Source organism: Streptomyces griseoloalbus, from assembly GCA_014650015.1.
Lineage (GTDB): Bacteria > Actinomycetota > Actinomycetes > Streptomycetales > Streptomycetaceae > Streptomyces > Streptomyces griseoloalbus.
Map to the genome: position 1 here is coordinate 1 of BMUD01000011.1, position 230,686 is coordinate 230,686.

201 protein-coding genes, 5 tRNA genes, 3 pseudogenes and 2 riboswitches (1 of these 211 cut by a window edge) are annotated in these 230,686 nt (G+C 71.6%); of the genes and pseudogenes, 145 read left to right on the forward strand and 64 right to left on the reverse strand.

The genetic code is table 11. The annotated features are described in order from the left end of the window. Both IE178_RS17985 and IE178_RS17990 read right to left on the reverse strand, forming a co-directional pair. Positions 1 to 629, reverse strand: a 629-nt coding sequence (locus tag IE178_RS17985) for a maltotransferase domain-containing protein (RefSeq protein WP_193513030.1), incomplete at its 3' end; no start/stop codon positions are given. Between the two features lie 274 nt (positions 630 to 903). Beyond that, positions 904 to 2,106 (reverse strand): S8 family peptidase, encoded by a 1,203-nt coding sequence (locus IE178_RS17990; RefSeq protein ID WP_193513031.1) that lies wholly within the window; start codon positions 2,104 to 2,106, stop codon positions 904 to 906. A 327-nt stretch (positions 2,107 to 2,433) separates the two neighbouring features. On the opposite strand from IE178_RS17990, the gene IE178_RS17995 reads away from it, so the two are divergent. After that, the gene (locus tag IE178_RS17995; RefSeq protein ID WP_193513032.1) at positions 2,434 to 5,052 is read left to right on the forward strand and encodes a glycosyltransferase family 1 protein; all 2,619 of its coding nucleotides are present in this window, start codon (positions 2,434 to 2,436) and stop codon (positions 5,050 to 5,052) included. A gap of 371 nt (positions 5,053 to 5,423) precedes the next feature. On the opposite strand, the gene IE178_RS18000 is transcribed toward IE178_RS17995, so the two are convergent. From IE178_RS18000 to IE178_RS18025, 6 genes are all read right to left on the reverse strand, one after another. Further along, complete coding sequence (locus IE178_RS18000; protein ID WP_184764009.1) at positions 5,424 to 5,945, reverse strand: DUF1990 domain-containing protein; 522 nt, start codon at positions 5,943 to 5,945, stop codon at positions 5,424 to 5,426. A 72-nt stretch (positions 5,946 to 6,017) separates the two neighbouring features. Further along, entirely contained in the window at positions 6,018 to 8,066 is a 2,049-nt protein-coding gene (locus IE178_RS18005) for a M4 family metallopeptidase (protein ID WP_193513033.1), read from the reverse strand. A 278-nt stretch (positions 8,067 to 8,344) separates the two neighbouring features. Next, on the reverse strand, positions 8,345 to 10,105 hold the full coding sequence (locus tag IE178_RS18010) for an ABC transporter ATP-binding protein (RefSeq protein ID WP_193513034.1): 1,761 nt from the start codon (positions 10,103 to 10,105) through the stop codon (positions 8,345 to 8,347). Then, complete coding sequence (locus IE178_RS18015) at positions 10,102 to 11,823, reverse strand: ABC transporter transmembrane domain-containing protein (RefSeq protein WP_193513035.1); 1,722 nt, start codon at positions 11,821 to 11,823, stop codon at positions 10,102 to 10,104. The genes IE178_RS18010 and IE178_RS18015 overlap by 4 nt, the downstream gene beginning before the upstream one ends. A 25-nt stretch (positions 11,824 to 11,848) precedes the next feature. Beyond that, positions 11,849 to 13,699, reverse strand: coding sequence for an ABC transporter ATP-binding protein (locus IE178_RS18020; RefSeq protein ID WP_193513036.1), 1,851 nt, complete (start codon positions 13,697 to 13,699; stop codon positions 11,849 to 11,851). Beyond that, on the reverse strand, positions 13,696 to 15,573 hold the full coding sequence (locus IE178_RS18025) for an ABC transporter ATP-binding protein (RefSeq protein WP_193513037.1): 1,878 nt from the start codon (positions 15,571 to 15,573) through the stop codon (positions 13,696 to 13,698). Before IE178_RS18025 ends, IE178_RS18020 begins: the two co-directional genes overlap by 4 nt. 196 nt (positions 15,574 to 15,769) lie before the next feature. On the opposite strand from IE178_RS18025, the pseudogene IE178_RS36030 reads away from it, so the two are divergent. After that, a pseudogene (locus IE178_RS36030) lies at positions 15,770 to 15,961 on the forward strand (ATP-binding cassette domain-containing protein); the annotation flags it as partial. Further along, complete coding sequence (locus tag IE178_RS36035; protein WP_318280127.1) at positions 15,912 to 16,094, forward strand: hypothetical protein; 183 nt, start codon at positions 15,912 to 15,914, stop codon at positions 16,092 to 16,094. The pseudogene IE178_RS36030 and the gene IE178_RS36035, both read left to right, overlap by 50 nt. Positions 16,095 to 16,105: 11 nt before the next feature. Here the strand turns inward: IE178_RS36035 and glgX are convergent, their stop codons facing one another. Next, the gene (glgX, locus tag IE178_RS18035) at positions 16,106 to 18,367 is read right to left on the reverse strand and encodes a glycogen debranching protein GlgX (RefSeq protein ID WP_193513039.1); all 2,262 of its coding nucleotides are present in this window, start codon (positions 18,365 to 18,367) and stop codon (positions 16,106 to 16,108) included. Positions 18,368 to 18,568: 201 nt separating this feature from the next. Between glgX and IE178_RS18040 the strand changes: the two genes are divergently transcribed. From IE178_RS18040 to IE178_RS18070, 7 genes are all read left to right on the forward strand, one after another. After that, positions 18,569 to 19,789, forward strand: coding sequence for a L,D-transpeptidase (locus tag IE178_RS18040; RefSeq protein ID WP_193513040.1), 1,221 nt, complete (start codon positions 18,569 to 18,571; stop codon positions 19,787 to 19,789). Between the two features lie 166 nt (positions 19,790 to 19,955). Continuing rightward, entirely contained in the window at positions 19,956 to 21,206 is a 1,251-nt protein-coding gene (locus IE178_RS18045) for a L,D-transpeptidase (RefSeq protein ID WP_193513041.1), read from the forward strand. An 81-nt stretch (positions 21,207 to 21,287) separates the two neighbouring features. After that, complete coding sequence (locus IE178_RS18050; protein WP_184764018.1) at positions 21,288 to 22,055, forward strand: enoyl-CoA hydratase/isomerase family protein; 768 nt, start codon at positions 21,288 to 21,290, stop codon at positions 22,053 to 22,055. 176 nt (positions 22,056 to 22,231) lie between these two features. After that, positions 22,232 to 22,840, forward strand: a complete 609-nt coding sequence (locus IE178_RS18055) for an ATP-binding protein (RefSeq protein ID WP_193513042.1) — start codon at positions 22,232 to 22,234, stop codon at positions 22,838 to 22,840. Positions 22,841 to 22,968: 128 nt separating this feature from the next. Then, positions 22,969 to 23,883, forward strand: coding sequence for a helix-turn-helix domain-containing protein (locus IE178_RS18060; protein WP_193513043.1), 915 nt, complete (start codon positions 22,969 to 22,971; stop codon positions 23,881 to 23,883). Between the two features lie 48 nt (positions 23,884 to 23,931). Further along, positions 23,932 to 24,144 (forward strand): EF-hand domain-containing protein, encoded by a 213-nt coding sequence (locus tag IE178_RS18065; protein WP_184764021.1) that lies wholly within the window; start codon positions 23,932 to 23,934, stop codon positions 24,142 to 24,144. Positions 24,145 to 24,186: 42 nt separating this feature from the next. Then, the gene (locus IE178_RS18070) at positions 24,187 to 24,909 is read left to right on the forward strand and encodes an NADPH-dependent F420 reductase (protein ID WP_193513044.1); all 723 of its coding nucleotides are present in this window, start codon (positions 24,187 to 24,189) and stop codon (positions 24,907 to 24,909) included. Positions 24,910 to 24,966: 57 nt separating this feature from the next. Here the strand turns inward: IE178_RS18070 and IE178_RS18075 are convergent, their stop codons facing one another. The 5 genes from IE178_RS18075 to gcvT form a co-directional block, all read right to left on the reverse strand. Beyond that, entirely contained in the window at positions 24,967 to 25,524 is a 558-nt protein-coding gene (locus tag IE178_RS18075) for a glycoside hydrolase family 25 protein (protein WP_193513045.1), read from the reverse strand. 79 nt (positions 25,525 to 25,603) lie between these two features. After that, positions 25,604 to 26,971: an L-serine ammonia-lyase gene (locus IE178_RS18080; protein ID WP_193513046.1), complete on the reverse strand. Its 1,368-nt coding sequence runs from the start codon at positions 26,969 to 26,971 to the stop codon at positions 25,604 to 25,606. A 164-nt stretch (positions 26,972 to 27,135) separates the two neighbouring features. After that, the gene (gene glyA / locus IE178_RS18085) at positions 27,136 to 28,395 is read right to left on the reverse strand and encodes a serine hydroxymethyltransferase (RefSeq protein ID WP_184764025.1); all 1,260 of its coding nucleotides are present in this window, start codon (positions 28,393 to 28,395) and stop codon (positions 27,136 to 27,138) included. A gap of 14 nt (positions 28,396 to 28,409) precedes the next feature. Then, positions 28,410 to 28,787 (reverse strand): glycine cleavage system protein GcvH, encoded by a 378-nt coding sequence (gene gcvH / locus IE178_RS18090; RefSeq protein WP_184764026.1) that lies wholly within the window; start codon positions 28,785 to 28,787, stop codon positions 28,410 to 28,412. Between the two features lie 169 nt (positions 28,788 to 28,956). Continuing rightward, entirely contained in the window at positions 28,957 to 30,075 is a 1,119-nt protein-coding gene (gene gcvT / locus IE178_RS18095) for a glycine cleavage system aminomethyltransferase GcvT (protein ID WP_193513047.1), read from the reverse strand. Between the two features lie 37 nt (positions 30,076 to 30,112). Next, positions 30,113 to 30,238, reverse strand: a riboswitch (glycine riboswitch). Next, positions 30,239 to 30,339: riboswitch (glycine riboswitch) on the reverse strand. A 223-nt stretch (positions 30,340 to 30,562) separates the two neighbouring features. On the opposite strand from gcvT, the gene IE178_RS18100 reads away from it, so the two are divergent. The 10 genes from IE178_RS18100 to IE178_RS18145 all read left to right on the forward strand — a co-directional run bounded on the left by IE178_RS18100 (position 30,563) and on the right by IE178_RS18145 (position 41,555). Then, on the forward strand, positions 30,563 to 31,231 hold the full coding sequence (locus IE178_RS18100) for an AAA family ATPase (protein WP_193513048.1): 669 nt from the start codon (positions 30,563 to 30,565) through the stop codon (positions 31,229 to 31,231). Between the two features lie 76 nt (positions 31,232 to 31,307). Further along, positions 31,308 to 32,099 carry an enhanced serine sensitivity protein SseB gene (locus IE178_RS18105; RefSeq protein WP_184764029.1) on the forward strand — a complete coding sequence of 264 codons (792 nt, stop codon included), beginning with the start codon at positions 31,308 to 31,310 and terminating at the stop codon, positions 32,097 to 32,099. A 144-nt stretch (positions 32,100 to 32,243) separates the two neighbouring features. Next, positions 32,244 to 33,002 (forward strand): enhanced serine sensitivity protein SseB C-terminal domain-containing protein, encoded by a 759-nt coding sequence (locus tag IE178_RS18110; RefSeq protein WP_184764230.1) that lies wholly within the window; start codon positions 32,244 to 32,246, stop codon positions 33,000 to 33,002. Positions 33,003 to 33,315: 313 nt separating this feature from the next. After that, positions 33,316 to 34,323, forward strand: a complete 1,008-nt coding sequence (locus IE178_RS18115; RefSeq protein ID WP_184764030.1) for an ABC transporter permease — start codon at positions 33,316 to 33,318, stop codon at positions 34,321 to 34,323. A 70-nt stretch (positions 34,324 to 34,393) separates the two neighbouring features. Then, positions 34,394 to 36,193 carry an ABC transporter substrate-binding protein gene (locus IE178_RS18120; protein WP_184764031.1) on the forward strand — a complete coding sequence of 600 codons (1,800 nt, stop codon included), beginning with the start codon at positions 34,394 to 34,396 and terminating at the stop codon, positions 36,191 to 36,193. 139 nt (positions 36,194 to 36,332) lie between these two features. After that, positions 36,333 to 37,331, forward strand: coding sequence for an ABC transporter permease (locus tag IE178_RS18125; RefSeq protein WP_193513049.1), 999 nt, complete (start codon positions 36,333 to 36,335; stop codon positions 37,329 to 37,331). Continuing rightward, positions 37,328 to 38,425 (forward strand): ABC transporter ATP-binding protein, encoded by a 1,098-nt coding sequence (locus IE178_RS18130; RefSeq protein WP_184764033.1) that lies wholly within the window; start codon positions 37,328 to 37,330, stop codon positions 38,423 to 38,425. Before IE178_RS18125 ends, IE178_RS18130 begins: the two co-directional genes overlap by 4 nt. 29 nt (positions 38,426 to 38,454) lie before the next feature. Next, a complete protein-coding gene (locus tag IE178_RS18135) occupies positions 38,455 to 39,885 on the forward strand; it encodes an ABC transporter ATP-binding protein (RefSeq protein ID WP_193513141.1) in 1,431 nt (476 codons plus the stop codon). A gap of 63 nt (positions 39,886 to 39,948) precedes the next feature. Beyond that, a complete protein-coding gene (locus IE178_RS18140) occupies positions 39,949 to 40,605 on the forward strand; it encodes a trimeric intracellular cation channel family protein (protein ID WP_184764034.1) in 657 nt (218 codons plus the stop codon). An 89-nt stretch (positions 40,606 to 40,694) separates the two neighbouring features. Continuing rightward, on the forward strand, positions 40,695 to 41,555 hold the full coding sequence (locus tag IE178_RS18145; protein WP_193513050.1) for a thioesterase family protein: 861 nt from the start codon (positions 40,695 to 40,697) through the stop codon (positions 41,553 to 41,555). A 66-nt stretch (positions 41,556 to 41,621) separates the two neighbouring features. Here the strand turns inward: IE178_RS18145 and IE178_RS18150 are convergent, their stop codons facing one another. Continuing rightward, the gene (locus IE178_RS18150; protein WP_184764036.1) at positions 41,622 to 42,281 is read right to left on the reverse strand and encodes a TetR family transcriptional regulator; all 660 of its coding nucleotides are present in this window, start codon (positions 42,279 to 42,281) and stop codon (positions 41,622 to 41,624) included. Between the two features lie 113 nt (positions 42,282 to 42,394). Between IE178_RS18150 and IE178_RS18155 the strand changes: the two genes are divergently transcribed. The 7 genes from IE178_RS18155 (at position 42,395) to IE178_RS18185 (ending at position 47,617) form a co-directional block, all read left to right on the forward strand. Beyond that, positions 42,395 to 42,562, forward strand: a complete 168-nt coding sequence (locus tag IE178_RS18155) for a hypothetical protein (RefSeq protein WP_184764037.1) — start codon at positions 42,395 to 42,397, stop codon at positions 42,560 to 42,562. Between the two features lie 55 nt (positions 42,563 to 42,617). Continuing rightward, the gene (locus tag IE178_RS18160; protein WP_184764038.1) at positions 42,618 to 42,884 is read left to right on the forward strand and encodes a DUF4190 domain-containing protein; all 267 of its coding nucleotides are present in this window, start codon (positions 42,618 to 42,620) and stop codon (positions 42,882 to 42,884) included. A 69-nt stretch (positions 42,885 to 42,953) separates the two neighbouring features. Continuing rightward, the gene (locus IE178_RS18165; RefSeq protein WP_193513051.1) at positions 42,954 to 44,123 is read left to right on the forward strand and encodes a cysteine desulfurase family protein; all 1,170 of its coding nucleotides are present in this window, start codon (positions 42,954 to 42,956) and stop codon (positions 44,121 to 44,123) included. A gap of 53 nt (positions 44,124 to 44,176) precedes the next feature. Then, the gene (locus IE178_RS18170) at positions 44,177 to 44,752 is read left to right on the forward strand and encodes a hypothetical protein (protein ID WP_193513052.1); all 576 of its coding nucleotides are present in this window, start codon (positions 44,177 to 44,179) and stop codon (positions 44,750 to 44,752) included. A gap of 166 nt (positions 44,753 to 44,918) precedes the next feature. Then, positions 44,919 to 46,094 carry a hypothetical protein gene (locus IE178_RS18175; protein ID WP_193513053.1) on the forward strand — a complete coding sequence of 392 codons (1,176 nt, stop codon included), beginning with the start codon at positions 44,919 to 44,921 and terminating at the stop codon, positions 46,092 to 46,094. A 48-nt stretch (positions 46,095 to 46,142) separates the two neighbouring features. Continuing rightward, positions 46,143 to 46,718: a hypothetical protein gene (locus IE178_RS18180; RefSeq protein ID WP_318280111.1), complete on the forward strand. Its 576-nt coding sequence runs from the start codon at positions 46,143 to 46,145 to the stop codon at positions 46,716 to 46,718. Positions 46,719 to 46,777: 59 nt separating this feature from the next. Beyond that, positions 46,778 to 47,617 (forward strand): hypothetical protein, encoded by an 840-nt coding sequence (locus IE178_RS18185; RefSeq protein ID WP_193513054.1) that lies wholly within the window; start codon positions 46,778 to 46,780, stop codon positions 47,615 to 47,617. A 73-nt stretch (positions 47,618 to 47,690) separates the two neighbouring features. Here IE178_RS18185 and IE178_RS18190 read toward each other — a convergent pair whose 3' ends face one another. Continuing rightward, positions 47,691 to 48,359 carry a peptidoglycan recognition protein family protein gene (locus tag IE178_RS18190; RefSeq protein WP_184764043.1) on the reverse strand — a complete coding sequence of 223 codons (669 nt, stop codon included), beginning with the start codon at positions 48,357 to 48,359 and terminating at the stop codon, positions 47,691 to 47,693. 60 nt (positions 48,360 to 48,419) lie between these two features. Between IE178_RS18190 and mnmA the strand changes: the two genes are divergently transcribed. Then, positions 48,420 to 49,550, forward strand: a complete 1,131-nt coding sequence (gene mnmA, locus IE178_RS18195; RefSeq protein WP_193513055.1) for a tRNA 2-thiouridine(34) synthase MnmA — start codon at positions 48,420 to 48,422, stop codon at positions 49,548 to 49,550. 25 nt (positions 49,551 to 49,575) lie between these two features. Here mnmA and IE178_RS18200 read toward each other — a convergent pair whose 3' ends face one another. Then, positions 49,576 to 50,355 carry an alpha/beta fold hydrolase gene (locus IE178_RS18200; protein ID WP_193513056.1) on the reverse strand — a complete coding sequence of 260 codons (780 nt, stop codon included), beginning with the start codon at positions 50,353 to 50,355 and terminating at the stop codon, positions 49,576 to 49,578. Positions 50,356 to 50,435: 80 nt separating this feature from the next. After that, entirely contained in the window at positions 50,436 to 50,759 is a 324-nt protein-coding gene (locus tag IE178_RS18205) for a DUF427 domain-containing protein (RefSeq protein WP_193513057.1), read from the reverse strand. Between the two features lie 73 nt (positions 50,760 to 50,832). Here IE178_RS18205 and IE178_RS18210 point away from each other — a divergent pair, with 73 nt between their 5' ends. The 10 genes from IE178_RS18210 (at position 50,833) to gatB (ending at position 63,332) form a co-directional block, all read left to right on the forward strand. Further along, the gene (locus tag IE178_RS18210; RefSeq protein WP_184764047.1) at positions 50,833 to 51,636 is read left to right on the forward strand and encodes a class I SAM-dependent methyltransferase; all 804 of its coding nucleotides are present in this window, start codon (positions 50,833 to 50,835) and stop codon (positions 51,634 to 51,636) included. After that, complete coding sequence (locus tag IE178_RS18215) at positions 51,633 to 52,172, forward strand: LOG family protein (RefSeq protein WP_193513058.1); 540 nt, start codon at positions 51,633 to 51,635, stop codon at positions 52,170 to 52,172. Before IE178_RS18210 ends, IE178_RS18215 begins: the two co-directional genes overlap by 4 nt. A gap of 18 nt (positions 52,173 to 52,190) precedes the next feature. Next, complete coding sequence (locus tag IE178_RS18220) at positions 52,191 to 52,889, forward strand: SDR family oxidoreductase (RefSeq protein WP_184764049.1); 699 nt, start codon at positions 52,191 to 52,193, stop codon at positions 52,887 to 52,889. Between the two features lie 135 nt (positions 52,890 to 53,024). After that, positions 53,025 to 54,026: a methionine synthase gene (locus tag IE178_RS18225; protein WP_193513059.1), complete on the forward strand. Its 1,002-nt coding sequence runs from the start codon at positions 53,025 to 53,027 to the stop codon at positions 54,024 to 54,026. 14 nt (positions 54,027 to 54,040) lie between these two features. Continuing rightward, positions 54,041 to 56,236 carry an NAD-dependent DNA ligase LigA gene (gene ligA / locus IE178_RS18230; protein WP_193513060.1) on the forward strand — a complete coding sequence of 732 codons (2,196 nt, stop codon included), beginning with the start codon at positions 54,041 to 54,043 and terminating at the stop codon, positions 56,234 to 56,236. A gap of 259 nt (positions 56,237 to 56,495) precedes the next feature. Next, positions 56,496 to 58,877 (forward strand): putative bifunctional diguanylate cyclase/phosphodiesterase, encoded by a 2,382-nt coding sequence (locus IE178_RS18235; protein WP_193513061.1) that lies wholly within the window; start codon positions 56,496 to 56,498, stop codon positions 58,875 to 58,877. Between the two features lie 892 nt (positions 58,878 to 59,769). Beyond that, complete coding sequence (gene gatC / locus IE178_RS18240) at positions 59,770 to 60,066, forward strand: Asp-tRNA(Asn)/Glu-tRNA(Gln) amidotransferase subunit GatC (RefSeq protein ID WP_004925108.1); 297 nt, start codon at positions 59,770 to 59,772, stop codon at positions 60,064 to 60,066. 6 nt (positions 60,067 to 60,072) lie between these two features. Further along, positions 60,073 to 61,566 (forward strand): Asp-tRNA(Asn)/Glu-tRNA(Gln) amidotransferase subunit GatA, encoded by a 1,494-nt coding sequence (gatA, locus tag IE178_RS18245; RefSeq protein ID WP_184764053.1) that lies wholly within the window; start codon positions 60,073 to 60,075, stop codon positions 61,564 to 61,566. Next, positions 61,563 to 61,802: a hypothetical protein gene (locus IE178_RS18250; protein WP_004983148.1), complete on the forward strand. Its 240-nt coding sequence runs from the start codon at positions 61,563 to 61,565 to the stop codon at positions 61,800 to 61,802. The genes gatA and IE178_RS18250 overlap by 4 nt, the downstream gene beginning before the upstream one ends. A gap of 15 nt (positions 61,803 to 61,817) precedes the next feature. After that, positions 61,818 to 63,332, forward strand: a complete 1,515-nt coding sequence (gene gatB / locus IE178_RS18255) for an Asp-tRNA(Asn)/Glu-tRNA(Gln) amidotransferase subunit GatB (RefSeq protein ID WP_193513062.1) — start codon at positions 61,818 to 61,820, stop codon at positions 63,330 to 63,332. An 87-nt stretch (positions 63,333 to 63,419) separates the two neighbouring features. Here the strand turns inward: gatB and IE178_RS18260 are convergent, their stop codons facing one another. Continuing rightward, the gene (locus tag IE178_RS18260) at positions 63,420 to 64,232 is read right to left on the reverse strand and encodes an SAM-dependent methyltransferase (protein ID WP_184764055.1); all 813 of its coding nucleotides are present in this window, start codon (positions 64,230 to 64,232) and stop codon (positions 63,420 to 63,422) included. 501 nt (positions 64,233 to 64,733) lie between these two features. Between IE178_RS18260 and IE178_RS18265 the strand changes: the two genes are divergently transcribed. From IE178_RS18265 to IE178_RS18275, 3 genes are read left to right on the forward strand one after another with little or no spacing between them, the layout of a single operon-like run. Continuing rightward, a complete protein-coding gene (locus IE178_RS18265; RefSeq protein WP_193513063.1) occupies positions 64,734 to 66,980 on the forward strand; it encodes an MMPL family transporter in 2,247 nt (748 codons plus the stop codon). Continuing rightward, positions 66,958 to 67,515: a GNAT family N-acetyltransferase gene (locus IE178_RS18270; protein WP_184764057.1), complete on the forward strand. Its 558-nt coding sequence runs from the start codon at positions 66,958 to 66,960 to the stop codon at positions 67,513 to 67,515. The genes IE178_RS18265 and IE178_RS18270 overlap by 23 nt, the downstream gene beginning before the upstream one ends. A 35-nt stretch (positions 67,516 to 67,550) precedes the next feature. Next, positions 67,551 to 68,111 carry a hypothetical protein gene (locus IE178_RS18275; protein WP_193513064.1) on the forward strand — a complete coding sequence of 187 codons (561 nt, stop codon included), beginning with the start codon at positions 67,551 to 67,553 and terminating at the stop codon, positions 68,109 to 68,111. Between the two features lie 69 nt (positions 68,112 to 68,180). Here the strand turns inward: IE178_RS18275 and IE178_RS18280 are convergent, their stop codons facing one another. Genes IE178_RS18280 through IE178_RS18295 form a run of 4 tightly spaced genes read right to left on the reverse strand, consistent with a single transcriptional unit; the run spans position 68,181 to position 72,477 of the window. Further along, positions 68,181 to 69,092, reverse strand: a complete 912-nt coding sequence (locus IE178_RS18280) for a 5-dehydro-4-deoxyglucarate dehydratase (RefSeq protein WP_193513065.1) — start codon at positions 69,090 to 69,092, stop codon at positions 68,181 to 68,183. A 10-nt stretch (positions 69,093 to 69,102) separates the two neighbouring features. After that, the gene (locus tag IE178_RS18285) at positions 69,103 to 70,137 is read right to left on the reverse strand and encodes a 2-hydroxyacid dehydrogenase (RefSeq protein ID WP_184764060.1); all 1,035 of its coding nucleotides are present in this window, start codon (positions 70,135 to 70,137) and stop codon (positions 69,103 to 69,105) included. A 7-nt stretch (positions 70,138 to 70,144) separates the two neighbouring features. Further along, entirely contained in the window at positions 70,145 to 71,419 is a 1,275-nt protein-coding gene (locus tag IE178_RS18290; RefSeq protein ID WP_318280112.1) for a glucarate dehydratase family protein, read from the reverse strand. A gap of 59 nt (positions 71,420 to 71,478) precedes the next feature. Further along, positions 71,479 to 72,477, reverse strand: coding sequence for a 2-hydroxyacid dehydrogenase (locus tag IE178_RS18295; RefSeq protein WP_193513067.1), 999 nt, complete (start codon positions 72,475 to 72,477; stop codon positions 71,479 to 71,481). Positions 72,478 to 72,750: 273 nt separating this feature from the next. Here IE178_RS18295 and IE178_RS18300 point away from each other — a divergent pair, with 273 nt between their 5' ends. The 9 genes from IE178_RS18300 (at position 72,751) to IE178_RS18340 (ending at position 82,858) form a co-directional block, all read left to right on the forward strand. Then, complete coding sequence (locus tag IE178_RS18300; protein ID WP_229876233.1) at positions 72,751 to 74,340, forward strand: ABC transporter substrate-binding protein; 1,590 nt, start codon at positions 72,751 to 72,753, stop codon at positions 74,338 to 74,340. Position 74,341: 1 nt separating this feature from the next. Continuing rightward, a complete protein-coding gene (locus IE178_RS18305) occupies positions 74,342 to 75,271 on the forward strand; it encodes an ABC transporter permease (protein WP_184764063.1) in 930 nt (309 codons plus the stop codon). Between the two features lie 14 nt (positions 75,272 to 75,285). Then, positions 75,286 to 76,263, forward strand: a complete 978-nt coding sequence (locus IE178_RS18310; RefSeq protein WP_184764064.1) for an ABC transporter permease — start codon at positions 75,286 to 75,288, stop codon at positions 76,261 to 76,263. Next, complete coding sequence (locus IE178_RS18315; protein ID WP_193513068.1) at positions 76,260 to 77,270, forward strand: ABC transporter ATP-binding protein; 1,011 nt, start codon at positions 76,260 to 76,262, stop codon at positions 77,268 to 77,270. The genes IE178_RS18310 and IE178_RS18315 overlap by 4 nt, the downstream gene beginning before the upstream one ends. Then, the gene (locus IE178_RS18320; protein ID WP_229876235.1) at positions 77,263 to 78,315 is read left to right on the forward strand and encodes an ABC transporter ATP-binding protein; all 1,053 of its coding nucleotides are present in this window, start codon (positions 77,263 to 77,265) and stop codon (positions 78,313 to 78,315) included. Before IE178_RS18315 ends, IE178_RS18320 begins: the two co-directional genes overlap by 8 nt. Then, entirely contained in the window at positions 78,312 to 79,031 is a 720-nt protein-coding gene (locus IE178_RS18325; protein WP_184764066.1) for a sulfite exporter TauE/SafE family protein, read from the forward strand. Before IE178_RS18320 ends, IE178_RS18325 begins: the two co-directional genes overlap by 4 nt. A gap of 219 nt (positions 79,032 to 79,250) precedes the next feature. Beyond that, the gene (locus IE178_RS18330; RefSeq protein WP_193513069.1) at positions 79,251 to 79,424 is read left to right on the forward strand and encodes a hypothetical protein; all 174 of its coding nucleotides are present in this window, start codon (positions 79,251 to 79,253) and stop codon (positions 79,422 to 79,424) included. Between the two features lie 115 nt (positions 79,425 to 79,539). Beyond that, entirely contained in the window at positions 79,540 to 82,722 is a 3,183-nt protein-coding gene (locus IE178_RS18335) for a helix-turn-helix transcriptional regulator (RefSeq protein ID WP_193513070.1), read from the forward strand. Continuing rightward, positions 82,670 to 82,858: a DUF6191 domain-containing protein gene (locus IE178_RS18340; RefSeq protein WP_184764068.1), complete on the forward strand. Its 189-nt coding sequence runs from the start codon at positions 82,670 to 82,672 to the stop codon at positions 82,856 to 82,858. Before IE178_RS18335 ends, IE178_RS18340 begins: the two co-directional genes overlap by 53 nt. Positions 82,859 to 83,120: 262 nt before the next feature. On the opposite strand, the gene IE178_RS18345 is transcribed toward IE178_RS18340, so the two are convergent. Both IE178_RS18345 and IE178_RS18350 read right to left on the reverse strand, forming a co-directional pair. After that, positions 83,121 to 84,284: a PQQ-dependent sugar dehydrogenase gene (locus tag IE178_RS18345; RefSeq protein WP_318280113.1), complete on the reverse strand. Its 1,164-nt coding sequence runs from the start codon at positions 84,282 to 84,284 to the stop codon at positions 83,121 to 83,123. 169 nt (positions 84,285 to 84,453) lie between these two features. Continuing rightward, complete coding sequence (locus tag IE178_RS18350) at positions 84,454 to 85,452, reverse strand: aldo/keto reductase (protein ID WP_184764069.1); 999 nt, start codon at positions 85,450 to 85,452, stop codon at positions 84,454 to 84,456. A gap of 75 nt (positions 85,453 to 85,527) precedes the next feature. Between IE178_RS18350 and IE178_RS18355 the strand changes: the two genes are divergently transcribed. The 6 genes from IE178_RS18355 (at position 85,528) to serA (ending at position 95,512) form a co-directional block, all read left to right on the forward strand. Then, on the forward strand, positions 85,528 to 86,478 hold the full coding sequence (locus IE178_RS18355) for a 2-hydroxyacid dehydrogenase (protein WP_193513071.1): 951 nt from the start codon (positions 85,528 to 85,530) through the stop codon (positions 86,476 to 86,478). A gap of 412 nt (positions 86,479 to 86,890) precedes the next feature. After that, a complete protein-coding gene (locus tag IE178_RS18360; RefSeq protein ID WP_193513072.1) occupies positions 86,891 to 89,872 on the forward strand; it encodes a putative bifunctional diguanylate cyclase/phosphodiesterase in 2,982 nt (993 codons plus the stop codon). Between the two features lie 230 nt (positions 89,873 to 90,102). After that, complete coding sequence (locus IE178_RS18365; protein ID WP_184764072.1) at positions 90,103 to 91,950, forward strand: acetolactate synthase large subunit; 1,848 nt, start codon at positions 90,103 to 90,105, stop codon at positions 91,948 to 91,950. A gap of 21 nt (positions 91,951 to 91,971) precedes the next feature. Then, a complete protein-coding gene (gene ilvN / locus IE178_RS18370) occupies positions 91,972 to 92,496 on the forward strand; it encodes an acetolactate synthase small subunit (protein ID WP_030216544.1) in 525 nt (174 codons plus the stop codon). 161 nt (positions 92,497 to 92,657) lie between these two features. Next, positions 92,658 to 93,656: a ketol-acid reductoisomerase gene (ilvC, locus tag IE178_RS18375; RefSeq protein WP_184764073.1), complete on the forward strand. Its 999-nt coding sequence runs from the start codon at positions 92,658 to 92,660 to the stop codon at positions 93,654 to 93,656. 266 nt (positions 93,657 to 93,922) lie between these two features. Next, the gene (gene serA, locus IE178_RS18380) at positions 93,923 to 95,512 is read left to right on the forward strand and encodes a phosphoglycerate dehydrogenase (RefSeq protein WP_184764074.1); all 1,590 of its coding nucleotides are present in this window, start codon (positions 93,923 to 93,925) and stop codon (positions 95,510 to 95,512) included. 61 nt (positions 95,513 to 95,573) lie between these two features. Here the strand turns inward: serA and IE178_RS18385 are convergent, their stop codons facing one another. Next, the gene (locus tag IE178_RS18385; RefSeq protein ID WP_193513073.1) at positions 95,574 to 97,121 is read right to left on the reverse strand and encodes an MFS transporter; all 1,548 of its coding nucleotides are present in this window, start codon (positions 97,119 to 97,121) and stop codon (positions 95,574 to 95,576) included. 84 nt (positions 97,122 to 97,205) lie between these two features. Here IE178_RS18385 and IE178_RS18390 point away from each other — a divergent pair, with 84 nt between their 5' ends. Continuing rightward, a complete protein-coding gene (locus IE178_RS18390; protein WP_184764076.1) occupies positions 97,206 to 97,787 on the forward strand; it encodes a TetR/AcrR family transcriptional regulator in 582 nt (193 codons plus the stop codon). Positions 97,788 to 97,802: 15 nt separating this feature from the next. On the opposite strand, the gene IE178_RS18395 is transcribed toward IE178_RS18390, so the two are convergent. Continuing rightward, a complete protein-coding gene (locus tag IE178_RS18395; protein WP_193513074.1) occupies positions 97,803 to 99,038 on the reverse strand; it encodes a PucR family transcriptional regulator in 1,236 nt (411 codons plus the stop codon). Between the two features lie 138 nt (positions 99,039 to 99,176). Here IE178_RS18395 and IE178_RS18400 point away from each other — a divergent pair, with 138 nt between their 5' ends. From IE178_RS18400 to pruA, 3 genes are read left to right on the forward strand one after another with little or no spacing between them, the layout of a single operon-like run. After that, positions 99,177 to 100,103: a proline dehydrogenase family protein gene (locus IE178_RS18400; RefSeq protein ID WP_193513075.1), complete on the forward strand. Its 927-nt coding sequence runs from the start codon at positions 99,177 to 99,179 to the stop codon at positions 100,101 to 100,103. Further along, positions 100,096 to 100,242 (forward strand): hypothetical protein, encoded by a 147-nt coding sequence (locus IE178_RS18405; RefSeq protein WP_193513076.1) that lies wholly within the window; start codon positions 100,096 to 100,098, stop codon positions 100,240 to 100,242. Before IE178_RS18400 ends, IE178_RS18405 begins: the two co-directional genes overlap by 8 nt. Before the next feature lie 35 nt (positions 100,243 to 100,277). After that, positions 100,278 to 101,909: an L-glutamate gamma-semialdehyde dehydrogenase gene (gene pruA / locus IE178_RS18410; protein ID WP_184764080.1), complete on the forward strand. Its 1,632-nt coding sequence runs from the start codon at positions 100,278 to 100,280 to the stop codon at positions 101,907 to 101,909. A gap of 74 nt (positions 101,910 to 101,983) precedes the next feature. Here the strand turns inward: pruA and IE178_RS18415 are convergent. Continuing rightward, positions 101,984 to 102,620, reverse strand: a pseudogene (locus tag IE178_RS18415) (alpha/beta fold hydrolase). Between the two features lie 296 nt (positions 102,621 to 102,916). On the opposite strand from IE178_RS18415, the gene IE178_RS36040 reads away from it, so the two are divergent. The 6 genes from IE178_RS36040 (at position 102,917) to IE178_RS18440 (ending at position 110,588) form a co-directional block, all read left to right on the forward strand. Beyond that, positions 102,917 to 103,048, forward strand: coding sequence for a hypothetical protein (locus IE178_RS36040; protein WP_106982032.1), 132 nt, complete (start codon positions 102,917 to 102,919; stop codon positions 103,046 to 103,048). A 67-nt stretch (positions 103,049 to 103,115) separates the two neighbouring features. Further along, the gene (locus tag IE178_RS18420; protein ID WP_193513077.1) at positions 103,116 to 104,159 is read left to right on the forward strand and encodes a 3-isopropylmalate dehydrogenase; all 1,044 of its coding nucleotides are present in this window, start codon (positions 103,116 to 103,118) and stop codon (positions 104,157 to 104,159) included. A gap of 251 nt (positions 104,160 to 104,410) precedes the next feature. Next, positions 104,411 to 105,499: a branched-chain amino acid aminotransferase gene (locus IE178_RS18425; RefSeq protein WP_193513078.1), complete on the forward strand. Its 1,089-nt coding sequence runs from the start codon at positions 104,411 to 104,413 to the stop codon at positions 105,497 to 105,499. 459 nt (positions 105,500 to 105,958) lie between these two features. Further along, on the forward strand, positions 105,959 to 107,236 hold the full coding sequence (locus IE178_RS18430; RefSeq protein ID WP_193513079.1) for a TolB family protein: 1,278 nt from the start codon (positions 105,959 to 105,961) through the stop codon (positions 107,234 to 107,236). A 302-nt stretch (positions 107,237 to 107,538) separates the two neighbouring features. Next, complete coding sequence (gene cimA, locus IE178_RS18435; protein WP_193513080.1) at positions 107,539 to 109,143, forward strand: citramalate synthase; 1,605 nt, start codon at positions 107,539 to 107,541, stop codon at positions 109,141 to 109,143. Between the two features lie 83 nt (positions 109,144 to 109,226). Further along, positions 109,227 to 110,588, forward strand: coding sequence for a hypothetical protein (locus IE178_RS18440; protein ID WP_193513081.1), 1,362 nt, complete (start codon positions 109,227 to 109,229; stop codon positions 110,586 to 110,588). 128 nt (positions 110,589 to 110,716) lie between these two features. Here IE178_RS18440 and IE178_RS18445 read toward each other — a convergent pair whose 3' ends face one another. Beyond that, a complete protein-coding gene (locus tag IE178_RS18445) occupies positions 110,717 to 111,328 on the reverse strand; it encodes a YceI family protein (RefSeq protein WP_184764088.1) in 612 nt (203 codons plus the stop codon). Positions 111,329 to 111,465: 137 nt separating this feature from the next. Between IE178_RS18445 and IE178_RS18450 the strand changes: the two genes are divergently transcribed. Further along, complete coding sequence (locus IE178_RS18450; RefSeq protein ID WP_193513082.1) at positions 111,466 to 112,797, forward strand: glycosyltransferase; 1,332 nt, start codon at positions 111,466 to 111,468, stop codon at positions 112,795 to 112,797. A 15-nt stretch (positions 112,798 to 112,812) separates the two neighbouring features. On the opposite strand, the gene IE178_RS18455 is transcribed toward IE178_RS18450, so the two are convergent. Beyond that, a complete protein-coding gene (locus IE178_RS18455) occupies positions 112,813 to 113,691 on the reverse strand; it encodes a DMT family transporter (protein WP_193513083.1) in 879 nt (292 codons plus the stop codon). 211 nt (positions 113,692 to 113,902) lie between these two features. After that, the gene (gene hpnR, locus IE178_RS18460) at positions 113,903 to 115,396 is read right to left on the reverse strand and encodes a hopanoid C-3 methylase HpnR (protein WP_193513084.1); all 1,494 of its coding nucleotides are present in this window, start codon (positions 115,394 to 115,396) and stop codon (positions 113,903 to 113,905) included. Between the two features lie 331 nt (positions 115,397 to 115,727). Between hpnR and IE178_RS18465 the strand changes: the two genes are divergently transcribed. The 3 genes from IE178_RS18465 (at position 115,728) to IE178_RS18475 (ending at position 118,958) form a co-directional block, all read left to right on the forward strand. After that, entirely contained in the window at positions 115,728 to 116,582 is an 855-nt protein-coding gene (locus IE178_RS18465; RefSeq protein ID WP_184764091.1) for an SDR family NAD(P)-dependent oxidoreductase, read from the forward strand. A gap of 562 nt (positions 116,583 to 117,144) precedes the next feature. Next, a complete protein-coding gene (locus IE178_RS18470; RefSeq protein WP_193513085.1) occupies positions 117,145 to 118,728 on the forward strand; it encodes an acyl-CoA carboxylase subunit beta in 1,584 nt (527 codons plus the stop codon). Positions 118,729 to 118,763: 35 nt separating this feature from the next. Continuing rightward, positions 118,764 to 118,958, forward strand: coding sequence for an acyl-CoA carboxylase subunit epsilon (locus IE178_RS18475; protein WP_184764098.1), 195 nt, complete (start codon positions 118,764 to 118,766; stop codon positions 118,956 to 118,958). Positions 118,959 to 119,238: 280 nt separating this feature from the next. Here the strand turns inward: IE178_RS18475 and IE178_RS18480 are convergent, their stop codons facing one another. From IE178_RS18480 to IE178_RS18515, 8 genes are all read right to left on the reverse strand, one after another. Further along, positions 119,239 to 119,820: a GTP-binding protein gene (locus tag IE178_RS18480; RefSeq protein WP_009314218.1), complete on the reverse strand. Its 582-nt coding sequence runs from the start codon at positions 119,818 to 119,820 to the stop codon at positions 119,239 to 119,241. Continuing rightward, positions 119,801 to 120,373 (reverse strand): DUF742 domain-containing protein, encoded by a 573-nt coding sequence (locus IE178_RS18485; protein ID WP_193513086.1) that lies wholly within the window; start codon positions 120,371 to 120,373, stop codon positions 119,801 to 119,803. Before IE178_RS18485 ends, IE178_RS18480 begins: the two co-directional genes overlap by 20 nt. 93 nt (positions 120,374 to 120,466) lie before the next feature. Continuing rightward, a complete protein-coding gene (locus IE178_RS18490; protein WP_004983065.1) occupies positions 120,467 to 120,880 on the reverse strand; it encodes a roadblock/LC7 domain-containing protein in 414 nt (137 codons plus the stop codon). Between the two features lie 10 nt (positions 120,881 to 120,890). Further along, positions 120,891 to 124,172 carry a sensor histidine kinase gene (locus tag IE178_RS18495; RefSeq protein WP_193513087.1) on the reverse strand — a complete coding sequence of 1,094 codons (3,282 nt, stop codon included), beginning with the start codon at positions 124,170 to 124,172 and terminating at the stop codon, positions 120,891 to 120,893. 378 nt (positions 124,173 to 124,550) lie between these two features. Then, entirely contained in the window at positions 124,551 to 125,141 is a 591-nt protein-coding gene (locus IE178_RS18500) for a GTP-binding protein (RefSeq protein ID WP_184764101.1), read from the reverse strand. Beyond that, positions 125,122 to 125,517: a DUF742 domain-containing protein gene (locus IE178_RS18505; protein WP_004924977.1), complete on the reverse strand. Its 396-nt coding sequence runs from the start codon at positions 125,515 to 125,517 to the stop codon at positions 125,122 to 125,124. Before IE178_RS18505 ends, IE178_RS18500 begins: the two co-directional genes overlap by 20 nt. Before the next feature lie 112 nt (positions 125,518 to 125,629). Further along, a complete protein-coding gene (locus tag IE178_RS18510; RefSeq protein WP_004983056.1) occupies positions 125,630 to 126,043 on the reverse strand; it encodes a roadblock/LC7 domain-containing protein in 414 nt (137 codons plus the stop codon). A 9-nt stretch (positions 126,044 to 126,052) separates the two neighbouring features. Beyond that, positions 126,053 to 129,898: a nitrate- and nitrite sensing domain-containing protein gene (locus IE178_RS18515; RefSeq protein WP_193513088.1), complete on the reverse strand. Its 3,846-nt coding sequence runs from the start codon at positions 129,896 to 129,898 to the stop codon at positions 126,053 to 126,055. Positions 129,899 to 130,502: 604 nt separating this feature from the next. On the opposite strand from IE178_RS18515, the gene IE178_RS18520 reads away from it, so the two are divergent. The 9 genes from IE178_RS18520 (at position 130,503) to IE178_RS18560 (ending at position 134,697) form a co-directional block, all read left to right on the forward strand. Next, positions 130,503 to 130,691, forward strand: coding sequence for a hypothetical protein (locus IE178_RS18520; RefSeq protein ID WP_184764250.1), 189 nt, complete (start codon positions 130,503 to 130,505; stop codon positions 130,689 to 130,691). A gap of 316 nt (positions 130,692 to 131,007) precedes the next feature. Further along, positions 131,008 to 131,793, forward strand: coding sequence for a fumarylacetoacetate hydrolase family protein (locus IE178_RS18525; protein WP_193513089.1), 786 nt, complete (start codon positions 131,008 to 131,010; stop codon positions 131,791 to 131,793). Then, entirely contained in the window at positions 131,786 to 133,270 is a 1,485-nt protein-coding gene (gene gltX / locus IE178_RS18530) for a glutamate--tRNA ligase (RefSeq protein WP_193513090.1), read from the forward strand. The genes IE178_RS18525 and gltX overlap by 8 nt, the downstream gene beginning before the upstream one ends. A 91-nt stretch (positions 133,271 to 133,361) precedes the next feature. Continuing rightward, entirely contained in the window at positions 133,362 to 134,093 is a 732-nt protein-coding gene (locus tag IE178_RS18535) for an HAD family hydrolase (RefSeq protein ID WP_193513091.1), read from the forward strand. A 91-nt stretch (positions 134,094 to 134,184) separates the two neighbouring features. Next, positions 134,185 to 134,256, forward strand: a tRNA-Gln gene (locus tag IE178_RS18540). A gap of 40 nt (positions 134,257 to 134,296) precedes the next feature. Beyond that, positions 134,297 to 134,369, forward strand: a tRNA-Glu gene (locus IE178_RS18545). A 62-nt stretch (positions 134,370 to 134,431) separates the two neighbouring features. Next, a tRNA-Glu gene (locus tag IE178_RS18550) sits at positions 134,432 to 134,504 on the forward strand. Positions 134,505 to 134,525: 21 nt separating this feature from the next. Further along, positions 134,526 to 134,597: transfer RNA gene (locus tag IE178_RS18555), tRNA-Gln, on the forward strand. Positions 134,598 to 134,624: 27 nt separating this feature from the next. Further along, positions 134,625 to 134,697 (forward strand) — tRNA-Glu (locus IE178_RS18560). A 126-nt stretch (positions 134,698 to 134,823) separates the two neighbouring features. On the opposite strand, the gene ndgR is transcribed toward IE178_RS18560, so the two are convergent. After that, positions 134,824 to 135,537, reverse strand: a complete 714-nt coding sequence (gene ndgR, locus IE178_RS18565) for an IclR family transcriptional regulator NdgR (protein WP_184764106.1) — start codon at positions 135,535 to 135,537, stop codon at positions 134,824 to 134,826. 196 nt (positions 135,538 to 135,733) lie between these two features. On the opposite strand from ndgR, the gene leuC reads away from it, so the two are divergent. The 4 genes from leuC to IE178_RS18585 all read left to right on the forward strand — a co-directional run bounded on the left by leuC (position 135,734) and on the right by IE178_RS18585 (position 139,041). Next, complete coding sequence (leuC, locus tag IE178_RS18570) at positions 135,734 to 137,164, forward strand: 3-isopropylmalate dehydratase large subunit (protein WP_184764107.1); 1,431 nt, start codon at positions 135,734 to 135,736, stop codon at positions 137,162 to 137,164. A gap of 6 nt (positions 137,165 to 137,170) precedes the next feature. Further along, positions 137,171 to 137,764: a 3-isopropylmalate dehydratase small subunit gene (gene leuD / locus IE178_RS18575; protein ID WP_193513092.1), complete on the forward strand. Its 594-nt coding sequence runs from the start codon at positions 137,171 to 137,173 to the stop codon at positions 137,762 to 137,764. A 277-nt stretch (positions 137,765 to 138,041) separates the two neighbouring features. Continuing rightward, complete coding sequence (locus IE178_RS18580) at positions 138,042 to 138,272, forward strand: SCO5555 family protein (RefSeq protein ID WP_184764109.1); 231 nt, start codon at positions 138,042 to 138,044, stop codon at positions 138,270 to 138,272. A 136-nt stretch (positions 138,273 to 138,408) separates the two neighbouring features. Further along, positions 138,409 to 139,041 (forward strand): HU family DNA-binding protein, encoded by a 633-nt coding sequence (locus tag IE178_RS18585; RefSeq protein ID WP_184764110.1) that lies wholly within the window; start codon positions 138,409 to 138,411, stop codon positions 139,039 to 139,041. Between the two features lie 88 nt (positions 139,042 to 139,129). On the opposite strand, the gene IE178_RS18590 is transcribed toward IE178_RS18585, so the two are convergent. Together IE178_RS18590 and cofC are read right to left on the reverse strand one after the other, a co-directional pair. Continuing rightward, positions 139,130 to 139,333, reverse strand: a complete 204-nt coding sequence (locus tag IE178_RS18590) for a hypothetical protein (RefSeq protein ID WP_184764111.1) — start codon at positions 139,331 to 139,333, stop codon at positions 139,130 to 139,132. A gap of 9 nt (positions 139,334 to 139,342) precedes the next feature. Continuing rightward, positions 139,343 to 139,981: a 2-phospho-L-lactate guanylyltransferase gene (gene cofC / locus IE178_RS18595; protein WP_184764112.1), complete on the reverse strand. Its 639-nt coding sequence runs from the start codon at positions 139,979 to 139,981 to the stop codon at positions 139,343 to 139,345. Between the two features lie 174 nt (positions 139,982 to 140,155). Between cofC and IE178_RS18600 the strand changes: the two genes are divergently transcribed. The 3 genes from IE178_RS18600 to IE178_RS18610 all read left to right on the forward strand — a co-directional run bounded on the left by IE178_RS18600 (position 140,156) and on the right by IE178_RS18610 (position 143,215). Beyond that, a complete protein-coding gene (locus tag IE178_RS18600; RefSeq protein ID WP_184764113.1) occupies positions 140,156 to 140,968 on the forward strand; it encodes a lysophospholipid acyltransferase family protein in 813 nt (270 codons plus the stop codon). Continuing rightward, the gene (locus IE178_RS18605) at positions 140,965 to 141,975 is read left to right on the forward strand and encodes an NAD(P)H-dependent glycerol-3-phosphate dehydrogenase (RefSeq protein WP_193513093.1); all 1,011 of its coding nucleotides are present in this window, start codon (positions 140,965 to 140,967) and stop codon (positions 141,973 to 141,975) included. Before IE178_RS18600 ends, IE178_RS18605 begins: the two co-directional genes overlap by 4 nt. Positions 141,976 to 142,057: 82 nt before the next feature. Continuing rightward, on the forward strand, positions 142,058 to 143,215 hold the full coding sequence (locus tag IE178_RS18610; RefSeq protein WP_184764115.1) for a D-alanine--D-alanine ligase family protein: 1,158 nt from the start codon (positions 142,058 to 142,060) through the stop codon (positions 143,213 to 143,215). A 25-nt stretch (positions 143,216 to 143,240) separates the two neighbouring features. On the opposite strand, the gene IE178_RS18615 is transcribed toward IE178_RS18610, so the two are convergent. After that, positions 143,241 to 143,741, reverse strand: a complete 501-nt coding sequence (locus IE178_RS18615) for a DUF3515 domain-containing protein (RefSeq protein ID WP_184764116.1) — start codon at positions 143,739 to 143,741, stop codon at positions 143,241 to 143,243. A 20-nt stretch (positions 143,742 to 143,761) separates the two neighbouring features. Continuing rightward, a complete protein-coding gene (locus tag IE178_RS18620; protein ID WP_037933238.1) occupies positions 143,762 to 143,995 on the reverse strand; it encodes an Lrp/AsnC family transcriptional regulator in 234 nt (77 codons plus the stop codon). Between the two features lie 206 nt (positions 143,996 to 144,201). Here IE178_RS18620 and IE178_RS18625 point away from each other — a divergent pair, with 206 nt between their 5' ends. Both IE178_RS18625 and thiD read left to right on the forward strand, forming a co-directional pair. Then, a complete protein-coding gene (locus tag IE178_RS18625) occupies positions 144,202 to 145,167 on the forward strand; it encodes a thiamine-phosphate kinase (protein ID WP_184764117.1) in 966 nt (321 codons plus the stop codon). Further along, positions 145,164 to 145,982 carry a bifunctional hydroxymethylpyrimidine kinase/phosphomethylpyrimidine kinase gene (gene thiD / locus IE178_RS18630; RefSeq protein WP_193513094.1) on the forward strand — a complete coding sequence of 273 codons (819 nt, stop codon included), beginning with the start codon at positions 145,164 to 145,166 and terminating at the stop codon, positions 145,980 to 145,982. Before IE178_RS18625 ends, thiD begins: the two co-directional genes overlap by 4 nt. Before the next feature lie 245 nt (positions 145,983 to 146,227). Here thiD and rpmB read toward each other — a convergent pair whose 3' ends face one another. Next, a complete protein-coding gene (gene rpmB / locus IE178_RS18635; protein ID WP_003993230.1) occupies positions 146,228 to 146,413 on the reverse strand; it encodes a 50S ribosomal protein L28 in 186 nt (61 codons plus the stop codon). 269 nt (positions 146,414 to 146,682) lie between these two features. On the opposite strand from rpmB, the gene IE178_RS18640 reads away from it, so the two are divergent. Then, entirely contained in the window at positions 146,683 to 148,455 is a 1,773-nt protein-coding gene (locus IE178_RS18640) for a DAK2 domain-containing protein (protein ID WP_193513095.1), read from the forward strand. Positions 148,456 to 148,672: 217 nt separating this feature from the next. On the opposite strand, the gene IE178_RS18645 is transcribed toward IE178_RS18640, so the two are convergent. After that, positions 148,673 to 151,621, reverse strand: a complete 2,949-nt coding sequence (locus IE178_RS18645; RefSeq protein ID WP_193513096.1) for a tetratricopeptide repeat protein — start codon at positions 151,619 to 151,621, stop codon at positions 148,673 to 148,675. Beyond that, positions 151,618 to 153,489 (reverse strand): HSP90 family protein, encoded by a 1,872-nt coding sequence (locus IE178_RS18650; protein ID WP_193513144.1) that lies wholly within the window; start codon positions 153,487 to 153,489, stop codon positions 151,618 to 151,620. Before IE178_RS18650 ends, IE178_RS18645 begins: the two co-directional genes overlap by 4 nt. A 185-nt stretch (positions 153,490 to 153,674) precedes the next feature. On the opposite strand from IE178_RS18650, the gene recG reads away from it, so the two are divergent. The 8 genes from recG (at position 153,675) to mutM (ending at position 160,952) form a co-directional block, all read left to right on the forward strand. Next, positions 153,675 to 155,882: an ATP-dependent DNA helicase RecG gene (gene recG, locus IE178_RS18655; protein WP_184764121.1), complete on the forward strand. Its 2,208-nt coding sequence runs from the start codon at positions 153,675 to 153,677 to the stop codon at positions 155,880 to 155,882. A gap of 72 nt (positions 155,883 to 155,954) precedes the next feature. Further along, positions 155,955 to 156,542, forward strand: a complete 588-nt coding sequence (gene rsmD, locus IE178_RS18660; protein WP_193513097.1) for a 16S rRNA (guanine(966)-N(2))-methyltransferase RsmD — start codon at positions 155,955 to 155,957, stop codon at positions 156,540 to 156,542. 26 nt (positions 156,543 to 156,568) lie between these two features. Next, positions 156,569 to 157,048 (forward strand): pantetheine-phosphate adenylyltransferase, encoded by a 480-nt coding sequence (gene coaD / locus IE178_RS18665; RefSeq protein ID WP_184764123.1) that lies wholly within the window; start codon positions 156,569 to 156,571, stop codon positions 157,046 to 157,048. Between the two features lie 97 nt (positions 157,049 to 157,145). After that, positions 157,146 to 158,225, forward strand: a complete 1,080-nt coding sequence (locus IE178_RS18670) for a F0F1 ATP synthase subunit B (protein ID WP_193513098.1) — start codon at positions 157,146 to 157,148, stop codon at positions 158,223 to 158,225. 128 nt (positions 158,226 to 158,353) lie between these two features. After that, on the forward strand, positions 158,354 to 158,998 hold the full coding sequence (locus IE178_RS18675; protein ID WP_184764125.1) for a YceD family protein: 645 nt from the start codon (positions 158,354 to 158,356) through the stop codon (positions 158,996 to 158,998). 2 nt (positions 158,999 to 159,000) lie between these two features. After that, positions 159,001 to 159,174: a 50S ribosomal protein L32 gene (gene rpmF, locus IE178_RS18680; RefSeq protein ID WP_007493396.1), complete on the forward strand. Its 174-nt coding sequence runs from the start codon at positions 159,001 to 159,003 to the stop codon at positions 159,172 to 159,174. 19 nt (positions 159,175 to 159,193) lie between these two features. Beyond that, complete coding sequence (rnc, locus tag IE178_RS18685; protein WP_184764126.1) at positions 159,194 to 160,012, forward strand: ribonuclease III; 819 nt, start codon at positions 159,194 to 159,196, stop codon at positions 160,010 to 160,012. Positions 160,013 to 160,091: 79 nt separating this feature from the next. Next, positions 160,092 to 160,952 carry a bifunctional DNA-formamidopyrimidine glycosylase/DNA-(apurinic or apyrimidinic site) lyase gene (mutM, locus tag IE178_RS18690; protein WP_184764127.1) on the forward strand — a complete coding sequence of 287 codons (861 nt, stop codon included), beginning with the start codon at positions 160,092 to 160,094 and terminating at the stop codon, positions 160,950 to 160,952. On the opposite strand, the gene IE178_RS18695 is transcribed toward mutM, so the two are convergent. Then, positions 160,925 to 161,326 (reverse strand): winged helix-turn-helix transcriptional regulator, encoded by a 402-nt coding sequence (locus IE178_RS18695; protein WP_184764128.1) that lies wholly within the window; start codon positions 161,324 to 161,326, stop codon positions 160,925 to 160,927. The two genes, mutM and IE178_RS18695, sit on opposite strands and share 28 nt — an antisense overlap. A gap of 131 nt (positions 161,327 to 161,457) precedes the next feature. Here IE178_RS18695 and IE178_RS18700 point away from each other — a divergent pair, with 131 nt between their 5' ends. Beyond that, on the forward strand, positions 161,458 to 161,727 hold the full coding sequence (locus tag IE178_RS18700; protein ID WP_193513099.1) for a hypothetical protein: 270 nt from the start codon (positions 161,458 to 161,460) through the stop codon (positions 161,725 to 161,727). A 106-nt stretch (positions 161,728 to 161,833) separates the two neighbouring features. On the opposite strand, the gene IE178_RS18705 is transcribed toward IE178_RS18700, so the two are convergent. After that, positions 161,834 to 163,036 carry a CAP domain-containing protein gene (locus IE178_RS18705; RefSeq protein ID WP_193513100.1) on the reverse strand — a complete coding sequence of 401 codons (1,203 nt, stop codon included), beginning with the start codon at positions 163,034 to 163,036 and terminating at the stop codon, positions 161,834 to 161,836. Between the two features lie 174 nt (positions 163,037 to 163,210). Here IE178_RS18705 and IE178_RS18710 point away from each other — a divergent pair, with 174 nt between their 5' ends. From IE178_RS18710 to ftsY, 5 genes are all read left to right on the forward strand, one after another. Continuing rightward, positions 163,211 to 163,492 (forward strand): acylphosphatase, encoded by a 282-nt coding sequence (locus IE178_RS18710; protein ID WP_184764131.1) that lies wholly within the window; start codon positions 163,211 to 163,213, stop codon positions 163,490 to 163,492. A gap of 379 nt (positions 163,493 to 163,871) precedes the next feature. Then, positions 163,872 to 164,075 (forward strand): hypothetical protein, encoded by a 204-nt coding sequence (locus IE178_RS18715; RefSeq protein ID WP_184764132.1) that lies wholly within the window; start codon positions 163,872 to 163,874, stop codon positions 164,073 to 164,075. A 255-nt stretch (positions 164,076 to 164,330) separates the two neighbouring features. Next, positions 164,331 to 167,939 (forward strand): chromosome segregation protein SMC, encoded by a 3,609-nt coding sequence (gene smc, locus IE178_RS18720; RefSeq protein ID WP_193513101.1) that lies wholly within the window; start codon positions 164,331 to 164,333, stop codon positions 167,937 to 167,939. 193 nt (positions 167,940 to 168,132) lie between these two features. Continuing rightward, positions 168,133 to 169,551: a sugar porter family MFS transporter gene (locus IE178_RS18725; RefSeq protein WP_193513102.1), complete on the forward strand. Its 1,419-nt coding sequence runs from the start codon at positions 168,133 to 168,135 to the stop codon at positions 169,549 to 169,551. Between the two features lie 423 nt (positions 169,552 to 169,974). Further along, positions 169,975 to 171,177 (forward strand): signal recognition particle-docking protein FtsY, encoded by a 1,203-nt coding sequence (ftsY, locus tag IE178_RS18730; RefSeq protein WP_184764239.1) that lies wholly within the window; start codon positions 169,975 to 169,977, stop codon positions 171,175 to 171,177. A 120-nt stretch (positions 171,178 to 171,297) separates the two neighbouring features. Here the strand turns inward: ftsY and IE178_RS18735 are convergent, their stop codons facing one another. Continuing rightward, positions 171,298 to 171,960, reverse strand: a complete 663-nt coding sequence (locus IE178_RS18735) for a bifunctional DNA primase/polymerase (RefSeq protein ID WP_193513103.1) — start codon at positions 171,958 to 171,960, stop codon at positions 171,298 to 171,300. A 446-nt stretch (positions 171,961 to 172,406) separates the two neighbouring features. Between IE178_RS18735 and nsdA the strand changes: the two genes are divergently transcribed. The 5 genes from nsdA to ffh all read left to right on the forward strand — a co-directional run bounded on the left by nsdA (position 172,407) and on the right by ffh (position 180,028). Continuing rightward, positions 172,407 to 173,903 carry a transcriptional repressor NsdA gene (gene nsdA, locus IE178_RS18740; RefSeq protein ID WP_184764136.1) on the forward strand — a complete coding sequence of 499 codons (1,497 nt, stop codon included), beginning with the start codon at positions 172,407 to 172,409 and terminating at the stop codon, positions 173,901 to 173,903. Positions 173,904 to 174,249: 346 nt separating this feature from the next. After that, on the forward strand, positions 174,250 to 175,590 hold the full coding sequence (locus tag IE178_RS18745; RefSeq protein WP_193513104.1) for an ammonium transporter: 1,341 nt from the start codon (positions 174,250 to 174,252) through the stop codon (positions 175,588 to 175,590). Beyond that, positions 175,587 to 175,925, forward strand: coding sequence for a P-II family nitrogen regulator (locus tag IE178_RS18750; protein ID WP_003993253.1), 339 nt, complete (start codon positions 175,587 to 175,589; stop codon positions 175,923 to 175,925). Before IE178_RS18745 ends, IE178_RS18750 begins: the two co-directional genes overlap by 4 nt. A 43-nt stretch (positions 175,926 to 175,968) precedes the next feature. After that, entirely contained in the window at positions 175,969 to 178,395 is a 2,427-nt protein-coding gene (locus IE178_RS18755; RefSeq protein WP_438874392.1) for a [protein-PII] uridylyltransferase, read from the forward strand. Between the two features lie 82 nt (positions 178,396 to 178,477). Further along, a complete protein-coding gene (gene ffh / locus IE178_RS18760) occupies positions 178,478 to 180,028 on the forward strand; it encodes a signal recognition particle protein (protein WP_184764139.1) in 1,551 nt (516 codons plus the stop codon). A gap of 63 nt (positions 180,029 to 180,091) precedes the next feature. Here ffh and IE178_RS18765 read toward each other — a convergent pair whose 3' ends face one another. Continuing rightward, a complete protein-coding gene (locus tag IE178_RS18765; RefSeq protein ID WP_193513106.1) occupies positions 180,092 to 180,973 on the reverse strand; it encodes a methyltransferase domain-containing protein in 882 nt (293 codons plus the stop codon). Positions 180,974 to 181,579: 606 nt separating this feature from the next. Here IE178_RS18765 and IE178_RS18770 point away from each other — a divergent pair. The 17 genes from IE178_RS18770 (at position 181,580) to IE178_RS18850 (ending at position 194,705) form a co-directional block, all read left to right on the forward strand. Beyond that, positions 181,580 to 182,179, forward strand: coding sequence for a hypothetical protein (locus IE178_RS18770; protein ID WP_030824797.1), 600 nt, complete (start codon positions 181,580 to 181,582; stop codon positions 182,177 to 182,179). A 339-nt stretch (positions 182,180 to 182,518) separates the two neighbouring features. Next, a complete protein-coding gene (gene rpsP / locus IE178_RS18775) occupies positions 182,519 to 182,938 on the forward strand; it encodes a 30S ribosomal protein S16 (protein WP_145867017.1) in 420 nt (139 codons plus the stop codon). Positions 182,939 to 182,940: 2 nt separating this feature from the next. Continuing rightward, positions 182,941 to 183,180 carry an RNA-binding protein gene (locus IE178_RS18780; RefSeq protein WP_003973401.1) on the forward strand — a complete coding sequence of 80 codons (240 nt, stop codon included), beginning with the start codon at positions 182,941 to 182,943 and terminating at the stop codon, positions 183,178 to 183,180. An 83-nt stretch (positions 183,181 to 183,263) separates the two neighbouring features. Next, entirely contained in the window at positions 183,264 to 183,818 is a 555-nt protein-coding gene (gene rimM / locus IE178_RS18785) for a ribosome maturation factor RimM (RefSeq protein ID WP_184764141.1), read from the forward strand. Continuing rightward, entirely contained in the window at positions 183,818 to 184,651 is an 834-nt protein-coding gene (gene trmD, locus IE178_RS18790; RefSeq protein ID WP_193513107.1) for a tRNA (guanosine(37)-N1)-methyltransferase TrmD, read from the forward strand. Before rimM ends, trmD begins: the two co-directional genes overlap by 1 nt. Positions 184,652 to 184,783: 132 nt before the next feature. After that, positions 184,784 to 185,134 (forward strand): 50S ribosomal protein L19, encoded by a 351-nt coding sequence (gene rplS / locus IE178_RS18795; protein ID WP_004924850.1) that lies wholly within the window; start codon positions 184,784 to 184,786, stop codon positions 185,132 to 185,134. A gap of 45 nt (positions 185,135 to 185,179) precedes the next feature. Then, complete coding sequence (gene lepB, locus IE178_RS18800; RefSeq protein WP_318280116.1) at positions 185,180 to 186,016, forward strand: signal peptidase I; 837 nt, start codon at positions 185,180 to 185,182, stop codon at positions 186,014 to 186,016. Continuing rightward, a complete protein-coding gene (gene lepB / locus IE178_RS18805; protein WP_184764143.1) occupies positions 186,009 to 187,100 on the forward strand; it encodes a signal peptidase I in 1,092 nt (363 codons plus the stop codon). Before lepB (IE178_RS18800) ends, lepB (IE178_RS18805) begins: the two co-directional genes overlap by 8 nt. Then, on the forward strand, positions 186,988 to 187,962 hold the full coding sequence (gene lepB, locus IE178_RS18810) for a signal peptidase I (RefSeq protein ID WP_193513108.1): 975 nt from the start codon (positions 186,988 to 186,990) through the stop codon (positions 187,960 to 187,962). Before lepB (IE178_RS18805) ends, lepB (IE178_RS18810) begins: the two co-directional genes overlap by 113 nt. A 33-nt stretch (positions 187,963 to 187,995) precedes the next feature. After that, entirely contained in the window at positions 187,996 to 188,769 is a 774-nt protein-coding gene (gene lepB / locus IE178_RS18815) for a signal peptidase I (protein WP_193513109.1), read from the forward strand. Between the two features lie 19 nt (positions 188,770 to 188,788). Then, complete coding sequence (locus IE178_RS18820) at positions 188,789 to 189,316, forward strand: NUDIX hydrolase (protein ID WP_184764240.1); 528 nt, start codon at positions 188,789 to 188,791, stop codon at positions 189,314 to 189,316. 53 nt (positions 189,317 to 189,369) lie between these two features. Next, positions 189,370 to 189,678 carry a DUF2469 domain-containing protein gene (locus tag IE178_RS18825; protein ID WP_003965949.1) on the forward strand — a complete coding sequence of 103 codons (309 nt, stop codon included), beginning with the start codon at positions 189,370 to 189,372 and terminating at the stop codon, positions 189,676 to 189,678. A gap of 79 nt (positions 189,679 to 189,757) precedes the next feature. Further along, the gene (locus tag IE178_RS18830; RefSeq protein ID WP_193513110.1) at positions 189,758 to 190,159 is read left to right on the forward strand and encodes a YraN family protein; all 402 of its coding nucleotides are present in this window, start codon (positions 189,758 to 189,760) and stop codon (positions 190,157 to 190,159) included. 1 nt (position 190,160) lies between these two features. Then, complete coding sequence (locus IE178_RS18835; RefSeq protein ID WP_184764147.1) at positions 190,161 to 191,786, forward strand: YifB family Mg chelatase-like AAA ATPase; 1,626 nt, start codon at positions 190,161 to 190,163, stop codon at positions 191,784 to 191,786. After that, entirely contained in the window at positions 191,783 to 192,943 is a 1,161-nt protein-coding gene (gene dprA / locus IE178_RS18840; RefSeq protein WP_193513111.1) for a DNA-processing protein DprA, read from the forward strand. The genes IE178_RS18835 and dprA overlap by 4 nt, the downstream gene beginning before the upstream one ends. Before the next feature lie 271 nt (positions 192,944 to 193,214). Further along, positions 193,215 to 194,057: an RNA polymerase sigma factor WhiG gene (gene whiG / locus IE178_RS18845; protein ID WP_184764149.1), complete on the forward strand. Its 843-nt coding sequence runs from the start codon at positions 193,215 to 193,217 to the stop codon at positions 194,055 to 194,057. 90 nt (positions 194,058 to 194,147) lie between these two features. After that, positions 194,148 to 194,705, forward strand: coding sequence for a TetR/AcrR family transcriptional regulator (locus IE178_RS18850; RefSeq protein ID WP_184764241.1), 558 nt, complete (start codon positions 194,148 to 194,150; stop codon positions 194,703 to 194,705). A gap of 176 nt (positions 194,706 to 194,881) precedes the next feature. Here the strand turns inward: IE178_RS18850 and IE178_RS18855 are convergent, their stop codons facing one another. Continuing rightward, positions 194,882 to 195,454 (reverse strand): murein hydrolase activator EnvC family protein, encoded by a 573-nt coding sequence (locus IE178_RS18855; RefSeq protein WP_438874391.1) that lies wholly within the window; start codon positions 195,452 to 195,454, stop codon positions 194,882 to 194,884. Positions 195,455 to 195,753: 299 nt separating this feature from the next. On the opposite strand from IE178_RS18855, the gene rpsB reads away from it, so the two are divergent. The 9 genes from rpsB to IE178_RS18900 all read left to right on the forward strand — a co-directional run bounded on the left by rpsB (position 195,754) and on the right by IE178_RS18900 (position 205,639). Continuing rightward, positions 195,754 to 196,674 carry a 30S ribosomal protein S2 gene (rpsB, locus tag IE178_RS18860; RefSeq protein WP_184764151.1) on the forward strand — a complete coding sequence of 307 codons (921 nt, stop codon included), beginning with the start codon at positions 195,754 to 195,756 and terminating at the stop codon, positions 196,672 to 196,674. Positions 196,675 to 196,856: 182 nt separating this feature from the next. Next, the gene (gene tsf / locus IE178_RS18865; protein ID WP_184764152.1) at positions 196,857 to 197,693 is read left to right on the forward strand and encodes a translation elongation factor Ts; all 837 of its coding nucleotides are present in this window, start codon (positions 196,857 to 196,859) and stop codon (positions 197,691 to 197,693) included. A 190-nt stretch (positions 197,694 to 197,883) separates the two neighbouring features. After that, complete coding sequence (pyrH, locus tag IE178_RS18870) at positions 197,884 to 198,642, forward strand: UMP kinase (RefSeq protein ID WP_184764153.1); 759 nt, start codon at positions 197,884 to 197,886, stop codon at positions 198,640 to 198,642. Positions 198,643 to 198,762: 120 nt separating this feature from the next. Then, a complete protein-coding gene (gene frr / locus IE178_RS18875) occupies positions 198,763 to 199,320 on the forward strand; it encodes a ribosome recycling factor (RefSeq protein WP_145867003.1) in 558 nt (185 codons plus the stop codon). Beyond that, positions 199,320 to 200,444, forward strand: coding sequence for a phosphatidate cytidylyltransferase (locus IE178_RS18880; RefSeq protein ID WP_184764154.1), 1,125 nt, complete (start codon positions 199,320 to 199,322; stop codon positions 200,442 to 200,444). The genes frr and IE178_RS18880 overlap by 1 nt, the downstream gene beginning before the upstream one ends. Positions 200,445 to 200,544: 100 nt before the next feature. Further along, positions 200,545 to 201,651: a dual-specificity RNA methyltransferase RlmN gene (rlmN, locus tag IE178_RS18885; RefSeq protein ID WP_193513113.1), complete on the forward strand. Its 1,107-nt coding sequence runs from the start codon at positions 200,545 to 200,547 to the stop codon at positions 201,649 to 201,651. A 236-nt stretch (positions 201,652 to 201,887) separates the two neighbouring features. Continuing rightward, positions 201,888 to 202,970 (forward strand): thiamine ABC transporter substrate-binding protein, encoded by a 1,083-nt coding sequence (locus IE178_RS18890; RefSeq protein WP_193513114.1) that lies wholly within the window; start codon positions 201,888 to 201,890, stop codon positions 202,968 to 202,970. A gap of 47 nt (positions 202,971 to 203,017) precedes the next feature. Beyond that, on the forward strand, positions 203,018 to 204,619 hold the full coding sequence (locus tag IE178_RS18895) for an ABC transporter permease (RefSeq protein WP_318280126.1): 1,602 nt from the start codon (positions 203,018 to 203,020) through the stop codon (positions 204,617 to 204,619). Next, the gene (locus tag IE178_RS18900) at positions 204,620 to 205,639 is read left to right on the forward strand and encodes an ABC transporter ATP-binding protein (protein WP_193513116.1); all 1,020 of its coding nucleotides are present in this window, start codon (positions 204,620 to 204,622) and stop codon (positions 205,637 to 205,639) included. It begins immediately after the preceding gene. Between the two features lie 115 nt (positions 205,640 to 205,754). Here the strand turns inward: IE178_RS18900 and IE178_RS18905 are convergent, their stop codons facing one another. The 7 genes from IE178_RS18905 to IE178_RS18935 form a co-directional block, all read right to left on the reverse strand. Further along, entirely contained in the window at positions 205,755 to 206,468 is a 714-nt protein-coding gene (locus IE178_RS18905) for an LAETG motif-containing sortase-dependent surface protein (RefSeq protein WP_184764159.1), read from the reverse strand. Positions 206,469 to 206,615: 147 nt separating this feature from the next. Beyond that, entirely contained in the window at positions 206,616 to 207,737 is a 1,122-nt protein-coding gene (locus IE178_RS18910) for an LOG family protein (protein WP_193513117.1), read from the reverse strand. 40 nt (positions 207,738 to 207,777) lie between these two features. Beyond that, the gene (locus IE178_RS18915; protein WP_184764161.1) at positions 207,778 to 208,185 is read right to left on the reverse strand and encodes a VOC family protein; all 408 of its coding nucleotides are present in this window, start codon (positions 208,183 to 208,185) and stop codon (positions 207,778 to 207,780) included. A 172-nt stretch (positions 208,186 to 208,357) separates the two neighbouring features. After that, complete coding sequence (locus IE178_RS18920) at positions 208,358 to 209,722, reverse strand: hypothetical protein (RefSeq protein WP_193513118.1); 1,365 nt, start codon at positions 209,720 to 209,722, stop codon at positions 208,358 to 208,360. Next, positions 209,704 to 210,453, reverse strand: coding sequence for an ABC transporter ATP-binding protein (locus tag IE178_RS18925; protein ID WP_184764163.1), 750 nt, complete (start codon positions 210,451 to 210,453; stop codon positions 209,704 to 209,706). Before IE178_RS18925 ends, IE178_RS18920 begins: the two co-directional genes overlap by 19 nt. A gap of 225 nt (positions 210,454 to 210,678) precedes the next feature. Further along, positions 210,679 to 212,049 carry an aspartate aminotransferase family protein gene (locus tag IE178_RS18930; protein WP_193513119.1) on the reverse strand — a complete coding sequence of 457 codons (1,371 nt, stop codon included), beginning with the start codon at positions 212,047 to 212,049 and terminating at the stop codon, positions 210,679 to 210,681. 2 nt (positions 212,050 to 212,051) lie between these two features. Next, positions 212,052 to 212,570: an Lrp/AsnC family transcriptional regulator gene (locus tag IE178_RS18935; protein WP_184764165.1), complete on the reverse strand. Its 519-nt coding sequence runs from the start codon at positions 212,568 to 212,570 to the stop codon at positions 212,052 to 212,054. A 211-nt stretch (positions 212,571 to 212,781) separates the two neighbouring features. Between IE178_RS18935 and IE178_RS18940 the strand changes: the two genes are divergently transcribed. Then, positions 212,782 to 214,221, forward strand: coding sequence for a gamma-aminobutyraldehyde dehydrogenase (locus tag IE178_RS18940; protein WP_193513120.1), 1,440 nt, complete (start codon positions 212,782 to 212,784; stop codon positions 214,219 to 214,221). A 119-nt stretch (positions 214,222 to 214,340) separates the two neighbouring features. Then, positions 214,341 to 214,871, forward strand: a complete 531-nt coding sequence (locus tag IE178_RS18945; protein ID WP_193513121.1) for a hypothetical protein — start codon at positions 214,341 to 214,343, stop codon at positions 214,869 to 214,871. Positions 214,872 to 215,009: 138 nt separating this feature from the next. On the opposite strand, the gene IE178_RS18950 is transcribed toward IE178_RS18945, so the two are convergent. Together IE178_RS18950 and IE178_RS18955 are read right to left on the reverse strand one after the other, a co-directional pair. Continuing rightward, the gene (locus tag IE178_RS18950) at positions 215,010 to 215,723 is read right to left on the reverse strand and encodes a glycerophosphodiester phosphodiesterase (protein WP_193513122.1); all 714 of its coding nucleotides are present in this window, start codon (positions 215,721 to 215,723) and stop codon (positions 215,010 to 215,012) included. A 19-nt stretch (positions 215,724 to 215,742) separates the two neighbouring features. Then, positions 215,743 to 216,864: an adenosine deaminase gene (locus tag IE178_RS18955; RefSeq protein WP_184764242.1), complete on the reverse strand. Its 1,122-nt coding sequence runs from the start codon at positions 216,862 to 216,864 to the stop codon at positions 215,743 to 215,745. Positions 216,865 to 216,962: 98 nt separating this feature from the next. On the opposite strand from IE178_RS18955, the gene IE178_RS36045 reads away from it, so the two are divergent. Further along, a complete protein-coding gene (locus tag IE178_RS36045; protein ID WP_318280121.1) occupies positions 216,963 to 217,841 on the forward strand; it encodes a DUF4190 domain-containing protein in 879 nt (292 codons plus the stop codon). A 516-nt stretch (positions 217,842 to 218,357) separates the two neighbouring features. Here the strand turns inward: IE178_RS36045 and ybiA are convergent. After that, positions 218,358 to 218,975: a riboflavin biosynthesis intermediates N-glycosidase gene (gene ybiA, locus IE178_RS18965; protein WP_318280122.1), complete on the reverse strand. Its 618-nt coding sequence runs from the start codon at positions 218,973 to 218,975 to the stop codon at positions 218,358 to 218,360. A gap of 234 nt (positions 218,976 to 219,209) precedes the next feature. On the opposite strand from ybiA, the gene IE178_RS18970 reads away from it, so the two are divergent. The 7 genes and pseudogenes from IE178_RS18970 to IE178_RS36050 form a co-directional block, all read left to right on the forward strand. Further along, the gene (locus IE178_RS18970) at positions 219,210 to 220,745 is read left to right on the forward strand and encodes a gamma-aminobutyraldehyde dehydrogenase (protein ID WP_193513123.1); all 1,536 of its coding nucleotides are present in this window, start codon (positions 219,210 to 219,212) and stop codon (positions 220,743 to 220,745) included. 50 nt (positions 220,746 to 220,795) lie between these two features. Beyond that, a complete protein-coding gene (locus IE178_RS18975) occupies positions 220,796 to 222,043 on the forward strand; it encodes a polyamine ABC transporter substrate-binding protein (protein ID WP_193513124.1) in 1,248 nt (415 codons plus the stop codon). A gap of 4 nt (positions 222,044 to 222,047) precedes the next feature. Further along, positions 222,048 to 223,241 (forward strand): ABC transporter ATP-binding protein, encoded by a 1,194-nt coding sequence (locus IE178_RS18980; protein ID WP_184764171.1) that lies wholly within the window; start codon positions 222,048 to 222,050, stop codon positions 223,239 to 223,241. Continuing rightward, positions 223,238 to 224,161, forward strand: a complete 924-nt coding sequence (locus tag IE178_RS18985) for an ABC transporter permease (protein ID WP_193513125.1) — start codon at positions 223,238 to 223,240, stop codon at positions 224,159 to 224,161. Before IE178_RS18980 ends, IE178_RS18985 begins: the two co-directional genes overlap by 4 nt. Further along, positions 224,162 to 224,986: an ABC transporter permease gene (locus tag IE178_RS18990; RefSeq protein ID WP_193513126.1), complete on the forward strand. Its 825-nt coding sequence runs from the start codon at positions 224,162 to 224,164 to the stop codon at positions 224,984 to 224,986. 12 nt (positions 224,987 to 224,998) lie between these two features. Continuing rightward, positions 224,999 to 226,417 (forward strand): NAD(P)/FAD-dependent oxidoreductase, encoded by a 1,419-nt coding sequence (locus IE178_RS18995; protein ID WP_193513127.1) that lies wholly within the window; start codon positions 224,999 to 225,001, stop codon positions 226,415 to 226,417. Positions 226,418 to 226,442: 25 nt separating this feature from the next. Further along, a pseudogene (locus IE178_RS36050) lies at positions 226,443 to 226,725 on the forward strand (hypothetical protein); the annotation flags it as partial. Here IE178_RS36050 and IE178_RS19000 read toward each other — a convergent pair. Both IE178_RS19000 and gabT read right to left on the reverse strand, forming a co-directional pair. After that, complete coding sequence (locus IE178_RS19000) at positions 226,664 to 227,302, reverse strand: phosphatase PAP2 family protein (RefSeq protein WP_193513146.1); 639 nt, start codon at positions 227,300 to 227,302, stop codon at positions 226,664 to 226,666. The pseudogene IE178_RS36050 and the gene IE178_RS19000 sit on opposite strands and share 62 nt — an antisense overlap. Positions 227,303 to 227,730: 428 nt before the next feature. Next, positions 227,731 to 229,065, reverse strand: a complete 1,335-nt coding sequence (gabT, locus tag IE178_RS19005; protein ID WP_184764175.1) for a 4-aminobutyrate--2-oxoglutarate transaminase — start codon at positions 229,063 to 229,065, stop codon at positions 227,731 to 227,733. A 262-nt stretch (positions 229,066 to 229,327) separates the two neighbouring features. Between gabT and IE178_RS19010 the strand changes: the two genes are divergently transcribed. After that, positions 229,328 to 230,686: the 5' portion of an ATP/GTP-binding protein gene (locus IE178_RS19010; protein WP_193513128.1), read on the forward strand. Its footprint extends 1,068 nt past the window's final position; only the first 1,359 of its 2,427 coding nucleotides appear in the window; the start codon lies at positions 229,328 to 229,330; its stop codon lies beyond the right edge, outside the window.

Consider the following 230,686-nt stretch of genomic DNA (forward strand, 5'->3'; position numbering starts at 1 on the left):
AGCAGGGGCAGGGGCTCGCTGCTGGTGACCAGCTCCCGCAGCGGATGCCGGGCCAGCACCGCGTCCACCTCCGGCGTCAACGCCGCCGCCAGCCGGGACGCCGCGGGACGGCTCTCGTCGCGCAGCGCGTCCACGGCGGCGAGCAGGACGCGTCTGGCCCCGGAGTCCGGCACCGCGGCCGCCGCCCGCTCGTACAGCCGGGCGCCCTCCTCCAGGACCAGCCCCGTGTCCATGCCGGCCGGGATCTTGATCTGCGCGTGGTGCCGCCAGGTGGTGACCGGGTCGCCCCACGCCTCCACGGTGTACGTCCACCGGCCGGGCTCACCGGCGGTGACGGTGGCGCCCCACCGGTCCGTGCCCGGCGCCAGCTCCCGCATCGGCGTGAACGGCCCCGGACGCCCCTCGGGATCCTTCAGGACCACATGGGCGGCCACCGCGTCGTGCCCCTCACGGAACACGGTGGCCGAGATCTCGAACGTCTCGCCGGTCACGGCCTTGGCCGGGCGGCGCCCCTGCCGGACCATCGGCCGGACGTCCAGGACGGGTATGCGCCCCACGGCGGTCGGGGGGCTGCCGGGCCCCCGGCTGCCGGGCGTCGGGAGTGAGGACGAGTGGTGCTTGGCGGGCATGACCGCTCCTGTCCGCGTCAACGTGGGTGGGCGGATGACTGTGGGGAGGTGGGTCCTGCGTAGTGTTCCTGTGGGGTGTACCCGCAGGAGCCTTCCCACACTGTTCGGGTGGGCAATCCGGCACTTTGTTAACTACTCGCGCGTATGTCGACACACAAGACCGGCCCCGTCCGCGGGGACGGAGCCGGTCCGTGGAGGGCCCGCTGTGGGCCCGCTCCCACGCCCGCCGGTGCCGCCCCGGGCGCCCGGCACCGGGCACCCGAAGGGGCGGCCCCTACGAGCGCGGCACCTGCAGCAGCCGGTTCGGCGAACCGAGCCCGCGCCCGGTCACCTTTCCGCTCACCGCCCCCTTGACCAGCGCGTTCGCCACCTGCGCCGGAGTCGCCCGCCGGTGCCCGGCCAGATACAGCGCCGCCGCGCCCGCCGCGTGCGGGGACGCCATCGACGTACCCGAGTAGGCGACCCGCGCGGTATCGCTCGCGGCGGACGCCGAGGTGATCGACACCCCCGGGGCGAACAGATCGACGGCCGAACCGTGGTTGGAAAAGGCCGGTTTCTTGTCCTGCCGGTCGGTCGCGCCCACCGTGACGGCCTGCCGCACGCCCGCCGGCGAGTACAGCGCGGCCGGCATCCCTTCGTTGCCCGCGGCGACCGTGTAGGTGACCCCGGATGCGATGGAGGTGCGGACGGCGGCGTTCAGTTGGGCGTTGTGGAAGCCGCCCAGGCTGAGATTGGCGACCGCGGGCTTCCGCGCGTTCCGCGTCACCCAGTCGATGCCCGCGATGACCTGGGCGGTGGTGCCGGCGCCGGCGTCGTCCAGGACGCGCACGGAGACGATCCGCGCCTTCTTGGCGACCCCGTACGACGTGCCCGCGATGATGCCGGCGACATGCGTGCCGTGTCCGTTGCCGTCCTGCGCGGTCCGGTCGTTCTGGACGAAGTCCCAGCCGTGGCGCGCCCGCCCCGCGAAGTCCTGGTGCGTGGTCCGGACGCCGGTGTCGATCACATGGACCGTCACCCCCGCGCCCGCCGACTCCGGCCAGGTGTAGTGCTCGTTCAGCGGGAGACCGTGCTGGTCGATCCGGTCCAGCCCCCAGGACGGCGGGTTCTCCTGTGTGTGGTCCAGCGCGACACGTGTGTCCTGGGTGACCGAGGCGACCCGGGGGTCTGCGGCCAGGCGCCCGGCCTGTCTCGCGTCGGCACGTACGGCGTAGCCGTTCAGCACCGTGCCGTAGGTGTGGCTGATTCTCGCCCCGTACGTCGCGGCGAGGTCCTTGCCCGCCGGCGAACGGGCCGCCGTCCCCTCCTTCAGTGTCACCAGGTAACTGCCGGCCACGGAGCCGGGTGCTCCGGCGCCGAGTATCCGCCCCTGAGGTGCGGCGTGCGCGGGCAGGGTGGCGGCCGAGACCGCCGCGGTACACAGCACCGCCGTGATGACCCCCGCCCGGCGCAGACGCCGTGTTCGCGTCCGTGCCATGGTCCGAGTTCCCCTCCTCGACTCAGCTCCTGCCGCGGTCCAGGACCGAACCGCACGGCAGGACCTGGCGTACGGCGCCGTGCTCCGCCGGGTGCGCCCGGCGCGGGCCGGTACGCCAGGGTGGCAGCGTCTCGTGCGTGACGAAGCGCGACAAGGACGCCTACGGGGGCGGAATCGGCCATATCCGCCATCAGGTGAAACGTTTGGGTTGGGGTGCGGCGGCAGCCGTGTCTTCCGGCTTCCCGCGCGGAGTGTGCCCGCGCCGGTACTGTCGGCAGCGATGCCCGGACGCACACCGCGTCTCTCACGAACGCGCCGAGGTGGCTTGTGAAGGCGATCCGTCGATTCACCGTCCGACCCGTGCTCCCCGACCCCCTCCGGCCCCTGAGCGATCTGGCCCGCAATCTGCGCTGGTCCTGGCACGCCGGCACCCGCGACCTGTTCCGCTCCGTCGACCCCGAACGCTGGGCCGCCGCGGGCGGCGACCCGGTACGGCTGCTCGGCAGCGTGGCGACCGCGCGGCTCACGGAACTGGCCGGTGACCGTGCCTTCCTGGACCGTCTCGACACGGTCGCGGGCGATCTGCACGCCTACATGACCGGCGACCGCTGGTACCAGGCGCAGACCGACCGACTGCCCGCCGCCGTGGCCTACTTCTCCCCGGAGTTCGGCATCACCGCCGCCCTGCCGCAGTACTCCGGCGGACTCGGCATCCTCGCCGGTGACCATCTCAAGGCCGCCAGCGACCTCGGCGTCCCCCTCATCGGCGTCGGACTGCTCTACCGGCACGGCTACTTCCGCCAGTCGTTGTCCCGGGACGGCTGGCAGCAGGAGCACTACCCCGTCCTCGACCCCAACGAGCTGCCCCTGGACCAGCTCAAGGAGCCCGACGGCACCCCCGCCCAGGTCACCCTCGCCCTGCCCGGCGACCGCTCGCTGCGCGCACGGATCTGGCTGGCCCAGGTCGGCAGGGTCCCGCTGCTCCTGCTGGACTCCGACGTCGAGGAGAACGACCTCGGCGAACGCGGCGTCACCGACCGGCTCTACGGCGGCGGCAGCGAGCACCGGCTGCTCCAGGAGATGCTGCTCGGCATAGGAGGGGTACGGGCGGTGCGCACGTACTGCCGACTGACCGGGCAGGCCGCACCCGAGGTGTTCCACACCAACGAGGGCCACGCCGGCTTCCTCGGCCTGGAGCGCATCGCCGAACTGCGGGCGAGCGGACTGGACTTCGACGCGGCCCTGGAGGCGGTCCGCGCGGGAACCGTGTTCACCACCCACACGCCCGTCCCGGCCGGCATCGACCGCTTCGACCGCGAACTGGTCGCCCGCCACTTCGGTCCGCACGCCGAACTGCCGAACATGGAGGTCGACCGTGTCCTCCGGCTCGGCATGGAGACCTATCCCGGCGGCGAGCCCAACCTCTTCAACATGGCCGTGATGGGCCTGCGCCTGGCGCAGCGCGCGAACGGCGTCTCCCTGCTGCACGGCAACGTCAGCCGGGAGATGTTCTCCGGGCTCTGGCCGGGTTTCGACCCCGAGGAGGTGCCCATCACCTCCGTGACCAACGGGGTGCACGCACCCACCTGGGTCGCCCCGGAGGTGTTCCGGCTCGGTGCCCGGCAGATCGGCGCGCAGCGTGCCGAGGAGGCGCTGAGCGTCGGCGACTCCGACCGCTGGGACTCCGTCGCGGACATCCCCGACCAGGACATCTGGGAGCTGCGCCGGTCCCTGCGCGAGCTGCTGGTGATGGAGGTGCGCGAGCGGCTGCGGGCCTCCTGGCGGCAGCGCGGCGCCGGCACGGCCGAGCTGGGCTGGATCGACGGGGTGCTCGACCCGGACGTGCTGACCATCGGTTTCGCGCGGCGCGTCCCGTCGTACAAGCGGCTGACGCTGATGCTGCGCGACCGGGAACGGCTGATGGACCTGCTGCTGCATCCCGAACGGCCCGTCCAGATCGTGGTGGCGGGCAAGGCGCACCCGGCGGACGAGGGCGGCAAGCGGCTGATCCAGGAGCTGGTCCGGTTCGCCGACGACCCGCGCGTGCGGCACCGGATCGTGTTCCTGCCCGACTACGGCATGGCGATGGCGCAGAAGCTCTACCCCGGCTGCGACATCTGGCTGAACAACCCGCTCAGGCCGCTGGAGGCGTGCGGCACCAGCGGAATGAAGGCCGCGCTCAACGGCTGCCTGAACCTGTCCGTCCTCGACGGCTGGTGGAACGAGTGGTTCCAGCCCGACTTCGGCTGGGCCATCCCCACGGCGGACGGCGTCGGCACCGACCCGGACCGGCGCGACGCCATAGAGGCCGACGCCCTCTACGACCTGCTGGAGCAGCGGATCACGCCGCGCTTCTACGAGCGCGGGGAGAGCGGGCTGCCCGACCGCTGGATCGAGATGGTCCGCCGGACGCTGAGCCTGCTCGGCCCGAAGGTGCTGGCCGGCCGCATGGTCCGCGAGTACGTCGAGCGCCTGTACGCGCCCGCCGCCCACGCGCACCGCGCGATGGACATGGACTCCGCGCGGGCGCTGGCCGGGTGGAAGGCGAGGGTGCGCGCGGCCTGGCACGGCGTGACCGTCGACCATGTGGAGACGTCCGTGACCGCGGCCACCGCGGAGCTCGGCACCACGCTCGCGCTGCGGGTCCGGGTGGGCCTCGGCGACCTCGGCCCGGACGATGTCGAGGTGCAGGCGGTCGCCGGGCGGGTCGACGAGGAGGACCGCATCACCGACGCGACGGCCGTGCCGCTCAAACCGGTGGGAGCCCCCGACCCGGAGGGCCGCTGGGTGTACGAGGGCCCGCTCTCCCTGGACCGGACGGGCCCCTTCGGCTACACGGTCCGCATCCTGCCCGGCCACCGCCTGCTCGCCTCGGGCGCGGAACTGGGTCTGGTGGCCGTCCCGTCGGAGGACCTGGCGGAGGCGGCGGGGCTGCTGATGCGGTGACGGACCGGTCCAGAGGCCGGTCCAGGGACTGGCCCGGGGACTGGCCCAGAGGTCCCGCCCGGGGACTGGCCCAGAGGTCCCGCCCGGGGACTGGCCCAGAGGTCCCGCCCGGGGACTGGCCCAGAGGTCCCGCCCGGGGACCGGCCCAGGGTCCCGCCCAGGGACTGGCCCAGGGACCGGCCCAGGGACCGGCCCAGGGGCTGGCCCACGGGCCGGTCGCCGGGTCGGCGCGGTCCGCCGGAGCGGTCCCAGGGCCTGTCTGAACAATGCGCGTCGTCGCCCGCAGGGCGGCCTCGCGGCGTCAGGTGCGTGCTCTCGGCGTGCCGGGCGTAGAGCCTCGTACTGGATGTACTCGGCTCTGCGCCCGGTCCCTAGTCCTCCTCGATGCCCCGGGTGGCCAGGCGGCGCAGGACCTGCCCGCAGCGGCGGGCGTAGGCGTGCTGGAGTCCCCGGGTGGCGGGGCCGCCCGCGCGGGAGTACCAGCGGGCCGGCCTGCTGAACGCCGAGACGGTCAGCCACACCGTCCCGTCGCCCGTGCGGTCCACCACGAAGGACTCCTCGCCGCTCTCCGGATGGCCGGCCAGGGTGCCGTACGCCCAGCCGGCCCTGCGGCGTTCCTCCACCGTCCACACCACCCGGCAGGGTGCCTTGACGACCCCGGCGAGGGTGATGGTGACGTCGACGTCGGGGGCCGCGCGGTCGGCGGTGGTGTCGACCCCGACCCCCATCTGCCGGTGCACCTCCCAGGTGAGGAGCGCCTCCGCGGCCTGCCGGAAGACCTCCTCGCCCTCGCCGAGACGGGTGCGCACCCGCATGGGGTGGAAGCCGGGAGGGCAGAAACCCGGCTCACGGGTCGCGCCGACGTGGTCGTAGGTGAAGTCCGCCGAAGACATGGGACCCAAGAGTAGGGCGGCGCCCACGCCTGGGAAAAAGGCGGGGCGCCGCTCGCGCGATGCGCGTCCGGTCTACGGGAAGGTGAGTTTCCAGCCGTTGATGTAGCCGGTGTCCTGGGCCGCCTGGTCCTGCACCCGCAGCTTCCAGGTGCCGTTGGCGGTCTCGGACGAGGCGTTGACCGTGTAGGTCTGGTTGACGTTGTCCGCCGAGTCGGAGGAGCTGGAGCTCTTCAGACGGTAGGCGGTCCCGTCGGGCGCCAGCAGGTCGACGACGAGGTCACCGCGCCAGGTGTGCACGATGTCCACCGCGACCTGGAGGTTGGAGGGCGCGTTGCCCGCCCGCCCGGAGACCGTGACCGAGGACGTCACCGCGGCGCCGTTGTCCGGGATCGAGACGTCGGCGGTGTTCTCGAAGGACGTACCGCCCCCGCCGCCGTCACCGGAGCGGGTGCCGACGTTGATGCCCGCCCACGCGTCCTGCACCGCCTTGTACTCGGCGCTGTCCGTGCCGTACAGCTCACCGGTCGCCGCCAGGGTGCCGGTGCGGGCGCCCGCGTAGTTGGTGGTGGAGGTGAACTTGGTGGTCAGCGCGCGGAACCAGATCTTCTCCGCCTTGGCGCGGCCGATGCCGGTGACCGGGAGGCCGTCCGAGGTGGGCGAGTCGTAGGTGACACCGTTGATGGTCTTGGTGCCGCTGCCCTCGCTCAGCAGGTAGAAGAAGTGGTTCGCGGGGCCGGACGAGTAGTGCACGTCGACCGAGCCGATGCCGGAGTACCAGCTGTCCTTGGACGCGCCGTCCTTGCTCGGCTTGTCCATGTAGCGCAGCGGCGTGCCGTCGCCGTTGATGTCGATCTCCTCGCCGATGAGGTAGTCACCGACGTCGGAGGGGTTGTTGGCGTGGAACTCCACCGTCGAGGCGAAGATGTCGCTGGTGGCCTCGTTCAGGCCGCCGGACTCGCCGCTGTAGTTCAGACCCGCGGTGTTCGAGGTCAGACCGTGGGTCATCTCGTGCGCGGCCACGTCGATCGAGGTGAGCGGGTTGGCGTTGCCCGACCCGTCGCCGTAGGTCATGCAGAAGCAGCCGTCCGACCAGAAGGCGTTGACGTAGTTGTTGCCGTAGTGGACCCGGGAGTAGGCGCCCACGCCGTCGCCGCGGATGCCGCTGCGGCCGTGCACGCTCTTGTAGTAGTCCCAGGTCAGCGCGGCCCCGTAGTGGGCGTCGGCGGCGGCCGACTCCAGGTTGGACGGGGTGCCGTTGCCCCAGACGTCGTCGGAGCCGGAGAACAGCGTGCCGGTGCCGGAGGTGCCGCGGTTGAGGTTGTAGGTCTTGTGGTTGCCGCGCGCCCCGTCGGTCAGGTTGTACGACGACCCGGACTGCGTGGTGGTCAGGTCGACGGTGCCGCTGTAGACGGTGTGGCCGGTTCCGTTCTGGATGGCCTCCCACTCGTACAGCTTCTCGCCCGTGGTGGCGTCCGTGACGACGTGCAGCTCCTGCGGGGTGCCGTCGTGCTGGAGGCCGCCGACGACCGTCTCGTACGCCACGACCGGCTTGCCCTCGGCCGCCCAGATCACCTTGCGCGGGGCGCGGTCGACGTCGGCGCCCTCGGCCTTCTCGGCCTTCGCGGCGGACAGGGCCTGCTGTTCGGCCTTCGCGGCCGGCACCGTGGCCGTGGTGGTGGCGGGCTTCACGGCGGCGCGGGTGGCCTTGACGACGGACTCGGCCGCGCCGGGCTCGGCACCCTGGACGACCAGGTCGCCGCCGAGGACGGGCAGGCCGTCGTAGGTGCGCTCGTAGCGGACGTGCACGGTGCCGTCGCGGTCCTTGAGGACGTCACGGACGACGAGTTTCTCCTTCGCGCCCAGGCCGAGGTCCTTGGCGGTGTCCGCCGTGGTGGCGTTCGCCTCGCGGATCAGTGCGGCGCGCTGGGCGGGGGTGAGCCGGACCGGTTCGGAACCGGGACGGGCCTCGCTCGCGGCCGACGGTGCCTTCTCGGGGGCGGCGGTGGCGCTGCCGGACTGCACGGCCGTGGCGACCAGGGCGGCCACCCCGGCGAGGGCGACGGCGGCGGCGCGGCGGCGCGTGGTGTGGAGGGTGCGTCTGTGGGACGACCTGCTTGTCAACGCTGACTCCTTCTGCGTGGCCGCGGGTCGCGCGGCCTGGGGAGACCGGACGGCGGGTGGGCCGGCCGGGCAGAACGGGGCGGTACGCAGAACGTGCGGGCGTGCGGGAAAGCCGTGGCCGCCACGCAGCGGGTGATGACGCTGTGGGGTTGCTGTGAAGCGACCGTGGGAAGAGTGGCAGGGGATCGCGGTTGCTGTCAGGAGCGCGTCAGAACTTTGGCCGGAAACCGTTCGTTGTACGGAAGTTCACGTCCGGTATACGAACGCCCGGGCGCGCCCTACTCGGCGGCCGGCCGGTCCCCGTGCCAGGACCGCCACAGCGCCGCGTACACCCCGTCGGCCGCCACCAGGGCGTCGTGCGTGCCGAGTTCGGTCAGCCGGCCGTCCTCCATGACGGCCACCCGGTCCGCGTCGTGCGCGGTGTGCAGCCGGTGCGCGATCGCGATGACCGTGCGCCCCTGGAGGACGGCGGCCAGCGCGCGCTCGGTGTGCCGGGCGGTCGTCGGGTCGAGCAGGGCGGTGGCCTCGTCGAGGATCAGCGTGTGCGGATCGGCCAGCACCACCCGCGCCAGGGCCAGTTGCTGGGCCTGTGAACCGTCGGTGGCCCAACCCGACTCGCCGAGCCCGGTGTCCAGGCCCCGCGGCAGCTCCCGCACCCACCCCTCGGCACCGACCACGGCCAGCGCCGCCCACAACTCCTCGTCCTTCGCCGACGGTTCGGCGATCCGCAGGTTGTCGCGGACCGAACCGAGGAACACATGGTGCTCCTGGGTGACCAGCACGACCTGCCGGCGCAGCCGCTCCGGGTCCAGACCGGCCACCGGCACCCCGCCCACGGTCACCGTCCCCGCGGTCGGCGCGTCCACGCCCGCCAGCAGCCGGCTCAGCGTGGTCTTGCCCGCCCCGGACGGCCCCACCACGGCCAGCCGTTCCCCCGGCGTCACCGTCAGATCGACCCCGCGCAGCACCTCGCCGCCCCCGTCGTAGGCGTACCGCACCCCCGCCACGTCGATGCGGTCGCCGGCCGGATCCGGACTGTCGCCCCGCTCCGCCGCGCGCGGCGCCCGGGCCAGCCCTTCCACCCGGGCGAAGGAGGCGCCGCTGCTCTGCAGCTGCTCCACCCGCATCAGCACCTCGTCCAGCGGGCCGCTCAACTGCAGCAGAAACAGGGAGGCGCTCACCACCGCGCCCAGGCTCACCGTGCCCTGCTGGTGCAGCCACCCGCCGATCAGCAGCACCCCGGCCACCGGCACGGCGTACGACACGTCGACCACCGGGAAGAACACCGTGCGCAGGAACAGCGTGTGGAAGCGGGTGCGCCGGGCGTTCTCCAGCGCGTCCCGGCCGGCCCGGATCCGCCGCTCCTCGAGGCGGAACGCCTCCACCGTGCGGGCCCCCGAGGCCGTCGAGGCGACGATCTCCGCCACGTCGGAGGTGGCCGCGCCCTCCGCCAGATAGGCGTCCCTGGCCCGGCGCAGATACCAGCGCACCACGAGCCAGACCGGCGTGAGACCGAGCAGCCCGAGGGCCCCCAGCAGCGGGTCCACCAGCAGCACCGCGGCCATCACGAACAGCGACTGCACGGCGTTGACCAGCAGCGCCGGTCCCGCGTCGCGCAGCGTGGTGCCGACGGCGGTCACGTCCGCCGTGCCACGCGCGGTGAGATCACCGGTGCCCGCCCGTTCCACCACCGACGAGGGAAGCCCCAGCGCCCGGTCCACGAACCGCTCGCGTACCCGCGCCAGCGTCCGCTCCCCGAACCGGTGGCCCACGTAGCGGGCCCAGCGGGACAGCAGCAACTGGACGACCGCGCACAGCAGGATGACCGGCGCCAGCCGGTCCACCACGGCCACTCCGCCGCCCTCGCGCACCTCGTCGACGATCCGCCCCAGCAGCCAGGGCCCGGCGAGACCCGCCACGGCCGCCAGCGCGTTCAGGGCCAGTACGGCGGCGAAGACCCGCCCGTCCGCCCGCACCAGTTCCACCGCCGCCCGGCGCACATCGGCGGGCTCGGCGAGCGGGAGCCGGTCCGCGCTCATCGCACGACCTCCTCGACGGCCGTCTCGTCGGGGTCCCTGGCCACCAGTGCCCGGTAGCCCGGCTCGGTGTCGAGCAGTTCACGGTGGCGGCCGCTCGCGACGACCTTGCCGTCGACCAGGAAGTGCACCTGGTCGACGCGGTCCAGCACCAGCGGCGAGGAGGTGGCCAGCACCGTCGTACGGCCCCGGCGGGCCGCGCGCAGCCGGTCGGCGGCCCTGGCCTCGGTGTGCGCGTCGAGCGCCGAGGTCGGCTCCACCGCCAGCAGCACTTCGGGGTCGGCCAGCAACGCCCGCGCCAGCCGGACGCGTTGCCGCTGGCCGCCGGAGAGACTGCGGCCCTGCGCGGACACCGCCGAGTCCAGCCCGTCGGGCAGCCCCCGCACGATGTCGTCGGCGGCGGCCGCGTGCAGCGCGCGCAGCACTTCCTCGTCGCTCGGGTCGCCCCGGCCGGCCACCACCTCCCGCAGCGGACCGGCGAACAGGTCGGCCTCGTGCTCGGCGACCAGGATCCGCTCCCGGACCCGGGCGAGCGCGATCTCGTCCAGCCGGGTCCCGCCCCAGGTCACCGCCGACGGCGCGTACCGGCCGAGGCGGTCCACCACGGCGAGCGCGTCGGCGGGGCGCGCGGCGGCGAGCGCGGTCAGACCGCCCGGCGGCACCCGCACCCCGGACTCCGGGTCGTACAGCACCGAAGGCTCGGCCGGCGCGTCCGCGGTGGCGGCGTCGGCCGGCGGCTCCAGGCGCAGCAGCGCCGTCACCCGCCGGGCGGCCACCACTCCCCGGCTCAGGTGGTAACCGCACTCGATGAGGAACATCACCGGCCACACCAGTACGGCCACGTAGCCGTACACCGACACCAGCTCGCCCACGCTGATCCGGCCCTGCGCCGCCAGCCGCGCCGCGATCCAGGTGACTCCCGCGAGGAACAGGGCCGGCAGTCCCGCGCCGAGCGCCTGCATCCAGCTGGTCACCGCGCCGACCCGGTAGCCCTGCTCCCGCAGCCGCCCGGAGTCCCGGCGGAACGCGTCGGCGACCAGGCCCTTGCCGCCCAGCCCGCTCAGCACCCGCAGACCGCCCGCCAGATCACCGATCCGCGCGGTGAGCACACCCTGCCGCTCCCGGTACTCCGTCTCCCTGCCCTGCAACCGCCCCGCCAGCGGCCCGACGACCACGGCGATCACCGGCACCCCGAGCAGCACCACCACCGCCAGCAGCGGCGACACCGACAGCAACAGAGCGGCCACCACGACGTACGCCACGACCGCGCCGACCCCGGGGCCGACCGCCGTCAGGGAGGTGGCGATCACCTGCACGTCGCCCACGCCGATCGTGACGACCTCCCCGGCCCCGGTCCGCCGCGTCAGCGAGGCACCCAGCCGCACCGTCTGCCCGAGGACCACCTTCACCGTGCGGAAGTTGGCGTCCATCCGCACCCGGGTCATCGTGCGGTGCCGCATGATGCTCAGCCAGGAATTGAGCCCGTTCACCACGAACAGGGCGCCGGTCCAGCCGGCCAGCGCCCCCATGTCACCCGGTTCCAGACCGTCGTCCACCGCCCGGGACATCAGATACGGCGTCGCCGCCAGCAGCACCATCCACACACTGCCGAGCACCGCCCCCGCCGCACACCGCCCCGGCTGCCGCAGCACCAGCCACCACAGGTAGCGGGCCCCGCCCCGGCCGTCGGGCGTGCCGGGATCCTCGTACGCGTCGATCATCCGTCCCCCTCCGTGGGCCCCGCGGCTACGCCAGGCTGTCCCGCCAGGCCTGGTGCAGATCCGCGAACCGCCCCGTGCGCGCGATGAGCGTGGCGGGGCTGCCGTCCTCCACGATCCGGCCGTGCTCCATCACCAGGACCCGGTCCGCGATCTCCACGGTCGACAGCCGGTGGGCGATCACCACCGCCGTCCGCCCCTTCAGCACCGTCGCCATCGCCCGCTGCACCGCCCGCTCGCCGGGGATGTCCAGCGAGCTGGTCGCCTCGTCCAGGATCAGCACCGCGGGGTCCGCGAGCAACGCCCTGGCGAAGGCGACCAGTTGGCGCTGACCGGCGGAGATACGGCCGCCCCGCTTGCGGACGTCGGTGTCGTAGCCGTCGGGCAGCGCCGCGATGAAGTCGTGGGCGCCGATCTCCTTGGCGGCCTGCTCGATCTCCTCCCGGGTGGCGTCCGGCCGCCCGATCGAGATGTTCTCGGCGACCGTGCCGGAGAACAGGAATGCCTCCTGCGTCACCATCACCACCTCGCGCCGCAGATCGCGTCCCGTGAGGTCGCGCAGGTCCACCCCGTCGAGCAGCACCCGGCCCTCGGTGGGGTCGTAGAACCGGGCGAGCAACTTGGCCAGCGTCGACTTGCCCGCGCCGGTCGAGCCGACGACCGCGACGGTCTGCCCGGCCGGCAGGGTCAGGTCGAAGCGGGGCAGCACCTCGCCGCCGGTGCGGTAGGCGAACCGGACGCCGTCGAAGACGACCTCGCGGCCCGGGTGCTCCGTCCGCCGCTCCGCGAGCTCGCGGGGCTCCGCCGGCTCGGGCACCGACGGGGTCTGCGCCAGCAGCCCGGCGATCTTCTCCAGCGAGGCGGCCGCCGACTGGTAGGAGTTGAGGAACATGCCCAGCCGGTCGATCGGGTCGTACAGCCGTCGCAGATACAGCACCGCCGCCGCCAGCACACCGAGCGCCAGCGTCTCGTCCGCGACCCGGTAGGCGCCCCACAGCACGATCAGCGCGACCGTCGTGTTGGCGGTGACCCGGGAGCCGACGACATAGCGGGCCATCTCCAGCAGCGCGTCGCCGTTGGTCCGTTCGTGCCGCCGGTTCAGCACCCGGAAGTCGGCGTCGTTGGCGGCCTCCCGGCGGAAGGCGCGCACCGGCCGGATGCCGTTCATCGTCTCGACGAACTTCACGATCACGGCGGCGATGGCCGTCGACCGCTTGCGGTACACCCGCTCCGCCCGCCGCCGGTAGGACCGTACGAGCGCGTACAGCGGCACGAACGACGCCACCGCGACGGCGCCCAGCCCCAGGTCCAGCCAGAGCAGCAGCACCGAGATGTAGACGGCGGACAGGATGACCGTCACCAGTTCCTGCAGGCCCTCCTCCAGCAGCTCCCGCAGGGACTCGACATCCGTGGTGGAGCGGGAGATGAGGCGGCCCGAGGTGTACCGCTCGTGGAAGTCGACGCTGAGCGCCTGCGCATGGCGGAAGATACGGCCGCGCAGATCGAGCAGCACGTCCTGGCTGACCCGGGCGGAGGCGGTGACGAACGCGTACTGCAACGTCCCGGCCGCCGCCGCGCACAGCAGATAGCCCACCGCCACCGCGATCAGCGGCCCGTGGTCGTCGTCGCGGAACGCGGGCACCGCCCGGTCGATCGCGTACGCCACCAGCAGCGGGCCGGCCTGCACCGCGGCCTGCTGGAACAGCAGCAACAGCGCGGTGACGGCGACCCTGCCCCGCATGGGCGAGAGCAGCGAACGCAGCAGTACGCCGGTGGCGCCCGGGGGAGTGGGCAACTGGTCCCGGTCGAAGGGGTCGCCGGACTCCGGTGTCCGGTCCTCGTCCTCGTCCTCGACGGGTGCGGTGGTGGCCGCTGTCATCGCTGGTCCTCCTGTTCCCCCGCCGGGCCGCCGGACATGAGGTGGGCGTACTCGGGGTTGGTGCGCAGCAGTTCGTGATGGGTGCCGACCGCGGTGATCCGCCCGCCGGAGAGCAGGGCGACGCGGTCGGCCAGCAGGACCGTGGAGGGCCGGTGCGCCACGATGAGGGCCGTGGTGTCCGCGAGCACCCGGCGCAGCGCGGCCTCGACGGCGGCCTCCGTGTGCACGTCGAGCGCGGACAGCGGGTCGTCCAGGACCAGGAAGTCGGGCCGCCCGACCACGGCCCGGGCCAGCGCGAGACGCTGCCGCTGCCCGCCGGAGAGGCTGAGCCCCTGCTCGCCGACCTGGGTGTCCACGCCCTGCGGCAGCGCGTACGCGAAGTCGGCCTGCGCCACGCCGAGCGCGCGCTCCAGGTCCCGCTCCCCGTCCCCGCCTCCCATCAGCACGTTCTCCCCGACCGTCGCCGAGAAGAGGGTGGGCTCCTCGAAGGCGACGGCGACGCGGGACCGCAGCTCCTCGCGGGACATCTGCGTGATGTCCGCCCCGTCGAGCGTGATCCGCCCCGAGGTCACCTCGTGCAGGCGCGGCACGAGAGCGGTGAGCGTGGTCTTCCCACTGCCGGTGGCCCCGACGAGCGCGAGCGACTCACCGGGACGGATGCGCAGATCGATCCGGTCCAGAACAGGCGCAGACCCGGCAGGGGCGTCGGGATACCGGAAGGTGACGCCCTCGAAGATCAAACCCTCCACGGCGTCGGGCAGTCGTGCCGCCGGGGCGACGGGGGTCCCCGCCGCTCGAGCGGGGTCGGGGGCCCGGCGGAGGGCGGGCGCGGCGGCGCCCCGCTCCGCCGGGCCGCGCGACGCGTCCCCGCTCACCCCGGACTCCGGTTCCGCGTCCATCACCTCGAAGTACCGCTCCGTGGCCGTCGCGGCCTCCTGGCTCATCGCCAGCAGGAACCCGATCGAGTCCACCGGCCAGCGCAGCGCGAGCGCCGTCGACAAGAACGCCACCAGCGTCCCCGCCGACAACTCCCCGTCCGCCACCCGCACGGCCCCCAGCACCAACGCCGCCCCGATGGCCACCTCGGGCAGCGTCACGATGACGCCCAGAATCGTGGCCAGCAGCCGAGCCTTGTACAGCTCCGTCCCCCGCAGCTTCCCCGACAGCTCCCGGAAGGCCAGCGCCTGACTCCGGTGCCGCCCGAACCCCTTGATGATCCGGATGCCGAGCACGCTCTCCTCGACCACCGTCGTCAGATCGCCCACCTGGTCCTGCGCCCGCCGCGCCGCGCCGGAGTACCGCTTCTCGAACACGACACAGGTGATCAGCACCGGCACGGCCGGCACCAGGATGACCAGGCCCAACGTCCAGTCCTGGATCAGCATGATGATCACACCGACGATGATCGTCACCCCGTTGACCAGCAGGAAGGTCAGCGGAAAGGCGAGGAACATCCTCAGCAGCATCAGGTCCGTGGTGGCCCGGGACAGCAACTGCCCCGACGGCCACCGGTCGTGGAAGGCGACCGGCAGGCGCTGCAGACGCCGGTACAGATCCGCCCGCATCTCCGCCTCGACCCGCGACAGCGGACGGGCCACCAGCCAGCGCCGGAGCCCGAACAGCAGCGCCTCCGCCAGCCCGAGCAGCAGCAGGTACAGGGCGCCCAGCCACACCCCCGCCGGATCCCGGCCGGCGACCGGCCCGTCCACCATCCACTTCAGGACGAGCGGTATGACCAGTCCGATGCAGGAGGCGAGGATCGCGACGCAGGCGGCGCTGAACAGCCGCGTCCGCACGGGCCGCACATACGGCCACAGCCGCAGCAGCGTGCGCACGGCGGAGCGGGTTTTCGGGGGAGGAGGTGTCGTGGGCATCAGCAGCGAGCCTACGGATCGCAGCCGGCACTGCCCACCGAGTTTTGGCCGGACCGGCCTCTGCCGCTGGTCCTACGACCTGCGCGTACGCCGGACTCGTACGGATGGTCGTACCCCCGTATCAGCCGATCGGCCGATGCCGGTCCGAGCGCGTCGCCCGATGTGCCGGTGGCCCCCGCACGGCGAGGCTGGAGCCATGCCCGTCATCGACGTCACCGATCTGCGCAAGTCCTACGGAGGCCGTGCGGCCGTCGACGGTGTCTCCTTCACCGTCGAGGAGGGCGAGATCTTCGGGATCCTCGGCCCGAACGGCGCCGGCAAGAGCACCACCGTCGAGTGTGCCGAGGAACTGCGCGTCCCCGACGCCGGCCGCGTCCGCGTCACCGGCGCTGGTGTGCGGCGGGGCCGCCCTGGTCTCGGCGCTGCTCGCGCTCGCGGTCGGTCGGCTCGTCTTCGACGTGGGGCTGCCCGAACAGCCTTGGGGCCACCTCGTCGCGCTGCTGACGTGCGGACGCCGGTGACCGTGCCCCGGTCAGGTCAGCACCCGTAGCAGCAGCACCGTCCGGCCCGGCACCGTGACCGGTGATCCCGCCCGGTGCTCCACGCCGGGCGCCTCCGCCTGCGTCTCGCGTCCGGTGTCCACGACCACCTCGTACCGCTCCGCCCACGGCGGCCCCGGCAGGACGAAGTCCACCGGGCCCTCACCGGCGTGCAGGACCGCGAGGAAGCTGTCGTCGAGGATCGGCGCCCCGTGCTCGTCGCGGCCCGGGATGTCCCGCCCCGAGAGGTACATGCCGAGCGTGGCGGCCGGCGCGTACCAGTCCCCTTCCGTCATCTCCGCGCCCCGCGGGGTGAACCAGGCCAGGTCGCGCAGCCCGTCCGCGGAGTGCGCCCGGCCGGAGAAGAAGGCCCGGCGGCGCAGCACCGGGTGCCGGTGCCGCAGGGCGATCAGCCGGGACGTCAGCTCGAACAGGGGCCGCCAGTCCGGGTCGTCCAGCAGGGTCCAGTCCACCCAGCCGATCTCGTTGTCCTGGCAGTAGGCGTTGTTGTTGCCGCGCTGGGTGCGGCCCATCTCGTCGCCCGCGACCAGCATCGGCACGCCCGTCGACAGCAGCAGCGTGGTCAGCAGGTTCCGCAGCTGCCGCCGCCGCAGCGTGCGTACGTCCCCGTCCTCCGTCTCCCCTTCCGCGCCGGAGTTCCAGGACCGGTTGTCGTCCGTGCCGTCCCGGTTGCCCTCGCCGTTGGCCTCGTTGTGCTTGCGGTCGTACGACACCAGGTCCCGCAGCGTGAACCCGTCGTGCGCGGTGACGTGGTTGACCGAGGCGTACGGGCGCCGCCCGCCCCAGGCGTACAGGTCGCTCGACCCGGACAGCCGGTAACCCATCTCCCGCACGTCGGGCAGCGCGTGCCGCCAGAAGTCCCGCACCGCGTCGCGGTACCGGTCGTTCCACTCCGTCCACAGCGGCGGGAACGCGCCCACCTGGTAGCCCCCCGAGCCGACGTCCCAGGGCTCGGCGATCAGCTTCACCCGGCGCAGCACCGGGTCCTGCGCGATCACCGCGAGGAACGGCGACAGCATGTCGACGTCGTGCATCGAGCGGGCCAGTGCCGCCGCCAGGTCGAAGCGGAAGCCGTCGACGCCCATCTCCGTCACCCAGTAGCGCAGCGAGTCCGTGATCAGGCGCAGCACGTGCGGCTGGACGACGTGGAGCGTGTTGCCGCAGCCGGTGTAGTCGGCGTACCGGCGCGCGTCGGGCTGGAGGCGGTAGTAACCGCGGTTGTCGATGCCCTTCAGGGACAGGGTGGGACCCAGCTCGCCCGCCTCGGCGGTGTGGTTGTAGACCACGTCGAGTATCACCTCGACACCGGCCGCGTGCAGGGCCCGCACCATCCGCTTGAACTCGCCGACCTGCTGCCCGGTCGTCCCGCAGGCCGCGTACCCGGCGTGCGGGGCGAAGTAGCCGATGGAGTTGTAGCCCCAGTAGTTGCGCAGCCCCCGCCGCAGCAGATGGTCCTCGTGCGCGAACTGGTGCACCGGCAGCAGCTCGACCGCCGTCACCCCCAGCCGCACCAGGTGCTCGACCGCCGCCGGATGCGCCAGACCCGCGTACGTGCCCCGCAACTCCTCGGGGATCCCCGGGTGCCGCTGCGTGAAGCCCTTGACGTGCAGCTCGTAGATCACCGAGTCCGCCCACGGCGTCTTCGGCCGCCGGTCGTCGGCCCAGTCGTCGTGATCGTGGACGACCACACCCTTGGGGACGTACGGCGCGGAGTCCCGGTCGTCGCGCACGGTGTCCGCGACATGCTGCTCCGGCCAGTCGCGGACATGCCCGTACACCTGGGGTGCCAGCCCGCCGGGGGCGTAATCGCCGTCCACCGCACGCGCGTACGGATCCAGCAGCAGCTTCGCCGGATTCCAGCGGGCGCCGGTCCACGGGTCCCAGCGGCCGTGCACCCGGTAGCCGTACCGCTGCCCGGGCAGCACGCCCGGTACGAAGCCGTGCCAGATCTCGTGCGTCAGCTCGGTGAGCCGGGCCCTGCTCTCCCCGCCCCGCTCGTCGAACAGGCACAGCTCGACGCCCTCCGCGCCGCCCGCCCACAACGCGAAGTTCGTCCCCGCCACCCCGTCCGGGCCCACCCGGAACCGGGCACCCAGCGGCGTCGGCCGGCCCGGCCGCACGGGCACCGTGGGCACGGGCGTCGCCGGCCGCACGCCGTTCACGACGGCGACCGGGCGCCCGTCCCCGGTGGCCCGCTCGCCGGCCACCGCCTCCTGCTCGGCTGCGCTGGACACCTGTCAGCCTCCCGCGGCTCGTGGGGACGACGGCGGACAGGGGGTACGGCCCTGTCCCCAGGCCCTGTCGCCCCGGCTCCGGCCGCGGCTCCCCGTCGCGTCGTCCTCCCACTGTTCTGCCCAGAGCGTGCCTCGCACTCACGTTTCCCCGGGGGGCGGCATGGTCGTTTCCCGGAGGCGAGGCCGGTCGTTGGGTACCCCGTGAGGTACGTACAAGGGCGCGCACGGCGCGCGAGGGCCGTGCTGGCCGCCGTAGTGACATGGGCAGGACTGCTGACCGGAGCCGTCGGCTGTACCGCGGACGGCCCGATCGGCGGGGCGTTCGGGCCGCCGGCCGCCGGGGACGCCATCCGCGTCGCCCCCGACGACGGCAGTAAGGACGTACGCCCCGACGCCGAGCTGCGGGTGCGGGTGCCGGACGGGCGGCTGGAGTCGGTGAAGGCCGTCGTGTCCCGGGACGCGCGGGAGTCCCCGGTCCCCGGGCGGATCTCCGCCGACGGGCTGACCTGGAAGCCGGACGACGAACGGCTGGCGCTGGCCGCGAAGTACACCGTCGACGCGGTGGCCGTGGACGGCGACGGCCGCCGTTCCGCCCGGCACACCACTTTTACGACCCATGTCCCGGAGGAACGCTTCATCGGCTACGTCGCCCCGGAGGACCGTTCCACCGTCGGGACCGGCATGATCGTCTCCCTGGAGTTCAACCGGAAGATCGTCCACCGTGCCGCCGTCGAACGCGCCGTACGGGTCACCGCCCGCCCGGCCGTGGAGATCCGCCCGCACTGGTTCGGCGGCTCCCGCCTGGACTTCCGCCCCGAGCACTACTGGAAACCCGGCACCCGGGTCACCGTCGACCTGCGGCTGCGCGACGTCGAGGGAGCACCCGGCGTCTACGGCCTCCAGCACCGGACCTTCACCTTCACCGTCGGCCGCAGCCAGGTCTCGGTGGTCGACGCCGCCGCACACACCATGCGGGTACGACGGGACGGGGAACTGCTGGCCACCGTGCCGATCACGGCGGGGGAGCGGAAGACCCCCACGTACAACGGCAAGATGGTGATCACCGAGATGCTCGAGGTCACCCGTATGGACAGCCGCACGGTCGGCTTCGGCGGCGAGTACGACATCCCCGACGTCCCGCACGCCATCCGCCTGACCTCTTCCGGCACCTTCCTGCACGGCAACTACTGGGCCGAAACCGACGTCTTCGGCCGCTCCAACGTCAGCCACGGCTGCGTCGGCCTGCGCGATGTGAAGGGCGGCGGCGCGGACACCCCGGCGGGCTGGTTCTTCGACCGCAGCCTCGTCGGCGACGTCGTCGAGGTCGTCAACAGCAAGGACAAGAAGGTCGCCCCGGACAACGGCCTCGGCGGCTGGAACATGAACTGGAAGCGGTGGAAGGCGGGCGGCGCGGTGAACTGACCCTCGGGCGGGCCGGGGAAGTTGGAACGGAACGGTGACAAACCCGTCGCGTTCTGCGCCCCTGGCCTGTGGTTACTATGCGCCGTGCGCGCGAGGGGCGCGCGGGGGCGCGGGTCGGGCAGGCCAATTCGACGGCAGAGCCTGGGCCCGCCGAGGGGAGAACAAGTTGAACGTGGGGCCCATATCGGGGGCGGCGTCGGGTGGCGCGCGGGGGCGGGGCGGCAGGAGGCTGGCGGCGCTGGCACTCGGCGTGATGCTGGCGGTCACCGCCTGCGGCGGCGGAGGACCGGACTCGGGGTCCGGCTCGGGCGACGGCGGCGGCAAGGGCAAGGACTCCACCGCGGCGCAGAGCAAGCAGTCCGAGGCCGTGGTCGGCATCGCGCCCGAGGACGGCGCCAAGTCCGTGCGGACCAGCGGCGCGCTGAAGGTGACCGCCGACAAGGGCAAGCTGACCGAGGTCGTCGTCAAGGACCCGGACGGAGAGACGATAGACGGGAAGATATCCGGCGACGGCGCCTCCTGGACGCCGTCGACCCACCTGGCCGCCTCCACCAAGTACACGGTGCACGCGGTCGCGAAGGACTCCGAGGGCCGCACCGCGGCCGAGGACTCCAGCTTCACCACCCTGACGCCGAAGAACACCTTCGTCGGCAGCTTCACCCCGGAGGACGGCTCCGAGGTCGGCGTCGGAATGCCGTTCTCGCTCCGCTTCACCCGGGGCATCACCCACCCCGAGGACGTCGAGAAGGCCATCCGCATCACCACCGAGCCGGCCGTCGAGGTCGAGGGCCACTGGTTCGGCAACGACCGCCTCGACTTCCGTCCGGAGAAGTACTGGAAGGCCGGCACCAAGGTCACCGTCGACCTCAACCTCGACGGCGTCGAGGGCCGCGACGGCGTCTACGGCAAGCAGTCCAAGACCGTCTCCTTCACCGTCGGCCGCAGCCAGGTCTCCGTCGTCGACGCCAAGAAGCTCACGATGAAGGTCATGCGGGACGGCAAGGTCGTCAAGACCATCCCGGTCACCACCGGCGCCCCCGGCTACGAGACCTGGAACGGCAAGATGGTCATCAGCGAGAAGCTGACGGTGACCCGGATGAACGGCGAGACGGTCGGCTACGGCGGCGAGTACGACATCAAGGACGTCCCGCACGCCATGCGCCTGTCCACCTCCGGCACCTTCATCCACGGCAACTACTGGGGCGGCGACGCCTTCGGCAACCGCAACGCCAGCCACGGCTGCGTCGGGCTGCGCGACGTCCGCGGCGGCTGGGACAAGAAGGCACCGGCCGCCTGGTTCTTCGACAACTCGCTGCTCGGCGACGTCGTGGAGGTCAAGAACTCCGACGACGCCACCATCGCCCCGGACAACGGCCTCAACGGCTGGAACATGTCCTGGGAGAAGTGGAAGGCATAGCCCTGCGCGATCGGTACGGCCCCGGTGCATGTGAGGTACGGCACCGGGGCCGTAGCCGTTAGTCACCGTTAACCTGCTGGCATGACCGTACATCTCGAAGTCGCCGAGGGCGTCGGCACGCTGCGCCTGGACCGCCCGCCCATGAACGCGCTGGACATCGCCACCCAGGACCGGCTGAAGGAACTCGCCGAGGAGGCCGCCCGCCGCGACGACGTGCGCGCCGTCGTGATCCACGGCGGCGAGAAGGTGTTCGCGGCGGGCGCGGACATCAAGGAGATGCAGGCCATGGACCACGCGGCGATGGTCGCGCGCGCCCGCGCCCTGCAGGACTCCTTCACGGCCGTGGCCCGCATCCCCAAGCCGGTCGTCGCCGCCGTCACCGGCTACGCGCTCGGCGGAGGCTGCGAACTGGCGCTCTGCGCCGACTACCGCATCGCCGGGGAGAACGCCAAGCTGGGCCAGCCCGAGATCCTGCTCGGCCTCATCCCGGGCGCGGGCGGCACCCAGCGCCTGTCCCGGCTGATCGGCCCCTCCAAGGCGAAGGACCTCATCTTCACGGGCCGTCAGGTCCGGGCCGACGAGGCGCTGTCGCTCGGCCTGGTGGACCGGGTGGTCCCCGCCGCGGAGGTCTACGAGCAGGCGCACGCCTGGGCCGCGAAGCTGGCCCAGGGCCCGGCGATCGCGCTGCGCGCGGCCAAGGAGTCGATCGACGCCGGGCTGGAGACCGACATCGACACCGGTCTGACCGTGGAACGCAACTGGTTCGCGGGCCTGTTCGCCACCGAGGACCGTGAGCGGGGGATGCGCAGCTTCGTGGAGGAGGGCCCCGGCAAGGCGAAGTTCGGCTGACCCTCCGAAACTTCCTTCGAAGACTTGCAATTGACGCGGTGTCTCATCCGGGTCCCTCGATGGGGCGGTTCATGGCAGCCTTGACGCACCCTTGAGCCGTTCGTGTCGGGGGAGCCCGTCGATTGCCTGAGAGTGCTCTCTTTCCGCAGGTAGGACGGGCTGTCGGCGACTCCGACGTGTCTTTGGCATATGCCGACGGACTGGTGGCGGGTGGGGGCGCACGGGGGGCGTATTCCCCCGGAACGGCCACGGAGGGTCCCACGGGCGGCCATCATGGGGGCATGGCGGGGCTGGAGGGCATGGATCAGCCGCGGGAAGACGGACGTGCGACCACGTCGCGCTGGTCGCCGACGGTCGAGGACGAACGCGGTTGGAAAGCGCTGGAGTTGTACGGCAACCCGGCGGAGGCAGAGGTTCCGCTACCGTCCCGCCCGGAGTCCGCCGCCACCGCCCGCCGGCTCGTCCAGGTGGTCATCCTGCGGCACTGGGGCCTCACCGCCAGGACCACCGAGGACGCCGTCCTGCTCGTCTCCGAACTCGTCGGCAACGCCGTACGCCACACCGGCGCCCGTGTCTTCGGCCTCCGGATGCGCCAGCGGCGCGGGTCGATCCGCATCGAGGTCCGCGACCCGTCCCGCGGCCTGCCCTGCCTCATGCCGGTCCAGGAACTGGACGTCAGCGGCCGAGGCATCTTCCTCGTCGACCGACTGGCCGACCGCTGGGGCGTCGACCTGCTGCCCCGGGGCAAGACCACCTGGTTCGAGATGCGCGTCGCGGACCGCTGACGCAGGGCGGCGCCCGCGCTGCCCTCAGCCGTGGTCGCGGTGGAACGGCGCCTGAGCACCCGCCGGCCGGTGACCGACCACATCCGCTCCTTGAGTCTCCACCCACTGGAAGGCCCAGACTGCCGGACATGACCGATGACGGCACCGGACTTCTCACCATCGGCGAGCTCGCCCGTGCCACCGGACTGTCCGTGCGCACCATCCGCTACTGGTCCGACGAGGGCGCCCTGCCCCCGGTGGCCCGTTCCGCGGGCGGCTACCGGCTCTACGACGCCGGCTCCGTCGCCCGCCTGGAACTGGTCCGCACCCTGCGCGAGCTGGGCCTGGGGCTGGACGACGTACGCCGGGTGCTGGCCGGTGAGACGACGGTCGCGCAGGTCGCGGCGGCCCATGTGGCCGCGCTCGACGCGCAGATCCGGGCGCTGAAAATGACCCGTGCGGTGCTGTCGACCGTGGCACGACGCGGCTCGACCGCCGAGGAGACGACACTGATGAACAAACTGGCCCGATTGTCCACCGCCGAGCGACGGCGCATCATCGAGGACTTCATGGCGGAGATCTTCGAGGGCATCGACACGGCGGACCCCGACATCCGCACCCGCCTGCGCTTCGCCGCGGCCAACCTGCCCGACGACCCCAGTCCCGAACAGGTGGACGCCTGGGTGGAGCTGGCCGAACTCATCCAGGACCCGGCCTTCCGGACCACCCTGCGCGAGATGATCGAGTTCAACGCGGCGGACCGGGGACCGGACGTCCCCTCCGGCAGCTCCCTGTGGTTCATGAGCCGCCTGGTGCAGCTCGCGGGCGACGCGCTGAGGGAGGGCGTCGCGCCGGACTCGCCCCGCGCCGGCGACGTCCTGTGCGAGCTGATCGGCGACGCCGACCCGGCCGCCGTACTGGAACGCCTCGCGGCGGCGACGAACGTCCGCCTCGCCCGCTACCGCGAGCTGTCCGCCCTCGTGAACGGCCTGGAACCCCCGTCCGCACACGAGCGGGAGTTCGCGTGGGTGGTCGCCGCACTGGAGGTCCGCGTGGCCCGTTAACCTGATCACGTCAGTAGGACGGCACAGCACGAGACGAGGGGCGGACCGGTGGCGGACATCGAGGAAGCGCGCAAGCAGTTCGAGCGGATCGATACGGACGGGGACGGATTCGTCACCGCTGCCGAGTTCAAGACCGCGCTGGCCCAGGGCGGTGACTGGAACGTCACCGAGACGGTCGCGGAGGCCGTGATCAAGTCCCGCGACCTGAACGGCGACAAGCTCCTGTCGTTCGACGAGTTCTGGGCCCACCTGAACAAGTAGATCCGGAATAGCCCGCCCGTCCGGGAGGTTGGTGCCGGTCACATGGTTCCCGCGGGGAACCGCAGCGGACACCGATCCCCGGAAGGGCGAGGCGAGTCGGACATGAAGATCGGCATCATCGGAGCGGGAAACATCGGCGGAAATCTCACCCGGCGGCTCACCGCCCTCGGGCACGACGTCTCCGTCGCCAACTCCCGCGGCCCGCACACGCTGACGGATCTGGCCGAGGAGACCGGCGCGACCCCGGTGCGGGTCGAGGACGCGGCGCGCGGCGCCGAGATCGTGGTGGTCACCATCCCGCTGAAGGCCGTGGCGGGCCTGCCGTCCGGTCTGTTCGACGAGGCCGCGGAGGGCGTGGCCGTCATCGACACCGGCAACTACTACCCCCGCCAGCGGGACGGCAGGATCGCGGGCATCGAGGACGAGGGCCTCACCGAGAGCCGCTGGACCGAACGGCAGCTCGGCCACCCGGTGATCAAGGCCTTCAACGGCACGTACGCCCAGGACATCCTGGACCGCCACCGCCCGGCAGGCGCCCCCGACCGGTTGGCCCTCCCCGTCGCCGGTGACGACGAGGCGGCCAAGCGGAAGGTCCGGGCCCTGATCGAGGAACTCGGCTTCGACACGGTCGACGCGGGCGGCATCGACGACTCCTGGCGCCAGCAGCCCGACACCCCGGTCTACGGCCTCCGCGCGGGCACCGAGGCCGTCACCAAGGCCCTGTCGGAGGCCTCCCCGCACCGCACACCGGACTTCCGCGGCTAGGGTCTGTCCGACGTGGATCCGGCCGAGCCCCGAAAGCCGGCCGGATCCGAACGACGCCTAGGCGCCCCCAGCCCACTCCTTCAGCGCCGACCTGCTGGAGAAGTCGGCGACGTTCTTGTCCAGCGGGTCGTCGGTGTACTGGTGGAAACGCCACGTGGCCTTGATGCGGGGCTTGCCCGCGGTGACGTAGTCGGCTATCCAGAGTCCGTCACCGGCATAGGACGTCGTATCGACGTTGAGCCAGAAATCCCGATTGCAGTACAGAATGACTCGGTGGTTCGGGCGCAGCTCCTTCACCTTGCGAAGGAAGCGGTCCTTCTCCGCATTGCTCGCACGGGTCCCGTCACCGGTCGTCTCCCAGTCGACCGCGAGGATGTCCCCGCGTTTCTCGGGCGCCTTGCTCACGAAGTACTCGGCCTGGGCGGTGAGATGGCCCGGCCAGAGAAAGTGATAGAACCCGACGACCAGACCGGCCTCGCGGCCGGTCCCGGTCTGGGCGCCGAGCCTGGGGTTCACGTACGAACGGCCCTCCGTCGCCTTGACGAAGACGAAGGAAAGGCCGTCCGTGTCGTACGAGGAGGACTGGTGGGAACTCACGTCGATGCCACGCAGCATGCGGGTCTCCCGTGTGGTGCCGTGGGGGGACGGGAATTGTGTTATTCCCCGCTTCAACCGCTTTGACGCGAAACCCCGTTCAGCACTCGATGATGTTCACCGCGAGCCCGCCCCGCGCCGTCTCCTTGTACTTGACCGACATGTCCGCGCCGGTGTCCTTCATGGTCTTGATGACCTTGTCCAGGGACACCTTGTGGGAGCCGTCGCCGCGCATCGCCATCCGGGCCGCCGTGACCGCCTTCACCGCGGCCATGCCGTTGCGTTCGATGCACGGGATCTGGACCAGACCGCCGACCGGGTCGCAGGTCAGGCCGAGGTTGTGTTCCATGCCGATCTCGGCGGCGTTCTCGACCTGCTCGGGCGTGCCGCCCAGCACCTCCGCGAGGGCGCCCGCCGCCATCGAGCAGGCGGAGCCGACCTCGCCCTGGCAGCCGACCTCGGCGCCGGAGATCGAGGCGTTCTCCTTGAAGAGCATGCCGATCGCGCCGGCGGCGAGGAGGAAGCGGACCACGCCCTCCTCGTCGGCGCCGGGGACGAAGTTGACGTAGTAGTGCAGGACGGCCGGAATGATCCCCGCCGCGCCGTTCGTCGGCGCCGTCACGACCCGGCCGCCGGCCGCGTTCTCCTCGTTCACGGCCATCGCGTAGAGCGTGATCCACTCCATGGCCAGGGCCTGCGGGTCGCCCTCGGAGCGCAGCTTGCGGGCGGTTTTCGCGGCGCGGCGGCGCACCTTCAGGCCGCCGGGCAGGATGCCCTCGCGGGACATGCCGCGCGACACGCACGCCCGCATCACGCGCCAGATCTCCAGCAGACCCGCGCGGATCTCCTCCTCGGTCCGCCAGGCGCGCTCGTTCTCCAGCATCAGGGCGGAGATCGACAGGCCGGTCTCCTCGGTGAGGCGCAGCAGCTCGTCGCCCGTGCGGAAGGGGTACTTCAGGACCGTGTCGTCGAGCTTGATGCGGTCCGCGCCCACCGCGTCCTCGTCCACGACGAATCCGCCGCCGACCGAGTAGTACGTCTTGGACAGTACGTCCGCGCCGGCCGCGTCGTACGCCCACAGCGTCATGCCGTTGGCGTGGTACGGGAGCGCCTTGCGGCGGTGCAGCACCATGTCGTCGTCGAAGGAGAAGGGGATCTCGTGCTCGCCGAGGAGGCGGATCCGGCCGCCGTCCTTGATCTTCTCCACCCGTTCGTCGGCCGACTCCACGTCCACCGTGCGCGGCGAGTCGCCCTCCAGGCCCAGCAGCACCGCCTTGGGCGTGCCGTGGCCGTGACCGGTGGCGCCCAGGGAGCCGTACAGCTCCGCCCGGACCGAGGCGACCGAGTCGAGCCGTCCCTCGTTGCGCAGCCGCCGGGCGAACATCCGGGCCGCCCGCATCGGACCGACCGTGTGCGAGCTGGACGGGCCGATGCCGATCGAGAACAGATCGAAGACCGAGATGGCCACGGCAGGACTCCTAAGGGTTCGGCGGACGGCGCTGTCCGCCGGGGAGGGGGTGGAACGACAAGGGCGCGGGGACACGGGTGCGCGCCGCATGGGGCGGGGCACCGCGCTCACTGACCCAGTGTGCGCGATGCCCCGGATGTCCGTACGAAGGAAAGCGTACGAAATTACTTCAGACCGGGGTACAGCGGGTGCTTCTCGGCGAGAGCGGTCACCCGTGCCCGGAGGGCCTCGACGTCGTACGACGGCTTGAGCGTCTCGGCGATCACGTCCGCGACCTCGGCGAAGTCCTCGGCCGTGAAGCCGCGGGTGGCCAGCGCGGGCGTGCCGATGCGCAGGCCCGAGGTGACCATGGGCGGGCGCGGGTCGTTCGGGATCGCGTTGCGGTTCACGGTGATGCCGACCTCGTGGAGCCGGTCCTCGGCCTGCTGACCGTCCAGCTCGGAGTCGCGCAGGTCCACCAGGACCAGGTGCACGTCCGTGCCGCCGGACAGCACGTCCACGCCGACGGCCCTGACGTCGTCCCCGACCAGGCGCTCGGCCAGGATGCGGGCGCCCTCCAGGGTGCGGCGCTGGCGCTCCTTGAAGTCCTCCGAGGCACAGACCTTGAAGGCGACGGCCTTGGCGGCGATCACGTGCTCCAGCGGGCCGCCCTGCTGGCCGGGGAAGACCGCGGAGTTGATCTTCTTGGCCAGTTCGGCCGTGGAGAGGATCACACCGCCGCGGGGGCCGCCCAGCGTCTTGTGCGTGGTGGTCGTCACCACGTGGGCGTGCGGCACCGGGTTCGGGTGCAGACCCGCGGCGACCAGGCCGGCGAAGTGCGCCATGTCGACCATGAGGTACGCGCCGACCTCGTCCGCGATCCGGCGGAACGCGGCGAAGTCCAGCTGACGCGGGTACGCCGACCAGCCGGCGACGATCAGCTTCGGCTTGTTCTCCTTGGCGAGGCGCTCGACCTCGGCCATGTCGACCCGGCCGTCGTCGCCGACGTGGTACGCGACCACGTCGTAGAGCTTGCCGGAGAAGTTGATCTTCATGCCGTGGGTCAGGTGCCCGCCGTGCGCGAGGTTCAGGCCCATGATCGTGTCACCGGGCTTGAGCAGCGCGAACATCGCGGCGGCGTTGGCCTGGGCGCCCGAGTGCGGCTGCACGTTGGCGTGCTCGGCGCCGAAGAGCTCCTTGACCCGGTCGATGGCGATCTGCTCGACCACGTCGACGTGCTCGCAGCCGCCGTAGTAGCGGCGGCCGGGGTAGCCCTCGGCGTACTTGTTGGTGAGGACCGAGCCCTGGGCCTCCATGACCGCGACCGGGGCGAAGTTCTCCGAGGCGATCATCTCGAGCGTGGACTGCTGGCGGCGCAGTTCGGCGTCGACCGCGGCGGCCACCGCCGGGTCGAGCTCGTGCAGGGGCGTGTTCAGAAGCGACATGCGGCTACGACTCCTCAGCCCGCGATGTGGGCGTCGTACTCGGCGGCGGAGAGCAGGTCGGCCGGCTCGTCCGTGACCCGCACCCTGAACAGCCAGCCGCCCTCGAAGGGGGCCGAGTTCACCAGGGACGGATCGTTCACGACGTCCTCGTTGACCTCGGTGATCTCACCGCTGACCGGGGAGTACAGATCGCTGACCGACTTGGTCGACTCCAGCTCGCCGCAGGTCTCGCCCGCCGTCACACTGTCACCGACCTCGGGGAGCTGGACGAAGACCACGTCGCCGAGCGCGTTGGCCGCGTGCTCCGTGATGCCGACCGCCGACACGCCGTCCTCGGCGGCCGACAGCCACTCGTGCTCCTTGCTGTAACGCAGCTGCTGGGGGTTGCTCATGGCCTGAATTCTCCTGTACGCGGGGGACTGCTGATGACGGGGGACTTGCGCGAAGCGCACGTGAGCAGGCGCGACGCGAAAACGGCGTGGACCGGCCCAGGCGCGGGGAGGCTGCCCGGGGGCCGCTACGACGGGGTGCCGCCACGACGGTGCCGCCGTGACGACGGTGTCACTTCTGCCGCTTGTAGAACGGCAGCGCCACGACCTCGTACGGCTCGTGGCTGCCGCGGATGTCCACGCCGACGCCCTCGGTGCCCGGAGCCGCGTGCGCGGCGTCGACGTAGGCCATCGCGATCGGCTTGCCCAGCGTCGGGGAGGGGGCGCCGGAGGTGACCTCGCCGATCACCTCGCCGCCGGCGACGACCGCGTACCCGGCGCGCGGGACCCGGCGGCCCTCGGCGACCAGACCGACCAGGACGCGGGGCGGCTCGGAGGCGGCGCGCTCGGCGGCCTCGGTCAGCGCCGCGCGGCCCACGAAGTCGCCCTCCTTCTCGAACTTCACCACCCGGCCGAGACCGGCGTCGAAGGGTGTGAGGGAGGTGGTCAGCTCGTGCCCGTACAGCGGCATGCCCGCCTCCAGGCGCAGGGTGTCCCGGCAGGACAGCCCGCACGGGACCAGGCCCGTGCCCTCGCCCGCCTTGGTCAGCGCCTGCCACAGTTCGACCGCGTGCTCCGGCTTCACGAACAGCTCGAAGCCGTCCTCGCCGGTGTAGCCGGTGCGGGCGATGAGGGCCGGGACGCCGGCGACGGTGCCGGGCAGGCCGGCGTAGTACTTCAGGCCGTCCAGGTCGGCGTCGGTGAGCGACGTGAGGATGCCGGGGGACTCCGGACCCTGCACGGCGAGCAGCGCGTACGCGTCCCGGTCGTCGCGCACCTCGGCGTCGAAGCCGGCCGAGCGCTCCACCAGCGCGTCCAGCACCACCTGGGCGTTGGAGGCGTTGGCGACGACCATGTACTCGCTCTCGCCCAGCCGGTAGACGATCAGGTCGTCCAGGATGCCGCCGTCCTCGCGGCAGATCATGGTGTAGCGGGCGCGGCCGGGCCTGACGCCCCCGATGTTGCCGACGAGGGCGTGGTCGAGGAGCGCGGCGGCCCCCGGGCCGGTGACCGTGATCTCGCCCATGTGCGAGAGGTCGAAGAGGCCTGCCCGCGTGCGCACGGCGTTGTGCTCGTCGCGCTCGGAGCCGTAGCGCAGGGGCATGTCCCAGCCGGCGAAGTCGGTCATCGTCGCGCCGAGCGAACGATGCAGGGCATCGAGCGCGGTCCGGCGGGGTTCGGTACTGCTCATCGGTCGGTCTCCCAAAGGCATGACGGGCGAGGGCGTGTCCTCCCCATCTGTCATCGGAACCTGAGAGGTTCGCCATGACCGTCCGCGCAGGGGAGGGACCATGGCTTGCACCTTGGGTGGAGCCGGCGCAGCACGGCTGCGGCGGCCCGCTTTTCAGATGTGCCTCGCCCGCGCGGTAACGGGGCCTGAGAGATTCAAGGGAGGGACTTGCTCCTTCGGCGCCCCGGCGGCAAACGGTGCCGGGGACTCTCCCGCGCGGATTCAAACGGCCGGTATGCAGTTGGCGCGCACATCATTGCACGCATCGCGGGGGTCCGGCAGGGGGACCCTTTCCCTGGGACGCACAGGGCGTACGGGCACGGTCACAGCAGGCTGTGACAGGCCTGTTTCACGAAACGGACGGAAACGAGAGGCGCCCGGTATTACCTTCTCTTTACACTCAGTGGGGATTGGGACTCGTACCTGGCCCCAGGGGAGGACGATCACGGTGAACAGGACCACGGCGTGCGCCACCACCACGGGGGTCGCGCTGCCCCAGCAGCCGGCCGCTCAGGTCCGGGGGGCCCGCGGCGCGCTGCCGGCGCCCGTCGTCCGCGATCTGCGGGAGCGGGCCGGCCGCAGCCCGCGCGCCCTGCTCTTCGGGCCCCGCGACCTCGTCGTGGTCACCGGACTGCCCGGCAGCGGCAAGTCCACGCTGATGCGGCGCGCGGTACGCGGCGTCCGCATCGACTCCCAGGACACCCGGGACCGCTGGGAGCGCCGTATGCCGCGCTTCCTGCCGTACGCCGTGTACCGCCCGCTGGTCCGCCTCTCCCACTACGCCGGGCTGCGCCGCGCGCTGCGGGCCGGCGAGGGGATCGTCGTCCACGACTGCGGGACGCAGGCATGGGTGCGCCGCTGGCTGGCCCGCGAGGCCCGCCGCCGGGGCGCGGCCCTGCATCTGCTGCTGCTCGACGTCACACCGCAGGAGGCGCTGGCCGGCCAGCGCGAGCGCGGGCGCGGGGTCTCCCGGTACGCGTTCCTGCGCCACCGCGCGGCGAGCGACCGGCTGCTGCGCGCCGTGGAGCGCGCGGACGTGCCGGCCGGCTGCGGTTCGGCGGTCCTCATCGACCGGGACGCGGCGAACGCGCTGCGCCGCATCGGCTTCACGGACTGATCGAACCCGACACGGTTCGCGCGGCAGCCGTTAGCCTTTCCAGCCACAGCAGTGGTTCCAGGCAGGTGGTAGGCAGATGGACATCCCGGCGGACTTCCCGGCGGACTTCCCGGCGCAGGCGCATCCCCATCCGCACGGTGGATGGCCCGGCAACGAGCTGGAGGAGGTGCTCTCCGCCTCCCTCGGCGTCCCCTCGGCCGGGGGCAGGATCATCGAGGTGCTGGGCCGCAGCTTCGTCTGGATACCGCTGCCGAACGGCGGCGGCCCGGACAGCGGCCCGCTCGACCTGCCCACGACGGAACTCGACGGCCAGGCGTACGTCCCGGTGTTCAGCTCCGAGGAGCAGTTCCGCCAGGTCGTCGGCTCCCACATGTCGTACACCGTCGCGCCCGCCGTGGAGTTCGCCCGCGGCCTGCCGCCGCAGGCCGGCATCGCGGTGAACCCCGGCGGCGTGGTCGGCATCCCGCTGCCGCCGGCGGCCGTCGCCGAGCTGTGCCGGTCCGGACGCACCCCGCTGGACGGCTCGGCGAGCGGCGGCCGGGTCCGGCTGTTCGAGCCCGACTGGCAGGACGACCCGGTGGACTTCCTCGGTGCGGCCGCGGAGGAGTTCGCCTCCCTCGGCGTGGTGACCAGCGCCCGCCGCTGCCTCGCCGCGATCGAGACGGCCGACCCCGTGCTCTTCGTCGGCGTGGAACTCTCCGAGTGGGAGGGCGACGCGCGAGCCCTGCCGATGGACGCGCTGGGCCGTGCCCTGGGCCGCACGCCGGTGCGGTGGCCGGTCAACCTGGTCCTCCTGGACGTGGCCCAGGACCCGGTGGGCGACTGGATGCGCACCCGCGTCCGGCCCTTCTACCAACACCAGCGGTGACCCGGCCCCGGGCAGCCGCGCCGCGCACACGCAGCGGCTGCCCGGGCGCGGGCGGCTTAAGCTAGGTTCATTGGCCGGCTGGGGTTGTACGGAGGGGCGATACAAGTGAGCGCTGGCACCGCGGCGGCCGGACAGGTCGAGCACATGCTGCGCCAGGTGACGCCCGGGCGTTACGACGCCTACGAGGCGTTGCTGCGCGCACTCGCGACCCCCTCGTCCGGCCAGGTCTGGATGCTGCTGTGGCACGGTCAGGCCGGCTCCCCGGACGCCCAGTACGGGAACATGGAGGTCGACGGCTTCGGCTACGCGCCCTGCGTCACCTCCGCCCAGGAGCTGTCGGCCAGCGGCTGGAACCGGTCGTACGAGGTGGCCGACGGCCTCGAAGTGGCCCGCGCGCTCTATCCCGACCACTACGGGCTCTGGCTGAACCCGCACGCCCCCGGCGGCGGCGTCGGCATCCCCTGGCTCGACCTGCGCCGGATCGCCGGCGGCCTGGACCGCCAGCCCGCCGGGCCGCTGAGGCTGTCCGAACCGGCCATCGAGATCCCGCAGTTCTACGCCCTCCTCGCGCAGAACGCCCACCGCACCCCGGCCGTCCGCGCCCTGCGCCGCGCCTGGGTGCAGCCTGCGCTGGGCGCCCCGTACCTCGCCATCGGCCTGGACGTGTACGACGCCTCCCCGCCCGCCGTGGACGCGGTGCGCGCGATGATGCAGCAGTCCCTCGGCGCGGTCCCGGACGGACTGCCCGTGTCGACCGTCGCGATGTCCGACGAGCACGACCCGGTCGCGATGTGGCTGCGCGCCAACGCCCGCCCCTTCTACGACCGTGAGGCGCACGCGCCGGCCCCCGCGGCCGCCCCCGCGACGGGGTACGGATACCCGCCCGCGCCGGGTCGCTTCTGACGCTCACCGCCCGTCACCCCCTGCGGCCGGGGGGCCGCGTTCTTCGCGCGTAGAAGCAGGCGTAAGATCAACCTTCGCGAACGATGTCCCCGATTGCCCCCGTCCGACCACCGTTACCCGCCGTCCGCATAACGGAACCCTCCAAACAGCATCACGTTTGCGCATCCATTCACCGTCAAGTCTGGCAAGGCGGAGCCGAAGCGTTGAAGACTCCCGCACCAGGGGCGTTCGCCCTTTTGTACGACAGAGTGATGACGCCGCTACAGCGGCAAGTCAGGGCCGGTCACCGCCGGTTGAGAGGGGTCCCTGCCAGATGACGGCACCATTGCACGAGCCGACCGCCGAAACGGCCCCAAGTGCGGCTGAGGAAGCGGCGGTTGCCGGCACCGAGGCCAAGGCGGTGCAGGGGCGTTCCCTGGGCCGGATCGCCTGGGAGCGCCTGAAGCGGGACAAGCTGGCCCTCGCGGGCGGCGTGGTGGTGCTCCTCCTCATAGCCGTCGCACTGCTCGCCCCCGTGATCACCGCCCTCGTCGGGCAGGACCCCGAGTCCCACCACGAGGACCTGATCGACCCGCTCTTCGGCACCCCCATCGGTTCCTTCGGCGGCATCAGCGGTGAGCACCTGCTCGGCATCGAGCCGGTCAACGGCCGCGACATCTTCGCCCGCATCGTCTACGGCGCCCGCATCTCGCTGCTCGTCGGCTTCCTGTCGGCCATCGTGGCCGTGATCATCGGCACCGTCCTGGGCATCCTGGCGGGCTTCTTCGGCGGCTGGGTCGACGCCCTCATCAGCCGGGTGATGGACGGTCTGCTCGCCTTCCCGCAGCTGCTCTTCATCATCGCGCTGGTCTCCGTCATGCCGAACGACATGCTGGGTCTGAGCGGCACCGGCGTGCGCCTGCTCATGATGATCCTCGTCATCGGCTTCTTCGGGTGGCCCTACATCGGCCGCGTGGTCCGCGGTCAGACGCTGTCGATGCGTGAACGTGAGTACGTCGAGGCGGCCCGCTCGCTCGGCGCCGGGCGGTTCTACATCCTCTTCAAGGAACTGCTGCCCAACCTGGTCGCGCCGATCATCGTGTACACGACGATGATGATCCCCACCAACATCCTGACCGAGGCGGCCCTCAGCTTCCTGGGTGTGGGCGTCAAGCCGCCCACGGCCTCCTGGGGCCAGATGCTCTCGAGCGCGATCGATTACTACCAGTCGGATCCCATGTACATGGTGATCCCGGGTGTGGCGATCTTCATCACCGTTCTTGCCTTCAACCTCTTCGGCGACGGCGTGCGTGACGCGCTGGACCCGAAGGGCTCCCGCTGACCTGCCGCACCGGCAAGCGACCCGTGGCACCTGCACGGGGTCTCTCATCTAATCCGGAGGATCCGAGATCGTGACTACCCAACGCACCTCAGGGCGGCGCAAGCAGGCCATGGCCGCTGCCGCAGTGGTCGCCGCGCTGCTGACCACGGCGGCGTGCGGCGGCGGCGGAACGGACAACGGCAACGGCGGTGCGAAGAACGGCGCGGCCGGCTTCGACGCCGCCAACAACAAGGTCGCCCAGGCCGACCAGGCCAAGAAGGGCGGCACGCTGAAGTTCGCCAGCTCGCAGGACGCCGACTCGTGGGACACCACGCGCGGCTACTACGGCTTCATGTGGAACTTCTCGCGCTACTACAGCCGTCAGCTCGTCACGAACAAGACCGAGCCGGGTTCGGCCGGCGCCGAGGTCACCCCCGACCTCGCCTCCGGGCTCGCCAAGGTCTCCGACGACGGCAAGACCTACACGTACACCCTGCGTGACGGCATCACCTGGGAGGACGGCAAGCCGATCACCTCCAAGGACGTCAAGTACGGCATCGAGCGCGTCTGGGCGCAGGACGTGCTGTCCGGCGGCCCGACGTACCTCAAGGAGGTGCTCGACCCCAAGGGTGAGTACAAGGGCCCGTACAAGGACAAGTCCAAGGACAAGCTGGGTCTGAAGGCGGTCGAGACGCCGGACGACAAGACCATCGTCTTCCACCTGCCCAAGGCCAACTCGGACTTCGAGGAGATGCTGGCGCTCACCTCCGCCTCCCCGGTCCGCCAGGACAAGGACACCAAGTCGAAGTACGGCCTGCACCCGTTCTCCTCGGGCCCGTACAAGTTCGAGTCCTACAACCCGGGCAAGGACCTCACCCTGGTCCGCAACACCGAGTGGAAGCAGGAGTCGGACCCGGTCCGCAAGGCGTACCCGGACAAGATCACGGTCAAGTTCTTCACCAACGCCAACGAGCTGGACGCCCGTCTGATAGCCGGTGACTACGACCTGGACCTGGCCCAGACCGGTCTGTCCCCGCAGGGCCGCACCACCGCCCTGAAGGAGCACAAGGGCAACCTGGACAACCCCGTCTCCGGCTACATCCGCTACGCGACCTTCGCGCAGAACGTGAAGCCGCTGGACAACATCCACTGCCGCAAGGCGCTGATCCTCGGCGCCGACCACGTCTCGCTGCAGAACGCGCGCGGCGGCCCGATAGCCGGTGGCGACATCGGCACCAACATGCTGCCGCCGTCCGTCCCGGGCTCCGAGGGCCAGAAGTACGACCCGTACGAGATCGCCGGCGCGAACAAGAAGGGCAACGTCGCCAAGGCCAAGGAAGAGCTGAAGGCCTGCGGCAAGCCCGAGGGCTTCAAGACCACCGTCGCCGTCCGCAACAACAAGCCGGTCGAGGTGGCCACCGCCGAGTCGCTCCAGGCGTCGCTGAAGAAGATCGGCGTCAACCTGGAGATCGAGCAGTACGACGGCTCGCAGTACGCCAGCGTCGTCGGCAGCCCCTCCAACGTGGAGAAGAAGGGCTACGGCGTCATCATCATGGGCTGGGGCCCGGACTTCCCGTCCGTCCAGGGCTACGGTCTGCCGCTGTGGCACAGCGACTACATCCTCGAGAGCGCCAACAACAACTTCGCGCTGATCGACGACAAGGACATCGACGGTCTGTTCGACCGGTACGTCAAGACGCTTGACGACGCGGGCAAGACCGAGATCGCCAAGGAGATCAACCACAAGGTGATGGAGGGCGGTTACTACCTGCCCTTCGTCTTCGAGAAGTTCATCAACTGGCGCTCCAACCGACTGGCGAACGTGTACACGACCGACGGCTACAGCGGTCAGTACGACTTCGTCAACGTCGGCCTGAAGTCCACGAAGTAACCGGTACACCCGCCGTACGGCACGAAAGGCAGGTGAAGGCCGGCGCGGCGTGAGCGCGGGCCGCCGGAAGTCCCCCACTGCTCAAAAGGCGTGGGAGGTACCCCACCGGCGGCCCGCGGTCCGCAGCGGGCCGTAAGCTGTGCTCGCTTACCTCATCAGGCGGCTGTTCGCCGCCGCAGTGATGCTGGTGGTCATCATTCTGGTGGTCTTCAGCATCTTCTTCCTCTTCCCCAAGTGGGCGGGCGTCGACATCGCCCTGAGCTTCGTGGGCAAGCAGGCAGGCCCCGACGCAGTCGAGGCGGTGCGGCTGAAGCTGGGTCTGGACGACCCGGTCTTCATCCAGGCCTGGGAGTTCTTCAAGGGTCTCTTCGCGGGCCGCACCTACGCGGCCGGCGGCGACGTCACCCACTGCTCCGCGCCGTGCTTCGGCTACTCCTTCCGTACCGAGCAGTCCGTCTGGCCGGTGCTGACCGAGCGTTTCCCGGTGACCCTGGCTCTCGCGCTCGGTGCGGCCGTCCTGTGGCTGATCTTCGGCCTGGCCGCGGGTGTGCTCTCCGCGCTCAAGCGGGGCACCCTGTGGGACCGCGCCGCGATGATCGTGGCGCTGTCGGGCGTCTCCCTCCCCATCTACTTCACCGGTCTGCTCAGCCTGGCGATCTTCTCCCACGGTCTGGGCTGGATCAACGCCGAGTTCGTGCCGCTGGAGGACAGCTTCACCGGCTGGTTGGGCGGCATGATCCTGCCCTGGATCACCCTGGCGTTCCTGTACGCGGCGATGTACGCCCGGATCACCCGAGCCACCATGCTGGAGATCCTCGGCGAGGACTACATCCGTACCGCCCGCGCCAAGGGCCTGCGGGAGCAGGTCGTCATCCGCAAGCACGCCATGCGCTCGACGATGACGCCGATCCTGACCATGCTCGGCATGGACATCGGTGCCCTCATGGGCGGCGCGATCCTGACCGAGACCACGTTCAGCCTGCCCGGCCTCGGCCAGAAGGTGCTGGACGCGATCCGGACGCAGGACCTCCCCTTCATCCTGGGCGTCACCCTGATCACGTCCGTCGCGGTCCTCGTCGCCAACCTCGTGGTGGACATTCTGTACGCCGTGATCGACCCCCGAGTGAGGCTCGCATGACCGACCTGAGCAAGACCGGCGCGGCCGTGGGTGAACCCACCGACGGCTCGCCGGCCCCCACCGCCTTCCTGGAGGTCCGCGACCTCAAGGTGCACTTCCCGACCGACGACGGTCTGGTGAAGTCCGTCGACGGGCTGAGCTTCAAGCTGGAGAAGGGCAAGACCCTCGGCATCGTCGGCGAGTCCGGCTCCGGCAAGTCGGTCACCTCGCTCGGCATCATGGGCCTGCACACCGCCGGTCAGTACGGCAAGCGCAAGGCACAGATATCCGGTGAGATCTGGCTGGACGGCACCGAACTGCTGACCGCCGACCCCGACTACGTGCGCCGGCTGCGCGGGCGCGAGATGGCGATGATCTTCCAGGATCCGCTGTCCGCGCTGCACCCGTACTACACGATCGGCCAGCAGATCGTGGAGGCGTACCGCATCCACCACGACGTGGACAAGAAGACCGCCAAGCGCCGTGCCGTGGAGATGCTCGACCGCGTCGGCATCCCGCAGCCGGACAAGCGGGTGGACAGCTACCCGCACGAGTTCTCCGGCGGTATGCGCCAGCGCGCGATGATCGCGATGTCGCTGGTGAACAACCCGGAGCTGCTCATCGCCGACGAGCCGACCACCGCGCTCGACGTGACGGTGCAGGCGCAGATCCTGGACCTGATCCGCGATCTGCAGAAGGAGTTCGGCTCCGCGGTCATCGTCATCACCCACGACCTGGGCGTCGTCGCCGAGCTCGCCGACGACATCCTGGTGATGTACGGCGGCCGTTGCGTGGAGCGCGGCCCGGCGGAGAAGGTGTTCTACGAGCCCCGTCACCCCTACACCTGGGGCCTGCTCGGCTCGATGCCGCGGCTGGACCGCGAACAGCAGGACCGGCTGATCCCGGTCAAGGGCTCCCCGCCCTCGCTGATCAACGTCCCGTCCGGCTGCGCCTTCAACCCGCGCTGCCCGTACGCCGATGTCCCCAAGGACGACGTCACCCGCACCGTCCGCCCCGAGCTCACCGAGGTCGGCAGCCGGCACTGGGCCGCCTGCCACATGTCCGCGGAGCAGCGGGAGCGAATCTGGACCGAAGAGATTGCGCCGAAGCTGTGAGCGAGAAATCCAAGGACACAGCCGTGACGATGCCCGCGCAGACCGACGGCAACGCCCCCGCCGGGGACCCCGGCGGTGAGGTCCTGCTGAAGGTGACGGGGCTGCAGAAGCACTTCCCGATCAAGAAGGGCCTGCTCCAGCGGCAGGTCGGCGCGGTGCACGCGGTCGACGGCCTCGACTTCGAGGTCCGGGCCGGCGAGACCCTCGGTGTGGTGGGCGAGTCGGGCTGCGGCAAGTCCACCATGGGCCGGCTGATCACCCGGCTGCTGGAGCCGACGGGCGGCACGATCGAGTTCGAGGGCAAGGACATCACGCACCTCGGTGTGGCGGACATGCGCCCGATGCGCCGCGATGTGCAGATGATCTTCCAGGACCCGTACTCGTCGCTGAACCCGCGCCACACCATCGGCACCATCGTCGGCGCTCCCTTCAAGCTCCAGGGCGTCGTGCCCGAGGGCGGCATCAAGAAGGAAGTGCAGCGGCTGCTGTCGGTCGTGGGTCTCAACCCCGAGCACTACAACCGCTACCCGCACGAGTTCTCCGGCGGTCAGCGCCAGCGCATCGGCATCGCCCGCGCTCTCGCCCTCAACCCCAAGCTGGTCGTGGCGGACGAGCCGGTCTCCGCGCTGGACGTCTCCATCCAGGCCCAGGTCGTCAACCTGCTGGACGACCTCCAGGAGGAGCTGGGCCTGACGTACGTCATCATCGCCCACGACCTGTCGGTGGTCCGGCACGTCTCGGACCGGATCGCGGTGATGTACCTGGGCAAGATCGTCGAGCTGGCCGACCGCGACGCGCTGTACAAGGCGCCGATGCACCCGTACACCAAGGCGCTGATGTCGGCCGTGCCGATCCCGGACCCGAAGCGCCGGGGCGCCAAGAGCGAGCGCATCCTGCTCAAGGGCGACGTGCCCTCGCCGATCTCCCCGCCGAGCGGCTGCCGCTTCCACACGCGGTGCTGGAAGGCGACGGAGATCTGCAGGACGACCGAGCCGCCGCTGCTGGAGCTGAAGCCCGGCCAGCGCGTGGCCTGTCACCACCCGGAGAACTTCGAGGACCAGGCCCCGCAGGACACCGTCCTGCTGACGGCCGCGAAGGAGGCCTCGGAGCTCCTGGGCGAGGCGGCGCTGGAGAAGTCGGCGGAGACGTCGGCGGCGGTGGCGGCGGAGGTCTCGGGCGAGACTCCGGAGCCTGCCGGGACCCCGGAGATCACCAAGACCGCGAACGCCCCGGTGACTGCCGAGGCGGAGTCCGCGGAGGGCGCCGAGACCGCGGAGGCCGGCGAGACCGGTGAGGCTCCGGAGACGGACGTGACTCCGGAGGCCGACGCGGCCGAGGAGCCCGCGGCGTCCGCGGAAGCCGAAGCGGGGAAGCCCGCCGGGACCGCCGAAGCCGGGGCCGCCGAGCCGGAGGCCCCCGAGGGTACTGGGAAGGCACCTGGGAAGTCCTCGGACAAGTAAGCCCACTCAAGCCCCCGCCTTGCTTTGCAAGGTGGGGGCTTGTTGGTGGGTGAGAATGTAAGGGTGCTCCAGCAACTGTTCAGTCCGTCCGTCCTGCACACGCTCGACCTGATCGGCATCTTCGTCTTCGCGATCTCCGGCGCCCTGCTGGCCGTCCGCAAGAACTTCGACGTCTTCGGCATCGCCGTGCTCGCCGAGGTCACCGCCCTGGGTGGTGGACTCTTCCGTGACCTGGTCATCGGTGCGGTACCGCCCGCCGCCTTCACGGATCTGGGGTACTTCGTCACCCCCCTGCTCGCCACGGCCCTGGTGTTCTTCCTCCACCCACACGTGGAGCGCATCCAGGCCGGCGTCAACGTCTTCGACGCGGCGGGCCTCGGCCTCTTCTGCGTGGTCGGCACCATCAAGGCGCACGACCACGGCCTCGGTCTGACCGCCTCCGCCTGTCTGGGCCTGGCCACCGCGGTCGGCGGCGGTGTGCTGCGCGACGTGCTCGCCAACGAGGTGCCCTCGCTGCTGCGCTGGGACCGCGACCTGTACGCGGTCCCGGCCGTCGTCGGCGCCACCATGGTCGCGCTGTGCATCCGCTACGACGCGCTGAACTCCCTGACCAGCGGCGCCGCCGTGATCACGGCCTTCGTCCTGCGGCTGTTCGCGATGCGCTACCACTGGCGGGCGCCTCGCGCGTGGCATCGTCGCTCGACGGCCGTGGAGGAGTAGCGCCGGGGGCGTACCGGTTTCACATCGGCGCAGCATCCGCCCCATCGGCAAAGCTACCGCTTAGTATTATCTTCTTGTACTGTTCAGCCATGCCAGAAGCAGCCTCCGCCCAGCCCACCCGGGCCACTCTCGGCGCCGGTGAGTTCGACCGCGACACGGCGCTCACCCCGCGCGAGCCCGGCGTCTACGACATCGACCTCTCCGCCGGCTGGACGATCATCAACGCCGTCAACGGCGGTTACCTGCTGGCCGTCCTGGGGCGCGCGCTCGCGGACGCCCTGCCGCATCCCGACCCGTTCACCCTCTCCGCGCACTATCTGACCGCCTCCCAGCCGGGTCCGGCGGTCGTCCGCACCGAGACCGTGCGCACCGGGCGGACCCTGTCGACCGGTCAGGCGTCCCTGTTCCAGTTCGACGAGCAGGGCCGGGAGGTCGAGCGCATCCGCGTCCTCGCCTCCTACGGTGATCTGGACTCCCTCCCGGACGACGTCCGGACGACGGCGAAGCCACCCGCGATACCGCCGATGGAGCAGTGCTTCGGAGCCGAGGACGGAGCGGCCCCCGTCGACGGCAGCTCCGCGATCGCCGACCGCCTGATGCTCAAGCTCGACCCGTCGACCCTGGGGTGGGCCCTCGGGCAGCCCTCGGGCAAGGGGGAGATGCGGGCCTGGTTCGGTCTCGCCGACGGCCGGGAACCCGACCCGTTCTCGCTGCTCCTCGCGGTGGACGCCCTGCCGCCCACCGCCTTCGAGCTGGGGCTCTCCGGCTGGGTCCCCACGGTGGAGCTGACCGTCCACGTCCGCTCCCGCCCGGCCCCCGGCCCCCTGCGCGTCTCGATCACCACCCGCAACCTCGCCGGCGGCTTCCTGGAGGAGGACGCCGAGGTCTGGGACAGCGACGACCGCCTGGTGGCCCAGTCCCGCCAGCTGGCACGCGCCCGCCTGGCCTGACCCCGTGCCGCACCCGGCCCGACCCCGCGCCCCACGACGGCCGCCCCTTCATCGGGGCGGCCGTCGTCACGGGGTGGGCGGAGCCCCGGCCGGTCCGTGCCGGTCCAGCCAGTGCCGGCGGCCGATGCCGATCAGCCGCAGTTGCCGGGTCGCGATGCGGGACACCCGCTCCCGTTCCGCGGGGTCGGTCGCCGGTGCCTCCAGGAACAGGGAGGCCGTGATGAGCATCTGGTCGACATAGAGCTGGGCCAGCATCAGCAGGTCGTCCCCGCTCCAGTCCGTGGACTGCGGATCCTTGGCCAGCGCCTCACCGACCTCCGCCGTGAACCGGGCCAGCTGGTCGTGTATCGCCTCCCGGACCGGCCGGACCCCGCCGTGCCGCTCACGGGCGATGAAACGGACGTGTGCGGGATACACGTCCACATGACCCGCGATCAGCTCGATGGCCCGGGCGATGCGCTCCTCGCCGTCGCCGGTCGTGGACACCGTCGTCCGGATCATCGGATGGAGACTGCCCAGTGCCTCCTCGACCAGCGCCACGCCCAGATCCTCGACGGACCGGAAGTGCCGGTAGAAGGCGGTCGGGGCCACCCCCACGGCACGGGTGACCTCGCGCAGGCCCAGGCTGCTCAGACTCTGCCCCTCCAGCAGGTCCAGCGCCGCGTCGAGCAGCGCCTGCCGGGTCCTCTGCTTCCGGGCCTGCCGGACGCCCGGGGTGTGGCTCATGCCATGCAGTCAACAACTGTTCTCCGGAAATGGAAAGCAGTGAAGCGCGTTAGACTGGGTAGTCAGTGAACAGATGTACCGTTAGTGTTCGCCGAACCTGGGGGATCCGACTCATGCTGTTCCTCGTCGCCGCGCTCGCGCTGCTGGGCGTCGCCCTGGGCACCGTCGCCCACGCACCGCTCTCCTTCTCCGTCGCGTTGGGTGCCGTCATCGCCGTCTGGCTCGGCGTCTTCGCCCTGCGTGAGCGCCACGGCCGCCGGCGCGGGACCTCGGCGCGCTGACCGCCGCAGGGGCCGCCCCTCCATCCGACCGTCCCGACCGTGGGAGCCGATCACCATGCACCTCACCGCACCGGCCGGCCGCCGCACCGGAATCCATGACGCCGACGGCATGGCCGTCGCCTCCTTCGTCCTGGGCCTGCTGGGCCTGCTCGTCCTCAACGTCTTCCTCGGCCCGACGGCCGTCGTGCTGGCGGCCGTGGCGTTGTGGCGGGGCACGACCCGACGCGGACGCGCCTTCCTCGGGCTCGGGCTCGGCGTCGCCGACCTCCTCGTCCTCGCGGCGTTCACGCAGGCGGACCAGACGATCTCGTGGAGCCTGTGAGCCGGCGGCGCACCCTCACCGACCGCGATCCGTGGCCGGTGCACCGGGCCCCGTAGAATCGGCCCCACCATGGCTTACCTCGACCACGCCGCGACCACCCCGATGCTTCCCGAGGCAGTCGAGGCACTCACCGCGCACCTGGGCGTCACCGGCAACGCCTCCTCTCTCCACGCGGCCGGCCGCCGCGCCCGGCGCACCGTCGAGGAGGCCCGCGAAACCCTCGCCGAAGCCCTGGGCGCACGCCCCAGCGAGGTGGTCTTCACCTCAGGCGGCACCGAGGCCGACAACCTCGCGGTGAAGGGTCTGTACTGGGCCCGCCGGGACGCGGACCCGGCCCGCACCCGGGTCCTCGCCAGCCCCGTCGAACACCACGCCGTCCTCGACGCCGTCCACTGGCTCGGCGAGCACGAGGGGGCCACCGTCGAGTACCTGCCGGTCGACTCCCACGGCCGGGTCCACCCGGACGCCCTGCGCGAGGCCATCGCCCGCAACCCCGACGACGTCGCCCTCGCCACGGTCATGTGGGCCAACAACGAGATCGGGACCATCCTGCCGGTCCGCGAACTCGCCGAGACCGCCGCCGAGTTCGGGGTCCCGCTGCACTCCGACGCGGTCCAGGCCTTCGGCCAGATCCCGGTGGACTTCGCCGCGTCCGGACTCGCCGCGATGACCGTGTCCAGCCACAAGATCGGCGGCCCGTACGGCATCGGCGCGCTGGTCCTGGGCCGAGAGCACACCCCCGTGCCCGTGCTGCACGGCGGCGGTCAGGAGCGGCATGTGCGCTCCGGCACGCTCGACGTGCCCGCCATCGCGTCGTTCGCGGCCGCCGGGCGGCTCGCCGCGGAGCAGCAGGAGTGGTTCGCCCACGAGATCGGCAGGCTGCGCGACGACCTGGTCGCCGCGGTCCGCGACGCCGTCCCGGACGCCGTGCTCGGCGGCGACCCCGCACCCGAGGGGCGCCTTCCGGCCAACGCGCACTTCACGTTCCCCGGCTGTGAGGGCGACTCGCTGCTGCTCCTCCTCGACGCCCAGGGCATCGAGTGCTCCACCGGCTCCGCCTGCACCGCCGGCGTCGCCCAGCCCAGCCACGTCCTCCTGGCCACCGGCACCGCCCCCGACCTGGCCCGCGGCACCCTCCGTTTCTCCCTCGGCCACACCTCCACGGAGGCCGACGTGGAAGCCCTGGCCAAGGCCATCGGCCCGGCGGTGGAACGGGCCAGGGCGGCGGGTCTGACATAGGCCCTGGGTAGCCTGGCCGGAGCGGAGGTCGGTTCGAGCCGAGGGGAGCGGTCATGGAGGGCGCGCGAGGTCCCGGAGCGGGCGCGGCGACAGCGTCGTACGGGCGGGCGGTGGTGTACCGGGAGAAGCTGCCCCGGCGCTGGACGATCGCCACCGTGGCGGTCCTCGCCGCCTGGGTCGCCTATCAGGGCAGCGTCCTGCTTCCCGACGACAGCACGGTCTGGTACGTCATGCTCGGGTTCTCGGCGTTCTTCGCGCTCGTTCTCAACGCCGTGCCGATCTCCAAACGCGTCTACCACCGAATCCGCGTCCAGGACGGGCAGTTGACCGTGGGGCGGGAGACGATCGCGGTGGAGTCGCTGACGGCCGACTCGATCCGGGAGGCCCGTGAGCAGCCGGCGGACGCGGAGTTCGCCGCGGCCCTGGCCTCGCGGTCGCGCGAGGAGCTCACCCGGCTGCGACGGGCGAGCCGTGCGGCCGAGCCGCCCCGGATCGTGGGCGGCGGATGGTCCGTGCCGCTGGGCATGGACCAGATCGTGGTCGAGACCGTGCGGGGCGAGTCACTGCTGATCGCCACCCACGACCGCGAGGGCCTCCTGGACGCGCTGACACGAGCCCGCCGGATCTAGGGCCTGTCTGACCATTCGCGTTCCCGCCCGCAGGCAGGCGGGAATTGTCGGACAGGCCCAGAGCCCGTCGGCTCCGAGGCCCGGTCACGGCCTCGATACGGTGTCCGCGTGTCCGTGCTGCTTTTCCCTCGGGAAGGAGCCGACGCCGATCACCTGAAGGAGCTCCGTGACAGGCAAGCTGAACAGAGTCGTGAATCCGCAGGACCTCGAGCAGTTGGCCAAGTTGCTCGACGGGCGGGGAGGAATGGGGGACAAGCTCGACGAGGCGCTCACGCGGGCCTCGGGACTCGGGGTGTCGGACAAACTGAGCGCGATACGGCCCATCCGTTCCTGGATATCGGACACCGCGCCCGAACTCCGCAGGAAGGCGGCGTACGCTCGCCTGGAGGACGGCGATCCGCTGGCCGGACTGCTGCTGGCCGGGTTCACCCCGGAGCAGCTCAAGAACAAGGATCTGCCGCCCGACATCCTGTTGGTCGCCAACGCGGCCGCCTCCGACGACACGGTCGACGACGGCTGGCTCAAGAAGAAGGACGGCGAGAGCCTCGACGACTGGCTCGTCCGGGTGCAGGGCGACGCCGTCACCCAGCTGACCGGCAACGAGGAGCTGGGCAAGGCCGTCGCGACGTACATCGAGGGGGCCGCCAACCTGTCGGCGTTCTTCACGGCGTCGACCACGGCCGCCCTGGGCACCAAGTCGCTCATCTCGTACTTCAAGAGCTCCAAGGTGCTCAACGCGCCGGGCACCTTCACCGCCCGCCTGATCAACGGCCACTGGGACAAACTGTCCAAGATCCCTAAGGCGGGCAGCTGGCTGACCCGGGTGCCGACCGCCGCGCTCGCCGGCTCCGACGAGGCGGCGATGCTGGCCGGATACATGCGCAAGGGCGCCTTCTACCTGCCCACCGCCACCGAGGCCAACCTGCTCACCGTCGCCCAACGCGGTGGACTCGCCAACGCGGCCAGGGCCGCGGGGTGGATGCGCGGCCTTGGCATCGTCGGGTCCGCCGGCGCCACCGCGTGGGGCGTCGCCAACCTGGCGACCATGGATCACGGCAAGGCGTGGGAGGAGGACAAGGCCAAGTACCTCTCCAACTGGACCGGTACGGCCTTCAACGCCTCGCTCACCGCCGCGATGATCGCCCCCAACCCGGTCACCCTCGGCCTGGCCGTCGGCACCGGCGTCGCCTATGCCGGAACCCTGATCTGGGACCACTCGGACAAGATCGCGGCAGCCGCGGAGGACACCGCGGAGTGGGTCGGCGACAAGGCCGAGAAGGCCGGCGAGGCCATTTCCGACGGCGCGAAGAAACTCGGCAGCGCCCTCAACCCGTTCGACTGACGCCGGGTCATGGCACATCCGCGCCGAGCGGCGCGAGGGGAAGGGATCATGCAGCAGACGTACACCCTGGACCACTGGGAAGACCGTTCAGGTCACCGGCTGACCTGGACGTTCGGGTACCGGGGAACGGCAGGGGAGTTCGGGCGGATCGAGGTGGTCTACCCGGCGAAGCGGCACGGCGACCGTCACGTCACCGAGGTCAGTGGGGACACCGTCCCCGCCACCTCCTTCGGAGGCTGGGCCCACGGACGCAAGCCCTCCCTTCACCTGGGGCAGCTCAGTGTCGGTGGGGCCGGAATCCGCCTCAAGCGCAACCGCTGGGCACAGACCAGATCCGGACGGGCCCTGCGGATGCGGGTCGCCGGGCGCGAGTACCGCTATCTCGCGACCAGCCGACGGCACCGTGACCGCGCCCTGATCCGCGACGGTGTGGAGATCCGGACCCGGCGGCACGGCAGCGGCGCGCGGAAGAAGGCCACCTTCACCGTCCTCGGCCCGGCCGACGCCACCGACCTCGCGCTGGCCGCCGTGATGCTCGGGGTCAACACCCGCAACCTCACCCGGGGCGGCGCCGTGCGCGCCTTCTTCAACAGGTCGCTGGACTGGATGGAGGTCTTCCAGTGACCCCTTGAACCGCCTGAGTCATCGCCGTCCGTTCCTTCCGCCGATGAAAGCGACACGCAATGCCCTCGTACGACAGCACCCGGGGCCGGTTCCGCCTTGCCGAGAGCCATCTGGCCGTCCTCCGTCACCGCGTCGAAGGGGAGGAGGTGCCCCCGGAGCTGGCCGAGACCGACCGTGAACTGCGCGAGGCAGGTCTGACCGACCAGGAAGGAAACCTCGACCTCTTGCTGGCCCCGCTGGTCAGCACCCTGCGGGCCCCCGCCGTCGTCCTCCACGTGGAGGCGCTCGGTGAGCACGGCACCCTCCACCACGGCGTCACCATCGGCGACGGCTACGTCTACTCCCACGAGTCCTGGCCCGGCTCCCCGGAGTCGGAGTACGTACGGCTGGAGCCGACCATGCTCGTCTGGGCGCTGGCGCGCATGGTCAACCTCCAGGGAGAGGACACCGTGGAGGTGGCCACGCCCGTGGTCGAAACCACCACGGCCGTCCTCGACGCGGGACTCGGCACCCTGGACAGCCTTCACGGCCTGACGGCCGAGGAGGGGGTCGACCGGGTGGCCGAGGCGCTGAAGGGCGCCGGGCTCACCCGGAAGTCGCAGGTCAGTACGCTTGCCAAGCTGATCACCGGGCTGCGTTCCAGCTGGCGGATGACCGCCGCGTGGCAGGGGCACGACGACGGGGTCCCGGCCCCCCGGGTGCGCGGGTTCGCGGTGTGGGACTGCGGACCTCTCGGCTACTGGCATCGTGAGCTGCCCGCTGAGCCGATCCTGCCCGGTCAGGTGGACGACACCACCGCGCTCAAGCTGGTCCGGGTCGACGCCAAGGAGGTCTGGCAGCTGATCACCGATCTCCTCCCGAGCACGGAGGAGTTCGCGGCGGCCCCGCAGCCGGGCTGAGCCGGCCCTGCCCTGCCCGGCCCACGAGGCCGGGCAGGAGAGCATCCGCGGCTCCGGCCCGGGGGTGCCCGGTTCAGGCCCGCAGGGTCGTCCGGGCCCGGCGGACCAGCTTCAGATAGCGGTCCCAGTCCCAGTGCGGGCCCGGATCGGTGTGGTCCGTGCCCGGCACCTCGACGTGGCCGATGATGTGCTCCCGGTCGACGGGTATGTCGTACCGCGCGCATATCCGGGCCGTGAGCCGAGCCGACGCCTCGTACATCTCGTCCGTGAGGTCCTGCGGCCGGTCCACGAACCCCTCGTGCTCGATGCCGACACTGCGCTCGTTGTAGTCGCGGTTGCCCGCGTGGTAGGCCACGTCCAGCTCGCGGATCATCTGGGTCACGCGCCCGTCCTGGCCGACGATGTAGTGCGTGGCCGCCTTGTGCCCCGGGTCCTGGAACGCCCGCACCGCGCTGTCGAAGCTGCCCTGGGTGACATGGACGATCACCATGTCGATGCCGAAGTCGTCCGGCCGGTCCGCGCGCCGCCAGTTGGCGTCCGAGGCCGACACCCAGCGGGCGCCCGCGAAGTCGACCGCGCCCTGCTCACGGGGCTTCTCGATGCCGGGAACGCGCCACCACAGCCGCGCCAGCTCGTCCCGCGCCAGCACCGCCGTGCCCGTGGCGGCCACCGCCCCGCCCACGATCAGGGCCCGTCGCCCGATGCGCCGGCCGGTGTCCTCGGATGCTCTTCTCGCCCCCATGTGATCGTCAACGGATACCCGGCGGCCGTGGTTCCCGCGCCCCCGTACCCTGGAAGGGCTATGACTGACACCCCGCAGGGCTTCCGCCCCCTCCGCGTCCTGGCCGCCATGTCCGGCGGAGTCGACTCCGCCGTCGCCGCCGCCCGCGCGGCCGAAGCGGGCCACGACGTGACCGGCGTCCACCTCGCGCTCTCCGCGAACCCGCAGTCGTTCCGCACCGGCGCGCGGGGCTGCTGCACCATCGAGGACTCGCGCGACGCCCGCCGCGCCGCCGACGTCATCGGCATCCCGTTCTACGTGTGGGACCTCGCCGACCGCTTCCGCGAGGACGTCGTCGAGGACTTCGTCGCCGAGTACGAGGCCGGCCGCACCCCCAACCCGTGCCTGCGCTGCAACGAGAAGATCAAGTTCGCCGCGCTGCTCGACAAGGCGCTCGCGCTCGGCTTCGACGCGGTCTGCACCGGTCACTACGCCCAGGTCGTCCTGCGCGAGGACGGCACGCGCGAACTGCACCGCGCCTCCGACATGGCCAAGGACCAGAGCTACGTCCTCGGCGTGCTGGACGACCGCCAGCTCGCCCACGCGATGTTCCCGCTCGGCGACACGGTCACCACCAAGGAGGAGATCCGCGCGGAGGCCGAGCGCCGCGGACTCGCCGTCGCCAAGAAGCCGGACTCGCACGACATCTGCTTCATCGCCGACGGCGACACCCAGGGCTTCCTCGCCAACCGCCTCGGCCGGACGGAGGGCGACATCGTCGACGAGTCCGGCACCAAGGTCGGCACCCACGAGGGCGCCTACGGCTTCACCATCGGCCAGCGCAAGGGCCTGCGGATCGGCACCCCCGCCCCCGACGGCAAGCCACGCTACGTCCTCGACATCTCCCCGGTGACCAACACCGTCACCGTCGGCCCGGCGGCCTCCCTCGACGTCGACGCCCTCACCGCCGTCAAGCCCCGCTGGTGCGGCGCCGCACCGGCCGGCCCCGGCACCTACACCGCCCAGCTGCGCGCCCACGGCGGCGAGAGCGAGGTGACGGCGGAACTCGTCGACGGGGAACTCCGGGTGCGCTTCACCGAGCCCGTCCGGGGCGTCGCCCCCGGCCAGGCGATCGTGCTGTACGACGGCACGCGCGTGGTGGGCTCGGCGACCATCGCGTCGACGGCCCGGTCTACGGCTGACGTGGCCTGAGCCGCGTCGGCCCCCGACGGATCGCTCACCGCGCGAAGAAGTCCGCCAGCACCGGCGCCAGGACGTCCGGCTCGACCATGTGGGTCTGCCCCTCCAGGGTGCGGTACGCGCCCTGGGGGACCGACTCCGCGATCGCCCGCGCGGCCTCACGCATCCACGCCGGGCTCGCGTCGCCCGCGATCGACAGCACCGGCACGCGGATCGACGACAGCAGCTCGCGCGGGACGCTGCCGTCGCCCATCACGGCGTCGTCGTACGCGAGGCTCGGCGCGATCGACTCCATCCCGGCCCACATCGGGGACTGCCGGGCCCCCTCGATCATCGCCTCGCCCAGCCCGGTCAGCCGCAGGAAGAGCTCGACCGCGTCCCCGCGCCGCCCCTCGGCCAGCGCCCGGGTCAGGTTCTTCGTGTACTGGGCGCGCGCCGCCAGCTCCTCCTCGGACATCGCGTACGGCGTCTCGTACACGGCGACATGGCGCACCGGCAGCCCGCTCGCCGCCGCCCTGAGCGCCAGGGCGCCGCCCGAGGAGATGCCGTACAGCGAGGCCTCGCCGCCCACCGCCCCGATCAGCGCCGCCAGGTCCTCGACCTCGCGCTCCACCGCGTACGGCGCCGTGTCCGTGCTCCCACCGCGGCCCCGGCGGTCGTACACGACCACCCGGAACCGCTCCGAGAGGGGCGCCGCCAGCGGCGCCACCGTGGCGCCCGTCGACATCGCGCCGCTGACGAGGACGACCGCCGAGCCACGCCCGGCGCTCTCGTACGCGAGTGAGGTGCCATCGTGCGAAACGGTGTTCTTGTCCATGCCTGAGAAGACTGCCGCACGCCACCGGATTCGTCGGTGAGGCGGGCGGCGCGTCCGTCGATCGCAACCCTTCTACACGATCACCGCACTTCCACCTCGTAGAAGCAGAAGTGGTCCTTGATCTCGGAGACGTCCGGCTTCGGCTCCGGGTACGCCCAGACCAGATCCGCCGCGTCCGGCAGCGACCAGTAGGACGCGGTGCCCTTGAAGGGGCAGTGCGTGTGTGTCCCGGAGGGCGTCAGCAGGTCCAGGCGTACGTCCTCCGGCGGGATGTAGTACCGCGGGGGACAGCCCGTCTCGTGCAGCACCAGTGCCCGGTCGCTCTCCGCGAGCACCCGCTCGCCGTGCACCACGCGCACGTGCCGTTCGGTGGACTCGATGGTGATGCTGTGGCCTGTGGTCACGATCGCCCTCCTCGGGTAGCCGACTCACCCGTTACAGCGCACGCTGAAGCGGAGTTCTTCCCGAGGAGGCCCCATGGGAGCGAAGGACACCGGCAGGAACCGCGGCACCCTCGCCCACCGGGCCCGGTACGCCCTGCGCCACCCGCGACGCGTGCCCGCCCACGCGCGGCGCGCCCTGCGCGACGCCTGGCTGCGGTTGCGGCACCGCGACCACATCGCCTACTACCGCGCGGTGATGGCCTCCGACGCGGCCCGCAGCGCCGAGGCGGCGGTGGGTCACAACCCCTCGCGCGAGCAGTGGGCGCGCATCGGCCGGATGCAGTTCGACTACCTGCTGCGGCACGGTCTGCGGCCGCACCACCGGATGCTGGAGATCGGATGCGGCAACCTCCGCGCGGGGCGCCTGTTCATCGACCACCTGGAACCCGGCCACTACTACGGCGTCGACATCTCGCCGCACATCCTGCTCGCCGCCCAGGAGACCCTCGTACGCGAGGGACTCCAGGCCAAGATGCCCTATCTGACCCTCGCCGACGACCTCACCTTCGCCTTCCTGCCCGACGGGCACTTCGACGTGGTGCACGCGCACAGCGTGTTCTCCCACTCTCCCCGGCACGTCATCGAGGAGTGCTTCGCGCACGTCGGGAGGGTGCTCGCGCCCGGAGGGTTCTTCGACTTCACGTTCGACCGCACGGAGGGGGAGGAGCACCAGGTGCTGCACGAGGACTTCTACTACCGGACTCGGACGCTGGTGGAACTGGCCGCCGAGCACGGTCTGTCCGCGCGCCTCATGGACGACTGGGAGGAGCTGCCGCACCGGCAGTCGAAGATGCGGCTCACCGCGATGTCCGACCGGGCCCGTACGGTGGGTCCGTGAACATCTGTGTCTTCCTCTCCGCCGCCGACCTCGACGACCGCTACACACGCCCCGCGCGGGACTTCGCGCGGCTGCTCGGCAAGGGCGGGCACACGCTGGTGTGGGGCGGTTCGGACGTCGGTCTGATGAAGGTGGTCGCCGACGGGGTGGAGGAGTCGGGCGGCCGGCTCCTCGGCGTCTCCGTGGAGTTCCTCGCGGCCAGGGCGCGGGCCGGCGTCGACGAGATGGTGGTCGCCAAGGACCTCGCCGAGCGCAAGAAGCTGCTGCTGGAGAAGGCCGACGCCGTCGTGATCATGGTGGGTGGCACCGGCACCCTCGACGAGGCGACCGAGATCCTGGAGCTGAAGAAGCACGGGCACACCGACAAGCCGGTGGTCCTGCTCAACACCGCGGGCTTCTACGACGGGCTCAAGGAGCAGTTCCGCCGTATGGAGGACGAGGGCTTCCTGCCCCGCCCGCTGACCGACCTGGTGTTCTTCGCCGAGGAGCCGGTGGGCGCGCTGGCCTATCTGGAGGAGAGCCTGGGGGTGGAGTGAGCGCGCGATGATGCGAGCATGGCGGGCATGGCTACACATGTGATCACCGGGGCCGGCTCCGGCATCGGCGCGGCCGTCGCCCGCCGCCTGCACGCGCGCGGGGACGAGCTGGTGCTGCACGCGCGCGACGCGGGCCGGGCGAAGGAACTGGCGGCCGGATTCCCCGGCGCCCGCACCCTCGTCGGCGACCTGGCGGACCCCGAGCGGCTCAGCTGGGCCTTCTCCCACCAGTCGCTCCCCGACCAGGTGGACTCCCTGCTGCACATCGCCGGTGTCGTCGACCTCGGTCCGGTCGGCGAGCTGACGCCGAAGACCTGGCGGCACCAGCTCAACGTCAACCTGATCGCGCCCGCCGAGCTGACCCGCCACTTCCTGCCCCAGCTCCGCGTGAGCGGCGGGCACGTGATCTTCGTCAACTCCGGCGCCGGTCTGAACGCCCACGCGGACTGGTCCGCGTACGCGGCCTCCAAGCACGGCCTCAAGGCCCTCGCCGACTCCCTGCGCCACGAGGAGCACGGCAACGGCGTGCGCGTCACCTCGGTCTACCCCGGCCGCACCGCCAGCCCCATGCAGGCCAAGGTCCACCGGCAGGAGGGCAAGGACTACGACCCCGGTCGGTGGATCGACCCGGAGTCGGTCGCCACGACGATCCTCATGGCCCTGGACCTGCCCGAGGACGCGGAGGTCAACGACCTGACGGTACGCCCGGGGCGCTGACGATCAGCCCGTCCGGCGGGTGGGGACGAGGCCGGTCCAGGGCCGGACGGGGCTCCGGGGCCAGGCCCTGGGCGGGACGGGAAGGGGCGGGTGGGGGCGGAGCACCCCCGCCCGGCACCTGCGTACGCTTCCCCCGTGAACGACAACCTTCCCCTCGGCCCCGCCACCGGCATCGGCTCCCTGCCCGGCCACGACGCCCGGGAGGCCGCCAAGACCGTCACCGGCAGCTTCGAGGACTTCCCGCACCTTCCCGAACTGCCCGCCCGCGGCCCCGGCGCGGACATGATCGGCAGGACCGCGGGCATGCTCGTCGAGCTGTACGCGCGCGTGGAGCCCAGCGGCTGGCGGATCGGGGACCGGCCGGGCCGGGACACCAAGCGGGCCCGTTCCTGGCTCGGTCAGGACCTCGACGCGCTGGAGGAGTTCACGCAGGAGTACCAGGGGCCGCTGAAGGTGCAGGCGGTGGGACCCTGGACGCTCGCCGCGGGCCTGGAGCTGAGGAACGGCGAGGCCGCCCTGTCCGACCCCGGTGCCTGCCGCGACCTCGCCGCCTCCCTCGCCGAAGGGCTGCGCCTGCACCTCGCCGAGGTGCGGCGGCGCGTGCCCGGCGCGCGGCTCGTCCTCCAGCTCGACGAACCCTCCCTCACCGCCGTCCTGCGCGGACAGGTCAGGACCGCCAGTGGCTACCGCACCCACCGCGCGGTGGACCGGCAGATCGTCGAGGCCACGCTGCGGGACGTCGTCGGCGTTCACGACGGCGGGCCCGTCGTGGTCCACTCGTGCGCACCGGACGTCCCGTTCGCCCTGCTGCGCCGGACGGGCGTGGCGGCCATCTCCTTCGACTTCTCCCTGCTCACCGAGCGTGACGACGAGGCGATCGGGGAGGCGGTGGAGAGCGGCACCCGGCTGCTCGCCGGTGTCGTCCCGGGGACGGACGGCCCGTTGTCGGACCCTGCGGGTAGCGTCATGGGTGTCAGGACGCTGTGGCGCAGGCTGGGGCTGCGGCCGGGCCTTCTCCCGGAAGCGGTCACGATCACCCCGGCGTGCGGACTCGCGGGGGCCTCCCCGGAGTACGCGCGCAAGGCGTACGCCCACTGCGTCCGGGCGGCGAGATCCCTCGCGGACAACCCAGAGTAACGGGAGGACACACGGTGGCCGGCGACAAGCAAGCGGAGACGACGAGCGTGCCCGCCGAGGCACGGGAGAAGCACGCCAAGCTCGCTGAGCAGATCGAGGAGCACCGCTTCCGGTACTACGTGAACGACGCCCCCGTCATCAGCGACGCGGACTTCGACCGGCTGCTGCGCGAACTGGAGGCGCTGGAGGAGGAGCATCCGGAGCTGCGCACCCCGGACTCGCCGACCCAGAAGGTCGCCGGGGCGTACGCGACGGAGTTCACCTCCGTCGAACACCGCTCGCGCATGCTCTCCCTCGACAACACGTTCAACGACGACGACCTCGCCGCCTGGGTGGAGCGCATCCGCCGGGAGCTCGGCACGCAGAAGCACCACTTCCTGTGCGAGCTGAAGGTCGACGGCCTCGCCGTCAACCTCACCTACGAGCGGGGCCGCCTCACCCGCGCGGCGACCCGCGGCGACGGCCGCACCGGCGAGGACATCACGCCCAACGTCCGCACCATCACCGAGATCCCGGACCGGCTGCAGGGCGACGAGGTCCCCGACCTCGTGGAGATCCGCGGCGAGGTCTACTTCCCGATGGAGAAGTTCCAGGAGCTCAACGCCCGTCTGGTCGAGGCCGGCGACAAGCCGTTCGCCAACCCGCGCAACGCGGCGGCCGGTTCGCTGCGCCAGAAGGACCCGCGGGTCACGGCCACCCGTCCGCTGCACATGGTGGTGCACGGCATCGGGGCCCTGGAGGGCTTCGACGGCATGACCCGGCTCTCCGAGGCCTACGACCTGCTGGGGACCTGGGGCCTGCCGACCTCCGGGCACAACAGAGTGGTCGACGACCTGGAGGGCGTGCGGGAGTTCATCGCGTACTACGGCGAGAACCGTCACTCCGTCGCGCACGAGATCGACGGGGTCGTGGTCAAGCTCGACGAGATCCCGCTCCAGGGCCGCCTCGGCAGCACCTCGCGCGCCCCGCGCTGGGCCATCGCGTACAAGTACGCGCCCGAGGAGGTCAACACCAGGCTGGTCAACATCCGGGTGGGTGTGGGGCGTACGGGCAGGGTGACGCCGTACGCCCAGGTCGAGCCGGTGACGGTGGCCGGGTCCGAGGTCGAGTTCGCGACGCTGCACAACCAGGACGTCGTCAAGGCCAAGGGCGTCCTCATCGGGGACACGGTGGTGCTGCGCAAGGCCGGTGACGTGATCCCCGAGATCCTCAGCCCGGTCGTCGACAAACGGGACGGCAGCGAGCGGGAGTTCGTGATGCCGGCCGAGTGCCCCGAGTGCGGGACGCCGCTCAGGCCGATGAAGGAGGGCGATGTCGACCTGCGCTGTCCCAACGCCCGGACCTGCCCGGCCCAGTTGCGAGAGCGCCTGTTCTACCTGGCCGGCCGCAAGGCGCTGGACATCGAGCACTTCGGCTATGTCGCCGCGGCGGCGCTGACCAGGCCGCTGGAGCCGGAGGACCCGCCGCTGAAGGACGAGGGCGACCTCTTCGACCTCACCGTCGACCGGCTGCTGCCCATCAAGGCGTACGTCCTCGATCAGGACAGCGGTCTGCCCAAGCGGGACCCGAAGACCGGCGAGGAGAAGATCGCCACCGTCTTCGCCAACCAGGAGGGCGACCCGAAGAAGAACGCGCTCGCCATGCTGGAGAACATCGCGGCGGCCAAGGAGCGCCCGCTGGCGCGCGTGCTGACCGGTCTGTCGATCCGTCACGTCGGCCCGGTCGCGGCGGAGGCGCTGGCCCGCGAGTTCCGTTCCGTCGACCGTATCGAGCAGGCCACCGAGGAGGAACTGGCGGGCACCGAGGGGGTCGGCCCGATCATCGCCGCCTCGCTCAAGGAGTGGTTCGCCGAGGACTGGCACCGCGAGATCATCCGTAAGTGGAAAGCGGCCGGCGTCCGTATGGAGGAGGAAGGGACCGGCGGGGACGAGGGTCCGCGTCCGCTGGAGGGGCTGACCGTGGTCGTGACCGGAACTCTGGAGCATTTCACCCGCGATGGCGCAAAAGAGGCGTTGCAGAGTCAGGGAGCGAAGGTGACCGGATCGGTGTCCAAGAAGACATCGTTCGTCGTGGTGGGTGACAATCCCGGGTCAAAATATGACAAGGCGATGCAGCTCAAGGTGCCGGTTCTGAACGAAGACGGTTTCAACGTCCTTCTGGAACAAGGGCCGAAGGCCGCGGCCGACGCCGCTCTTTCGGCCGAGGAGTAGCGGTTGAAGGCCACCCGATCGGCGCATACCAGATGCATACGGGTGGCTGGGGCGCATTCGGGCAACCGTCGGCGACCGGTGCCCGTACAAGCCCTCTGCGGCCTACTGTTGAGATGTGCGCCTGCCGTGCCCAGTTGCGGTCGGGGCAACCCCGTACTCGTGAAGGGTCCGGGGAAGGGCTTTCCACCGCGGAGCCGCTGAGGGTTGTCGGGCATCGGGCCGCGTGGCGTGGGCACCGCCGGCTGTGAGAGGGACGGGAATGGAACCGACCGAGAGCGCCGCGCCGGGCTCGCGGCTGCGCCTGCGCCGTATGGCGGTCGCATGGCGGCGCGGCCGGGAGGACGGGCGGCCCGCGGGGCAGCCGGGCGCGCAGGGGCGCACCGAAGCGGACACGGCGGACGCGCGCGGTGCCGGGCAACCGGCGGCCGGGCGCGGTGTTGGGCAACCGGCCGTTGGGCGAGGCGCCGGTCAACCGGCCGTTGGGCGAGGCGCCGGTCAATCGGCCACTGGGCGAGGCGCCGGGCAGTCGACCGTCGGTCGCGGTGTCGGGCGACCGGGCGTCGGGCACGGCCCCGGGCTGTCCGAGGCGGACACGGAACGGCACCCGGCCTGGCCCGCGTTGCCCACGGCGGTCGTCGCGGCGGCCGCGTTCGTGCTGGGCGCCGGGTTCCTGCGGGCGTTCACGGGAGGGCAGGCGCTCTTCCCGTCCGGCACCGTCGGCTGGTCCCTGGCCGTGCTGACCGGGATCATCGTCGGCCATCTGGTGATGCTGGGCCGCTCCCGCTGGTGGGGCGGCACCGGTTCGGGCGCCGCCCTCACCCTCGCCGTGCTGCTGCTCTACGGCTGGGTCGCGGCCGGCATGGTCAGCCTCACCGTCGTCGTGCTGGTCGGCGTGGCCCGGCGGGGCCGCTGGCGGCAGGGCGTGCTGCACGGCGCGGTCGATCTGCTCGGCATCGGCGCGGGCGCCCTGGTGCTGGCCGCCTTCGGCTCCGTACCGTCCGTCGAGTCGCCCTCGACCCCGGACAGCTGGACCCCGTACACCGCCCCCGGGGTGGTGCTGCTCGCCGCCGTCTATCTCGCGGTCACCCGCACCCTGCTGTGGTACCTGCACACCCCGCGGGCCGGACTGCCCACCGTGGCCCGCACCGCCCTGGTCCGGCAGGGCCTGGTCGCGGTCGCCCTGCTCGGCATAGCGCCCCTGGTCTGTGTGGTCGCGGACGCCAAGCCCGTGCTGCTGCCGCTGTTCGCCATCCCGCTCATCGCCCTCGACTCCACCCTGTGGATAGCCCGCGCGCGGGCGGAGGAGCAGCTGCGTGATCCGCTCACCGGACTGCCCAACCGGCAGTGGCTGCTGGAACGCATCTGGACCGCGCTGGACGACGCCGAGCGCATCGGCGCCCGCGCCGCCCTGATGCTGATCGACCTGGACCGCTTTCGTTCGGTCAACGACACCCTCGGTCATCTCGCCGGTGACCGGCTGCTGCTGCAGATAGCCGACCGACTGAGACTGGCCCTGCCGCGCGGGGCGGAGGCCGCGCGGCTCGGCGGTGACGAGTTCGCCGTCTTACTGCCCGTCGCCGACTCCACGACCTCCGCGACCCGCGTCGCCCGCGGCCTGGTTTCCGCCCTCAGCTCCCCGCTCGACCTCGACGGGCTCACCCTCGTCCTGGAGGCGAGTGCGGGAGTCGCCGTTTTCCCGGACCACGCGGTCGACGCGGAGGGACTGCTGCGGCGGGCGGACGTGGCGATGTACCAGGCCAAGCGGGACCGTACGGGCGTCGAGGCCTACGAGTCCAAGCGCGACTCCAACACCCCCGACCGGCTCGGACTGCTGGGCGATCTGCGCCGGGCGCTGGACGCGCGCGAGGTCGAGCTGCACTACCAGCCCAAGGTCCGCTTCGACGGGCAGGTGGCGGGCCTGGAGGCCCTGGTCCGGTGGGTGCACCCGGAGCGGGGCAAGGTACCGCCGGACGAGTTCATAGCGATCGCCGAGTCCTCCGGGCTGATGCCCCACCTCACCGAGTACGTACTGGAGACCGCGCTCGGCCAGGTCGCCGAGTGGCGCGCGCAGGGCCTGTTCGTCCCGGTCGCCGTCAACGTCTCCCCGCGCGACGTCCACACACCGGGCTTCGCCGGCTCCGTCGCGGCGCGGCTGGCCCGGCACGGGGTTCCGGCCGGGGCGCTGCAGTTGGAGATCACCGAACATGTCCTGCTGGAGGACCCGCAGCGTGCCGCCGACACGCTGAACGCGCTGACCGGGCACGGCGTGAAGATGTCCCTGGACGACTTCGGCACCGGCTACTCCTCGCTGGTGCATCTGCGGCGGCTGCCGGTCAGCGAGCTGAAGATCGACCGGTCCTTCGTGGCCCGGCTGGCCGTCGACACCGAGGACGCGGAGATCGTGCGCTGCACCGTCGACCTGGCCCACTCGCTCGGACTGCTCGTCGTCGCCGAGGGTGTGGAGGACGACGAGACCTGGGAGCGCCTGCGCGACCTGCGCTGCGACGCGGTCCAGGGCTGGCTGGTCGCCGCGGCGATGCCGCCCGACGAGACCACGGCCTGGCTCCTCGCCCGCGGCTCCCGCGGCTGGCAGCGACCGGCGGCGGTCCTGCCTGCGGCGACGACGACGGCCGACGACTAGGTCCCGGCCGCTGACGGCCGTCGGGGGGATGCTTGCGGCGGGGCGTTCGGTTCGGTGGGGGTGCGGGGTGTCTGCCTGCGGTGCGGCGTTCGGTTGGGTGGGTGCAGTTGTAGCGGCTGCGGTGCGGCGTTCGGTTCGGTGGGGGCTGTTGTAGCGGCTGCGGTGCGGTGTTCGGTTCGGTGGGGGTGTGCGTTGTCTGCCTGCGGCGCATGTGCGGCTGCGGTGGGGGCCGGTGTAGCGCCTGTGGGTGGTGGGTGGGTCGGGGCCGGGTCGGGGGTGTCCGTCCTCGGACTGGCGCGGAATCGGTTACTTGAGAAGTGTGGGGTGCGGACGCGCCAGCCACTGCGGGCGGACACCCCCGCCCCGTCCCCTTCGCGCCGTACGCGGCCCCAGCCGCCCACTGCGGGCAATCACTGCCGCCCACCGCGGGCAGTCACTGCCGCCCACCGCCGGCAGCCACTGCCGCTCACTGCGGGCAGTCACTGCCGCCCACCGCCGGCAGCCACTGCCGCTCACTGCGGGCAGCCACTGTCGCCCACCGCCGGCAGCCACTGCCGCTCACTGCGGGCAGTCGTGCCGCTGGGGCGATGGGGGAGGGTGGGCGCGGCGGCACCCCGTAGGCGCCGGGCTGCGCAACCACCCCCCGGCCCGCACCGGCACCGGGCACCCCGCAAATGCCGGGATGAGCAGCCCCCGGCCCGCACCGGCACCGGGCACCCCGCATACGCCGGGGATGAGTGACCGGCCCCCCGGGCACGGGCCCCGCGCGGTCGGGTGACAGGCTCTCGGGGGACGGGGCCGGGCGGCGGGCCCGGGGAAGGGTTTCACGGGCACGGCCTCCCGCCCCATAGGATTGGGCCAAACCACACACACTCACCCAGAGGATCGCTGCATGCCTGGCATCACGCGCGAGGAGGTCGCCCACCTCGCCCGGCTGGCGCGTCTGGAGCTGAAGCCCGAAGAGCTCGACCACTTCGCAGGCCAGCTCGACGACATCATCGGCGCGGTCGCCCGCGTCAGCGAGGTCGCCGACCAAGACGTACCGCCGACCTCGCACCCGCTCCCGCTGACGAACGTCATGCGGCCGGACGAGGTCCGTCCCTCGCTCACCCCCGAGCAGGCGCTCTCCGGCGCCCCGGCCCAGGAGCAGCAGCGTTTCAAGGTGCCGCAGATCCTGGGGGAGGAGTAAGCAACCATGACGGACATCATCAAGCTCACGGCCGCCGAGACCGCCGCGAAGATCGCCTCCGGCGAGCTCACGGCCGTCGCGGTCACCGAGGCCCACCTCGCCAGGATCGAGGCCGTCGACGAGAAGGTGCACGCCTTCCTGCACGTCGACCGCGAGGGCGCCCTCGCCCAGGCGCGCGCCGTCGACGAGAAGCGGGAGCGGGGCGAGAAGCTCGGCCCGCTGGCCGGCGTCCCCCTCGCGCTCAAGGACATCTTCACCACCGAGGGCATCCCGACCACCGTCGGTTCCAAGATCCTCGAGGGCTGGATCCCGCCGTACGACGCGACGCTCACCCAGCGGCTGAAGGCCGCCGACGTCGTCATCCTCGGCAAGACCAACATGGACGAGTTCGCCATGGGGTCGTCGACGGAGAACAGCGCCTACGGTCCCACCGGCAACCCCTGGGACCTGACCAGGATCCCCGGCGGCTCCGGCGGCGGCTCCTCCGCCGCGCTCGCCTCCTACCAGGCCCCGCTCGCCATCGGCACCGACACCGGCGGCTCCATCCGCCAGCCCGCCGCCGTCACCGGCACCGTCGGCGTGAAGCCGACGTACGGCGCGGTGTCGCGGTACGGCATGGTCGCCTTCTCGTCCTCGCTCGACCAGGGCGGGCCCTGCGCCCGCACGGTGCTGGACGCGGCGCTGCTGCACGAGGTGATCGCCGGACACGACCCGATGGACTCCACCTCCATCGACGCACCGGTCCCGCCGGTCGTCGAGGCCGCTCGCAACGGGTCCGTGGCCGGTATGCGCGTCGGTGTCGTCAAGCAGTTCCGCGGCGAGGGCTACCAGGCCGGTGTCATCCAGCGCTTCGACGAGTCCGTCGAACTGCTGAGGGAGCTGGGCGCCGAGATCGTCGAGCTGGACTGCCCGTCCTTCGATCTCGCGCTCTCGGCGTACTACCTGATCGCCCCGTCCGAGTGCTCCTCCAACCTCGCCCGCTTCGACGGCCTGCGCTACGGCATGCGGACCGGCGACGACGGCGGCCACTCCGCCGAGGAGGTCACCTCGCTGACCCGCGAGGCGGGCTTCGGCGACGAGGTCAAGCGCCGCATCATGCTCGGCACGTACGCGCTCAGCTCCGGCTACTACGACGCGTACTACGGCAGCGCCCAGAAGGTCCGTACGCTGATCAAGCAGGACTTCGACACGGCGTTCGAGCAGGTCGACGTGATCGTCTCCCCGACGACCCCGACCACCGCCTTCCCGATCGGCGAGCGCGCCGACGACCCGATGGCGATGTACCTCGCCGACCTGTGCACCATCCCGACCAACCTGGCCGGCAACGCCGCCATGTCGCTGCCCTGCGGCCTGGCGCCCGAGGACAACCTGCCGGTCGGACTGCAGATCATCGCCCCGGTCATGAAGGACGACCGCCTCTACAAGGTGGGTGCCGCCGTCGAGGCCGCCTTCGTGGAAAAGTGGGGCCACCCGCTGCTCGAGGAGGCTCCGTCGCTGTGAGTGCACTGACCAAGGCCAAGGGCTTCAAGAAGTCCAAGTCCGGTACGTACCTGTCCATGGCCGCCACCGCGTTCGGCGCGATCGGCGTCGCCAAGCGTGTCAAGAAGGCGCGGCTGGAGAAGGACACCCTGGTCCTGATCGACGCCACCGTGTCCGCCGCCGCCATCGTCACCGGCCTCGCCATCCTCTACCGCGAGCTGAAGCGGCTGGGCGACGACGACGTCCTGCTGGGCTGAGAGGGAAGTTTCACCGTGACCACCACGACCGACCTGGAGTCGTACGAGGACGCACTCGCGGCCTACGACCCCGTCATGGGCCTCGAGGTCCATGTCGAACTCGGCACCCACACCAAGATGTTCTGCGGCTGCTCGACGACGCTCGGCGCCGACCCGAACACCCAGACCTGCCCGGTCTGCCTCGGCCTGCCCGGCGCGCTCCCGGTCGTCAACGCGACCGGCGTCGAGTCGGCGATCAAGATCGGTCTCGCGCTGAACTGCGAGATCGCCGAGTGGTGCCGCTTCGCCCGGAAGAACTACTTCTATCCGGACATGCCGAAGAACTTCCAGACCTCCCAGTACGACGAGCCGATCGCCTTCAACGGCTACCTCGACGTGCAGCTGGAGGACGGCGAGACCTTCCGCGTGGAGATCGAGCGCGCCCACATGGAGGAGGACACCGGCAAGTCCACGCATGTGGGCGGTGCCACCGGGCGGATCCACGGCGCGTCCCACTCGCTGCTGGACTACAACCGCGCCGGCATCCCGCTCATCGAGATCGTCACCAAGCCCATCGTGGGTGCCGGTGAGCGCGCTCCCGAGGTCGCCCGGGCCTACGTCCGTGAGCTGCGCGAGCTCATCCGGGCGCTCGGGGTGTCCGAGGCCCGCATGGAGATGGGCCAGATGCGCTGCGACGTGAACCTGTCGCTGATGCCGAAGGGCGCCGACAAGTTCGGTACGCGCAGCGAGACCAAGAACGTCAACTCGCTGCGGTCCGTCGAACGCGCGGCCCGCTTCGAGATCCAGCGGCACGCGGCCGTGCTGAACGGCGGCGGCACGATCATCCAGGAGACCCGGCACTTCCACGAGGACACGGGGTCCACGACCTCGGGCCGTGTGAAGGAGGAGGCCGAGGACTACCGGTACTTCCCGGAGCCCGACCTGGTCCCGGTCGCCCCGTCCCGTGAGTGGGTCGAGGAGCTGCGGGCCGGACTGCCGGAGCTGCCGCTGGTGCGGCGCAACCGGCTGCGCGAGGAGTGGGGCGTCTCCGGCACCGACATGCAGGCGATCCTCAACGCCGGTGCGCTGGACCTCATCGTCGCCACGATCGACGCCGGTGCCGACGCGGCCTCCGCCCGCAAGTGGTGGATGGGCGAGCTGGCGCGCAGCGCCAACGAGTCGGGCAAGGCGCTCGACGAGCTGGCGATCACCGCGGAGCAGGTGGCCCGGGTCACCGCGCTGGTGGCCTCCGGTGATCTGAACGACAAGCTGGCCCGTCAGGTCATCGAGGGCGTCCTCGCGGGCGAGGGGACTCCGGACGAGGTCGTCGACAAGCGCGGTCTGAAGGTCGTCTCCGACGAGGGCGCGCTCACCGCGGCCGTGGACGAGGCCATCGCCGGCAACCCGGGCGTCGCGGACAAGATCCGCGGCGGCAAGGTCGCCGCGGCCGGCGCCCTGGTCGGCGCGGTCATGAAGGCCACGCGCGGCCAGGCGGACGCGGCCCGCGTGAAGGAGCTGATCCTGCAGAAGCTGGGCGTCGGCGAGGGCTGATCCCCGGCAAGCCGCGAGAGGGGACGCATCGGGTTCGATGCGTCCCCTCTCTCATGCGCTCAGCCTCCCGCGCTCAGCGCCGGCGCCTCACGCGGGTTCGGGGCGGCGCCCCACCACGCGTGCGAAGCCCAGCGTGCGGCCCTGGTCAGCGCGGAGCATCCGCGCGCTCTCCCGGCTCGCCCGCAGGTGGAACTCCTCCGTGCTCTCCTCGGCGACGACGTCGCACCAGAGCAGCCACTCCCGCCAGCCGTCGGTCAGCCAGTCGGCCGTCTCGACCTGAACGGCGCCGCTGCGGCTCCAGTGGCGGCGCCACCAGGCGGGGGAGTGGAAGCACCAGAACCCGGGGTCCCAGAAGGGCTTCATGTGTTCCGGCGGCTCGCTGCCCTCGATCTCCTCGGGCATCGCCGGGACGACGACGCCGATCCGTCCGCCGGGCTTCAGCAGCCGTGTCAGCGTCGGCAGGTACAGATCGTCGGTACCGAAGTACTGGTACGCGTCGACGGAGACGATCGCGTCGAACGACTCCTCACCGAAGGGCAGGGCGTGCGCCTCGGCACGGACCGGCAGCACCCGGTCCGCGACGCCCGCCTCGGCGATGCGGCGCGCGTTCTCGTCCGGCTCGATCCACAGGTCGTGCGCGATGACCTGGAGGTCGTACTCCCTGGCCAGGAAGACGGACGTCATGGCGCGTCCGCAGCCCAGGTCGAGCACGCGGGCGCCGGGGCGCAGGGTGTCGAGTCCGAGGGCCGGGGCGAGCCACTCCAGCAGCCACAGGGCGTGCGGGCCCATCGCGTTGTCGATGGTCCAGCGGGCGTCGTACGCGCTGCTGCGCGGGTAGCGCGGCAGGGTGAGGCGGCTAGCGAGGTCGTCGTGCGGGGTGTGCGAGGTGATGTCCGACATCGGTGAACGGGCTCCTTGGGTCCGTGCAGAGGGAAAGGGTCACGTCGGAGATCGGGCGGACCGTCATCACAGCACCTGCTTCGGCCGGGGCGGCGGGCTGCCGCGGAACGTCGGACCGACGGACGCTAACAGGTGGCGCGCCTCCCCGCACCCGGGTTTTCCGGGTGGCCCGAGGCGCAGCGCTCCCGCGAGCCCGGCCGCGCGGGCGGAAAGGGCGCGCGGCCGTCATGGCGCTGGTGCACCGGTGCGACGGACCGGCCGTAGAAGGTCCCGGTGCGGAGGGCGATGCGAGTGAGAGGTGTCACATCCGGCGGCACGGGCGGTGTGACGGCCCTGTGAGCCGCATCGCATCGGTGTGACTAAGTACACGAAAGCGACAAACGATCACTATGGGCTGCAACAGTGGCAGTGCATTGCTCATGCGTTCTTTGCGGGTTGTTCGGTTCATACACGACTGCTCCCGGTCAAAGATCCACACTCAGTCACTCTGGGAGCACATTCGTGGCAGCCCTCGCACGCTGGTGTGTCCAACGCCGTCTGATCGCCGTTCTGCTGTGGCTCCTCGCCCTCGGCGGGGTCGCGGCGGGCGCCTTCGTCGCCGGCTCCGCCTACTCGAACGACTACAAGGTGCCCGGCACCGAGTCCGGGCGGGCCACCCAGCTGCTCAAGGAGGGCTTCCCGGATCTCGGCGGTGACAGCGACACCGTGGTCTGGCACACGTCGTCCGGCAGTGTCCGGGACACCGACGTCGAGCAGACCATGACCGGCACGCTGGACCGGATCGAGAACCTGCCCGGGGTGGCCGCCGTGAGCGGCCCGTACGACGACCAGGGCGCCGGCAGGGTCAGCGAGGACGGCCGCATCGCCTACGCCACGGTCACCTTCGACGACCAGGCCAAGGACATCGACGCGGGCGAGGCCGCCGCCGTGGTCGAGACGGCCAAGGCGGCGCAGACCGACGGACTCCAGGTCGAGCTGGGCGGCAGCGCCGTCGAGCTCAGCGCATCCTCCGGCGGACACATCGCCGAGATCGTCGGCGTGCTGGTCGCCGCCGTCGTCCTCTTCCTCGCCTTCGGCTCGCTCGCCGCCTCGCTGCTGCCCATCGCCACCGCCCTGGTCGGCGTCGGAACCGCCTACGCGGGGATCGTGCTGCTGGGGCACGTCATGACCGTCGCCGACTTCGCGCCCATGCTCGGCATGCTGATCGGGCTCGGCGTCGGCATCGACTACGCGCTGTTCATCGTCACCCGGCACCGACGCGGACTGAAGCGGGGCCTGACCGTCACCGAGGCGGCCACCAACGCCGTCGCCACCACCGGACGCGCGGTCGTCTTCGCGGGGGCCACCGTCTGCATCGCCCTGCTGGGCATGCTGATCCTCCGGCTGAACTTCCTCAACGGCGTGGCCGTCGCGGCCTCCCTCACCGTGGTGCTGACCGTCGCCGCCTCCGTCACCCTGCTGCCCGCCCTGCTGTCGTTCATCGGCATGCGCGCGCTCAGCCGACGGGAGCGGCGCCGGCTGGCCGAGCACGGGCCCCAGCCGGAACTGCCGACCGGCTTCGCCGCCCGCTGGTCGGCCTTCGTGGAGCGCCACCCCAAGCTGCTCGGCGCGCTCGCGATCGTCGTCATGGCCGTCCTCGCGCTGCCCACCCTCTCCCTCCACCTGGGCACCTCCGACCAGGGCAACGACCCGAAGACGTCCACCACCCGCCAGACCTACGACCTCCTCGCCGACGGCTTCGGCCCCGGAGTGAACGGCCCGCTCACCCTCGTCACCGAGGTCGACGGCGCCGAGGACCGGCTCGCCCTGGACAACATCGACGCCACCCTGCGCCAGACCGACGGCGTCGCGTCGGTGTCCCCGGTGGCCTACGGCACGGGCGGCGACACCGCGTACCTCACCGTCGTACCGGAGTCGTCCCCGCAGTCCCAGCAGACCAGTGACCTGGTCGACCGGCTGCGCTCCGATGTGCTGCCCCGGGCCGAGGCGGGCACCTCCCTCGACGTGCAGGTCGGCGGCGTGACGGCCGGCTACGACGACTTCGCCGACGTCATCGTGGACAAGCTGCCGGTCTTCGTCGGTGTCGTGATCGGCCTGGGCTGTCTGCTGCTCCTGCTGGCCTTCCGGTCCGTGGGCATCCCGCTGAAGGCCGCCGCGATGAACGTGGCCGCCGTCGCCGCCGCCTTCGGCGTCGTCGTGGCGATCTTCCAGTGGGGCTGGGGCAGCGAACTGCTCGGCCTGGGCCGGGCGGGCCCCATCGAACCCTTCCTGCCCGTGATCATGGTGTCGGTCCTCTTCGGGCTCTCCATGGACTACCAGGTCTTCCTGGTGAGCCGGATGTACGAGGAGTGGCTGGAGACCGGCGACAACCGGCGTGCCGTGCGCGTCGGCCTCGCCGAGACCAGCCGGGTGATCAACTCGGCGGCCGTGATCATGATCTCGGTCTTCCTGGCCTTCGTCCTCAGCGGCGACCGCGTGATCGCCATGTTCGGCATCGCGCTCGCCGCGGCCGTCGCCCTCGACGCCTTCGTCCTGCGCACCCTGCTCGTCCCCGCGCTGATGCATCTCCTCGGCGGCGCCAACTGGTGGCTGCCGCGCTCGCTGGACCGCATCCTGCCGCGGATCAGCATCGAACCGCCCGAGTACCGTGCCGCCCATGAGAGGCTGGCCGTCGCCACGGACGCCGAGGTGGCGGACGTGCTGGCGAGCGAGGAGCGGCAGCGGGATGTACGCGATACGGCTGGGTGATGACGGAGCGGAACTGCGCCCCCTGGAGCCCTGGCACGCCGAGGAGTTCCTCGCCCACCTGGACCGGGGCCGCGACTTCATCAACCAGTACGTCCCCTTCGGCTCCAAGGCCACGGACGTCACCGGCGCCCGGGAGGTGCTCCGGCGGTACGCCGACTGGCGCGCGGCCGACACGGCCTCGCTGCACGGGCTGTGGCTGGACGACAGGCTCGTCGGCGGGGTGCTCACCCTCAACTTCGACGCCGGGAACGGCACCTGCGAGGTCGGCTGCTGGCTGGAGCCCGCCGCCACGGGGCGCGGGCTCGTCACCCGCGCGATGCGGGTGCTCATCGACTGGGCCGTCGAACAGCGCGGCATCCACCGGGTCGAATGGGTCGCCGCGGCCGGCAACGCGCCGAGCATCGACGTCGCCCGCCGGCTCGGCATGACCCGGGACGGGGTGCGCCGCGCGGCCCATCTCCACCACGGGGTACGGCACGACCTGGAGGTGTGGTCCGTCCTGGCCCCGGAGTGGCGCGCGCACAACGATCATTAAGCGGACTCTCAGACAGCGTCCGTACGGTGCGGGACATGGGAACCAAGACAGTGGACGAAACCGGAGCCGAGACCGGAGCCGAGACCGAGCGCGACGAGACGGCCGCGGACACCACCGCGGCCGACGAGGGCACCGAAACGGAACCGGGAGCGCAGGACGACGCGCCCGAGACCGAGCGGGAGGCCGGGGAGGCGAGCCCGTCCGGTGTCGGACAGGGCGCCGCGGCGGTCGTCTCCGCGGCGCTCGGCGTCGTCTCGCTCACCGGCAGCTGGCTGGGCACGGTGGCCGCCGCGCGCGAGACCCTCGTGGGCCAGCTGGAGACGGCCGCGGACGCCGGCGTCGCCACCCAGGTCAAGGAGGTGTACGGCGATGCCTGGCAGACCAGTGCGCTGTGGGGCGGCCTGTTCGCGCTGACCGCGCTGATCGTGGGCGTGGTGGTGCTGGCGAGGCCCGCGTTCGGGACGCCCGGCCGGACCCCCCAGGCGCCCTGGATCAAGTCGGTCGCCTGGGCGGGTGTCTCGCTCGGCGTCATCGGACTGCTGCTCGCCGTCCTCAAGTACACCGACGTACTGCTGGGTCTGCCCGCCGCCGGCTGAGCCGGCGCACGTCACGACACGAGGGGTCTTCGGAGGTCCGAAGACCCCTCACGCGTGCGGGCGTGCGGGTCAGGAAGCGACCACGGCGCGTCCCTCGGCGATGATGGCCGCCAGTTCCTCGACCTCCTGCGCGGTCAGGGGCGCCAGCGGCGGCCGGACCGGACCGGCGTCGAGGCCCTCCAGCGTGACCCCGGCCTTCACCAGCGACACCGCGTAGCCCGGCACCCGCTGGCGCAGCCGGACCAAGGGGTGGAAGAAGGCGCGCTGAAGGGCGTCGATCCGCTTCTGGTCCCCCTCCTCCACCGCGCGGTAGAAGGCGAGGGAGACGTCGGGCGCGAAGGCGAAGGCGGCCGACGAGTACAGCTCCACACCCAGCGCGCGGTACGCCGGCTGGCTCGCCTCGGCGGTGGGCATGCCGTTGAAGAACTGGAACTGCTTGCCGGTCCCGTCGAGTGCGTCCCGTACGGCGGGGATGATCCGCGCGACGAGGTCGAGGTCGCCGGTCCCGTCCTTCAGGCCCGTGACGGTGGGCAGCTGGGCGACCTCCGCCGCCGAGCGTTCGTCGAACCGCGCGTTGGCCCGGTTGTAGACGATCACCGGCAGGTCGGTCTCCCCGGCGACTTCCCGGCTGTAGGCGACGAGCCCGGTGGCGGGTGCCTGGACCAGGTAGGGCGGCATGAGCAGCAGGCCGTCCGCACCGGCCTCGGCCGCGGCCCGTGCGAACCGCCGGGCCAGGCCGAGCGCGCCGCCGGCCCCGGCGTACACCGGGACGCGTCCCCCGGTCGCTTCGACGGCGGTCCGCACGATCGCGGAGAACTCCTCGACGTCCAGGGCATGGAACTCGCCGGTGCCGCAGGCGACGAACACTCCGCCCGGGCCGGCGTCCACCCTCGCAGCGATGTGCCGGCGCAGGGCGTCGAGGTCGACGTCACCGGTCGCGGTGAACGGGGTGACGGGGAAGAAGAGAACGCCTTCGAGCATGGGAGGTTTCCTACTCATCGTGAGGGACAGCGCGGGCGGGGGACGGGGGTGCTGTGGCGGTGCTTCCGGCTGCCGCCGGGGCGCGGACCACGTTGCCGAGCGCGTCGCCGCGCTCCAGCCGGTCGATGTTGTCGGCGATCTCTGTCGCGCGGGCGGCGAAGGTGTCGGCCGTGTGGCCCGAGTGGTGCGGGGTCATCAGCACGTTCGGCAGGTCGTGGAAGGGCAGCCGGCTCGGCGCCTCGGGAGGGCCCGACCACCACACGTCCAGCGCGGCGCCGGCGATGGTGCCCGAGCTCAGCGCCCGGTAGAGCGCCTCCTCCTGTACCACCGGCCCCCGGGCCACGTTGACCAGCAGGGCCTCGGGGCCCATGGCCGCCAGTTCGGCGGGGCCGATCAACCCTTCGGTGGCGGCGTTCAGGGGGACGGTGACCACCACGACGTCGGAGTCGGCGAGGAGTTCGGGCAGACGGTCGTTGCCGCCGATCCAGTCGGGCCGCAGATCCGCGGGGAACGGCGCGGAGGGGTCGCGCCGTACGGCACGGACCCGCATGCCGACCGCCTGGCACAGCCGGGCGACCTCGGTGCCGGTCTCGCCGAAGCCGACGACGCCCACCCGGCGGCCCCGCAGCGTGGTCCCGAAGGGCAGCGTGGGATCGACCGCCACATTGCGCCAGCGTCCGGCGCGCAGCGCGCGGTCGGCTCCCAGGACGTCCCGGGAGAGCATCAGGACCGACATGAGCACGTGCTCGGCGATGGAACGGCCGTGGTGGTGGGTGGTCGCGACCGTGACCCCGGGGTGGAGCGCGTCCATCGGGATGCCGTCGTAGCCGGCGCCCACGACATGGACGAGGCGCAGCCGTTCGGCGCGGCGCGCGTCCTCGGCCCGCAGCTTGGAGCCGACGTAGACGTCGACGTCGGCGATGGCCTCGGTGAGCCGCGCCGGGTCCCAGTCGAAGGACTCCAGCCAGTCGTGCCGTCCATGCGTGGAGGCCTTGAGCCGGTCGTGGAAGCGGCTCAGGATGCGGTGGTTGAGCATGATGCGCATCAGCCGCTCACCACCTGGGGGTCTTGGTGGAGAACGAGGGTTCGAACCGGCGCATGTAACCGGTGTCGTCGCGGTCGCGCAGCCCGCAGTCGAGGTACTGCTGGTGCAGCCGGGCGAGGGCGTCCCGGTCCAGTTCCACGCCGAGGCCCGGGGCCGTCGGGACGGCGAGGCGTCCCTCGCCGAACTTCAGGGGCGTGGGGTCGATCACGTCCTCGTCCGGCCGCTTCCAGGGCCAGTGCGTGTCACAGGCGTAGGTCAGCCGCGGGGTCGCGGCGGCGAGGTGGGTCATCGCCGCGAGGCTGATGCCCAGGTGCGAGTTGGAGTGCATCGACATGCCGAGCCTGAAGGTCTCGCAGATCGAGGCGAGCTGCCCGCAGCGCCGCAGACCGCCCCAGAAGTGGTGGTCGGACAGGACGATGCCGACGGCTCCCTTCGCCACGGCGGGGGCGAGGTCGTCGAACGACACGACGCACATGTTGGTCGCCAGGGGTGTGGGCGTCCCGCAGGCCACGGCGGCCATGCCGTCGATGCCCTCGGTGGGGTCCTCCAGGTACTGCAGGACGCCTTCCAGCTCGCGGGCGACGTGCAGCGAGGTCTCCGTGCTCCAGGCGGCGTTGGGGTCGAGACGCAGCGGGAGGTCGGGGAACGCCTTGCGCAGCGCCCTGATCGCCGCGATCTCCTCGTCCGGCGGGAAGACGCCGCCCTTGAGCTTGATCGAGGTGAAGCCGTAGGTGCCGATCATGCGGCGGGCCTGCTCGACCAGCCCCGCCGGGTCGAGCGCGGGGCCCCAGTCGTCGTCCTCCTGGCCCGGGTGTCCGGCCCACTTGTAGAAGAGGTACGCGCTGTAGGGGACCGAGTCGCGCACCGCGCCGCCCAGCAGATCGCTGACCGGGCGGCCCAGCAGCTTGCCCTGGATGTCGAGGCAGGCGACGTCGAACGGTGACATGACCCGGTCCACGGCGGAGCTGCCCGTGACCATGCCGGACATGCCGTCGCCGCCCGTGGTGTCGGAGCCCAGCGCGCGTGTGGTGCGGGCGATCAGGTCGTTGAGGCTCCACACGTCCATGCCGACCAGCTCGTCGGCGGCGCGGCGCAGCCGCTCCAGATGCACCGTGCCGCCGTAGGTCTCGCCGACGCCGCTGACACCGGCCTCCGTGGTGATCTCCACGATGGTGCGCAGTGCGTAGGGCTCGTGCACGCCGACCGTGTTCAGCAGGGGGTAGTCCCGGAACGCCACGGGAGTCACGGTGACGTCGGCGATCCGCTCGGAGGTCCGAACCATGAATGCCATCCTCATATGTAGTCGGCGTTCTCATTTGTAGACAGCTTCGGGTGGTGGTGTCAATGGGCGGCCCCCGGCACGGGGGTGAGCAGGACCCCCTCGGCCATGAAGCGCTCGACGTTGCGCAGCGCCAGGTCGCCCATGGCCTCGCGGGTCTCCCTGGTGGCGCTGGCGATGTGGGGGAGCAGGACCACCCGGTCCGATTCCAGGAGCGCCTGGGGCACGTTCGGCTCGTCGGCGAAGACATCGAGCGCCGCACCCGCGATCCGTCCCGCCTCCACCGCCGCGACCAGGGCCGATTCGTCGACGACGCTGCCGCGCGCGACGTTCACCAGATGGCCTTCGGGCCCGAGCGCCTCCAGTACCGCCGCCGAGACCAGCCCCTCGGTGCCCGCGCCGCCCGCCACGGTGACGACGAGCGCGTCGCACGCGGCGGCCAGCGCCTCGGCGGTAGGCAGGTGGCGGTAGGGCACGTCGGGCACGGGGACGCGTGAGCAGTACGCCACCTCCGTGCCGAAGCCCTCGAGCCGTCGCGCGACGGCGCGGCCGATGCGGCCCAGGCCGAGGATGCCGATCCGCTTCCCGCTCACCCGGGAGGTCAGTGGAAACGGCGCCGCGGTCCACCCGCCGGCGCGCACGTACCGATCGGCCGCCGACAGCCGGCGCATGGAGTCGATCAGCCCGCCGACGGCCAGGTCGGCCACGCAGTCGGTGAGCACGTCCGGGGTGTTGCTGACGTCGATGCCGCGCGACCGGGCGCGGACCACGTCCGTGGTCTCGTAGCCGACGCCGAAGTGGACGATGGCGCCCAGCCGCGGCAGCGCGTCCATCAGCTCGTCGCCGACCCCGAACCGTGCGCTGGTCACGGCGGCGACCACCTCGCCGCCGTGGTCGCGCAGGTAGGCGGCCGGATCGGGCAGTTCGTGCAGGCGCACCGTGCGGTAGCGCTCGGTCAGGGCCCGCTCCAGGCCGGGGAGCAGGGGTGACACCTGGAGCACGGTGGCCGGAGAAGTCGGGGCGCCGGGAGTGATTTCGGTCGTAGTGCCGGGATTGGGCATGTGATCTCCTGTCGTCGTCGAGGGACTCCGGGACGCGCGGCACGGATGGCCGGGCCGGTACGGGCCGGTACGGGCCGGTACGGGCCGGGGTGGGCAGCGAAAGCGAGAAGGTCGCGGGATGGATCCGATTCCGCGCATCTCTTGACGCTGCCACGGTGCCGGTTTAGCTTCAGCGTTCACAGATGCGGACCGGGTACGCAAGTGTAGACAGCTCCTCGCAGTCGCCCGTACATGGAACGCGACACATCAGCACTCACCGGAGACGAGCCGACAATGAAGTTCTCCGTTTCCCCCATCCCGCCCGCCGGACGACGGCGGCCCCGCGCGACGACTGCGATGCTCCTGGCGGGCACGGTGCTGTTGTCCAGCGGCTGCGCTGTGGCGGGCAGCGCCGCGGGCGACGCCGGCCGCGCGGACGGCCGCACGCTGCGGGTGGTGCTCACTCAGGAACCACCGACCCTCGAACCCTGCGAGGCCTCCCTGACCGGCACCGGCGTCGTCGTCCGGTCCAACATCACCGAACCGCTCGTCGAGCGCGACCCGGACTCCGGTGAACTGCACCCCCTGCTCGCCACGGGCTGGAAGCAGACGAACGAGCGCACCTGGACCTTCGACATGCGCTCCGGGGTGACCTTCCAGAACGGCGAGCCGTTCACCGCCGAGGACGCCGCCTTCTCCATCGACCGGGCCGTCAACTCCGACCTCGCCTGCAACGTCGAGGGCTATGTCTTCGGCAACGAGGACCTCGAGGTGAAGGCGGTGAGCGACACCCGGCTGACCGTCACCACCGAGCAGCCCGACCCGATCCTGCCGCTGCGCCTGAGCTTCGTGGAGATCGTGCCGCGCACGACCGACGCCGAGGCCAAGGTCCGTATCCCCATCGGCACCGGCCCCTACGCCGTCAGCTCCTGGCAGCCGGGGGCGGCGATCTCCCTCGAGCGCCACGACGACTACTGGGGCGACGCCCCGGCCTTCCCCCGGGCCCGCTACGTCTGGCGGAGCGACGCGAGCGTCCGGGCCGCCATGATCGACAAGGGGGAGGCGGAGATCGCGGTCGCCCTCGACCCGATCGAGGCGGAGAAGGACACGACGGCCTCCTTCCCCAACAACGAGACGACCGCGCTGCGGCTGGACGGCCGCGAGGCGCCGCTCGACGACATCCGGGTACGCCGCGCCGTCGACCTGGCCGTGGACCGCGACGGCATCATCGACGCCCTGCTCGGCGGACTCGCCGAACCGGCCGGGCAACTGGTCCCGCCCGGAGTGGTGGGCCACAACGACGAGATCGAGCCCGTCCGGCAGAACGTGGCCCGGGCCAAGGCCCTGGTCGAGGAGGCGAAGGCCGACGGCGTGCCCGTCGACCGGCAGATCACCCTGGTCGCCCGCAACGGCATGTTCGCCGGGGTGTCGGAGACCGCGGAGGCCCTCCAGTACCAGATGCAGCAGATCGGGCTGAACGTCAAGGTCCGTATGGCGGACACCGCCACCCAGCTCCAGTACCAGCTCCGGCCGCTGCCCAAGGGCGTCGGTCCCATCGCCCTGCTGATCATGCACGGCAACCAGGCCGGTGACGCGGCCTTCACCACCAGCCAGTACCTGCTGAGCGACGGACCGCAGTCCGCCTTCGGCACCGAGGAGCTCGACCGGCGGATCGCCGAGGCGGGCGCGCTCTCCGGCGCGGAACGCCAGAAGGCCTTCGCGGAGCTGCTCGCCGACCAGAACAAGACGGTCGTTCAGTACACCCATCTGGCCCACATGAGCGGACTGCTCGGCCTGTCACGGTCGATCCGGTACGAACCGAACTCCGCCACCGGCGACGAGATGCGGCTGGCAGAGGTCAGCCCGGCGAAGGCGAAGCACTGACATGGTTCCTTTTCTGCGTAAACGCATCCTCTCCAGCGCCATCCCCCTGGTGTGCGTGGTGCTGGGCGTGTTCTTCCTGGCCCGGATGACCGGCAACCCGGTCGACCTCTATCTCCCGCTGAGCGCCACCGCCGAGCAGCGCGCGGAGTTCTCCGCCGCGCAGGGCTTCGACCTCTCCGTCCCGGCACAGCTGTGGAACTACCTGGTCGACGCCGCGCACCTGGACTTCGGCACCTCCCTCAGGACCGGGCAGTCCGCGACCTCGATGGTGCTCGACGCCTTCCCCGTCACCCTGCAGCTCGCCGGCGTCACCATGCTGCTGGCCATCACCGGAGCGGTACTGATCGGCAGCCTGGCCGCCTACCGGCCCAACTCCCTGGTCGACCGGGTCGCCAGTCTGCTGTCGATGACGGCCGCCAGCATCCCCGACTTCTGGTTCGCCGTCATGGGCGTCCTGGTCTTCGGCGTGAGCCTCGCCTGGCTGCCCACCTCGGGCACCCTGGGCGGACCCGAGATCTGGGTCCTGCCCATCGCGACCCTGCTGATCCGGCCGTTCGGTGTGCTGGTCCAGGTGGTGCGCGGCAGCATGGTCTCCGCGCTCTCCGCGCCCTACGTCAAGATCGCCCGGAGCAAGGGCGCCACGCCCCGCCGGGTGATCTTCGGCCACGCCCTGCGCAACGCGGTGACGCCGGTGCTGACCGTGGCCGGTGACCTGACGGTGGGCCTGGTCAACGGCGCCGTGATCGTGGAGACGATCTTCGGCTGGCCCGGCATCGGCAAGCTCATGATCGACTCCATCCTCCAGCGCGACTTCGCGGTCCTCCAGGCAGCCGTGCTGCTCACCGCGGTGACCATCTTCGCGCTGAACATCATCGTCGACGTCTGCCATGCGCTGACCGACCCCCGAGTGCGTCAGGCGGTGCCGGCGTGAGCGAAGGAAGCACCATGACCGAAGCAGAGTCCTCCGCCGTCGACGGCACGGCACCCGTGAAGGACGCCGCCCCCGCCCGGAACCGTCCGCCGAGCTGGTGGCTGCTGCTCGGCCGGGACCGCGCCGCGGCCGTCGGAGCCGTCATCCTCACCGTGGTCGTCCTCGTCGCCCTCTTCGGCCGGCTGTTCATCGGCGACCGCGCCCGGCGCCAGGACCTGGACGCCTCCCTGCGGCCACCGTCCCTGGGCGACGGGGTGTACGGACTGCTCGGCACCGACGTCCTCGGGCGCAGCGTGCTGGCCCGTCTGATCGACGCGGCGGCGACGACCCTGTCCGTGGCCGTCCCCGCGGTCCTGTGCTCGCTGCTGATCGGATCGGCCCTCGGCCTGTGGGCCGGCTACCACGGCGGGCGCCGGGAGAGCGTGGTGATGCGCGTCGCCGACGTCATCCTCAGCTTCCCCTCCCTGCTCATCGCGGTGGTCGTCCTCTACGTCTTCTCGCCCTCCGCGCTGAACATCGTGCTGATCCTCGCCGTGGCCCGCATCCCGGTGTATCTGCGCACCTCCCGGGCCGAGGCGGCCGAACTGCGCAGCCGGCTCTTCGTCGACGCGGCCCGCACCTTCGGCACACCCAGCCGGCACATCATCTACCGGCACATCCTGCCGATCGCCCTGCCGACGCTGCTGACCGTCGCCACCCTCGACTTCTGCTTCGTGATGCTCACCGAGTCCTCGCTGAGCTTCCTGGGCATCGGAATCCAGCCCCCGGACGTCAGCTGGGGACTGATGGTCGCCCAGGGCCGGCAGTACCTCCAGACCGCCTGGTGGATCACGGTGCTGCCCGGCCTCGCCATCGTGCTCACCACCGTGTCCGCCACGGTGCTCGCCGCCTGGGCACGCATCGCCACCGACCCCGCCCAGCGCTGGCGGCTGACGCTGCCCCGCAAGCGCCGCGGTGCCTCCGCCGCCGTTCCTCCGGAGATGATCCCGTGACGACCACTTCCGCCCCCGCCCCGTCCGCCACCGAACCCGCCCTCGACGTGGAAGGGCTGTGCGTGGACCTGAACACGGCCTCCGGCACGTTGCGCGCCGTGGACGGCGTCAGCTTCAGCGTCCGCCGCGGCCGCACCCTGGCCCTGCTCGGCGAGTCCGGCTGCGGCAAGTCGATGACCGCGCTCTCGGTGGTGGGACTCCTGGACCCCGCCGCCGAGGTGACCGGCGGCGCCGTGCGGGTCAGGGGCAAGGACACCCTGCGCATGAGCGCGGCGGAACGCCGCAAGCTGGCCGGCCCCGTCCTGTCCATCGTCTTCCAGGACGCCCTGACCGCCCTCAACCCGGTGCAGCCGGTGGGCCGGCAGATCGGCGAGCCGTTCCGCATCCACCGCGGACTCTCCCGGCGGCAGGCCGAGGAGAAGGCGGTCGAGCTCATGACCCGCGTGGGCATTCCCGAGCCGAGGCAGCGGGCCAAGTCCTATCCGCACCAGTTCTCCGGCGGCATGCGCCAGCGGCTGCTGATCGCGATGGCCGTCGCCCTCGACCCCGACGTGCTCATCGCCGACGAGCCGACCACCGCGCTCGACGTCACCGTCCAGGCGCAGATCATGCGGCTGCTGCGGGACCTCCAGGACGAGCGGGACATGGCCGTCGTCCTGATCACCCACGACCTGGCCGTGGTCGCCCAGCGCGCGGACGACGTGGTCGTGATGTACGCGGGCACGGTCGTGGAGAACGGACCGGTGCACGACGTCTTCTCCTCCCCCCGCCACCCGTACACCCGCGGACTGCTCGACTCGGTCCCGGAGGACGCCGAGCGCGGGCGCCCGCTGCCCGCCGTCCCCGGCAGCCCGCCCGAGCTGAGCGCCGTACCGCCCGGCTGCGTCTTCCAGGCCCGCTGCCCCCTGGTGCGGGAGCGATGCGTCCGGGAGCGGCCGTCCCTGCGCAGCACCGGCGACGGACGTTCGGCCGCCTGCCACTTCTCCGAGGAGCTCGACCGTGCCTGAGTCCCGCACCACCACCGCCACCCCCGGCCCCCGCGCGGACGGACCCGACGCACACCCGCCGCTGCTGGAGGTCCGCGGGGTCACCAAGAGCTTCGGCAGCGGCCGGCGCCGGCTCACCGCCCTGGACGGAGTGGACATCCAGCTCGGCCGGGGGCAGACCCTCGGGCTCGTCGGCGAGTCCGGCTGCGGCAAGTCCACCCTGGCCCGCGTCCTGCTCGGGCTGGAGCGACCCGACGCCGGAACGGTGCGGTACGACGGCGTCGACCCCTTCGCCCTGCGCGGCAAGGACCTGCTGAACTGGCGTCGCCGCGTCCAGATGGTCTTCCAGGACCCCTTCGCCTCGCTCAATGCCCGCATGTCGGCCGCCGACCTGATCGGCGAGCCCTGGCGCACCCACCGCGACGTGGTCCCGGACGCCAAGGCCCGCGAGAAGCGGATCCGTGAACTGCTCTCCCTGGTCGGGCTGCGGGAGAGCGACGCCCACCGCTACCCCAACGAGTTCTCCGGCGGTCAGCGCCAGCGCATCGGCATCGCCCGCGCCCTGGCCCTGGACCCCGACCTCATCGTGTGCGACGAGCCGGTCTCCGCCCTGGACCTGTCGGTGCAGGCACAGGTCCTCAACGTGCTCTCGGAACTCCAGTCGCGCCTCGGCGTCGCGTACGTCTTCATCTCCCACGACCTGTCCGTGGTGCGGTACATCTCCGACCGGGTGACGGTGATGTACCTGGGCAAGGTCATCGAACACGGGGAGACCGAGGACGTGTTCGACCGTCCGCAGCACCCCTACACCGCGGCGCTGATGTCGGCCGCACCGGTCCTGGACACCTCCCGCGCCACCGACGACCAGGAGATCCAGCTCAAGGGCGAGATCCCCTCGCCCTTCGACATCCCGTCCGGCTGCCGCTTCCGCACCCGGTGCTGGCGCGCCGAGGACCGGTGCGCCACCGAGGCGCCGCCGGCCGTCGTCCGGGAGCGGGAGGGTGCGGGCGACGCCCACACCGCCCTGTGCCACTTCCCGCTGGAGGCGCGGTCTGCGTGGGCATGAGCGGAGGGGAGTTCGCCCTGCTCTCCCTCACGGTCGCCATCGGCGCGGTCCTCCAGGTCTCCGTCGGCTTCGGCCTGGGCATGATCGCCGCTCCGGTGTTCTCCCTGGTCGACCCGACGCTCGCACCAGCGGTGGTGCTGCTGCTCGCCGCCGGTGTGACGGCGGCGGTGCTGGCACGCGAGGGGGGCGGGGCGGATCTGCGCGGCTGCGGCTGGGCCCTCGTCGGACGGGTGCCGGGAGTGGTGGCCGGCGCGCTGCTCGTGGTGTTCCTGCCGGCCCGCTACCTCGCGCTGCTCATCGCCGGGGTGGTCCTCGCCGGCGTCGCGGCGAGCGCGGCGGGCTTCGCCCCGCGGCCGCGGCGCTCCTCGGTGCTCCTGGCCGGTATGGCGTCGGGGGTGATGGGCACGGCCACGTCCATCGGAGGCCCGCCGATGGCGATGGTGTGGCAGCGGCTGACCGGGCCACGGCTGCGGGCCACGATGAGCGCGTTCTTCCTCGCCGGCTCGCTGATGAGCCTGGCCGCGCTGGCGGCGGCCGGCGCGGTCGACGCCCACACCCTGCGACGCACCGCGCTGCTCGCGCCCGCGGCGATCGCCGGAGTACTGCTCGCCCGCCCCCTGACCCGCCGGCTGAACGCGCACCGCACGCGCACGGCGGCCATGGGGCTCGCGGTCGCCGGCGCGGTGGGACTGGTGGCGCAGCAACTGAGTGCTTAGACGAGGGCCACCGAGTGCTCGGCAGCAGGCCGCTGAGTGCCTGGCCGAGGGCTGAGGAGGGGTCCTGGTGCGCCCGGTGACCGTACCGAGCGTCTTCTGAGGCCACGGGCCCGCCGAAGATACGGAACTCTCCCGATGCGGCCGGCCCGCCTCACAGACGACGGTGGAGGCGTCGCAGAAAGCGATGCCCGACACCGCGTCCTGGGGGGGGATCACACCATGTTCGCGTACGCCTTCCACCACCTCCGCCACGACGACCTCGTCCGCCGGGCCGAGCACGAGCGCCAGGCACGCGAGGCCCGCCGCCTCCGCCGCGCCGCCCGCCGGGAAGCCGCCGCCGGAGTCACCGGACCCGAAGGCCGTACGTGGCGCCGGCACGCCCGAGCCGTGTGAACCCCGCGCGGGGGACGGTGGCCGCGCGGGGGACGGCCGCCGTCCCCGGGACCCGGGTGCGCCCGCCGCGGCCACGGGGGCGCGCAGCGGTGCCCCGTCGCCGGCGGCGCGTGCGATGCTCGGGGGCGTGGAGACCAAGTCCGTCAGTCCCGTGTTCGTCGGCCGCACCACAGAGCTCGACACGCTGAACGACGCGCTCGCCCGTGCTCGCTCAGGTGCCGGCGAGCCGCAGGCACTGCTGATCGGTGGTGAGGCAGGCGTCGGGAAGACCCGCCTCGTCGAGGAGTTCGCCACCGCGGCCCGCCGTCGCGGCGCGATCGTCGCGCTCGGCGGCTGCGTCGAGATCGGCGCCGACGGACTGCCCTTCGCCCCCTTCTCCACCGCCCTGCGTCACCTGCGCCGTGAACTGCCGGGCCGGCTCGCCGCCGCGGCCGCCGGCCAGGAGGAGGAACTCGCCCGCCTGCTGCCCGAACTCGGCACCGCCGCCGCCCGCGAGGCCCGCCGCGACGAACAGGGCATGGCCCGCCTCTTCGAACTCACCGCCCGCCTGCTGGAACGCGTCGCCGCCGACCACACCGTCGTCCTCGCCCTGGAGGACCTGCACTGGGCCGACGCCTCCACCCGGCACCTGCTCTCCTACCTGTTCCGCACCCTGCGCACCGGCCGCCTCGTCGTCCTCGCCACCTACCGCTCCGACGACATCCACCGCCGCCACCCGCTGCGCCCCCTCCTCGCCGAACTCGACCGGCTCCGCACGGTCCAGCGGATCGAACTCGGCCGCTTCAACCGCGAGGAGGTCCACCGGCAGATCGCCGGCATCATCGCCCGCGACCCCGACCCCGACCGCGTCGACGACATCTTCGAACGCTCCGACGGCAACGCCTTCTTCGTCGAGGAACTCGCCGTCGCCGCCGACGCGGGCCGCCGCACCGGCCTCACCGACTCCCTGCGCGACCTCCTCCTGGTCCGGGTCGAGGGGCTTCCGGAAAGCGCCCAGCGAGTCGCCCGGATCGTCGCCGAGGGCGGCTCCACCGTCGAGGACCGGCTGCTGGCCGCCGTCGCCCGGCTCACCGAGGACGAGCTCATCGAGGCCCTGCGGGCCGCCGTCCACGCCGGCATCCTCGCCCCCGCACCCGACCGCGACGGTTACCGCTTCCGCCACTCCCTGGTCCGCGAGGCCGTCAGCGACGACCTGCTGCCCGGCGAACGCTCCCGCCTCAACCGCCGCTACGCCGAGGCCCTGGAGGCCGACCCCACCCTCGTCCGCGCCGACGAGCGGGTGACGCGACTGGCCAGCTACTGGTACCACGCCCAGGACGCCGCCAAGGCCCTGCCCGTGGTCCTCGACGCCTCCGTCGAAGCCCGCCGACGGCACGCCTACTCCGAACAACTGCGCCTGCTGGAGCGGGCGATGGAGCTGTGGGACGCCGTCCCCGACGCCGTACGGGCCACCTTGCGCCCCATCGACTGCGTCGACGTCCACCCTGCCCCGCCACCCGGGCGGCGTGGGGGCACCCCCAGCGGCGGCGACCCCGCGACGGCCCGGCTGCGCTACCTGGACCTGATGGCCGAGGCCGCCGTCGCCGGCCGCCTCTGCGGGGAACGCGAGCGCGCGATGAAGATCACCAAGCGGGCGCTGCGCCTCCTCGACGAGGAACCGGATCCGCTGCGCGCCGCCTGGTTCTGGGTACAGCGCTCCCGGATCACCCAGTCCCTCGCCCGCGGCGACGGCTGGGCCGAACTCGGCACCGCGCAGGACCTGGTGCGCGGACTGCCCCCCTCCGAGGTGCACGCCGAGGTCCTCGCCGCCGCGGCCGGCTGGTCGATGCTGCACGAACCCGGTGCGGAGGCCATGGCCGCCGCCGAACGCGCCGTCGAGTACGCCCGCATGGTCGGCGCCCACGACATCGAGCTCAACGCCCGGCTCACCCTCGGCGGGCTCATGGTCGACGCCGGCGACATCGAGACCGGACTCGCCGAGATGTACGAGGTCAAGGACCGGGCGACCGAACTGGGCGTGGACACGGTGGTGGGCCGCGCCCAGGTGAACCTCCCGTCCGCGCTCGAAGGCGTCGGCCGCTCCGGGGAGGCCGCCGGTCTCCTCACCGAAGGCGTCCGGGTCACCCGCAGGCTCGGGCTGCTGGACTCCGAGGGCTGGGTCTGGGGCAACCTCGCCGAATCCCTCCATTCCCTGGGCCGCTGGGACGAGGCGGCCGAGGCCGCGGCCAACGCACAGCGCATCGAGCAGAGCGCCAAGCCCCGCGCCGGAGCCTCGATGCGCCTGGCCCACCTGGCCTACGACCGCGGTGACCTGACCGGTGCCGCCCGCCATCTCGCCGCCGCCCGCGCCCACTTCGGCACCCACGACCCGATGCCCCAGTACGCCCTGCCCATGACCTGGGTCGCCATCGGCGTCGCCGCCGCCGAGGGCCGCCTGGCCGATGCCCGGACCGAACTGCTCGCCGCCCTCGACACCGGCCTCCCGCCCGGCACCCAGCGCTACGGCTGGCCCCTGCTGCTCGCCGCCACCACCGCGGAGGCGGACGCCCTCGGCGACCCGGCGACCGACCCCGGCCGCCCCGAGATCCTGGAACGCGTCCGCGAGGCGGCCAGGACCCTGGCGACCGGCGTCCCCGTGTGGCAGGCCCACGACCTGTGGCTGCGCGCCGAGTTGCGGCGCGCCGAGGGCAGGCCCGCACCGGACGAATGGTCCACGGTCGTGGAGGCGGTGGAGCCACTGGGCAGGCCCTACGACCTCGCACGCGTCCGGTTCCGGCTCGCCGAGGCCCTGCTCGCCTCCGGGGCGGGCGACGACGAGCGCGCCCGTGCCACGGAACTGCTGCGGCTGGTCGACGCCGTCGCCGGCCACCTCGGCGCCGCACCGCTGGCCCGGTCCGCCACCCTGCTGGCCCAGCGCGCCCGCCTCGTACTGGCCCCCGCCGTCCGGGCGGCGGCCCCGGCCCCCGCCCATCCGGCCGACGCGCTCGGACTCACCGGCCGGGAGCGTGACGTCCTGCGCCTGGTGGCCGCGGGACACACCAACCGCCGTATCGCCGAGGAACTGTTCATCTCCCCGAAGACGGCCAGCGTCCATGTCTCCAACATCCTCGCCAAGCTCGGTGTCTCCGGCCGCGGGGAGGCGGCGGCGGTGGCCCATCGGCTCGGCCTGTTTCCGGCGGAGCCCGGGGACCGGCCGGCGGCGGGACAATCGGTGTACGAGCCCGTCGTCCCTGGGAAGGGGAGCGATGTTCAACGCCTTCGAGGAACTGTTCGCCCCCGGCCGCAAGCACACCCGTGACGAGCAGAACCGTCTGGAACTGACCCGGGAGGACGTCGGCGACGCCGACCCCGGACGCGGGCCGATAGACCTCGCGTCCGGAAAGGTCACCGTCCGGCCGCCGGCCGAACCGCAGGAGGACCCCGACGGGGACTGAGCGCCGGCTAGGGGGGCGTCCGGATCAGGCCGATTCCAGGGAGCGGTGCCGGCCCCCGCGACCCCGGCAGGATCCGAACGGCATCCCTTAGGGCCTGTCTGACGATTCCCGCCTGCCTCGCGATGCCATGCACGCACTCTCGCCGCACCGGGCGCGGAGCCGAGTACATCCCGTACGAGGCTCTACCCCCGGCACGCCGAGAGCACGCACCTGACGCCGCGAGGCCGCCCTGCGGGCGACGACGCGACTTGTCAGACAGGTCCTAGCTCACCCGGAGCTCCAGGATGCGGTCGTCGCCGTCCTGCGGGTCGCCCCGGCCGTCCGTGTTGCTGGTGACCAGCCACAGCCTGTCGTCGCCCGCCGGGACCACCGTACGCAGCCGGCCGAACTCGCCCTTGAGGAAGGCCTGCGGGTCCGCCGAGGCCTCGGTGCCCTTCAGGGGTATGCGCCACAGCCGCTCGCCGCGCAGGCCGGCCATCCAGATCGAGCCCTCGGCGTGGGCGATGCCGCTGGGGGAGGCCTCGTCGGTGCTCCACTGGTCGATCGGGTCGTGGAAACCGCCCTCGCCGGACCTGCCCTCCGCCTCCGGCCAGCCGTAGTTGTCGCCCGGCTTGATCGCGTTCAGCTCGTCCCACGTGTTCTGGCCGAACTCCGAGGCGAACAGCCGCTGTCTGCCGTCCCAGGCCAGGCCCTGCACATTGCGGTGGCCGTAGGAGTACACCGGGGAGTCGGGGAACGGGTTGCCCGGGGCCGGCTCGCCCTCCGGGGTGAGCCGCAGGATCTTGCCGCCCAGCGACTCCTTGTCCTGGGACAGGCCCGTGTCACCGCTCTCGCCCGTGCCCACGTACAGCATCCTGTCCGGGCCGAAGGCGATCCGGCCGCCGTTGTGGACCACTCCCTTGGGGATGCCCCGGAAGACCGTGTCGGGCGCGCCCAGTCGTTCGCCGGCGGGCTTCTCCTCGTCGTGGATCAGGCGGACGACGCGGTTGTCCGAGGCAGAGGTGAAGTAGGCGTAGATCATGTGGTCCGAGGCGTACTCCGGGGAGAGGGCTATGCCGAGGAGGCCGCCCTCACCGGACGGCGACACCCCCGGCACCTCGCCCAGCTCGGTCTTCTCGCCGGTCTTCGCGTCGACCCGGGTGATCGTCGCCTCGTCCCGGGAGGACACCAGGAGGTCGCCGCCCGGCAGGGGGGCCAGGCCCCAGGGGGTGCTCAGGCCCGTGGCGACCGTGCGCACCACCTTCACCGAGCCCTTCGCGGGTGGGGTCTCCTGCGCGGTTGGCCCCGGGGACGACGACCGCGCGGCCGTATCACTCGGGGAGGCGCTGCCGGACGTGTCCGGGGATCCTCCGTCGTCGGAGGAGCATCCGGCCGTCAGCAGGAGCGCGGCGGCGGCCAGCACGGCCGTCACGGCTCGATGTCGCACGATCTTGTCCCTTCGACGCGGCGGGTTCTCCCTGTCATACACCGCTCGCGCCTGCCAGGTTCCCGATCGGCCGATCTCGAACCCCGGGACCGCGGGACCGCACCCCCGCCGGACCGTGACCTCCGGGACCGCGGGACCGCGCCGCCCGTACCACCCCTCGGCGCGTGGCTCAGTCCCACGATCCCTGGGCCGTCGGCAGTTCCGCGATCTCCGTCAGATCGCGCTCCGTCAGGCGCAGGTCCACCGCCGCCGCGTTCTCCGCGACCCACCGCTCCCGCTTGGCGCCGGGGACCGGGATCACCTGGCGCCCCCGGGACAGCACCCAGGCCAGCGCCACCTGGGCCGCGGTGACATGCTCGCCGTGCCGCCGGGCGACGCGGCGCAGGCCGACCACGATCGGCTGGTTCGCGGCCATCATCTCGGCCGTGAAGCGGGGGTGCCGGGCGCGCGGGTCGTCCGCCTCGAAGCCCACGCCGGGCGTCAGCGTCCCGGTCAGGAAGCCGTTGCCCAGCGGCATCGCGGCCAGGAAACCGATCCCTCGCGTCTCGCACCACGGCAGCAGCGTCTCCAGCGCCTCCGGCGACCACACCGACAGCTCCGCCTCCACCGCGCTCACCGGAAAGACCTGCTGCACCCGCTCCAGCTGCCGGATCGTCGCGTCGTGCAGCCGGGCCCCCGGCCGCCGGGACGAGCGCGCCCCCACCGCGCACAGCCCCAAGGCCCGTACCTTCCCCGCCCGTACCAGCTCCGCCATCGCACCCCACGTCTCCTCGACCGGAATCTCCGGGTCGGCGCGGTGCAACTGGTAGAGGTCGATGACATCGGTCTGGAGCCGGCGCAGGGACGCGTCACAGGCCCTTCGCACATACCCCGGGCGGCCATTGGCCACGATGTGCTGGTCGCCCACCAGCAGACCGACCTTGGTGGACACGAAGGCGTCCGAACGCCGCTCCTTCAGCACCCGCCCGAGCAGCAACTCGTTGGTGAACGGGCCGTACATGTCGGCGGTGTCGAGGAGCGTCGAACCGGCGTCCAGTGCCCGGTGCACCGCCCTGAGCGACTCCTCGCCGCGCTGCCGGGAGGTGCTGTAGGCCCAGCTCATCGGCATGCACCCGAGTCCGACGGCCCCCACCGCGAGCGCCGCCGCGCCGATCGTCCTGCGCTCCACCTGCTCGTGACCCTCCCTCTCCGGCCCCCCAACCTAACCTCTGCCGTCCCGAGCCCTTGAACTAGCCTCCGGACCATGACTGCTGACGTATGGCTTCCGCTCCCGCCGGACGGGATCGAAGGGCTCCCCGAAGGGCCGCACTACCGTTTCTGGGACGGTGGCGAGGAGTTTCCCGCCGACCCGGCCGACTGCGTCTTCTACGTCGTGCCGTACATGAAGCCCCCCGGGATCGGGGTGCGTCCGCTGCCGCTGATGCGCTCGGTCCGGGTCGTGCAGACCCTGTCGGCCGGCACCGACCACGTGGAGCCCGGTCTGCGACACCTGCCCCCGGGCGTGCGGCTGTGCAACGCGCGCGGAGTGCACGAGGCCAGCACCGCCGAGCTCACCCTCACGCTGATCCTGGCCTCCCTGCGCGGCATCCCCGATTTCGTGCGGGCCCAGGACAAGGGGGAGTGGCGCGGCGGGTTCCGGCCCGCGCTCGCCGACAAGAACGTGCTCGTCGTGGGATACGGCTCGATCGGCGCGGCCATCGAGGACCGGCTCGTTCCGTTCGAGCCCGCGCGGGTGGCACGCGTCGCGCGCTCCGCGCGCACCACGGAGCGCGGCCCGGTGCATCCACTCACCGAACTGCCCTCCCTGCTGCCGGAGGCGGACGTCGTCGTCCTCTCCACTCCGCTCACCGAGACCACCCGGCACCTCGTGGACGCCGCTTTCCTGGCCCGTATGAAGGACGGCGCCCTGCTCGTGAACGTCGCCCGCGGTGGCGTCGTCGACACCAAGGCGCTGCTCAGCGAGCTGGAGAGCGGTCGCATCACCGCGGCGCTCGACGTCACGGATCCCGAACCGCTGCCCTCGGAACATCCCTTGTGGCGGGCACCCGGCGTCCTCATCAGCCCACACGTCGGCGGACCCACCTCCGCCTTCCTGCCCCGCGCCCAGCGGTTGCTGGTGGACCAGTTGCGCCGTTTCGTGAACCAGGAGGAGCTCGGCAACGTGATCCTGGTGACGGGAGCGGAGGGCCCCTAGTCCGCTTCGAGTACCGTACGCGACTCCTCGGGCGCGGTGGGTACTCATACATCGGGTGATCGTTACGGAGCGTAGAGAACCTATGTCCCTGAGTGACGAGACTGGTGTATCGTCCCGACAGGGGCTGCGCCGTCGACCACCGGCGCGAGGGATGGACACGCAGACTGTGAGGGGGGCGACGGGCGATGCACGGCCTATGGACGAGCGATCCGACGCGGCGGAGCCGTCGGCGACGACCCTGGCGCACGGCCGCGCGCAGCCGCGGTCACCACGGCGGCCACCACATCCGGCACGGTGGCCGGCACGGCACTCCCCGTCACCGCCACCGGCATGCCGGACGCGGGAGTCACGCCCACCCGGTCCACCGGGGGCTGAGGGATCCGGGAGCGGCGGCGCGGACCGGGAGTGACCGGTGAGCGCCCCCACCCCCACCCCCACACTCGAGGGGGCCCTGAGGTCGCGGCCCGCTCCGCGATCACTGCTGCCCTGTGCGCCGGCCGCCTGCCGCCGGCCCGGTCCGGTCGCCCAACTCGTTCTGGCCCTCGTCTGCGCGGCGTACGCCGTGGGCGCCGCATTCGGCTGGGGTTCGGAACAACTCGCCCTGATCATGGGCGACTTCGGGCTGAGCGCGGCGGCCGGGGCCGCCGCCGTGTCCTGCTTCGTCTACGCCCGCAGCCCGCGCACCCGGTTTCGACCCGCCTGGCTGCTGTTCGGCCTCTCCTCGGCCATGGCCTGTCTGGGCAACCTGGTCTGGGGGTGGTACGAGGTGGTCCTCGGGCTCCCGGTGCCCAGCCCCAGCTACGCCGACCTGTTCTTCCTGTGCTTCGCGCCGCCCGCCATCGTGGGACTGCTGGTGCTCGCCAAGCGGCCCGTGACCAGGGCCGGCTGGGTCTGTCTCGCCCTGGACGCCTGGCTGATCGGCGGCTCCCTGCTCACCCTCGCCTGGAGCCTCGCGCTCGCCCAGGCCGCGCAGGCCGAGGGCCCGGGCGTCGCGCACACCGCGCTGTCACTGGCGTATCCGCTGCTCGACATCGCCCTGGTCAGCATGGTGCTCGCGTTGCACTTCCGGCGTTCGGCGGTGAACCGGTCCGCGGTCAACACCGCGATCGGCGCGCTCGCGCTGACCGTGATGTGCGACGCCCTGTTCACCTCCCCGCTGCTGCACGACAGCTACCGCTCCGGACAACTGCTCGACGCGGGCTGGTTCGCCGGCTCGCTGCTCCTCGCGTACGCCCCCTGGACCGCTCCCCGCGGCGGCCCGCCCGAGAGAGAAGGGCACACGCGTGTGGTCCGCGAGCACCTGCCCGGGCAGCGCGGCGGGCCGGACCACCACCACCCGCCCGCGCCCGGCGGCGAGCCCGGCCGGTATCCGGCCTCCCGGCCCATCGCCGCACTCACGCCGTACCTCGCCGCGGCCGTGTGCACCCTGGGGATCCTCTACAACGTCCTCAACGGCCGCAGCGTCGACCGCGTCGTCCTGCTCACCGGGGGCACCGTGGTGCTCGCGCTCGTGGTGCGCCAGGGCATCATGCTGCTCGACAACATCACGCTCACCCAGGAACTGGCGCAGAAGGAGAACCACTTCCGCTCCCTGGTGCAGGGCTCCAGCGACGTCATCATGATCGCCGCGCCCAGCGGCATCCTCCGCTATGTCTCCCCGGCCGCCGCCGGGGTGTACGGCCGTCCCGCGGAGGAACTGGTGGGTACGGAACTGGCCGGCCTCATCCACCCGGCCGACCTGGGCTGTGTCGTGCACGAGGTGCGCCGCTTCCTCGCCGCGAACCCCGTCGAGGAGCCCACGACCCGTATCGAGTGCCGGTTCCGCTCCGGTGACGGCGGCTGGCTGAACGTCGAGTCGACCGTCAACCGGCACCACGGCGGTCTCATCTTCAACAGCCGTGACGTGACCGAGCGAGTACGCCTCCAGGCGCAGCTCCAGCACAACGCGGAGCACGACCCGCTCACCGACCTGCCCAACCGGGCCCTGTTCACCCGACGCGTCCAGCAGGCCCTGTCCGGCCGCCGCGCCTCCGACCGCGGGGCCGCCCTGAGGGGCACGGCCGTACTCTTCATCGACCTCGACGGCTTCAAGGGGGTCAACGACACGATCGGGCACCAGGCCGGGGACGAGCTGCTCGTCCAGGCCGCCCGCAGACTCCAGGACGCGGTCCGCAAGGGCGACACCGCCTCCCGGCTGGGCGGCGACGAGTTCGCGGCCCTGATCGTCGGAGACGGCGTGCGCGACCGGGACGCCCGGGAGCGGCACATCCTGGAGCTGGCCGACCGCCTCAGGGCGACGCTGTCCCAGCCCTATCTCATCGACGGCAACGATGTCCGGGTCAACGCCTCCATCGGCGTCGCCTTCGCCGAACCCGGCCTCGGCGCGGGTGAGCTGCTGCGCAACGCCGACCTCGCCATGTACCGGGCCAAGGCGGCAGGCAAGGGCCGGGTGGAGCTGTACAAGCCGCAGATGCAGCAGGACGTCGTCCGCAAGGCCGAGCTGGCCACCCGGCTGCGCGCGGCGTTGCACCACGGCGAGTTCGCCCTGCTGCACCAGCCGGTGGTGTGTCTGGCGGACGGCCGGATCACCTCCGTCTGCGCCCAGGCGCGCTGGCGCTCGTCCCAAGGGGTGCTCCTCACCCCCGCGGAGTTCCTGCGCGTGGCCGAGGACAGCGACAAGACCGCCGAGCTGGCCCGGTGGGTGCTGGAGGAGGCCGTCGAACAGGCCGCCGAACGGCACGCGACCGGTCTGCCCGTACCCGTGGCCGTCCGGCTGAGCGCGCGCCGCCTGCTGGACCGGTCGCTGCCCGTGAGCTCCATCGAGGCGCTGCTCACCCGGCACGGGCTGCCGTCCGGTTCCCTGGTCGTCGAGCTGGCCGACACCGATCCCAGGGTTTCCCTCGACGAGCTGGAGCGTCGGCTGACCGTGCTCAAGCGGATCGGCGTCCGCATCGCCCTCGACGGCTTCGGCAGCGGACTCGCCGCGATCACGGCCCTCAGGCGGCTCCCCGTCGACGTGCTGAAGCTCGATCGCAGCCTGGTCGACGGCGTGGTCGAGTCCGCGCGGCTGCACAAGATCACCAGTGGGCTGCTGCGCATCGCCTCCGACCTCGGGATGCAGTCCGTGGCCGACGGCGTGGACCTGCCCGAGCAGGCGGTGGCCCTGCGCGCGATGGGCTGCACGCACGGGCAGGGCGTGGCCTTCTCCGGACCGCTCGACGAGTACCGGCTGCGCAGGGCGCTGGCCGCCGGGCACCACCCGCTGCCGCACGGGCCGGCCGAACCGGTGTTCGTCGGCGGGGGGTCCGGCGTGTACTCCGGTGGAGTGACCGCCGTGCTCCAGGGCGGTACGGCACTACGCTCACATAATGAGACTCCCGTCCCACCCACTTGACAGTGGATGCGCGCCGGGGGGAGGGTCAGAGCCATGCGCACCCGAATTCTCGTACTTGGAAAGCGCGTCGGCTGACGCTGAGCCTCGACCGCTCAGCGACCTCCACCCGGCGCGCTCCCCTCGCTTGCCTTACGGCACGAGGGGTTTTTTGTTGCACAAGCACCTGCCGAGCAGTACGCGTAACCCGCACGAACTTCGCAAAAACCCTCAGCATCGAGAAGAGAATGCCGATGACCGAGCAGGCCACCGGGGCCCCTCACCCGCAGCCCCGGCCCCGATCCGGAGGACAGTCCGCCCCCGTCGAGCACGTCACGGGTGCGCAGGCCCTCATCCGCTCTCTCGAGGAGGTCGGCGCCGACACGGTATTCGGCATTCCCGGCGGGTGCATCCTTCCGGCGTACGACCCGCTGATGGACTCCGTCAAGGTGCGTCACGTCCTGGTCCGCCACGAGCAGGGCGCCGGCCACGCGGCCGAGGGCTATGCGCAGGCCACCGGCAAGGTGGGCGTCTGCATGGCGACCTCCGGCCCCGGCGCCACCAACCTGGTCACGCCGCTCGCCGACGCGCACATGGACTCCGTGCCGATGGTCGCGATCACCGGCCAGGTCGCCTCCAAGGCGATCGGCACGGACGCGTTCCAGGAGGCCGACATCGTCGGCATCAGCATGCCGATCACCAAGCACAACTTCCTCGTCACCAAGGCCGAGGACATCCCGCGGGTGATCGCGCAGGCCTTCCACATCGCCTCCACCGGCCGCCCCGGCCCGGTGCTGGTCGACATCGCCAAGGACGCCCTGCAGGCGAAGACCACCTTCTCCTGGCCGCCCACCATGGACCTGCCCGGCTACCGGCCCGTCACCAAGCCGCACGCCAAGCAGATCCGCGAGGCCGCCAAGCTGATCACCGCCGCCAAGCGGCCGGTGCTCTACGTCGGCGGCGGCGTCCTCAAGGCCGGCGCCACCGCCGAGCTGAAGGTCCTCGCGGAACTCACCGGAGCGCCCGTCACCACCACCCTGATGGCGCTCGGCGCGTTCCCCGACAGCCACCCGCTGCACGTGGGAATGCCGGGCATGCACGGTTCGGTCACCGCCGTCACCGCGCTGCAGAAGGCCGACCTGATCGTCGCCCTCGGAGCCCGCTTCGACGACCGCGTCACCGGCAAGCTGGACAGCTTCGCCCCGTACGCCAAGATCGTGCACGCCGACATCGACCCGGCCGAGATCGGCAAGAACCGCGCCGCCGACGTGCCGATCGTGGGTGACGCCCGCGAGGTCATCGCCGACCTCGTCCAGGCGGTCCAGAAGGAGCACGCGGAGGGCCACCAGGGCGACTGCACCGCCTGGTGGGCCGACCTCAACCGCTGGCGCGAGACGTACCCGCTCGGCTACGACCAGCCCGCGGACGGCTCGCTCTCGCCGCAGCAGGTCATCGAGCGCATCGGGCAGCTGGCGCCCGAGGGCACGATCTTCACCGCGGGCGTCGGCCAGCACCAGATGTGGGCCGCGCACTTCATCGAGTACGACAAGCCCGCCACCTGGCTGAACTCCGGCGGCGCCGGCACCATGGGCTACGCGGTCCCGGCCGCCATGGGCGCCAAGGCCGGCGCGCCCGACCGCACCGTCTGGGCGATCGACGGCGACGGCTGCTTCCAGATGACCAATCAGGAGCTGGCCACCTGCGCCCTGAACAACATCCCGATCAAGGTCGCCGTCATCAACAACGGCGCGCTCGGGATGGTCCGCCAGTGGCAGACCCTCTTCTACAACCAGCGGTACTCCAACACGGTGCTCCACTCCGGCCCCGACGACGTCAACCCGGAGGCGAAGGGCACGCGCGTTCCTGACTTCGTCAAGCTGTCGGAGGCCCTGGGGTGCTACGCGATCCGCTGCGAGGACCCCGCCGACCTCGACAAGGTCATCGAGGAGGCGAACTCCGTCAACGACCGCCCGGTCGTCGTGGACTTCATCGTCCACGAGGACGCGATGGTGTGGCCGATGGTCGCCGCCGGCACCTCCAACGACGAGATCATGGCCGCCCGGGACGTCCGCCCCGACTTCGGCGACAACGAAGACGACTGAGCGAGAGAGACCGAAGAGATCATGTCCAAGCACACGCTCTCCGTCCTGGTGGAGAACACCCCGGGCATCCTGGCCCGGATCGCCGCCCTGTTCTCCCGCCGCGGCTTCAACATCGACTCGCTCGCGGTCGGCGTCACCGAACACCCCGACATCTCCCGCATCACCATCGTGGTGAGCGTCGAGGAGTTCCCGCTGGAGCAGGTCACCAAGCAGCTCAACAAGCTCGTCAACGTGCTGAAGATCGTCGAGCTCGAACCCGGGCAGGCGGTCCAGCGTGAACTCGTTCTGGTGAAGGTGCGCGCGGACAACGAGACGCGCTCCCAGATCGTCGAGATCGTCCAGCTGTTCCGCGCCAAGACCGTGGACGTCTCCCCGGAGGCCGTGACCATCGAGGCCACCGGCAGCAGCGACAAGCTGTCCGCCATGCTCAAGATGCTGGAGCCGTTCGGTATCAAGGAGCTCGTCCAGTCCGGCACGATCGCGATCGGACGCGGTGCCCGCTCGATCACGGACCGGTCACTGCGCGCTCTGGACCGATCGGCGTAAGACACGAAAGGGTCGGCGTGAGCCCTGAACCGGGCGGCGTGCGACCCGGACCGGGCGGCCGGGAGACGACCGGCCGCCCGTATGCCGAGACCCCCGACCTTCCCCTCCCCCCACCGTCATACGGTGGGACGCGACACCTGCACTCAAGGAGAGAACCCAAAGTGGCCGAGCTGTTCTACGACGCCGACGCCGACCTGTCCATCATCCAGGGCCGCAAGGTCGCGGTCATCGGGTACGGCAGCCAGGGCCACGCCCACGCCCTGTCGCTGCGCGACTCCGGCGTCGACGTGCGCGTCGGTCTGCACGAGGGCTCCAAGTCCAAGGCCAAGGCCGAGGAGCAGGGCCTGCGCGTGGTGAGCCCGTCGGAGGCCGCCGCCGAGGCCGACGTCATCATGATCCTCGTCCCGGACCCGATCCAGGCGCAGGTCTACGAGGAGCACATCAAGGACAACCTCAACGACGGCGACGCCCTGTTCTTCGGCCACGGCCTGAACATCCGCTACGGCTTCATCAAGCCCCCGGCCGGCGTGGACGTCTGCATGGTCGCCCCCAAGGGCCCGGGCCACCTGGTGCGCCGTCAGTACGAGGAGGGCCGCGGCGTTCCCTGCATCGCGGCCGTCGAGCAGGACGCCACCGGCAGCGGCTTCGAGCTGGCCCTGTCGTACGCCAAGGGCATCGGCGGCACCCGCGCGGGCGTCATCAAGACGACCTTCACCGAGGAGACCGAGACCGACCTGTTCGGCGAGCAGGCCGTTCTCTGCGGTGGTACCGCGGCGCTGGTCAAGGCGGGCTTCGAGACGCTGACCGAGGCGGGCTACCAGCCGGAGATCGCCTACTTCGAGTGCCTGCACGAGCTGAAGCTGATCGTGGACCTCATGTACGAGGGCGGCCTGGAGAAGATGCGCTGGTCGATCTCCGAGACCGCCGAGTGGGGCGACTACGTCACCGGCCCGCGGATCATCACCGACGCCACCAAGGCCGAGATGAAGAAGGTCCTCGCCGAGATCCAGGACGGCACGTTCGCCAAGAACTGGATGGACGAGTACCACGGCGGTCTGAAGAAGTACAACGAGTACAAGCAGCAGGACTCCGAGCACCTGCTGGAGACCACCGGCAAGGAGCTGCGCAAGCTCATGAGCTGGGTCGACGAGGAGGCGTAAGCCTCATGGCCAAGGGGCCGGAGCGGACTGCTCCGGCCCCTTGGGCGAACCCGGGGTAACGTCGGTGGTACGGCGTTGTCCATCCCGTCCTTCCACGGACGGGTGATCCTTCCGAAGCGGCGTAAGACGACGCCCTCGGCGCCACTACACTGCAGCACTACATACGCGTCAGGCCCACAGCGTCGTGCGTCTTCCACGCGGCTAGCACTTCTTCACCGCCTGCGGCCGTCGGGACGGCCGTCCGCACTGGACTTGTGAGGACCCACGTGAGCTCGAAACCCGTCGTACTCATCGCTGAAGAGCTGTCGCCCGCCACCGTCGACGCACTCGGGCCGGACTTCGAGATCCGCCAGTGCAACGGAGCGGACCGCGCGGAACTGCTCCCGGCCATCGCCGACGTGGACGCGATCCTGGTCCGCTCGGCCACCAAGGTCGACGCCGAGGCGATCGCCGCCGCGAACAAGCTCAAGGTCGTCGCCCGCGCCGGTGTCGGCCTCGACAACGTCGACGTCTCCGCCGCCACCAAGGCCGGCGTGATGGTCGTCAACGCCCCGACCTCGAACATCGTGACCGCCGCCGAGCTCGCCTGCGGTCTGATCGTCGCCACCGCGCGCAACATCCCGCAGGCCAACGCCGCGCTGAAGAACGGCGAGTGGAAGCGGAGCAAGTACACGGGCGTCGAGCTCGCCGAGAAGACCCTCGGTGTCGTGGGCCTGGGGCGGATCGGCGCCCTCGTCGCGCAGCGCATGTCCGCCTTCGGCATGAAGGTCGTCGCCTACGACCCCTACGTGCAGCCCGCACGGGCCGCCCAGATGGGCGTCAAGGTGCTGTCGCTGGACGAGCTGCTCGAGGTCTCCGACTTCATCACCGTCCACCTGCCCAAGACCCCCGAGACCCTCGGCCTGATCGGCGACGAGGCGCTGCGCAAGGTCAAGCCGAGCGTGCGCGTCATCAACGCCGCGCGCGGCGGCATCGTCGACGAGGAGGCGCTGTACTCGGCGCTCAAGGAGGGCAGGGTCGCCGGCGCGGGCCTCGACGTGTACGCCAAGGAGCCGTGCACCGACTCCCCGCTGTTCGAGTTCGACCAGGTGGTCTGCACCCCGCACCTCGGCGCCTCCACCGACGAGGCGCAGGAGAAGGCCGGCATCGCCGTCGCCCGCTCGGTGCGGCTCGCGCTCGCCGGTGAGCTGGTCCCGGACGCGGTGAACGTGCAGGGCGGTGTCATCGCCGAGGACGTCAAGCCGGGTCTGCCGCTCGCCGAGCGGCTCGGCCGGATCTTCACCGCGCTCGCCGGTGAGGTCGCGGTCCGCCTGGACGTCGAGGTGTACGGCGAGATCACCCAGCACGATGTGAAGGTGCTGGAGCTGTCCGCGCTCAAGGGCGTCTTCGAGGACGTCGTCGACGAGACGGTGTCCTACGTCAACGCCCCGCTGTTCGCCCAGGAGCGCGGTGTCGAGGTCCGGCTGACCACCAGCTCGGAGTCGGCCGACCACCGCAATGTCGTCACCGTGCGCGGCACCCTCGCCGACGGCGAGGAGATCTCGGTCTCCGGCACGCTGGCCGGCCCCAAGCACGTCCAGAAGATCGTCGCGGTCGGCGAGTACGACGTGGACCTCGCGCTCGCCGACCACATGGTCGTCCTGCGTTACGAGGACCGTCCGGGCGTCGTCGGCACCGTGGGCCGCATCCTCGGTGAGGCGGGCATCAACATCGCCGGCATGCAGGTCGCCCGCGCGACGGTCGGCGGCGAGGCGCTCGCCGTGCTGACGGTCGACGACACGGTCTCCCCCGGGGTGCTGGGTGAGCTCGCCGCGGAGGTCGGGGCGACGTCGGCTCGCTCCGTCAACCTCGTCTGAGACCACTGGGGGCCGTGCCCCCGGCACCCCCGGCCCCCGTTCGTCCTGAACGGGCTCGTTCTCACCCGCCGGACGGGCTGACTCGATCAGCTCGTCCGGCGTTTTCCGTGGGTGCTTCCTCATGCGCCCCGATGCGCCGCAGACCCGTCGCCGCCAGACCCGCCGCCCCGGTCAGCAGCACCGCCCCCGCGATCGCGGCGCCCTGCATCCCGCTGGTGAACGCCTCCCGTGCCGCCGTCGCCAGGGCGTCCCCCGCACGTCCCGGCAGCTCGGCGGCGACCGCGAGGGCGCCGCCCAGGGTCTCCTGAGCGGGAGCGGGTGCGCCCGCGGGGATGTCGTGGCGGTAGACGGCCGTGCCGATGGAGCCGAGGACGGCCATGCTCAGGGCGCCGCCGAACTCGGTGCCGGTCTCCAGCAGGGAGGACGCCGCTCCCGCCTTCTCGACCGGGGCCGTGCCGAGCGCCAGGTCGGTGAGCAGCGACATCACGACGACGATGCCCGACGCCATCACCCCGCACGCGGCCAGCACCGGCCACAGCGAGTCCGTACCCGCGAGCGCCAGCAGCCCGTAGCCGCCCGCCGCGACCAGGAAGCCGCCCGTCACGACGTGCGCCCGGTCGACACCCCGCTGGACCAGCTGCGCGGCGACCGGTGCGGCGACACCGATGAGCACCGACGGCAGCAGACTCCACAGCGCCGCCTCCAGGGCGCTCTTGTCGAGCACCGACTGCAGGTACTGGGTGGTGAAGTACGCCGAGCCCATCATGCCGAAGGCCGACATCGTGGTGAGGACCACCGCCGGGGTGAACCCGTGGCCGCGGAAGAGGGCCGGAGAGATCATCGGCGAGGCCGTCGTGCGCTGCCGGTGCACGAACAGCGCCGCGAAGAGCAGTCCGACGGTGATCGAGACGACGTACCGGACGTTCCAGCCCTCGGAGGGCAGTTCCTTCAGCCCGTAGACCACGGGCAGGACCGCCGCCATCGACAGCGGTACGCCGATCAGGTCGAACCGGCCGGGGGAGGGGTTCTTCGACTCGGGCAGGAGCACCGGGCCGAGGATCAGCAGCAGGGCCATCGCGGGCAGGTTGACCAGGAAGACCGAGCCCCACCAGAAGTGCTCGACGAGCACGCCGCTCATCACCGAGCCGAGCGCGATCCCGGCCGTCATCACCCCGGACCACAGCCCGATCGCCTTCGCCCGCTGGGCGGGGTCGGTGAACATCGTGCGGACCAGCGCCATCGTCGACGGCATCAGGGTCGCGCCGCCGATGCCGAGGACCGCGCGGGCCGCGATCAGCGTCTCGGCGGTGTGCGCGTACGCCGCGAGCAGGGAGGCGGCGCCGAAGGCCCCGGCGCCGATGAGGAGCAGCCTGCGGCGGCCGATGCGGTCGCCCAGCGACCCCATCGTCATCAGCAGGCCGGCCAGGACGAAGCCGTAGATGTCGAAGATCCACAGCTGCTGGGTGCCGCTCGGCCTGAGGTCCGCGCTGATCTCCGGGACCGCGAAGTAGAGGACGGACACGTCCATCGAGACCAGCAGCAGCGGAAGCATCAGCACGGCGAGCGCGGTCCACTCACGGCGGCCCGCGCGGGGTGGGGTCATCGTCATGCCGGTGACTGTACGGGTGTCCTATACGGTTGTCTAGGACGTGCGTATAAGACGTGCGTATGGACGGATGGGTAGAGTGGCGCCATGGGACACCGTGAGGATCTGCTCGAGGGCGCCAAGCGCTGCCTGCTCGCCAAGGGGTTCGTACGCACGACGGCCCGTGACGTCGTCAAGGAGTCGGGGACCAACCTGGCGTCCATCGGCTACCACTACGGGTCGAAGGACGCGCTGCTCGCACAGGCCTACATCGCGCTGGTCGAGGGGATGGGCGACGCCTTCGACGGCGGCGGGACCGTGGACGGTACCGAGCCCGGTTCCCTGGAGCGGTTCGAGCAGGTGTGGTCCAACATCATCGGCACCATGAAGGGGCCCGGCTCGATCTGGCGCCTCAGCATGGAGGTGCTCGCCATCGGCGACCAGCTGCCCGAGGTGCGCGACCATCTGGCGGTGGCCCAGCGGGAGGCCGGACGCGGCCTGATCCCGCTGCTGATGGGCGGCCGGGAGGAGGACGTGGCCGACGAGACCGCGGACACCCTCGGCATGTTCTACGTGACCCTGATGACGGGCCTCATCGCCCAGTGGACCTTCGACCCGAAGACCGCCCCCGGCGCCGAGCAGCTGACCGCCGGCCTCCGCCGGGTCGTCGAGGCCGCCGCCCCGCGCTGACGGCCCGCGCACCGGTCACAGCCGGTGCGCCTTCAGTGTCATGTGCAACAGCAGCCGGTCCTCCCCGTCGTCCAGGTCCAGACCGGTGAGCTGCTCGATCCGGGACAGCCGGTAGTACAGCGTCTGCCGGTGGATGCCCAGCTCGGCGGCGGTGCGGCCGGCCTGGCCCGCGCAGTCCAGGTAGACCTCGGCGGTGCGGGCGAGTTCATGGTGGGCGGGGGAGAGCAGAGGGCTGACGACGGGGTCGTGGGCGGCGCCCGGGGGCAGTGCCGTCAGCAGCCGGAAGGGCCCGATCGACGCCCACTGGGCGACCGGCCCCAGCCGGGGTTCGGCCAGCGCCGCCCGCGCCGACGCCGACGCCTCCTCCCAGGCCGCGCCCAGGTCGGCGAGACCCGCGCGGGGTGCGGCGATCCCGGCGGCCACCGGGGGGCCGCCCCGGCTTCCCGGACCGCTCCCGCGCGTGCGCTCCAGAAGCCGCGCGGCCGCCGTCGTCGCCGGAGCCGGTACGTCCGCCGAGCGCAGCCGCAACAGCAGGGCCAGGGACGAAGCGGTGGCTCCCCACGGCAGGGTGCACAGCGCCGTCGCGCCCGGCACCGTACGGACCGAGGGGGCGTCGTCGGGGTCGGCGGAGGGCCAGGGGGCGACGCAGACCACCGTGTGCAGACCCTCGGCGCGGCTGCCGAGGGCGGTGCGCAGTTCGGCGACCGCCATCTCCCGCTGCCAGCCCCGCTCGGCCGTCAGCACCGCCCGCAGTTCCCGCGTGAGATCGGCGCCCTGCTGGGCCTCGTCGGCGAGCAGTGCCCCGATCCGGGCCGTCACCCCCATGGCCGCGCCGAGCTGCCGCTCGGAGGGGCCCGGGTCGTAGTCCAGCAGCCAGACGTAGCCGAGGACGACACCCCGATGGCGCACCGGAAGGCAGATCCGCCCCCGGTGCACGCCCGCCTCCGGGGTGCGCGGGATGCGGACCGGGCCGGTCGCGCGGGTGATGCCGAAGCCCTCGAACCAGGCGCGGACGGCGGCCGTCGAGCGGCGGGTCAGGATCGAGCGGGTGCGCACCGGGTCCAGCGCCGACGGATCGAGGTCGCCCTCGCTGTCGTACGCCCCGAAGGCGATCAGCTCGAAGTCCCGGTTCTCCAGGGTCGCCGGAGCGCCGAGCAGCTCCGAGATCTCGTCCACCAGCTCCTGGTAGTCATCCCTGTATTCCGACGTCACCAGGGCATTCTGCCCCAAAATCCTGATGCCTTCATACATCTGTCTGAGATCTGCCGCACGGATGCGTGACAGCTGTCGATGGCAGACGATCGGGGGGATCCTTAGGTTTCACGGTGGTTCTCCGTGCCGTACCCGAATGGTCGGGTGACGGCCTCATGCAGCTTGTGGAGGTGCCCCGTGCTGGGTCCCGTGATTCTCGCCGCGTCGCGCAGCGACCGGATGCGACGCCTGATCTCGGCGGCCCCGGTGACCAGGCAGGTCGTCGACCGCTTCATCCCCGGTGAGACCGTCGACGAGATCCTGCCGATCATCCAGGAGCTCACCGGCGACGGCCTGGAGCTGACCATGGACGTCGTCGGCGAGGACATCACCACCCCGGAGCAGGCCACCGCCGCCCGCGACGCGTACCTGGAGCTGATCGACCGGCTGAAGCCGCTGGAGCTCGGCACCCGCGCCGAGATGTCGGTGAAGCTGTCGATGTTCGGGCAGGCCCTCCCCGGCGGCCACGAACTGGCGCTCGCCAACGTCCGCCCGGTCGTCGAGGCCGCCGCCGGGATCGGCACCACGGTCACCCTGGACGCCGAGGACCACACCACCCTCGACTCGATGTTCGCCATCCACGAGGAGCTGCGGAAGGACGTCCCGGGAACCGGCTGCGTCATCCAGGCCTACCTCTTCCGCACCGAGGAGGACGCGCGCCGCCTCGCCGCGAGCGGCAGTCGCGTACGGTTGGTGAAGGGGGCCTACAAGGAACCCGCCGAGGTCGCCTACCAGCAGAAGCACGAGATCGACAAGGCGTACGTGCGCATCCTGCGGACGCTGATGGAGGGCGAGGGCTACCCGATGATCGGGTCCCACGACCCGCGTCTGATCTCCATCGCCCAGGAACTCGCCCACCGCGCCGGACGCAAGCTCGACGAGTACGAGTTCCAGATGCTCTACGGCATCCGGGGCGACGAGCACCTGCGGCTGGCCGCCGAGGGCCACCGCATGCGTGTCTACACGGCCTACGGCACCGACTGGTACGGCTACTTCATGCGCCGCCTGGCCGAGAAGCCGGCCAACCTGAGCTTCTTCCTGCGGAGCATGATCAGCCATGACTGAGACGACTCGGCTGCGCCGCAGCCCCGGCCCCGGCCGGGGGCCCGGGGGCCGTCCCCCGGGCGGGCACGGCGTGCGCCGCCCGGCGGAGGAGCCGGCCAACCCGCGCTTCTTCGCCCGCAGCATGATCACCAAGGGCTGACACCACACCGCTCAAGTCAAGGAGTTACGGAAACCATGGACGCTGTGACCCAGGTCCCCACCCCCGTCAACGAGCCGGTGCACGGCTACGCCCCCGGGACGCCCGAGCGCGCCCGGCTGGAGGCCAAGCTCAAGGAGCTGGCCGACAACCCGATCGACCTCACCTGCACCATCGGCGGTGAGCGCAGGATGGGCGGCGGCGAGGCCTTCCAGGTCGTCCAGCCGCACAACCACCGGGCCGTGCTCGGCACCTACCGCAACGCCACCCGGCAGGACGCCCAGGACGCCATCGACGCGGCCCTGGCCGCCGCTCCCGCCTGGCGCGCGATGTCCTTCGACGACCGCGCGGCGATCATCCTGCGCGCCGCCGAGCTGCTGGCCGGCCCCTGGCGCGAGACCATCGCCGCCTCCACCATGCTGGGCCAGTCCAAGACCGCCCAGCAGGCCGAGATCGACAGCCCCTGCGAGCTGGTCGACTTCTGGCGCTTCAACGTCCACTACGCGCGCGGCATCCTCGCCGAGCAGCCCCCGGCCAACTCCCCGGGCGTGTGGAACCGCCTCGACCACCGCCCGCTGGAGGGCTTCGTCTACGCGATCACGCCGTTCAACTTCAGCGCCATCGCGGCCAACCTGCCCACCGCGCCCGCGCTCATGGGCAACGTGGTCGTCTGGAAGCCGTCCCCGACCCAGACCCACGCCGCCGTGCTGCTGATGAGGCTGCTGGAGGAGGCGGGCCTGCCCAAGGGCGTCATCAACCTCGTCACCGGCGACGGCATCGAGGTCTCCGCGGTCGCCCTGGAGCACCGGGACCTCGCCGGCATCCACTTCACCGGCTCGACCAAGACCTTCCAGCACCTGTGGAAGACGGTCGGGAACAACATCGAGAAGTACCGCACCTACCCGCGCCTGGTCGGTGAGACCGGCGGCAAGGACTTCGTCGTCGCCCACCCGTCGGCCGACCCCGCGATCCTCAAGACCGCGCTGACCCGCGGTGCCTTCGAGTACCAGGGCCAGAAGTGCTCGGCGACCTCCCGCGCCTACATCCCGGCGTCGATCTGGAACTCCGGCTTCAAGGAGGAGTTCGCGGCCGAGGTCGACGGCATCAAGATGGGTGACGTCACCGACCTGTCCAACTTCATCGGCGCCGTCATCGACGAGCGGTCCTTCGCCAAGAACAAGGCCGCCATCGACCGCGCCAAGGAGGACGCCTCCTGCACCATCGTCGCGGGCGGCACCTACGACGACTCCGAGGGCTACTTCGTCCGCCCGACCGTCATCGAGTGCGCCGACCCGGAGAACGAGGTGTTCCGCACCGAGTACTTCGGTCCGATCCTCGCCGTGCACGTCTACGACGACGAGAAGTACGACGAGATGCTGACCCAGATGGAGTCGGTGTCCGACTACGCCCTGACCGGCTCGGTCATCGCGAACGACCGCGCGGCGGCGGCGTACACGATGGACAAGCTGCGCTACGCGGCCGGCAACTTCTACATCAACGACAAGTCGACCGGCGCCGTCGTCGGCCAGCAGCCCTTCGGCGGCGGCCGCGCCTCCGGCACCAACGACAAGGCCGGCGCCCCGCAGAACCTGATGCGCTGGACCCTGACCCGCGCCATCAAGGAGACCCTGGTCCCGCCGACCGACTACACCTACCCGCACATGGGCTGATCTTCCAGCACCCCCGCGAGGGCCGGGCCGTCGATGTGACGGCCCGGCCCTGGTGCGTTCTGGGGGTGAGCGTGTCAGGAGGTGAGGCTGCGGGCGAGGAAGTCCCGGATCAGGGCGGCGATCCGGGACGCGTGGGTCTCCAGGGCGAAGTGGCCGGTGGGGAGCAGATGCACCTCGGCCTCCGGCAGGTCGCGCTGGAAGGCGAGGGCGCCGGCCGGGACGAAGATCGCGTCGTGGGCGCCCCAGGTGGCGAGCAGCGGGACCTGGCTGTCGCGGAAGTACGCCTGGAAGGCCGGGTACAGCGCGATGTTGGATCCGTAGTCGGAGATCAGGTCGAGCTGGATCTCCGCCTGCCCGGGGCGTGCGAGGAGCGCGGCGTCGTGCTCGTAGGCGTCGGGGCTGACCAGGCTCGGGTCGGGAACACCGTGCAGGTACTGCCACTTGATGCCGTCCGGCGTGTAGATCTCCCGCACCGGCGGGCGTGGCCGACCGTCCGAAGCCGATGTGGTCGGGGGCGATCACCCGGTAGCGGTCGGCGAGGAGCGGGATGAGGTCGCGGAACATGTGCGAGCTGCTGGGGAAGCCGTGCAGGAGCAGCAGCACGGGGGCGTCCGCGGGACCGGCCTCGCGGTAGGCGACCTCGTGGCCGCGGAGGGTGAGGGTGCGGTGGTGGGTGGGCATGCGGGCGACCCTTCTAACCGGTGAATGCATGGTGAGTGGTTGGCTGTGAGCGCAGTCCATCATGGGTGCTCTAACCAGTCAACATGTTGAGAGCGGTTAGATTTCGGGGTGCCGTCTCAGATAGTAGGAAGTCCGAGTAATTGTGGAGACAGCTGCTCCTCGCTCCCTTACTTTTGTAGGAGCCGAACGCCTCGCTCGACCAAGCGAACGGCGGTCGTGAGCCGGGCCCGTGCAGGCAACCCCTGTGGCCGTCGCTCCCCGCCCCACTCGGCGTCTCGTACTCCCCCTTTTCCGCACTTCCGGCATGTCGAAGGAGTCGATGACCCATGGCCGAGACGACCGTCCGCCGCCGCGTCCGCCACACCTCCCGCACCAGCGAATCCGACCGCAAGAACGCGGCCGCCGCCCTCCAGCGCGCCCTCGACCGCAGGGACAACGGCGGCTCGACCGGCCACTGACACGCCGTCGGCGTCCGCATGCCGGACGTCGCATGTCATCCCGTGGGACGAGGAGTAGGGTGCCCGCATGTCTCGCAGCATCAATCTCGCAGTGATCCCCGGTGACGGCATCGGCCAGGAGGTCGTGGCCGAAGGTCTGAAGGTCCTCTCCGCCGTCCTTCCGCAGGATGTGAAGCTGGAGACCAAGGAGTACGACTTCGGCGCCACGCGCTACCACGCCACCGGTGAGACCCTCACCGACGGCGACCTCGACGAGCTGAAGCGGCACGACGCCATCCTGCTCGGCGCCATCGGCGACCCCAGTGTCCCCTCCGGCGTCCTCGAGCGCGGCTTCCTGCTCAAGCTCCGCTTCGCCTTCGACCACCACGTGAACCTGCGTCCGTCGAAGCTCCTCCCCGGCGTCGCCACCCCGCTCGCCGGGCAGCCCGAGATCGACTTCGTGGTCGTCCGCGAGGGCACCGAGGGCCCGTACACCGGCAACGGCGGCACCATCCGGAAGGGCACCGAGCACGAGGTCGCCACCGAGGTCTCCGTCAACACGGCCTTCGGTGTCGAGCGCGTGGTCCGCGACGCCTTCGCCCGCGCCCAGGCCCGCCCCCGCAAGAAGCTCACGCTGGTCCACAAGAACAACGTGCTGACCTTCGCCGGGCATCTGTGGACGAACATCTTCAACAAGGTGGCTGAGGAGTTCCCCGAGGTCACCACCGACTACATCCACGTCGACGCCGCGACGATCTACCTCGTCACCGACCCGGCCCGCTTCGACGTCATCGTCACCGACAACCTCTTCGGCGACATCATCACCGACCTCGCCGCGGCCGTCTCCGGCGGCATCGGCGTCGCCGCGAGCGGGAACATCAACCCCTCCGGTGACTACCCGTCGATGTTCGAGCCCGTGCACGGCTCGGCCCCGGACATCGCCGGCCAGGGCAAGGCCGACCCCAGCGCCACGGTCCTGTCCGTCGCCCTCCTGCTGCGCCACCTCGGCTACGAGCCCGAGGCGAGCCGCATCGAGGACGCCGTCTCCGCCGACCTCGCCGACCGCGGCGGCCTGCCCGCCCGCAGCACCTCGGAGATCGGCGACGCGCTCGCCGCACGAGTAGCCGGCTGACCCGGCGCGCTTACTCGACACCATTCGAAGCCGCCGGGTCGCATCCGCTCCCGGCGGCTTCCGCATGTCCCCGCCGGGTGCCACCATCGACCAACGGGCCGCATTCACCCTGTTTCTTCCGCCGTCGCCCCCGGGCGATAATCGGACACGGAGCCGCGGAATGAGGGAATGCTCGGACATCCTAGTACTGGCCACCGGCCGTACGGGCGTGTGCGCGGCCCGTCACTACAACCGGTGAAGGACAACCACTCATGACGACGCCCACGATCGAGCTCAAGCCCTCGGCCCACCCACTCGCGGACGCGGAGCGCGAGGCGATCCTGGCCAGCCCCGGGTTCGGCCGCCACTTCACCGATCACATGGTGACGATCAAGTGGACCGAGGGCCGTGGCTGGCACGACGGTCAGCTCGTCCCGTACGCGCCGATCTCCCTCGACCCCGCCACCACCGTCCTGCACTACGCGCAGGAGATCTTCGAGGGACTGAAGGCCTACCGTCAGCCCGACGGCTCCGTCGCCACCTTCCGCCCCGAGAAGAACGCCGAGCGTTTCCAGCGCTCCGCCCGCCGCCTCGCCATGCCCGAACTGCCCGTCGAGACCTTCATCGAGGCGTGCGACGCCCTCGTCGCGCAGGACAAGGCGTGGGTGCCGGCCCACGGCGGCGAGGAGTCCCTCTATCTGCGCCCGTTCATGATCGCGACCGAGGTCGGCCTGGGCGTGAAGCCGGCCAACGAGTACCTGTTCCTGGTGATCGCCTCCCCGGCCGGTGCCTACTTCCCGGGCGGAGTGAAGCCGGTCTCCATCTGGGTCTCCGAGGACCGCGTCCGCGCCGTCCCCGGCGGCATGGGCGACGCGAAGACGGGCGGCAACTACGCGGCCTCCCTGCTCGCCCAGGCCGAGGCCGCCACCAAGGGCTGCGACCAGGTCTGCTACCTCGACGCGGTGGAGCACACCTGGGTCGAGGAACTGGGCGGCATGAACCTGTACTTCGTGTACGGGGACAAGATCGTCACCCCCACCCTCAGCGGTTCCATCCTGGAGGGCGTCACCCGTGACTCCCTGCTGGGCGTCGCCCGCGACCTCGGCTACGAGGCCGTCGAGGAGCGGGTCTCGGTGGAGCAGTGGCAGCGCGACTCGGAGAACGGCAGCCTCACCGAGGTCTTCGCCTGCGGCACGGCGGCCGTCATCACCCCGGTCGGCACCGTCAAGCGGGCCGGTGCCGAGTGGACGCAGAGCGGTGGCGAGCCCGGCGAGGTCACCCTCCGCCTGCGCCAGGCCCTCCTCGACATCCAGCGCGGCACCGCCGAGGACAAGCACGGCTGGATGCATCCGCTCGGCTAGGGCCGTTCTGACCATTCGCGTCGTCGCCCGCAGGGCAGGCGGGAATCGTCAGAAGGCCCTAGTCCTTCACCGTCTCTCCCTCAGGGCCGCTCCCGACTCCGTGCCGGGGCCGGCCCTGAGGGCGTTTCCGCGGGACCACGACTGTCCTGGTGTTCGAGCAAGACTCAAGAGAGAGGGACGGCACCTCGACGACGCCTGGATGCGGGACATCGGGCCCCCGTTCCTCACCGACGGCCGGCGCGGCACCGACCGGCCCAAGTCCTCGGCCATGTACGGGAGTTCCTCACCGAAGCCGTCCTCGCGGACGCCTGAGCCCGCGCCCGGGTTGTACTCGAAACGGCGGATTGACCGGGTGGCCGGCGATGCGGTTGGCTCGGGGGAGCCCTCGGCGCGGGCCGGGGGAGCGGCCGTCCACGGGGGACACGGGGGACACGGGGACACGGGGAATCAGGGGAAACCATGCGCAGAGCCATGCGGGGGGCGTGCGTCGCGGTGATCGCGGGGGCGATGGTCGCGCTGTCGGCGACCCAGGCGGCACCGGCGCCGGGACCGGGGACCGAGCGGGTCACGCTGTCGGCGACGGGGGAGCAGGCCGACGGCGCCGCGTACGGCCCTCGGCTGAGCACCGACGGCCGGTTCGCGGCCTTCAGCGCGAACGCGTCGAACCTGGTGCCCGGCGACACCAACGGGCTGACGGACGTCTTCGTGCGCGACCTGCGCGAGGGGACCGTCGAGCGGGTCAGCGTCAGCTCCGACGGCGCGCAGGCCGACGGCGACTCGTCCGCGCTGGGCATCAGCGCCGACGGCCGGTACGTCCTGTTCCGCTCCCGGGCGGGGAACCTGGTGCACTGGGACGATCCGCCGGCGGACACCGGGGTCCACGACATCTACCTCCACGACCGGCGCACCGGCCGCACCGAGCGGATCAGCGTCGGCCTCGACGGGGGGTCCGCCTACGCGGGCGGCGCCGTCATGTCGGCGAACGCCCGCCACATCGCCTTCAACGCCAAGGCCGACCGCATGGAGAGCGACCCCGGTGACCTCTTCGGCGCCGTGTACGTCCTCGACCGGCGTACCGGCGCCGTGGAGCGGATCAGCAACCGCGACCGCCCGACGAACCCGGCGATCCTGGACGGCATCAGCGCCGACGGCACCTTCGTGGCGTACACCCAGTCGGTGCCGCGCAGCTCGTACGGCGCCACGTGGGTGCACGACCGCCGCACCGGCACCGAGGAGCAGGTGAACGTCAGGGCGGACGGCACCCCGGCCCAGCGGTACGCCATGCCCGCCTCGCTCTCCGCCGACGGCCGTACCGTCGCGTTCCAGTACTGGGGCGACGACCTGGTCCCGGGCGAGGAGCCCGGGGACGACATCCACCTGTACGTGCGCGATCTGCGGACCGACGTCACCCGGCGCGTCGATTCCGGCCCGGCCGGCGAGCACCGGCCCCAGGAGCCGGTGCTCAGCCCGGACGGCCGGTACGTCGCCTACCGGGCGGAGCCGCGCCTCGCGGACGGAGGGCTCGGGCCGTCCAACGTCTACCTCCGCGACCTGCGCACCGGCAGCACGCGGCTGATCAGCGAGTCCGTCACCTCGGGGCCCGTGACGGACGCCTCCGTGACGGTCTCCTGGGTGGGTGCCGGCGCCCGGCGCATCGGCCTCGGCAGCGAGTCCGCCCAGCTCGTCCCGGACGACACCAACGGCCACTACGACGGCTTCGTCCGCCGCCTGCGCTGACCACGCACCGCCCGCATCCTGAGACGGATCGTGAGCACGGGGGCGCCTTGTGCCAGAATCCCCCCGTGCTCTCGTTCGCCACGATTATTGGCAGCAGGCGCGCCGGTCCGCAGTGACCGCACGTACGACACGGTACGGGCGGACATCGTCGTCCTCGACCCGCGCGCAGACCTCTCGCACCCGCGAGGGGTTTTTCTGTTTCCTGGCCCACCCACAGCCGGGAACGGGGCGCGAGGGAACATGGGGGGACGGTGGAGCCGGTCATTCCGGTAGACCGAGATCAACTCAGGAGCCTTCACACCATGACCGCAACCAGCGAGCCCGACGACTCGTTCCACGTCTTCGACACCACCCTGCGCGACGGCGCCCAGCGCGAGGGCATCAACCTCACGGTCGCCGACAAGCTCGCCATCGCACGGCACCTGGACGAGTTCGGCGTGGGCTTCATCGAGGGCGGCTGGCCCGGCGCGAACCCCCGGGACACCGAGTTCTTCGCCCGCGCCCGGCAGGAGATCGAGTTCCGGCACGCCCAGCTGGTCGCGTTCGGCGCCACCCGCCGCGCCGGCACCACCGCCGAGAAGGACCCCCAGGTCAGGGCGCTCCTCGACTCCGGCGCCCAGGTGATCACGCTGGTCGCGAAGTCCCACGACCGCCATGTCGAGCTGGCCCTGCGCACCACCCTCGACGAGAACCTGGAGATGGTCCGCGACACCGTCTCCTTCCTCAAGGGCCAGGGCCGCCGGGTCTTCGTCGACTGCGAGCACTTCTTCGACGGCTACCGCGCCAACGCCGAGTACGCCAAGACGGTCGTCCGCGCCGCCGCCGAGGCCGGCGCCGACGTCGTCGTCCTCTGCGACACCAACGGCGGCATGCTCCCGGCGCAGATCCAGGCCGTGGTCGCCACCGTGCTCGCCGACACCGGCGCCCGGCTCGGCATCCACGCCCAGGACGACACCGGCTGCGCGGTCGCCAACACCCTCGCCGCCGTGGACGCGGGCGCCACCCACGTGCAGTGCACGGCCAACGGCTACGGCGAGCGGGTCGGCAACGCCAACCTGTTCCCGGTGGTCGCCGCCCTGGAGCTGAAGTACGGCAAGCGGGTGCTGCCCGAGGGGCACCTGCGCGAGATGACCCGTATCTCGCACGCCATCGCCGAGGTCGTCAACCTCACCCCCTCCACCCACCAGCCCTACGTCGGTGTCTCCGCCTTCGCGCACAAGGCCGGCCTGCACGCCTCCGCGATCAAGGTCGACCCGGACCTGTACCAGCACATCGACCCCGAGCAGGTCGGCAACACCATGCGGATGCTGGTCTCCGACATGGCCGGCCGCGCCTCCATCGAGCTCAAGGGCAAGGAGCTCGGCATCGATCTCGGCGGCGACCGGGAACTGGTCGGCCGGGTCGTGGAGCGGGTCAAGGAGCGCGAGCTCAAGGGCTACACCTACGAGGCCGCCGACGCCTCCTTCGAACTGCTGCTGCGCGCGGAGGCCGAGGGCAGGCCGCTGAAGTACTTCGACGTGGAGTCCTGGCGCGCGATCGTCGAGGACCGCCCCGACGGCACCCACGCCAACGAGGCCACGGTCAAGCTGTGGGCCAAGAGCGAGCGCATCGTCGCCACCGCGGAGGGCAACGGCCCGGTCAACGCCCTGGACCGCGCCCTGCGCGTCGCCCTGGAGAAGATCTACCCCCAGCTCGCCCAGCTGGAGCTGGTCGACTACAAGGTCCGCATCCTGGAGGGCAAGCACGGCACCCAGTCCACGACCAGGGTCCTGATCTCCACGTCCGACGGGGCGGGGGAGTGGTCCACGGTGGGCGTCGCGGAGAACGTCATCGCCGCGTCCTGGCAGGCCCTGGAGGACGCGTACGCCTACGGGCTGCTGCGGGCCGGCGTGGAGCCGGCGGCGTAGGAACCCGGCCCGGCAGGGGTGTCACCGGAACCCCTGCCGACCCCGATGTCCGTTTCCAGCGGAATTCGGGTAGCTTCGAACGTATGAAGGACGCGCTGACGCGTACCCTCGTACGCCTGCTGATCGTGCCGGTGGCCTCCGTACTGGCGGTCCTGATGGCCGGTGCGCCCGGGGCGCAGGCGGCCACGGATCTGTCGGTCGTCGCCCGGGAACTGCGCGAGAGCCCCGTCTACGTCGACCCCGGGGCCAGGGACATCCTGGCCCCCTCCGACGCCCAGGCCCTCGCCGACAAGATCGAGGACGCGGACAAACCCGTCTTCGTCGCGGTCCTCCCGGCGGGCTATCCGACCCAGGACCTCTTCAGGAACCTGCGCACCGAGACCGGTGTCACCGGTCTGTACGGCATCCGGCTCGGCGACGCGTTCGACGCGCGCGCCGACAGCAGTGTGCTGAGCCGCGACGGGGTGCGCAACCTCGTCACGGCCGTGCAGGGCGCCGGCGACGCGAAGGCCCAGCTGAACGACTTCGTCGACGACGCGCTGCGCAACACCGGCGGCTCGGCTCCGAGTTCCTGGAGCGAGGGGTCCGGCGGCAACGCCCCCGTCGGCGGGCTGATCACCGTCGGAGCGGTGCTGGCGGCCGGCGGCGTGGGCGCGTACACCCTGGTCCGCCGCAACCGGCGGCGCCACGAGGAGGAGCAGCGGGCCGCGCTGGAGAAGCTGCGGGTGGTGGTCGACGAGGACATCACCGCGTTCGGCGAGGAACTCGACCGCCTCGACTTCCACCCCTCCGAATCCGGCGCGGACGACGCGATGCGCGCGGACTACGAGCACGCGCTGGACGCCTACGAGCAGTCCAAGTCGTACATGGCCCAGGCGCGCAAACCGGAGGACGTCCGTGCCGTCACCCAGGCCGTGGAGGACGGCCGCTTCTCCCTCGCCCGGCTCGCCGCCCGCCGCGAGGGGCGCCCGCTGCCGGAGCGCCGGCCGCCCTGCTTCTTCGACCCCCGCCACGGGCCCTCGGTGACCGACGCCACCTGGACGCCGCCGGGCGGCGCCACACGCGAGGTCCCGGTGTGCGCGGCCGACCGGACCCGTCTCGCCGACGGTCTCGACCCCGCCGTCCGCGAGGTCGACACCGACTACGGCCGCCGCCCCTACTGGGACGCGGGTCCCGCCTACGGCCCCTGGGCGGGCGGTTACTTCGGCGGCGGCCTGCTGCCCGGCCTGCTCGTCGGCACCATGCTCGGCGGCATGATGGCCGGCCCCGGCTACGCGACCGACTACGGCGCGGGCTACGGCGACTTCGGCGGCTACGCGGGCGGCGACGTCTCCGGCGCGGACTTCGACGGCGGCGACTTCGGCGGCGGCGACTTCGGTGGCGGGGGCGGCTTCGGCGGCGGCGACTTCGGTGGCGGCGGGGGAGACTTCGGCGGCGGCTTCTGAACGGGCACGGCCCGGTTCCGCCCGGCCGCCGGCGTTCCCGGGTACGCCGAGCGCCCGCCCTCCCGTACGGGGGAGTTGGGGGGCGGGCGCGCTCAGGGGGGCGCCGGTCGGGGGCGCCGGGGGCGGTGTCAGGCGGTCTTGCGGATCGCCGAGATGTCGAAGTTCAGCTTGATCTTGTCGGAGACCAGGACGCCACCCGTCTCCAGCGCCGCGTTCCAGGTCAGGCCCCACTCGGAGCGCAGGATCTCCGCCTTGCCCTCGAAGCCGACGCGCTCGTTGCCGAAGGGGTCGGTCGCGGCACCGTTGAACTCGAGGTCGATGGTGAGCGGCTTGGTGGTGCCCAGGATGGTCAGGTCACCGGTGACGCGGTAGTCGTCGCCGCCGAGGGCCTCCGCCTTGGTCGAGCGGAACGTCATCGCCGGGAACTCGTCCGTCTTGAAGAAGTCCGCCGTCTTCAGGTGACCGTCACGGTCGGCGTTGCCCGTGTCGATGCTGTCCATCACCACGTCGAGGGTGGCCGTGGAGCTGGACGGGTCGGAGCCGTCGAGCCGCAGCGTCCCGGTGAAGTCCTTGAAGCCGCCCTTGACGTTGGTGATCATGGCGTGCCGGGCGACGAAACCGATCGTGCTGTGCGCGGGGTCGATCGTGTACTCGCCGGTCAGCGCGGCGAGGTCCGGGTTCACGGCGGAAGCGGTGGTCGCGGTGGCGGTTCCGTCGTTCTTGCGGCCGAAGATGCTCATGGTGTTCCTCCTGGGAGATCAGGTTGAATGTTCAACTAACTGAACGGAACCCACCGTAGACCTATTCCCTTCAACATTCAACATCTTTGCCGTGGGTGGCGCGATTCAGTCGCCAAAACGCGTGGTACCCGCAGGTCGTGCTCTCGGTAGCGGTGCTGGTGGAGCTGCTGCGGCGCGACACGTCGGGCGGCCATGTGAAGTGCTGGGAACACTTCGCGCGCAGCGCCGCCCGCCTTCCGGAGCGCCTGTCCCCCGACCGCGGCGGCACACCACCCGACCTGGACCTGACCGTCTACTTCCTCGGCGAACGGGAGCGCGTGGAGCCCCTGAGCCCGCACGTCCGGATCGTCGCGCTCCGGCCGGTGCTCAGCACGGCGGCGATACGGTCGGCCGACAGCGCGGAGGACGTCTGCGACCTCGCGCCCTGGCATCCGAGGCTCGCGGCCCTGCTGCCCCGGCACGACGTCTGGCACCTCACCCACAGCTTCGCCTTCGCCGCCACCGCCGTACGGCTCGACCACCACGCGGCCCGGCGATCCGCCCCCCGGCCCCGGCTCATCGGCTCCGTGCACACCGACGTACCGCTGCTCGCCTCCGTCTACGCCCGCTATCTCACCGACCGCTGGCTGCCCGGCACCCATCCGACGGTGGACGACCTTCTCGCCGACCGGGCCGAGACCCGGCTGCGCCGGCGCCGGGACCGGCTGCTGAGCCGCTGCGAACGCGTCCTGGTCCCGACCCCGGAAGGGCGCGCGGAGCTCGCCCGCACGCTCGGCCCGCACCGCGTGGCCCTGCTGCGCCGCGGCATCGACCACGACCTCTTCCGGCCCGACCCCACCGCACGCGCCCGGCTCGTGCGCGAGTACGGCGTACCGGCCGACCGCCCGCTGGTGCTGTTCGCCGGCCGGCTGGACGCCACCAAGGGCGTGCCCCTGCTGACCGAGAGCGTCCGGCTGCTGCGCGCCCGCGGCGGTGCCGCGCACCTGGTCATGGCGGGTTCGGGCGCGGAGGAGGCCGCCGTACGCCGCGCGCTCGGGCCGGACGTCACCCTGCTCGGGCCGCTCCCGCAGGACCGGCTGGCACGGGTGTACGCGGGCTGCGACGTCTTCGCCTTCCCGTCCCGCACGGAGACCAGCGGCAACGTCGTCGCGGAGGCGATGGCGTGCGGCCTGGCGGTCGTCCTGCCCGAGGGCGCGCACACCACCCGCTGGCTGAGCGCACCCGGCCGGGACGGCATCGTCGTCCCCCGGGACGACCCACGGGCCTGGGCGGACACCCTGCGCCCGCTGCTCGACCGACCCGCCGCACGCGAGGCGGTACGGCAGCGGGCGGCGGTGACGTCCAGGACCAGCCACCCCACCTGGGACCGGGTGCTCGGGGAGGACCTCCTGCCGGTCTGGTCCCGCCCCGCCCGGACACTCCGGCACACCCCGAGAGCCGGCCGCGCGTCCGGCACCCACACCTCTTGAGCGGCCGGGACCCGCTCACCCCCCGCCGTCCCGGTGCCGACCGTGCGACGCCGCGATGACCGGTGACGTGTCCAGGCTCGCGATCCCCGCCGCCACCAGGGCCAGCCCCGCCACCGTCACCGCCGAGACCGGCCAGCCCGTGCGGATCGTCTCGTCGAAGAGGAGCATGCCCACGGTCACCGCGACCACCGGTTCCGTCGCGTCCAGGACGGTCATGCTCGCGGCCAGCGGACCCTGCTGGAACGCGCTCTGGATGAGCAGCAGGCCGCCCACGCTGGCCGCGACGAGCGCGTAGGTCTGCCAGGCGGCCAGGGCCGCGAACAGCCCGTGCCGGAGCCGGTCCACCGTCGCGGCCAGCAGGACGGACTGGGTGCCCATGACCGCCCCCGCGGCGAGCGCCGTCGCCGAGGCCCGCCACGGGCCGGCCAGCACCCGCGCGGTCGCGAGGGCACCGCAGACCACGACGGCGATCACGCCGACGGCCAGCAGCCAGGGCAGCGGGCCGGCCGCCCGCGGGTCGCCGCCGTGCGGGCGGGCGGAGACCAGGGCCAGCGCCAGACCCACCGCCACCGCGAGCGTGCCGGACCACTCGCGCCGGCCCAGCCGCAGCCGGTGCAGCCGAGCCGACAGCGGGACGGCGAAGACCAGTTCGGCGACGATCAGCGGCTGCACCAGGCTCAGCGGCCCGAACGCCAGCGCCAGCGACTGGAATCCGTACGCCACCACGGCCAGAGCGATCCCGCAGAGCCACAACCGGTCGCGCGCCAGATGCCCCAGCAGCCGGGCCGTGAGCGCCTCCGCGTCCGGCCGCGCCGCCGCCGCCCACTGCTGCATGACCCCCGCGACGGCGAAACAGACACCCGCGGCGAGCGAGGCGAGGACGGCGATCCCCATGTCGGAAGAACCCCCGGTCCAAGTCAGGCGGTGTCGTTCGGAGCGTGCTGAGCCGAGCGGGGCCCGGCAGGCGTGTCCACCGCGTTGTCGTCGGCCGCCGGGGCTCCGCCCCGGCGCCCTCCTGCGCCTTGCGGCGGCACGGACCGGACCCCGCTCGGCTCGGCCGCGAGGCGCCGCTTCCCGGAAGTCGGCCTGATCCCGACGACACCGTCTAGTCCGGCGTCCGGCGCGTGTCCTGCGTCGCGTCCCGGGTGTGGACGTACAGCCTGCGCCGGTCACCGACGTCGAGGTGCCGGGGGAGCGGCAGCTCGTGACGTACCGGCCGCGCATGGTCGGCGAGTTGCCGGCGCGGGTCGTAGACCTGGTTGAACTTCCACAGCATGCGGGCGAAGTTCGTCTGCCCGTGCAGCAGATGGGTGGCGAGCACGCGCGCCGCGCCGAACGCCGTGCGCACCCCCAGATGCTTGCGGTTGATGACCGCCTGGGTGCGCACCAGCTCCTCGTAGAAGCGCTCCAGCGGCAGCGTGGTGGGCACCACCGCGTGCTGGATGTCGAAGAGCCGGTAGTCGCGGGTGGTGAGCCGGCGCGACTCGGTGTGCCAGATCTCCGTACCCGGATACGGCGTCATCACGGTGAAGTGCACGATCTCCGGCACGGCCAGCGCGAACTCCCGCACCACCCGGAAGCGTTCCTCGTCCCAGGCCGGGTCCACGATCAGGTTGACGGCGACCTTGATGCCGAGCCGACGGGCCGTCTCCAGCGCCCTGAGGTTCTCGTCGGGACTGACCCGCTTGCGGTACAGGTCGAGTCCTTCGGCGTCGATCGCCTCCATGCCGAGGAACATGTAGCGCAACCCCAGCCGCGCCCATCGCTCGAACACCTCGGGGTGGCGCAGCAGGACGTCGGAACGCGTCTCCAGGTAGTACCGCTTGCGGATGCCGCGCCGCTCGACCTCGGCGGCGATGGCGTTCCCGTGCTCGGGACGGATGAAGGCCACGTCGTCCACGATGAACACGTTCGGCTCGCGGACGCTCGCCAGCTCCTCCGCCGCCGCCTCCGGCGAGGCCTTGCGGTAGCTGCGGCCGTAGAACGTCCACGCCGAGCAGAACGAGCAGTCCCAGGGGCAGCCCCGGGTGAACTCGACGGAGGCACACGGATCGAGCTCGCCGATGAAGTAGCGGCGCCGGCTGCGCATCAGGTCACGCGCCGGCAGCGGCGCGTCGATACCGTGCAGCATCAGCGGCGCGGGGCCGCGACCGGACGCCGTGACGATGCCCGGCACACCCTCCACCCCGCCGTCGCGCACCGCCTCCAGCAGCGGCGCGACCGCCGGCTCCCCCTCCCCGCGGACCACCGCGTCGACCGCGCCCGCCGCCTGTTCGAGGACCTCCTCGGCGACGAAGGAGACACTGTGCCCGCCTAAGAACACGAAGCAGTCCGGCACCTCCCGCTTCACCCGCTCCGCGAGCCCGATCGCCTCCGGGATGTTCGCCAGGTAGTTCAGCGAGATGCCAAGGGCCTGTGGACGGAAGGACCGCACCTCGTCGCGCAGCCGGTTGTGACCGAGCACCTGGAGGTCGACGACCCGGACCTCGTGACCGGCCGCACGGGCGGCGCCCGCCACCCGCTCCAGGCCCAGCGGTTCGAGCCGAAGGAAGATCTCGGAGTACATCAGGGCACTGGGGTGGACGAGCAGCAGACGCATGGTGACCTCGCCACGGGGGCCGGACGGACCGGACAGGAAAGGGTGCCCCCTTCGTATACCGGGACATCGGGCCGCGTATCCCTCATACGCCCGCCTGGCCCCATCGTGCGGCACGCAGGAGTGGTCCTGCGGCGCGGCCCACGGCCCCCCGGCGCGCCGGGCCGCCCTGCCCGCCGACGGGGAGAACGGCGCGTCCGGACCGGGCGGCACCGGGGCCGGGCGGACGGGCTCCAGCACTGGCGCGGTGCACCGGAGTGGGGGTGTCCTGGAGGGCGAGGACCCGCAGCGACCACGAGACCTAAGCGGACCGACAGCGCAGGGAGACCGACTCGTGACCACCACCGGCTCCGGCTCCACCTACGACCCTCCGGCGGACCCCGCGCGCGGTGCCGCCGCCTCCGCCCGGGCAGCCGCGCGGGGACACGGGCCGCCGCCCCGCACGGACCGGCGGGTAGCCCTCGTCACCGGCGCCTCCTCGGGCATCGGCGCGGCCACCGCGCGGCGCTTCGCCGCCGGGGGCTGGCATCTGCTGCTCAGCGGCCGGGACCGGCGCCGGCTGGAGGAGACGGCGTCCGGTACGTCCGCGGTCCTCCTGCCCGCCGACCTCGGCGCCCCGCAGGGGGCGCGGCTCCTGGCGGAGGCGGCCCTGCGGGCGACCGGCCGGATCGACGTGCTGGTCGCCGGGGCGGGCATCGGCTGGGCGGGGCCCTTCCTGACCATGCCGCACACCGACATCGACCGGGTGCTGTTCCTGGACCTCAACGCGACGCTGCACCTCGTGCGGGAGGTGCTGCCCGCCATGGTGGAGTCCGGCCGGGGCCGGGTGGTGCTCGTCGGATCGGTGGCCGGCTGCGTGGGAGTGCGGGAGGAAGCGGTGTACTCCGCGGCCAAGGCCGGACTCGCCGCGTTCGCCGAGGCGCTCCGGCAGGAACTGCGCGGTACGGGTGTGGGGGTGACGCTCGTCGTGCCCGGCCCCGTCGCGACGGGCTTCTTCGCCCGCCGCGGCAGGCCGTACCACCGGTCCCGCCCCCGGCCCACCTCACCCGGCCGGATCGCTGCCGCCGTCTGGGACGCCGTCGCCGAGGCCCGCGACGACACCTACATCCCCGCCTGGCTCACCCTCCCGGCCCGCGTACGCGCGCTCACGCCCAGCCTCTACCGCAGACTCCTGAACCACTTCGGCTGAGGACCCGTGCGGATCGGCGGCCGGCGCCTCCCCGCCGACATCATGGCCGCCCTGTACGACGAGGCCGCCCCCGGCCGGACCGGCGCGGCCGTCGACCACGTCGTGGACGGCGTCAACGGCCGCGCCCTCGGCCTGACCGCTCACCGCCGCCTTCGGGCAGCCGGGCACCGCGGGACCGCTCACCGCCGCGTCCCCCCGCTCCGCGGCCACGGCCGTACCGCTACCCTCTGCGGCAGCGAACCGACTCGAACGGGTGAACCGGTGGAGATCGTCCGGGATCACCCGGTGCGAAGAGCACCGAGGGCCCCGGAGTCCGCTGAAATCCGGGCCACCGGCCCCCGGCCGCGGCTGCGCATCACCCTCGGGGAGGTATGCGCCACCCGTCGATGTGAGGTGGCTCTCAGCTGTCGTCTTTGTGTGACCCTTACAAGCCGGACGCCCTCTGAGCAGTTGGAACGCCTGTATGCCCCCGTGGTTCTGTTCAGTGGTACCAGGAAAACACCCCGGAGACTGTGAGGAGTCGACGGCTCGCATTCCTGGGTGGTCTTCGTAAGGTCACTACATGACCGTTTTGGATGAGGCGCCGGGTGAGCCGACCGACGCGCGCGGACGCGTGGCTGAACTGCACGAGATCCGTGCCCAGGCACTGGCCGGCCCGAGCGAGAAGGCGACCCAGGCGCAGCACGCCAAGGGCAAGCTGACCGCGCGGGAGCGCATCGAGCTGCTGCTGGATGCGGGGTCGTTCCGTGAGGTCGAGCAGTTGCGCCGGCACCGGGCGACGGGGTTCGGTCTGGAGACCAAGAAGCCGTTCACCGATGGTGTGATCACCGGCTGGGGCACGGTCGACGGCCGCACGGTCTTCGTCTACGCCCACGATTTCCGGATCTTCGGTGGTGCGCTGGGTGAGGCGCACGCCACCAAGATCCACAAGATCATGGACATGGCCATCGCGGCCGGCGCGCCGCTGGTGTCGCTGAACGACGGTGCCGGCGCGCGCATCCAGGAGGGTGTCTCGGCCCTCGCCGGGTACGGCGGCATCTTCCAGCGCAACACCAAGGCGTCCGGCGTCATCCCGCAGATCAGCGTGATGCTCGGCCCGTGCGCGGGCGGCGCGGCCTACAGCCCCGCCCTCACGGACTTCGTGTTCATGGTCCGCGAGACCTCGCAGATGTTCATCACCGGCCCGGACGTCGTCAAGGCGGTCACCGGCGAGGAGATCACCCAGAACGGTCTGGGCGGCGCCGACGTCCACGCCGAGACCTCCGGCGTCTGCCACTTCGCCTACGACGACGAGGAGACGTGCATCCACGAGGTGCGCTACCTCCTGTCGCTGCTCCCGCAGAACAACCGGGAGAACCCGCCGCGGGCGCAGAGCACGGACGCCGCGGACCGCCGCGGCGAGGTCCTGCTCGACCTGGTCCCGGCCGACGGCAACCGGCCCTACGACATGGCCAAGGTCATCGAGGAGATCGTCGACGACGGCGAGTACCTGGAGGTCCATGAGCGGTGGGCGCGCAACATCATCTGCGCGCTGGCCCGGATGGACGGTCAGGTGGTCGGTATCGTCGCCAATCAGCCGCAGTCGCTGGCGGGTGTGCTGGACATCGAGGCGTCCGAGAAGGCCGCCCGCTTCGTCCAGATGTGTGATGCCTTCAACATCCCGATCCTGACCTTCCTGGACGTGCCCGGGTTCCTGCCGGGTGTGGACCAGGAGCACGGCGGCATCATCCGGCACGGTGCGAAGCTGCTGTACGCGTACTGCAACGCGACCGTGCCGCGGATCTCGCTGATCCTGCGCAAGGCGTACGGCGGCGCGTACATCGTCATGGACTCCCAGTCCATCGGTGCCGACCTGACCTACGCCTGGCCGACGAACGAGATCGCGGTGATGGGTGCGGAGGGTGCGGCCAACGTCATCTTCCGTCGGCAGATCGCCGAGGCCGAGGACCCCGATGCCATGCGGGCCCGGATGGTCAAGGAGTACAAGTCCGAGCTGATGCACCCGTACTACGCGGCCGAGCGCGGACTGGTCGACGACGTGATCGACCCCGCCGAGACCCGCGAGGTGCTGATCCGATCGCTGGCGATGCTGCAGACCAAGCACGCCGATCTGCCGTCCCGCAAGCACGGCAACCCGCCGCAGTAACCCGGCGGACATCTCTCCCAGGGAGACTGAGAACCATGAGCACACCTGACATCCGCGTCGAGAAGGGCCACGCAGGGCCCGAGGAAGTCGCCGCCCTCACGGCGATCCTGCTGGCGCGGGCGGCCGCCCAGCCGTCCGCCACCGCGCCGGCCCACCGTGGCCGCGCACGGGCCGGCTGGCGCCGCCTGGAGCGCGAGGGCGGCTTCCGCGCCCCGCACAGCTGGCGCTGACCCCCGGCACCATGAAAGAGGCCCCTCCACGAAGGAGGGGCCTCTTCTCGTGACGCCGTCGGGGCAACGCCCCCAGATGCGCGGGGAACCGCACGACCGGCCAATGACCACCCGCACCCGGCATGCGACAGCCCCCTGCGGCCCAGTGGCCGCAGGGGGCATCGCGCTGCCCGACATCCGAGGGGTCCCGCCCGCGCCCACCCGTGCCGCCCCAGCGGCACGACTGCCCGCAGGCCGCGGCGCGACTGCCCGCGCGCGGTGGGCAGTCGCGCCGCAGGCCCTAGCGCAGGCGTGCCATCAGCGCGTGCTCCACGAGAGTGATCAGCGCCGACTTCGCGTCGGCACGATGCCGCGCGTCCGTCGTGATGATCGGCGTGTCGGGCCCGATCTGCAGAGCCTCCCGGACCTCGTCCGGGTTGTACGGCTGCTGACCGTCGAAGCCGTTGAGGGCGATGACGAAGGGGAGGCCCGAGTTCTCGAAGTAGTCGACGGCCGGGAAGCAGTCGGCGAGACGACGGGTGTCCACCAGCACGATCGCGCCGATGGCGCCGCGCACCAGGTCGTCCCACATGAACCAGAAGCGGTCCTGGCCGGGGGTGCCGAACAGGTAGAGGATCAGGTCCTGGTCCAGGGTGATGCGGCCGAAGTCCATGGCCACCGTGGTGGTGGTCTTGTCCCCGGTGTGGGTGAGGTCGTCGATGCCTGCCGAAGCAGACGTCATGACGGCCTCCGTGCGCAGCGGGTTGATCTCCGAAACGGCCCCGACGAACGTGGTCTTGCCCACGCCGAAGCCACCCGCCACCACAATCTTCGCCGAGGTGGTGGAGCGGGAAGGACCGCCGCTAGAGCTTGCGAAGTCCACTGAGCACCCTTTCGAGCAGTGTCACGTCTGGCTGGCCGCCGGCGCTCTCGTCGCCGCCGGGCTGATGGATGGCGACCAGGCCCGCCTCCGCCAAGTCGGCGACGAGGATCCTGGCCACGCCGAGAGGGATGGTCAGCAGGGCCGAGATCTCGGCCACCGACTTGATCTCCCGGCAAAGGTTGCAGATCCGCTGATGCTCGGGCAGCTGGCCCTGCATCTGGTGCGGCTGCGCGGTGGTGTGCACCAGCGCCTCGATGGCGAGCTGGTACCGGGGCCTGGTGCGACCGCCCGTCATGGCGTACGGGCGCACCAGGGGATTGTTCGACGCCCCGGCGGGCGCCGGTTCGGGTGCTCGGCGCTGCGGCTGCACGGGCTGGATGCGGGGGGCGTGCGGCTGGTCGTACGGCGAAGGGCCGGGGCCCTGCGGCGCGTACGGCTGCCGGTGGTGCGGAGCGGAGGGGTAGCCGTACCCGTTCTGGGAACCGTCGTTCTGGCCCTGGGCGGGGCCGTACGACCAGTTGCCCGCGGATGAACCGTCCTGGGGTGTTGCCACTTTCTCCTCCTCCGACTGTGCCTGGCACCCATCATGTGGAGCCGCGTCCCGAAACCTTACGGCCACGGGACGCCAAAACGCACCGTCCGTCCTTTAGTTGAGAAGGCTCCCCTGGAGCTCCGCACGAAGGTCCGGAGTCAGGACCGTACCGGCACGGTCCACCAGAAGCGCCATCTCGTACCCAATGAGGCCGATGTCCGCCTCGGGATGTGCGAGAACCGCGAGCGACGAACCGTCGGAAATGGACATGATGAACAGGAATCCCCGCTCCATCTCCACAACCGTCTGGTTCACGCTGCCGCCCTCGAAGATCCGGGACGCGCCTGCCGTCAGAGACGTCAGACCGGAGGCGACGGCCGCGAGCTGGTCGGCGCGGTCACGGGGGAAGCCTTCGGACATCGCCAGAAGGAGTCCGTCGGCGGAGACCACCACCGTGTGGGACACCCCCGGGGTGTTGTCCACGAAGTTGGTGATCAACCAGTTCAGGTTCTGTGCCGCCTGGCTCATCGGGCTCACACTAACGCTCCTGGTTGTAGGTGCTGTCAGGACCGAAGCCCTGGCCATTCGTTTCACTGCCCGCGCTGCGGCCCCGTTGGACACCACGACGCAGGTTGCTCAGCCTGCCCCGGACGTCCTCCGGGGCGCGGGAGACCTGGGGGCCTCCCTGAGGGGTGCTCTCGGCGGCTCCCTGGACCAGGTTGGCCTTGGGGACCCGCCGCGGCAGACCGGAGGAGGTCACACCGCCCGCCTTGGGCTTCCGGAGCTGCGAGGCCTGCTGCCAGCGCTCGTCGTTCGCTGAACGCCAGCCGCTGTCGCCGGCGCCGCTTTCCGCAGTGGGGGCCGGCGGCTCCTGGCTCACGCTCCGTGCGCCCGCCGTACCGTTCGCGCCGCCCGCGGTGGATCCGCGGCGGGGGAGCCCGGCCTCGGTCAGGTCGTGGACATCGCTGGGAACGGGTCCCGGACGGTCGAAGCCTACGCTGTTCGGCTCACGTACGTCAGCGGCCTGCGCAGATTCCGATTCCGGGGCCTGAGCAGGGTACTGGCCCGGGTAGTCGTTGCGGTAGCCGTCCTGCTGCGGCCAGTCGTCGTCCCGGCGACGCTCGGCGAAGGACGGGAAGGCATCGGAGGCACCCGCCGCCGCGCGGTCGTCCTGGACCGGCTCCGCGTAGGAGGGGTCCGGGTAGCCGCCGTTGGGCGAGAAGGGGTCGTTCTGGCCGTTCGGCGCGTAGTAGCCCTCGCCGTACGACGGCTGCTGCTGCTCGTACGGCGAGGGCTGCCCGTTGTCGTACGCCTGCTGGTCGTACCCGGCGGTCTGCTGCTCCTGGTAGCCGCCGTCGAAGCCCTGGCCCTCGGTGTATCCCTGGCCGTTGCCCTCGTATCCCTGGCCGTTGTCGTAGCCCTGCGGGGCGGCGAACCCGTCGGGGTAGGCGCTCGCCTCGGGGGTCTCCTGGGCGTTCGCGGCGGTCGCCTCGGGCTCCGGCTGGGCCTCCAGAGCGGCCCGGCGCTCCTCGCGCAACAGGGAACGGCCGACCGGGTCCAGCTCGCGGATGTCGTCGGGGACCTCCGAGTAGCGGGTGTCGTCGAAGCCCAGCTCCGCGGCGGTGCGCAGCGGCTGCTGGTTGAAGTTCTCACCCTGGAACTGCTGCTCCGGGATGATCTGCGACACCGTGAATTCGCTGCGGTCCACCTGCTGATCGCCGCCACCACCGTGGGTGATCGCGTCCGGGAGCATGACCAGCGAAGTGGTGCCGGCCTGCTCGCCCGAGGGGCGCAGCTGGACCCGGATGCCGTGCCGGTCGGACAGCCGGCCGACCACGAACAGGCCCATGCGCTGGGAGATCGCGACGTCCACGGTGGGCGGGTTGGCCAGCTTGTGGTTGATGTCCGCGAAGTCCTCGGCCGTCAGGCCGATGCCCTTGTCGTGGATCTCGATCATCACGCGGCCGTCGGGGAGACGGGTCGCGGTGACGCGGACCTTGGTCTGCGGGGAGGAGAACGTGGTGGCGTTCTCGAGGAGCTCGGCGAGCAGGTGCACGAGGTCGGTCACCGCGCGGCCGTGGATCTCGGCCTCGGGGACGCCGGACAGCTCGATGCGCTCGTACTGCTCCACCTCGGAGGAGGCGGCGCGCAGCACGTCGACCAGCGGCACCGGCTGGTCCCAGCGGCGGCCGGGCTCCTCGCCGGCGAGGACCAGGAGGTTCTCGCCGTTGCGGCGCATACGGGTGGCCAGGTGGTCCAGGCGGAAGAGGTTCTCCAGCTGGTCCGGGTCGGCCTCGTTGTTCTCCAGGTCGGTGATCAGAGTCAGCTGGCCCTCGATCAGCGACTGGTTGCGACGCGACAGGTTGGTGAAGATCGCGTTGATGTTGCCCCGCAGCAGCGCCTGCTCGGCGGCGAGCCGGACCGCCTCGCGGTGGACCTGGTCGAAGGCGCGGGCGACCTCGCCGATCTCGTCGGTCGAGGAGACCGGGATCGGCGCGACCTTGGTGTCGACCCGGCCGGGGTCGGTACGCGAGAGCTGGTCGACCAGCATCGGCAGGCGCTGCTCGGCGATGCCGAAGGCGGCGTTGCGCAGCCGGCGCATGGAGCGGCTCATCTGGCGGGCCACCATGCCGGCCAGGACGAAGGCGGCGAGCAGGGCGACCACGACGGCGGCACCGGTGATGAAGGCGTCGCGCTGGGCGTCGTCGGCGATCTGCGCGGCCTCACCCACCGCGGAGTCGGCCAGGTCCGACTCGATCTGACGGTAGCCGTCGTACTTGAGGGTGTTCACGGCCCACCAGTTGGCGGGGGTGATGCCCTGATCCGCGAGTTCGGCGCGCGCGGCGGCGTCCGTGGAGGGGAGGCGGCCGAGCTCGGAGATCATCGTCTCCGGCTTGGCGGGCGGCGGAACGTAGTCCGGGTCCTTCTGCGCGGCCTCCTTGGCCATGGCCGCACCCTCGGCCTGGATCTTCTCCTTGGCACGGTCCAGCTTGGCCGCGTCGGCCTCGGTGCCACCGCCGAGGTACTCCTCGACGGCGATGCCCTCGAGGTAGGCGTAGGAGGTGAGGGCGACGCGCTGGCTGGCGAGCTGGCTGTCGGTGGGGCCGGGCTTCACCAACATGTGCATGCCGATGGAGCGCTCCAGCGACAGCGCCGCCTTGGTGAGCGAGATCGCGTAGACCGTACGTCCGTAGCTGGTGATGTTGCCGGTGCCGAGACCGAGCTCGTTGGCGAACTCCATCAGGGGATGGGCGACGGCGACGTAGCCCTCCTCCGTCTGTACGCCCTTGAGCTTGGAGGTGTACGCGGCGGCGCGCAGCCCGGTCAGCTGGGGCTCGGCCTCGCGGAACAGCTTCAGGCGGCGCTCGAGGCCGGGCTTGTCCGGCATGCTCCGCGCGGCCTCGTCGAAGCCGTCGGCGGCCTTGTCGGTCGCGGCGCGTGCCTGGGCCACGGTCGGGTCGTCCTGGCCCTTGCCCTGCAGCAGCGGGGCGGCGGTGATGTCGCGCTCGTAGTAGAGGGCGTTGGCGTAGGTGAGGGAGGCCTGCACCAGACGGGCGGTGTTCTCCGCGTCCTCGGCCTCCTGCCAGGTGTCGATCGAGCTCTTCACCTGGAAGCCGCCCATGACGAGACCGACGAGCACGGGTATGAGCAGGATCGCGTTGAGTCTCGTCGCCACGCGCCAGTTGCGCGGGGACAGGCGTCCTCCGCTCGGGGCGGGCGCGGCCGTCGGCTTCGGACCGGGCGCGGGCGCCGCGGTGCGCGGCGGCGGCGTGAAGTTGCCCCGGGCCGACGGCTCGGGACTGCTCGTGCTTCGCCTCACTCGACCAACAACCTCTCGGCGGTCGGCACCTTCGTCGTGCCGCTTCGTCTCAGTGCCCGGTGTGCCAGCGACTACTGAGTACGTCTTTGACCCATGGGCAGTTCAGGCATTCCAGCATGCCGACCAGCGCTCTTCCAAACAGTGGAAGGGGAGGATTCCGAGTGATGTAAGTCCCAGATAAAACGGTCATAAGGAACGAGCTCCGCCCAAAAGGCGAGCCCTTCGTACGCGCAGCGATACCGCTCGACCGCGTCGCGTGTCGGTATCACCCGATTCCTCTGCCGAAACGTTATGAACACCGGGGCCGGCGGTGTCGAAGGACACAGCCGGCTCCGGTACATCTACGAACAACTGCCATATGTCGCTTCTGTTTTGGCCCTACCTGAGACGTGCCATGAGGGCATGCTCGACCAGTGTGATCAGCGCACTCTTCGCATCCGCGCGGTGCCGTGCGTCGGTGGTGATGATCGGGGTGTCGGGTCCGATCTGCAGCGCCTCGCGCACCTCCTCGGGTGCGTACGGCTGCTGACCGTCGAAGCCGTTGAGGGCGACCACGAACGGCAGTCCGCTGTTCTCGAAGTAGTCGACGGCCGGGAAGCAGTCGGCGAGACGGCGGGTGTCGACGAGGACGACGGCGCCGATGGCGCCGCGCACCAGGTCGTCCCACATGAACCAGAAGCGGTCCTGGCCGGGGGTGCCGAACAGGTAGAGGATCAGGTCCTGGTCCAGGGTGATGCGGCCGAAGTCCATGGCCACCGTGGTGGTGGTCTTGTCCCCGGTGTGGGTGAGGTCGTCGATGCCCGCCGAAGCAGACGTCATGACGGCCTCCGTGCGCAGCGGGTTGATCTCCGAGACGGCGCCGACGAACGTGGTCTTGCCCACGCCGAAGCCGCCCGCCACCACGATCTTCGCGGACGTGGTGGACCGGCTGTCGGAGACCGTCCCGCCGCTAGAGCTTGCGAAGTCCACTGAGCACCCTTTCGAGCAGTGTCACATCGGGGGCGCCGGTCGTCTCGTCGCCGCCCGGCTGGTGCACGGCGACGAGACCCGCCTCCGCCAAGTCGGCCACCAGGATCCGGGCAACACCCAGTGGCATGTTGAGCAGCGCCGAGACCTCGGCGACCGACTTCACCTCACGGCACAGATGGCAGATGCGCTGGTGCTCCGGGAGGAGCCCCATGAGCGCTGCCGGGTCGGCCGTCGTACTGATCAGTGCCTCGATGGCCAGCTGATAGCGCGGCCTGGTCCGGCCACCGGTCATCGCATAGGGACGGACCAGTGGCTGGTCGCCCTCGTCCTCGTACGGCTCCGCGTACGGATCATGAGAGGCGGTGGGCGGGGTCATGGATCCTCCGGGCGGGGACAGCAAGTCGGTCAGTCAAGCCGTCTGAAGAGGCCGGTGGGGGGAATGTGGCGGCCGGACGGTGATTTGGTGTGACGGGTGGTGCCGGGGCCGATCAGTGGAGCAGACTTCCTTGTAGCTCAGCGCGCAGGTCCGGGGTGAGGACCGCCCCCGCGCGGTCGACCAGCAGCGCCATTTCGTAGCCGACGAGGCCGATGTCGCACTCGGGATGCGCGAGAACCGCCAGGGACGAACCGTCGGACACGGACATGAGGAACAGGAACCCTCGTTCCATCTCCACGACCGTCTGGGCGACGTTGCCGCCTTCGAAGATCCGGGAGGCACCGGCCGTCAGGGAGGTCAGTCCCGAGGCGACGGCCGCGAGCTGGTCCGCGCGGTCGCGCGGGAAGCCCTCGGAGAGCGCCAGAAGGAGACCGTCGGCGGACACGACGACGGTGTGGGACACCCCGGGGGTGTTGTCCACGAAGTTGGTGATCAACCAGTTGAGGTTCTGTGCCGCCTGGCTCATCGGGCTCAACTAACGCTCCTGCTGGTGAGTGGGGTTCGGGAAGCTGCCGGTCTGGGTGGTACCGGCCTGACGACCCTGTGCGATACCCCGACGGAGATTGGTCAGCCGGCCGCGCACGTCATCGGGTGCGCGCGAGACCTGAGGACCGCTCTGTTGCGATTGCTGCTGAGCCGTACCCGGGACGAGGTTCGCCCTGGGTACCCGGCGCGGCAGGCCGGAGGTGGTGACGCCGCCCGCGGCCGGCTGCCGGACGCGTTCGGCCTGCCGGACCAGCTCGTCGTTGGGCGAGCTGCGCCAGGTGGTGGAAGCGGACCGCTGCGGGCCGGTGGGGGCCTGCGGCTCCTGCTGTTGCGGCTGCTGGGATGCCGGAGCCGAGCCGTTGTCCTGCTCCTGCCCGCGGAACCAGTTGGTCTCCAGCGTGTCGTACAGCGGTGTACGGCCGTCGCCCGGGCCGGAGGCCGGCGGCAGCGCCCAGGCGTCGGACGCACCCCGCCCGTCGTCGGGCCGCTGAGCGGCACCGCCGTTGCCCGGATCCTGGCGGACCGGCCGCTGCTGCGGGGCCGGCGGACGCGGGGCGCCGAAGTCGAAGCCGTGTGCGCCGTTCGTCTGCGGACGCTCGAACTGGCCGGTGACAGCCGGGTCGGCGGGGTTCGCACGCTGCGGGAGGGAGTGCCGGCCCGTGGAGCCGTTGTCCTGCGCCGGGTACTGGCCGGTGGAGCCGTTGTCGTAGCCCTGCGGGGCGGGGAACTGGCCCGTCGCGGACGGATTCTGCCCGCCCGGCCGGGCCTGCGGCGGACCGAAGATGTCGCCGCGGACGAACTGGCCCGTGTTCTGGACACCGTTCGCACCGGGCTGGGTGTACTCGCCCGTGTTCTGGACACCGTTCGCACCGGGCTGGGTGTACTCGCCCGTGTTCTGGACACCGTTCGCGCCCGGCTGGGCGTACTGGCCCGTGTTCTGCGAGGCGTCGGCGCCGAAGGCGTCGTACGAGGCCGGGCCGGTGTTCTGCCGCTCGTCGAAGCGGGGGATCTCCGCCGTCGAGCCGGGACCCTGCCGGTCGTCGAACCGGGGCATGGCGGCCGTCCGGGAGACGTCCGGCTCCTCGTGCTCGCGCGGGGTGTCCAGCGAGGCGCGGGGCACCGGCGGCTGGGCGTTCTCGTCGCTCCAGCTGGGCACGCGCGGCTGCTGCTGATCACCGCCGGGCAGCTCGGCGCGCGCACCACCGCGCGGCGGGAGCTGCGGACGACGTCCGCGCTCGGCGTTCCGGTTGCCCCGCTGCGGCGGCACCTGGCCCCGGCCGCCACCGAAGACGTCCTGGTCCTGCGTCCCGCCCGGACCCGCGGCCTGAAGCCCCTGCGGGGCACCGGGCGCACCGGGGGCACCGGGCGCCTGGGCGCCGAAACCGGAACCCGCGCCGGCGGGGGCGGGACGGCCCTGCGGCGGACCGGAGGGGGCGCCCTGGTCGAACAGCGAGGGCGTCTGGTTGCCCGACGGACCCTGCGGTCCCCGCGCCCCCGGCCGGCCGTCCCGTCCGGGCAGTGCGGCCCGCGGGCCCTGACCGGCACCGAGCCGGCTGCCGGGCGCACCGGCGCCGAGAGCACCGCCACCGGACTGGCCGGCACCGGCGGCACGCCGTGCGGCGGCGGCACCCGCGGCCGCCTGCGCGGCGGCCGGGCCACCCCCACCCGGGCCGGGCTGACCCGGCTTGCCCTGGGGCTTCTTGCCGCCCTGGGCGACGTCGACGGGCAGCATGACCAGCGCGGTCGTGCCACCGGAGTCGGACGGGCGGAGCTGGATGCGGATGCCGTGGCGCTGCGACAGACGGCCGACCACGAACAGACCCATGCGGCGGGAGACGGAGACGTCCACGGTGGGCGGCGAGGCGAGCCGCTCGTTGATCGCCGCCAGGTCCTCCGGCGACAGACCGATACCGGTGTCGTGGATCTCGATCAGCACACGGCCGTCGGGCAGCGCGTGACCGGTGACCTTGACCTTGGTCTGCGGGGAGGAGAACGAGGTCGCGTTCTCCAGCAGCTCGGCGAGCAGGTGCACGAGGTCGTTGACGACCCGGCCGGCCACTTCGGTGCTCGGCACCGAGGCCAGCTCGATGCGCTCGTACTGCTCCACCTCGGACGCGGCTGCACGCAGCACGTCGACCAGCGGAACCGGGCGGGTCCACCGGCGGCCGGGCTCCTCACCCGCGAGAACCAGCAGGTTCTCACCGTTACGGCGCATACGCGTGGCGAGGTGGTCCAGCTTGAACAGCGAGGACAGCTGGTCCGGGTCGGCCTCGCGGGACTCCAGCTCGGAGATCAGCGACAGCTGGCGCTGGATCAGACCCTGGGAGCGACGCGAGAGGTTGGTGAACATCGCGTTGACGTTGCCCCGCAGCAGGGCCTGCTCGGCGGCGAGGCGGACCGCCTCGCGGTGCACGTCGTCGAAGGCCGCGGCCACTCGGCCGATCTCGTCCCGGGAGTGCACACCGACCGACTGCACGGACGTGTCGACGTCCTGCGGGTCGGCCTCGGACAGCTGCTTGACCAGCTCGGGCAGCCGCTCCTGGGCGACCTTGGTCGCGGTCTCCTCCAGCCGGCGCAGCGAGCGGATCATGGAGCGGGCCACCACGAAGGCACCGACCAGCGACACACCGAGCACGATCAGGATCAGCGCACCGGAGATGATCGCGTCGCGCTCGGTGGCGCTGCGCAGCTCACGGGCCTTCTGTTCCATCTCCTCGAGCAGCGTGAGCTCGATGTTCTTCATCTGCTGGATCTTGGTGGAGCTGTCGTCCAGCCAGTCGCGGTAGGACCGCTTGCCGACCGACCTGAGGCCGAACTCCGAGGCCAGTGCCCGTCCGGCGTACTCGTCGGTGGCCCTGATCGTGGTGTTGCCGTCCTCGATCGGCAGGAGCAGCTCGGTGGCGGCGACATCGCCGTAGATGCTCTTGAAGCTGCGGATCTCGGACTTCTGGCTCGCCAGCGCCGACTCGGCGTAGAGCCGGTCGTTCTCGGAGAGGTCGCCGACGGTGGTGTTGCTGGCGGGCAGCGCCGCGGCGAGGACCGCGCGCTGGATCGACGCGTACTCCTTCGCGGAGGAGAAGGACGCCAGGGCGCGCGTGCGCTCGATCATGTCGGGGTTGCTGCTCGCCTCCGCCATGTCCTGCGAGAGGTCGATCAGGTTCTCGATCAGGCGGTGGTAGCCCTCGACGGTCTGCGTGGAGTTCTTCTCCGAGGCGAAGGCCGTGTTGCGGATCTTCTCGAGCTCGCCCAGCTCGCCGGCGAGCTGCACCAGGTTGTCGCGGACGCCCTTGAGGTTGCCGTCCTTGCTCGCGGCGTCGATGGCCTCCGAGCTGTCGATGAAGTTGTTCCGCGCCCGGTCGGTCTTGTCGCGGTAGCCCTTGACCGAGAAGTCGGTGGCCTTGCCGCCGTGCGCCAGCGGGCCGGCCGACTGGTCGCGCTCCTCCTGGAGCGCCGCCGCCAGCTCGGTGGCCTGCTTGGTCATGTCCGTCAGCAGCTTCATGTTGTCGAGCTGCTGGATGTCGTCCATCGACTGGTTGATACGCAGGGCGCCCAGCGAGGTGGCCGCGACCACCGGGAGGGCGAGCAGCGACACCAGACGGGTGGAGATCCGCCAGTTGCGCAGCGCTATTCGAGGGCCGGGGCCGGTCGGACCCTTCGGGGCGGCCGGTGCCGGGCTCGCCGCGGGCGCGCCGGCGCCAGGGCGTTCGCCACCGTTTCCGGGCGCGGCCGTGCCCTGGTTCTGGGCGTGCTGGGGCGAAGAGCTGACGGCCTTGGGGCCGGTCCCGCCCTGCGGCTCCGCCGAAGCGCTGCCATCCCTCTTGAAACGTCCCTGCACTAGCGTCGCAACCTCTGAACCAGGCACCCCTCCGCGTGAACGGCGAGGCACGGTGTCGGCGTCGTAGGGGCGCCCTGAATACGCCCCCGTGGTGGTCGTGAGTGACCGGCGCGGGTTCCCCCTTCTCGCCGCCACTCGGCGCGTCGGTGCGCCCCCTGTGCGCCGGCTCGATCCTGCGGCGGTCCGTGGAATTCCAGCACAGTGCCGGATCTGCAACAAGGCCCATGGGCTTACCCGTGAGATAGGTGACACGGCGTGAGTGGGGCATGACCGGCGGTAGAAAGTGATCCCACGCATAACGGGCGTAAGTCCGCGAGTCGGCCGGACGGAGCGGGTGTCCCAGTCGACATGATCAGGAGCGGAATGAGGGCTTCAGGGGGCGAATGTCCGTTTCCGTCGACTGGAAAGTCGGTGCGGATTGCCCCGTATGTCCGTCATTACGTGAGCAAACTCACACCGAGATCACGGCCTTCCAGCGCCGTCGGCCGGGAATGGCATGTTTAGCCTGACGCTTTACAGGGATGGCAAAACCGACAACCCGCGCCCGCCCCGGGGCTTTTGGCCCCTTTCGGGCGCCCGTGAACAGGACAGGGTCAAGTAAACAGTGAAGACGACGACGATGTTCCACAAGATCGCCAACCCCCGGCGCACCACGCTGGCACACCTCGACGGCGCCGAAGAACTGCAGACGCCGGTCCAGCAGGAGCACCCCGTCGAACTGCCGGCTCAGACCGCCAACCCCAAGCGCACCGTCCTCATGGAACTCCCGGTCGCGGCCGGCGCCGCGAAGTAACACCGATCCATACGCGCACGGGCCGCGAAACGCTCACGGCCACCGCGCCCGGACGGCGACACCCGTCCGTCGCACCCGCACGAGGGGCGCCCCACGGCCACGGGGCGCCCTTCGTCATGAGTGAGGCGGGAGCCCGTGCCGTGCTCGTCATCCCTGAGGCGGAACCCCTCGCCGTGCTCGTCATGGGCGAGGCGGGACCCTCGCCGTGCTCCTCACGCGCGAGGCGGCCCCCCTGTAATGCGCGAGGCGGGGACCCCCTTCCGCGTTAGCCTGGAGCGTCAGACTCCAGCCGCTCAGTCAAGGGGACAAGCATCCCGTGCGCATCGCCAGATTCTCCATCGACGGGAACGTCGCCTTCGGCGCGGTCGAGGGCGACCGGCAGGACGAACTCGTCCTCGACATCATCAAGGGCATCCCGTTCGCGGACTTCGAGCTCTCCGGCACCAAGGTCCCGGTGAGCAAGGTCAGGCTGCTGCCCCCGGTGCTCCCCAACAAGGTGGTCGCCTTCGGCCGCAACTACGCCGAACACGCCAGGGAACTCGGCAACGAGGTGCCCGACGCCCCGTTCGCCTTCTTCAAGCCCTCCACCTCCGTGATCGGCCCGGGAGACGAGATCCAGTACCCCTCCTTCTCCCAGGAGGTGCACCACGAGGCCGAGCTCGCCGTGGTGATCGGCCGGATGTGCCGCGAGGTCCCGCGCGAGCGCGTCAAGGACGTGATCTTCGGCTACACCTGCGCCAACGACATCACGGCGCGCGACGTCCAGAAGCGCGAGAAGCAGTGGGCCCGGGCCAAGGGCTTCGACACCTCCTGCCCGCTCGGCCCCTGGGTGGAGACGGACATGGACCTCGCCGCCGCCGGTGACCTCACCATCCAGCTCACGGTCAACGGCGCCCAGCGCCAGCTCGGCCGCACCAGCGAGATGACCCACTCCATCGAGGACCTGATCGTCAACATCACCGAGGCCATGACCCTGCTCCCCGGCGATGTCATCCTCACGGGCACCCCGGCTGGGGTCGGCCCCCTCAACGTCGGCGACGAGGTCGCCGTCACCATCGAAGGCATCGGCACTCTCACCAACAAGGTTGTCAAGCGTGGCTAGCGCACCCGGCTCCCCCGTACGCGTCCGTTTCTGTCCGTCGCCCACCGGTAACCCCCATGTGGGCCTGGTCCGCACCGCCCTGTTCAACTGGGCGTTCGCCAAGCACCACCAGGGCACGCTGGTCTTCCGCATCGAGGACACCGACGCGGCCCGCGACTCCGAGGAGTCCTACGCCCAGCTGCTCGACTCGATGCGCTGGCTCGGCTTCGACTGGGACGAGGGCCCCGAGATCGGCGGCCCCCACGCGCCGTACCGCCAGTCGCAGCGCATGGACATCTACAAGGACGTCGCGCGAAAGCTCCTCGACGGCGGCCACGCCTACCACTGCTACTGCTCCCAGGAGGAGCTGGACTCCCGCCGCGAGGCCGCCCGCGCCGCCGGCCGGCCCTCCGGCTACGACGGCCACTGCCGCGACCTGAGCGAGGCGCGGGTCGCGGAGTACAAGGCCCAGGGCCGCGAGCCGATCGTCCGCTTCCGGATGCCCGACGAGACGATCACCTTCACGGACCTGGTCCGCGGCGAGCTGACCTTCACCCCCGAGAACGTCCCGGACTACGGCATCGTGCGCGCCAACGGCGCCCCGCTGTACACGCTGGTCAACCCGGTCGACGACGCCCTGATGGAGATCACCCACGTCCTGCGCGGCGAGGACCTGCTCTCCTCCACCCCGCGGCAGATCGCCCTGTACAAGGCGCTGATCGAGCTGGGCCTGGCCAAGGAGATCCCGGCCTTCGGCCACCTGCCGTACGTGATGGGCGAGGGCAACAAGAAGCTCTCCAAGCGCGACCCGCAGTCCTCGCTCAACCTCTACCGCGAGCGCGGCTTCCTGCCCGAGGGCCTGCTCAACTACCTCTCCCTGCTCGGCTGGTCGCTCTCCGCCGACCAGGACGTCTTCTCCACCGACGAGATGGTCGCGGCCTTCGACGTCGCCGACGTGCAGCCGAACCCGGCCCGCTTCGACCTGAAGAAGTGCGAGGCGATCAACGGCGACCACATCCGGATGCTCGACGTGAAGGACTTCACGGAGCGCTGCGCGCCCTGGCTCAAGGCCCCCTTCGCGCCCTGGGCCCCGGAGGCCTTCGACGAGGCCAAGTGGCAGGCCATCGCCCCGCACGCGCAGACCCGCCTCAAGGTCCTCTCCGAGATCACGGACAACGTCGACTTCCTGTTCCTGCCGGAGCCGGTCTTCGACGAGGCGTCCTGGAGCAAGGCCATGAAGGAGGGCAGCGACGCCCTGCTGCGCACCGCCCGCGAGAAGCTGGACGCGGCGGACTGGACGTCCCCCGAGTCCCTGAAGGAGGCCGTCCTGGCCGCCGGCGAGGCCCACGGCCTCAAGCTCGGCAAGGCCCAGGCCCCGGTCCGCGTCGCCGTCACCGGCCGCACGGTCGGCCTGCCGCTCTTCGAGTCCCTGGAGGTCCTGGGCAAGGAGAAGACGCTGGCCAGGATCGACGCGGCCCTGGCGAAGCTCGCCGTGTGAGTCACCGGCCCCGAACAGGCCGTGAAGGGGCGGCGCCCGGCAGCATCGTCCGGGCGCCGCCCCTTCACCGTCGCCGGGTACCGTCGAGGCCATGCCGATCCGAGCCGTCGTCTGGGACGTCGACGACACCCTCTTCGATTACACCTCCGCCGACCGCGAGGGCATGCGGGCCCATCTGCTGGCCGAGGGGCTGCTCTCCCGGTACGCCTCCGTCGATGAGGCGCTGGTGCGCTGGCGAGAGATCACCGATCTGCAGTGGGCGCGGTTCGCCGCGGGCGAGGTGGACTTCGAGACGCAGCGGCGCGACCGCACCCGGGCTTTCCTGGACCGCGAGCTGACCGACGACGAGGCGGACCACTGGTTCCGTCGCTATCTGGTCCACTACGAGTCCGCCTGGGCCCTCTTCCCGGACGTGCTGCCCGTCCTCGACGCCCTCGCCACCGGCCACCGCCACGCGGTGCTCTCCAACTCCAGCCTGCACGTCCAGGACCGCAAGCTGCGCATTCTCGGTGTGCACGACCGCTTCGAGGCCATCCTGTGCGCCGCCGAACTGGGCGTCTCCAAGCCCGCGGCCGGCGCGTTCCTCGCCGCCTGCGAGGCCCTGGCACTGCCCCCGGACCAGGTGGCGTACGTCGGTGACCACCCGGAGATCGACGGCCGGGGCGCCGCGGAGGCCGGGCTGCTCTCGGTGTGGATCGACCGAGGGAACACGTGGGCGGCCGTCGAGCCGCCCGTGGGGCCGCGCCGCATCGCCTCCCTCGCCGAACTCCCCTCGCTGCTGCGCGGCGATACTCGTTTTGGAGCCCCGTCCACCTTCAGGTAATGTTCTTCCTGCGCCGCGGGGAGCGGGCCGGAAGGCCGGAGCCCCCAAGCGTCAAGCTAGAACAAAAACCCCTCAGGGGCTTGCGTTCCAGTGGCCTATGGTGTAATTGGCAGCACGACTGATTCTGGTTCAGTTAGTCTTGGTTCGAGTCCAGGTAGGCCAGCTCGCAGAGCTCATCTGCAACCCGCGGATCACATCCGCAAGCCCCCGTTGTGTAGCGGCCTAGCACGCTGCCCTCTCAAGGCAGTAGCGCCGGTTCGAATCCGGTCGGGGGTACAGATCCTTCCCGCGAGGACAGCAAGGGTAGATCCCGCTGGCCTCGATGCAGGATCGCTAGGGCCCCCGTTGTGTAGCGGCCTAGCACGCCGCCCTCTCAAGGCGGTAGCGCCGGTTCGAATCCGGTCGGGGGTACTGACTGGTCTAAACCATCATTGGTCTATGGTGTAATTGGCAGCACGACTGATTCTGGTTCAGTTAGTCTTGGTTCGAGTCCAGGTAGACCAGCAGGATCTGCGGAAACGCATGATCCAGGCCCCCGTTGTGTAGCGGCCTAGCACGCCGCCCTCTCAAGGCGGTAGCGCCGGTTCGAATCCGGTCGGGGGTACAGAAGCGAAAGCCCTCCACTTCGGTGGAGGGCTTTCGGCGTTCCGGAAGTGCCTCGTGGAACCCTGGACGGGCCTGCCGCGGCGTTGAGGCGGGCCCGTTCCCACGGACGGTACGGAGGGGTGAATCAGGAGCGGCGCAGCGCCTCGGAGAGGCGGGCGGCGGCGTCGATGACGGCCTGGGCGTGCATACGGCCTGGGTGGCGGCTCAGGCGCTCGATGGGGCCGGAGACCGAGACGGCGGCCACCACGCGGTTCGAGGGACCGCGCACCGGCGCCGAGACGGACGCCACACCCGGCTCGCGCTCGCCGATCGACTGGGCCCAGCCGCGACGCCGTACGCCCGACAGGGCCGTCGCCGTGAAACGGGCACCCTGCAGACCGCGGTGCAGCCGCTCCGGCTCCTCCCAGGCCATTAGGATCTGCGCCGAGGAACCGGCCTTCATCGTGAGCGTGGAGCCCACCGGCACCGTGTCGCGCAGACCCGACAGACGCTCCGCCGCGGCGACGCAGATGCGCATGTCGCCCTGGCGGCGGTAGAGCTGGGCGCTCTCACCGGTGACGTCCCGGAGGTGGGTGAGCACCGGGCCCGCCGTGGCGAGCAGACGGTCCTCGCCCGCCGCCGCGGCCAGTTCGGCCAGGCGGGGGCCGAGAATGAAACGGCCCTGCATGTCCCGAGCCACCATGCGGTGGTGCTCCAGTGCCACGGCCAGGCGGTGGGCCGTGGGTCGTGCCAGTCCGGTGGCTCCGACCAACCCCGCGAGGGTGGCCGGACCGGACTCCAGAGCGCTCAGGACGAGGGCCGCCTTGTCCAGAACGCCGACGCCGCTACTGTTGTCCATGAAACGATACTTGCGTCTCACTCTGTGAAACGCAAGTTCAATTTTCCGTGGAACACGCCACTCTGGAAGCACGGAAGCAATGCGGCCCGTGGACCACCGGGCCTGGCGGCGGGCGCCCGGAAACAGGGGTGCGGGCGCCGTCTTCGCACAGATCTCTAGTTGGGCCGGAGCCGTTGTGCCGGCCGAAGGGAAAGCGATGGGTAGGACACTCGCGGAGAAGGTCTGGGACGACCACGTCGTCCGGCGCGCCGAGGGCGAGCCCGACCTCCTCTTCATCGATCTGCACCTGCTGCACGAGGTGACCAGCCCGCAGGCCTTCGACGGCCTCCGCAAGAACGGCCGCCCCGTGCGCCGTCTCGACCTCACCATCGCGACCGAGGACCACAACACCCCGACCCTCGACATCGACAAGCCCATCGCCGACCCGGTCTCCCGGGTCCAGCTGGAGACGCTGCGGGCGAACTGCGCCGAGTTCGGCGTCCGGCTGCACCCGCTGGGCGACGTCGAGCAGGGCGTCGTGCACGTCGTCGGCCCGCAGCTGGGTCTGACCCAGCCCGGCATGACCGTCGTCTGCGGCGACTCGCACACCTCCACGCACGGCGCCTTCGGCGGACTGGCCTTCGGCATCGGCACCTCCCAGGTCGAGCACGTCCTGGCCACCCAGACCCTGCCGATGGCCCGCCCCAAGACCATGGCGATCACCGTCGACGGCGAACTGCCCGACGGCGTCACGGCCAAGGACCTGATCCTCGCGATCATCGCGAAGATCGGCACGGGTGGCGGTCAGGGCTACGTCCTGGAGTACCGCGGCCCCGCCATCGAGAAGCTCTCGATGGAGGCCCGGATGACCATCTGCAACATGTCGATCGAGGCCGGCGCCCGCGCGGGCATGATCGCCCCCGACGAGACCACCTTCGCGTACCTCGAGGGCCGTCCGCACGCCCCGCGGGGCGAGGACTGGGACGCGGCCGTCGCCTACTGGAAGACGCTCAAGTCCGACGCGGACGCCGAGTTCGACGCCGAGGTCGTCATCGACGCCTCCGAACTGTCGCCGTTCGTCACCTGGGGCACCAACCCGGGCCAGGGCGCTCCGCTTTCGGCGTCCGTCCCCGACCCGGCTTCGTACGAAGACGCCTCGGAGCGGTTCGCCGCCGAAAAGGCCCTGGAGTACATGGGGTTGGAGGCCGGCCAGGAGCTGCGCTCCATCAACGTGGACACCGTCTTCGTAGGTTCCTGCACCAACGGCCGCATCGAGGACCTGCGGGCCGCCGCGGACATCATCAAGGGCCGCAAAGTCGCCGACGGCGTACGGATGCTGGTCGTCCCGGGCTCCGCGCGGGTGGGTCTGCAGGCCGTCTCCGAGGGCCTGGACGTGGTCTTCAAGGAGGCCGGCGCCGAGTGGCGGCACGCGGGCTGTTCCATGTGCCTGGGCATGAACCCCGACCAGCTCGCCCCCGGTGAGCGCTCCGCCTCCACCTCCAACCGCAACTTCGAGGGCCGGCAGGGCAAGGGCGGCCGCACCCACCTGGTGTCTCCGCAGGTCGCCGCCGCCACCGCGGTCCTCGGTCACCTGGCCTCCCCGGCCGACCTCGCCGACGCCGACGCCCGTACGCCCGCTGGAGTCTGATCAGTCATGGAAGCTTTCACCACCCACACCGGCCGGGCCGTCCCGCTGCGCCGCAGCAACGTCGACACCGACCAGATCATCCCGGCCCACTGGCTCAAGAAGGTGACGCGGGACGGGTTCGAGGACGGACTGTTCGAGGCCTGGCGCAAGGACCCCGAGTTCGTGCTCAACCGGCCCGAGCGCAAGGGCGCCACGGTGCTGGTCGCCGGCCCCGACTTCGGCACCGGCTCCTCTCGTGAGCACGCCGTCTGGGCGCTGCAGAACTACGGCTTCAAGGCCGTGATCTCCTCCCGCTTCGCCGACATCTTCCGCGGCAACTCGCTGAAGAACGGGCTGCTCACGGTGGTCCTCGACCAGAAGATCGTGGACGCGCTGTGGGCGCTCGCGGAAGCGGACCCCACCGCCGAGATCACCGTCGACCTCGAGGCCCGCGAGGTGCGCGCCGAGGGTGTCACCGCCTCCTTCGAGCTCGACGAGAACTCCCGCTGGCGGCTGCTGAACGGGCTCGACGACATCTCCATCACCCTGCAGAACGAGGCGGACATCGCCGCGTACGAGGCGAAGCGCCCGTCGTTCAAGCCGAGGACGCTCACGGCCTGACCCCCGCCGCGGTCGAAGTCCTCACCCGAGGTCGACTTTCGGCCACCGCATCACCCCTCCCGTACCCCCGATCGGCCCGATCGGGGGTACGGCCGTGTCTGCACCCGTTCGGCCCCGCGCGTCCCCTTGAGTGCCATCAACTTGCCACGTTATGAAGGTGGTTGCTGGGGTACACGTGTCACGTGAGCGTGCCCCCCGCGAGTGCACGGACGGCTGTCCGGGGCGGCAGTTACCCCCTGCGCAGGCGACAACTCGCCCCAGATGGCACAATCTGTGCATGGAACACGACGGCCAACTCGAGCTCTATACGGCGGTCGCGGTCCAGCTGAAAGAAGCGCATGCAAAGGTGCGCGCACTGCAAGTCCCGGAGGGCGTACGGATGGCGCTGACCCGGAAGCTGCTGGTCATTACGGCCGCGGCCAAACATGATCTCGCCGATGCGGCAAGGCGTCTGGAGCGGTTCATCACGGACCTCGACGAGGGTCGATTCCCCGAAGAGGAACGCTGAACCAGTCGAGACAGTCGAGTTCGTTGCGGCACAAGGGTGATTAGCCCGTTTCGTGTTTGATTTGCGGTATATATCTGCCTAACGTGCGAAAAAGCTTGAACACTTTCGTTCTGGCGATGTCTCCGAAGGGGAAGACGTGAACAAGGCGCAGCTCGTAGAAGCGATTGCCGACAAGGTGGGCGGCCGCCAGCAGGCGGCCGATGCCGTCGATCATGTACTGGACGCCATCGTCCGCGCGGTCGTCTCGGGAGAGCGGGTCTCGGTCACCGGCTTCGGTTCGTTCGAGAAGGTCGACCGCCCGGCCCGCTACGCCCGCAACCCCCAGACGGGCGAGCGGGTTCGGGTCAAGAAGACCTCCGTTCCGCGCTTCCGCGCGGGCCAGGGATTCAAGGACCTGGTGAGCGGCTCCAAGAAGCTGCCGCGCGGCGGTGAGGTCTCGGTCAAGAAGGCGCCCAAGGGCAGCCTGACCGGCGGTGCCGCGGCGACGGTGAAGAAGGCCGCCGCGAAGAAGACGACGGCGAAGAAGGCCGCCACCGGGAAGAAGGCCGCCGCCAAGAAGGCCCCGGCGAAGAAGGCCACCACCAAGACGGCGGCCGCGAAGAAGGCCCCGGCGAAGAAGGCGCCCGCGAAGACCGCGGCGACCACCACGGCGAAGAAGACGACCGCCAAGAAGGCCCCGGCGAAGAAGGCCACGGCCAAGAAGGCGCCCGCCAAGAAGTCGACCGCCCGCACGACCACCGCGAAGAAGACCACCGCCCGCAAGAAGTAGCGGCGGGCGAACGGTTCTCACACGCCGGGCCGGACTCCGTCAGGGAGTCCGGCCCGCGGTGTGTCCGCACGGGCCGGCGTCCGGGTGGTCAGAACGTGTGGAGCGTCACCAGGGTGATCCGGCGGGCCTCGCCCTCGCCCTCGGTCTCGATGCGCACCCGCTGCCCGGGACGCAGCAGCCTCAGGCCCCCCGCGTCGAACGCCGGAGCGTCGAAGGACACCGGGGTGCCGTCGTCCAGGAGCACCTGGCCGCTGCGGCTGACGGGGTCGTACGTGTACGCGGTGGCCTGCATGGCGGCAGCCTACTGCTCCGTTGTCAGCAGCCGCGCGGCGACCGCGGCCGTGTGGGGGCCCACTCCCAGCGCCAGCGCCGCCCGCAGGTCGTCGCCGGTGTCCACGTCCTGTCGTACCGAATCCACCGTCTCCAGGCACAGTTCCACGGCTCCGGACGCCCGGTGGCGGGCCCGGGAATCGGGACCGAAGAGCGGGCGCAATTCCCGGCCCCGGGTCGCGGCCAGCATTGTCGTGCCGAACGCGGCGGCATCGGCGAGAAATGCGCGGGGGAATTCGGCGGCCGTATCGAGAACACGGGCCAGTTCCGCCGGGCGAAGGGCCGGAAGGTCGGCGTTGAGGGCGGCCAGACAAGCCTCGCCCCGGGAGGCGTGCACCACCGTCGCGGCATGCGCGTAAGCCGCGTTCAGGCCGCCGCGCGGCTCGTCGGGGACGATTCCGGCGCCCAACGCGGCCAGCTCGCGGGCGGCCAGGGCGTCGTTCGTGACGACCACCACATCCCGTACCGCCGGGCATTCCAGCGCGGCCGCCACCGTGTCCTGGGCGAAGGCGAGCGCGAGGCCCGGGCGCAGGCCGTCGTCCGCGGTGTCCGAGAGCCTGCTCTTGGCCTGGGCCAGTGGCTTCAGGGGTACCACCAAGGTCCACTGCACGGGTGTTACGTCCCTCCCTTGTCGCGGCCATTGTCACCCGGAGCACCGGGCGGCAGGGGGGCCTGGGCGTACGGTGTTCTCGACAGACCGGTGGCCCGGGGCGACACTTGTGCGGCCCGTCCGGCCTCCGGGTCCGGGCCCTGGGCCTGTCGTTCGGAAGAGGAAGGTGTACTTGTGCCGCGCCGCAGAATCGGCTTCTGGTACCGCTTCGCCGCGGTGATCTGCAAACCGCCGCTGGTGGTTCTGCTCAAGCGGGACTGGCGCGGAATGGAGAACATTCCGGCCGAGGGTGGATTTATCACCGCGGTCAACCACAATTCGCACATCGATCCCTTCGCCTATGCGCACTTTCAGTACAACACCGGACGTGTGCCGCGATTCCTGGCGAAAAGCGGGCTTTTCAACAAGGGATTGGTCGGCGCCGCGATGCGCGGTACCGGGCAGATCCCCGTCTACCGCGAGAGCACGGACGCGCTCAGCGCCTTCCGGGCCGCGATCGACGCCGTGGAGCGCGGCGAATGCGTCGCCTTCTATCCCGAGGGCACCCTCACCCGCGACCCGGACGGCTGGCCCATGACCGGCAAGACCGGCGCCGCGCGGGTCGCCCTGCAGACCAAGTGCCCCGTGATCCCGGTCGCCCAGTGGGGCGCCAACGAGCTGCTGCCGCCGTACGCCAAGAAGCCCAGCCTCCTTCCGCGCAAGACCCACCGGGTGCTGGCGGGGCCGCCGGTCGACCTCGACCGCTTCTACGACCGGGAGATGACCCCGGAACTGCTCAAGGAGGCGACCGAGGCCATCATGGCGGCCGTCACCCGCCAGCTGGAGCACATCCGCGGCGAGAGGGCCCCCGAGACGCCCTACGACCCGCGCCAGGAGCGGATCGAGCAGCGCCGCAGGACGCACGCGCAGCGGCGGCAGGACCGACCGCGGCAGGATCGGACGCGGGGCGGCAGGTCCACCGCGCGGGAAGAGGGGCTGGGCACGTGAGCAAGCCGGTCAAGGCGGCCGTATTCGGTACCGGATCGTGGGGCACGGCGTTCGGCATGGTCCTCGCCGACGCGGGCTGCGACGTCGTGCTGTGGGGACGGCGCCCCGAAGTCGCCGAGGCGGTCAACTCCACCCGCATCAACCCGGAGTATCTGCCCGGCGTCGAACTCCCCGGGAACCTGCGGGCCACCGCGGACGCCGCCGAGGCCGCGCGGGACGCCGACTTCACCGTGCTCGCCGTCCCCTCGCAGACGCTGCGCGGCAACCTCGCCGACTGGGCGCCGCTGCTCGCGCCCGGCACGGTCCTCGTATCGCTGATGAAGGGCGTCGAACTCGGCTCCGCGATGCGGATGAGCGAGGTGATCGAGGACGTCGCCAAGGTGAGCGCCGACCGCGTCGCGGTGGTCACCGGGCCCAACCTGGCCCGTGAGATCGCCGCCCGCATGCCCGCCGCGGCCGTGGTGGCCTGCACCGACGAGTCCGTCGCCCAGCGGCTCCAGACCGCCTGCCACACCCCGTACTTCCGGCCGTACACCAACACCGACGTCGTCGGCTGCGAACTGGGCGGCGCCGTGAAGAACGTGATCGGGCTGGCCGTGGGCATCGCGGACGGCATGGGGCTCGGCGACAACGCCAAGGGCTCGCTCATCACCCGCGGCCTCGCCGAGACCACCCGGCTCGGAGTCGCGCTCGGCGCCGACCCGCTGACCTTCTCCGGACTCGCGGGCCTGGGCGACCTGGTGGCCACCTGCTCCTCGCCGCTGTCACGCAACCACACCTTCGGCACCAACCTCGGCAAGGGCCTGACCCTGGAGGAGACCATCGCGGTCACCAAGCAGACCGCCGAGGGCGTCAAGTCCTGTCAGTCGGTGCTGGATCTGGCCCGCCGGTACGGCGTCGACATGCCGCTGACCGAGACGGTCGTCGCCATCGTGCACGAGGGCAAGCCTCCTGTGGTCGCCGTCGAGGAGCTGATGTCGCGCAGCGCGAAGCCCGAACGACGCTGAGCGACGACCCCCTCCATCCGGCGCACGCGCGGCGTTGCGGGCGCTGTCTCCCGGCCCTACCAACGGGTACTCTCATCGCGATATGAGCACCGAGAACCTCCCCCGAAGCCCCGAGCAGCCGCCTCGCAAGCCGCGTGTGGCCGTCGTGTTCGGCGGGCGCAGCTCCGAACACGGGATCTCCGTGGTCACCGCCGGCGCCGTCCTCAAGGCCATCGACCGGACCAAGTACGACGTCCTGCCGATCGGCATCACCCAGGACGGCCGCTGGGCGCTCACCGCCGACGAGCCGGACCGCATGGCGATCAGCGACCGCCGTACGCCCAGCGTCGATCAGCTCGCCGAGTCGGCGGAGGGCGGTGTGGTGCTCCCCGTCGACCCCGCCAGCCGTGAAGTCGTCTACAGCGAGCCCGGTTCGGTGCCCAAGGCGCTCGGCGAGGTCGACGTGGTCTTCCCGGTGCTGCACGGCCCCTACGGCGAGGACGGCACCCTCCAGGGTCTCCTGGAGCTCTCCGGCGTCCCGTACGTGGGCTCGGGCGTGCTCGCCTCGGCCGTCGGCCAGGACAAGGAGTACATGAAGCGGGTGTTCACCTCCTTCGGGCTCAAGGTCGGCCCGTACGTGGTGATCCGGCCGCGTGAGTGGGAACAGGACGAGGCCGCCGCCCGCAAGAGGATCGTCGACTTCGCCGGCGAGCACGGCTGGCCGCTGTTCGTGAAGCCCGCGCGCGCGGGCTCGTCGATCGGCATCACCAAGGTCGACGACCTCTCCGGTCTGGACGAGGCGATCGCCGAGGCTCAGCGCCACGATCCGAAGATCCTCGTGGAGGCGGCGCTGACGGGCCGCGAGATCGAGTGCGGCGTGCTCGAGTTCGAGGACGGCCCGCGCGCTTCGCTGCCGGCCGAGATCCCGCCGCCCGACACGCACGCGTACTACGACTTCGAGGCCAAGTACATCGACTCCACGCCCGGTATCGTGCCCGCGCCGCTGACCGGCGAGGAGACGGAAGAGGTGCGCAGGCTCGCGGTGGAGGCGTTCGACGCGGCCTCCTGCGAGGGACTGGTCCGCGCGGACTTCTTCCTCACCGAGGACGGGGAGTTCGTGATCAACGAGATCAACACCATGCCCGGCTTCACGCCCATCTCGATGTACCCGCAGATGTGGCAGGCCACCGGGGTGAGCTACCCGGAGCTGGTGGACCGGCTGGTGCAGGCGGCGCTGCGGCGGCCGACCGGGCTGCGCTGAGCCGCGCACCGGCCGTCCCGGGCTTTCAGAAGGCGATCCCTTCGGGGATCGCCTTCTTGACGGCCGGGGCGAGATCGATCAGCACGCCCGTGCTGTCCCGTTGGTCGGTCACCTCGACCTCGACATACGCCTCGCGATTGGCGGTGGTGAAGCGGTACGTGCCGTGGTCCCGCTTCTCCATCAGCCAGTCGACGCCGTTCACCCCGCCCGGCACCGCGTCGGCGTCGCGGCCGTTGGCCACCTTGGGGTCGGCCATCTTCGGGGGTCGCTCGACACCGCACCGCAGTATGATCGCCACGCCGCCCCAGCCCGCGGTCAGTTCGGACGCGGGTGCGGGATCGTCGCGACTCTCACCGTCCACCGTCGCCGGCAGGGCCTTGTCCAGGTTCTGACACAGCTTGGTGACCTTCGCGTCCGGGCTGGGAACCGCCGCGGACGCGCTGTCGTCTGCTGAGGAGCAGCCCGCGGCGGTGATCAGCACCGCGAGTGCGGGCGCAACGGTGTGCCGGTGACGGAAGGAGTTCACCGGCACAGGGTAGACGGGGGCTACAGATGGACGACCGGGCAGGTCAGAGTACGGGTGATGCCGTCCACCTGCTGCACTTTGGCGACCACCATCCGGCCCAGGTCGTCGACGGTGTCGGCCTGGGCGCGCACGATCACGTCGTACGGTCCGGTCACGTCCTCGGCCTGGATGACTCCAGGGATCTTGCCGATCAGCTCGGCGACGGTCGACGCCTTGCCGACCTCCGTCTGGATCAGGATGTACGCCTGTACCACGGAACCTCCAGGGCGGCCACGAGGATCATGTGGGGAAAAGGAACGCCACGGTATCGCGTCGCCGCTCCTCGCGGGGAGACCTGCGGGAACCGGGCCTTGCGCGCCGGGGTACAGGCACGAGAGAAGTTGACGGTCAAGACGACCGTAGCGAGGTCTCGGACGACTCGCGACCGGGCACGGACAGGGACAGAAGGGGCGAAAGGCCGATGAAGGGCACTGTTGGTGAGCTCGGGGAGTTCGGGCTCATCAGGGAGCTCACCTCCCGTCTCACCACCACCCCGGCGGTCCGGGTGGGCCCCGGCGACGACGCCGCGGTGGTCTCCGCGCCCGACCGCAGGGTGGTGGCCAGCACCGACATCCTGCTGGAAGGGCGGCACTTCCGCCGCGACTGGTCCACGGCCTACGACGTCGGCCGCAAGGCCGCCGCGCAGAACCTCGCCGACATCGCCGCCATGGGTGCCGTACCGACCGCGCTGCTGCTCGGTCTCGTCGTCCCCGCGGAACTGCCGGTGACCTGGCCCAGCGAGCTGATGGACGGCCTGCGCGACGAGTGCCAGGTGGCGGGTGCCGCCGTGGTCGGCGGTGACGTCGTACGCGGCGACACGATCATGGTGTCGATCACCGCGCTCGGTGATCTGCGCAACCAGGAGCCCGTCACCCGGGCCGGCGCACAGCCCGGCGACCTCGTCGCGGTGACCGGCTGGCTGGGCTGGTCCGCGGCCGGGCACGCGGTGCTCTCCCGCGGCTTCCGCTCGCCGCGCGCCTTCGTCGAGGCGCACCGGCGCCCCGAGCCGCCGTACCACGCGGGACCGGCCGCCGCCGGGCTGGGCGCGACCGCGATGTGCGACGTGAGCGACGGGCTGATCGCCGACCTCGGGCACATCGCCGAGGCCAGCAAGGTGCGGATCGACGTCCGCTCCGGGGCGATCGACATCCCCTCGCAGATGAACGACATCGGTCAGGCCGTCGGCGTCGACCCCATGCAGTGGGTGCTGACCGGGGGAGAGGACCACGCGATCGTGGCGACCTTCCCGCCGGACGTGAAGCTGCCCGCCCGCTGGAAGGTGATCGGCGAGGTGCTCAACCCCTCGGCGCTGCCCCAGGTGACGGTCGACGGTGCCCCGTGGACGGCCCAGGGCGGCTGGGACCACTTCGCGGACATCGAGTCATGAGCGACCGGGCCGCCCCGCCCAGGGTGCTCACCGTGGCCGGGTCCGACTCGGGCGGCGGCGCGGGCATCCAGGCCGATCTGAAGACAATGCTGGCGCTCGGTGTGCACGGCATGAGCGTGCTCACCGCGGTGACCGCGCAGAACTCCCTGGGTGTGCAGGGTGCCTGGGAGCTGCCCGTGGAGGCGGTGCGGGCCCAGTACCGCAGTGTCGTCGACGACATCGGCGTGCAGGCGGTCAAGACCGGCATGCTGTCCTCCGCCGAACTGGTCGAGACGGTGGCCGACTTGATCGCCGGCACGGACGCGCCGGCGGTCGTCGACCCGGTGGGCGTCTCCAAACACGGGGACCCGCTGCTCGCGGCCTCCGCACTGGACTCCGTACGGACGAGGCTGCTGCCGGTGGCGACCGTGGCCACCCCGAACCTGGACGAGGTGGCACAACTCACGGACATACGGGTCGAATCAGAACGTGATCTGCGCCGGGCGGCTGAGGCGGTGCTGGCGTTCGGACCGCGCTGGGTGGTGATCAAGGGCGGCCATCTCGCGCCGGAGACGGGTCGGGCCGTCGACCTGTTGACGGACGGCACGCGGGAACACTGGCTGCGCGCCCCCAGGTACGACAACCGGCACACGCACGGCACGGGCTGCACGCTCGCGTCGGCGATCGCGTCGGAGCTGGCGAAGGGGCGGTCCGTGCCGGAGGCGGTGACGGCGGCCAAGGAGTACGTCACCGGGGCACTCGCGTCCGGCTTCGCGCTGGGCGCGGGCATCGGCCCGGTGGACCACGGCTGGAACCTCGGCCGGAGGAGCGGCTGAGGCTGCCGACCGCCGTACCCGCGGGCAGTCGTGTCGCGGGGCACATGGGCGGGCGGCGGGGGTACCTCCCGCTCGAGCGGGGCCGAGAGCGGGGGGAGGTGGTCCCGCGAACGCCGGGCCGCGCACCCCACCCCGGACCCGCACGGCAGCCGACGGCTGCCCGGGCACAGCAAAAAGCCGGTCCACACGAGGTGGACCGGCTGGTTGCGGCGAAACCGGCTGTGGCCGCGCGCTCAGCGAAAGCGTCAGCGCGAGACCTTGCCGGCCTTGATGCACGAGGTGCAGGCGTTCACGCGCTTCGGCGTCCCGCCGACCACGGTACGTACACGCTGGATGTTCGGGTTCCAGCGGCGGGACGTACGGCGGTGCGAGTGCGAGATGTTGTTGCCGAAGCCCGGCCCCTTGCCGCAGACGTCGCAGTTGGCAGCCACGGGTCACTCCAAAGACTTCAGATGCACTTACGGTTGACCCCGGCAGGCCGGGATCGGAATTCCGGACTCGGGTGAGCCCTGTGGAATCTGAGTGGCGTTGCCAGGGGGAGAGGCCCGATCGGATCGGGCAACCGGAGCAGCATACAACGGCTGCACCCGTAGAACGAAACTACCATGGCAGCTCAGGGGCCTGCCTCCGGCCCTCTTCCGGTGGGCGGTGCCCCACGGTCTACGCTGCGTGCCACGTCCAGCAGCTCAGGGAGGCGCAGGTGGCGCAGGTGCCGCAGACATTCTTCGATGCTCTCGCGGTGCGTGCCTGGTGCGGTCTCGCGCTCGATGCGCTGGGACGGGCCCGTGAGGAGATCGACGCGATCAACGTCTATCCCGTGGCGGACGGGGACACCGGGACCAATCTCTACCTGACCGTCGAGTCGGCGACCGCGGCGGTGGAGGCGGTGTTCGCGGGGCACGAGGCCGGCGGGGACCAGGGGCCGACGCTGGCCGACGCCGTGCGGGCGATGGCGCACGGGGCGCTGATCGGGGCCCGCGGGAACTCCGGGACGATTCTGGCGCAGCTGTTGCGGGGGATGGCCCAGGTGCTGGCCGGGGACGAGGCCCCGGCCCACGCCGACGGTTCCGGGCTGCGGCTCGCGCTGCGGCACGCGGCCGACTCCGCGCGCCAGGCCGTGGCACACCCCGTCGAGGGCACGGTCCTCACCGTCGCCTCGGCCGCCGCCGACGCGGCCGACGGTGTGCGGGGCGACTGCGGGGCGGTGGCGCGGGCGGCCTACGAGGGGGCCCGCGCGGCCCTCGCCGAGACACCGGCCCTGCTGGCCGTCCTCCGGCGCGCGGGGGTGGTGGACGCGGGCGGCAGGGGACTGGTGGTGGTGCTCGCGGCACTGCTGGAGACGTTCACGGGGGAGGCGCCGCGGGGCCTGCCGGCGGTGGGAGGACCGGGGAGCGGTGCCGTACGTGCCGCCGGTGCGGGGCTCCGTACGCGCGAGGAACAGGTCGGGAGCACGGCCGGGGCGGCGGACGCGGGGGAGGGGCACGCGCGCGTGCGGCCTTGCGCCGGCACCGCGGAGTGGGCGGACGCCGGCGCCGTACCGGTGCCCGCAGGGCCCGCCTTCGAGGTGATCTACCTGCTGGAGGCCGGGGACGCGGACGTCGCGCGGCTGCGGGAGCGGCTCGACGGGCTGGGCGACTCGCTCGTGGTGGTCGGCGGGGACGGGCTGTGGAACGTCCATGTGCACGTCGACGACGCGGGCGCCGCCGTGGAGGCCGGCGTCGAGGCCGGACGGCCGTACCGGATCCGGATCACCCACTTCGGCGCCGGGGACGTCCACACGACGGGGGCCGGGCGGGTGCGGCAGGAACGCGCCGAGCGGGCCGTCGTGGCCGTGGTGCCCGGCGAGGGCCTGGCGGGGCTGTACGCCGAGGCCGGCGCGACCACCGTGCTCGCCCGCCCCGGGGAGTCGCCCGCGAGCGGGGAACTCGTCCAGGCCGTACGGCGTGCGCACGCGCGCGAGGTGGTGCTGCTGCCCAACGACGCGGAGCTGCGCCACACCGCCGCGGCGGCGGCCGAGCAGGCCCGTGCCGAGGGGATCCGGGTCGCCCTCATCCCGACCCGCTCCGCTGTTCAGGGCATCGCGGCGCTCGCGGTGCACGAGCCGGAGCGCCGTTTCGACGAGGACGTGGTGTCGATGACGTCGGCGGCGGGCGCGACGCGCTACGCCGAGGTCACCCTCGCCGAGCGCCAGTCCTGGACCATGGCGGGCATCTGCCAGGCAGGGGACGTCCTCGGCCTGGTCGACGGGGACGTGGCCGTGATCGGTCAGGACCTCACGGCCACCGCCGAGGCCGTCCTCGACCGCATGCTCGCGGCCGGCGGCGAACTGGTCACCCTGGTCCTGGGCGACGGCGCCCCGGAATCCATAGCCGCCCACCTGGAGACCCGGGTGCGTGAGGGTTACCTCGCCGTGGACACGGTGATCTACCACGGCGGCAGACAGGGTGCCCTCCTCCTCATCGGCGTCGAGTGACCCACGGCCCGGGAGGCGGCCGCGTGGCGGGCTCCCGGAATAGCCGCCCATCTGGGAACCCGGGGTGCGTGAGGGCTACCTCGCCGTGGACACGGTGATCTACCACGGCGGCAGACAGGGTGCCCTCCTCCTCATCGGCGTCGAGTGACCCACGGCCCGGGAGGCGGCCGCGTGGCGGGCTCCCGGAGCCGTCCGCGCGGCCGCCTGCCCGCGGGGCTCAGCCCTCGGCGCTCTCCCGCTCCGCCATCAGCCCCAGCAGGTGTTCCGCCTCAGCGCGCCGGGTCCGGGCGGTCTCGTCCTCCTCGGGCGCGTCCTCGTACGCCGCCAGTACGCCACGCGCGCGTGCCGCCGCCGCGGTGGGCCGGTCCAGGTCGGCCTCCAGCCAGGCCGCGGCGAGCTCCGCCTGGACGCGGTCGTGCAGCGCGTCCGGGCCGAGGACGCCGAACGCGTCGATCGCGCGGTCCAGCACGGACACCGCCTCCTCGGCCGCCTCGCCGCCCCGGCCGGACCCGCCCGCCGACCGGACCAGCAGGTCCGCGAGCTGGCGGAGCGTGTCGCCGAGCTCGGCGACGAGCCGCACGCGTGTCTCGTCGTCCGCGGCCGCCTCGCGCGCCGCCTGGCACTCCTCGACCGCGTTCGTCATCAGCGCGCGTGCCGCGTCCAGGCCGTCCCGCTCGCGCAGCGCGAGCCACGCGCGGGCGCGCAGCGAGCGGACCAGCCCCGGCACGTCGCCGACCGTGCGCCACAACTCGCTCGCGCGCGCGTACGCCCGTGCCGCCTCGTCGGGAAGGTCCGCCCTCTCGAGGCTGGACGCGGCCATGTGGGCCAGCACGGCGTGGTCCCGCTGCTCGGGCCAGTGCCGGGCGATCTCCGCGGCCTGCAACCGCCGCTCGGCCGCCGCACGGTGCTCCGCCAGCTCACCGAGGCAGTCCCCGAGCCACCACAGGGTCTGGACGACCGCCCCGTCGCCGTGCGTCTCGGCGGTGATGTCCGCCAGCGCGGACTCCAGCACCTCCGCCGCCTCGGCCCACCGCCCCTGCCGCAGCAGATACCCGCCGAGCCGATGCCGCGCCCAGGCGCCCAGCGCGGGGCCCTCGCCCGCCTCGTCGGCCCAGTGCGCCGCCTCCAGGGCGTGCTCGGCCGCCTCCCGCACGCGTTCGTGCCCCTCCGCGATCTCGGCGAGCTGGAGATGCAGCTGCGCCCGTCCGGCGGGCTCCAGATACGGTCCGCCGTGCTCCAGGGCCGCCCGCAGTGCCCGTTCCGCTCCGGTCACGTCGCCGAGATGGTGGGCGAGCTGGGCCAGCCGGACCTCGTACTCCACCGCGAACCACGGCAGTCCCGCCGCGACGAACTCCTCGGCGGCCCGCGCGAACAGCTCCGCCGCCCGCTCCACGTCGCCGTAGCCCGCCAGCTCCCCGGACAGGGCGTGTGCCTCGGCGGCCCGCGCGGCGAGCCGTACGTCCTCGCCGGTGTGCTCCTCGACGAGCGCCAGCACCGCGCGTACGGCGGTCTCGGCGTCGGCGAGGACCGCCTCCCCGGGCGCCTCCTCGGCCGCGTGCACCCGCCGCATCAGGATCCGCGCCCGCGCCATCAGCACCGACGCCGTCTGCCGTATCCCCGTGCCGCCCCCGGCGTACAGCGCGAGGACCTCCTCGTACGGTCCGGCGACCGCCGCGAGCGCCTCGTCCACCTCGCCCGCCAGCGCACGGACGTACGCCCCACGCGCGCGTGCCGCCAGGGCCTCCCCGGGGTCGCCCGCCTCCGTGTACAGCTCGGCGGCCCGCTCGAAGAGGTCCGCGCCCCCGGGGCCCAGGCCCATCGCCTCGTGGTCGGCGATCTCCGCGCGGTCGCGGGCCTCGAGCGCGAAGCCCTCCGTGGCCCCGGCCGCCCGCGCCACCGCCGCCCACGCCTCGACGGCGTGCGGCTGCAGGGTGTCCGACAGCCGCCGCGCCTCGGCGAGCAGCTCGGACATGCCCGGCTCGCCGGCCGCCGTACCCGCTGCCCGCGGCGGCCCGCCGACCCGCACCGCGGGCCGCCGCGCCGGGACCGCGCCCGCCGTCCGCACACCCAGCGGCAGCCGCTCCACCAGCGGACGCCGCGCCATGCGGGCGCGTGCCCGCTCGCTGACGTGTGGGGTCTTGTTGCGCGCGTCGAAGCGTGCCGCCAGGGTGAGCGCCTCGGTGCGCGCGTGCGCTCCGAGTTCCGTCGCGGTCCATGTCCGGCCGGCCGGACCGGGCACCTGCTGTCCGCCAAGCCCGAGTTCGGCCAGCCGGTCCATCAGCAGCGTCACCACACTCAGGAAGTCCAGCTTGCTGCGCGGATGCCCCTCGTCCGTGAAGTACGCCGGACGCTCCGCGAGCAGCTCCAGGGCGCGCGCCTCGTTCCCGGTCAGCGCGCAGAACTCCACGTGGTCCGCGTACGCGCCCCGCATGCTCTCCATGGGCCGAACCAGCCGGAAGCCGCGCAGATGGTACGCGCGCGCCTCGTCCGCGCGGCCCAGCCGCAGCAGCGGCACCAGGGAGGACGCGAGCACCGTGTGCGGCTCGTGGGCGCAGGTGAACTCGCCCTCCAGAACCGGCCGCCACAGCTCGAGAGCCTCCTCGTCCCGGCCGCGCTCCGCCTGCCACCGGCCCTGCCCGTGCAGCTCGCACGCGTGGCAGTCGGCCATGGAGTCCCGGTCGGCGGCCAGCCAGGCGGCGTACGCCCGCTCGGCCCGTCCGGCGTCCCCGATGTGCGCCGCCACGCTGAACTCGGCGCTGCGCACCGCACGTTCGGAGTGACCGGCGAGCCGGTAACGGTGCTCCATCTCGCCGAGCCACTTCTCGATCGAGGCGAGCGGGATGTGCGGCTGGTCCAGCATGCCGGCCGACATCCACTTGAACACCCAGTGCAGCGAGTGCGTCTCGTACTCGTCGAAGTCCTCGGGCCGCTCGTCCCACATGCGCAGCAGCCGCGCGAAGGGGACGAACATCTTCGCCTTCTCGGAGCTGTAGTTGTAGACCTTCAACTGGTGCCCCAGCGCCTCGATCACGGCGAGCGGGATGTCCAGCTTCTCCGCCTCCAGCAGCAGGTGCTCCGCGCGGGCGTTGCGGGCCGGACCCTCCGGCTGCTCGGAGTTCTCCGCCATCGCCTGGCGCAAGGTGTCGAAATCCGTGATCCCGCTCATCGGTGACCGCCCCCCGCGGTGTCGTCGTCGGCGTGGGTGGCCCACTCCAGCAGGCCCATGAACGCCCGGTTCAGCAGCGCCGAGTCGGCCGGCCGGAGCGGCCGGTGCGCCATGAGCAGCGCCTGCCCGTACAGGGACTCCGTGGCGGTGCCGATCAGCTCGCGGTCGCCCAGCGAGCTGATCCGCCGGACCAGCGGGTTGAGATGGTTGAGCACCAGACGCGCGCGGGGGGCACTGCCGCGCAGCGAGCCGAGGATCCCGGCCCACAGGTCGTCGGCCTGCTCCTCGGCCTCGGCCCGGGCCTGCTCGTGCCGGGCCTCCCGGTCGTCCAGATGCAGCGCGGGCACCGACAGCGGGTGGAAGGAACGCAGGACGACGTCACAGCCCAGCGGGTCCAGCTTGGCCCGCGCGGCGGCCAGGAAGCCGGACAGGGCCAGTTCCTCCGCCGCGTCGACCGCGTCCAGGTGGGCGGTCACGGTGTCCGCGTCCAGTTCGGCGACCGCCGTGCCCGGCCGCACCGTGGGCAACGCCTCGACCAGCTCGCTGTCGTAGGTGTAACCGCCGTTGACCACACCGATGCCCTGCGCGGACGCGATCGGCGCGACCTGCCGGTACTCCTCGACCGTCCGCGTGAAGTGCACCACCGGGTGCCGCTGCGCGAACTCCTCCAGGGACAGCCGCCCGTCGGTGGTCTCGAACGGCAGCCACGGCAGCATGGTGCGCAGCATCTCCCGGTCGTGCCGCGCCAGCGACTTCACGCCCAGGTAGTGCACGGACAGGAACGCGGCCAGCCGCTCCGGATCACCGGCGGCCAGAGCCGTCAGCCAGCCGCGGATCCGCTCGCCCAGCGCCTCCCGCACCCCGGCCAGCGTCTCGTCCTCGTACAGCGACTCGCGCGACGCCGTGGGCCGCAGACTGTCGGTGTCCAGGACACAGCGCACGAAGAACGCCCAGTCGGGCAGCAGCTGCTCCGCCCGCTCGGTCAGCAGCATGCCCTTCAGATGCACCCGGTGGCCCGCGCGCTGCGCCGGACTGACCGCCGACGGCAGCACGTACGCCACCCCGCGGATCCCGGCCAGCGGCACGTCCAGGTCGATCGTGTCCAGCGGAGTGAATCCGAACAGGTCGTGACAGTGCCGCGCCAGCGCCACCCTGCGCGCCGCCGGGCTCGGATACGGCCTGTCCCACGGCGCGGGCAGTTCGGTGACCGCCACCTCACCCACCCGCACGTCGTACGGCAGCAGCGAGCCGAAGTCCCGGGCCAGCGACAGCACCCGGTCCTCGGCCAGCCACTCGGCCGCCCCCGCCCGCGCCACCAGGTGCACCGTGGTGCCCGGTGCGGGCCGCGCCTCGTCCGGCAGCGTCCGCACGGTGTACGAACCGTCGTCGCGGGCCGTCCACTCCACGGGCGGCGCGTCGGGCGTACGGGCGCTGCGGCTGACGACGCGGATCCGCTCGGCGACCACGAAACAGGCCAGCAGGCCGATGCCGAACTGCCCGAGGAAGTCCGAACGGGCCTCCTGCAGCCCCTCCGCGCGCTTGGAACTGCGCCCGATGGTCGCGAGCAGGCTGTGCACGTCCGTCTCGGTGAGCCCCACGCCGGTGTCCTCCACCCGCAGGGAGCCCGCGTCCACGGACAACCGCACCCGGGCCGGGGCGTCCGGCTCCTCGGCACGTCGGGCGGTGATGGCGTCCACGGCGTTCTGCAGCAGCTCGCGCAGATAGACCCTGGGACTGGAGTAGAGGTGATGGGAGAGCAGGTCGACCAGACCACGCAGGTCGACCTGGAACGTATGAGGTGACTGGGATGACTGAGGTGCCTGGGAGGCCTCGGAAGCCTCTGAGCTCTGAGAGGTGTGGGAGTCCATCGTCACGGCGCCGGTGGGGGGACTCGCGACGGCGCGGGGTCGGGCGGTCCCGGTGAGGCGGTGACCGCGAAAGGAGCCGGAGCGCGTCATCCTAGAACCCGGACCCCCGCCTGACCAGGGGTTTCCCGAGACTTGACCGAAGCCGCCGCCCCGCGCCCCACCCATTGTCGGTGCCGTGGTGTGCAATGGATCTCGTGCCCGCACTGGAAGAACCACTGAAAAAGGTGCTCGGCCCCGCCACCGCCAAGGTGATGGCCGAGCACCTCGGCCTGCACACCGTCGGCGACCTCCTCCACCACTATCCGCGCAGATACGAGGAGCGAGGACAGCTCACCCACCTCGCCGACCTGCCCATGGACGAGCACGTCACGGTGGTCGCCCAGGTCGCCGACGCCCGCCTGCACACCTTCGCCTCCGCCAAGGCCCCGCGCGGCAAGGGCCAGCGCCTGGAGGTGACCATCACGGACGGCAGTGGCCGACTGCAACTGGTCTTCTTCGGCGCCGGCGTCCACAAACCGCACAAGGAACTCCTGCCGGGCACCCGGGCGCTGTTCGCCGGCAAGGTCTCCGTCTTCAACCGCCGTCTCCAACTCGCCCACCCCGCTTACGAATTGCTGCGCGGAGACACCGAGGAGACGGTCGAGACCTGGGCCGGCGCCCTCATCCCGATCTACCCCGCCACGGCCAAACTGGAGTCCTGGAAGATCGGCAAGGCGCTCCAGACGGTCCTGCCCAGCGCCCAGGAGGCCGCCGACCCGCTCCCGGAGTCCCTGCGCGACGGCCGCGGACTGGTCCCGCTCCCCGAGGCCCTGCTGAAGATCCACCGACCGCACACCAAGGCGGACATCGAGGAGGCCCGCGCGCGCCTCAAATGGGACGAGGCCTTCGTCCTCCAGGTCGCCCTGGCCCGCCGCCGCCACGCCGACGCCCAGCTCCCGGCCGTCGCCCGCCGGCCGAAGCCGGACGGCCTGCTCACCGCCTTCGACGACCGCCTCCCCTTCACCCTCACCGACGGCCAGCAGAAGGTCTCCGGCGAGATCTTCGACGACCTCGCGACCGAACACCCCATGCACCGGCTGCTCCAGGGCGAGGTCGGCAGCGGTAAGACCATGGTCGCCCTGCGCGCCATGCTCGCCGTCGTCGACGCGGGCGGGCAGGCGGCGATGCTCGCGCCCACCGAGGTGCTCGCCCAGCAACACCACAGGTCGGTCACCGAGATGATGGGGGAGCTGGCCGAGGGAGGGATGCTCGGGGGAGTGGACGACGCCACCAAGGTGGTCCTGCTCACCGGGTCCATGGGCGCGGCGGCGCGGCGCCGGGCCCTGCTCGACCTGGCCACCGGCGAGGCCGGCATCGTCATCGGCACCCACGCGCTGATCGAGGACAAGGTGCGGTTCCACGACCTGGGCCTGGTCGTGGTCGACGAACAGCACCGCTTCGGCGTGGAGCAGCGCGACGCCCTGCGCGGCAAGGGCAAGCAGCCCCCGCACCTGCTGGTCATGACCGCCACGCCCATCCCGCGCACGGTCGCCATGACCGTCTTCGGAGACCTGGAGACCTCTGTCCTCGATCAGCTCCCGGCCGGCCGCTCACCCATCGCCAGCCATGTCGTCCCGGCCGCCGACAAACCCCACTTCCTCGCCCGCGCCTGGGAGCGGGTGCGCGAGGAGGTGGCCAACGGCCACCAGGCCTATGTGGTCTGTCCGCGCATCGGCGACGAGGAGGAGGCCCCGAAGGGGGCGGCGAAGAAGAAGTCCCCCGAGGACGAGGCCGAGAAGCGGCCCCCGCTCGCCGTCCTCGACATCGCCGACCAGCTCGCGCAAGGGCCGCTGCGAGGGCTCCGGGTGGAGGTCCTGCACGGGCGTATGCAGCCCGACGACAAGGACGCCGTCATGCGCCGTTTCGCCGCCGGCGACGCCGACGTCCTGGTCGCCACGACCGTCATCGAGGTCGGCGTCAACGTCCCCAACGCCACCGCGATGGTGATCATGGACGCCGACCGCTTCGGCGTCTCCCAGCTCCACCAGCTGCGCGGCCGCGTCGGTCGCGGCTCCGCCCCCGGACTATGTCTGCTGGTCACCGAGATGCCCGAGGCGAGCGCGGCCCGGCAGCGGCTCAATGCCGTCGCCTCCACCCTCGACGGCTTCGAACTCTCCCGCATCGACCTGGAGCAGCGCCGCGAGGGCGACGTGCTGGGCCAGGCCCAGTCCGGCACCCGTTCCAGCCTGCGCATGCTCGCCGTCATCGAGGACGAGGAGATCATCGCCGAGGCCCGCGAGGAGGCCGCGAGGATCGTCGCCGCCGACCCGGACCTGACGCACCTGCCCGCCCTGCGCACGGCCCTGGACGCGCTGCTGGACGAGGAGCGGGAGCAGTACCTGGAGAAGGGCTGACAGACTGGTGAGGCCACCTACCGGGCACCGACCGAGCCCACCGACCGAGCACACACCGACAAGGACGAGGACATGACTCGCGTGATCGCCGGCGCGGCCGGTGGACGCCGCCTGGCCGTACCGCCGGGGCAGGGGACCCGCCCCACCTCCGACCGCGCGCGCGAAGGCCTCTTCTCCACCTGGCAGTCCCTGCTCGGCGGCCCGCTCGCGGGCGAACGCGTCCTCGACCTGTACGCCGGTTCCGGCGCCGTCGGCCTGGAGGCCCTGTCCCGGGGCGCCGGGCACGTCCTGCTGGTCGAGGCCGACGCCCGCGCCGTCCGCACGGTCCGCGAGAACGTGACGTCGCTCCAACTCCCCGGCGCCGAGGTCAGATCCGGCAAAGCGGAACAGATCATCCGCACGGCGCCCCCGCAGGAGCCGTACGACCTGGTCTTCCTCGACCCGCCCTACGCCGTCCCGGACGGCGATCTTCGCGAGATCCTGCTCACACTCCGCTCACAGGGCTGGCTCACGGAAGAAGCCCTCGTCACCGTGGAGCGCAGTACCAGAGGCGGAGAATTCGGCTGGCCGCCCGGATTCGAGGCGATCCGGGCCCGCCGCTACGGCGAGGGAACGTTTTGGTACGGTCGCGCCGCCTCTATGTGCGAAGACGCACGATGACCGGACCGGAGAGCGAGGGATCACAAGTGCGCCGCGCCGTATGCCCCGGGTCGTTCGACCCGATCACCAACGGACACCTCGACATCATCGCCCGGGCCTCCCGGCTGTACGACGAGGTCTACGTCGCGGTGATGATCAACCAGTCCAAGAAGGGCCTGTTCGAGATCGAGGAGCGGATCGACCTGATCCGCCGGGTCACCGCCGAGTACGGCAACGTCCGCGTCGAGGCCTTCCACGGCCTGCTCGTCGACTTCTGCAAACAGCGCGAGATCCCCGCCATCGTCAAGGGCCTGCGCGCGGTCAGCGACTTCGACTACGAGCTGCAGATGGCCCAGATGAACAACGGCCTCTCCGGCGTCGAGACCCTCTTCGTCCCCACCAACCCCACCTACAGCTTCCTGTCCTCCTCGCTCGTCAAGGAAGTCGCGGCCTGGGGCGGAGACGTCTCCCACCTGGTGCCGCCGGAGGTCCTGACGGCCCTCGCCGAACGCCTGCGCAGGGACTGACGCCGCCGTACGGCCGTCCGGTGTCCACCGGGCGCCCGAGGGCCGTACAGTCGTCCCGTCCGTCTCCAACACAGCTGTAGAGAGTGGCGAGCACACGGTGGACGTGCAGAAGAAGCTCGACGAGATCGTCGCCGCGGTCTCCAGTGCCCGGTCGATGCCCATGTCGGCCTCGTGCGTGGTCAACCGCGCCGAACTGCTCTCGATGCTCGACGAGGTGCGCGCGGCGCTGCCCGACTCCCTCGCCCAGGCGGAGGAGTTGATCGGCGGTCGGGAGCAGATGGTCGAGCAGGCCCGTCAGGAGGCCGAGCGGATCATCGAGAGCGCCCACGCCCAGCGCGGCTCCCTGATCTCCGACACCGAGATCGCCCGCCGCTCCCAGTCCGAGGCCGACCGGATCCTCGCCGAGGCCCGCAAGGAGGCCGAGGAGATCCGCGCGGAGGCCGACGACTACGTCGACTCCAAGCTCGCCAACTTCGAGGTCGTCCTCACCAAGACCCTCGGCTCCGTCGGCCGCGGCCGCGAGAAGCTGCTCGGCACCGGACCCGGCCTCGACGAGCAGGGCTACGCGGACGAGGACGCCCCCGAGCGCAGCCACGACCCCGAGACCCTGCGCCGCAGCGCCGACGAATACGTCGACATCAAGCTCGGCGCCTTCGAGGCGGTCCTCGCCAAGACCCTGGAGGCGGTCGGCCGCGGCCGCCAGAAGCTGCACGGCCGGATCGCCTCCGACGACCTCGGCGCCCTCGCCGACGACCTCACGACCCTCCAGCACTCCAGCGACGCCGACTACCTCGCCGACCTCGCGACGGTCACGGAGCAGGCCGCCCCGGCCAGGCAGCCCGAACCGCAGCGGCAGACGTACGCCCAGCCGGAGCCCGCGTTCGGCTACCAGGAGCAGCCGGACCCCTACGCCGGCTACCAGCAGCAGTACGGCGGCCCGCAGGACCCCGACCCCTACGGCTACCAGCAGGCCGACCCGTACGCCGCCTACCAGGGCTACGACGCCCAGCAGCAGGCGTACGACCCGAACCAGGCGCAGCAGCCCCCGCAGGACCAGCAGGCGCACCAGACCCAGCAGGCCCAGCAGGGCTACGCCCTGGACGAGACCAGCCTCTTCGACACCAGCATGATCACGCCCGAACAGCTGCGGGCCTACGAGCGCGAGCGGGGCCTGTAGGGGCGGATTGGGCCGAGAGCGAAAGGTCCAGTATCCTGGCTCTTCGGTCGCGCGTATGTCCGCGATCAAAGCTGCCCGGGAACATCGTGCGGCAGCGCATCCTCTGAGCTCGAAGACCGAAAGCAGGAATGGCCCTGAACGCCCGCCTCGACCACCGGAACCCCCTCGTGTTCGACACGCACGAGCTGGGGCGGCGGCCCGGTGCGCTGCAGCGCCTGACCCGCACGGTCGACGCTCCCAGGGACCTCGGTATCAAGGAGGTCGTCGGAGTGCCGGAAGGCACCCCGGTGGAGCTCGACCTCCGGCTCGAGTCGGTCATGGAAGGTGTGCTCGTCACAGGCACCGCCCGTGCGAAGGCCGAGGGGGAGTGCGTAAGGTGTCTGGAGCCGCTGGAGCTGGAGCTCGAAGCGGACTTCCAGGAGATGTTCTCGTACCCTGACGCCGACGACCGGGGCCGCGTGATCGCGGAACCGGGCGACGACGCCGAGGACGACGAGGACAGGCTCTTCATCGAGGACGGTCTGTTCGACCTCGAGCCTGTGCTGCGTGATGCGGTGGTGCTCGCACTGCCGATGCAGCCGGTGTGCCAGGAAGACTGCCCGGGTCTGTGCTCCGAGTGCGGAGCACGGCTCGCTGACGACCCGGACCACCACCATGACGCCGTCGACATCCGTTGGGCGGCATTGCAGGGACTCGCCGGCACCATGAAGGACGGCGAGAAGGACGAGATGAGCGGCGCCGAACCGGGCGTCGACGAGAAGCAGGAGAAGTAGCCGTGGCTGTTCCGAAGCGGAAGATGTCGCGCAGCAACACGCGCCACCGCCGGTCGCAGTGGAAGGCTGCGGTCCCCACCCTGGTTGCGTGCGAGCGCTGCCACGAGCCCAAGCTGCAGCACATCGCGTGCCCGTCTTGCGGCACCTACAACAAGCGCCAGGTCCTCGAGGTCTGAGCGGCTGGTGAGAGGCACTGTGTCCACGCCGAAGAAAAACTCTGCGGACAACCAGGCCTCGTCCCACACGCTTCTGGAAGGGCGGCTCGGCTATCAGGTCGAGTCCGCCCTTCTGGTGCGCGCGCTGACCCACCGTTCCTACGCGTACGAGAACGGCGGTCTGCCGACGAACGAGCGGCTGGAGTTCCTCGGGGACTCCGTGCTCGGCCTCGTCGTCACGGACACGCTGTACCGCACCCATCCCGACCTGCCCGAAGGCCAGCTGGCCAAGTTGCGGGCCGCGGTGGTCAACTCGCGTGCGCTGGCGGAAGTGGGCCGTGGGCTCGAACTGGGCTCCTTCATCCGGCTCGGCCGGGGTGAAGAGGGCACGGGCGGCCGGGACAAGGCATCCATCCTCGCCGACACCCTCGAAGCGGTGATCGGCGCGGTCTATCTCGACCAGGGCCTGGACTCGGCGGCGGAGCTGGTGCACCGCCTGTTCGACCCGCTGATCGAGAAGTCCTCGAATCTCGGTGCCGGCCTGGACTGGAAGACCAGTCTCCAGGAACTCACCGCGACCGAAGGGCTCGGCGTGCCCGAGTACCTGGTCACGGAGACCGGCCCCGACCATGAGAAGACCTTCACTGCTGCCGCCCGCGTCGGAGGCGTCTCGTACGGCACCGGCACCGGCCGCAGCAAGAAGGAGGCGGAGCAGCAGGCCGCCGAGTCCGCCTGGCGGTCCATCAAGGCCGCGGCGGACGAGCGCGCCAAGGCGGCGGCGGAGGCCGAGGAGGTCGTCCACGCCGCCGAAGCCGAAGCCTCCGGGAAGAGTGCCGACGCCCCGTCGGCCTCCGCCTGACGAACAGCACGACCCCGAGCGCCCGCCCCGACCCGGGGCGGGCGCTCGGCGCTCGTCCACCGGTTTCTTGGAGGGGAACATGCCCGAGCTGCCCGAGGTCGAGGTCGTACGGCGCGGACTCGAGCGGTGGGTCGCCCACCGGACCGTCGCCGAGGCCGAGGTGCTGCATCCGCGCGCGGTGCGCCGCCACCTCGCCGGTGCCGACGACTTCACGCACCGGCTGGAGGGCCACCGCATCGGCGTTCCCCGCCGCCGCGGGAAGTACCTCTGGCTGCCGCTGGAGGACACCGGCCAGTCGGTGCTGGCCCACCTCGGCATGAGCGGTCAGCTGCTGGTCCAGCCGCACACGGCGCCGGACGAGAAGCACCTGCGCATCCGCGTCCGCTTCACCGACGATCTCGCCACGGAACTGCGCTTCGTCGACCAGCGCACCTTCGGCGGGCTGTCATTGCACGACAACACCCCCGACGGCCTGCCCGACGTCATCGCGCACATCGCCCGGGACCCCCTCGACCCGCTCTTCGACGACGAGGCCTTCCACCGCGCGCTGCGCCGCAAGCGGACCACCGTCAAGCGCGCCCTGCTCGACCAGTCACTGATCAGCGGCGTCGGCAACATCTACGCGGACGAGGCGCTGTGGCGGGCGCGCATCCACTACGAGCGCCCGACGGCCGGCTTCACCCGCCCGCGCACCCTGCTGCTGCTGGGCCATGTCCGGGACGTCATGAACGCCGCCCTCGCGGTGGGCGGGACCAGCTTCGACAGCCTCTACGTCAACGTCAACGGCGAGTCCGGCTACTTCGACCGGTCCCTGGACGCCTACGGCCGCGAGGGCCTGCCCTGCCGCCGCTGCGGCACACCGATGCGCCGGAGGGCGTGGATGAACCGCTCCAGTTACTTCTGCCCGAGGTGTCAGCGGGCGCCGCGCGTCCCGTCGTAGCGCTCACGCGCCTGGAGTACGGCCTCCATGCTGCCCTCCACGTAATGGATGAGGGACAGCAGACGCCCGGCGACCTCGCGGCCCAGCGGGGTCAGTTCGTAGTCCACGCGGGGCGGGTTGGTCGGCTGTGCCTCGCGGTGCACCAGCCCGTCGCGCTCCAGCGCGTGCAGCGTCTGGGACAGCATCTTCTCGCTCACGCCGTCGACCCGGCGGCGCAACTCGTTGAACCGGAGCGAGCCCTCGTGCAGCGCGCCCAGGGTGAGCGCGCCCCAGCGTCCCGTCACATGCTCCAGCGTGCCGCGGGAGGGGCACGCCTTGGCGAACACGTTGAAGGGGAGCTCCTGCCCCTCCGGGCGTCGCTGCATGGTCGTCATACCTCAAGCCTACGTCAGAACAGCGCTAACCAACAGGTTGCACTAACTAGAAGTTAGTGCTTTCGCAGTGCAGACGGCCTGCTGCTTCGCCCGCCCCCGTGTCGTGTGAGCCCTTCCGAGGAGCGCCTTCCGTGACCACCCCTGTCGTATCCATCGCCCATCACTCCGGCTTCGGCCACACCGCCGTCCTCGCCGAGGCGGTGCGCGCGGGTGCCGCCGACACCGGCGCCGAAATGCACCTGAGCCTCGGCGTCTTCACCGGCGCCGCCGCCCAGACCAACGTCGACGAGGGCCCGGACGCCGTCCACCAGGCCGGCATCGCCACGGCGGAACACCTGGGCCGCAGGGTGGCCCGGACCGCCGAGGTCTTCCTCCGGGGCCGGTCCGCCGTCGCCGCGTGAAGACCGCGAGAACCGCGAGAACCGCGAAGACCGCGAAGACCGCGAAGACGGCGACGGGCGGGCCGGGATGTCCCCGGCCCGCCCGCCCCCGGTGCACCGCGTACCGCTAGTAGCCGAAGTTCTGGGTCCACCACGGGCCGCCCGGACCCATGCGGACCCCCACGCCCAGCGTCGTGAAGTCGCAGTTCAGTATGTTCGCCTTGTGGCCGGGGCTGTCCATCCAGGCCTGCATGACGGCCTCGGCGTCGGCCTGGCCGCGGGCGATGTTCTCGCCGCCGAGGTTGCTTATGCCGGCCGTCTTGGCCCTGTCCCACGGGGTGTCGCCGTCGGGGTCCGTGTGGTCGAAGAAGCCCCGCTGGGCCATGTCGTCGCTGAACGCCGTGGCCAGGTCGGTCAGCGCGCTGTTCGCGGCGACCGGGCTGCAGCCCACCTTGGCCCGCTCCTGGTTGACCAGCCTGAGCACCTCGGCCCCGGCGGCGGACTCCGCCGGTACGGTCACCGGGCTGCTCGTCTTCTCCTCCGGCTCCGGCGAGGCCTTGCGGGACGGCGCCTTCTCCGCCGCCTCGCTCGGGGGCGCCGCGGGCTTCTTCTCCGGCTTCTTCTCCGGGGTCTTCGTCGGCTCGGCGGAGGCGGAGGTCGGCGCGGACGGCTCGGGCGAGGCGGAGCGCTCGGAGCCGCTCTTCGCCGGGGTGCCGGTGTCCCGGCCCTCGGTCTCCACGCTGCCGGACGCGCCGCCCTGCTCGCTGGGCAGGTTGGTCGGCGTGTCCCCGGCCTGCACCGTGTCACTGGAGGTGCTGTCGCCGCCGAGCTGGTAGTTCTCCAAGCCGGGCACCGCGCCTGTGGCCACCGCGACCGCGCCGAGGGCCATCGCGGCGGAGACCCCGAGCAGGCCGGTGCGGACCGGCGCGGCCTTCTTCTTCCGGCGCCGGTGTCCACCGGCGCCGGGGGCGCCCTCGCCGGGTGCGAAGCCGTCGTCGGGGAGGCCGCCACCGGCGAAGGCGTGACCGGACCGGTCCCGGCCCGTGGAGAAGTCGCTGCCCGGGAAGCCGCCCCGGGCGAAGTCGTTCTCGGCTGAGTGCCCGGCGCCGTCGTCCGGCGCGAAGAGGTACGCCTCGCTCTTCGCGTACGTCTCGGCGTAGGCCTCGTAGGCCTCAGGGTTCAGATACGGGGCTATGCCCATCGTGGGCGGGCCGTCCGCCCGGCCGTTCAGCGGGGCGGGGCCGCCGTCGTGGGGGCCGTCGGTGTGAGTGTCCCCGGTGGCGCGGCCCGTGGCGGCGCGGCCGGCGGCGGAGCGTCGGTGGCGTCCCATGTCCTGGCCTTCCTCGTCCTTGCGGTCGACTCGTCCTCGCGACCAAGCGAAACTCGATGATCACGAAACTCACACGAATGAGTGAGTTTCATTGAGATTCTTGGGTGGGGACGGTACCGCATGGCGCCAGGGGGGCGAGTGCCCCGAGTGACATTGTCCGGTTAGGTTGCAGCCATGAGTGAGGAAGTGCGACTGGTCGCCTGGGTGCGAGGGCGCGTCCAAGGTGTGGGTTTCCGCTGGTTCACGCGGGCCAAGGCGCTGGAGATCGGCGGCCTGAGTGGTTTTGCTCTCAATCTGGGCGACGGCCGGGTCCAGGTGGTCGCCGAGGGCTCCCGCGAACGCTGCGAGGGGCTGCTCGGGTGGCTCCAGGCCGGCGACACGCCCGGGCGCGTGGACGGAGTCACCGAGATCTGGGACACACCGCGCGGCGGCTACGACGGCTTCGCCGTCCGCTGATCACGCCTCCCGCGGCGGGCCCGCGCCAGGGGGCGGGATCAGTGCGACGGGCCCTCTTCGACGAAAACGTCCTGGTGATTGCCGACAACCGCTTGCCGTGGGCGGCTCCAGCCGCCAAGATGATCGCCACGCCCCGAGGACCCGCAAGTGTCGCGGCGCCGCCGTTTCCCGGCCGTGCGCGCCCGGTTGTCCGCCGATACGGGGCGTGATCGTGTTGACCCTCAAACTTTTTGGTGAGACGCTGAAAGCCCCGCGCACCTTAGCTGTTTGGCATGGCTGAACGGCAACACAACTGCAGGCCTGCCAAGCATCGCGGGTGCGAAATCCCTCACGACCCGCACCGCATCGGTCGGTCACTCATTGTGGAGGACCATCCATCATGGCAAAGGCGCTTCTCGGTTACGTCGGCGGCTCCGACCCGCGACTCCTCGCCGAGATGCGACGGCTCCAGCAGCGCGTACAGGACCTGGAATCCGAGCTCGGCAGGATCCAGGCGGAAAACGACGCGCTGACGGCTGCCGCTTCTCACGACAGGATCATGGAGAGCGTTGACGCACACCAGGCGGAGCCTGCGCTCACCTGATCACTGCACCGCTCCACGAACAGCACAGCAGTGGTCGGGCCGCCCGTCACAACCGCCAAGCAGTCAGAAGTGCAAGGGACGCCCCACGGCGTCCCTTCTTTCTTTCTCCTCCGCGTCCTCGCCCCCGCTGCCCCGTACCCCTCCCTGTCCCGCGCATCCTTTCACCTTCTTCAACGTCTGGTGTGCCCTGCGCGTTCACCCGCGAAACCGTGCGTTCATGGAGTGGCACTTTCCCGGCGGGTAGAGTCCGGCGGCGTGCACCTCAAGGCCCTGACCCTCCGCGGCTTCAAGTCGTTCGCCTCGGCGACCACGCTCCGGTTCGAGCCGGGCATCACGTGCGTCGTCGGCCCGAACGGCTCGGGCAAGTCCAATGTCGTGGACGCGCTCAGCTGGGTCATGGGCGAGCAGGGCGCCAAGTCGCTGCGCGGCGGCAAGATGGAGGACGTCATCTTCGCCGGCACCACCGGCCGCCCGCCGCTGGGCCGTGCCGAGGTGTCGCTGACCATCGACAACTCCGACGGCGCCCTGCCCATCGAGTACTCCGAGGTCACCATCACGCGGATCATGTTCCGCAACGGCGGCAGCGAATACCAGATCAACGGCGACACCTGCCGACTCCTCGACATCCAGGAACTGCTCTCCGACTCCGGCATCGGCCGCGAGATGCACGTCATCGTCGGCCAGGGCCGGCTCGACTCCGTCCTGCACGCCGACCCCATGGGCCGCCGCGCCTTCATCGAGGAGGCCGCCGGCGTCCTCAAGCACCGCAAGCGCAAGGAGAAGGCGCTGCGCAAGCTGGACGCGATGCAGGCCAACCTCGCACGCGTGCAGGACCTGACGGACGAGCTCCGGCGACAGCTCAAGCCCCTCGGCCGCCAGGCCGCGGTCGCCCGCAGGGCCGCCGTCATCCAGGCCGACCTGCGCGACGCCCGGCTGCGCCTGCTCGCCGACGACCTCGTGCGGCTGCGCGAGGCGCTCCGGGCCGAGATCGCCGACGAGGCCGCCCTCAAGGAACGCAAGGAGGCGGCCGAGACCGAGCTGAAGAAGGCCCTCCAGCGCGAGGCACTCCTGGAGGACGAGGTACGCCGGCTCACCCCGCGGCTGCGGAAGGCCCAGCAGACCTGGTACGAGCTGTCCCAGCTCGCCGAGCGGGTGCGCGGCACCATCTCGCTGGCCGACGCGCGCGTGAAGAGCGCGACCTCCGCGCCCCCCGAGGAGCGGCGCGGCCGTGACCCCGAGGACATGGAGCGCGAGGCCGCCCGTATCCGCGAGCAGGAGGCCGAACTGGAGGCCGCCCTGGAGGCGGCCGAGCGCGCCCTGGAGGACACGGTCGCCCACCGCGCGGAGCTGGAACGCGAACTCGCCCAGGAGGAACGGCGCCTGAAGGACGCCGCGCGGGCCATCGCCGACCGGCGCGAGGGACTGGCCCGGCTCAGGGGACAGGTCGGCGCGGCCCGTTCGCGTGCCGCCGCCGCGCAGGCCGAGATCGAGCGTCTGGCCGACGCCCGCGACGAGGCCCAGGAGCGGGCCGTCGCCGCCCAGGAGGAGTACGAGGCACTGCGGACCGAGGTCGACGGCCTCGACGCCGGGGACGCCGAACTCGCCGAGCGGCACGAGACGGCCAAGCAGCGGCTCGGCGAGGCCGAGGCCGCCCTCACCGCCGCCCGCGAGGCGGCCACCGCCGCGGAACGAAAGCGGGCCGCGACCCAGGCCCGCCATGAGGCGCTGGCGCTCGGCCTGCGCCGCAAGGACGGCACCGGGGCCCTGCTGGGCGCGAAGGACCGCCTCACGGGGTTGCTGGGCCCGGCCGCGGAACTGCTGACGGTGACGGCCGGCTACGAGGTGCCGCTCGCGGCCGCGCTCGGCGCGGCGGCGGACGCCCTCGCGGTCACCTCACCGTCCGCCGCGGCCGATGCGATCCGGCTGCTGCGCAAGCAGGACGCGGGCCGGGCCACCCTGCTCGTGTCGGGGGCGCCGCGGTCGCCGGGACCCGGCACGGACGACGGGACAACCGCCCCGAGGGCCGCGGGGAACCGCACGACCGGCCCCGACGAACCCGCGGCCGCCCTGCCCGCCGAGCGCCTCGTGAGTGGACCCGCGGAACTCATGCCGGCCGTACGACGGCTGCTGGGCGGGACCGTCGTCGTCGGCACCCTGGAGGACGCCGAGGAACTCGTCCGCGCCCACCCCGACCTCACCGCCGTCACCGCGGAAGGAGATCTGCTCGGCGCCCACTTCGCGACGGGCGGTTCGGCAGGCGCCCCCAGCCTGCTGGAAGTGCAGGCGTCCGTGGACGAGGCCGCCGCCGAGCTGGACGAGCTGGCCGTGCGGTGCGAGGAGCTGGCCGGGGCACAGACCGCGGCGGCCGGACGCCGCCAGGAGTGCGCGGCGCTCGTCGAGGAGCTGGGGGAGCGGCGCCGGGCCGCCGACCGGGAGAAGTCGTCCGTCGCCCAGCAGCTCGGCCGGCTCGCCGGGCAGGCGCGCGGCGCCGCCGGCGAGGCCGAGCGGGCCGGTGCCGCGGCGGCCCGGGCGCAGGAGGCCCTCGACAAGGCGCTCACCGAGGTCGAGGAACTCGCCGAACGGCTCGCGGTCGCGGAGGAGACGCCGTTCGAGGAGGAGCCCGACACCTCCGTGCGCGACCGGCTCGCCGCCGACGGGGCCAACGCCCGCCAGACGGAGATGGAGGCCCGCCTTCAGGTCCGTACGCACGAGGAGCGGGTCAAGGGGCTCGCCGGACGGGCCGACTCACTGGACCGGGCGGCCCGCGCGGAACGCGAGGCACGCGCGCGTGCCGAGCAGCGCCGGGCCCGGCTGCGGCACGAGGCGGCCGTCGCCGGTGCCGTCGCCTCCGGCGCCCGGCAGTTGCTCGCGCACGTCGAGGTCTCCTTGGCCCGCGCCGACGAGGAACGCGCTGCCGCCGAGGCGGCCAAGGCCCGCCGCGAGCAGGAACTCGCCCGTGCCCGCACCGAGGGGCGCGATCTCAAGGCGGAACTCGACAAGTTGACGGATTCAGTTCACCGGGGCGAGGTACTCGGCGCCGAGAAACGGCTGCGGATGGAGCAGCTGGAGACCAGGGCGCTGGAGGAACTGGGTGTCGAACCGGCCGGGCTGGTGTCGGAGTACGGCCCGCACCAGCTCGTGCCGCCCTCGCCCCCCGCCGAGGGCGAACAGCTGCCGGAGGACCCGGAGCACCCGCGCAACAGGCCCCGCCCCTTCGTGCGGGCCGAGCAGGAGAAGCGCCTGAAGGCCGCCGAGCGCGCCTACCAGCAGCTCGGCAAGGTGAACCCGCTCGCCCTGGAGGAGTTCGCGGCGCTGGAGGAACGCCACCAGTTCCTCAGCGAGCAGCTGGAGGACCTGAAGAAGACCCGCGCGGATCTGCTCCAGGTCGTCAAGGAGGTCGACGAACGCGTCGAACAGGTCTTCACCGAGGCCTACCGGGACACCGCCCGCGAGTTCGAGGGCGTCTTCTCCCGGCTGTTCCCCGGCGGTGAGGGGCGCCTGGTGCTGACGGACCCCGACAACATGCTCACCACGGGAGTGGACGTCGAGGCGCGTCCGCCCGGCAAGAAGGTCAAGCGGCTGTCGCTGCTCTCGGGCGGCGAGCGGTCGCTGACCGCCGTGGCGATGCTCGTGTCGATCTTCAAGGCGCGGCCCAGCCCGTTCTACGTCATGGACGAGGTCGAGGCCGCCCTCGACGACACCAACCTCCAGCGGCTGATCCGGATCATGCAGGAGCTGCAGGAGGCCTCGCAGCTGATCGTGATCACGCACCAGAAGCGCACCATGGAGGTCGCCGACGCGCTGTACGGCGTCTCCATGCAGGGCGACGGTGTGTCCAAGGTCATCAGCCAGCGTCTGCGGTAGAGCGACACAAAGCCTTCAAGTTCTGAACACCTTCTCTTCAGGTGCGTCTTCTAACTCACAGCAGGACCTCTATTGACTTCAATAGTTGAAGGCATAGTCTCTGAAACGTTGTGTTCACCTTCAGGTACCTTCAGCTGGACCTCGAAGGGCTGACCCCCATCCGGCGATGTTGCCGGTGGCCCGAGGAGTACACGTGACCAGCACCGCGCAGGCACAAAAGTCAGGAGCCAGGACGGCTCACCCCGAACATCTCGGGCATGTCATCTTCATCGCGGCGGCGGCCGCCATGGGCGGTTTCCTCTTCGGCTACGACAGCTCCGTGATCAACGGTGCCGTCGAGGCCATCCGAGGCCGCTACGACATCGGCTCCGCCGCGCTCGCGCAGGTCATCGCCGTCGCCCTGATCGGCTGTGCCATCGGCGCCGCGACCGCCGGGCGCATAGCCGACCGCATCGGCCGCATCCGGTGCATGCAGATCGCCGCGGTCCTGTTCACCATCAGCGCCGTCGGCTCCGCGCTGCCCTTCGCGCTGTACGACCTCGCCTTCTGGCGGATCGTCGGCGGCTTCGCCATCGGCATGGCCTCCGTCATCGGCCCGGCCTACATCGCCGAGGTCGCCCCGCCCGCCTACCGCGGCCGGCTCGGCTCCTTCCAGCAGGCCGCGATCGTGGTCGGCATCGCCGTGTCCCAGCTGGTCAACTGGGGCATCCTGAACGCCGCCGACGGCGACCAGCGCGGTGAGCTCCTGGGCCTGGAGGCCTGGCAGCTGATGCTCGGCGTCATGGTCGTCCCCGCCGTCCTCTACGGCCTGCTCTCCTTCGCCATCCCCGAGTCCCCGCGCTACCTGATCTCCGTCGGCAAGCACGAGCGCGCCCGGAAGATCCTCGAAGAGGTCGAGGGCAAGGGCATCGACCTCGACGCGCGTGTCACCGAGATCGAGTCGGCGATGCACCGCGAGGAGAAGTCCAGCTTCAAGGACCTGCTCGGCGGCAGCTTCTTCTTCAAGCCGATCGTCTGGATCGGTATCGGCCTGTCGGTGTTCCAGCAGTTCGTCGGCATCAACGTCGCGTTCTACTACTCCTCGACGCTGTGGCAGTCGGTCGGCGTCGACCCGACGGACTCGTTCCTCTACTCCTTCACCACGTCGATCATCAACATCGTCGGCACCGTCATCGCGATGATCTTCGTCGACCGCATCGGCCGCAGGCCGCTCGCGATCATCGGTTCGGTCGGCATGGTGATCGGCCTCGCCCTGGAGGCCTGGGCCTTCTCCTTCGACCTCGTCGACGGCAAGCTGCCCGCCACCCAGGGCTGGGTGGCCCTGGTCGCCGCCCACATCTTCGTCCTCTTCTTCGCCCTGTCGTGGGGTGTGGTCGTCTGGGTCATGCTCGGCGAGATGTTCCCCAACCGGATCCGCGCCGCCGCGCTGGGTGTCGCCGCCGCCGCGCAGTGGGTCGCCAACTGGGCCATCACCGCGAGCTTCCCCTCGCTGGCCGACTGGAACCTGTCGGTCACCTACGTGATCTACACGGCCTTCGCCGCGCTCTCCATCCCGTTCGTCCTGAAGTTCGTGAAGGAGACGAAGGGCAAGGCACTGGAGGAGATGGGTTAGGTCCTGCGCCAGTAGTTGATCGTTAGTAGTTGCGTGACTTTCTGCTGCTGGTGCGTCAGTCCCTCGTCGGGGCCCGAAGCCGGAAGGGTGGCGGCGCGCAATCCCGGACGGGCGAGTCCGGGCTCGCGCGGCTGGCCGGTCGGGGGTGTGTTTCCCCGGGCCGGCCGCCCGGGGCTGCCCGCCAGGCCCGGCGGCGGTGGACGGCGGCCGGTCCCCGAGCCCGCCCTCCCGCGGTCAGGGGCGGCGGCGCGCATGTCCCGGGTCCGCCGTCCGGCGCGCCCGCGGTGACCGGGCGGCTGTACGGCCGACACCGGCCGACGGTGCGTCAGGTCGGCGGGGGCGACCGCGCCGTGCGGCACGGACCGTGCGGCACGGGCCGGCATCGGGGCCACCGGGGAGCCCATGGCCGATACTGGACGCGTTATGGACATCGTCATCCTTGCTGTAGTCATCGCCGTGGTCGTGCTCGGCGCGCTCGGCGGGCTCATCGTCGGCAGCCGGCGCAAGAAGTCGCTGCCCCCGCCGCCGCCCGCCGCGCCCGACATCACCGCCCCTCCGGCCGAGCCGCATGTCGGCGACGAGGCCGAGACGCCGCGGGAGGAACCGCGGCGCACCATAGAGGAGGTTGATCTTCCGACGGGCGCCGGTCCCGTCGTCATCGAGGAGCCGTCCGCCGCCGAGGCTCCCGTGATCGAGATCCCGGAGCCCACCGCCGGCCGTCTGGTCCGGCTGCGCGCCCGTCTCTCCCGATCGCAGAACGCCCTGGGCCAGGGCCTGCTCACCCTGCTGTCCCGCGAGCACCTCGACGAGGACACCTGGGAGGAGATCGAGGACACCCTCCTCACCGCCGACGTCGGCGTGCAGCCCACCCAGGAACTGGTCGAGCGGCTGCGCGAGCGCGTGAAGGTGCTCGGCACCCGCACCCCCGCGGAGCTGCGCGGACTGCTCCGCGAGGAGCTGGTCACGCTGGTCGATCCCACGATGGACCGCACCGTGCACACCGAGAACGCCGCCGGCGGCCCCGGCATCGTGATGGTCGTCGGCGTCAACGGCACCGGCAAGACCACCACCACCGGCAAGCTCGCCCGGGTCCTGGTGGCCGACGGCAACACCGTCGTCCTCGGCGCCGCCGACACCTTCCGTGCCGCCGCCGCCGACCAGCTGCAGACCTGGGGCGAGCGGGTCGGCGCCCACACGGTGCGCGGTCCCGAGGCCGGTGACCCGGCCTCCGTCGCGTTCGACGCGGTCAAGGAGGGGAAGGAGATCGCCGCCGACGCCGTGCTCATCGACACCGCCGGCCGGCTGCACACCAAGACCGGCCTCATGGACGAGCTCGGCAAGGTCAAGCGGGTCGTGGAGAAGCAGGCCCCGCTGGACGAGGTGCTGCTCGTGCTCGACGCCACCACCGGCCAGAACGGTCTCGTCCAGGCCCGGGTCTTCGCCGAGGTCGTCGACATCACCGGCATCGTGCTCACCAAGCTGGACGGCACCGCCAAGGGCGGCATCGTGATCGCCGTGCAGCGGGAGCTGGGCGTGCCGGTCAAGCTGATCGGGCTCGGCGAGGGCGCCGACGACCTGGCACCCTTCGAGCCGGAGGCGTTCGTGGACGCCCTCATCGGGGAGTGACGTCCGGCGCCCCGGAAGGATCCGGCAGACGCGAAGAAGCGCCCGCCCCCGAGTCGGTCGGGGGACGGGCGCTTCGCCGTGTCCGAGGCGCGGAACTGCGGGATCTGAGGGAGCTGCGGGCTATGCCCCCGAACGGTGGGCCACATACGCCAGCGTGCCCAGCAGCAGCCGGGCCTCGGGCGGCCGGGACGCCGAGTCCAGGGCGGGGAAACGCAGCCAGCGCACCGGGCCGAGACCGCCCCGGTCGGACGGCGGGGCGGTGATGTGCGTACCGGGGCCGAGGCCCCTCAGATCCAGGGCGCCCGGATCGTCCCAGCCCATCCGGTAGAGCAGCTCGGGCAGGCCGGCGGCGGCGCCGGGGGCGACGAAGAACTGGGCGCGGCCGTCCGGGGTGGCGGCGACCGGGCCGACCGGCAGGCCCATCCGCTCCAGGCGGGCCAGGGCGTGGCGCCCGGCCGGTTCGGCGACTTCGAGCACATCGAACGCCCGCCCGACGGGCAGCATCACCGAGGCCCCGGGGAACTCCGACCAGATCCCGGTCACCTCGTCCAGCGGTGCCCCGGCGCGGATCACCGGCGCGAGGTCCAGCGGATGCGCGCCCGGCGCCTCGCAGTCGGCGCGGCCGCAGGAGCAGGTGCCCGCGGCGGCCCGGACACCCGGCACCACGTCCCAGCCCCACAGCCCCGTGTACTCCGCCACGGCGGTGCCGTCCGACGAGCGGCGGCGGCGCGAGCCGGACCGGATGTCGCGGATGCCCCGGCTGATACCGATCGTGAAGCCCATGCCCCCTCCAACGGGTCCGGCGTACCGGTGGTTACGTAACGGACGCATGCCGTGACTCTCTGTTTTCGACTTCCCTGTGCCGCTTCGCTCAATCGGCGCTTCGGGGTGTCCAAGGTGGTGCGTCCGGCGTTGCGCGCCCCTGTGGGCATCGCTGCGTCCACTCTTGGCTGTCCTGTGTCAAGTGAATCGTGACTCGGCGACGGTGAGTTCATTCGAAGGGGTGGCGAATGGTGGCGATTGCGATTCCGCCGTGGTGAGACGGGTGATCGTAGGGTTACTTTGTGTGCACGGCTTCTTGGGGCACTTGCACACGTGGGTATGCCGGGGGCAACTCGGGTGTCCGTTCGAAGGGTGACAACCGCCGGACGGGCGGCCTCGACGACCGGCATTCTGATAGGGCTTGGCGCACTCGGCGGCAAGTGGTCTTCAGGGATGGGGGCGTTCCAGTGAGCGGCAACGGCGGTGGCGGGACGAACGCGGCGAGCGCGGAGAAACGTCCGAACGAGCTGCTCGCCTCGTGGTTCGTCCGCAGCGGCTGGTCCAAGGGCGAGCTCGCCCGTCAGGTCAACCGCAGAGCACGCCAGTTGGGCGCCAACCACATCTCCACCGACACCTCCCGGGTGCGTCGCTGGCTGGACGGCGAGAACCCGCGCGAGCCGATCCCCAGAATCCTGTCCGAGCTGTTCTCCGAACGCTTCGGTGTCGTCGTCTCCGTCGAGGACCTGGGCCTGCGCACCACCCGCCCGGCACCTTCGGCGACCGGCGTCGACCTGCCCTGGACGGGCCCGCAGACCGTGGCCCTGCTCAGCGAGTTCTCGCGCAGCGACCTGATGCTGGCGCGGCGCGGCTTCCTCGGGAGCTCGCTGGCCCTCTCCGCGGGCCCGTCCCTCATCGAACCCATGCAGCGCTGGCTCGTCCCCACCCCGTCCGCCCCGCAGTCCCGGCCCGATCCGGACCCGGGTTCCTCCTCCGCGCGTGCCCGGGGCCGGCTGTCCAGGCCGGAGCTGGACCTGCTGGAGACCACCACCGTGATGTTCCGGCAGTGGGACGCCCAGTGCGGCGGCGGCCTGCGCCGCAAGGCGGTCGTCGGGCAGCTGCACGAGGTGACCGACCTGCTCCAGGAACCCCAGCCCGAGGCCATCGCCCGGCGGCTGTTCAAGGTCGCCGCCGAACTCGCCGAACTGGCCGGCTGGATGTCGTACGACGTCGGGCTCCAGCCCACCGCGCAGAAGTACTTCGTGCTCGCGCTGCACGCCGCCAAGGAGGCCGGTGACCGGCCGCTCGGCTCCTACGTCCTGTCCAGCATGAGCCGCCAGATGATCCACCTCGGCCGGCCCGAGGACGCCCTGGAGCTCATCCACCTCGCGCAGTACGGCAGCCGGGACTGCGCGAGCCCGCGCACCCAGTCGATGCTGTATGCGATGGAGGCCCGCGCCTACGCCAACATGGGCCAGCCCGGCCGGTGCAAGCGGGCGGTCCGCATGGCCGAGGACACCTTCGCCGAGGCCGACGAGTGGGACGAGCCGGACCCCGGCTGGATCCGCTTCTTCTCCGAGGCCGAGCTGTACGCGGAGAACTCCCACTCCTACCGCGACCTCGCCTACGTCGCCGGCCGCAGTCCCACCTACGCCTCCCTCGCCGAGCCGCTGATGAAGCGGGCCGTGGAGCTGTTCGGCCAGGAAGGCGGCGAGCACCAGCGGTCCTACGCCCTCAACCTCATCGGCCTGGCCACGGTCCATCTGCTCCAGCGCGAGCCCGAGCAGAGCACGGTTCTCGCCACCGAGGCCATCACGGCGGCCAAGAAGGTCCGTTCCGAGCGCCTCAACACGCGTATCCGAAAGACGGTCGACACGGCCGTACGCGACTTCGGGGACCTCGCCGAAGTCGTCCAGCTCACCGAGCGGCTCGCGATCGAGCTGCCCGAGACCGCCGAAGCGGTCTGACACCCGAGGCACCGCCAGGCCCCGGCCGCGGCCGGCCCTCCCGAACTGCCCGACTCGGCTCCCCCCTGCCAGGTCATTCGGAGGCCGACCGCGGCCGGTTTCGCGTCTCCCCGGCCACGGCTCACCGCCGTACACCGAAGGTTGCGTCACGATAACGATCGACGCGCTCCGGATCCGGCAGTTCATCGATCCGTAACACGCCGGGTGCCTTCGTCACGGCGGCGAAACAACGAGGGGCTCCCACCGAAACGGCGCTGCGCGAATCTCATGGCGCACAACCGGCCCACCCCTCAATCCGCTCGAGGCTTCGCCCGCACGGGGCCGTACCAACGACGAGGAGACGCCGATGGCACCAGCCATCACCCTGGCCGCAGACGCGCCCACGCTGTCTGCCGCCAACACAGGGTTCATGCTCATCTGTTCCGCCCTGGTGATGCTCATGACCCCGGGCCTGGCCTTCTTCTACGGAGGCATGGTCCGCGTCAAGAGCACCCTGAACATGCTGATGATGAGCTTCATCAGCCTGGGGATCGTCACCATCCTGTGGGTGCTGTACGGCTTCTCCATGGCGTTCGGCACCGACTCCGGCGGCATCATCGGCTGGAACTCCGACTGGGTCGGCCTGAGCAACATCGGCCTGACCGAGCTGTGGGACGGCTACACCATCCCGGTCTTCGTCTTCCTGGTCTTCCAGCTGATGTTCGCCGTCCTGACGCCCGCCCTGATCAGCGGCGCGCTCGCGGACCGCGTGAAGTTCACCGCGTGGGCGCTGTTCATCACCCTGTGGGCCACGATCGTCTACTTCCCGGTCGCGCACTGGGTATGGGGCGCCGGCGGCTGGGCCTTCGAGCTGGGCGTCATCGACTTCGCGGGTGGTACGGCGGTCCACATCAACGCGGGTGCCGCCGCCCTCGGCGTGATCCTGGTCATCGGCAAGCGGATCGGCTTCAAGAAGGACCCGATGCGCCCGCACAGCCTCCCGCTGGTCATGCTCGGCGCCGGTCTGCTGTGGTTCGGCTGGTTCGGCTTCAACGCCGGTTCCTGGCTCGGCAACGACGACGGCGTCGGCGCGCTGATGTTCGTCAACACCCAGGTCGCCACCGCCGCCGCGGTCCTCGGCTGGCTCGCCTACGAGAAGATCCGCCACGGCGCGTTCACCACGCTGGGCGCCGCCTCCGGCGCGGTCGCCGGTCTGGTCGCCATCACCCCGGCCGGCGGCGCGGTCTCCCCGCTCGGCGCGATCGCCGTCGGCGTCATCGCCGGTGTGCTGTGCGCCATGGCCGTCGGCCTGAAGTACAAGTTCGGCTACGACGACTCCCTCGACGTCATCGGCGTCCACCTCGTCGGCGGCATCCTCGGCTCCCTGCTCATCGGCTTCTTCGCCACCGGCAAGGGCCAGTCCGACGTCGCGGGCCTCTTCTACGGCGGCGGCCTGGACCAGTTCTGGAAGCAGTGCGCCGGTGTCTTCGGTGTCCTCGCCTACTCCCTGGTCGCCTCCGCGGTCCTGGCCTTCCTCCTCGACAGGACCATCGGTATGCGAGTCTCCGAGGACGACGAGGTGGCCGGCATCGACCAGGCCGAGCACGCCGAGACCGCATACGACTTCAGCGGCGCCGGCGGCGGCGCGGCCCGCACCGCCGCCACCGCCCCCGTCGCCCCGGCCGAGAGCAAGAAGGTGGACGCATGAAGCTCATCACCGCCGTCGTGAAGCCGCACCGGCTCGACGAGATCAAGGAGGCCCTGCAGGCCTTCGGAGTACACGGCCTGACGGTCACCGAGGCCAGCGGCTACGGCCGCCAGCGCGGCCACACCGAGGTCTACCGCGGTGCCGAGTACACCGTCGACCTGGTGCCCAAGATCCGCATCGAGGTGCTGGTCGAGGACGACGACGCCGAGCAGCTGATCGACGTGGTCGTCAAGGCGGCCCGCACCGGCAAGATCGGCGACGGCAAGGTCTGGTCGATCCCGGTCGACACGGCCGTACGGGTGCGGACCGGCGAGCGCGGTCCGGACGCGCTCTGAGGCGGGCGGACAGAACAGGAGTCGCCGGGTGACGGGTACGGACATGCACAACGAGGCAGAGGACTCGGGACCCAGCGGCTACGCGGCGGCCCGACTGCGCCTCCTCACCGAGGAGGCGCGGTCCGGGCCGCCGCGCCGTACCGCCCTCGCGGACCTCACGGACGACTGGCTCACCGGGCTGTTCACCGCCGGTACCGAGGGGACGCGCGGGGTCTCCCTGGTCGCCGTGGGCGGCTACGGGCGTGCGGAACTGTCCCCGCGCAGCGACCTCGACCTGCTCCTGCTGCACGACGGCAGCGATCCCCAGGCGGTCGCCACCCTCGCGGACCGCCTCTGGTACCCCGTCTGGGACCTGGGGCTCGCCCTCGACCACTCCGTCCGCACCCCGGCGGAGGCCCGCAGGACCGCGGGCGAGGACCTCAAGGTGCAGCTCGGACTGCTGGACGCCCGGCACCTCGCCGGTGACCTCGGCCTCACCGCCTCACTGCGCACGGCGGTGCTCGCCGACTGGCGCAACCAGGCACCGAAACGACTCCCCGCCCTCCAGGAACTGTGCGCCGAACGCGCCGACCGCCAGGGCGAGCTCCAGTACCTCCTGGAACCCGACCTCAAGGAGGCCCGCGGCGGACTGCGCGACGCCACCGCCCTGCGCGCCGTCGCCGCCTCCTGGCTCGCCGACGCCCCGCGCGAGGGCCTCGCCGAGGCCCGCCGGAGGCTGCTCGACGTACGCGACGCACTGCATCTGACGACCGGCCGCGCCACCGACCGGCTCGCGCTCCAGGAACAGGACCAGGTCGCGGCCGAGCTGGGCGTGCTCGACGCGGACGCGCTGCTGCGGCAGGTCTACGAGGCCGCGCGCGTCATCGCCTACGCCGGTGACGTCACCTGGCGCGAGGTGGGCCGCGTCCTGCGCTCCCGCGCGGTGCGGCCCAGGCTGCGCGCCATGCTCGGCGGCGGGAAACCGTCCGCCGAGCGCTCCCCGCTGGCCGAAGGGGTCGTGGAACAGGACGGCGAAGTGGTGCTCGCCCGAGCCGCGCGCCCCGAACGCGACCCCGTGCTCCCGCTGCGCGCCGCGGCCGCCGCGGCACAGGCCGGGCTTCCGCTCTCGCTGCACGCCGTACGGCGCATGGCGGCCACCGTGCGTCCCCTGCCCACGCCCTGGCCCGCCGAGGCGCGGGAACAGCTGGTGACCCTGCTGGGCTCCGGCCGGCCCACGGTGCAGGTCTGGGAGGCACTGGAGGCGGAAGGCCTGGTCAACAGCCTGCTCCCGGACTGGGAGCGGGTCCGCTGCCGTCCCCAGCGCAACGCCGTGCACCTGTGGACCGTCGACCGGCACCTCATCGAGACGGCCGTCCGCGCCTCCGCGTTCACCCGGCGCGTGCACCGGCCCGACCTGCTGCTGGTCGCCGCGCTGCTGCACGACATCGGCAAGGGCTGGCCCGGCGACCACTCGGTGGCCGGTGAGGTCATCGCCAAGGACGTGGCCGCCCGCATCGGCTTCGACCACCACGACGTCACGGTGATCGCCGCCCTCGTACGCCACCATCTGCTGCTCGTCGAGACCGCCACCCGGCGCGACCTGGAGGACCCCGCCACCGTGCGCGCGGTCGCCGAGGCCGTCGGCTCCCAGGGCACCCTCGAACTGCTGCACGCCCTCACCGAGGCGGACGCCCTCGCCACCGGTCCGGCCGCCTGGTCGTCCTGGCGCGCCTCGCTCGTCTCCGACCTGGTCAAACGAGTCTCCGCCGTGCTGTCCGGAGATGCCCCGGCCGACCCCGAGGAGGCCGCGCCCACCGCGGAACAGGAGCGCCTCGCCATCGAGGTGGTCGCCACGGGCGCGCCGGTGCTGTCCCTGCGGGCCCAGGCCGAGCCGCCCGCCGAACCCTCGGACGACCCCGAGCCACTGGGCGTGGAACTGCTCATCGCCGTGCCGGACCAGCCGGGTGTGCTGCCCGCGGTGGCCGGGGTGATCGCCCTGCACCGGCTGACGGTGCGCACCGCCGAGCTGCGGGCGCTGGACCTCCCGGACGGCGTCGAGGGCTCCGTGCTGCTGCTGGACTGGCGGGTCGCCGCCGAGTACGGCTCCCTGCCCCAGGCCACCCGGCTCCGCGCGGACCTCGTACGCGCCCTGGACGGCACCCTGGACATCGCCGGCCGCCTCGCCGAACGGGACGCCGCCTACCCCCGCCGCCGCGGCGTGGTCGCCCCGCCGCCGCGCGTGACGGTCGCCCCGGCCGCCTCCCGGCACGCCACCGTGATCGAGGTCCGGGCGCAGGACGCGCCGGGGCTGCTGTTCCGCATCGGGCGGGCGCTGGAGGACGCGGGCGTGCGGGTGCGCAGCGCGCACGCGAGCACCCTGGGCGCGAACGCCGTGGACGCCTTCTACGTCACTGGCCCCGAGGGCGCGCCGCTGCCCGGTGAGGAGGCCGTGGCGGTGGCGCGGAAGCTGGAGGAGACATTGCGTGGGTGAGGACACTCCGGTGTCCTCCCGCGCCGGGATACCCTGGAGGGCGATTCCCCAGCCTGTCTCCGACTCGAGGACCGACGCCGCCGTGTTCGATACTCTTTCCGATCGCCTCTCAGCGACCTTCAAGAACTTGCGCGGCAAGGGGCGCTTGAGCGAAGCGGACATCGACGCCACGGCGCGTGAGATCCGCATCGCTCTCCTCGAAGCGGACGTGGCCCTGCCGGTCGTCCGCACGTTCATCAAGAACGTCAAGGAGCGCGCGCTCGGTGCCGAGGTCTCCAAGGCGCTGAACCCCGCCCAGCAGGTGCTGAGGATCGTGAACGACGAGCTCGTCACGATCCTGGGCGGCGAGACCCGCCGGCTGCGCTTCGCCAAGCAGCCGCCGACCGTCATCATGCTGGCCGGTCTGCAGGGTGCCGGTAAGACCACCCTCGCGGGCAAGCTCGCCCGGTGGCTGAAGGAGCAGGGGCACTCGCCGGTGCTGGTCGCCGCCGACCTCCAGCGCCCCAACGCGGTCAACCAGCTGAGCGTCGTCGCCGAGCGCGCCGGCGTGGCCGTCTACGCGCCCGAGCCGGGCAACGGCGTGGGCGACCCGGTGAAGGTCGCCAAGGACTCCATCGACTTCGCGAAGACCAAGGTCCACGACATCGTGATCGTGGACACCGCCGGCCGCCTGGGCATCGACCAGGAGATGATGCAGCAGGCCGCGGACATCCGGGACGCGGTCTCGCCCGACGAGATCCTCTTCGTCGTCGACGCGATGATCGGTCAGGACGCCGTCAACACGGCCGAGGCCTTCCGCGACGGCGTCGGCTTCGACGGCGTGGTGCTCTCCAAGCTCGACGGTGACGCGCGCGGTGGTGCCGCCCTGTCGATCCGGCAGATCACCGGCAAGCCGATCATGTTCGCGTCCAACGGTGAGAAGCTCGACGACTTCGACGCCTTCCACCCGGACCGGATGGCCTCCCGCATCCTCGACATGGGTGACCTGCTCACCCTGATCGAGCAGGCGGAGAAGACGTTCAGTCAGGAAGAGGCCGAGAAAATGGCCTCCAAGCTGGCGTCGAAGAAGGGCCAGGACTTCACCCTGGACGACTTCCTGGCCCAGATGGAGCAGGTCCGCAAGATGGGCTCCATCTCCAAGCTGCTCGGCATGCTCCCGGGCATGGGCCAGATCAAGGACCAGATCAACAACCTCGACGAGCGCGACGTCGACCGCACCGCCGCGATCATCAAGTCGATGACCCCGGCCGAGCGCCAGGAGCCGACGATCATCAACGGCTCGCGCCGTGCCCGTATCGCCAAGGGCTCCGGTGTCGAGGTCAGCGCGGTGAAGAACCTGGTCGAGCGGTTCTTCGAGGCCCGCAAGATGATGTCCCGCATGGCCCAGGGCGGTGGCATGCCGGGGATGCCCGGGATGCCGGGCATGGGCGGCGGTCCCGGCCGGACGAAGAAGAAGCAGAAGCAGGCCAAGGGCAAGCAGCGTTCCGGCAACCCGATGAAGCGCAAGCAGCAGGAGCAGGAGGAGGCCGCGCGCCGCGCCGCCGCCGCGGAGGGCGGCAACGCCCTCGGTCTGCCGCAGCAGGGCGGCCAGGACTTCGAGCTGCCCGACGAGTTCAAGAAGTTCATGGGCTGAGGCCCCCGCCGGTCACGCCGCTGGGGCGCGTCCCCTCCCCGGGGGACGCCCCAGCGGCGTGTCTCACGGCGTGCGCGCGATGACGTACCGGAAGACGTTCGGCATCCACACGGTCCCGTCCTGCCGCTGGTACGGATGCAGGGCCTCCGCCAGTTCCTTGTCGACCTGCACCTGGTCGGTGGCCGCGATCGCCGGGTCGAAGAGCCCGGTCGACGTGAGGCCGCGTACCGCGCTGTCCACGTCGGCGTAGCCGAACGGGCAGGCCACCCGCCCGGAGCCGTCCGGCCTCAGCCCCGCCCGCGCGGCGACCCGCTCCAGGTCGTCGCGGTCCGTGGGGCGCCAGGTGCCTTCGGTGCTCAGTGGTTCGGCCAGCTTGGTGGCCACCCGGAGCACGGACGCCGTGGCGCACCGCTCCGGCGGCCCCCAGCCGGCCAGCACCACGGCCGCTCCGCGCGCGGCGAGCGGCGTCGCCTCGGCGAGCAGCTCACCCAGTCCCTCCGCGTCCCCCGCGAGACAGCCGATCGGCTCGAAGGCGGTCACCACGGTGTACGCGGGCGCGTCCGCGCGGGCCGCTGCGCCGGGCGAGCCGTGCACGATCCGGGGGCCCGTACCGGCACCGCCCTCCCGCTCCCCGCGCGGCGGCCGCACGTCCCGCTCGCCGGGCAGCAGCCGCTCCCGCGCGAGGGCCAGCCGGTCGGCCGAGGTGTCCACACCGGTGACCGTGGCACCGCGCGAGGCCGCCATCAGCAGCGCCAGCCCGGAACCGCAGCCGAGGCCGAGCAGTCGTGTCGCGGGACCCACGTCGAGTCGCTCGTACACGGCCTCGTAGAGCGGTACGAGCATCCGCTCCTGGATCTCGGACCAGTCACGCGCGCGTGCCCGCGGGTCCACGGGGAGGACGGCCCCCGTACGAGGCAGGTGCTGTCGCACGAGCGTAGGTGTCATAGGTAAGCGCCCCAATCAGCCGAGAGTTGCCGCCGTGCCCGATGTCCTGGCCCCCGTGCAGTGCGCCCGCGCACCCCCCCGTATGCCAGGAAACTCCGCTCTCGACGTGTCGTCCAGTGGAAAGCGGCGGCGGCTTGGTAGTCGCTCGTGCCAGTGGCAAGAATTCACATTCCGGTGATCCCGGGCCGTGCGATCCGCCACGGCGAAGGCGCCAGGACGCCGGTTCCGCGCCGGTTCCGGCCAAGGTCCACGGGGCCGGGCGGGGCGGGGAACGCGCCGGAGAGGGGCGGTGCGGGGCGCCGGTGACGGACCCGGTAACGTCGCGGTCGTGGCGCGTCCGGTGGGTCGGACGCCGGGTCGCCGTGAGAGCGACCGAAACGCCTCTTGCGCAACCGCGGACCCCACCCGCACCGGCGCGTGAAGGCCGCTTACACGTGGGGGCGTACGTCAGCCTACGCACCACCTTGAGGTGAGCTGCGAGGCTTCTCCGCAGATCAGCGCACCCGCCCTCGTCAGGACGCATCAGCGGCAACTGACGGGTACGTGCAAATTATTTGGGATGCCCCGGAATCGGAACACTGAGGCACCCCGCCTCGTTCTCATTACGTGAGCACGACACAGACACCACCTGTTCTCGCCGCAGAGCTGGCACAGGCGTGGGCCGACATTCAGCGGTACCACCCCGAGTTGCCCGATCTCGCCGCGCCCGAGTCACTGATCGGGGAGTCGTCGTCCGCGTGCGGTCACGAACTCTCCTTCGAACGACTGCTGCACGAGGCAGTCCACGGCGTCGCCGCCGCGCGCGGCGTACGCGACACATCCCGCGCCGGCCGCTACCACAACCGCAGATTCCTCGCGATCGCCGAGGAACTGGGCCTGGACCACCCCGAGGAACCGCATCCCAGCAGCGGATTCTCACTGGTCACGCTCACTCCCGAGGCGAAGCGCCGCTACCGTCCCACGACGGAGCGTCTCCAGCGGGCCCTGAAGGCCCACTCCGCGGCGACCGCGGGTGACACCGCGCGCAGCTTCCGGGGGCCGGCCGCACGGCACGGGTCCTCGGGTGGCGGCGTGCGGGTCAAGGCCGTCTGCGACTGCGGCCGCAATGTGCGCGTGGTCCCGTCGGTCCTGGCCCAGGCCCCCATCGTCTGCGGCGGCTGCGGCAAGCCGTTCCGTATCCCGGACGTCGTGGCGGCCGCGAGCTGATCGACTCCGGCATCTCGTGGATGCCGGAGCGGGGTGCCGTTGCTCGCCGCCGCTGCGGGAAGTCGTGCCGCTGGGTGGCACGGGTGGGCGCAGCGGCACCCCCGAACGCCGGGCTGCGCAGCCCGGCGTACGGTCACCGGAACGCCGGCTGCCGCTCGAGCGCGCCCCCACAGTGAAACCCGCCCCGCAGGGTGTGGCAGAATGGCCAGCTGTACTCGACAGTCGCACAGGACCCCTCTCTCCTCCGGCTGACGCGTCCATCGGGCACTCGGGTACCGCAACCCCACGCGGCTCATCTCGCCGTGCCCACCCACGTCAAAACCAGGAGAACCCACTCCCGTGGCAGTCAAGATCAAGCTGAAGCGTCTGGGCAAGATCCGTTCGCCTCACTACCGCATCGTCGTCGCCGACTCCCGTACCCGCCGTGACGGCCGGGCCATCGAGGAGATCGGCAAGTACCACCCGACGTACAACCCGTCGGTGATCGAGGTCGACGCCGATCGCGTGGCGTACTGGCTCGGTGTCGGCGCCCAGCCGACCGAGCCCGTGCTCGCCATCCTCAAGAAGACCGGCGACTGGCAGAAGTTCAAGGGCGAGCCCGCCCCGGCTCCGCTGCTGCAGCAGGCCGAGAAGCCTGCCCGCCCGTCGTTCGAGGCGCTCGGCGGTGACGACGAGGGCAAGGGTGAGGCCATCACCCAGAAGAAGAAGGCTGAGAAGAAGGACGAGGCTGCTGCCGAGTCCGCGTCGACCGAGGCCTGAGCATGCTCGAGGAGGCTCTCGAGCACCTCGTGAAGGGCATCGTCGACAACCCTGACGATGTGCAGGTCGCCTCGCGCAACCTGCGCCGCGGACGTGTGCTCGAGGTCCGGGTCCACCCGGACGACCTCGGCAAGGTGATCGGCCGCAACGGCCGCACCGCACGCGCTCTGCGCACCGTCGTGGGCGCCATCGGCGGCCGTGGTGTCCGTGTCGACCTCGTCGACGTGGACCACGTCCGCTGACGTCAAACGCAGCACCGGCTCGGGCCGGGGAGGGCCACTGGGCCGTCCCCGGCCCGCAGTCGTATGACAGGAGATCAAGCACAGTGCAGCTGGTAGTCGCTCGTATCGGCCGCGCCCATGGCATCAAGGGCGAGGTCACCGTGGAGGTCCGCACCGACGAACCGGAGCGGAGGCTCGGGCCCGGCGCCGTCCTGACCACCGACCCCGCCTCCGTCGGGCCGCTCACCATCGAGACCGGCCGCGTCCACAGCGGCCGCCTCCTGCTGCGCTTCGCGGGCGTACGCGACCGCACCGCCGCAGAGGCCCTGCGCAACACCCTCCTCATCGCCGAGATCGACCCGGAGGAGCTGCCCGAGGGCGAGGACGAGTACTACGACCACCAGCTGATCGACCTCGACGTCATCACCAAGGACGGCGAGGAGGTCGGCCGGATCACCGAGATCTCGCACCTGCCCACCCAGGACCTCTTCGTCGTCGAGCGCCCCGACGGCAGCGAGGTGTACGTGCCGTTCGTCGAGGAGATCGTCACCGAGATCGACCTGGAGGAGCAGCGGGCCGTCATCGACCCGCCGCCCGGCCTGATCGACGACCGGGCCGAGATCGCCTCCGCGCGGGACGCCGCCGGGGGAGAGGCGTGATGCGGCTCGACGTCGTCACGATCTTCCCCGAGTACCTCGAGCCGCTGAACGTCTCCCTCGTCGGCAAGGCACGCGCCCGCGGACAGCTCGACGTGCACGTGCACGACCTGCGCGCCTGGACCTACGACCGGCACAACACCGTCGACGACACCCCCTACGGCGGCGGGCCGGGCATGGTCATGAAGACCGAGCCCTGGGGAGACGCGCTGGACTCCGTCCTGGCGGACGGTTACGAGACCGGCTCCCACGAGCCCGCCCTGATCGTGCCCACGCCCAGCGGCCGCCCCTTCACTCAGGAACTCGCCGTCCAGCTCTCCGAGCGCCCCTGGCTGATCTTCACCCCGGCCCGCTACGAGGGCATCGACCGCCGGGTCATCGACGAGTACGCGACCCGGATACCCGTCTACGAGGTGTCCATCGGCGACTACGTCCTGGCCGGCGGCGAGGCGGCCGTCCTCGTCGTCACCGAGGCCGTGGCCCGGCTGCTCCCCGGCGTTCTGGGCAACGCCGAATCACACCGCGACGACTCCTTCGCACCCGGCGCCATGGCCAACCTCCTGGAGGGCCCCGTCTACACCAAGCCGCCCGCCTGGCGTGACCGGGAGATCCCCGAGGTGCTGCTCAGCGGCCACCACGGCAGGATCGCCCGCTGGCGGCGCGACGAGGCGCTGCGGCGCACCACCGCCAACCGCCCCGACCTCATCGAACGCTGCGACCCCGAGGCCTTCGACAAGAAGGACCGCGAGATGCTGTCCATCCTGGGCTGGGAACCGGACCCCGCGGGGGAGCAGTACGGCCGATTTTGGCGCAGGACCGACGGCGTGGAACAATAGGGCGCTGTTGTGCGTCGTCCGGCGCGCGCCCCTGCCGCAGGGGGACACGACGCCCGCCCGAACCGCACACCCGGATCCCGAAACTCTAGTTGCCGTTGATGACCTGCGGCATCAGCGAAGAAAGCAGACGAAATGTCTCACCTGCTCGACTCCGTCGACTCCGCGTCGCTGCGCAGCGACGTCCCGGCCTTCCGCCCCGGCGACACCGTCAACGTCCACGTGCGCGTCATCGAGGGCAACCGCTCCCGTGTGCAGCAGTTCAAGGGCGTGGTGATCCGCCGCCAGGGTGCCGGCGTCCGCGAGACCTTCACGGTCCGCAAGGTCTCCTTCTCCGTCGGCGTCGAGCGCACCTTCCCGGTGCACACCCCGATCGTGGAGAAGATCGAGCTCGTCACCAGGGGTGACGTCCGCCGCGCCAAGCTGTACTACCTGCGCGAGCTGCGCGGCAAGGCGGCGAAGATCAAGGAGAAGCGCGAGAACTGAGCGCTTTACCGGCGTCATATCGCGGCCGGATAGCATCTGGCCCCGATGGACACCGAAGCACAGCCGACGGAGCGCGACCGCTCCTTCCACCCGGACGGACCCGAGGACACCTCGGGCAGCCCGGGTCCGGAGGGACGGTCGCGTTCCGCGTTGGTGTCGCGCCTCGCGCAATGGCTTCCCGGCGGGCGCGTCACGCTGACGCTGCTGCTCTGCCTGCTGTTCCTGCTGGCGGTCAACACCTTCGTGGCACGGCCGTACCAGATCCCCAGTGGATCGATGGAACAGGGATTGAGGGTCGGGGACCGGGTTCTCGTCAACAAGCTGGCATACCGCTTCGGCGCCGGGCCTCGCCGCGGCGACGTGATTGTGTTCGACGGCACCGGGTATTTCGGTGAGGCCGACTACATCAAACGGGTCGTCGGGGTGGGCGGAGACCACCTGGTCTGCTGTGACGCGGAGGGGAGGATCCGGGTGAACGGCCGGTCGGTCGACGAGTCGGGTTTCCTGTACCCCGGTGACAGCCCCTCCACGGTGCGGTTCGACGTCGTCGTGCCCGACGGACGGCTGTTCGTCCTCGGGGACCACCGCAGCGACTCCAGCGACTCCCGCGACCACCTCGGCTCGCCCGGTGGTGGCATGATCCCCGTGGACGATGTGCTCGGCCGCGCCGACGGCATCGTCTGGCCCTTCGGCCACGCCACCCGGCTGCACCGGCCCGACGCCTACGCGCGCGTGCCCGCCCCGCAGGCGGACGCGGCGCACCCGGCGGAGGACGCTGCCGCGCACCCGGCGGAGGACGCTGCCGCGCACCCGGCGGAGGACGCTGCCGCGCACCGGGCGGAGGACGCTGCCGCGCACCCGGCGGAGGACGCCCATGGGTAACCGCGGCAAGCCCCGCGGCGCCCCGGAGAGCGCCGCGGAGAATCTGCTGCCGACCGGCTCCCGCCGCGCGGCCGGCCCGGCCTCCGGGCGCACCCGGGCCGAGCGGCGCAAGCTCCAGCGCAAGGTCAAGCGGCGCCGCAGGCGCAGCGCGGTCAAGGAGATCCCCCTCCTCATCGGCGTCGCCGTGCTGATAGCGCTGGTGCTGAAGACCTTCCTGGTCCAGGCCTTCGTCATCCCGTCCGGCTCCATGGAGCAGACGATCCGGATCGGCGACCGGGTGCTGGTCGACAAGCTCACCCCGTGGTTCGGCTCCAAGCCGCAGCGGGGGGACGTGGTCGTCTTCAAGGACCCCGGTGGCTGGCTCCGGGACGAGCAGACCACACCGAAACAGGACGACCCGGTCGGGATCAAGCAGGTCAAGGAAGGGCTCACCTTCATCGGACTGCTGCCGTCCGAGAACGAGAAGGACCTCATCAAGCGGGTCGTCGGCGTCGGCGGCGACCGGGTCCGGTGCTGCGACACCCGGGGCCGGGTCACCGTCAACGGTGTGCCCCTGAACGAGGACTACCTGTACCCGGGCAACGCCCCGTCGGTGACGCCGTTCGACATCACCGTCCCCGCGGGGCGGCTGTGGGTGATGGGCGACCACCGGGAGAACTCCGCCGACTCCCGATCCCACCAGGACACCGACTACGGCGGTACCGTCTCCGAGGACGAGGTGGTGGGCCGGGCCATGGTCATCGCCTGGCCGCTCGGTCACTGGAGCACGCTGGAGGAACCCACGACCTACGCGTCCGTGTCGGACGCGACGCCCGGGTCGACCGCTGTTGCCCCGCTGTCGCATAGGGTTGCCCCGGACGATCCGAACGGAATGGTCCAGCTCCCGAGCCCTGCGGAACTCCCGCTCGTTATGGGAGTGGTGGGCCTGCGTCGGGCTTGGCGCGGGCGGCGGCAGAGAGTGAGGAGTTGGCGTGGGGGATGTGGCGGTTGGCGCACGGTCCGGTCAGGGCGGCGAGGAACACCGTGGACGTCCCGCGGAGTCGGCCGACCGGGCCGCGGACCGCGCCGTACCCTCCGGGAGTGACGCGCGGGCGGCCGAGGGCGGCGGAATGAGCGATGACCGGACGAAGGCCGGGGACCAGGGGCCGGGCGACCCTCCGGCCCAGCCGAAGCAGCCCCGCTCCTTCTGGAAGGAGCTGCCGATCCTGATCGGTATCGCGCTGGTGCTGGCGCTGCTGATCAAGACGTTCCTGGTGCAGGCGTTCTCCATCCCCTCCGACTCGATGCAGAACACCCTCCAGCAGGGCGACCGGGTCCTGGTCGACAAGCTCACCCCCTGGTTCGGTTCCGAGCCCGAGCGTGGCGAGGTCGTCGTCTTCCACGACCCCGACAACTGGCTCGCCGGCGAGCCGACGCCCGACCCCAATCCCCTGCAGAAGGTCCTCAGCTGGATCGGTCTGATGCCGTCCGCGGAGGAGAAGGACCTGATCAAGCGGGTCGTCGGCCTGGGCGGTGACACGGTCGAGTGCAAGGGCACCGGCCCGCTCACGGTCAACGGCATGGCGCTGAACGAGCCGTATGTGTACCCCGGCAACACCCCCTGCAGCCAGGACGACCAGGGCGGCCAGTTCAAGGTCAAGGTGCCCGAGGGCCACATCTGGGTCATGGGCGACCACCGGCAGAACTCCCGGGACTCCCGTTACAACCAGGCCGACAAGAACCACGGCATGGTCCCCGTGGACAAGGTCGTCGGCCGCGCCGTCGTCATCGCCTGGCCGATCAACCGCTGGAACAACCTGCCCGTCCCGGACACCTTCGACCAGCCCGGTCTGGGCACCTCGTCGTCCGCCGCGGCCGTGTCGGTCGCGCCCCAGGGCCTCGCGCTCGTGGGCGCGGTGCCGCTGGTGCTCCGGCTGCGTCGGCGCAACGGCGCCGGAGAGGGCTGACCGGGTGTAGTACTGCCGGGTAGGGTGCGGCCCATGAGTGGTCAGAGCACGACACGTACGGTCCCCGGCGACGGCGGCTCGGGCACCGCCCGGGCGGTCAGCCGGACCGGGCAGCGGCTGTCCGGCCTGGCCGTGGCCTTGGGGCTGCTGCTGTTCCTCGGCGGATTCGCCTGGGGAGCGGTGGTGTACCGGCCGTACACCGTGCCCACCCCGTCGATGGCGCCGACGATCGGTGCCGGCGACCGCGTGCTGGCCCAGCGCATCGACGGTGACGACGTCCGCCGCGGTGACGTCGTCGTCTTCGAGGACGCGACGTGGGCGAACGTCCCCGTGGCTAAGCGGGTGGTAGCCGTCGGCGGCGACAAGGTCTCCTGCTGCCAGGACGGCAAGCTGAAGGTCAACGGCCAGGAGATCGAGGAACCGTATCTCTCCGAGGGCGTGGCCGAGTTCGGCGGCTTCCCCGAGGTGACCGTGCCGAAGGGACGACTGTTCCTGCTCGGTGACGAGCGCTCCGGGTCGGTCGACTCCACGGCCCATCTGACCGACGCCGCCAGCGGCACCGTCTCCCGCGGCGCGGTCCGGGCCCGGGTCGACGCCGTGGTCTGGCCGATGGACGGCATGCTGACGGCACCCACCGGCTTCGAGCAGCTCGGCGCCCTCTCCTCGCCCGGCCCGCTGAGGACCGTCGTCGCGATGGTGATCGCCGGTACCGTGCTCGTGCTGGGCGGGGCCGCGTACGGGCCACTGGCCCAGCGGGCGGGCGCGTCGCGGGACCGGGCGAACGCGGAGTCTCCCGGTGGCCGCTGAGCCGGTGCCTGCCGAGCCGCTGCCCGCCGAGCCGGTCCGGGCGGCCGAGGACTCCTACGAGGGCGGGCTGCGCAGAGTCGCCCGGGTCGTCCTGCTCGACCCGCGGGACCGCATCCTGCTGCTGCACGGCCATGAACCGGACGACCCGGCCGACGACTGGTGGTTCACGCCCGGCGGCGGCGTGGAGGGCGACGAGACCCGTGAACAGGCCGCCCTGCGGGAACTCGCGGAGGAGACCGGTATCACGCAGGTCGAACTGGGGCCGGTGCTGTGGCGGCGGAGGTGTTCCTTCCCGTTCGCCGGGCGCCGCTGGGACCAGGACGAGTGGTACTACCTCGCCCGGACCGCCCAGACGGCGACCGCGGCCACGGCACTGACCGAGCTGGAGCGGCGCAGTGTCGCAGGAGCGCGCTGGTGGACGTGCCCGGAACTCGCCCGGGCGCATGAGACGGTGTATCCGACCAGACTCGCCGAGCTGGTGCGCACTCTGCTCGACGAAGGTCCCCCGGCCGGACCCGTGACCCTGGACACCGAAATCGTCCAGTGACTCCCGGGGCTGGCGCACAATGGTGGGATCGCACGGCTGAAGGGGAACATGCCATGAGCGCCGAGGACCTCGAGAAGTACGAGACCGAGATGGAGCTCAAGCTCTACCGGGAGTACCGCGATGTCGTCGGTCTGTTCAAATACGTGATCGAAACCGAGCGGCGCTTCTATCTGACCAACGACTACGAGATGCAGGTGCACTCGGTCCAGGGTGAGGTGTTCTTCGAGGTGTCCATGGCGGACGCCTGGGTCTGGGACATGTACCGGCCGGCCCGGTTCGTGAAGCAGGTGCGCGTGCTCACGTTCAAGGACGTGAACATCGAGGAGCTCAACAAGAGCGACCTGGAGCTCCCGGGTGGGTGACCGGAGCCCACGTGTGGGTGACGGAGTTGTCCACAACCGCTGAGTTCCCCACCAAGATCCACTCCGCGGGGCGGGATGCGTGACGGTTGGCGCCGGAGGTGGTGCCGACATGAACACACATCGGGCACGCAGCGCACTCGGCAGGTACGGCGAGACACTGGCCGCACGGCGGCTCGCCGACGCCGGAATGACGGTGCTGGAGCGCAACTGGCGCTGCGGCAGGACCGGCGAGATCGACATCGTGGCCAGGGACGGGGACGCCCTGGTCGTCTGCGAGGTGAAGACGCGCAGGGCGGGGCCCTACCAGCACCCCATGGCGGCGGTCACGCCGGCCAAGGCCGACCGCCTGCGGAGCCTCGCGGAACGCTGGCTCCAGGAACACGGGGGAGCGCCACCCGGCGGTGTCCGCATCGACCTGGTCGGCGTGCTGCTGCCCGCCCGCGGCGCACCCGTCGTCGAGCATGTCCGAGGGGTGGCCTGACATGGGGTTCGCCCGTACGTGCTCGGTGGCGCTGGTGGGCGTCGAGGGCGTGGTCGTGGAGGTCCAGGCCGACCTCGAACCGGGGGTCGCGGCATTCACGCTGGTGGGGCTGCCGGACAAGAGCCTGACGGAGAGCAGGGACCGGGTCAGGGCTGCCGTGGTCAATTCCGGCGGGGAGTGGCCGCAGAAGAAACTCACCGTGGGGCTCAGCCCGGCCTCGGTGCCGAAGGCGGGCAGCGGATTCGACCTGGCGGTCGCCTGTGCGGTGCTCGGCGCCGCCGAGCGGATCGATCCGCGGGTGCTCGCCGACATCGTCATGATCGGAGAACTGGGGCTGGACGGCCGGGTGCGGCCGGTGCGCGGCATCCTGCCGGCGGTGCTGGCCGCGGCCGACGCGGGCTACGAGCAGGTGGTGGTGCCGGAGTGCGCCGCCGCAGAGGCGTCACTGGTGCCGGGCGTGTCCGTACTCGGCGTCCGGAGCCTGCGCCAGCTGATCGCGGTGCTCACCGACGAGCCCGTGCCCGAGGAGGAGGCCGAGGAGCAGGCGCGGCCCGACCCGCTGCTGGCCGGGCTGCGCGTCCCCGGCACCCAGGCGGCGACCGGGATGCACGGCGCCGGCGCGACACAGCACGACCAGGGCCATGACCTCGCCGACGTCGTGGGCCAGCTCTCGGCGCGGACGGCGGTGGAGGTGGCCGCGGCGGGCGGACACCACCTCTTCCTGGAGGGCCCGCCCGGAGCGGGCAAAACCATGCTCGCGGAGCGGCTGCCGTCGATCCTGCCGCCGCTGGACCGGCAGGCGTCGCTGGAGGTGACGGCCGTGCATTCGGTGGCGGGGCTGCTGCCGCCGGGCAAACCCCTGATCGACGTGGCTCCCTACTGTGCCCCGCACCACTCGGCCACGATGCAGGCACTCGTCGGTGGCGGCCCCGGGACGGCCCGGCCGGGAGCGGTGTCCCTCGCCCATCGGGGTGTCCTCTTTTTGGATGAAACGCCCGAGTTCAGCAGTCGGGCTCTGGACGCCCTGCGCCAGCCGCTGGAAGCCGGGCACGTGATCATCGCGCGCAGCGCCGGCGTCGTGCGCTTCCCGGCGCGATTCCTGATGGTGCTCGCCGCCAACCCCTGCCCGTGCGGGCGCTTCTCCCGGACGAACGACCAGTGCGAGTGCCCGCCCTCGGTGATCCGCCGGTACCAGGCGAGGCTGTCCGGTCCGCTGCTCGACCGGGTCGACCTGCGGGTCGAGGTCGACCGCGTCACCCGCACCGCACTCACGGCGAGCGGCGCCCGGGGCGAGGCCACCGCCACGGTCGCCCACCGGGTGCGGACGGCCCGGGAACGCGCCGCGGCCCGCCTCACCGGCACGCCGTGGCGCACCAACAGCGAGATCCCCGGACGGGAACTGCGCAGCCGCTGGCACGCCGCCCCCGGCGCCATGGACGACGCCGAACGGAACCTGGAGCGGGGAGTGCTCAGCGCACGGGGGCTCGACCGGGTGCTGCGGGTGGCCTGGACCGTCGCCGACCTGACCGGCCACGACCGGCCCGACGCCGGGGACGTCGCCCTCGCCCTGCAGTTGCGCACCGGCGTCCCGCGCGGTGTGCCGATGGCCATCGGAGCGATGGCATGAGCGCCGCGGCCGGACCCGAGGACGAGCTGCTGGGCCGGATCTTCCTCACCCGGGTCGTCGAGCCCGGTGACGAGGCCTGCGGGCGCTGGATCCGGGAGCTGGGCGTGGGCGCGGTGGTGCGGCGGTTACGGGAACGGGGCGAGCCGTTGCCGGGGGTGAGCGGCAAGCGGTGGGCCGGGCTGATCGCCCGGGCCGCCTCGGCCGAGCCGCGCAGGGATCTCGCCGTGGCGCGCGACGCCGGGGTGCGGTTCGTGTGTCCCGGAGCCGCCGAATGGCCCCGGCAGCTCGACGACCTGGGTGACGCGCGGCCCGTCGGGCTGTGGGTGCGCGGTCGTGCGGACCTGCGGATGTGGGCGCTGCGCTCGGTCGCCGTCGTCGGCGCCCGCGCCTGCACGGAGTACGGCGCGCACATGGCCGCCACCCTCGCGGCGGGCCTCGCCGAACGCGGCTGGATCGTGGTGTCCGGTGGTGCCTACGGGGTCGACGGCGCCGCCCACCGCGGCGCGCTCGGCTCGGGCGGCGCCACCGTAGCGGTCCTCGCCTGCGGGGTCGACCGGCCCTATCCGCGCGGACACACCGCGCTCATCGGCAGAATCGCGGAGCAGGGGCTGGTCGTCGGAGAGTTGCCGCCGGGCGACCACCCGACACCGAGCAGATTCATCCTCCGCAACCGGGTGATCGCCGCGCTCACCTGGGGCACCGTGGTCGTCGAGGCCGCCCACCGCAGCGGCTCCCTGGTGACCGCCAGGGCGGCCCGGCGTCTGGGGCGCCACACGATGGGAGTGCCGGGGCCGGCCACCAGTGGGCTCTCCGCCGGGGTGCACGAACTGCTGCGCCAGGACGCGGTCCTGGTCACCGATGCCGCCGAGGTCGTCGAACTGGTCGGCGACATGGGCGAGCTCGCGCCGGAACGCCGGGGGCCGGTGCTGCCCCGGGACCTGCTGGACCCGGCCGGCCGTCAGGTCCTCGCCGCGCTGCCGGCACGGGGGACGGTCCGGCCGGAGGAGGTCGCGCGCGCCGCGCAGACCACCGCGGACGACGCCGTCGCGAGACTGTACGAACTCCGAGCACTTGGTTACGTCGAACGACACGGCGACGGCTGGAAGTTGACGCGCCAGGCGATGATCTCGGTCCGCGACGGCTCCGGTCCTCGCTGACGGAGTGTGTTCGGCCGTCCGGGGGAACCCCGACACGCCCTGGAAAATACGCCAGTTGGGGTGTCCGGGTGATGACACAGAGCGACGGGTGTGTCCCGCCGGGACGGCGTCCGGAACGCATCCGCGCAGGGCCCCACCTCCCTTCTTCGCACACCGCGACGCCACAGTCACGCTACGCTCACGAGGATCCCGACACGGACAGGCAACTCGACATCGGACAGACAGCCATTCAGGCAGCACCAGTCCACGGCAGAACGGCACAAGGCGACGAATGCCCCAGCACACCTCCGGGTCCGACCGGGCGGCCACCCCCCCAGCCGCCCGCGACGGTGGCAGCGTGCGGCCGCCCGCTCCCTCGACGCTCGACGAGCTGTGGCGGTCGTACAAGGCGACGGGGGACGAACGGCTGCGGGAGCAGCTGATCCTGCACTACTCGCCGCTGGTCAAATACGTCGCCGGCCGGGTCAGCGTGGGGCTGCCGCCCAATGTCGACCAGGCGGACTTCGTCTCCTCCGGCGTCTTCGGGCTGATCGACGCGATCGAGAAGTTCGACGTCGACCGGGAGATCAAGTTCGAGACGTACGCGATCACCCGCATCCGGGGCGCGATGATCGACGAGCTGCGGGCGCTGGACTGGATCCCGCGCTCGGTACGGCAGAAGGCGCGCAACGTGGAGCGCGCCTACGCCACGCTGGAGGCGCGGCTGCGGCGCACGCCGTCGGAGAGCGAGGTCGCCCGCGAGATGGGCATCGCCGTGGACGAGCTGCACGCGGTTTTCAGCCAGTTGTCGCTGGCGAACGTCGTCGCCCTCGAGGAGCTGCTGCACGCCGGGGGGGAGGGCGGCGACCGGCTGAGCCTCATGGACACCCTGGAGGACACCGCCGCCGACAATCCGGTGGAGGTGGCCGAGGACCGGGAGCTGCGGCGGTTCCTGGCGCGGGCGATCAACACGCTGCCCGAGCGGGAGAAGACCGTCGTCACGCTCTACTACTACGAAGGGCTCACCCTCGCCGAGATCGGCAACGTGCTGGGCGTCACCGAGAGCCGGGTCAGCCAGATCCACACCAAGTCGGTGCTCCAGCTGCGCGGGAAACTGGCGAGTTTCGGCCGCTGAGCCCGGACGGCGGAGACCCGGTCGATCCCCTGGCCGCGGTGGGTGGGGCGTCCGTACAGTGGTCGGGTGCCAAGGATTCGAGCGGCCTCCGTGGCCGAGCACCGGTCGATGCAGCGAGCCGCCCTGCTGGACGCGGCACGCTCCCTGCTGTCCGAGGGCGGTACGGAGGCGCTGACCTTCCCGGCCCTCGCCGAGCGCACCGGCCTGGCGCGCTCGTCCGTGTACGAGTACTTCCGCTCGCGGGCGGCCGTGGTCGAGGAGCTGTGCGAGGCCGACTTCCCGGTCTGGGCGGCCGAGGTCGAGGCGGCGATGGCGGTCGCCGACGGGGGCGAGGCCAAGGTCGAGGCATATGTGCGCAAGCAGCTGGAACTGGTGGGGGACCGGCGGCACCGCGCCGTGGTCGCGATCTCCGCGAGTGAGCTCGATGCCGGTGCCCGGGAGAAGATCCGCGCGGCGCACGGCGGACTCGTCGCGTTGATCGTCGAGGCCCTGGGCGACCTCGGTCATGCCCAGCCCCGCCTCGCGGCCATGCTGCTCCAGGGTGTGGTCGACGCGGCCGTGCGCCGCATCGAGCTGGGAGCGGCGGAACATCCGGACGCCATCACCGAAGCGGCGGTCTCGATGGCCATCAGGGGCGTGAGGGGCTGACGGCCGGGGGCCGACAACCGCGGGCCCACCGGCCCGAGGCGACCCGGGCCCACCGGCCGGAGGCCGACCGCTCCAGCCGCGCCACGGTGTGCGCCCGCACGGGGTCGGGTCCGCGTGTGCCGCGGTGGGGGCGGGCCGGCGTGCGGGGCGCGCAGTGCTCATCGTGGCAGCAGGGCTCATCGTGGCAGCGGGACCCCCAGCACCGGGAGCAGTCTCGACGGACCGCGGTGCAGCAGCCAGGGAGGCAGCAGGGTGAGCGGGTCCAGGTAGACGTCGCCCTGCAGCAGACCCCAGTGCACGCACGGAATCGTGCAGTGGGAGCCCGTGGGTTCCACCGTGCCGACCACCTCGCCCGCCGTCACCTCCGCCCCCTCGGTGACCGACGCGCGGACCGGCTCGTAGGTCGTGCGCAACGGGGGATCACCCGTGCCCGTCAGCTCCACCGAGACGACGCCCCTTCCGGCCACCCGGCCCGCGAACGAGACACGACCGGCCGCCACCGCGCGTACCGGCGTCCCCGGTGCCGCGGTCAGGTCCACGCCCCGGTGCCCGCGCCCGTACGCCGTCTTCGGTGGTTCCCAGCCGCGCAGCACCCGCGGCCGTACTCCCACCGGCCACGCCCGCCCCACGGCCGGCGTCGCGCCGTCCTCGCCCGCCGGGGACACCGCCAGTAACCGCGCCGGCGGCGGGGCCAGCAGTGCCGCCAGGGTCAGGATCACCAGAAGGATCAGCCGGGCACAGGCCCTCACACATCGACTCACTCGCATGGCGAAAGCGTTCCGCAACGCCGTGACCACCGCCTGGGCCTGTGGACCACCACCCAGGTTGTGGACAACGGCGTCACCCGGCACCCCTCGGGTCCCGTACACTTCTGGTGGCGACCCGGGCCACCGGGTCGACTTCGCACGCCCCGACATCAGGCCCGGTCACGGCCGGAACCGGATGTCAGCGCCCCTCGGTCCTTCGTGGCAACGGCGCGTCGTGGGCGTCAGGCGCGGGAGCCGTCCGGCATCCGCGGCACAACCGAGAAATTCAAGGAGATACGGCCATGGCCGTCGTCACGATGCGGGAGCTGCTGGAGAGCGGCGTCCACTTCGGTCACCAGACCCGTCGTTGGAACCCGAAGATGAAGCGCTTCATCTTCACGGAGCGCAACGGCATCTACATCATCGACCTGCTCCAGTCGCTGTCGTACATCGACCGCGCCTACGAGTTCGTCAAGGAGACCGTCGCCCACGGCGGCACGGTCATGTTCGTCGGCACGAAGAAGCAGGCGCAGGAGGCCATCGCCGAGCAGGCCACCCGCGTCGGCATGCCCTACGTGAACCAGCGCTGGCTGGGCGGCATGCTCACCAACTTCTCGACCGTCTACAAGCGTCTGCAGCGCCTCAAGGAGCTCGAGCAGATCGACTTCGAGGACGTGGCCGCCTCCGGCCTCACCAAGAAGGAGCTGCTGGTCCTCTCCCGCGAGAAGGCCAAGCTGGAGAAGACCCTCGGCGGTATCCGCGAGATGCAGAAGGTGCCCAGCGCCGTCTGGATCGTGGACACCAAGAAGGAGCACATCGCGGTCGGCGAGGCCCGGAAGCTCAACATCCCGGTCGTCGCCATCCTCGACACCAACTGCGACCCCGACGAGGTCGACTACAAGATCCCGGGCAACGACGACGCGATCCGCTCCGTCACCCTGCTCACCCGCGTGATCGCCGACGCCGTCGCCGAGGGCCTCATCTCCCGCTCCGGTGTCGCCACCGAGGGCAAGGGCGAGAAGGCCGCGGGTGAGCCGCTGGCCGAGTGGGAGCGCGACCTGCTCGAGGGCGAGAAGAAGGCCGAGGAGGCTGCTCCGGCCGCCGCCGAGGGCGAGAAGCCGGCCGAGGCCCCCGCCGAGGAAGCCCCCGCCGAGGAGGCCCCCGCCGCCGAGGCCGAGAAGCCGGCCGAGGCTGCCCCGGCCGCCGAGGCCGAGCAGGCCTGACCCGTCAGAGCCGTTGACGGCGGGAGCGGTGACATGATCCCCATTGCCTGAAAGGCATGGGAGGTACCCCCATCGCTCCCGCCGTTCACCCGTAGGTCAGCGACGAGTCGGACACCTGCCCTCAGGTAGGTCCTGATCCGCAGACTCCGAACCTCCAGACTTCGAGAAAGATTCACAGACTCATGGCGAACTACACCGCCGCCGACGTCAAGAAGCTCCGGGAGCTCACCGGCGCCGGCATGATGGACTGCAAGAAGGCGCTGGACGAGGCCGAGGGCAACGTCGACAAGGCAGTCGAGGCGCTCCGCATCAAGGGCCAGAAGGGCGTCGCCAAGCGCGAGGGCCGCTCCGCCGAGAACGGCGCCGTGGTCTCGATCATCGCCGACGACAACTCCTCCGGTGTCCTCGTCGAGCTGAAGTGCGAGACGGACTTCGTCGCCAAGGGCGAGAAGTTCCAGGCCGTCGCCACGGCCATCGCCGAGCACGTCACCAAGACCTCCCCGGCCGACATCGAGGCCCTGCTCGCCTCCGAGATCGAGGCCGGCAAGACGGTCCAGGCGTTCGTGGACGAGGCCAACGCCAACCTGGGCGAGAAGATCGTCCTCGACCGCTTCGCGCAGTTCGGCGACGGTTACGTGACGGCGTACATGCACCGCACGATGCCCGACCTGCCCCCGCAGATCGGTGTGCTCGTCGAGCTCGACAAGCCGAACGCCGAGGTCGCCAAGGGCGTCGCCCAGCACATCGCCGCCTTCGCGCCGAAGTACCTCTCCAAGGAGGACGTGCCGGCCGAGGTCGTCGAGTCCGAGCGCCGTGTCGCCGAGGAGACCACCCGCGCCGAGGGCAAGCCCGAGGCCGCCCTGCCGAAGATCGTCGAGGGTCGCCTCAACGGCTTCTTCAAGGACGCCACGCTGCTCGGCCAGCCCTACGCGCTGGACAACAAGAAGTCCGTCCAGAAGGTCCTGGACGAGGCCGGTGTCACCCTGAAGCGCTTCACGCGCATCAAGGTCGGCATCTGAGTCCGTACCGCGACGGACGCGCGACCCCGATAGGGTCGACAGCAGTCGTTCGGATACGCGTCCACGCGACGGCGCGTATGCGGCGACAGCAGATCTGACGAGGAGGCCATTGCCGCATGGGATGCGAAACACGCCCCACCGGCAATGGCCTTCTTCGTATGTGCAACACGTGAAAGAGGCGGGATCCCCGATGACCACCAAGGCTGAGAAGAGCGACGACGGCAACGTACGCGGCCGGTTTCTGCTGAAGCTGTCCGGAGAGGCCTTCTCCGGTGGCGGGGGCCTGGGCGTCGACCCCGACGTGGTGCACGCCATCGCACGCGAGATCGCGGCCGTCGTACGGGACGGCGCGCAGATCGCGATCGTCATCGGCGGCGGCAACTTCTTCCGCGGGGCGGAACTCCAGGTACGCGGCATGGACCGGGCACGCTCGGACTACATGGGCATGCTCGGCACGGTGATGAACTGCCTCGCCCTCCAGGACTTCCTGGAGAAGGAGGGCGTCGACTGCCGCGTGCAGACCGCCATCACCATGGGCCAGGTCGCCGAGCCCTACATCCCGCTGCGCGCCGTGCGGCACTTGGAGAAGGGCCGCGTGGTCATCTTCGGCGCCGGTATGGGCATGCCGTACTTCTCCACCGACACCACCGCCGCCCAGCGCGCCCTGGAGATCGACGCCGAGGCGCTGCTCATGGGCAAGAACGGCGTGGACGGGGTCTACGACTCGGACCCGAAGACCAACCCGGACGCCGTGAAGTTCGACGCGCTCGGCTACGGCGAGGTCATCACCCGGGACCTGAAGGTCGCCGACGCCACGGCCGTCACGCTCTGCCGTGACAACAGCCTTCCGATCGTCGTCTTCGAACTCCTGAAGGAGGGCAATATCGCCCGTGCCGTCAAGGGTGAGAAGATCGGCACGCTTGTGGGTGACCAAGCCGGCCGCGACTGACCGGGGGATGGACAATGTCCTGCCGGTCGGGAACCGTGCAGGAAGAAGACGCGACGCAGCCGGCCGCCGCCCCGACAGGGAACAGCAGCCGGGCCTACTCAAGACACGCAGGAGCAAGTGGTGATCGAAGAGACCCTCCTCGAGGCCGAGGAGAAGATGGAGAAGGCCGTCGTGGTCGCCAAGGAGGACTTCGCCGCGATCCGCACCGGCCGTGCGCACCCGGCGATGTTCAACAAGATCGTGGCCGACTACTACGGCGCGCCGACGCCGATCAACCAGCTGGCCTCGTTCTCCGTGCCCGAGCCGCGCATGGCCGTGGTGACTCCGTTCGACAAGAGCGCGCTGCGCAACATCGAGCAGGCGATCCGCGACTCCGACCTGGGCGTCAACCCGAGCAACGACGGCAACATCATCCGGGTGGTGTTCCCCGAGCTGACCGAGGAGCGCCGCCGCGACTACATCAAGGTGGCCAAGGGCAAGGGTGAGGACGCCAAGGTCTCCATCCGCTCCGTGCGCCGCAAGGCGAAGGACGCCATCGACAAGCTGATCAAGGACGGCGAGGTCGGCGAGGACGAGGGCCGCCGTGCGGAGAAGGAGCTCGACGACACCACGGCGAAGTACGTCGCCCAGGTGGACGAGCTCCTGAAGCACAAGGAAGCTGAGCTGCTCGAGGTCTGATGAACGACTCTTCCTGGGGGGCGCCGCAGACCGGGTACTGGGGGCCGTCCGACCACGGGCCCGGCCGGGGGGCTGCCCCGGCGGGTCCCGCGTACGATGCGCACTACGCGCAGCAGACTCGCCCCATGCCCATCGTGCCCGACGTGCCCGAACACGGCGGTGACCAGGAGGTGGACCGAGGGGCCGCTCGGCTGAGCGGCCCTTTGTTCCGAGACGAGCCGACGCGGGCCCGACCCCTGCCGGGGGAGGTGCCGCAGAATCCGGAGCCCATGCCCCACGCCCCGCAGCCGGCACCCGCGCCGCAGAAGAAGAGCGCGGGGCGCGACCTCGGCGCCGCGATAGGCGTCGGCGTCGCACTCGGCGCGGTGATCGTCGCGTCGCTGTTCGTCGTCAAGGCCGTCTTCGTCGGTGTGGTCGCCGTCGCCGTCGTGGTGGGCCTGTGGGAACTGACCAAGCGGCTGGAGGAGCGCAAGGGCATCAAGGCGCCCCTCGCGCCGCTCGCGCTCGGCGGTGCGGCCATGGTCGTCGCCGGGTACGCCCGGGGGGCCGAGGGCGCGTGGGTCGCCATGGCGCTCACCGCGCTGGCGGTGCTGGCGTGGCGGATGACGGCGCCCCCGGAGGGCTACCTCAAGGACGTCACGGCGGGTCTCTTCGCGGCGTTCTACGTACCGTTCCTGGCCACCTTCGTCGCCCTGATGCTGACGGCCGACGACGGCGCGTGGCGGGTCCTGACCTTCCTGGTGCTGACCGTCGTGAGCGACACCGGTGCCTACGCCGTCGGCTGGCGCTTCGGCCGGCACAAGCTCGCCCCGCGGATCAGCCCGGGCAAGACCCGCGAGGGCCTGATGGGCGCGGTGGCGTTCGCGATGGCGGCGGGCGCGCTGTGCATGCAGTTCCTGATCGACGGCGGCAGCTGGTGGCAGGGTCTGCTGCTGGGCCTCGCGGTCGCCGCCAGCGCCACGCTCGGCGACCTGGGCGAGTCCATGATCAAGCGTGACCTCGGCATCAAGGACATGGGCACCCTCCTGCCGGGGCACGGCGGCATCATGGACCGCCTGGACTCCCTGCTCCCGACGGCACCGGTGGTGTGGCTGCTGCTGGTGATCTTCGTCGGATCGGGTTGACGTACCCACGTGGTCGCGTCGGGCCCCCGTCCCCTCAGGGCGGGGGCCCGACGGCTGTTCGATCGGGGCACCCCCGCGGATCTGCGACACTGGTACAGCCATGCCTAAGCCCGGAGAACTCACTTTCGTCGCGCCGCGCGGAGCCAAGAAGCCGCCGCGGCACCTTGCCGATCTCACGCCCGCCGAGCGCAAGGAGGCGGTCGCAGCGGCCGGTGAGAAGCCGTTCCGTGCCAAGCAGCTCTCGCAGCACTACTTCGCCCGGTACGCGCACGATCCGGAGCAGTGGACCGACATCCCCGCCGGCTCCCGCGGCAAGCTGCAGGAGGCGCTGCTTCCCGAGCTGATGACGGTCGTCCGGCATCTGTCGACCGACCAGGGCACCACGCGCAAGACGCTGTGGAAGCTGTTCGACGGCACGCTCGTCGAGTCCGTGCTCATGCGCTACCCGGACCGGGTGACCATGTGCATCAGCTCCCAGGCGGGCTGCGGCATGAACTGCCCGTTCTGCGCGACCGGGCAGGCCGGTCTCGACCGGAACCTGTCCACGGCGGAGATCGTGCACCAGATCGTGGACGGCATGCGGGCCCTCAGGGACGGCGAGGTGCCGGGCGGCCCCGCACGGCTGAGCAACATCGTGTTCATGGGGATGGGCGAGCCGCTCGCCAACTACAACCGGGTCGTGGGCGCCATCCGACGCCTCACCGATCCCGAGCCGGACGGGCTCGGGCTGTCGCAGCGCGGGATCACGGTGTCCACGGTGGGTCTCGTCCCGGCGATCCACCGGTTCTCCGACGAGGGCTTCAAGTGCCGCCTCGCCATCTCGCTGCACGCCCCCGACGACGAACTGCGCGACACCCTCGTCCCCGTGAACACACGGTGGAAGGTGCGGGAGGTCCTCGACTCCGGGTTCGAGTACGCGGCCAGGTCCGGGCGGCGCCTGTCCATCGAATACGCCCTGATCCGGGACATCAACGACCAGGCGTGGCGCGGAGACCGCCTCGGGCGGCTACTCAAGGGCCGACCGGTGCACGTCAACCTCATCCCGCTCAACCCGACGCCCGGCTCAAAGTGGACCGCCTCCCGGCCCGAGGACGAGAAGGCGTTCGTCGAGGCGATCGCCGCGCACGGTGTGCCGGTGACGATCCGGGACACCCGTGGACAGGAGATCGACGGGGCGTGTGGTCAGCTCGCCGCGAGCGAGCGGTAGTCTGACTGCGTCAGTACACCGTCATACGGCACTACATCCGCAAGACATCTTCATTCCGACAGGGGAGCGCCACAGCGCTGAGAGTGCGGCACCGGCCGCAGACCCTCCGAACCTCGCCCAGGTCATTCTGGGTAGGGAGATCGGTCATCACTCGAGCTGTTGCGCCCTGCCCGGGACACCCGCGAGGGGTCCCGGGCAGGGCCGCGTCTCTTCCTGGTCACTCCAGGAGGAATCCGATGGGCATCACCAAGAAGGTCACCGTCCTGGCCGTCGGGCTGGGGCTGGTCACACTGTCCGCGTGCGGGTCGTCCGACGGCGACGACCAGGGCGGCGGCGGGTCGAAGACCGTGACCATGGTCAGCCACAACTCGTGGGCCGCGTCCAAGGACGTCATCGCCGCCTTCGAGAAGCAGTCCGGCTACCAGGTCAAGGTCCTCGAGGACGGTGACGCCGGACAGGCCGTGAACAAGGCCATCCTGACCAAGGACAACCCCCAGGGCGACGTCTTCTTCGGCGTCGACAACACCCTGCTGTCCCGCGCCCTCGACAACGGGCTGTTCCAGCCCTACGAGGCGAAGGACTACGACCTCGTCCTCCCCGAGTTCCGCGTCGACGAGGACAAGCACCGGGTCACCCCCGTCGACACGGGTGACATCTGCGTCAACTACGACAAGGAATGGTTCGGCGAGCACGACCTGACCCCGCCCAAGACCTTCGACGACCTGATCGAGCCCGAGTACAAGAACCTCCTCGTCACGGAGAACGCCTCCACCTCCTCGCCCGGTCTCGGCTTCCTGCTCGGCACCGCCGCGAAGTACGGAGACGACGGCTGGGCGGACTACTGGAAGAAGCTCAAGGCCAACGGCGTGAAGGTGGTCGACGGCTGGGAGCAGGCCTACAACGAGGAGTTCTCCGGCTCCGCCGGCGGCAAGCAGGCCAAGGCCGACCGGCCGCTGGTGGTGTCCTACGCCTCCTCGCCGCCCGCCGAGGTGATCTACGCCGACCCGAAGCCCGAGACCGCGCCCACCGGCGTCGCCGAGGGCACCTGCTTCCGGCAGGTCGAGTACGCCGGGCTGCTGAGCAACGCGAAGAACCCCGAGGGCGGCAAGGCGCTGCTCGACTTCCTGCTCGGGAAGCGGTTCCAGGACGACATGCCGCTCAACATGTTCGTCTACCCGGTGCGCGAGGCGGCCCAGGTGCCTCAGGAGTTCGCGAAGTTCGGGCCGCGGGCGAAGGACCCGGAGACCATGGACCCGGCGAAGATCGCCGCCAACCGTGACCAGTGGGTCAAGTCGTGGACCTCTCTCGTACTGAAGTGACGCGAGCCTCGGCAGCACGGCGCGGGAGCGCGGCGCGGCTCGGCCTGATGGCCGTGCCCGTCGCGTTCTTCGCCGTCTTCTTCGCCTATCCCGTCGCCGCGATCGTCGCGCGCGGACTGAAGGCCGACGGGACCTGGCACCTCGGGCGGATCGGGGACGTACTGGCGCAGTCCGACGTCCGGCAGGTCCTGTGGTTCACCACCTGGCAGGCCTTCGTCTCCACCGCCCTCACCCTGCTGATCGCCCTGCCCGGCGCCTACGTGTTCGCCCGCTTCGCCTTCCCGGGCAAGCAGGTGCTGCGGGCCATGGTCACGGTGCCGTTCGTGCTGCCGACGGTCGTGGTCGGTACGGCGTTCATGGCGCTCGTGGGGCGCGGCGGACTCCTCGACGAGCTGTGGGGCGTGCGGCTGGACACCACCGTGTGGGCGATCCTGCTCGCGCACGTCTTCTTCAACTACGCCGTGGTGGTACGGACCGTGGGCGGGCTCTGGTCCCAGCTCGACCCGCGGCAGGAGGAGGCCGCGCGGATGCTCGGCGCCTCCCGGTTCGCGGCCTGGCGGACGGTCACCCTGCCCGCGCTCGCGCCGGCCGTGGCCGCCGCCGCGCTGATGGTCTTCCTGTTCACCTTCACGTCCTTCGGTGTGGTGCAGATTCTGGGCGGACCCACCTTCTCCACCCTCGAGGTGGAGATCTACCGGCAGACCTCCGAGATCTTCGACCTGTCCACGGCCGCCGTCCTGACGATGATCCAGTTCGTCGCCGTGGGCGCGATCCTCGCCCTGCACGCCTGGACCGTACGGCGGCGGGAGACCGCGCTGCGGCTGGTGGACGCCTCCGTGACCGCGCGCCGGCCGCGCGGGGCCGGGCAGTGGGCGCTGCTGGCCGCGGTCGTGGCCACCGTCGCCGTACTGCTCCTGCTGCCGCTCGCGGTGCTGGCGGAACGGTCCTTCTCCGGCGCCGGCCTCGGCTACTACCGGGCGCTGACCCGGGAGGACGGGGGAGTGTTCCTCGTGCCGCCGATCGAGGCGGTCGGCAACTCGCTGCAGTACGCCGTCGCCGCCACCGCCATCGCCGTGCTGATCGGCTCCCTCGCCTCCGTCGCGCTGACCCGGCGGGACGCGGGCCGGCTGGTGCGCGGGTTCGACGCGCTGCTGATGCTGCCGCTCGGGGTGTCCGCGGTGACCGTCGGCTTCGGCTTCCTGATCGCCCTCGACGAGCCACCGCTGGACCTGAGGGCCTCCTGGATCCTGGTCCCGCTCGCGCAGGCGCTGGTCGGTGTGCCCTTCGTCGTACGGACCATGCTGCCGGTGCTGCGGGCCGTGGACGCGCGGCTGCGGGAGGCCGCGGCCGTGCTGGGGGCGTCGCCGTGGCGGGCGTGGCGGGAGGTGGACCTGCCGATGGTGCGGCGGGCGCTGCTGATCGCGGCGGGGTTCGCCTTCGCGGTGTCGCTGGGGGAGTTCGGCGCGACCGTGTTCATCGCACGGCCGGACAATCCGACGCTGCCGGTGGCCGTGGCGCGGCTGCTGGGACGGCCCGGGGACCTCAACTACGGCCAGGCGATGGCCCTGTCGACGATTCTGATGATCGTGTGCGCGGTGGCGCTGCTCTTCCTGGAGCGGCTGCGGACCGACCGGACCGGGGAGTTCTAGATGCTGCTGAGCCTGGAGGCCGCGACCGTCCGCTTCGGTGGACGGCCGGTGCTGGACGCCGTCGACCTGGGGGTCGCCGAACACGAGATCGTGTGTGTGCTGGGGCCCAGCGGCAGCGGCAAGTCCACCCTGCTGCGGGCGGTGGCCGGGCTGCAGCACCTGGACTCCGGGCGGATCCTGCTCGACGGACGCGACCAGGCGGGCGTGCCCGCGCACCGGCGCGGGGTGGGGCTGATGTTCCAGGACCACCAGCTCTTCCCCCAGCGGGACGTGGGCAAGAACGTTGCCTTCGGGCTGCGCATGCAGGGCGCTTCACGGGGGGAACAGGCCGAGCGCGTACGGGAGTTGCTCGACCTCGTGGGACTGCCGGGGGCGGTCGGACGGGCCGTCGCCGCGCTGTCCGGCGGTGAGCAGCAGCGCGTGGCGCTGGCCCGTGCCCTCGCGCCGAGTCCCCGTCTGCTGATGCTGGACGAACCGCTCGGCCAGCTCGACCGCTCGCTCCGGGAACGCCTCGTCGTCGAACTGCGCGAACTGTTCGGCCGGCTGGGCACCACCGTGCTCGCCGTGACCCATGACCAGGGCGAGGCGTTCGCGCTGGCCGACCGGGTGGTGGTGATGCGGGACGGTCGGATCGCCCAGTCCGGCACCCCGCTGGAGGTGTGGCAGCGACCGGCCGACGCCTTCGTGGCGCGCTTCCTCGGCTTCGAGAACGTGGTCGAGGCGACGGTCGGGGACGGGGTCGCCGTGACGCCGTGGGGCAAGGTGCCCGTGCCCGAAGACGCCCCGCGGGGCACGCGGACGCTTCTCGTCCGCCCCGCCGGTGTCCGCCTGGTCCCGGCCGACGAGGGCCTGCGCTGCACGGTGACCGCCCGTATCTTCCGGGGCACCCATGTGGCGGTCCGCCTCCAGCCCGAGGACGCGCCCCGCCTGGAGGCGGCCTGCGGGCTCAGGGCCGCTCCGGAGGTCGGGGACGAGGTCGGTGTGGAGTTCGACGCGGCGGACATCGCCGTGCTGGGGTGAGCGCCCACTGCCCGGGGTGGGCGGCATGACACGGGCGACGGCCGGCCGAGGGGCACGGAGAGCGGAAGTGGCCCGCCCCCGGACGGGGACGGGCCACCACGGTGTGCCTCGGGCGTCAGCGCTCGCTGTTCGCCCCTCGGCGGCGCATGCCGAAGAAGACCGCGCCACCGCCGGCCACGACCAGGGCGGCCGCGATACCGGCGATGAGACCGGTGTTGGAGTTGGCGCCGGTCTCGGCGAGGTTCGACTCACCGGCCGGGGACGGCGCGTTGCTCGGGGCGTCCGCCGGAGCGGTGCTCTCGCTCTCCGTCGCCGACGGGGTCGGCGTGCCGGGCTCCTCGGCCGGGACCGAGGGCGTCTCCGACGGAGTGCTGGGCGTCGGAGTCGGGGTCTCCTCCTCCGCCGTCTTGCAGGCCGTCGCCGGCGTGGTCAGGTTCGGCTTGATGTCCTCGTCGACGTAGGGCTTCGCCTCGACGTGGATGCGGTACTGGGCGTTCGGCTTCCAGTCCTCCTCGAAGGTGATGGTGGTGCCCTCACGGGAGCCCTTGACCACCTGCTCGCCGATCTTCTTCTCATCGGCGCCGTTGTTCTCCAGGAACACGGTGATGGTGGCGGGGACGCCGGCCGGGTCCACGTCGGTGACGGTGATGACGCCCTTGTCACCGACGCACTTGGCCTCGGCCGAGAACTCGTTGATGTTGCAGGCCGCCGCGTTGCCGGCGGCACCGAGCGCGAGCGCGGCGGACGCGGAGACGACACCGAGGGCGCGCACGGTGCGCGCGACGGTACGGCGCGAGGCCGTGCGGGGGAATACGGACAGAACTGCCACGTTTGTCCTTTACGGAAAGCGCGAATGCGGGGGGTTGAGGGGGTGTTGACGGATCATCAGCACCCCCACGAGGCTCTCAGGTTTATAAGCGTCGCATAAGTAGTGTCAACGCATATGCCGATCGCAGGCCCTGGCTTTGCCTTCTTATTAACCGCCCAGACGTTTCAGCGCCTCCGGGGCCTCCTCGATCCGGTCCACCAAGGCGATCCGCGCCTCCATCGAGCGCTCCCGGGCGAGCGAGCGCAGCAGCGGCCAGGCCGGCAGCTTCTCCGTCCAGTGGGCCCGGTTCACCAGCACCATGGGCGTGGGCTCGCCCCGCGACTCGTAGTAGTTCGGCGTCGCGTTGTCGAAGATCTCCTGGACGGTGCCGGCGGCGCCCGGCAGGAACACCACGCCCGCGGTGCAGCGGGCCAGCAGGCCGTCCTCGCGGGTGGCGTTGGCGAAGTACTTCGCGATGTGGGAGGCGAAGGCGTTCGGCGGCTCGTGGCCGTAGAACCAGGTGGGGATGCCGATCGAGTGGTTGCCCTTCGGCCAGCGGGTGCGCACCTCGAAGGCGGCGCGCGCCCAGTCGGTGATCGACGGCGTGAACGCCGGTGCGGCGGCGAGGAGTCGGCAGGCCTCGTCCAGCATCGCCTCGTCGTACGGGGCGGCGTAGGCACCGAGGTTCGCCGCCTCCATCGCGCCCGGGCCACCGCCGGTCGCGACCGTGAAACCGGCGTGGGTCAGCGCCCTTCCGAGCCGGGCGGCGCCCCGGAACTCCTCGGTGCCGCGGGCCATCGCGTGACCGCCCATGACCCCCACCACCCGCGCCCCGCGCAGGAGTTCGTCGAGGGCGTCGGACATCGAGTCGTCGTGGACCGCGCGCAGCATGGAGGCGAAGATGTCGCCGTCGGCCTTGGTCCGCTGGAACCAGGCGTGGGCCAGCGCGTCGGGAGTGGCCTCGTAGCCCTTGTCGAGCGAGGCGAACAGGTCGCCGGGCGCGTAGAGGTGCCCGCGGTACGGGTCGAAGGGGAGGCCCGGGACGGGCGGGAGGACCAGGGCGCCGTCGGCGCGGAGCTTCTCCGCCGCGTCCGGACGCATCCGGCAGCCGAGGAAGACCGCCTCGGAGGTGTCGGTGGTGAGCAACTCCCGTGTCCGGTCCGTCAGATCGACGGACTGGACACGGAATCCGGAGAGCGTGCCGCGGGCCGAGACGATCGCGTCGAACTCCTCGAGCGTCTCTATCTCGCGGTCCCCGTGATGGACGGCATAGGCGGGACTCGTCTGCACCCGCCCATGCTAGGGGGTGACCCCTGGGCCCGATGGACTCTCAGCCCTCGACCGCGGCCGCGTCCATCCACACGACCTCCCAGGTGTGGCCGTCGAGGTCGTCGAAGGCGCGGCCGTACATGAAGCCGTGGTCCTGCGTCTCACCGGAGACCGAGCCGCCCGCCGCCACTGCCTTCTCGACCAGCTCGTCGACCTTCTCGCGGCTCTCGGCGCTCAGCGCCAGCATCACTTCGCTGCTCTTCGTGGCGTCCACGATCTCCTTCTTCGTGAACTCCGCGTACTTCTGCCGGGTCAGCAGCATCGCGAAGATCGTGTCACTGATCACCACGGACGCGGCGGTCTCGTCGCTGAACTGCTCGTTGATCGAGTAGCCGATCTCGGTGAAGAACTTCTTCGAGGCGTCGAGGTCGTTGACGGCCAGGTTCACGAAGATCATCTGCTGGTACATGGCGGGGTTCTCCCATTCGGTCCATCGAGTTCGTGGGGGTAGACCGGGGGCCCGCGCGGAACTCATCGGCCCGCGGAGATTTTTTTCGCACCGATTTTCGTACCGGTCTCAGCGGGTCGTACCGGTCTCAGAGCGTGTACCGGCCTCAGAGACCGCCAAGGGCGTACCGGCCTCAGCGGGCCAGTGGCCAGGCCGACAGCTCGGCCACGACCAGGGTCAGCGGCCCGAACAGCGCGAGGAGCGCACCCGCGCGGAGCGCGGCCGCCCTGCGCAGCGTGGCCGTGGGCGCCCCGAGGCGCCGCAGCGCGGCGGTGGTGCCGGCGCGGGCCTGCCTGGCCTCGACGGCGGCCGTCAGCAGGGTCGCCACCGTGCAGCCGGCCACCAGCAGCACCCCGAGCGTGACGAGCGGACCGGAGGAGGCGTCCTGGCCGTCCTGCAGCGAGGCCATCGCGTACGCGGCCGACATCACGGCGCAGACCACGCCCAGCGGACGGCCGATGCGGGCGGCCTCCGCCATGAGGATCCGCCCGGCCAGCAGCCGCAGGGCACCCGGGCGGACCGTCTGGATCAGCCTGCCGCACAGATGGGTCAGACCGGGACCGGCCAGGGCGAGCCCGACGGCGGTCAGGGGCAGCCCGAGCAGCGCGGCCGGCCGGCCGCCCGCCGCGCCCCCGGCGCCCGTACGGCTCGCGAGGGCCTCCACGGCCAGCCCCACCGCCAGTACCGCGATGCCCCAGGGAAGCCCGGACGGCTGCGTGTGCGCGGCGGAGGGCGGGGCTCCGGCGACGTCCTCCGGCCCGGTCTCCGGCCCGGTCTCCGGCCCGGGCCCGGTCTCGGACCCCGTTTCGAGCACGTCCGCCGCGCCCTCCCGGTCCGGCGCCGGGACGACCGTGCGCCGGCCGCGCGCCGCCGCCCCCGACTGCTTGCCGAACCGTCCGTACGCCCCGAAGGACTCCCGTACCGCCGTGCGCCGGTACGCGCCGAACCGGCCGTACGACCGTGCCCCGCGGGCCGCGCCGGTCACCGGTTCGCGCGGCCGGAGCGCCACCGCGACCGCCGCCGACGCGCTCAGCGGCACCAGGGCCAGCAGGGTCAGGGCCGCCGGGAGCGGCAGCGGCCGGCCGGCGGCAAGGAAGTCCGTCGCGGCACCGTCGAAGGGCATGCCGGTCAGGTCGCCGCGCAGATGGAGGAAGACGAGCAGCGCCAGCGTCGAGCCCAGCGTGCAGGACAGGGCCGTGGTGGCCGCCGAGATCGCCATGAGGCGGGCGGGACCGAGACCGACCGCCGACAGACCGGGCCGCGGCCGGGTGCCCGGATCGGTGCGGGCGACCGCGATCGCGAAGTACACCGTGGCCGCCAGCGGGGCCGCGCACCAGGCCAGCCGGAGCGTCGAGGAGGCGGGTGTGTCCGGGTGGCCCAGGGCGTGGCCGAGGGCGCACAGCAGCAGGAAGCCCGTGCCCGCCGACGCGGCCGCGACCAGGAGACGGCGCAGTTGGACGGCCGGATGGGCGCTTCGGGTCAGACGGAGAGCGAGCACGCCGCCCGGCCTTCCGTCTCGGCCGTCCCGGAGACCGGCGGCAGGTGCACGGTGCGCACCCGCCGCCCGTCGAGCAGCGACACGGTGCGGTCGGCGAGGGCGGCGGTCTGCGTGTCGTGGGTGGCGAGGACCACGGTGATGCCGTGCGACCGGGCCGCGGTGGTGAGCGTACGCAGGACGTGGGCGCGGTCGACACGGTGCAGCGGGGCGGTCGGCTCGTCGGCGAAGAGCACCGAGGGCGCCGGGGCGAGGGCGCGGGCGATGCACACCCGCTGCCGCTCCGCCTGCGCCAGCTCCCCGGGGTGCTTGCGGGCCTTGTCCCCGATGTCGAGGCGCTCCAGCCACTCCAGGGCCGCCGTCTTGGCGCGGCGGCGCCCGGTGCCGCGCAGCATCAGCGGCAGGGCGGCGTTCTCCCAGACGTTCAGCTCGGGGACGAGCTCCGGCGCCGGGCCGACCCAGCCGAACCGGTCCCGGCGCAGCCGCTCGCGGGCGACGGGGCCCATGGTGTGCACGGGCACGCTGTTGAACCAGACCTCGCCGCTGCGGGCGGGCAGCAGGCCGAAAAGGCAGCGCAGCAGGGTCGTTTTGCCGCTGCCGCGCGGGCCGCCGACGGCGAGGATCTCGCCCTCCCGGACGCCGAGCGAGACCCCGCTCAGCCCGGGTGAGCCGTCGTCGTACCGGAAGTGCAGGGCACGTGCCCAGAGCACGTCGTTGTCCGGTGGGGCCACCATGGCGTACACCTCGGTTCGGATCGGAAATGCCGTGCGCGATTCGTGATTCCCCCGTCCGGGGGAACGAAGGCAGGGCCGATCGGTCACTGGCACGCTAGGCAGGCGGTGGCGCCGTACCGGACAGCACGCGGCCCCGGGCCGCCGTTTCTCACTCGAACGGGCGGCACCGAGGACGGTGTTGATCATCCAGACGGAAGATCGGGAACCCGGATGGCCGAGGGGTCCTCACAGCCTGGTCCATGCCTCCGACAGCGTCGCGCGCAGGATCTGCTCGATCTCGTCGAACGTCTCCTGGTCGGAGATCAGCGGCGGGGCGAGCTGGACGACCGGGTCGCCGCGGTCGTCGGCGCGGCAGTACAGGCCGTTCTCGAAGAGCTTCTTCGACAGGAAGCCGTACAGGACCCGCTCGGTCTCGTCCGCGTCGAAGGACTCCTTGGTGTTCTTGTCCTTGACGAGCTCGATGCCGTAGAAGAAGCCGTTGCCGCGGACGTCGCCGACGATCGGCAGGTCGTGCAGCTTCTCCAGGGTCGCGCGGAAGGCGCCCTCGTTGTCCAGTACGTGCTGGTTCAGGCCCTCGCGCGCGAACAGGTCGAGGTTGGCGATGCCCACCGCGGCCGACACGGGGTGACCGCCGAAGGTGTAGCCGTGCAGGAAGGTGTTGTCGCCCTCGTAGAACGGCTCGGCGAGGCGGTCGGAGATGACGCAGGCGCCGATGGGGGAGTAGCCGGAGGTCATGCCCTTGGCACAGGTGATCATGTCCGGGACGTAGCCGAACTTGTCGCAGGCGAACGTGGTGCCGAGCCGGCCGAAGGCGCAGATGACCTCGTCGGAGACGAGCAGCACGTCGTACTGGTCGCAGATCTCGCGCACCCGCTGGAAGTAGCCGGGCGGGGGCGGGAAGCAGCCGCCGGCGTTCTGCACCGGCTCCAGGAAGACGGCCGCGACCGTGTCCGGGCCCTCGAAGAGGATCTGCTGCTCGATCTGGTCGGCGGCCCAGCGGCCGAACGCCTCCGGGTCGTCGCCGTGGATCGGCGCCCGGTAGATGTTGGTGTTCGGCACCTTGTGGGCGCCCGGCACCAGCGGCTCGAAGGGGGCCTTCAAGGCCGGCAGTCCGGTGATGGACAGGGCGCCCTGCGGGGTGCCGTGGTAGGCCACCGCGCGGGAGATGACCTTGTACTTGGTCGGCTTGCCGGTCAGCTTGAAGTACTGCTTGGCGAGCTTCCAGGCGGTCTCGACCGCCTCGCCGCCGCCGGTGGTGAAGAAGACCTTGTTCAGATCGCCCGGCGCCTCGTCGGCGAGCCGCTCCGCCAGCTCCACGGCCTTGGGGTGGGCGTAGGACCACACCGGGAAGAAGGCCAGCTCCTGCGCCTGCTTGAAGGCGGTCTCCGCGAGTTCCGTACGGCCGTGCCCCGCCTGGACCACGAACAGGCCCGCGAGGCCGTCGAGGTAGCGCTTGCCCCTGTCGTCGAAGATGTGGGTGCCCTCGCCCCGGACGATGGTGGGGACGGGGGAGCTGGCGTACGAGGACATGCGGGTGAAGTGCATCCACAAGTGGTCGTACGCGGACTTGCTGAGGTCCTTGGGGTCGGTGCTCACGATTATCGGGTTCCCCACATGTAGGTCTGCTTCTTGAGCTTGAGGTAGACGAAGCTCTCGGTGGAGCGCACTCCGGGCACGGCCCGGATGCGTTTGTTGATGACCTCCAGAAGGTGGTCGTCGTCCTCGCAGACGATCTCGACCATCAGGTCGAAGGAGCCCGCGGTCATCACCACGTACTCGCATTCGGTCATGGCGGTCAGCGCGTCGGCCACGGACTCGACGTCGCCCTCGACGTTGACCCCGACCATCGCCTGGCGGCGGAAGCCCACGGTGAGCGGGTCCGTGACGGCGACGATCTGCATCACGCCCTGGTCGAGCAGCTTCTGGACGCGCTGGCGCACGGCCGCCTCCGACAGGCCGACGGCCTTGCCGATCGCGGCGTACGGCCGGCGGCCGTCCTCCTGGAGCTGCTCGATGATGGCGAGGGAGACGGCGTCCAACTGGGGACCGCCGCCGTTCTTGGACTCGCGGGAGTCCTTCGGGTCTGCGCTTCGACTGGCCACGGGGTCACTGTGCACGACGTATCGACAGTTCTGCAAGGCTCGATTGATGAAATTCGTTGTCTGTGGTGCTTCTGCTTGCGGATTTCGCAGGAGCGGGGCGGGTGGGGGTGTTGAAAACGTCAGCTGTCGGTCTAGGGTGGGTGTCTCAGAGGTTGGACACCTCGACACCTCTCGACACCCCTAGAGACCTCGGACACACCCACAAGGAACACCAGGAGGGCCTGCAGTGAGCACCGAGCTGCGTCGTCTGCGCAACTACATCGGCGGGGAGTTCCGGGACGCCGCCGACGGACGGACCACCGAGGTGGTCAACCCCGCGACGGGCGAGGCGTACGCGACCGCTCCGCTGTCCGGGCAGGCGGATGTGGACGCCGCGATGGCGGCCGCCGCCGAGGCGTTTCCCGGCTGGCGCGACACCACCCCGGCCGAGCGGCAGAAGGCACTGCTGAGGATCGCGGACGCCTTCGAGGAGCGCGCCGAGGAACTCATCGCGGCCGAGGTGGAGAACACGGGCAAGCCGGTCGGGCTGACCCGCACCGAGGAGATTCCGCCGATGGTGGACCAGATCCGCTTCTTCGCGGGTGCGGCGCGGATGCTCGAGGGCCGCTCGGCCGGCGAGTACATGGAGGGCCTGACCTCCATCGTGCGCCGCGAGCCGGTCGGCGTCTGCGCGCAGGTCGCCCCCTGGAACTACCCGATGATGATGGCCGTGTGGAAGTTCGCCCCGGCGATCGCCGCGGGCAACACGGTCGTCCTGAAGCCCTCGGACACCACCCCGGCCTCCACGGTCCTGATCGCCGAGATCCTCGGCTCGATCCTGCCCAGGGGCGTCTTCAACGTCCTCTGCGGCGACCGCGACACCGGGCGTCTGATGGTCGAGCACCCCACCCCGGCGATGGCGTCCATCACCGGTTCGGTGCGCGCCGGCATGTCGGTCGCCGAGTCCGCGTCCAAGGACCTCAAGAGGGTCCACCTGGAGCTGGGCGGCAAGGCCCCGGTCGTGGTCTTCGAGGACACCGACATCCCCAAGGCCGTCGCGGGCATCTCGGAGGCGGGCTTCTTCAACGCCGGCCAGGACTGCACGGCCGCCACGCGCGTCCTCGTCCACGAGTCGATCCACGACGAGTTCGTCTCCGCGCTGGCCAAGGCCGCCGCCGACACCAAGACCGGTATGCCGGACGACGAGGACGTCCTGTTCGGTCCGCTCAACAACCCCAACCAGCTCAAGCAGGTCGAGGGCTTCATCGAGCGGCTGCCCGCGCACGCGCGCGTGGAGGCGGGCGGCAAGCGCGTCGGCGAGCAGGGCTTCTTCTACGCCCCCACCGTCGTCTCGGGCCTCAACCAGGACGACGAGATCATCCAGAAGGAGGTCTTCGGCCCGGTCATCACCGTCCAGCGCTTCACCGACGAGGACCAGGCCGTCGAGTACGCCAACGGCGTCGAGTACGCGCTGGCCTCCTCGGTGTGGACGAAGGACCACTCCCGCGCGATGCGCATGTCCAAGAGGCTCGACTTCGGCTGCGTGTGGATCAACACCCACATCCCGCTGGTCGCGGAGATGCCGCACGGCGGCTTCAAGAAGTCCGGCTACGGCAAGGACCTCTCGGCGTACGGCTTCGACGACTACACGCGCGTCAAGCACGTGATGACGTCGCTCGACGGCTGAGCGGCACGGCAGGAAGGCCACACGTCGGCCCCGGACGGTGAACCACCGTCCGGGGCCGACGCGTTCCCCGGTCCGGATCCGTTTTTGAACATGTTCAATTCCGGGCGTACGCTGCTGCCATGAGCGACAGAGCCGCCCTTCTGAAGGGCATTCGCGCCTGGCTGGTCTTCTTCGTCGTCTGCCTGGTGCTCAGCGGCGCCACGGCCTTCCCCCTGGTCCACGAACTGCGCTGGACCGAGGACCTGCTCCGGTCGCTGTCCGTGCCGGAACACCTCCCCGCCCTCATGGACTGGATCGAGCGCGTACGGGACGGACTCGACAGCGCCGACGCCGACTACCCGTTCCTCCTCTACGGCACCGACTGGCTCGCCTTCGCCCACCTGGTGATCGCGGTCGCCTTCTACGGCCCCTACCGCGACCCGGTCCGCAACATCTGGGTCGTCGAGTTCGGCATGATCGCCTGCGCCGGCATCATCCCGCTCGCCCTGATCTGCGGCCCGATCCGCGGCATCCCCTTCTGGTGGACCGTCATCGACATGGCCTTCGGGGTGTTCGGCGTGATCCCGCTGTACGTCGTGCGCACGAGGATCAAGCGGCTGGAGGCGCTCACGGAGAACGCCGGTGGCCGCCCCGTCCCAGTGCCGCGGTGAGGGTGTTCAGGTGGTCGGTGACCGGGCCCGGGGACAGCAGTCCGCTGCCGGCCGCCTCCGCGGCAGCTGCCGCAGGGGGCGTTCAGCGGCGGCCACCAGCGGGGGCGCCGGAGGAGATCACCGCGGCGCTGCGCGACCTCATGGCGCGCCAGGTGCCGTGGCCCGGGGCCCGCCGTCGCGCAGCGCGCACAGCACATCGATGCGGTTGGTGGTGATCGAGTCGACGCCCACGGCCAGCAGGCGGCGCATGGAGCGGCGGGTGTCCGGGGTCCAGACCGACAGCAGGTAGCCGTCGCGGTGCACGCGGTCGGCGAGGGCGCGGTCGACGAGGCCGAAGCGGTAGTTCAGCCAGCGGGGGCGGATCGCGTCCAGGAGACCGGTGCGCGGCGGGGCCGGTGTCGTCCGCGTGAGCGCGATCTCGGCGGACGGGTCCGCCGCGCGTACGGCGAGCATGGCGGGGGCGCCCGCGCAGTAGTAGACGCGGTCCTCGGCGCCCTGCTCGCGCACGGCGTCCACGACCCGGCGCACGGCACGGACGTCCGGTTCGCCGGGCAGGTCGATCATCACCCGGCCGCCGCCGGTCGCCGTCAGCGCGTCGGAGAGGGTCGGCACCCCGTCGTCCGTCACCCCGCGCACCTCCTCCCACGACAGCGCCCGCAGCGGACGGTCGTGCTCCCACAGCCGCTTCAGCGTGTCGTCGTGCAGCAGCACGGGGACGCCGTCACGGGTGAGGCGTACGTCGATCTCGACCGCGTCCGCGCCCCGGCGGAGCGCGGAACGCAGCGAGGCGAGCGTGTTCTCGCGGACGCGGTACGGGTCGCCGCGGTGGGCCACGGCGGTCACGTTGTGCATGACTGCCCTTCGCTGGTGGTCAGGAGGCGAGCCAGGACGTGGTGTAGGTGTCGATCTCGGCCGCCAGCCTCGCCTTGCCGGACGGGTCCATGAACGACGCCTCGACCGCGTTCTTCGCCAGGTCGGCCAGGCCCCGCTCGTCGAGCTCCAGCAGCCGCGCGGCGACCGCGTACTCGTTGTTGAGGTCGGTGCCGAACATCGGCGGGTCGTCGGAGTTGATCGTCACCAGGACGCCGGCCCGCGTGAACTCCTTGAGGGGGTGCTCGTCGAGGGTGGCGACCGCGCGGGTGGCGATGTTGGAGGTGGGGCACACCTCCAGCGGGATGCGCCGCTCGGCCAGGTGCCGGAGCAGTTCGGGATCCCGGGCGGAGCTGGTGCCGTGCCCGATGCGCTCGGCCCGCAGTTCGTCGAGGGCGTCCCACACCGTCTCCGGGCCGGTGGTCTCGCCGGCGTGCGGCACGGAGTGCAGTCCGGCGGCGATGGCGCGGTCGAAGTACGGCTTGAACTGCGGGCGGGGCACGCCGATCTCGGGTCCGCCGAGGCCGAAGGAGACCAGGCCCTCCGGGCGCAGCCGGTCGTCGGTGGCGAGCCGCACGGTCTCCTCGGCGGACTCCAGTCCGGCCTCGCCGGGGATGTCGAAGCACCAGCGCAGCACGGTCCCGAACTCGGACTCGGCCGCCTTGCGGGCGTCCTCGATCGCGTCCATGAAGGCACGCTCGTCGATCCCGCGACGGGTGGAGGAGAACGGGGTGACGGTCAGCTCGGCGTACCGCACCTGCTGCCGGGCCAGCTCGCGGCCCACCTCGTACGTCAGCAGCCGGACGTCCTCGGGGGTGCGGACGAGGTCGACGACGGACAGGTACAGCTCGATGAAGTGGGCGAAGTCCGTGAAGGTGAAGTAGTCGGCCAGGGCCTCGGGGTCGGTGGGCACCTTGGAGTCGGGGTGGCGGGCGGCCAGCTCCGAGACGATGCGCGGGGAGGCGGAGCCGACGTGGTGCACGTGCAGTTCGGCCTTGGGCAGCCCGGCGATGAAGGCGTGCAGGTCGCGGCCCTGGCCGGCGGTGGCTGCGTCGAGGTGGTCGGTCAATGTCCCTCCCCGGGAACGGCGTCCCCGGCCGGTGTGCGGCGGGACGCGGGTGATCGGCTGATCGGTGCTTCGCGGATCATCGTAGGCCGGGCGCGCGCGGTGCGCGGACGGGCCGTAGCATGACGGAACGTCCGACGGAGGGGGCCCAGCGCATGTCCGACGACGCACAGACGCCGGAGGCGCGGGAGCACACCGCGGGCGGTACGCCGGCGAGTGCTCCGCACACCGGTGACGTGTGGCCGGCACCGGCCGACGGCGGTGCCGAGAACGTGGTGCCGCAGGACGGGTCCCTGGTGGACGCGGAGACCGCCGACGGACCGGCTGCCGCGGGAAGCGCCGAAACGCCGGCTGCCGCGGGCACGCCCGATCCCTGGGCGCCGCCGGCGGACCGCACTCCAATCTCCGGCCGGGGACCCGGTGGTCAGCCGGCCGGCGTCCGGGGCGAGACCGTCGCCGACGGCGACCCCCGGCCGTGGTCCGCGCCCTCCGCGCCCACGAGCCCTTCCGTACACGATCAGCAGACGGTGACGTCGTTCCCGGCGATGGGCGACCCCACCGCGGCCGCGCCCCCCGCCCAGCCGTGGGCCGGTCCGTCCGTGCCGCCCGCTCCCGTGCAGCCCTTCGCCCATGGCCTCGCGGCCAACCCGTTCGCACCCCCGGCCGGGGGCGAGCACGTCCCACCGCCGCCCGTCGGCCCCGAGGGGCCCGGGCAGGTCCCGTACGGCTATCCGGGCGGGTACGGCGGCGCGCCCGGGGCGGGGTACTACGGCTGGTCCGGCACGGCGCCTTCGCCGAGCAACGGGATGGGCGTCACCGGGCTCGTGCTCGGCATCATCTCGGCCGCCGTCTTCTGCATCTGGCCGGTGGCCATTCTCCTGGGCGTCCTGGCCGTGATCTTCGGCGCGATCGGCCGGGGCAAGGCCACCCGGGGCGAGGCCACGAACGGAGGCCAGGCCCTGGCCGGGATCATCTGCGGAGCGGTCGGCAGCGCCCTGGGCGTCGGCTTCGGCATCCTCGTCCTCGTCACCTAGCAGGAGCAGGAGCAGGAGCAGGAGCAGGAGCAGGAGCAGGAGCAGGAGCAGGAGAGGGAGAGCGGGCAGGGGCAGGAGCAGGAGCCAGTCGGAGCCGGTCCCGGCCCGCGTGGCCCCCGGCCACGGGTGCGTCCTCGGCGGGTCGTCCCCCCGGCCCCCCGTCCCGTCTTCGGCCCGGGTCGGGATCGGATCCGGTGGGCCGTCGTCCGCCCGGGTGGTGTCCTGGTGCTCGGCGGGTCGTCCCCCCGGCCCCCCGTCCCGTCCTCGGCCCGGGTCGGGATCGGATCCGGTGGGCCGTCGTCGGTCCGGGTGGTGTCCTGGTGCTCGGCGGGTCGTCCCCCCGGCCCCCCGTCCCGTCCTCGGCCCGGGTCGGGATCGGATCCGGTGGGTCGTCGTCGGTCCGGGTGGTGTCCTGGTGCTCGGAGGGTCGCCCCCGCCCGTCGTCCGTCCCGTCCTCGGCCCGGGTCGGGATCGGATCCGGTGGGCCGTCGTCCGCCCAGGGCGGTCGCCGTGTCGTCAGTCCGCCGCCGCGCCTGCCTCCGTCCCGCCCCTGCCCGTCCCGCCCCCGTCCGTCCGGAGCAGCGTCCGCGCCTCCATCAGCGCGAATCCCAGCAGGTTCGGCCCCCGCCACCGCTCCGGGTCCGCCGCCCCCGCGTCGTTCGCCGCGAGGCCGATGCCCCACACCCGGTCCACCGGGCTCGCCTCGACCAGGACGCGGTCGCCCGTGTTCAGCAGGAAGGTCCGCAGGTCCTGGTGTGCCGTGAACTTGTGCACGCTGCCCTCGACGACAATGCCGAACCGCTCGCGCCGCCATATCGCCTCGTCGAAGCCCCGCACCAGTCGCCCCGCCTTCTTCGCCTGCGCGGGGTGCTCCGCGGCCAGCGCCCGCCGCTCCGCCTCAGGGTCCTCGAACAGCCGGGCCTTGGCCGCCATCATCCAGTGCTCGGCGCTCGCGTACGTCACGCCGTCCACCGTGAACGGCGACGGCCACCACTGACTCAGACAGCTCGCCCCGATCCGGCCGTCGGGCAACGGCCGGTGTCCCCAGAAGTGCAGGTACTTGACCTTCGCCCCGGCCCGCAGCGCCTCGATCAGCGCCTGACTGGAACCGATCGCCCCCGTCGTACCGCTCACTGCCGTCCCCACCCCCGAGAAACTGATCCTCTTGCCTGCACGCGAGTCTGGCAGGAACCACTGACACCCCGTCCTGCCTTTTCCGTGGCCGCTCGACACCTGGTCGACAGATTCCGTCGCGTAACCAAAAGGCAACAACGGAATCACTTGTTGGAGTGCCTTCCCTCTGTCAGGATCGGCACTCAAATCGAGCTGGAGCCACGCCGCCCCCTCGGGGAAACGGAGGAGAGCGACATGCACAACCCGGGCAACGCCACCCCGGAACGATCGCCGGCCCGGGACCGATTCGCGGACGGGGCGCAGTTCATCGCGGGACGTCCGACGAAGGGCACCTCGGGGCGTACGCACACGGTGGTCGACCCGGCCACCGGCGAGGGCGTCCACACCTACGAACTCGCCGGCGCCGATGACGTCGACGCTGCCGTCGCCGCCGCGCGGGAGGCGTTCCCGGCCTGGGCCGGCGCCACCCCCGGCGAGCGTTCCGACGCCCTGCACCGGTTCGCCGCCGTGGTCGCGGACCGCGCGGAGGACTTCGCCCGGGCCGAGTCCCTGCAGTGCGGCAAGCCCCTGAAGCTGAGCCGCGAGTTCGACGTGCCGGGCACGGTCGACAACATCGCCTACTTCGCCGGCGCCGCCCGTCATCTCCAGGGGCAGTCGGCGGGCGAGTACTCCGGCGACCACACCTCCTACGTCCGCCGCGAGCCGATCGGCGTCGTCGGCTCCATCGCCCCCTGGAACTACCCGCTCCAGATGGCCGCCTGGAAGATCCTCCCGGCGATCGCCGCGGGCAACACCATCGTCCTCAAGCCCGCCGAGCTCACCCCGCTCACCTCACTCCTCTTCGCGCAGGCCGCCACCGACGCCGGCATCCCGGACGGGGTCGTCAACATCGTCACCGGCACCGGCAGGGAGGCCGGCGAGCACCTCGTCGGCCATCCCGACGTGGCCATGACCTCCTTCACCGGTTCCACCGCCGTCGGCAAACGCGTCGCCGAGATCGCCGCCGCCACCGTCAAGCGCCTCCACCTGGAACTCGGCGGCAAGGCACCCTTCGTCGTCTTCGACGACGCCGACCTCGACGCGGCCGCCAACGGCGCGGTCGCGGGCGCGCTCATCAACACCGGGCAGGACTGCACGGCCGCCACACGCGCGTATGTGCAGCGCCCGCTGTACGAGGCGTTCGTCGAGCGCACCGCCGCCCTGATGGAGACCGTCCGGCTCGGCGACCCCTTCGCCCCCGGCACCGACCTCGGCCCGCTGATCTCGCACGTCCAGCGCGACCGGGTGGCCGGATTCGTCGACCGGGCGCGTGCCTACGCGCGCGTGGTGACCGGCGGCGAGGCCCCGCGGGGGGAGCTGGGGAACGGCGCGTACTACCGCCCCACCCTCATCGCCGACGCCCCGCAGGACAGCGAGGTCGTCCAGTCCGAGATCTTCGGGCCGGTCCTGGTCGTCCTGCCCTTCGACACCGACGACGAGGGCATCGCACGGGCCAACGACACGCCGTACGGGCTCGCCGCCTCCGCGTGGAGCCGGGACGTGTACCGCACGGGCCGGGCCACGCGCGAGATCAAGGCGGGGTGCGTGTGGATCAACGACCACATCCCGATCATCAGCGAGATGCCGCACGGCGGATACAAGGCGTCGGGCTTCGGTAAGGACATGTCAATGTACTCGTTCGAGGAGTACACGCAGATCAAGCACGTCATGTTCGACAACACGGCGGCAGTCCGCAAGGACTGGCACCGCACCATCTTCGGGGACCGATAGCAGCCAGGCTGCCCGACCAGCGGCCACCCTCCCGAAAGGGCACCACGCGCATGGAGCAGTACGAGCCCGACCGCCTCTCCGCGGCCCGACTGGCCGCCATGCGGCGCAGTTTCCGCAACGGCAGGGCGGCGCTGACACGCCGTTCCCTGCTGCGCGCCTTCGCGGGCGGCGCGCTCGCGGTCGGTGGAGTCGGCGCGCTGAGCGGCTGCGGCATCCCCGCGGCCGGCACCACCCGGGGCGGCGTCCCGGCGGATGACCACTCGAAGAAGGAGAAGACCGTCACCTTCTCCAACTGGACCGAGTACATGGACGTCGACGAGAGCGGGCGGGAACACCCCACGCTGGAGGCGTTCACGCAACGCACCGGCATCAGGGTCGAGTACACCGAGGACATCAACGACAACACCGAGTTCTTCGGCAAGATCAAGCCGCAGCTCGCCGCCGGCCAGGACACCGGCCGCGACATCATCGTCCTCACCGACTGGCTCGCCGCCCGGCTCATCCGCCTCGGCTGGGTGCAGAAGCTGGACCCGGCCCATCTGCCCCACGCCTTCACCAACCTGTCCGCCCAGTTCCGCAACCCCGACTGGGACCCGGGCCGCGCCTACTCCTACCCCTGGCAGGGGATCTCCACCGTCATCGCCTACAACAGGAAGGCGCTCGACGGCGTCGAGGTGCGGACCCTCTCCGACCTGCTCGACAACGCGAAGCTCAAGGGACGCGTCGGCCTGCTCACCGAGATGCGCGACACCGTCGGCATGACCCTGCTCGACATGGACAAGGACCCGGCGCAGTTCTCCGCCGACGACTACGACGCGGCCGTGGCACGGCTGCAGAAGGCCGTCGACAAGGGGCAGGTCCGCCGCTTCACCGGCAACGACTACACCGCCGACCTCACCAAGGGCGACTTCGCCGCCTGTCTCGCCTGGGCCGGAGACGTCGTCCAGCTCAAGGCCGACAACCCGGACATCGGCTTCCTGATCCCGGACAGCGGCTACATGACGTCCAGCGACGTCATGCTGATCCCCAACAAGGCACGGCACAAGACCAACGCCGAGCGGCTGATCGACTACTACTTCGAGCCGCGGCCGGCCGCCGAGCTCGCCGCCTACATCAACTTCGTCTGCCCGGTCGACGGAGTGAAGGACGAGCTCGCGAAGATCGACGAGGAGGCGGCGAACAACCCGCTGATCCTCCCCGACCAGGCCATGCAGGCCAAGTCCCGTGCCTTCCGCTCCCTGAGCTCCGCGGAAGAGACGGCGTTCGAAGAGAAGTTCGCGAAGCTGACGGGGGCGTGACGAGATGACGACGACCAAGGACACCACCGCGTCCGGCAACGGCGGGGACGTCCGCCTCACCGGCATCGGCAAGACGTACGGTTCCTTCACCGCCGTGCACCCCCTCGACCTCACCGTGCCGCAGGGCTCGTTCTTCGCGCTGCTCGGCGCGTCCGGCTGCGGCAAGACCACCACCCTGCGCATGATCGCCGGCCTGGAGGAGCCCACGTCCGGCACCGTCCACCTCGGCGACCAGGACGTCACCGCGCTCCCGCCGTACAAGCGGCCGGTGAACACGGTCTTCCAGTCCTACGCCCTCTTCCCGCACCTCGACATCTTCGAGAACGTCGCCTTCGGTCTGCGCCGGCGCGGCATCAGAAGCGTGAAGAAGCAGGTCGAGGAGATGCTGGAGCTGGTCCAGCTCGGCGAGCAGGCCCGCAAGAAACCGCACCAGCTCTCCGGCGGCCAGCAGCAGCGCGTCGCGGTGGCCCGCGCGCTCATCAACCACCCCAAGGTGCTGCTGCTCGACGAGCCGCTCGGCGCCCTCGACCTGAAGCTGCGCCGCCAGATGCAGCTGGAGCTCAAGCGGATCCAGACCGAGGTCGGCATCACCTTCGTCCATGTCACGCACGACCAGGAGGAGGCCATGACCATGGCCGACACGGTCGCCGTGATGAACGCGGGCCGGGTCGAGCAACTCGGCTCGCCCACCGACCTCTACGAGAACCCGCGCACCACCTTCGTCGCCAACTTCCTCGGCACGTCCAACTTCATCGAGGCCGAGGTCGACGCGAAGTCCGGCGACGAGATCGTGCTGAAGGCGGGCGGCGGCAAGCTGGTCCTGCCCCGGGCCCGCACCAACGCGCCCACCCCGACCGGCGGCAAGGTGCTGGTCGGCGTGCGCCCGGAGAAGATCTCCCTCACCCACGCCGACGACGCGGGCGGGATACCCGAGGGCCGCAACCGGATCACCGGCCGGATCGCCGACTCCAGTTTCATCGGCGTCTCCACGCAGTTCGTCGTCGACAGTCCGGTCTGCCCCGACTTCGAGGTCTACGTCCAGAACATCGACCGCGACACCCGGCTGGTGCCCGGCGCGGAGGTCGTCCTGCACTGGAACCCGGCGCACACCTTCGGACTGGACGCGGCCCAGTCCCTGCTTGCCGGGACGGTGGGCTCCGCCGGCGCCGGGACGGTCGAGGAAGAGGTCGCCCGATGACGACGGTCGCCGAGGCGCCACCCCGGGCGCCCGCCCCGGAGACGGAACCACCGCGCAAACGGGGCCGCTGGACGCCGTACCTCCTCCTGGTGCCCGGCCTGCTGTGGCTGCTGGTCTTCTTCGCGCTGCCGGTGATCTACCAGGCCTCCACGTCCGTGCAGACGGGCTCCCTGGAGGAGGGCTACGAGGTCACCTGGCACTTCGCCACCTACTGGGACGCGCTGTCCGAGTACTGGCCGCAGTTCGTGCGCTCGGTGCTCTACGCGGCCTCCGCGACCGTGCTGTGCCTGCTGCTCGGCTACCCGCTGGCCTATCTGATCGCCTTCCGCGCGGGACGCTGGCGGAACCTGATCATGATCCTGGTGATCGCGCCGTTCTTCACCAGCTTCCTGATCCGCACCCTCGCCTGGAAGACGATCCTCGCCGACGGCGGCCCGGTGGTCGGTGCCCTGGACACGCTGCACGTGCTCGATGTGACGGCCTGGCTCGGCTGGACCGTCGGCGACCGTGTGCTCGCCACCCCCCTCGCGGTGGTCTGCGGCCTGACGTACAACTTCCTGCCGTTCATGATCCTTCCGCTCTACACCTCGCTGGAGCGCATCGACCCCCGGCTGCACGAGGCGGCGAACGACCTCTACGCCAGGCCTTCGACGACCTTCCGCAAGGTCACCTTCCCGCTGTCGATGCCGGGCGTGGTCTCCGGCACGCTGCTCACCTTCATCCCCGCCACCGGCGACTACGTCAACGCGGATCTGCTCGGTTCCACCGACACCCGCATGGTCGGCAACGTCATCCAGTCGCAGTTCCTGCGGATCCTCGACTATCCGACGGCGGCGGCACTCTCGTTCATCCTGATGGCCGCGATCCTCTTCATGGTCATGTTCTACATCCGTAGGTCCGGCACGGAGGATCTGGTTTAAATGACCTTCGTCAACTGGCTCAAGCGCCGTCTCGTCGTCATCGCGGGACTGCTGACCCTCGCTTACCTTCTTCTGCCGAACATCGTCGTCACCGTGTTCTCCTTCAACCAACCGAAGGGGCGCTTCAATTACGAGTGGCAGGAGTTCTCCACCGAGGCGTGGCAGGACCCGTGCGGTGTCTCCGGACTGTGCGGATCGCTGACCCTCAGCCTCCGGATCGCGCTGTGGGCGACACTCGGCGCCACACTGCTCGGCACGATGATCGCCTTCGCGCTGGTCCGCTACCGCTTCCGCGCCCGCGGCGCCGTGAACTCGCTGATCTTCCTGCCGATGGCGATGCCCGAGGTGGTCATGGCGGCCTCGCTGCTCACCCTGTTCCTCAACATGGGTGCCCGGCTGGGGTTCTGGACGATTCTGATCGCTCACATCATGTTCTGCCTCAGCTTCGTCGTGGTCGCCGTCAAAGCGCGCGTGATGTCGATGGACCCCCGTCTCGAGCAGGCCGCGCAGGATCTGTACGCCGGTCCGTTCCAGACGTTCGTCCGGGTCACCCTGCCGATCGCCGCCCCCGGCATCGCGGCGGGCGCGCTGCTCGCCTTCGCCCTCTCCTTCGACGATTTCATCATCACCAACTTCAACGCCGGCTCGACCGTCACCTTCCCGATGTTCGTCTGGGGCTCCGCCCAGCGCGGAACTCCCGTACAGATCAACGTCATCGGTACGGCCATGTTCGTGATCGCCGTTGTGCTGGTGCTGGTCGCCATGGCCGTGGGCAACCGCCGCGACCGGCGGAAGGCCCAGAAAACACACCGCAGTCCCCTGTAGGGAGTTGACATCATGGCCCCGAGCGCCATGACCCGTTGGATCGGATCCCTTTCCGAAGCCCTGCCGGTCTCCTACTGGCTGGACGACCCCGGCCGGCCCGGCCCCGAACCCGCCCTCACCGGTGCCGAGACCTGCGACCTGCTGGTCGTCGGCGGCGGCTACAGCGGGCTGTGGACCGCGCTGATCGCCAAGGAACGCGACCCCGGGCGGGACGTGGTGCTGGTGGAGGGCCGCGAGGTGGGCTGGGCCGCCTCGGGCCGCAACGGCGGATTCTGCGCCGCCTCCCTCACCCACGGCCTGCCCAACGGACTCACCCGCTGGCCGGACGAGATCCACCGGCTGGAGCGGCTGGGCGCCCGCAACCTCGACGCCATCGAGGAGACGGTCGCCCGCCACTCCATCGACTGCGACTTCGAACGCACCGGCGAGATCGACGTCGCCACCGAGCCGTACCAGGCCCGGGAACTCAAGGCCTGGTACGAGGAGATCCGGTCCAAGGACCTCGCCGACGGCATCGAGTTCCTGGACACCGAGGCCGTACGCGACCAGGTGAACTCCCCGACCTTCGAAGCGGGCCTGTACGACCGCCGGGGCGTGGCGATGCTCCACCCCGCCAAGCTGGCCTGGGGACTGAAGCGGGCCTGCCGGGAACTCGGCGTGCGCGTCTACGAGCACACCCCCGCCCTCACCCTGAAGCCGTACGGCGCCGGCATGGCCGTACGCACCCCGTACGGGGTGGTCCGCGCCCGCACGGTGGCGCTCGGCACCAACATCTTCCCCAGTCTGGTCCGACGGGTCCGCGCCTACACCGTCCCGGTGTACGACTACGCCCTGATGACCGAGCCGCTGACGGCCGGGCAACTGGCGTCGATCGGCTGGAGGAACCGCCAGGGTCTCGGCGACAGCGCCAACCAGTTCCACTACTTCCGGCTCTCCGCCGACCACCGGATCCTGTGGGGCGGCTACGACGCGGTCTATCCGTACGGCGGCCGGGTGCGCGCCGAGTACGACGACCGGCCCGAGACCTACGCCAAGCTCGCCGGGCACTTCTTCACCTGCTTCCCGCAGCTGGAGGGCGTCCGCTTCACCCACGCCTGGGGTGGCGCGATCGACACCTGCTCCCGCTTCTCGGCCTTCTTCGGCACCGCACACGCGGGCAGGGTGGCGTACGCCGCCGGCTACACCGGGCTCGGCGTCGGCGCCACCCGCTTCGGGGCCGAGGTGATGCTGGACCTGCTGGCGGGGGAGCGGACCGAGCGCACGGAGCTGGAGATGGTGCGCAGGAAGCCGCTGCCGTTCCCGCCGGAGCCGTTCGCGTGGACCGGCATCGCGCTCACCAAATGGTCACTGGCCAGGGCGGACGCGCGGGGCGGGCACCGCAATCTGTGGCTGCGGACGATGGACAAGCTGGGCCTCGGTTTCGACAGCTGAGCCACGCGGGGGCTTGACAACCGAAGACCTGATCGCCGCGCTGAAGACCCTCAAGGCCCGGTACGGCGACGACTTCGCGCTGACCATGGCCCCGGAGACCTTCTTCGTCCAGCTCGGCTACCAGTACTACGGCACCGGCAAGTGGGGCGGACAGGACCCGAGGGCGGGCGCCTGCCTCCCGGTGATCCACGCCCTGCGCCACCCACGGCACCTGGCCCGCCCTGCGCGGCCTGATGACCTGGTCGATCAACTGGGACCGGTTCGGCGGCTGGGAGCTCCAGCGGACCTTCGACGGCTACTTCGGCTGACCAGCAGCGACAGACAGATCAGCAGCACCGCCCCCAGGCACCAGCTGGCCGCGACGTCCAGCGGCCAGTGGTAGCCGCGGCGCACCAGCCCGTAGGAGGCGCCCGCGACGAGAGCGGCGCAGGCGACGACGAGCACGCGACGGACGGCCGGCGAGCGCAGCAGCGGAAGGAGGAGCAGCGTCGCCGCGCCGTACGCCACCACGGCGGTCGCGGTGTGGCCGGACGGGTAGTAGCCCACCGCCGGCGGCACGGCAGGGGTGCCGGGGCGGTCGGTCCACTCCTTCAGGGGAGCGACCAGCACCGGCACCAGGACCATCACGGCGGCCCCGGCGGCGGGCGGCAGCCACCAGCGGTCCAGGCCTCCGGCACGCCCGTGCCACGCGGCATACGCCAGCGCGATCACCAGGACGGGCAGGGCCACCTGCACATTGCCGAGGTCGGCGAGGAGCTCGGAGGCCCGGTCGGGATGAACCAGGGCCCTGCTCAGCCGCTCGTCGAGGTCCACCAGCGGACCGTCCACGACGACCTGCCAGGTGATCAGCGCGAAGAGGAGAACGGGCGGTCCGAGCAGCAGCATGGTGCCCAGCTTCGCAGGTGGGGGCACGGCACACCGAAGGGCCGGCGCAAGGGGGGGTGTGCGTCGGCCCTTCGGGGAACGGCTTGCCGTCGTGATGCCTGGGCGGCCGTCCCGACCGGAACGTCGCGCGCCCCGGGGGGTTTGGGGCGGGCGACCGTCCGATCGTGAGGAGACCCGAAGCCTGCAGGCCCCGGTTTGTGTGCGCGAGGGCACGACCAGGTCGAAGCTGGGGAGGCCTCGGCCTGAACCGTCCACAGTTTCCTGTGGACGGGGTGTATCTCTCATCCGCGTAGAAACCTACGGCAGGGGGTGGCCCCGCGACAGGGCCAACGGACACCTGCCATCCACCTCGCACACGTTCTTCACACGCTCTGCCGCTCACCGGTCCCGATGGCCCCAGCGGGCGGCTCACCTGCCCCGATGCCGGCTCAGATGCGCGCGAACGCCTGCTCGATGATGTCCAGGCCCTCGTTCAGCAGGTCCTCGCCGATGACCAGCGGGGGCAGAAAGCGCAGCACGTTGCCGTAGGTGCCACAGGTCAGGACCAGCAGGCCCTCCTGGTGGCAGGCCTTGGCCAGAGCGGCGGTCACCTCCGGGTTCGGCTCCTTGGTGGCGCGGTCCTTGACCAGCTCGATGGCGATCATCGCGCCGCGGCCCCGGACGTCGCCGATGACGTCGTACTTCTCGGCCATGGCGGTGAGGCGGGCCTTCATGACCGCCTCGATGTTCTTCGCCCTGGCGTTGAGGTCCAGCTCCTTCATCGTCTCGATGGCGCCGAGCGCGCCGGCGCAGGCCACGGGGTTGCCTCCGTAGGTGCCGCCCAGACCGCCCGCGTGCGCGGCGTCCATGATCTCCGCGCGGCCGGTGACGGCGGCCAGCGGCAGACCGCCCGCGATGCCCTTCGCCGTCGTGATCAGGTCCGGGACGATGCCCTCGTCCTCGCAGGCGAACCACTGGCCGGTGCGGCAGAAGCCGGACTGGATCTCGTCGGCGACGAACACGATGCCGTTCTCCCGGGCGAACTCGCTGATCGCGGGCAGGAAGCCCTTGGCCGGCTCGATGAAGCCGCCCTCGCCGAGCACCGGCTCGATGATGATCGCGGCCACGTTCTCCGCGCCGACCTGCTTGGAGATCTGGTCGATGGCCTGCGCGGCGGCCTCCGGACCGGCGTTCTGGGCACCCGTCGGCCAGCGGTAGCCGTAGGCCACCGGGACCCGGTACACCTCGGGCGCGAACGGACCGAAGCCGTGCTTGTACGGCATGTTCTTCGCGGTCAGCGCCATCGTGAGGTTGGTGCGTCCGTGGTAGCCGTGGTCGAACACCACGACCGCCTGCCGCCCGGTGTGGGCGCGCGCGATCTTGACGGCGTTCTCGACGGCCTCGGCACCACTGTTGAACAGGGCCGACTTCTTGGCGTGGTCGCCCGGCGTCAGCTCGGCGAGCGCCTCGGCGACGGCCACGTACCCCTCGTACGGCGTGACCATGAAGCAGGTGTGCGTGAAGTCGGCGAGCTGGGCGGAGGCACGGCGTACGACGGCCTCGGCGGAGGCGCCTACGGAGGTGACGGCGATGCCCGAGCCGAAGTCGATCAGCCGGTTGCCGTCGACGTCCTCGATGATCCCGCCGCCCGCGCGGGCGGTGAACACGGGAAGCACGGAGCCCACGCCCCGCGCGACCGCGGCGGTGCGGCGGGCCTGCAACTCCTGCGACTTCGGGCCGGGGATGGCGGTGACGACGCGGCGCTCCTGCGGAAGTGCGGTCATGCGGGGCTCCTGGGGGGTGTTTCGGACACGTGCGTTCTTTTCTCGCAGGCTAGGGCGGCGAGCGGGGGCTGGGCATGCTCCATGTGGGCGTTGTCCGGAGGCCCGGGTTGTCCGCGATGGACATAGCGGCGGTGACGCTTCGACGCCGGGGCAGGAGCGCGCGGTGGCCGGGCCCGGCCGCGTATGCGGTGGACTCGGCCTGCCGGGGCGTTAGATTGACTCGCTGATGGCGGATGGAGCGGCTGCTCAGGGGGCAAGGGCGATGGACAGCGACGGGACCCAGGACGCGCGGGGCACGCATGCGAACCCCGTGCCACGCCCGGCGGGACCACCGGACGTACCGGCGGTACCGCCGGTGCCGCCGCGGCCGGGCCGGGCACCGGGCACACCCCCCGTGCCCGACAGGGCTCCGCGGCCCTCGTCCGCCGTCGCCGCCTGGCTCGACGCGGCGAGGCCGGCCGCCCGGCCGGGGATCTGGCGCAACGGCTACCGCCCGCCGAAGGAGGTCCCGGAACGGCTCGCTCCGGTGACGGTGGCGGGCATGCTGGTCCCGCTCGTCCTGGCGATCGGGGTCTGGTCGTTCTGGCGGCAGGGCTATTTCCCGTACAAGAGCGTCCTGCTGCGGATGTTCACGCCGGACGACTGGTGGTGGGGCGGCTCGGCGGCCTCGCCCAAGCCGGTCGAGGGACGGACGGTGACGCTCCCGGGGGAGCACGCCCTGATGGTCTACGACGGCGTCTTCTTCGTCGTCCTCGTGCTCGCGGTCGTCGTGCTCGGCAGCTGGCGCGCCATCGTCCGCCACTACATGGGCCGCATGCGCCAGCCGGTACGGGCCCTGGTCGCCGCCGGCCTCGCCGTCGTCGCCCTCGCTTTCGTCTTCCCCGACGCCTTCCCGGGCGTCGGATGGTCCGCGGTGCCGGTCGTCGATCCGCTGCTCGCCCTGACCGTGCTGGTCTCGGACGGCTACGAGCTGATGGCCTCCCCCCTCTTCACGAACACGCTGTACGCGGTCGTCACGCTGCTCGTGGTGTGGCCGTTCGCCCGGCTCGGCGCCTGGTGGCCGTACGCACAGGAGCGACTCGCCCCGCGCCGGGAGAGCACCGCCCCCAGCACCTCCGTGCCGGTCCGCCCCCGCTCCCAGTGGCCCGCGCTGCGTGACGCCGGCCAGCACGAGGTCGCCGAGCTGCTCACCGCCGAGGTCACCGGCGGCCGTATGAACGACGTCGACTGCGCCCGTATCGAGCACGCCTTCGCCGTCGCCCGGCGCGGCGCCGCACTGGACGCCTTCCGGGACACCGTCCTGCGCCAGGGCGGCGCGGCCTGGACGCACCCCTCCGGCGCCCGGGACCTGCCGCGCCGGACCGCCCGCCACGACCTGCTCGCCGGACAGGTACGCATCGGCCGCTGGGTGGCGGCCGAGCGCGCCCCGCAGCCGTACCACGACGCCGGGGCGGCCCTCGGCCCGGACGTGCTCGGCACCTCGCTGCTCGCCGTCGGTCCCTCCGGGTCCGGAAAGACCCGCGCCCTCGTCGAGCCGGTGACCGAGGCACTCGCGCTGCAGGCGCTCACCGGGCGCTGTGCCGTCGTCGCCGTCTCCGCCCCCGGCGACCCGCTCGGCGCG

Excerpts from the sequence above, each read along its gene's own strand:
- IE178_RS17990 (WP_193513031.1), bottom strand. The coding sequence starts at position 2,106 with ATGGCACGGACGCGAACACGGCGTCTGCGCCGGGCGGGGGTCATCACG.
- IE178_RS18000 (WP_184764009.1), bottom strand. The coding sequence starts at position 5,945 with ATGTCTTCGGCGGACTTCACCTACGACCACGTCGGCGCGACCCGTGAG.
- IE178_RS18010 (WP_193513034.1), bottom strand. The coding sequence starts at position 10,105 with ATGAGCGCGGACCGGCTCCCGCTCGCCGAGCCCGCCGATGTGCGCCGG.
- IE178_RS18015 (WP_193513035.1), bottom strand. The coding sequence starts at position 11,823 with ATGATCGACGCGTACGAGGATCCCGGCACGCCCGACGGCCGGGGCGGG.
- IE178_RS18020 (WP_193513036.1), bottom strand. The coding sequence starts at position 13,699 with ATGACAGCGGCCACCACCGCACCCGTCGAGGACGAGGACGAGGACCGG.
- IE178_RS18025 (WP_193513037.1), bottom strand. The coding sequence starts at position 15,573 with ATGCCCACGACACCTCCTCCCCCGAAAACCCGCTCCGCCGTGCGCACG.
- IE178_RS18050 (WP_184764018.1), top strand. The coding sequence starts at position 21,288 with ATGACCGTACATCTCGAAGTCGCCGAGGGCGTCGGCACGCTGCGCCTG.
- IE178_RS18060 (WP_193513043.1), top strand. The coding sequence starts at position 22,969 with ATGACCGATGACGGCACCGGACTTCTCACCATCGGCGAGCTCGCCCGT.
- IE178_RS18070 (WP_193513044.1), top strand. The coding sequence starts at position 24,187 with ATGGTTCCCGCGGGGAACCGCAGCGGACACCGATCCCCGGAAGGGCGA.
- IE178_RS18075 (WP_193513045.1), bottom strand. The coding sequence starts at position 25,524 with ATGCTGCGTGGCATCGACGTGAGTTCCCACCAGTCCTCCTCGTACGAC.
- glyA (WP_184764025.1), bottom strand. The coding sequence starts at position 28,395 with ATGTCGCTTCTGAACACGCCCCTGCACGAGCTCGACCCGGCGGTGGCC.
- gcvH (WP_184764026.1), bottom strand. The coding sequence starts at position 28,787 with ATGAGCAACCCCCAGCAGCTGCGTTACAGCAAGGAGCACGAGTGGCTG.
- gcvT (WP_193513047.1), bottom strand. The coding sequence starts at position 30,075 with ATGAGCAGTACCGAACCCCGCCGGACCGCGCTCGATGCCCTGCATCGT.
- IE178_RS18105 (WP_184764029.1), top strand. The coding sequence starts at position 31,308 with ATGGACATCCCGGCGGACTTCCCGGCGGACTTCCCGGCGCAGGCGCAT.
- IE178_RS18110 (WP_184764230.1), top strand. The coding sequence starts at position 32,244 with ATGCTGCGCCAGGTGACGCCCGGGCGTTACGACGCCTACGAGGCGTTG.
- IE178_RS18115 (WP_184764030.1), top strand. The coding sequence starts at position 33,316 with ATGACGGCACCATTGCACGAGCCGACCGCCGAAACGGCCCCAAGTGCG.
- IE178_RS18130 (WP_184764033.1), top strand. The coding sequence starts at position 37,328 with ATGACCGACCTGAGCAAGACCGGCGCGGCCGTGGGTGAACCCACCGAC.
- IE178_RS18135 (WP_193513141.1), top strand. The coding sequence starts at position 38,455 with ATGCCCGCGCAGACCGACGGCAACGCCCCCGCCGGGGACCCCGGCGGT.
- IE178_RS18145 (WP_193513050.1), top strand. The coding sequence starts at position 40,695 with ATGCCAGAAGCAGCCTCCGCCCAGCCCACCCGGGCCACTCTCGGCGCC.
- IE178_RS18150 (WP_184764036.1), bottom strand. The coding sequence starts at position 42,281 with ATGAGCCACACCCCGGGCGTCCGGCAGGCCCGGAAGCAGAGGACCCGG.
- IE178_RS18155 (WP_184764037.1), top strand. The coding sequence starts at position 42,395 with ATGCTGTTCCTCGTCGCCGCGCTCGCGCTGCTGGGCGTCGCCCTGGGC.
- IE178_RS18160 (WP_184764038.1), top strand. The coding sequence starts at position 42,618 with ATGCACCTCACCGCACCGGCCGGCCGCCGCACCGGAATCCATGACGCC.
- IE178_RS18165 (WP_193513051.1), top strand. The coding sequence starts at position 42,954 with ATGGCTTACCTCGACCACGCCGCGACCACCCCGATGCTTCCCGAGGCA.
- IE178_RS18170 (WP_193513052.1), top strand. The coding sequence starts at position 44,177 with ATGGAGGGCGCGCGAGGTCCCGGAGCGGGCGCGGCGACAGCGTCGTAC.
- IE178_RS18180 (WP_318280111.1), top strand. The coding sequence starts at position 46,143 with ATGCAGCAGACGTACACCCTGGACCACTGGGAAGACCGTTCAGGTCAC.
- IE178_RS18185 (WP_193513054.1), top strand. The coding sequence starts at position 46,778 with ATGCCCTCGTACGACAGCACCCGGGGCCGGTTCCGCCTTGCCGAGAGC.
- IE178_RS18190 (WP_184764043.1), bottom strand. The coding sequence starts at position 48,359 with ATGGGGGCGAGAAGAGCATCCGAGGACACCGGCCGGCGCATCGGGCGA.
- mnmA (WP_193513055.1), top strand. The coding sequence starts at position 48,420 with ATGACTGACACCCCGCAGGGCTTCCGCCCCCTCCGCGTCCTGGCCGCC.
- IE178_RS18200 (WP_193513056.1), bottom strand. The coding sequence starts at position 50,355 with ATGGACAAGAACACCGTTTCGCACGATGGCACCTCACTCGCGTACGAG.
- IE178_RS18210 (WP_184764047.1), top strand. The coding sequence starts at position 50,833 with ATGGGAGCGAAGGACACCGGCAGGAACCGCGGCACCCTCGCCCACCGG.
- IE178_RS18220 (WP_184764049.1), top strand. The coding sequence starts at position 52,191 with ATGGCGGGCATGGCTACACATGTGATCACCGGGGCCGGCTCCGGCATC.
- IE178_RS18235 (WP_193513061.1), top strand. The coding sequence starts at position 56,496 with ATGGAACCGACCGAGAGCGCCGCGCCGGGCTCGCGGCTGCGCCTGCGC.
- gatC (WP_004925108.1), top strand. The coding sequence starts at position 59,770 with ATGCCTGGCATCACGCGCGAGGAGGTCGCCCACCTCGCCCGGCTGGCG.
- gatA (WP_184764053.1), top strand. The coding sequence starts at position 60,073 with ATGACGGACATCATCAAGCTCACGGCCGCCGAGACCGCCGCGAAGATC.
- IE178_RS18260 (WP_184764055.1), bottom strand. The coding sequence starts at position 64,232 with ATGTCGGACATCACCTCGCACACCCCGCACGACGACCTCGCTAGCCGC.
- IE178_RS18270 (WP_184764057.1), top strand. The coding sequence starts at position 66,958 with ATGTACGCGATACGGCTGGGTGATGACGGAGCGGAACTGCGCCCCCTG.
- IE178_RS18275 (WP_193513064.1), top strand. The coding sequence starts at position 67,551 with ATGGGAACCAAGACAGTGGACGAAACCGGAGCCGAGACCGGAGCCGAG.
- IE178_RS18280 (WP_193513065.1), bottom strand. The coding sequence starts at position 69,092 with ATGCTCGAAGGCGTTCTCTTCTTCCCCGTCACCCCGTTCACCGCGACC.
- IE178_RS18285 (WP_184764060.1), bottom strand. The coding sequence starts at position 70,137 with ATGCGCATCATGCTCAACCACCGCATCCTGAGCCGCTTCCACGACCGG.
- IE178_RS18290 (WP_318280112.1), bottom strand. The coding sequence starts at position 71,419 with ATGGTTCGGACCTCCGAGCGGATCGCCGACGTCACCGTGACTCCCGTG.
- IE178_RS18295 (WP_193513067.1), bottom strand. The coding sequence starts at position 72,477 with ATGCCCAATCCCGGCACTACGACCGAAATCACTCCCGGCGCCCCGACT.
- IE178_RS18300 (WP_229876233.1), top strand. The coding sequence starts at position 72,751 with ATGAAGTTCTCCGTTTCCCCCATCCCGCCCGCCGGACGACGGCGGCCC.
- IE178_RS18305 (WP_184764063.1), top strand. The coding sequence starts at position 74,342 with ATGGTTCCTTTTCTGCGTAAACGCATCCTCTCCAGCGCCATCCCCCTG.
- IE178_RS18310 (WP_184764064.1), top strand. The coding sequence starts at position 75,286 with ATGACCGAAGCAGAGTCCTCCGCCGTCGACGGCACGGCACCCGTGAAG.
- IE178_RS18325 (WP_184764066.1), top strand. The coding sequence starts at position 78,312 with ATGAGCGGAGGGGAGTTCGCCCTGCTCTCCCTCACGGTCGCCATCGGC.
- IE178_RS18330 (WP_193513069.1), top strand. The coding sequence starts at position 79,251 with ATGTTCGCGTACGCCTTCCACCACCTCCGCCACGACGACCTCGTCCGC.
- IE178_RS18335 (WP_193513070.1), top strand. The coding sequence starts at position 79,540 with ATGCTCGGGGGCGTGGAGACCAAGTCCGTCAGTCCCGTGTTCGTCGGC.
- IE178_RS18340 (WP_184764068.1), top strand. The coding sequence starts at position 82,670 with ATGTTCAACGCCTTCGAGGAACTGTTCGCCCCCGGCCGCAAGCACACC.
- IE178_RS18355 (WP_193513071.1), top strand. The coding sequence starts at position 85,528 with ATGACTGCTGACGTATGGCTTCCGCTCCCGCCGGACGGGATCGAAGGG.
- IE178_RS18365 (WP_184764072.1), top strand. The coding sequence starts at position 90,103 with ATGACCGAGCAGGCCACCGGGGCCCCTCACCCGCAGCCCCGGCCCCGA.
- ilvN (WP_030216544.1), top strand. The coding sequence starts at position 91,972 with ATGTCCAAGCACACGCTCTCCGTCCTGGTGGAGAACACCCCGGGCATC.
- IE178_RS18385 (WP_193513073.1), bottom strand. The coding sequence starts at position 97,121 with ATGACGATGACCCCACCCCGCGCGGGCCGCCGTGAGTGGACCGCGCTC.
- IE178_RS18390 (WP_184764076.1), top strand. The coding sequence starts at position 97,206 with ATGGGACACCGTGAGGATCTGCTCGAGGGCGCCAAGCGCTGCCTGCTC.
- IE178_RS18395 (WP_193513074.1), bottom strand. The coding sequence starts at position 99,038 with ATGTATGAAGGCATCAGGATTTTGGGGCAGAATGCCCTGGTGACGTCG.
- IE178_RS18405 (WP_193513076.1), top strand. The coding sequence starts at position 100,096 with ATGACTGAGACGACTCGGCTGCGCCGCAGCCCCGGCCCCGGCCGGGGG.
- pruA (WP_184764080.1), top strand. The coding sequence starts at position 100,278 with ATGGACGCTGTGACCCAGGTCCCCACCCCCGTCAACGAGCCGGTGCAC.
- IE178_RS36040 (WP_106982032.1), top strand. The coding sequence starts at position 102,917 with ATGGCCGAGACGACCGTCCGCCGCCGCGTCCGCCACACCTCCCGCACC.
- IE178_RS18420 (WP_193513077.1), top strand. The coding sequence starts at position 103,116 with ATGTCTCGCAGCATCAATCTCGCAGTGATCCCCGGTGACGGCATCGGC.
- IE178_RS18425 (WP_193513078.1), top strand. The coding sequence starts at position 104,411 with ATGACGACGCCCACGATCGAGCTCAAGCCCTCGGCCCACCCACTCGCG.
- IE178_RS18430 (WP_193513079.1), top strand. The coding sequence starts at position 105,959 with ATGCGCAGAGCCATGCGGGGGGCGTGCGTCGCGGTGATCGCGGGGGCG.
- cimA (WP_193513080.1), top strand. The coding sequence starts at position 107,539 with ATGACCGCAACCAGCGAGCCCGACGACTCGTTCCACGTCTTCGACACC.
- IE178_RS18440 (WP_193513081.1), top strand. The coding sequence starts at position 109,227 with ATGAAGGACGCGCTGACGCGTACCCTCGTACGCCTGCTGATCGTGCCG.
- IE178_RS18445 (WP_184764088.1), bottom strand. The coding sequence starts at position 111,328 with ATGAGCATCTTCGGCCGCAAGAACGACGGAACCGCCACCGCGACCACC.
- IE178_RS18455 (WP_193513083.1), bottom strand. The coding sequence starts at position 113,691 with ATGGGGATCGCCGTCCTCGCCTCGCTCGCCGCGGGTGTCTGTTTCGCC.
- hpnR (WP_193513084.1), bottom strand. The coding sequence starts at position 115,396 with ATGCGTCTGCTGCTCGTCCACCCCAGTGCCCTGATGTACTCCGAGATC.
- IE178_RS18470 (WP_193513085.1), top strand. The coding sequence starts at position 117,145 with ATGACCGTTTTGGATGAGGCGCCGGGTGAGCCGACCGACGCGCGCGGA.
- IE178_RS18475 (WP_184764098.1), top strand. The coding sequence starts at position 118,764 with ATGAGCACACCTGACATCCGCGTCGAGAAGGGCCACGCAGGGCCCGAG.
- IE178_RS18490 (WP_004983065.1), bottom strand. The coding sequence starts at position 120,880 with ATGAGCCAGGCGGCACAGAACCTGAACTGGTTGATCACCAACTTCGTG.
- IE178_RS18505 (WP_004924977.1), bottom strand. The coding sequence starts at position 125,517 with ATGACCCCGCCCACCGCCTCTCATGATCCGTACGCGGAGCCGTACGAG.
- IE178_RS18510 (WP_004983056.1), bottom strand. The coding sequence starts at position 126,043 with ATGAGCCAGGCGGCACAGAACCTCAACTGGTTGATCACCAACTTCGTG.
- IE178_RS18535 (WP_193513091.1), top strand. The coding sequence starts at position 133,362 with ATGCCGATCCGAGCCGTCGTCTGGGACGTCGACGACACCCTCTTCGAT.
- ndgR (WP_184764106.1), bottom strand. The coding sequence starts at position 135,537 with ATGGACAACAGTAGCGGCGTCGGCGTTCTGGACAAGGCGGCCCTCGTC.
- leuC (WP_184764107.1), top strand. The coding sequence starts at position 135,734 with ATGGGTAGGACACTCGCGGAGAAGGTCTGGGACGACCACGTCGTCCGG.
- leuD (WP_193513092.1), top strand. The coding sequence starts at position 137,171 with ATGGAAGCTTTCACCACCCACACCGGCCGGGCCGTCCCGCTGCGCCGC.
- IE178_RS18580 (WP_184764109.1), top strand. The coding sequence starts at position 138,042 with ATGGAACACGACGGCCAACTCGAGCTCTATACGGCGGTCGCGGTCCAG.
- IE178_RS18590 (WP_184764111.1), bottom strand. The coding sequence starts at position 139,333 with ATGCAGGCCACCGCGTACACGTACGACCCCGTCAGCCGCAGCGGCCAG.
- IE178_RS18610 (WP_184764115.1), top strand. The coding sequence starts at position 142,058 with ATGAGCACCGAGAACCTCCCCCGAAGCCCCGAGCAGCCGCCTCGCAAG.
- IE178_RS18625 (WP_184764117.1), top strand. The coding sequence starts at position 144,202 with ATGAAGGGCACTGTTGGTGAGCTCGGGGAGTTCGGGCTCATCAGGGAG.
- thiD (WP_193513094.1), top strand. The coding sequence starts at position 145,164 with ATGAGCGACCGGGCCGCCCCGCCCAGGGTGCTCACCGTGGCCGGGTCC.
- IE178_RS18645 (WP_193513096.1), bottom strand. The coding sequence starts at position 151,621 with ATGAGCGGGATCACGGATTTCGACACCTTGCGCCAGGCGATGGCGGAG.
- IE178_RS18650 (WP_193513144.1), bottom strand. The coding sequence starts at position 153,489 with ATGGACTCCCACACCTCTCAGAGCTCAGAGGCTTCCGAGGCCTCCCAG.
- recG (WP_184764121.1), top strand. The coding sequence starts at position 153,675 with ATGGATCTCGTGCCCGCACTGGAAGAACCACTGAAAAAGGTGCTCGGC.
- rsmD (WP_193513097.1), top strand. The coding sequence starts at position 155,955 with ATGACTCGCGTGATCGCCGGCGCGGCCGGTGGACGCCGCCTGGCCGTA.
- IE178_RS18675 (WP_184764125.1), top strand. The coding sequence starts at position 158,354 with ATGGCCCTGAACGCCCGCCTCGACCACCGGAACCCCCTCGTGTTCGAC.
- mutM (WP_184764127.1), top strand. The coding sequence starts at position 160,092 with ATGCCCGAGCTGCCCGAGGTCGAGGTCGTACGGCGCGGACTCGAGCGG.
- IE178_RS18695 (WP_184764128.1), bottom strand. The coding sequence starts at position 161,326 with ATGACGACCATGCAGCGACGCCCGGAGGGGCAGGAGCTCCCCTTCAAC.
- IE178_RS18705 (WP_193513100.1), bottom strand. The coding sequence starts at position 163,036 with ATGGGACGCCACCGACGCTCCGCCGCCGGCCGCGCCGCCACGGGCCGC.
- IE178_RS18710 (WP_184764131.1), top strand. The coding sequence starts at position 163,211 with ATGAGTGAGGAAGTGCGACTGGTCGCCTGGGTGCGAGGGCGCGTCCAA.
- IE178_RS18715 (WP_184764132.1), top strand. The coding sequence starts at position 163,872 with ATGGCAAAGGCGCTTCTCGGTTACGTCGGCGGCTCCGACCCGCGACTC.
- ftsY (WP_184764239.1), top strand. The coding sequence starts at position 169,975 with ATGGACATCGTCATCCTTGCTGTAGTCATCGCCGTGGTCGTGCTCGGC.
- IE178_RS18735 (WP_193513103.1), bottom strand. The coding sequence starts at position 171,960 with ATGGGCTTCACGATCGGTATCAGCCGGGGCATCCGCGACATCCGGTCC.
- IE178_RS18745 (WP_193513104.1), top strand. The coding sequence starts at position 174,250 with ATGGCACCAGCCATCACCCTGGCCGCAGACGCGCCCACGCTGTCTGCC.
- IE178_RS18750 (WP_003993253.1), top strand. The coding sequence starts at position 175,587 with ATGAAGCTCATCACCGCCGTCGTGAAGCCGCACCGGCTCGACGAGATC.
- IE178_RS18755 (WP_438874392.1), top strand. The coding sequence starts at position 175,969 with ATGCACAACGAGGCAGAGGACTCGGGACCCAGCGGCTACGCGGCGGCC.
- IE178_RS18765 (WP_193513106.1), bottom strand. The coding sequence starts at position 180,973 with ATGACACCTACGCTCGTGCGACAGCACCTGCCTCGTACGGGGGCCGTC.
- IE178_RS18780 (WP_003973401.1), top strand. The coding sequence starts at position 182,941 with ATGCTCGAGGAGGCTCTCGAGCACCTCGTGAAGGGCATCGTCGACAAC.
- trmD (WP_193513107.1), top strand. The coding sequence starts at position 183,818 with ATGCGGCTCGACGTCGTCACGATCTTCCCCGAGTACCTCGAGCCGCTG.
- rplS (WP_004924850.1), top strand. The coding sequence starts at position 184,784 with ATGTCTCACCTGCTCGACTCCGTCGACTCCGCGTCGCTGCGCAGCGAC.
- lepB (WP_318280116.1), top strand. The coding sequence starts at position 185,180 with ATGGACACCGAAGCACAGCCGACGGAGCGCGACCGCTCCTTCCACCCG.
- lepB (WP_184764143.1), top strand. The coding sequence starts at position 186,009 with ATGGGTAACCGCGGCAAGCCCCGCGGCGCCCCGGAGAGCGCCGCGGAG.
- lepB (WP_193513109.1), top strand. The coding sequence starts at position 187,996 with ATGAGTGGTCAGAGCACGACACGTACGGTCCCCGGCGACGGCGGCTCG.
- IE178_RS18825 (WP_003965949.1), top strand. The coding sequence starts at position 189,370 with ATGAGCGCCGAGGACCTCGAGAAGTACGAGACCGAGATGGAGCTCAAG.
- IE178_RS18835 (WP_184764147.1), top strand. The coding sequence starts at position 190,161 with ATGGGGTTCGCCCGTACGTGCTCGGTGGCGCTGGTGGGCGTCGAGGGC.
- dprA (WP_193513111.1), top strand. The coding sequence starts at position 191,783 with ATGAGCGCCGCGGCCGGACCCGAGGACGAGCTGCTGGGCCGGATCTTC.
- whiG (WP_184764149.1), top strand. The coding sequence starts at position 193,215 with ATGCCCCAGCACACCTCCGGGTCCGACCGGGCGGCCACCCCCCCAGCC.
- rpsB (WP_184764151.1), top strand. The coding sequence starts at position 195,754 with ATGGCCGTCGTCACGATGCGGGAGCTGCTGGAGAGCGGCGTCCACTTC.
- tsf (WP_184764152.1), top strand. The coding sequence starts at position 196,857 with ATGGCGAACTACACCGCCGCCGACGTCAAGAAGCTCCGGGAGCTCACC.
- pyrH (WP_184764153.1), top strand. The coding sequence starts at position 197,884 with ATGACCACCAAGGCTGAGAAGAGCGACGACGGCAACGTACGCGGCCGG.
- IE178_RS18880 (WP_184764154.1), top strand. The coding sequence starts at position 199,320 with ATGAACGACTCTTCCTGGGGGGCGCCGCAGACCGGGTACTGGGGGCCG.
- rlmN (WP_193513113.1), top strand. The coding sequence starts at position 200,545 with ATGCCTAAGCCCGGAGAACTCACTTTCGTCGCGCCGCGCGGAGCCAAG.
- IE178_RS18890 (WP_193513114.1), top strand. The coding sequence starts at position 201,888 with ATGGGCATCACCAAGAAGGTCACCGTCCTGGCCGTCGGGCTGGGGCTG.
- IE178_RS18895 (WP_318280126.1), top strand. The coding sequence starts at position 203,018 with ATGGCCGTGCCCGTCGCGTTCTTCGCCGTCTTCTTCGCCTATCCCGTC.
- IE178_RS18900 (WP_193513116.1), top strand. The coding sequence starts at position 204,620 with ATGCTGCTGAGCCTGGAGGCCGCGACCGTCCGCTTCGGTGGACGGCCG.
- IE178_RS18915 (WP_184764161.1), bottom strand. The coding sequence starts at position 208,185 with ATGTACCAGCAGATGATCTTCGTGAACCTGGCCGTCAACGACCTCGAC.
- IE178_RS18925 (WP_184764163.1), bottom strand. The coding sequence starts at position 210,453 with ATGGTGGCCCCACCGGACAACGACGTGCTCTGGGCACGTGCCCTGCAC.
- IE178_RS18945 (WP_193513121.1), top strand. The coding sequence starts at position 214,341 with ATGAGCGACAGAGCCGCCCTTCTGAAGGGCATTCGCGCCTGGCTGGTC.
- IE178_RS18950 (WP_193513122.1), bottom strand. The coding sequence starts at position 215,723 with ATGCACAACGTGACCGCCGTGGCCCACCGCGGCGACCCGTACCGCGTC.
- IE178_RS36045 (WP_318280121.1), top strand. The coding sequence starts at position 216,963 with ATGTCCGACGACGCACAGACGCCGGAGGCGCGGGAGCACACCGCGGGC.
- IE178_RS18970 (WP_193513123.1), top strand. The coding sequence starts at position 219,210 with ATGCACAACCCGGGCAACGCCACCCCGGAACGATCGCCGGCCCGGGAC.
- IE178_RS18975 (WP_193513124.1), top strand. The coding sequence starts at position 220,796 with ATGGAGCAGTACGAGCCCGACCGCCTCTCCGCGGCCCGACTGGCCGCC.
- IE178_RS18980 (WP_184764171.1), top strand. The coding sequence starts at position 222,048 with ATGACGACGACCAAGGACACCACCGCGTCCGGCAACGGCGGGGACGTC.
- IE178_RS18985 (WP_193513125.1), top strand. The coding sequence starts at position 223,238 with ATGACGACGGTCGCCGAGGCGCCACCCCGGGCGCCCGCCCCGGAGACG.
- IE178_RS18990 (WP_193513126.1), top strand. The coding sequence starts at position 224,162 with ATGACCTTCGTCAACTGGCTCAAGCGCCGTCTCGTCGTCATCGCGGGA.
- IE178_RS18995 (WP_193513127.1), top strand. The coding sequence starts at position 224,999 with ATGGCCCCGAGCGCCATGACCCGTTGGATCGGATCCCTTTCCGAAGCC.
- IE178_RS19000 (WP_193513146.1), bottom strand. The coding sequence starts at position 227,302 with ATGCTGCTGCTCGGACCGCCCGTTCTCCTCTTCGCGCTGATCACCTGG.
- gabT (WP_184764175.1), bottom strand. The coding sequence starts at position 229,065 with ATGACCGCACTTCCGCAGGAGCGCCGCGTCGTCACCGCCATCCCCGGC.